Below are 230,686 nucleotides of genomic sequence, written 5' to 3' on the forward strand. Positions count from 1 at the left end.
GCTGGGCTACCACTCGCCTAACAACTACGCCCGGCAGCTCCGGGCTGCCGCCTGAAACGGCTTCATGGCGTCCGTTTTCAGGGGGCCAGATCAGACACTCCCGCGAACCCAACCCGCCCGCCCTCTGACAGTTTCCGGTGGCCGCCCGCCACGGAAGAAAGAAAGAAGAGCAACAGCGGGTCGCGCGCTGCGCTTGCTTGGAGCGGAGCATGGCTCCGCTCTACAGAAAGCAGAAGCAAAAAAGAAAAAGGACGCGGCGAAGGCCGCGTCCTTTTTCTTTTCCTTCAGTTCGTCAGTAACCCATGCTCTTGCCCACCGTCACCGGGAAACTGTCGGAGGTGGGGCGGTGTGGGTGGGCAGGACCGTTGGCGCCATGGATGGCGCCATCGAGCCCCCAGGGACGGATTTACGGCGTGTCCTGCCCACCCACACCGCCCCGCCCAACCCGCAGCAATCCAGAGCCGCTTTGACTTTGGCTTTGGCAGTTGCTTTCAGCTTCTGCCCGCCGCAGGCGGACCACCGCGCGTCAGCGCGGCGCCTCCACATCCAACCCGATCGGGCAGCTCACGCCGGTGCCGCCGATGCCGCAGTAGCCGTTCGGGTTCTTCGCCAGGTACTGCTGGTGATAGTCCTCGGCGTAGTAGTACGCCGGTGCCGGGTGCACGATCTCGGTGGTGATCGGGCCGTAGCCGGCTGCATCCAGCTGCGCCTGGTAAGCCTCGCGGCTGACCAGCGCGGCGGCGTACTGCGCCTCGTCGGTGGCGTGGATCGCCGAGCGGTACTGGGTGCCGGTGTCGTTGCCCTGGCGCATGCCCTGGGTCGGGTCGTGGCTTTCCCAGAACAGCTGCAGCAGCCGCTCCAGGCTTACCACCGCCGGGTCGAACACCACCTGCACCACTTCGGTGTGGCCGGTCAGGCCCGAGCAGACCTCTTCATAGGTCGGGTTCGGGGTGATGCCGCCGGCATAGCCGACCGAGGTGCTGTACACGCCCGGTTCGGTCCAGAACTTGCGCTCGGCGCCCCAGAAGCAGCCCAGCGCGAAGCGGATCTGCTGCAGGCCGGCGAAACGGTCCTTCAGCGGATGGCTGTTCACGAAGTGCTGGTTGCTGTGCAGCGGTAGCGGTTGCTCGCGCCCCGGCAGTGCTTCTTCCGGGCGCGGCAGGCGCTGCTTGAAGGCGCCGATGCCAAGAATGCCCTGGCCAATTCCCAACATGATGCGCTCCTACGCCGGAAGGCCGGCTATGTTGTCTGCATCGGAAATGGGGTCGGCGGCGGCCTGGCCCAAGTCCAGCGCCGCGATGATCTCTTCTGCCTGCGGCCGCGCCGCGTCGGGGATGCCGACCCGCAGCACGCCGAACAGCGGCAGCTCGCCCATCCCGCCCAGCAGCTGCTCGCCGAACACGAAGGCCGGGATGCCGGCGTTTTCCAGCGCGTGCTTGACCAGATGGGCGTCAAACAGGTTGTCGGCCTTGTACACGATGTGCATGCGGCGGCTCCTCGGGGCAGGGGTCCAGCATACGCCCGAGGGCTGAATGCCGCCGGTGACGGCGAATGACCGTTCTACCGGCCAGCGGCCGGCACTACCCATCTGCACGTCGATCCACGTTCCGCCGGCCGGCGCTACCGGAAAGTGGGCTGGTAGTGCCGGCCGCTGGCCGGCATCCCCACGCCCCACCGGGCAACCCCGCCGCGTACGCGCTAGACTGTTGGTCTTTCTGCCTTTCTTTTCGCCGACTCATGTCCGAGCACACCCCCGCCAGCCCCGAGACCCCCGCCGACAGCCACGAAAAGCGCGATTTCATCCGCCAGATCGTGCGCGAGGACCTGGCCAGCGGAAAGCACCAGGCGATCAAGACCCGCTTCCCGCCGGAGCCGAACGGCTACCTGCACATCGGCCATGCCAAGTCGATCTGCCTGAACTTCGGCATCGCCGGTGAGTTCAGCGGCGTCTGCAACCTGCGCTTCGACGACACCAACCCGGCCAAGGAAGATCCGGAGTACGTGGCCGCGATCCAGGACGACGTGCGCTGGCTGGGCTTCAGCTGGAACGAGCTGCGCCACGCCTCGGACTACTTCCAGACCTATTACCTGGCCGCCGAGAAACTGATCGAACAGGGCAAGGCCTATGTCTGCGACCTGTCGGCCGAGGAAGTGCGCGCCTACCGCGGCACTCTCACCGAGCCGGGCCGCCCGTCGCCGTGGCGCGACCGCAGCGTCGAGGAAAACCTCGACCTGTTCCGCCGCATGCGCGCCGGTGAGTTCCCGGATGGCGCGCGCACCCTGCGCGCCAAGATCGACATGGCCAGCGGCAACATCAACCTGCGCGATCCGGCCCTGTACCGCATCAAGCACGTCGAGCACCAGAACACCGGCAACGCGTGGCCGATCTACCCGATGTACGACTTCGCGCACGCGCTGGGCGATTCCATCGAAGGCATCACCCATTCGCTGTGCACGCTGGAGTTCGAAGACCACCGCCCGCTGTACGACTGGTGCGTGGACAACGTCGATTTCGCCCACGACGACGCGCTGACACAGCCGCTGGTCGACGCCGGCCTGCCGCGCGAAGCGGCCAAGCCGCGCCAGATCGAGTTCTCGCGCCTGAACATCAACTACACGGTGATGAGCAAGCGCAAGCTGATGGCACTGGTCACCGAGCAGCTGGTGGACGGCTGGGAAGACCCGCGCATGCCGACCCTGCAGGGCCTGCGTCGACGTGGTTACACCCCGGCCGCGATGCGCCTGTTCGCCGAGCGCGTGGGCATCAGCAAGCAGAATTCGCTGATCGATTTCAGCGTGCTGGAAGGCGCGCTGCGCGAAGACCTGGACAGCGCTGCACCGCGCCGCATGGCCGTGGTCGACCCGGTCAAGCTGGTGCTGACCAACCTGCCGGAAGGCCACGAAGAACAGCTGACCTTCAGCAACCACCCGAAGGACGAGAGCTTCGGCAGCCGCGAAGTGCCGTTCGCACGCGAAGTGTGGATCGACCGCGAGGACTTCGCCGAAGTGCCGCCGAAGGGCTGGAAGCGCCTGGTGCCGGGTGGCGAAGTGCGCCTGCGCGGCGCCGGCATCATCCGCTGCGACGAAGTGATCAAGGACGCCGACGGCACCATCACCGAGCTGCGCGGCTGGCTGGATCCGGAATCGCGTCCGGGCATGGAAGGCGCCAACCGCAAGGTCAAGGGCACCATCCACTGGGTCAGCGCCGTGCATGGCGTGCCGGCCGAGATCCGCCTGTACGACCGCCTGTTCTCGGTGCCGAACCCGGACGACGAATCGGAAGGCAAGACCTACCGTGACTACCTCAATCCGGAATCGCGCCGCACCGTCACCGGCTATGTCGAGCCGGCCGCGGCCAGCGCCGCCCCGGAGCAGTCGTTCCAGTTCGAGCGCACCGGCTACTTCGTCGCCGACCGCCGCGACCACACCGAGGCCAAGCCGGTGTTCAACCGCAGCGTGACCCTGCGCGACACCTGGTCGGCCTGAGGACCTGCGCGGGCGCCAGCATGGCGCCCGCACGCCCCCGATGATGATCACCGCCCTCTCCGCCCTGCTCTGGTTCATCTCGCAGCATCCGCTGCTGACGTTCTTTGCAGCGATGGTGCTGGCCGGGCTGGTCTCGTGGTGGCGGCGCTTTCCGGGCTACGCCATCGTGGTGTTCCCGCTGGCGATGCTCAACATGTTCCTCGGCCACTTCCTCAACGCTACCTTCCTCAACGTGGTGGGCGAACGCGGTGAAGCGGTGATCGTGAAGTCGGAGCGGACCAGCTCGACGCTCAACGAGCAGTACATCTGGCGGTACGAAGCGGTGCTGCGCACGGCCGAGGGCCGCGATGTGGAAGTGGTGTTCCACACCAACACCGCCTCGCTGTGGCCGCTGGAAAACGCCATCCGCATCCCGGCGCGCGACCAGCCATTCGTGGTGAAGTACACGCCGGGCTTCGCGCGCAACTTCGTCATCCTCACCAACGAATCTCCGCACGGCATCGCCCAGGCCCGTGCCAGCGCGCGCGAGCGCGTGGAGGTAGCGGCGCGCAAGCTGCACTTCAGCCCCGGCAATGCCGATTTCCGCGCGGACTATCGCCGCGAGCTGGAAACCTGGCTGCGCGACCACGGCAACGATCCGCAGCAGCAGCCCGACGCGCAGCGATATCGCGCCGAACTCGACGCGCTCGAGCGCTAGTTCCAGGCCCTGCCTGGATGTTCCGCCCCATCCATCCACAGGCCTGACATGACCACGACCTCCACCGCCCTCCTCCCGCTGCTGCAGCAGGTCCTGCAGGGCGCCAGCATCGCCAGCCGCGCCGACGGTGGCGCGCTGCTGCTGGACAGCGGCCTGCGCCTGACCCCGCATGCGATGGCCGCGCACGCGCGCGACAACGGCGGCTGGCAGACCTCCACCGTCATCGAGGCCCAACATCCGGTGTTGTTCGCCGATGGCCTGTTCGAGTACCAGCACGCCAACGGTGCCGATGAGCAGGCGTCGCTGTTGTCCGGCTTCCAGGCCTGGGTGCGGGTGGACCTGGCGACCCTGCAGACCGCGATCGGCGCCGAAGATGCACAGGGCCTGCCGATGATGGGCCTGACCTATCCGGCCGGTGACGATGGCGAGGAACATCAGCGCACCGTGGTGCTGGGGCCGTTGGCGCACTACCGTGCGCAGGAAGTGGATGCATCCACCTGCAGCGAGGACGACCACGGCTCCTGCCCCTGCTGCCTGTTCACGCGCAGCATGGAGGCCTTCGATGAGCTGCTGAAAGCCCGCCAGTTCCTCGCCATCCGCCTGTTCGCCTCGCGCGATGCCGAGGGCCTGTGCGAGGCCGATTGCCGGGTCAACGGTCACGACTTTGCCGCCGCCCTGCCCCTGCTGCGCGCCTATGCCGCCAGCTGGCCGCAGGCCGGGCTCGAGTTCCGCAAGCAGTACGTGGTGATCCGCACCGGCTCGCCGGACTAACCCACCGCCACACCCGATACAGGCCGGTGCAGCTACACTGCGCGCCGGTTTCCCAAGCAACCGCACCTTCTTCCATCCCATTACGAGGCACCCCCGCGATGCTGTACGCGCAAGTCCACCTGACCCTTCCCGCCTGGATCCACGACCAGATCGACCTGGATCGTCGATATCCGGGCGATGAGGCCAAGGTCGCGCTGGCGATCGAGCTGTCGCGGCTGAATGTCGAACACGCCAGTGGCGGCCCTTTCGGCGCGGTGGTGTTCGGCCCGGATGACAAGGTCATCGCCGCCGGCGTGAACCGGGTGATGCCGCACGCGACCTCGCTGGCGCACGCCGAGAACATGGCCTACATGCTGGCCCAGCAGCGCCTGCAGACGCCGCGCCTGAACGCAGTGCTGTCGCCGGTCACCCTAGCCACCAGCTCGCAGCCGTGCTGCCAGTGCTACGGCGCCACCGTGTGGGCCGGCATCGACCGCCTGCTGATCGGTGCCAACTCGGCCGACGTCGAGGAACTGACCCCGTTCGATGAAGGCCCGCTGCCGGCCGACTGGGTGGGCGAACTCAACAAGCGCGGCATCGAAGTGGTGCAGGGCCTGAACCGCGACGCCGCACGCAGCGTGCTGCGTGCCTATGGGGAAAGCGATGGCGCCCGTTACTGAGGCCGGCATCGGCCTGCTGTGCCTGTGCCGGCAGGGCTTCGAGCCCGAGCTGGCCGGCGAACTGCAGTTCCGCGCCGGTGAAGCCGGTTTCGCCGGCTACGCGCGCACCCAGCGCAATGACGGCTATGTGCTTTTCATGTGCGACGAAGCGGCTGCCCTGGCGCCGCGCCTGCGCTGGCGCGAGCTGATCTTCGCGCGGCAGAAACTGGTGGTGCTGGCCGAGCTGCCGCAGCTGGATCCGGCCGACCGCATCACCCCGATGCTGGAGGTGCTGGCCGATGCGCCGCGCTTCGGTGACCTGTGGGTGGAGCACCCCGATTCGGAGGCCGGCAAGCCGTTGTCCGGTCTGGCGCGCGCCTTCGGCAACGCGCTGCGCCCAGCGCTGCGCAAGGCAGGCAAGCTCAGCGACAAGCCGAACAACCGCCTGCCACGCCTGCACGTGGTGTTCGTCGACGGTACCCATGCCTTCGTCTGCGTGGCCGACCCGGCAGACAGCGCGCCGTGGGCACTGGGCATCCCGCGCCTGAAGCTGCTGCCCGAAGCACCTTCGCGTTCGGCGCTGAAGCTGGACGAAGCGTTGCTGACCCTGCTGACGCCGGAAGAGCGCGAGACGCTGGCCAGGCCGGGCATGCGCGCGGCCGACCTCGGCGCTGCACCGGGTGGCTGGACCTGGGTGCTGACCCGCCAGCACATGCACGTGCTGAGCATCGACAACGGGCCGCTGCGCCAGCATGTGCTGGATACCGGCCTGGTCGAGCACCTGCGCGCCGATGGCTTCCACTGGCATCCGGAACAGCCGCTGGACTGGATGGTCTGCGACATGGTCGAGCAGCCGCGCCGCGTGGCCGAGCGCATGGCCACCTGGTTCCGCGAAGGCTGGTGCCGGCATGCGATCTTCAATCTGAAACTGCCGATGAAGAAGCGCTGGGACGAAACCCGGCTGTGCCTGGACCTGTTCCAGGACCAGGCCGGCAAGCCACTGGTGGTCCGCGCCAAGCAGCTCTATCACGATCGTGAAGAGATCACCGTATTGGCTTCGCCGCTGCGCTGACCCGTCATCGGCGGCACAGGTTGCCGGGAGTACGCTCCCGGTACCCTCTGGCAAGGAGCCTGTCATGAACATTCCGCGTTCCGCCCTGCTGTTGACCGCCCTGCTGGCAACCGTGCCGGCCATGGCACAGCACGGCCCGTCCACGCCGGCGCAGAGCCAGCCGCTGGGCCCGACCGGCGGTGCCATCCGCCAGCAGCCGCTGGGCGCCGGCCAGGTCACCGGCAGCGTCGACATTCCGCAGCCCGCCGGCGAAGCACACGTCACCGTTCGCTCGCTGGAGCCGAGCAGCGTGATCGGCCAGTACCGCATCCGCTTCAGCGACCTCGACGTGAACGGCGATGGCTTCATCAGCCGCCAGGAAGCACAGGCCAACCCGGCACTGGCCGATGAATTCAATTCACTGGATCGCAGGCACCGCGGCAAGCTGGACCGTGCCGACCTGGCCGGTTGGCTGGTTGATTGATCCGCCGTCGCGATCTTCATCCACGCATGGCGTGGATCTACTGACGCCGGGCACACGACCCGCGCTCGGTGGGTGCCAACCAAGGTTGGCACCTACCAGAGCGGTCTGTATTCCGGTCAGACGCCGGCGGCGCGCTTCCAGAACGCCTGCACCAGCGGCGGCCATCTGCCGACGCAGCCCAGTGCGCGGCCGCGGGCCAGGGTCAGGTGCATTTCGTCGTTGGAGAACAGGCGGTTGATCGCATCGAAGCTGTAGGCGGCGATCTGGTTGTCGCTGCGCCGTTCGCGTGCCCAGCGCTGCAGGCGCTGCGGCGACAGCCGCGGCTGGCCGCGGCGTTCGGCCGACGGCGCCAGCCACTGCTGCAGGGCGGCGACATCGCGCAGGCCCAGGTTCACGCCCTGCCCGGCCAGCGGATGCACCACATGCGCAGCATCACCCAGCGCCAGCACGCGGCCGGCCACGTAGTGACGGGCCAGTTGGCGACGCAGCGGGAAGGCCGCACGCGGTGACGCCAATCGCAGCTCACCCAGGCGCGCCGCGAAGGCACGGGTCAGTTCGCGGTTGAACGCCTCTTCGTCCAACGCCAGCACGCGAGCCGCTTCGTCTTCGGGCAGGGTCCAGACGATCGAACTGCGGCGCTCGGCCACCGGCAGCAACGCCAGCGGTCCGGTCGGCAGGAAGCGCTGCCAGGCCGTGGCCTGGTTCGGCAGCTCACTGTCCACGTAGGCCACCACGCCACGCTGGTGGTAGTCATGGCGCTCGACCTCGATCCCGGCCAGCTGGCGCAGGGTCGATTCGGCGCCGTCGGCGGCCACGGCCAGCGCCGCTTCCAGGCGGCGCCCGTCATCCAGCCGCAGTCGCACGCCGTCCTCGTCCTGCTCCAGCGCTTCCACCCGTGCCGGGCAATGCAGCTGCACGCCCGCCGCCGGCAGCGCCGACCACAGGCGATCCTGCAGCAGGCCGTTCTCGACGATGTAGCCCAGCTCACGCCGACCGAAGCGGTCAGCGTCGAACAACAGATCCTCGCCACCGGCCGCATCCCATACCTGCATGCGCCGGTAGGGCCACGCGCGGGCCTGCGCGATGGCCGGCCACACACCCAGGCGATTCAACAGCTGCACATTGTCGGCGGCGAAGGCGAACACCCGCAGGTCTGGCTGCGCGGCCTGCCACGGTGCCGGTTCACGGCCCTCCACCAGCGCAACCGACAGACCGGCATCGGCCAGCGCCAGCGCACAGGCGGCACCGACCACGCCGCCACCAACAATGGCCAGGTCCAGGCGCGTGCGCCGACTCATGCAGCTTCTCCACGGCACAGGCGCGGCACTTCACCACGGAAGCCCATCGCACCACCGACCAGCATCGACTGCACCGAAGCGCGTTGTGCGGCCACCAGACCGAGGCTGCGCAGCGGCCGCATCAGCGGTGCCGGATTGCTGGTCAGGCGTGCCAGGCCACCCGAGAACGCCACCGTCTGCCGGCGGTCTTCCTGGCGGCGAGCGACATAGGCCTGCAGCAGCGCATCGCTGCCGGCATCCTCATGCGCATCCTCCAGCAGCTCGGCCAGGGTCAGCGCATCGCGCAGGCCCAGGTTGAAGCCCTGCGCACCCAGCGGATGGATGGTCTGCGCGGCATTGCCCAGCAGCACCGTGCGTTCACCGGCCAGCGCGCGCGCCAGTACCTGGATGAGCGGGTAAGCGCTGCGTGGGCCGGATTCGAGCAGGCGGCCGGCACGCCAGCCGATCGCATCCTGCAGCCGCTGCAGCCAGGCCGCGGCGTCCAGCGCCATCACCGCATCGGCCTGGTCGCGCGCCACGCCATGCACGGTGCCGAAGTGGCGGTCGCCGCGCGGCAGCAGGGCGGTCGGGCCGGTATCGGTGAAGCGCTCCCAGGCCGTGCCATCCGGCGCGCGCTGGCTGCGCACGCGGGCCACGAACAGGGTCTGCTGGAAATCATGCCGGTCGACCTCGATGCCCAGTGCGCCGCGCACACCGCTGGTCGTGCCATCAGCACCGACCACCAGCCGTGCCAGCAGCACGCGCTCGCCGGTCTCGTCGGCCACCCGCACCTGGCGGTAGCCGTCGACCACCTCGCCCAGGCCCAGGAACCGCATCGGCCGGTAACGGCGCAGCTGCGGCAGCTCCTGCAGGCGCGCTTCCAGCGCCTGGCCGAAGTCACGCGCCACCACCACCTGGCCGAACCACGGCCGGTCGTAGTCGGCCGCCTCCAGCTGCACGCGGCCGAAATCACCGGCGCGGCTGACGTGGATGCGACGGATCGGGCCCGGCGCCATCGCCAGCTTCTGCATGACCCCCAGCGCGGTCAGCGCGTTGACGGTAGCCGCAGCGAAACTGAGGTTGCGCTGGTCGAACACCGCCGGCAGCTCGCCGGCCGGGCTGGCCTCGAGCAGGCCCACATCGCGGCCCAGCCGGTCCAGGGCGATGGCCAGGCTGGCACCGACCAGGCCGCCACCGACGATCAGCACGTCATGTCGTTCACTCATGCGTTCATGATACGCGCTCGTCCCGTCTGTACGCCGAACAGCGGGCTCTGCGCCAACCGGCGTGGCGGGCTAGAATGAAACCTGAATCCGCTCCGGGCCCGCTGCCATGTCCGCCACCGCCAACCGTGCCTTCGTTCTGTCCGTACTCGTGCTGTTGCTGGCGGCGACCCGGGTCAACCACTTCGCGGCGATCCCCGATGCCTCCTGGGCGGTGTTCTTCATCGGTGGCTTCTACCTGGCGGGCTGGACCCGCTGGGCGTTCCCGCTGCTGATGGTGTTCGCTGTGCTGGTGGACTGGATCGTGATCCGCAGCAGCGGCCTGGATTTCTGGCAGCACTACTGCGTGTCGCCGGGCTACTGGCTGCTGCTGCCGGCCTATTTCTCGCTGTGGGCCGGCGGCATGCTGCTGGGCCGCAACTACCAGGGGGCACGCTGGCCGGTGCTGGCCAAGGGCGCGCTGCTGCTGGTGGCCTCGGTGGCGGTCTGCCACCTGCTGGCGCAGGGCGGCTTCTACTGGACCAGCCGCAACGTGGCCGAACCGACCCTGGCCGGCTGGGCACAGAACTACGCACAGTGGTTCGGGCCGTACCTGCGCACCACCGCGATCTACGTGGCGCTCGGCGCCGCCCTGCAGCTGGCCGTGGAGCAGGTACTGAAGCTCCAGCAGGCCCGCCGCGACATCCGCCACTGAGCCGCGCCATGGGTCATCGCCTCTCGCGCATCTACACCCGCACCGGCGACGACGGCAGTACCGGCCTTGGCGACGGCCAGCGCGTGGCCAAGGACGACGCCCGCGTGGCGTCCTACGGCACCGTCGACGAAGCCAATGCCGCGCTCGGCCTGCTGCTGGCCACGGCGCTGCCCGAGGATGTCCGCGCGCTGGTGGTGCATCTGCAGCACCAGCTGTTCGACCTGGGCGCCGAACTGTGCATCCCCGGCCACGCCGCGATCCACGCCGCCGATGTCTCGGCACTGGAACAGCAGCTGGACCACTACAACGCCAGCCTGCCGATGTTGAAGGAATTCATCCTGCCGGCCGGTGGCGAGGCCGCCGCACGCTGCCACCTGGCCCGCACCATCGTCCGCCGCGCCGAGCGCGAGACGGTCACCCTGGCCCGTCACGAGGCCGTGCGCAGCGAGGCGCTGCAGTACCTCAACCGGCTGTCGGACCTGTTGTTCGTGCTGGCCCGGGTGCTGGCCCGTGCCGATGGCCACGGCGAAGCGCTGTGGCAACCACAGCAGCGCCAGCGCTGAGTCGGCACGATGCTAGTCTTCACCCATCCGTCCTGCCTGCTGCATGACCCCGGCCCCGGCCATCCGGAGTGCCCGCAACGCCTGCAACATGTGCTGGATGCCCTGCACGCCGCATTCCCCAGCCAGCTGGACTGGCGCGAGGCGCCGCCGGCCAAGTTCGGCGAACTGACCCGGGTCCACGACAGCGCCCTGCTCGACTTCGTGCTGCAGCCGCAGACCGTGCCGCTGCGCCAGCTGGACATGGACACCTGGACCTCGCCCGGCTCGGCCAGTGCCGCCGTGCATGCCGCCGGTGCCGGCGTGGCGGCGGTAGATGCGGTGATGCTGGGCGAAGACCCGCTGGCGTTCTGCGCGGTGCGGCCGCCGGGCCACCACGCCACCAGCAGCACCGCGATGGGCTTCTGCCTGCTCAACAACATCGCCATCGCCGCCGCCTACGCCCGTGACCGTCATGGGCTGGAGCGCATCGCGGTGGTCGATTTCGATGTCCACCATGGCAACGGCACCCAGGACATCTTCCAGCACGACGCCCGGGTCTCGTACTACAGCACCCACCAGGCCGGCCTGTTCCCCAACTCGGGCCTGCGCCGCGACCGCGGTGCCGGCAACCTGATGAACATCCTGCTGCCACCCGGCAGTGGCGGTTTCCGCTTCCGCAATGTGTGGGCCGACGAGATGCTGCCGGCCATCGACGACTTCCGGCCGCAGCTGCTGCTGATCTCGGCCGGCTTCGATGCCCACCTGCGCGACCCGCAGGCCGACCTGATGCTGGAAACCGACGATTTCGCCTGGATCACCCACGAACTGCATGCGCTGGCGCGCCGCCATGCGGCCGGCCGGGTGGTCTCGATGCTGGAAGGCGGCTATGACCTGCAGGCCCTTGCCGAGTGCAGCGTGGCCCATGTCCGGGCCCTGATGACGGCCCCTCCAGGCAACGTCTCCGGATGAACCCGAACCGGCAGGATCCGACGCCCTTCATTGCCCCTATGCAAGGGATGGGGCAAGCTACCGTCCGTTTTCGCCCGAATCCGAACCGCGTGCGCCGAGCCCTCCGCCTGCTTCCCCTGCCTCTGAGCATCGCCATCTGCCTGCCGGCAATGGCCGATGAAAAGCCGCTCAACTGGGGCCTGTGCCCGGCTACCGACGTGATTCCCGCGTTCACCGATGCCCCTGTCCCGGTCCCGGGGCAGGACAAGGCCGCCGCCAGCGCCGCGCGCGAGCAGCAGCCGACCGACATCGAGGGCGACCAGCTGCTGGGCACCACCACCGTGCCGCAGTACGAAGGCAACGTGGCCCTGCGCCGCGGCGACCAGTTCGTCGGCACCGACAAGCTCAGCTTCGATACCGAGACCGGCAACTACATCGCCGACGGCAATGTCCGCTACCAGGACTCCTCGATCCGCATGGTCGCCAAGCGCGCCGAGGGCAACCAGGAAAGCGACACCCACAAGATCACCGACATCAAGTACCAGCTGGTGTCGCGCCGCGGCAACGGTGATGCCGAGTCGGTCGACCTGCAGGGCGCGGTCGGCCAGATGCACCGCTCCACCTACACCACCTGCGACCCGTCGCAGCCGGTGTGGAAGCTGTCGGCGCCGCAGATCGAAGTGGACAACGACGAAGGCTTCGGCACGGCCCGCAACGCCGTGCTGCGCATCGGCAAGGTGCCGGTCCTGTGGGCGCCGTACTTCAAGTTCCCGATCGACGACCGCCGCAAGACCGGCCTGCTGTTCCCGCAGCTGGGCATGTCCGGCCGCAACGGCTTCGACTACACCCAGCCGATTTACCTGAACCTGGCGCCGAACTACGACGACACGCTGATGCCGCGCTACATGAGCCGGCGTGGCCTGATGCTCGACAACGAGTTCCGCTACCTCTACAACGGCGGCCGCGGCGAGCTGCTGACCGCCTACATCCCCAACGACAAGCTGCGCGACCGCGACCGCGGCCGGGTGATGTTCAGCGGTTACCACAACGTGGACAGCCACTGGCAGGCCCGCGCCAACCTCGCCTGGGTCAGCGACGAGCGCTATGTCGAAGACTTCGCCAACCGCCTGGTCGGCGTGACCGCCTCGAACCTGCAGAGCACCGTGGGCCTGTACGGCACCGGCAAGAACTGGACGGCCGGCATCATGGCCGACCGCTGGCAGCTGACCGACTACACGCTCAATGAAAGCGCGCTGCCCTACAACCGCCAGCCGCGCCTGTACTTCAACTGGGACAAGCCGGTCCTGCCGTGGCTGGAAACCGGCGTTTACGCCGAAGCCGTGCGCTTCACCCACGACGACATCAACTACAAGTACGACGCCAGCGCCGGCCCGGACCTGCAGTACACGCGCAATGGCCAGACCCTGCGCATGTACGGCGGCTCGCGCCTGGACGTGAAGCCGTATGTGTCGTTCCCGATCAGCGGCGCGGCCTGGTACGTCACCCCGACCCTGGCCTACCGCTACACCGGCTACGACCTGGACCAGGGCCTGGCCGACAGCGTCCGCCGCAACGTGCTGGTTTCGCAGGGCATCGACCCGAACACGGCCACGCCGGAGCAGCTGCGCGGCAACAAATCGCCCAGCCGCAGCCTGCCGATCGGCAGCATCGACGCCGGCCTGTTCTTCGATCGCGAGACCACCATCGGTGGCAAGTCGTTCCTGCATACGCTGGAACCGCGCCTGTTCTACCTGCGCACGCCCTACCGCAACCAGGACGACCTGCCGATCTTCGATACCCGTGACTTCACCTTCAGCTGGGGCCAGCTGTTCCGCGACTCGCGCTATACCGGCGCAGATCGCCAGAACGATGCCAACCAGCTGACCCTGGCACTGGGTACCCGCTTCATCGACCAGACCACCGGCAAGGAACGCTTCTCGGCCTCGATCGGCCAGATCCAGTACTTCGACGAGTCGCGGGTGACCGTCACCCCGGGCGGCGCGCCGGTGGAAAAGGGCAAGTCGGCCTGGATCGCCGACGGCAACTACATGATCAACGACCGCTGGACCCTGGGCGCCACCTACCAGTGGGACCCGAAGTACAAGCGCGAGGATCTGGCCAGCGTCCGTGCCCGCTACCTGATGCCCAACGATGGCGTGATCAACCTCAGCTACCGCTACCGCATCAACTCCGGCGCCCCGGCCACCGCCAACAAGCATGACCGGACGCTGCTGGAACAGGCCGACCTGTCGTTCCTGTATCCGCTGAATGCGCGCTGGAGCCTGGTCGGCCGCTACTACTACTCGCTGCAGGACAAGGAACCGCTGGAAATCATCGCCGGCGTCCAGTGGGACAGCTGCTGCCTGGCCGTGCGTGTGGTCGGCCGCCGCTACGTCCGCAACCGCGAAGGCGAGATGAACAACGCCATCCAGCTGGAGTTCGTGCTCAAGGGCCTGAGCTCCCTGGGGCAGGACACGGACCGCACCCTGCGCCGTGCTATCCTCGGCTACAACCGCGACGACCTCTATCTCGTGCCGCCGAGCAACACCGGGGCGACCCGGGATGACTACGATCCGAACCTGATCCCATGACCAAGCGCTTCCCCGTTCTTCTCGCCTCGCTGCTGGCGGTGTCCAGCGTGTCCGCCCCCCTGCAGGTGCTTGCCCAGGAGGCGCAGCCGCTTGACCGCATCGCCGCCGTCGTCGATGAGGACGTGATCCTGCAGAGCGAGCTCCAGCGTGCGATCGCCAACATCAAGGCGCAGTACGCCGGCCGTGAAAACCAGCTGCCGCCGGAAGACGTGCTCAGCCGCCAGGTGCTCGAACGCCTGGTGCTGGTCAAGCTGCAGGTGGCCCGCGCCCAGGGCAGCGGCATCCGTGTCAGCGACCAGGAGCTGAACCAGGCGATGAATTCCATCGCCCAGCAGAATGGCTCGAACCTGGATGCCCTGCGCCAGCGCCTGGCCCATGACGGCATCGACTTCAACGATTTCCGTGCTTCGGTGCGTGACGAGATCACCGTGCAGCGCCTGCGCCAGAGCTTCGCGCAGAGCCGCATCAGCGTCAGCGAGGGTGAAGTCGACGCCGCGCTGAAGCAGCAGGCCACGGTGGGCAACCAGTACCACCTGGCGCACATCCTGATCGCCCTGCCCGACGGCGCCAACGCCGACCAGATCGCCACCGGCCAGAAGAAGGCCGATGGTGTGAAGGCCCTGCTGGACAAGGGCGAGCTGGACTTCAACGCGGCAGCCGTGCGCTATTCGGACAGCCCGAATGCACTGGAAGGCGGCGATCTGGGCTGGCGCAGCCTGGATGAAATCCCGCAGGCCTTCGCCCAGATGATGGAAAAGATGAAGCCCGGCGAAGTGGTCGGCCCGATCCGTGGCCCGAGCGGCTTCCAGCTGCTGAAGCTGGTGGAAGTGCGTGACAGCAGCTCCGCCGCCGCCGGCGAACACACGGTCACCGAGTTCCACGGCCGCCACATCCTGGTGCGCGTGGACGACCACCAGACCGACGCCGCCGCCAAGGCCAAGATCGACACCCTGCGTGCCCGCATCGCCGGTGGTGCCGAGTTCCAGACCGTTGCCAAGGAGTCCTCCGAGGACAACAACAGCAAGGGCCAGGGCGGTGACCTGGGCTGGTTCCCGGCCGACGCGTTCGGTCCGGCCTTCGGCCAGCAGGTGGAAGGCCTCCAGGACGGTGGCGTCAGCCAGCCGTTCCGCACCGATGCCGGTTGGCACATCGTGCAGCGCGTGGCGACCCGCCAGACCGACGTGACCACCGACAACCAGCGTGCCCAGGTCCGCGAGACCATCGGCCGCCGCAAGCTGGAAGACGAGTACAACCGCTTCCTGCAGGAACTGCGTGGCGAAGCCTACGTCAGCTTCCGCAGTGGCGACCGCGCGGAAAACACCGCCACCCCGCCGCAGTCCTGACCGATGCGCCCCGAGCTCGCTCTGGTACCGGGCGAGCCCGCCGGGATCGGCCCGGAACTGTGTGTCCGCCTCGTCCAGCAGCCGCGTGAAGATTGCCGGCTGCTGGCCTTCGCCGACCCGGACACCCTGCACGCGGCCGCGGCCGCGCTGAACCTGCCCCTGCAACTGCTGCCCGAGGACGCCGAAGCACGCGTCCCCGGCGATCTGCGCCTGCGTGCCGTCCGCAACGCCGCGCCCAGCCGCTTCGGCCAGGCCGATCCGGCCAATGCCGGCGCGGTCATCGGTGCCCTGCTCGGCGCCGGCCAGGCCTGCCTGTCCGGCGAACTGCACGGCGTGGTGACCGGCCCGGTGCACAAGGCGGTCATCAACGAAGGCGGCATCGCCTACAGCGGCACCACTGAACTGCTGGCCGACCAGGCCGGGGTGAAGGTGGTGATGATGCTGGCCAACCACATCGTGCGCGTGGCCCTGGCCACCACCCACCTGCCGCTGCGCGAGGTGGCCGATGCGATCACCGCTCCCGGCCTGGAGCACACGCTGCGCACCGTGCATGCCGCACTGCGCCGTGAGTTCGGCCTGGCTGCGCCGCGCATCGCCGTGCTCGGCCTGAACCCGCACGCCGGCGAAGACGGCCACCTGGGCCGCGAAGAACTGGATCTGGTCATCCCGCTGCTGCAGCGCCTGCGCGCGGAGGGCATGGACCTGGTCGGGCCGCTGCCGGCCGATACCGCCTTCCTGCCCGCCAAGCTGGCCGGCTTCGACACCGTGCTGGCGATGTACCACGACCAGGGCCTGCCGGTACTGAAGTATTCCGGCTTCGAACAGGCGGTGAACCTGACCCTGGGCCTGCCCTACCCGCGCGTGGCGGTGGACCATGGCACCGCGCTGGACCTGGCTGGCCGCGGCATCGCCGATCCCTCCAGCCTGCAGGCGGCAACGACGCTGTGTGCGCAGCTTGCGCGGCAACGTACACTGGGCGCATGAATTCCCCGCATTCCCCCTCCGGCCCGGTGTTCACCGCACCGGCCAAGAAGCAGCTTGGCCAGCATTTCCTGGCCGACCGCCACTACATCGACAAGATCGTGATGGCGGTCAATCCGAAAGATGGCGACCGCCTGGTCGAGATCGGCCCCGGCCAGGGCGCGATCACGCTGCCGCTGCTGCGCGTGCACCCGAAGCTGACGGTGATCGAGTTCGACCGCGACCTGATCGCGCCGCTGACCGCCGCCGCCGAGCCGCTGGGCGAGCTGACCATCGTCCACCGCGACGTGCTGCGCGTGGACTTCACCGAGCTGGCCGCCGGCCAGCCGATACGCCTGGTCGGCAACCTGCCCTACAACATCTCCTCGCCGATCCTGTTCCATGCGCTGGAGCATGCTGCGGTCATCCGCGACATGCACTTCATGCTGCAGAAGGAAGTGGTCGACCGCATGGCCGCCGGGCCCGGCAGCAAGGTGTATGGCCGCCTCAGCGTGATGCTGCAGGCCTACTGCCAGGTGACCTCGCTGTTCGTGGTGCCGCCGGGCGCGTTCCGGCCGCCGCCGAAGGTCGATTCGGCCGTGGTGCGGCTGGTGCCGCGTGACCCGGCCTCGATCAACATCAACGACCACAAGCGCTTTGCCGACGTGGTCAAGGCCGCCTTCGGGCAGCGCCGCAAGACCCTGCGCAATGCCCTGAACAACGTGGTGTCCGCCGAGCAGTTCATCGCCGCCGGCGTGCGTCCCGATGCCCGCGCCGAACAGCTGGACGTGGCCGAATTCATCGCCTTGGCCAATGCCTCCTGATTACACTGCCGGTATGGAAGACGCTGACGTTTATGCCATCTCCGTCGAAGTCGCGCCGCGCTTCCTCGACGATCAATCCGCCCCGGAAGACGGTCGCTTTGCGTTCGCCTACACGATCCGCATCCACAACCAGGGGCGGGTCGCGGCGCGCCTGGTCGCACGCCACTGGCGCATCACCGATGCCAATGGCCGTGTCGAGCATGTCGATGGCGACGGGGTGATCGGCGAGCAGCCGCGGCTGCGCCCCGGTGAAGACTTCCGTTACACGTCCGGTGTCATGCTGGGGACCGATCACGGGACCATGCAGGGGCACTACGACATGGTCGCCGACGATGGCACCGAATTTGCCGCGCCGGTCGCACCGTTCGTGCTGGCCGTCCCGCGTACCCTGCACTGACACGGAGGCCGAACGATGAGTGTGTGGGCGATCGGCGACCTGCAGGGCTGCTATGACGTCACCCAGCGATTGCTGGAGAAGATCCGCTTCGACCCGGCGCAGGACACCCTGTGGTTCTGTGGCGACCTGGTCAATCGCGGCGGCCAGTCGCTGGAAACGCTGCGGCTGGTGCATTCGCTGCGCGAGCACAGCGTGGTGGTGCTGGGCAACCATGATCTTTCGCTGCTGGCCGTCGGTGCACGCACCGAAGAGGAACAGCGCAAGGTCAACCCGGACCTGCTGCGCATCGTGCAGGCCGAGGACCGCGACGAACTTCTGGACTGGCTGCGCCTGCAGAAGCTGGTGCACGTGGACCGCGAGCTGGGCTGGATGATGGTGCACGCCGGCCTGGCGCCGAAGTGGACCACGCAGATGGCCGAGAAGCATGCCGCCGAGGTCGAGGTGCAGCTGCACGGCGCCGGCTACCGCAAGCTGTTCCGCAACATGTACGGCGACAAGCCGAGCTGGGCCCCGAACCTGTCCGGCTACGACCGCTCGCGCGCGATCATCAACGTGCTCACCCGCATGCGCTACTGCACCCCGCGGGGGCGCATCGGCATCGAGGACAAGGGCACGCCGGGCACGCAGGAACAGGGGCTGTATCCCTGGTTCGAAGTGCCGGGCCGGATCGAGCGCGACCTCAAGGTCGTCTGCGGCCATTGGTCGGCGCTGGGCCTGACCATCACCCAGGGCGTGCACGCCATCGACACCGGCGCGGTGTGGGGCGGCAAGCTGACCGCGATCCAGCTCGATACCGACGAACTGCGCGTGGTGCAGGTGCCGGGCCGCGATGTACCGGCACCGGTGCCCAACGCCCGCCCGCCGGCGCGACCGGCGCACGAGCGCCCCGCCACTGCGGCGCAGGGCAAGGAACAGGGCGGCGGCAACGCCGCCGCTGCCAACCCGGGCAACCGTGGCCCACGCCGTCGTCGCCGTCGTGGTGGCGGCGGCACGGGTGGCGGCAACAACAACAGCACCCCGCCGCAGGCATGACGCGGCGCAGCTGGGCACCATGGACGGTGCTGCTGCCGCTGGCCCTGGCCAGCGGCTGCCAGCCCGGCTCGCCGCCTGCTCCCACGGCTGCGGATAGTGCTGCACATGCGCCGACGCAGCCGCAGGCCCCTTCGCCGCCACTGGTGGCCGCAGCACGCGCGCAGATCGGCGTCACCACCCGTTACGATCCCGCCTACCAGGTGCTGGCCTATCCCGGCGGTGATGTGCCACTGGATCGCGGCGTGTGCACCGACGTGGTGGTGCGCGCCCTGCGCAGCCAAGGCCTGGACCTGCAGGCACGCGTGCACGAGGACATGCGCGGCAACTTCAGTGCCTATCCGGCGATCTGGGGCCTGTCACGACCGGATCGCAACATCGATCATCGTCGCGTACCGAACCTGATGCGCTGGTTCGAACGGCAGGGCTGGCAGCAACCGATCACCGCCCTCGCCACCGACTACGCAGCCGGTGACATCGTTGCCTGGAAGCTCAACGGCAACGGCCTGCTGCACGTGGGCATCGTCTCCGACCGGCAGCTGGCCGATGGCACGCCGCTGGTACTGCACAACATCGCGCGCGGCACCCGCGAAGAGAACCTGCTGTTCCAGCACGCGATCATCGGGCATTACCGGATGCCGTAGGCAATCCTGTAGAGCCGGGCCATGCTCGGCTATGGGATGTGTCCGCGGAAAGCAGCCGAGCATGGCTCGGCTCTACAGGTGCGTTGCGATCAGCGGCGCACGTAGTGCACGAAGCGGAACGCGTACGCGTGGCGTTCGTCGGCCGGGTGCGGCTCGCTGCTCACTTCCTGCCAGTCCTGCGCATCCACTTCGGGGAAATGCGTGTCGGCGGGCACTTCGGCATCCACCCAGGTCAGGTACAGGTCACTGGCCTGGTCGAGCAGCTGGCGGAAGATCTCGCCGCCGCCGATGATGCACAGCTCGCTGGTGCCCTCGCCTTCGGCAATCGCCTTCGCCTCGTCCAGCGACGCCACCGCGCGCATGCCCTCGAACGGCACCTGGCCGCTGCGGGTCAGCACCAGGTTGGTCCGCCCCGGCAGCACGCGGCCGATCGATTCGGCGGTCTTGCGCCCCATCAGGATCGGCTTGCCGAGGGTCAGCGCCTTGAAGTGCTTGAAATCATCCGGCAGGTGCCAGGGCATGGCATTGCCCTGGCCGATGCCGCGGTTGCGGTCCAGCGCCACGATCATCGAGAGCTTCATTGCGCTCACACCGCCACCGGTGCCTTGATGGCCGGGTGCGGGTCGTAGCCGTCGATGCGGATGTCGTCGAACTGGAAGCCGAACAGGTCCGTCACCTCCGGGTTCAACCACAGCTTCGGCAGCGCGCGCGGCTCACGCGACAGCTGCTCGCGGGCCTGCTCGAAGTGGTTCGAGTACAGGTGCGCGTCACCCAGCGTATGCACGAAGTCGCCCACGCCCAGGCCGGTGGCCTGCGCCACCATATGGGTCAGCAGCGCGTAGCTGGCGATGTTGAACGGCACGCCGAGGAAGATGTCGCCGCTGCGCTGGTACAGCTGGCAGCTGAGCTTGCCGTCCACCACGTAGAACTGGAACAGGTTGTGGCACGGCATCAGCGCCATCTGCGAAAGCTCGCCCACGTTCCAGGCGCTGACCACCAGCCGGCGCGAATCAGGATTGCGCTTGATCTCGTCCACCAGCCACTGCATCTGGTCGATCTCGCCGCCGTCGGCAGTGGCCCAGCTGCGCCACTGCTTGCCGTAGACCGGGCCGAGGTCGCCGTTCTCGTCGGCCCACTCGTCCCAGATCCGCACCTGGTTGTCCTTCAGGTAGCCGATGTTGGTGTCGCCCTTCAGGAACCACAGCAGCTCGTGGATGATCGAGCGCAGGTGCAGCTTCTTGGTGGTGACCAGCGGGAAGCCTTCGTTGAGGTCGAAGCGCATCTGCCAGCCGAACACACTGCGGGTGCCGGTACCGGTGCGATCGCTCTTCTCCGCACCGTGTTCCAGCACGTGCGAGAGCAGGTCCAGGTAGGGCTTCATGCCTTGCCCTCGGCAGCCACCGGCAGCTGCGGCTGCAGTACCGGCGCGCGGCGCGACATCACCAGCAGCACCAGGCCGAAGGCGATCAGCGGCAGGCTGAGGATCTGGCCGCGGGTCAGCCAGTCGAAGGCCACGTAGACGCCGTTGTCGGGCATGCGCACGAACTCGACGGCGAAGCGGAACAGGCCGTACATCAGTGCGAACAGGCCACCGACCAGATAGCGATGACGCGGCTTGGCCGACACCGTCCACAGCACCACGAACATCACCAGGCCTTCCAGGAACGCCTCATACAGCTGGGAGGGATGGCGGGCGAACTGATTCAGCGCGCCGGTCGCGAACTGCGCCTGCAGCGTTGCGTGGTCGAGCTGGTTCAGTGGGGCCGGCAGGCCGGACGGGAACACCACGCCCCAGGTACCGTCGGTGTACTTGCCCCACAGCTCGGCACCGATGAAGTTGCCGATACGGCCGAAGCCCAGGCCCAGCGGCACCAGCGGCGCCATGAAATCCATGGTGTCGAAGAAGTGCAGCTTGTGCTTGCGCGACCACCACCAGCAGGCACCGAGCACGCCCAGCAGGCCACCGTGGAAGCTCATGCCGCCGTCCCATACCTTGAACAGCAGCAGCGGGTTGTGCAGGAAATCGCCCAGCGCGTAGAACAGCATGTAGCCGATGCGCCCGCCCAGCACCACGCCGAGCATCGCGTAGAACAGCAGGTCCGAGAAGCCGTTGGCATCGACCCCCGGCAGGCGCCCGTCGGCGATGCGCTTGCGGCCCAGCAGCCAGGCCGCAGTGAAGCCGAGCAGGTACATGATGCCGTACCAATGCACCTTGATCGGCCCCAGCGAGAGGGCGATGGGGTCGATGTCGTGGAAATAGATCATGGAAGGTGCCTTGCGGTTGAACGCCTATTCTCGGGCCAGTGCGGCCCCGGCTCAACCAAGGAGCTGGGGCGTGTTGGGCAGGCCGTCATCGTCTGACCGCATCGAGGCCGGAAAGTGCCCCTCCACCAGGGTCGAGACTTCCTCAATGGCGCCACGCAGCGCCTCGACCGGGTTCGGCCCGCGCAGCCCCTCGCGTAGGTGGGTGCAGACCCGCTGCCACTGCGCCTGGCTGACCCGGCCCTGCAGGCCACGGTCGGCGACGATCTCGATCGCGTGGTCGGCCAGCAGCAGGTAGATCAGTACACCGTTGTTGTGGGTGGTATCCCAGGTGCGCAGGCGCGCAAAGGCATGCTCGGCGGCCTGGCGCGGGGTCACCCTGTGCCACAGCGCACCCAACGGCAGGTCCGCTTCCACCGCGAACATCACCTGCCCGCCGTGGCGCTGCTCACCGGCCGCGATGGCCTCGGTGATCGCCTGCAATGTGGCGGGCGGGAACGCGCGCCGTACCGACGGCGAAAATACATGGCGACATAGACGTTGGATCATCACCAGCCTCCCGAAGCACCGCCGCCGCCGGAACGGCCACCACCGCCGCCCCAGCCACCACCACCACCGAATCCACCGCCGCCGAAACCGCCTCCCCCGCCCCAGCTGCCGCCGCCCCAGCCGCCGCCACCGGCAAAACGGCCCGGATGGCCGGAGAGCATCGCCACGATCAGGCCCACGATGCCGGCCACACCACTGGCCAGGACGGTGGAGGTGAACACGAAGGCCAGCAGCGCTGCACCGGCGCCGCCGAGCAGGCCACGCAGCGGACGCGGCACGCGCGAGAACACACCGCGCAGGATGCTGCCGGCGAACACACCGATGAACAACGCCAGGAACCAGCTGTCGCCGCCACCGCCAGGCTCCCGCCCGCGATGGCCGCTGACCGGTGCCGGCAGCGTTTCGCCATCGATCAGCTTGACCAGCACCGCCGTGGCATCGGTGATGCCGCCGGCGTAGTCGCCGCTGCGGAAGCGTGGGACCAGGTATTCCTGGATGACCCGGTTGGCGATGGCATCGGGGATGGCGCCTTCAAGACCATAGCCCGGCTCGATGCGCACACGCCGGTCATCCTTGGCCACCACCAGCAGCACGCCGTCATCCACGCCCTTGCGGCCGATCTGCCATTGGTCGAAGACCCGCGTGGTGTACTGCGCGATGTCCTCCGGCTGGGTGGTCGGCACCACCAGCACCTGCAGCTGACTGCCCTTGCGCTGCTGCAGGTCAGTCGCCTGCTGCACCAGCGCCTGCTTCTGCGTGGCGTCCAGCGTGCCGGTGGTATCGACCACCGGCGAATCCAGCGCCGGAATCGGCGCCAGCTGCTGCGCCTGCGACGCCAGCGGCAGCCACAGCAGCAGGGCCAGCAGCGCAGTGGCCAGGCGCATCGGTCAGTGGCCCGGCTGCGGTGCCGGCTGCTGCTGCGGCGCGTTGCCGAAATCGACCGCCGGCGCATTGGAGATCTGCGCTTCGTTGTCCACGGTGAAGTTCGGCTTGGTCTTGTAACCGAAGATCTTGGCGGTGATCACCTGCGGGAACGAGCGGATGTAGGTGTTGTAGTCCTGCACCTGCTGGATGTAGCGGCCGCGCGCGACGGTGACGCGGTTCTCGGTGCCTTCCAGCTGCGCCTGCAGGTCGCGGAAGTTCTGGTCGGACTTCAGCTGCGGATAGTTCTCGCTGACCACCAGCAGCCGCGACAGCGCGCTGCCGAGTTCACCCTGGGCCTGCTGGAACTGCTTGAGCGAGGCTTCGTCGTCGGCGTTGACGTTGATCTGGCCGACACGCGAACGGGCGTTGGTGACTTCGGTCAGCACGCGCTCTTCCTGGCTGGCGAAGCCCTTCACGGTCTGCACCAGGTTGGGCACCAGATCGGCGCGGCGCTTGTACTGGTTGATGACCTCCGACCAGCTGGCCTTGACCGCTTCATCCTTCTGCTGGATGGCGTTGTAGCCGCAGCCGGACAGCAGGGAGGCCAACAGCATCAGGGGCAGGACGCGGGTGAACAGGCGCATGGCGGAGGTTCCGGGTGGGCTTGGCGCCGAGCATGCCATGGTTCGGGTGAAAGACCGGCCATCGGGCGCCGCCCCCTCCGCGGTGGGGCGTGCTCATGGATCGCCTGGGTAGTCCGGGCGGGTGGGCATGGCGGGGGACGCCGTGAATTCGTCCGTGGAGGCTTAGCCGCGCCATCCATGGCGCGGATACCCCCGCCACGCCCACCCGCCCGGCCACGGACAATTTCCTGCGCACCGCGGGAAGATCAAAAGAAAAATCAAAAGCAAAAGCCGGTTCTTCAGGCATTTGTGTCGACCAAGGTCGACACCTACCGGAGCAGGACGCCGTTCCGGCAGACTGCGGGAAACTGTCGAAGGCCGGGTGGGTCAGTTTGCGGGGGCGTGAGCGCCATGGATGGCGCGACCGAGCCTACATGGACGTACTTGCGGCGTCCCCCGCAAACTGACCCACCCCGCCATCCCACGGAATGCACGCTCTTGCTGTTGCAGTGGCCTCGGCGGGTGCAGGGCTGCAAGCCCTGCCGGAACCCCACATCACTCAGCAGGCTTCGGCCACCGCAGTACGAGGACGCCCCAGCCACGCCAGCAGCAACCCCGAGGCCGCCAGCAGGCCACCGGCTACCGGAATCGCGGCATAGCCCAGGCCCGAGCTGATCACCGCACCGCCCAGCGCCGCACCCACGGCATTGCCCAGGTTGAACGCACCGACGTTGATCGACGATGCCAGGCCCGGCGCCTCGCTGGCCGCCTGCATCACCCGGATCTGCAGCGGCGGTACGAGGGCGAAGGTCGCCGCGCCGAACAGCAGCACACCGAGGGCAGCGGTGGCGTGGCTCATGAAGGCCAGCGGCAGCACGAACATCAGCACCGCCAGGACGGCCAGCAGGATGCGGGTGGCGCCATCCAGCGACCAGTCGGCCATGCGCCCACCGATGCCGTTGCCGAGGGTGAAGCCGATACCGATCAGTGCCAGCGACATCGCGATGAAGCCGTTGGAGGCACCGGTCAGTTCGGTCAGCACCGGCGCTACGTAGGTGTAAAGGGTGAACATGGCACCGGCGCCGAGCACGGTGGTGGCCATCGCCAGCAGCACCGGCGGCTGCAGGATCGCCTTCAGTTCGCGGCGCACGTCCGGGCGCGGCCCCGGTGCGGACGCCGGCAGCGCAAAGCCCAGCGCGGTGATCGCGACCAGGCCCAGCACCGCCGTGCCGGCGAAGGACAGGCGCCAGCCGAGCTGCTGGCCCACCCAGGTGGCCAGCGGTACACCGCCGATGTTGGCGATGGTCAGGCCCATGAACATGGTGGCCACGGCCGCGGCCTGCTTTTCCTTCGGCACCAGGCTGGCGGCGACCACCGCACCGATGCCGAAGAAGGCACCGTGGTTGAGGCTGGTGACCAGGCGCGACAGCAACAGCAGCCCGTAGTTCGGGGCCAGCGCCGACAGCAGGTTGCCGACCACGAAGATCGACATCAGCAGCATCAGCGCGGTGCGCTTGCCGAAACGGCCCATCAGCAGGGTCATCACCGGTGCGCCCAGCATCACGCCCACGGCGTAGGCGGTGATCAGCATGCCGGCGGTGGGAATGCCGACACCCACGCCGTCGGCGATGACCGGCAGCAGGCCCATCGGGGCAAACTCGGTGGTTCCGATGGCGAAGGCGCCGACGGCAAGCGCCAGCAAGGCGGCTCTGGAATTCATGGAGGTTTCCTGGGGGGCGGGAATCGGGAGTGCGTAGCCTGCGCGCTTTGCCACACCGGATTAAGCCTCGCCCCGGGAAAACACTGTTGATCCTGATTCACAAGTGGAGGCCGGAACCCCGCTGCAAGTGCAAAAACCGCAGTGCCGTTGTAGAACCGGGCCCCCACAACGCAGAACCGCCGGCCAGGCCGGGGGTTCTGGGTGACACACGTGCCAGTGGCGCGCTTACCAGTTGCCGGCGCCCGGCACGTTGTGTTCGCGGGCGCGGCGGCGCATCAGCAGGTTCAGCCATTCCACCAGCACCGAGAAGCCCATCGCGGCGTAGATGTAGGGCTTGGGCACGTGCACGTCCAGGCCGTCCAGGATCAGCACCGCACCGATCATCAGGATGAAGGCCAGGGCCAGCATCTTCACGGTCGGGTTGGCGTCGATGAAGCGGCCCAGCGGGTTGGCGGCCAGCAGCATCACCAGCACCGACAGCAGGATGGCGGCCACCATCACCGGGATGTGGTCGGCGATGCCGACAGCGGTGATCACCGAGTCCAGCGAGAACACGATGTCGATCACCGCGATCTGGGCGATCACATAGCCGAACACGGCCGAGGCCTTGGTGGTGCTGGGATCTTCGTCCTCGCCACCGCTGATCAGTTCCTTGATCTCCATGCAGCCCTTGATGATCAGGAACAGGCCGCCGACGATCAGCACCAGATCGCGGATGGAGATGCCCATGCCGGCCACGGTGAACAGGTTGGCTGCCATGTGCGCCAGGTAGGCCAACGACACCAGCAGGCCGATGCGGGTGATGCAGGCCACCGCGATGCCGAGCTTGCGGGCGAACGGGCGACGCTCTTCCGGCAGCTTGCTGACCGCGATGGAAATGAACACCAGGTTGTCGATGCCGAGCACGATTTCCAGCGCGCTGAGCGTGAACAGGGTCACCCAGGCATTGGGGTCGGCGAGGAACTCAAAGGACATGGAAACTCTTCAAGGCAGTGGGGGAATGGGGTTTCAGCCGTAGTTGCCGGCCAGCGCGTGCGGAACCACGACCAGCGCCCAGCACAGCAGCACGTTCATCATCAGCACGAACACCGCCGCCGAGCCCATGTCCTTGGCGCGGCCGGCCAGCTCGTGAATCTCGCTGCCGTAGCGTTCGATCACCGCTTCGATGGCCGAGTTGGCCAGCTCCATCGCCAGCACCAGCAGCATCGAGCCGATCAGCAGCGCGCGTTCGACCGGGGTCTGGCCCAGCCAGATCGCGACCGGAGTCAGCATCACCAGCAGGTACACCTCCAGCCGGAACGAGGACTCGTGCAGCCAGGCGGCGCGCAGGCCCTGCCAGGACCAGCGGGCGGCCTGGAAGATGCGGCGCGGGCCGCGGGGCATGTGGCCGAACTGATCAGCCACGGGTGGAACATCCAGCAACAGGGGCGCGGCGCAGCGACCGCTCAGACGCACGGCAGGGAATCATGGGTGCACAGGAATAGGCAGATGGCCGCCATTTTGCCACAAGGCCGCCAACCGCACCCCGCGCCGGCCCGCTGAACGGCCTGCCAGGGGCAAGCACCGGGCTGGGCTGTGCTCCTATGATGGAGGCCCCCTTGCCTGCTGGAGCGCCTGATGTCCCGTCGCCGTACCTGCCTGCTGATGCTGGGCCTGCTGACTGCCGCACCGCTGGCCCAGGCCCTGAGCCCGGCCAAGCCGCCGCAGGTGCCCGAACAGGTGTCCAACGTGGCCTGGGCCGGCGACATGGCCCGCTTCGCCAGCGCCGACCAAGCCAACCCGCCGCCGCGTGGTGGCATCGAGTTCATCGGCAGCTCCTCGATCCGCTTCTGGGAGAGCCTGGCCACCGACTTCCCCGGCCAACCGGTGTTCAACCGCGGCTTCGGCGGTTCGGAAGTGCGCGACAGCACCTGGTACGCCGACCGCATCGTGGTGCCCTATGCGCCGTGCAAGGTGTTCTTCTACGCCGGCGACAACGATCTCAACAGCGGCCGCAGCGCCGTGCAGGTGCGCGACGACGTGGTCGCCTTCGTGCAGCGCGTGCATCGCGACCTGCCGAAGACCAAGGTAGAGTACCTGTCGATCAAGCCGAGCCCGTCGCGCGCGCACCTGCTGCCGGCGATCAACGAAGCCAACACCCTGATCAAGGCCGCGCTGGCCAAGCTGCCCAATACCGGCTTCACCGACATCTACACGCCGATGCTCGGCGCCGATGGACAGCCCGACGCGACGCTGTTCCGCGAGGACATGCTGCACATGACCCCGGCCGGGTATGCGATCTGGACCAGGGCGTTGGCGCCGAAGGTCAACTGCAACTGAGGCGGACGTGCGCCGGGCATGGCCCGGCGCTGCCGCAACACTATCCACGCATGGCGTGGATCTACTGAATTCATCCACGCATGGCGTGGATCCACTGCGGATCGCGGGGAACTGTCGAAGGCGGGGCGGTGTGGGTGTGCAGGACCGTTGGCGCCATGGATGGCGCCATCGAGCCCCCATGGATGGGTTTACGGCGTGTCCTGCACACCCACGCCGCCCCGCCACTCCTCGGAATGCCCGCTTTTGATGTTGATGTTGCCTCGGCGGGTGCCGGGCGCAGCCCGGCCAAAGCCCACTACCGGAAGATCACCGTGGCTTCGGTGCCCTTGCCCGGCTCGCTGGCCAGGCTGACTTTCCAGCCGAAGCGGTCGCACAGCCGACGTACGATCGACAGGCCCAGGCCGGTGCCCTGCGGGCGGCTTGGCTCAGCGCGGTAGAACGGCTCGAACGCGCGCGACAGCGCCTCGGCGGACATGCCGATGCCGGTGTCGCGCACCACCACCCGGTCATTGAGCACGTACACGTCGATACGCCCTTCGTCGGTGTAGCTGCAGGCGTTGCGCACCAGGTTGCTGACCACCACCTGCAGCACCCGCGGCGGCGCGTGCAGCTGCACCGGGCCCTCGCTGTGCAGGTGCACAGATACCGGCCGATTGCCCAGCAGCTCGTTGGCGTTGTCCACCTCGTAGCGGACGATGTCGTTGACGTCGAACAGCTCGATCTGCGGTTCGACGTCGGCCTCGCGGGCCAGGATCAGGAACGCATCGATCACCGCCTCCATGTCACGGCCGGCACGCTGGATGCGCTGCAGGCTGCGGCGCAGGCGCGGCTGCAGGGTTTCATCGCCCAGGGCCATGTCGCTGGCCACGCGGATGACGGTCAACGGCGTGCGCAGCTCGTGGCTCGCATCACGGGTGAAGTTGCGCTCGCGGGCCACATGCGCGCTGACCCGGTTGGCCAGCGAATGCAGCGCGGCCGCCAGCTGCCGGGTCTCGCCCTGCATGTCCGCGGGCAGCTTGTTCGGCTCCAGGTCGGCCGCCTCCGGGTGGCCAGGGTCCCAGCGCGAGACGCGCCGCGCCAGCCAGTTCACCGGCGACACCAGGCGCTTGGAGGCCCGGTAGGTGACCCAGCTGGCGCCATACACCGCCAGCAAGGTCAGCAGCACCGGCACGATGCCGAACCAGAAGGCCAGCATTTCCGCGCGCGATCGCAGGAATACCAGGTACAGGCGGCCGGCCGGGCGCACATCGACCAGCACCAGCTGGTCATCCTTGGGCAGTTCGTGGAAACCGGGTTCCAGGTTGCGCAGGTTGGCCGGCAACGACAGCGCCGACTGCCCGCTTTCCAGCAGGTAGCCGCGGATGTTCTGGGTGTTGGGTGGCGGCTGCACGGGCGACGCCTCGTGCAACGTCCAGTAGTACGCCGCTTCCTCGCGCAGGGCCGCGCCGACCAGGCTGTGCTTGATCACCAGCGAGACCAGCCAGGCACCGAGCAGGATGCCCAGGCTGGCCAGAACTGCCTGCAGGATGAAGGCGATACGGATCTTGCGCGGCAGGCCGTGCGGCATTGCGGGGTCCCGGTCAGAGCGCTGCGATTATAGGCAGCGCACTGCGCCGTAGTCGTGCACGGACGATGACCGGCGGCAACGCCGGCCGGTCATCCCCTGCTCCGTGCATGGCCGTTGCCCGGCCGGGCCTGCAGCTGCACCGGCACGGGCCTCGATCAGGCCATCGGCTGGGCGATATCGGCAATGCGGTAGCCGGCGCTCTGCACGGTGTGCAGCAGCGGACGGTCGAACGGCTTGTCGATGATCTTGCGCAGGTTGTACAGATGGCTGCGCAGGGTGTCCGAATCCGGCAGGCCATTGCCCCAGATCTCGCGTTCGATCTCCTGGCGGGTGACCACGCGCGGCGATTCGCGCATCAGGATGGTCAGCAGGCGCAGGCCGATCGGCGACAGCTGCAGCTCGGTGCCGGCACGGGTCGCCCGCATGCTGACCGGGTCGAGCACCAGGTCGGCCACCTTCAGCACCTCCGAACCGACCTGGCGACGTTCGCGACGGATCAGCGCGCGCAGGCGGGCTTCCAGCTCCTGGATCGCGAACGGCTTGGTCAGGTAGTCATCGGCGCCGAAACCCAGCCCGGTGAGCTTGTCGTCCAGGGTGTCGCGTGCCGTGAGCATCAGCACCGGTGTGGACTTGCGCGCATCGTTGCGCAGGCGACGGCATACTTCGATGCCATCCAGGCGCGGCAACATGAGATCGAGCACCACGACGTCATAGCTGTTTTCCGCCGCGAGGCGGTAGCCATCCAGGCCGTCCTGTGCATAGTCGACTTCGAAGCCGCGACCTTCCAGGTATTCCCCGATCATCTCGGAGATGTTGCGGTTGTCTTCGACCACCAGCACCAAGCCGGAAGTCTCCTTCGTCTGACGCATGTGATTCCCTCTAACTTCAGCTTTGTGAAACATGCCGGATCGACGGTGGACGTGATGTGAAGTTCCGTCAAGAGGAAATCAAATGGTTCAGAGCAGCGGCCTGAGCAGCGGCCAGACGTTGTCCAGCACCTTCGGCTGCGCCTGTGCCGTGGGGTGCAGTCCATCGGCCTGCATCATGCCCGGCTGCAGGGCCACGCCCTCCAGCAGGAACGGCAGCAGCGGCACCTTGTACTGCGTGGCCAGCGCCTTGTAGGCCGCCGCCAGGCGCTGGCGATAGGCCGGCCCATAGTTGGGCGGTACGTCGATGCCCAGCAGCAGCACCTTGGCACCGGCCTTCTGGCTGGCCTGCACCATTTTTTCAAGGTTGCCCTGCACCTGCGCCGGGGTCAGCCCGCGCAGCGCGTCATTGCCGCCCAGCGCGATCACCACCACGGTCGGCTTTTCCTTCGCCAGCAGGCCCGGCAGGCGGGTCAGCGCGCCGGCGGTGGTTTCCCCGCTCATGCTGGCATTGACGATCCGCGCCGGGGTTTTCGACTGCTGCCTGACCCGCTGCTGCAGCAGGCTGACCCAGCCGGCGTCGGCAGGGATATTGTGGGCAGCACTGAGGCTGTCGCCGAGCACCAGCACGGTGCCGGCCGGACCTTTGGCACAGGCCAGCCCGGGCAGCAGCAGGAACCCTAGCAGCAGCACCATCATCGCGCCGGCTCGCCGGCTCCATCCCGTCTTGCGCATTGGAGTCTCCTCATCGACAGCCTGTCCCCCCGCAGCGCGTCCGTCGCCATCGCCGTCGACCAGGTCGGCAAATCCGTGCAGGGCCCGGAGGGTGAAGTCCACATACTGGACAACATCACCCTGACCGTCCATGAAGGGACCAGCGCGGCCATCGTCGGCGCCTCCGGTTCCGGCAAGACCACCCTGCTCGGCCTGCTGGCCGGGCTGGACCTGCCCAGCCGCGGCCGCATCGCGCTGTCCGGCCAGGATCTGGGCGATCTCGATGAAGAGGCGCGTGCGCAGCTGCGCGCGCGCGAAGTCGGCTTCGTGTTCCAGAGCTTCCACCTGCTGCCGGCACTGACCGCCGCCGAGAACGTCGCACTGCCGCTGGAACTGGCCGGGCGCGAGGACCGCGTGCGGGTGGACGAGGTGCTGGCGCAGGTCGGCCTGGCCCATCGCGCCCGCCACTACCCGCGCCAGCTGTCCGGCGGCGAGCAGCAGCGCGTGGCGTTGGCACGTGCCTTCGTCACCCGCCCGCGCATCCTGTTCGCCGACGAACCGACCGGCTCGCTGGACCACGCCACCGGCCAGCACATCAGCGACCTGCTGTTCGAGCTCAATGCCGGCAGCGGCACCACCCTGGTGCTGGTCACCCACGACCTGCGCCTGGCCCAGCGCTGCCAGTACATCCACCGCATCGACGACGGCCGCCTGTTGCCGGTCGAGCGTGGGGCACAGGCATGAACGTGCTGCGCCACGCGTGGCGCGCGCTGCGCCGCGAGGCCCTGGCCGGCGACCTGCTGACCGTGTTCGCCGCGCTGGTGCTGGGCGTGGCGGTGATGACCGCGGTGGGCACGCTGGTGAACCGGGTCAACCTGGCGCTGACCGGCAGTGCAGCGGAAATGCTTGGCGGCGACCTCGGCATCGCCGGCCGCGACGACCCGCCGCAGGCATTCGCCGAAGAGGCACAGAGGCGTGGACTGGCCTACACCCGCATCGCCAGTTTCGGCAGCGTGCTGTTCAACGGCGATGCCAGCCAGATGGCCAGCATCAAGGCCGTGCAGGCGGGCTATCCGCTGCGTGGCACGCTGCGGGTACGGGCCACGCCCGGCGGTGCACTGATCGCCGATGCCGGCATGCCGCCCAAGGGCCAGGCCTACGCCGACCCACGCCTGCTGCAGGGGCTGGGGCTGAAGGCCGGCGATGACCTCGAATTCGGCGCCGGCACGCTGCGTATCGCCGGCATCATCGAAGCCGAGCCGGACAGCGGTGGCGACCTGCTGACGCTCTCGCCGACCCTGCTGGTCAATCGCGCTGATGTGGAAGGCACGGGACTGCTCGGGCCCGGCAGCCGCATCAACTACCGGCTGATGTTCGCTGGCGCGGCGGAGCCGATCGCGGCGCTGCGCCAGTGGCTGCTGCCGCAGGTGAAAGGCCTGCGCCTGCTGAGCGTGGACGACACCCAGCGTGGCGTGCGCCAGGCCTTCGACCTGGCCGGGCGCTTCCTCGGCCTGAGTGCACTGCTGGCCGTGCTGCTGGCCGGTGTGGCCACGGCGCTGGCGGCCAACCGCTTCGCACTGCGCCGCATCGACCAGGTGGCGATCCTGCGCTGCCTCGGCGCGCGCCAGCGCGACATCCTGCTGGGCCTGGCGCTGCAGCTGCTGATGCTGGCGATACCGGCCTGTGCGCTCGGCATCGGCCTGGGCATGGCCGCGCAGGAAGGCCTGGTGCAGGTGCTGGGCAGCCTGGTACCGCAGCGGCTGCCGCTGCCGGAAGCGATGCCGGCGCTGACCGGCGCCGGCATCGGCCTGTTGCTGCTGTTCGGCTTCGGCCTGCCGCCGCTGCTGCGCCTGCGCGGGGTGCCGCCAATGCGCGTGCTCAACCGTTCCTTCGCCGCGCTGCCGCCAGCCTCGTTGCTGGCCTATGTGGCGGCGTTGGCCGCCAGCCTGCTGCTGGCGGTGCAGGTCACCGGCGACCTGAAACTGGCACTGTGGGTGCTGGGCGGCCTGGCCGCACTGGCGGTGGCAGCCGGTGGGGCCGGCTTCGTGCTGCTGCAACTGCTGCGCGGCCTGCAGCACCGCCTGCATGGCAACTGGCGGCTGGGCCTGGCCGCGCTGACCCGGCGCCGGCTGCTGGCGGTGATGCAGCTGGTCGGGCTGTCACTGTCGTTGTGCGCGCTGTTGTTGCTGGCAGTGACCGGCCCCGGCCTGCTGCAGCAGTGGCGCGAGCGCCTGCCCGCGGATACCCCCAACTACTTCCTGATCAACATCCAGCCCGAGCAGCGCGACAGCGTGCTGGCCACGCTGCGTGGACTGGGCGCCAGCGACGCCAGCATCGAACCGATGGCCACCGGCCGCCTGATCGCGATCAACGGCAAGCCGCCGCTGCGCGTGGACCGCTCGCCGGAACAGAACGGGCAGCCGGCGTCCAGCGAGGCCCAGCGCGACGAAGATGACGAGAACCGGCCGTTGAACTTCAGCTGGCGCAGCACCTTCCCGCCGGCCAACACGCTGGTCAACGGCACCTTCTGGAAGGCCGACAGCACCGCGGCAGAGGCGTCGGTGGAAATCGGCTGGGCCAAGCGCTACGGCGTGTACCCGGGCGACCGCATCAGCATTGCAGTGGGCGAGCAGGAACGCGAATTCACCGTGACCAGCGTGCGCAAGGCCGACTGGAACACCTTCCGGCCGAACTTCTTCGTGCTGCTGAACCCGAATGCGGTGGGCGACACCCCGCACAACCTGTTGTCGGCGTTCCATCTGCCGGCCGGCAAGGCGGCCGGACTGGGCGAGCTGGTACGCGCGCAGCCGAACCTGTCGCTGCTGGACGTGGACGCAGTGATCTCGCAGGTGCGCGATGTGATGGAACGGGTGGCGCAGGCAGTGCAGCTGGTGATGGTGTTCAGTCTGCTGGCCGGCGTGCTGGTGCTGCTGGCCGCGCTGCAGGCCACGGCCGGCGAACGCCGCTACGACAGCGCGGTGCTGCGCACGCTGGGCGCGACCCGTCGCCAGCTGCGCGGCGCGGTGCTGGTGGAGTTCGGCGCGCTGGGCACGCTGGCGGCGTTGCTGGCGGTGGGCGCCGCCGCGGCTATCGGCGTGGCGGTCTCGCAGAAAGTGTTCGAGCTGCCGTTGCTGCCGCCGTGGCCGGGCCTGCTGATGGGCGGCGTGGCCGGCATCGGGTTGAGCCTGCTGGCCGGCTGGTGGGGCACGCGGACGATCCTGCATACGCCGCCGGCACTGGCACTGCGCGAAGCCTGACGCGGCCGTGACACGCACGGGGTGGGGCCGGCGCTATGCTGCGCGCCCCACCCCACGAGATCGCCCGGATGCCCGGCACGTCGTTCGCCGCTTACCTCTACCCGGTGTTGCTGCTGCTCGGCAGCAACATCTTCATGACCTTCGCCTGGTACGGCCACCTGAAGTACAAGAGCGCGCCGCTGATGATGGTCATCCTGGTCAGCTGGGGCATCGCCTTCTTCGAGTACTGCCTGCAGGTGCCCGGCAACCGGCTGGGCAGCGCGGTGTATTCGGCGCCGCAGCTGAAGGGCATGCAGGAGGTGATCACGCTGCTGGTGTTCGCGGTGTTCTCCGCGTTCTACCTGGGCCAGCCGCTGAAGTGGAACCACTACGCCGCGTTCGGGCTGATCGTGGTGGCGGCGTTTCTGATGTTCAAGGAATAGCAATGAGACACGGCTTCTGCCTGCGCGCGCTTCTCGTCGGCGTGCCGCTGGTGTTGGCGATGCTGCCCGCATGTGCCCGTACTGCGGTGGGCCATGTCCTGGACCCGGTGCAGGCCTTCGTGCTGGAAACGGTACTGGCCGATGAGGTGCGCGCCTTCCATGAGGGCCGCCAGACCTATCTGGTTCCGGCCGATGCAGCGCACGCGCGTGGTGATGCCGAGGTGCTGGCCGACCTGCGCGCGGAGTTCGACCGCTTCTACCGGGGGCAACCAACGCCGAGAAAGGAAGTGGCGCACATGGCGATCCTGGTCGCGCAGACCGCGCTGCTGCTGCCCGACCCGCAGGCGTGCAGCACGGACCGCGCGCGCTGCAGCGACGCCATCATGGGCGTCCGTACGCGCGATGACGAGGCGAGCCTGCAGGCCACCCTGCGTAGGTTCCAGGACGCCGGACTGGACCTGACCACGCTGGGTGGACCGGCGTCCTGAGTGCGAGGCAAAGGTCAGTAGATCCACGCCATGCGTGGATGCGGTGCCGGGCAAACCCGGCACCCACCGGCGCCGTGGCGATCAGCCTTCCTTCGGCGCCTTCTCAACGTACTTGGCGAACACCTCGTCGATCTGCTTGTCCTTCACCTTCTTGCCGGACTGGATCTCTTCAGCCTGGGTGAACAGCGGGATGATCATCGCCATGCCGTCGAGCTTGGTCTTCAGGTGCACGCCCGGGGCCTGGCCGAGGAAGCCGTCCCAGCGCTGGCGCACCTTGGCCCAGTAACCGGCGGTGGCCTTCCAGTAGTCGCGGGCCGGAGTGAAGTCGATCTCGGTGGTCTTCACGTAGTCGTTGAAGCCGAACTCGCGGGCGATCTCCACCTGGCTGCCGTCGGCGTTACGCTGCACCTTGGTGTTGAACTGCTCGTGGGTCCAGCCATTGGGCGTGAGCGTGTGGCGGTTGACCACGGCCAGCGCGTTGTAGTCGCTGCGCTTGGTGTATTCACGACGCGGCAATGGGCGCCAGCTGAGGTCGCTGGTCCAGGTCGGCACGTTGTTGGTGTAGGTCCAGGTGCCGGTGCCGCAGTAGCGCGGTGCATCGCTCACTTCGTACACGCACTGGGTCCAGGCGCCCTTGTTCACGGCTGCCGGGATGCTGCGCACCTGCCAGGTCTGGTCGGCACTGAACTCGAAGCGGTTCGGCGCTTCGTAGACCCAGTCCTGGCGCCAGTGCTTGGTGATGTGGCCGCTCTTCTCGTCCAGCAGCAGGTGCTGCAGCACGATGCGCCTGGGGGTGTCCTCGACCACGATGACCAGCTCGTTGCCGCCGCTGCGCATCGCCGGCGCACGCTCGTAGCCGGGCTTGAGCAGCACGGTCTCGTCGAAGGCGAAATCGACGGTGTACTCGCCCTGCATGGCGAGGATGCTGTCGTGGTCGCGGGCGATGTCGGAGGGCTGCGCGCTGGCCACGCCGCTGGCGGCGAGCAGCAGCATGACGCTGGCTGTCTGGAACTTCATCGGGGTCTTCCTTCGGGGTTGCAGATGTAGTGAGAGGCCGTCCGTGGCCGACAGGCGTTCCATCAGGAAAGGGTCACAGCCGGATCAGCGGCAGGTCGCCGGGAACCCGCGGCGCCGGGCGACGCGCGGCGTCGGCGCAGCAGCAGTCGTCGATGGCCAGCTCGCCCTCGGCGCCTTCCAGCCGCGCGATGCGACGCGCAGTGGCTGCGCCCAGCGAGGACAACGTCGACAGGCTCGCAGCGAGGGTGCGGCCATCGTCGGCGGCATGCAGGCGCAGCGTGCACAGGCGCCAGCGCTGGCCGCCGAGGTGCCCGGCCAGGCGCCGCCACAGGCGTTCGCCGACACTGCCATCGCTGTCATGTTCCGGGCCCGGCGGCAACGCCGCGACCAGCCGGTCCCAGGCCAGGAAATCGCTGTCGGGCAGCAGGTACAGGCGCCACACACAACGGCCGCGGGCATCAAGGAAACACAGGCTTTCGCGCACGCCCTCGCTGTCCACGCCCTGGCAGGCATGCACGCGTACTGCCTGGCGCCAGCCACCGAGCTCGTTGCCGTCGGCGCGGTACAGGCACAACACGGTGCCGAGCGTGGCCAGCTGTGCCGGCGTCGGCCAGGCCGCGCTGCCCTGCGCGGCGATGGCGTCGTTCCTGCGTGCGGACAAGGCTCGGCTCATGAGGTCACCAGGAAACGGCAAGGCTTGCGGAGAGGGTGCGGCCCGGGCTGGTATAGCGGTCCAGCACGCGGCTGGTCGGCGACAGCGTCGAACCCACGTTGGACCAGTCGATGTAGCGCTTGTCGCCCAGGTTGAACACGCCGACGTTGAAGGTCGCGCCCGGGGCGAAGTTCCAGTGCGCCATCAGGTCGGCCACGCCGTAGCCGGCCGGACGGTACACCGTGGCCGCGGTGACGCGGTCCTTGCGCTTGACGAAGGTACCGGCCAGTTCGACGCCCCAGGTATCGGTGTCGTACATCAGGCCGACGGTGCCACGCAGCGGGTCGACCGAATCCAGCGGCGTGTCTTCGGTCTTGTTGTCGCCGCGCGACCACGCCACCGAACTGCGCAGCGCCCAACCCTGCAGCGCCGGGCTGATCTGGCCGAAGTCGACGCCGGCCTTCATCTCGGCACCGTAGATGCGCGCATCGGCGATGTTGCGCGACTGGAACACCATCAGGCCCTGTGCGTTGGTACCGACCAGCGACTGCGACTCGATGAAGTCCTTGTACTCGTTGTAGTAGCCGCTGAGGCTGACGTAGGCCGCCGGCGACAGGAAGCGCAGGCCCAGTTCCATGCCGTCACTGGTTTCCGGCTTCAGGTCCGGATTGGGAATGGCGGTGTAACCGAAGGCGAAGTTGGTGAAGCCCAGGTTGACGTCGTTGTACGGCGGCGAGCGGAAGCCATGCGAGTAGCCCGCGAACAGCGACCATTCGTCGGTGAATCGATAGACCATGCCCAGCTTCGGCGACACGCTGGTCTTGGTCAGCTTGGCCACCGCAACACCGGGATTGTCTTCGGCAAAGATGCTGTCCACCTCCGGCTTCAGTTCGTAGCGGTCCACGCGCACGCCCGGCACCAGCGACAGCTTGCCGTTGGCCATGCGCATTTCATCCTGTGCGTACAGGCCCAGCTCGGTGGTCTTGCTGATCGGGAAATCGCGGACCGGGAAGGCGTCGGGCAGGATGGTGGTGCTGGTCTGGCCATTGGCCAGCACCTGGTAGCCGTCGCGCTTCTGGCGGATCTCGGTGCGCGCGCCCTCGAAGCCGTAGGTCAGCGCGTGTTCGACGCTGCCGGTACTGAACGCTTTGTTGAACTGCGCCTGCAGGCCGTACACGCGCTGGTCGAAGTTGAACTCGCGGTGGCGGCGACTGCGGTTGGCGCGGTCCTCATCGGTGATCTGGGTGGTTTCACTGTGCTGGGTATACAGCTGCCAATGCAGGCTGTCGGCGAAGCCCTTGTCCAGCGCATCCATTTCATGGGCGAACGACACGCGGGTGCGGTTCTGCGTGTCGCGCGCCTTCATGCCGGTGGTGGTGGTGCGGTCGATCGAGGACAGCACGTTGGTATCGGTGTTGTCTTCGTTGCCTTCCACGGTCAGCCGGAAGCGCTGGTCCTCGCTGGGTGCATAGACCAGCTTGGCCAGGCCACTGCGGCCATCGCGGTCCTGCGGGTTGGGCGCGGTGCGGGTGTTGTCGAGGCTGCGCACGTCGCCCTTGTTGTCGGTTTCCTGGCCCTGGCGATGGTTGATGTTGACCATGCCACTCCAGTGTTCGCCGCCGAACGCGCTGGTCACGCCACCGAGCAGGCCCTTCCACTCACCGTCGTAGCCGAACTTCAGGCCGACGTAGCTGTCCTTGCCATCCTTCAGGTAATCGGCCGGATCCTTGGTGACGAAGGCGACCACACCACCGAGCGCATCGGACCCGTACAGCGAGCTGGCCGGGCCGCGCACGATCTCCACGCGCTTGAGCGTGTCCAGATCGGTGAAGTTGCGGTTGGCGTTGGAGAACGAGCCGATGTTGAAGCTGGTCGGCATGGCGATGCCATCGGTCTGCACACGCACGCGGTTGCCGTCCAGGCCACGGATGCGGATGCTGCCGAGGCCGAAGCGCGCGGCGCTGCGGCTGACCGACAGGCCCGGCTCGTAGCGCAGCAGATCCTTGATGTCCTGCACCAGGTGCCGGTCCATCTGCTCGCGGTCGATGACGTCCACGGTGGCCGCCACATCGCTCACCGCCCGCTCGGTACGGGTGGCAGTGACCTGCACGCGGTCGAATTCGCGCGCGTCGGGTGCGGCGGTGGCCGCGGCAGCAGCGTGGGCGGACAGCGGCAGGGCCATCCAGACGGCAAGGCAAAGGGCGGTTTGGCGGGTCATCGGGTTCGTTCGGTCAGGCAGGGGAACCCCCGGTTACCGGCACACCCGGAGGGTGTACGCGGTAGACCGAGGGGGAGAGAGCGGGAGCGGACGGGTCGCCCACCCTGTCGGCGCAGCCGGCAGGAGGGAGGGGGGCGGGCGACCAGGCCGCGATTACTTGGTCAGGATCAGCTTGTCGTTGCTGGTGTGCCGCAGGCGGTAGAAGCGGTCGCCGTGCTGGATCAGGATTTCACGACGGCCCTTGAGCAGGGCTTCGCTGTCGATGACCTCTTCCGGCGGAACGACACGGACCGGACGATCGCGGAGGGTCAGCGTTTCGGGGCGCAGCAGTACAGGTTGAGCATTCATGAGCATCTGGACTCGTGCGAGGGACGAGTTAAATGATAATGATTCTCAGTTGACAATCAACAACCATTCTCAATTTCATTGATGAGATTAATGATCGAATCCGCGAATTCGATAGATATCATCAATCAAATGGTGGGCACGGTGCCTTTGTAGCGCCGAGCACGGCTCGACGCTACAAAGGGTTGTCAGGCGAAGACGGCTTCGACCTGCGCCCAGCCGGCGGCGTCGACCTGCTCCAGCACGTCCAGCGCCTGCAGGTTCTGCAGCAACTGGCTGACCCGACTGGCGCCCAGGATCACGCTGGAGACGTTCGGGTTGCGCAGGCACCAGGCGATGGCCAGCGTGGCCGGGGGGTACCCCAGTGCGCGCGCCAGTTCGCTGAAACGGCGCACTCGGGCCAGGCGGGCCTCGGTGTCGTCACCCAGCACCAGCGCCTGCAGCCATTCCATGCCCTCGCGGCCCAGCCGCGCGTCGGCCGGAATGCCCTGGTCGTACTTGCCGCTCAGCAGGCCCGAGGCCAGCGGCGAGAAGATGGTGGTGCCCAGGCCGGCACCGGCATACAGCGGCGCGTACTCGACCTCGACCCGTTCGCGGTGCAGCAGGTTGTACTGCGGCTGTTCCATCGACGGGCCCTGCAGGTTGCGCGCCTCGGCGATGTCCAGCGCCTGCTGGATCTGCACCGCCGACCACTCCGAGGTCCCCCAGTAGAGGATCTTGCCCTGCCGCACCAGGGTATCCATGGCATGCACGGTCTCGGCGATCGGCGCGTCCGGATCCGGGCGATGGCAGTAATAAAGGTCCAGGTAATCCACCCGCAGGCGCTTGAGCGCAGCGTGGCAGGCGTCGGTCACATGCTTGCGCGACAGGCCGCGCTGGGTCGGCCGCGGGTCCTTGGCGCTGCCGAAGAACACCTTGCTGGAGACGCAGATGCCATCGCGCGGCAGGCGCAGGTCGGCGATCACATCGCCCATCACCTGTTCGGCGCGGCCGTTGGCATAGCCCTCGGCGTTGTCGAAGAAGTTGACGCCATGGTCCCAGGCGGCAGCCACCAGGTTGCGGGCCTCGTCGCGCGGGATCTGGTCACCGAAGGTCACCCAGGCGCCGAAGGACAGGGCGGAAATCGGCAGGCCGGTGGAGCCCAGGCGACGGTATTGCATGCAAATCTCCTGCTGCGGGCCCGCATCCGGGCCGGGATCGAGCCCCATTCTACCTGCCGCCGCCGGCCGCAAGCCCTTGCCGTTGCTGGCCTGATCGGTACCGATGGGTGCGCGCACGCTGCTTTTTCTTGCCCCGGCCCCTGCCCTGCACTAGGCTTCCCGTTTTTCGCGACGCCCCAGGGGAGTCACTCACATGGTCGAAGGTTTGGGCAGGATCGGCTTCGGCCTGTTCGGGTTGGCGGTGCTGATCGGCATCACCTGGTTGTTTTCCAACAACAAGCGCGCGGTTGACTGGAAGCTGGTTGCCACCGGTATCACCCTGCAGATCGCGTTCGCGGCGCTGGTGATCCTGGTGCCGGGCGGCCGCGACGTGTTCGATGCGCTGGGCAAGGGCTTCGTCAAGGTTCTCAGCTTCGTCAACGAAGGTTCGGGCTTCATCTTCGGCTCGTTGATGGACACCAAGAACTACGGCTTCATCTTCGCCTTCCAGGTGCTGCCGACCATCATCTTCTTCTCGGCGCTGATGGGGGTGATGTACCACCTCAACGTCATGCAGGCGATCGTGCGCGTGATGGCATGGTCGATCACCAAGGTGATGCGCGTGTCCGGCGCGGAAACCACCAGCGTCTGCGCCAGCGTCTTCATCGGCCAGACCGAGGCGCCGCTGACCGTGCGCCCGTACATCGCCAAGATGACCCAGTCCGAGCTGCTGACCATGATGATCGGCGGCATGGCCCACATCGCCGGTGGCGTGCTGGCGGCCTACGTGGGCATGCTCGGCGGTGGCGACCCGGCGCAGCAGGCCTTCTACGCCAAGCACCTGCTGGCGGCGAGCATCATGGCCGCACCGGCCACCCTGGTCGTGGCCAAGCTGCTGATCCCGGAAACCGGCACCCCGCTGACCCGCGGCACCGTGAAGATGGAAGTGGAGAAGACCTCCAGCAACATCATCGACGCGGCCGCCGCCGGTGCCGGTGACGGCCTGAAGCTGGCGCTGAACATCGGCGCGATGCTGCTGGCCTTCATCGCCCTGATCGCGCTGCTGAATGCACCGCTGACCTGGATCGGCGATGTGACCGGCCTGGCCGCCGCCATCGGCAAGCCGACCAACCTGTCGACCATCTTCGGTTACGTGCTGGCCCCGATTGCCTGGGTGATCGGCACCCCGTGGGCTGATGCCACCACCGTCGGCTCGCTGATCGGCCAGAAGGTCGTGATCAACGAGTTCGTGGCCTACACCGAGCTGTCGCAGATCGTGAACGGCCAGGTGGTCGGCGTGAGCCTGTCCGAAGAGGGTCGCCTGATCGCCACCTACGCGCTGTGCGGCTTTGCCAACTTCAGCTCGATCGCGATCCAGATCGGCGGCATCGGCGGCCTGGCTCCGGAACGTCGCCACGATCTGGCCAAGTTCGGCCTGCGCGCGGTGCTGGGCGGTACCATTGCCACCTTCATGACGGCGACCATCGCCGGCGTGCTGACGCACTTCAGTTGAACCCTTGGTTGAGAAAAGATTCCCTATGAGCAGCAGTGTCGTTGTCGTCGGTTCCTTCAATGTCGATCACGTGTGGCGGTGCGAGTCGCTGCCGGCACCGGGTGCGACCATTGCCGGCCGCTACAGCACCGGCCCCGGTGGCAAGGGCTTCAACCAGGCCGTGGCCGTCTGCCGCGCCGGCGCCGACACCCACTTCGTGTGCGCGTTGGGCGATGACGCCGGTGGCGCCACCGCGCGCGAACTGGCCGCACAGGATGGCTTCGCGCTGATCGCCGAGGCCAGCAGCGAGCCGACCGGCACCGCAGGCATCTACGTCGATGCCCGTGGCCGCAACACCATCGTGATCGGCCCGGGCGCCAATGCCGCGCTGAGCACCGACTTCCTGCAACAGCAGCAGGCCCTGCTGACGGCCGCCAAGGTGGTGCTGGTGCAGCTGGAATCGCCGGTACCGACCATCGAAGCGGCGCTGGCCACGGCCCGCGAAGCCGGTGTCACCACGGTGCTCAACACCGCACCGGCTGACGCACCCTCGACCATCGGCCTGCTCAAGCTGGCCGATGTGATCACCCCGAACGAGACCGAGTTCGCCGCCCTGCTCGGCCGCCATGTCGGCGAGCGCGTGGAAGCCAACGACGTCGCCGCGCTGGATGGCGCCAGCCTGCACGCGCTGTGCCGCAAGCTGGTCGGCAACGGTACCGTGGTGGTGACCCTGGGTTCGGTGGGCGTGTTCGTGTCGCATGCCGACGAGAACCTGCGCGGCGATACCCAGCCGTACTACCGCGTGGGTGCCGAACAGGTGCAGGCGATCGACACCACCGGTGCCGGTGATGCCTTCAACGGTGCGCTGGCCGCATCGCTGGCACAGGTGGCCGACGCCCCGTTCGCCCGCCACGTGCGCTTCGCCAACCAGTTCGCCGGCCGTTCGACCGAGAAGGAAGGCGCCGCTGCGGCAATGCCGCGCTTCACCCCGGCCGATTCCGAAGCAAAGTAGATTCACGCCATGCGTGGATGAGAGGGCCCGGATGTGCAGGCACCCGGGCCTTTCTTTTGGCCAGTTCCCAGCGGCTGCGACTGCCGGTCGCATTGCCCATACCCTGCCCCTCGCCCACCATCCGCGCAGCTTCCTTGCACGGGCAGGACATGGACGGATTCCCCTGGTTGCTGGTCGCGGCCGCCGGCAGTGCCATCGCGGCCCTGCTGCATATCGGCTGCATCGCTTTTGGTGCCCCCTGGTACGGGTACTTCGGTGCCGGCCCGCGCATGGTCCAGCTGGCACAGGCCGGGCATTGGTGGCCGCCGCTGATGACCGCCGGCATCACGGCCGTGCTGGTGGCCTGGACCCTGTATGCACTGGCCGCCGCGGGTTGGCATTCACCGCTGCCGGCCAGCCGCCTGGTCCTGCCCGCCATCGCTGCCTTGCTGCTGCTGCGCGCGGCAATGGGCTTCGGCCTGGCGCTGTTCCGCCCCGGCTACAACGGCGTACGCTTCTGGGCGGCCAGTTCGCTGGTCTGCCTGGGCCTGGGGCTGGCCTTCGCCGTGGGGACCCGCCAGGCCTGGCAGAGCCTGGGGTAGCCGCCCACCATCGCCCGCCCCTGGGGGCGGCGGAAGCAACCGTCAAGCATCTGCTGATGCCGGTACGGCATGAGGTCGGTGCCGATCGGCCTGAACCGGACCGTGCCCGACACGGCCGTACCGCCGCCCGCGCCCTACAATGGGCGCATGCAGATCGGCCCGTACACCATTGCCCCCAACGTCGTGCTGGCGCCCATGGCCGGCGTCACCGACAAGCCCTTCCGCCTGCTGTGCAAACGGCTGGGTGCGGGACTGGCCGCCTCGGAAATGACCATCAGCGACCCGCGCTTCTGGAACACGCGCAAGTCGATCCATCGCATGGACCATGAGGGCGAACCGGCACCGATCAGCGTGCAGATCGCCGGCACCGAGCCGCAGCAGCTGGCGGAGGCCGCGCGCTACAACGTGGACCACGGCGCGCAGATCATCGACATCAACATGGGCTGCCCGGCCAAGAAGGTGTGCAACGCCTGGGCCGGCTCGGCACTGATGCGCGACGAACAGCTGGTGGCGCGCATCCTCGAAGCCGTGGTCAACGCGGTGGACGTGCCGGTCACGCTGAAGATCCGCACCGGTTGGGATTGCGACCACCGCAATGGCCCGGTGATCGCCCGCATCGCCGAGGCCAGCGGCATCGCTGCGCTGGCCGTGCATGGGCGCACCCGCGACCAGCATTACACCGGCCAAGCCGAGTACGGCACCATCGGCGAGATCAAGGCGGCGCTGCGCATCCCGGTGATCGCCAACGGTGACATCGACTCGCCGCAGAAGGCCGCGTACGTCCTGAAGGAAACCGGCGTGGATGCAGTGATGATCGGTCGCTCCGCGCAGGGCCGGCCGTGGATCTTCCGCGAGGTGGCGCACTACCTGGCCACCGGCGAGGAACTGCCGCCGCCGTCGCTGGCGGAAGTGCGCGACATCCTGCTTGGCCACCTGCATGCGCTGCATGCGTTCTATGGCGAGCCGCAGGGGGTGCGCATCGCGCGCAAGCACCTGGGCTGGTACGCCAAGGACCGGCCGGAGAACGCGGCCTTCCGCGCAGTGGTCAATCGCGCCGAAGACCCGCAGAGCCAGATCGCACTGACCACCGAGTACTTCGACCGCCTGATCGCCGGGGAACCGGCGTTGCCCTCTGCTGCCTGAGCGTACTGCCACGCCATCGAGTCGAGCCTGCTCGATTCCTCAAACCGTAGCGTCGAGCTTGCTCGACTGATTTCCCGGAGCCGTCGAGCACGCTCGACGCTACAAGAGCCCGCCCCCATGACCCCGCCGATCTCCTCCCCAACCTACCTGCACGGATTCTCCGGCACCGAACAGCAGCGCCTGATGACCCAGGCCCGGCTACTGGAATCGAGCATCTTCGGCCAGATCGACTACAGCGGCGCGCGGCGCCTGCTGGAAGTCGGCAGCGGCGTCGGCGCGCAGACCGAGATCCTGCTGCGCCGCTTCCCGGAGCTGCACGTCACCGGCGTGGACCTGAGCGAAACGCAGCTGGCCACCGCGCGCGAGAACCTGGCACGCACGCCGTGGTGCAGCGACCGCTACACCCTGCAGCAGGCCGACGCCGGTGAGCTGCCGTTCGAAGCGCGCAGCTTCGACGCGGCGTTCCTGTGCTGGGTGCTGGAGCACGTCCCCTCCCCTGCCCGGGTGCTGAGCGAAGTGCGCCGCGTGCTGGCACCGGGTTCGCCGGTCTACATCACCGAGGTGATGAATGCCTCGTTCCTGCTCGACCCGTATTCGCCGCATATCTGGCGCTACTGGATGGCCTTCAACGATTTCCAGTACGACCACGGGGGCGACCCGTTCGTCGGCGCAAAGCTGGGCAACCTGCTGCTGGCCGGCGGCTTCCGCGACGTGCATACCGAGATCAAGACCATCCACCTGGACAACCGCGAACCAGCCCGTCGCAAGACGATGATCGCGTTCTGGGAGCAGCTGCTGCTGTCAGCCGCCGACCAGCTGCTGCAGGCCGGCTCGGTGGACGAGGAAACCGTGGAAGGCATGCGCCGCGAGTTCCGCCTGGTGCAGAACGACCCGAACGCGGTGTTCTTCTATTCGTTCGTGCAGGGCCGCGCCACGGTGTATTGAGCCGTACGGTGTTGATTCGGTAGAGCCACGCCATTCGTGGCTGCTTTCGCCAATGTCCCCGCCATCCCTGCATGGCGTGGATCTACGGGTGCGACACTGCGCTGCCGATGGAGGCAGTAGAGCCACGCCATGCGTGGCTGCCTTCGCCGATGCCCACGCCATCCACGCATGGCGTGGATCTACGGGTGCGACACTGCGCTGCCGATGGAGGCAGTAGCGCCACGCCATGCGTGGCTGCCTTCGCCGATGCCTACGCCATCCCTGCATGGCGTGGATCTACGGGTGCGACACTGCGCTGCCGATGGAGGCAGTAGAGCCACGCCATGCGTGGCTGCCTTCGCCGATGCCCACGCCATCCACGCATGGCGTGGATCTACGGGTGCGACACTGCGCTGCCGATGGAGGCAGTAGCGCCACGCCATGCGTGGCTGCCTTCGCCGATGCCTACGCCATCCACGCATGGCGTGGATCTACGGGTGCGACACTGCACTGCCGATGGAGGCAGTAGCGCCACGCCATGCGTGGCTGCCTTCGCCGATGCCTACGCCATCCACGCATGGCGTGGATCTACGGGTGCGCGGCACCCGTCGCGGAGGCTGCCGGCTCCTGCCAGATCCGCTGCCACATCGCGGCCAACCGGCGACCGGCGTCAGCGCGGGCGGCAGGACTGCTGTAATCCACCCGCACCTGCTCGGGCGTGATCGCCCGCCACTGCCCATCAGCCTGTTCGGCCACGACGAAATTGAAGGTGTAGTCCGGTTCCAGGCCCATGCGCAGGTCACTCAGCACCAACCGGCCGTCAACCACCTGCGCACGCATGAAGCCGCGGTTGAACCACTGCAGCTGCTGCACCGCCGGGATGGCCGTCGCTTCGCGCAAGGCCTGCACGTTGGACGCATGGCCTTCGAACCGCATCGGCCCGTGGTCGGCCACCAGCGAGCGGTCGCCCACCACGTAGCCGCTGGGCGTCATCGCCACCACCCGCCACAGCAGGGTGTTGAACGGCATCGGCACCGAGAAGCGCGGCGCATCACCCAGGCCCATCGCGGCCAGGCCCTGCTGCGCGGCACGGTCGACCTGCGCCTTGGCGATCAGCCCCCAACCCAGATAGCCACTGCTGAGCAGCAGGGCCATGCCCAGCACCTTACCCGCCCAGGGCCGGGCGCGACCGAACCAGGCCAGCACGCAGCCCAGCAGCAGCCACACGGTGTAGCCCGGATCGATGATGAAGACACTGGAGCCCATGGTCGGGTGTGGGCGCAGCGGCCACCACAACTGCGTGCCATACACAGTGAACGCATCCAGCACGGGATGGGTGACCAGTGCCAACTGGATCGCCCAGAACCAGCGCACCGGTGACTGCGCGACGCGGCCATTGCCGAAGCGCTTGAACAACCACCAGATCAGTGCAGCCACCCAGGGCAGCACCAGCAACGAGTGACTGAAACTGCGGTGCTCGATCATGTTCGCCACCGGGTCGGCGGCGGTGAAGCCGAGCCACAGGGCGTCGAGGTCCGGCAGGGTGCCAAGCGCGGCACCGGCCAGCAGGGCCGCACGGCGATGGCCGGGCGGGGCGATGGCAGCGGCGACGGCGCCACCGAGCACGATCTGGGTCAGGGAATCCATTGGCCGATGCTAGCGGCTTGCGGGCACGCCGTCTCGATGGCACACCTGCTGAAGAGCGCCGCTCGCGTTTTTTGTAGCGTCGAGCCATGCTCGACTGCGGTACGGGGGGCAGTCTGAGAAGAGCAGTCGAGCATGGCTCGACGCTACAAGAGTAGGTCAGGCCGCTTGCTTGATCCGCGCGCCCGGTAGTTCCACCAGGGTCTGGCCGTTGTGATCAAGCAGGCGCAGCGCACCATCATGGTCTTCGGCCAGTGCGGTCAGGCTCTCCACCCAGTCGCCATCGTTGGCGTAGACCAGACCATCGCGTTCGACCAGCGCCGCGCGGTGGATGTGGCCGCAGACGATGCCGTCCAGGCCGCGCCGACGCACGTCATCCAGCCCGGCCTGCACGAAACGCTCGATGTAGCGTTCGGCGGCGCCGCTGCGCTTCTTCAGGAACTCCGACAGCGACCAGTAGCGCATGCCCAGCCGGCGCCGCACGGCGTTCAGCGCCTGGTTGCCGGTCAGGATGCGGTAGTACAGCCAGTCGCCGAACTTTTCCTGCAGGCCGCCGAAGTGGGTCACGCCGTCGTAGTCGTCGCCGTGCGCGACCAGCAGCCGACGGCCATCGGCGGTCACGTGGATGGCGCGGCGGCGCACCTGCATGGCAGGCAGCATCAGCCCACATACATGGCGCAACGATGCGTCGTGGTTGCCGGGAATGTAGATGATCTCGGTCCCTGCACGGCGCAGCGCGTGCAGGGCCTGGATGACTTCGCTGTGCGACTGCCGCCAGTTGGCGCGGCGATGCGCCATCCACCACAGGTCGATGATGTCGCCGACCAGGTACAACCGTTCGCAGCGCAGCTGCGAGAGGAACCGCGCCAGCTCGGTGGCATGGCAATGACGTGAGCCCAGGTGCACGTCGGAGACGAACACTGCGCGCCGGTGTGGCGACAGGTTCGCCAGCGTGCTCATGCCGGCGTCCCCGCGTCGCGCAGGTAGCGTTTGCGCTTGTTTGGCCGTATCGCGCACAGGTCCACTTCGATCAGGCCGTCGATCGAATCACTGAAGTCAGGGTCGACGCCGAAGGCGAGGAAACGCGCGCCGCCGGGTTCGCACAGATCGGTGTACTGGCGGTACAGCGTCGGCACGCCGGTACCCAGTGCAGCCAGGTTGGCCTTGAGCACATCGAACGCGGCACCTGCATCCAGCTCGCCGAAACTTGGCGGTGCGGCGAAATACTGGAAGGGGCGGTTCGATTCGGCCAGTCCCGCGGTACCGCTGAAGTAGCGCTGGTAGTACGCCACCAGCTGCTCGCGTGCATCACGCGGCAGCGCCGCGCTGATCGACACTGCGCCGAACAGGTAGCGGATGCCCGGCCGGCACTGCAGGTAGGCACCAATGCCCTGCCACAGGTAGTCCAGGCTGCGGCTGCCCCAGTAGTCGGGTACCACGAAGCTGCGACCCAGTTCCAGGCCTTCGGCAATGTGGGTGATGGCATCGTCGGAATAGCGGAACAGCGACGCGCTGTAGAGCCCGGACAGGCCGTGCCGGGCCAGGGCCTGCGCACCGCGCATGATGCGGTAGGCACCGGCGATGCGCTGCGCGGCGGCGTCCCAGATCACGATGTGCTCGTACTGCGGATCGTAATCGTCCAGGTCACGGCTGCGCCCGGTGCCCTCGCCCACCTGCCGGAAGGTCAGCTCGCGCAGGCGGCCCAGTTCCAGCAGCAGCGGTGAATCGGCGGTACAGGTCGCCAGCAGGATCTGCTTGCCGTCGGCGGTCTGGCCCAGCTGGGTGGCGGCAGCGATGCCGGCGGCGACCTGCGAAGGTGGCACCGGGGACGCCAGCGGCTCGGGGCCCGCAACAGCAGCGGCATCGCCCGCCGCCCCATTACGGCCCAGCGCATAGAGCGCGCGGCGTACCGCCAGCAGTTGGGCGCCCGGATCACCGCCCTTGCCCAGCTGCATCGGCTCGCCGATGCTCAGCCGCAGCGGACGGCCACGACGGGTGAACATCTCGCGCGCCAGCAGCGCGGTGCCCGCCGGCTTGAACAGGGTCGAGGCGCCGTAGAACAGTGCCGAGTTGCGCGCCTCCACCCGCACCGGCAGCACCGGTGCACCGGCCGCGCGGGCAAAGCGGACGAAACCGCGCTGCCAGCGGCCGTCGCGGATGCCGCGCAGCGACAGCCGCGAGACCTCGCCGGCCGGGAACACGATCACGCACTGCTCGGCGGCCAACGCCTCCTCGACGGCATGCAGGCTGCCGCGCTGGGCCTTGCCACCGAGGATGCGCACCGGCAGCAGCAGGTCCTGCAGTGGCGCGATCGCCCCCAGCAGGTCGTTGGCCACGATGCGTACGTCGCGGCGGATGCGGCCGACCGCGTCCAGCAAGGCCAGCGCGTCCAGGGCACCGGAGGGGTGGTTGGCGACGATCAGCAGGCGGCCGGTGGCCGGGATCTTCGCCAGCGCGGCCGGGTCCACCTGGTACTGGCCGTCGATGAACTCCAGGCCGGCGGCGACGAAACCGAAGCCACGCAGGCCTGAGCTGCGCTGCAGGAAGGCTTCGATCTGGTCCAGCCGCGACCAGCGACCGACGCTGCGCAGCAGCGGCCGCGCCAGTTGGCCACGACGGCCATGGAACCAATCGGGGAAGCGTTGCTGGAGACGCTGTTCAAGTTCCTGCATGGCAGATCCACTCATGCCCGGCGGCCGGATTGGCCGACAGCCTGCGCCCGGCAGGCGGCAGCCAGATGGCGGTTTTGGGGCAGAACGATGACGGCCGAACAGCCGCTGCCGGGCTGCTACCGGCCCGCGCAGTCGGGGCCGGTAGCAGCCCGGTGCGTTGTCACGCTGGTGGAACACTGGGCCTCGAGGCTGGGCCCCAATCCCGGCCGGACGGCCCCTGCCGGGCCTACGCGGGCTTAACCACCGGCAACCGGTACAGGTTCACAATGCACAGGCGGCGCACCCCGTGTATCATTCGCGCCCATCTTTCCATCCGAATCAAGGGATATTACGCCTGATGTCCAGCTATCTCTTCACCTCCGAGTCGGTCTCCGAAGGCCATCCGGACAAGGTTGCCGACCAGATCTCCGATGCGGTGCTGGACGCGATCCTGACCCAGGACCAGCGCGCCCGCGTGGCCTGCGAGACCATGGTCAAGACCGGTGTTGCCATTGTGGCCGGTGAAATCACCACCAGCGCCTGGATCGACCTGGAAGCGCTGACCCGCAAGGTCATCACGGACATCGGCTACGACAGCTCCGACGTCGGCTTCGACGGCGCCACCTGCGGCGTGCTGAACCTGATCGGCAAGCAGTCGCCGCACATCGCCCAGGGCGTGGATCGCAAGAAGCCGGAAGAAATGGGCGCTGGCGACCAGGGCCTGATGTTCGGCTATGCCACCAACGAGACCGACAGCTACATGCCGGCCGCGATCCACCTGTCGCACCGCCTGGTCGAGCAGCAGGCCAAGATCCGCAAGAAGAAGAACTCGCCGCTGCCGTGGCTGCGTCCGGACGCCAAGAGCCAGGTCACCCTGCGCTATGAAAACGGCGTGGTCTCGGCCATCGACGCCGTGGTCCTGTCGACCCAGCACGCCCCGGGCATCAAGCAGAAGGACCTCATCGAGGCCGTCCGCGAAGAGATCATCAAGCCGGTGCTGCCGGCCAAGTGGCTGCACAAGGGCACCAAGTTCCACATCAACCCGACCGGCAAGTTCGAGATCGGCGGCCCGGTGGGCGACTGCGGCCTGACCGGCCGCAAGATCATCGTCGACACCTACGGCGGCTGGGCCCGTCACGGTGGTGGCGCGTTCTCCGGCAAGGACCCGTCCAAGGTCGACCGTTCGGCTGCCTACGCGGCCCGCTACGTCGCCAAGAACGTGGTTGCCGCTGGCCTGGCCGACCGATGCGAAGTGCAGGTCTCCTACGCCATCGGCGTGGCTGAGCCGACCTCGATCTCGGTCACCACCTTCGGCACCGGCAAGATCAGCGACGACAAGATCGAGAAGCTGATCCGCAAGCACTTCGACCTGCGCCCGTACGGCATCATCAAGATGCTGGACCTGGTGCACCCGATGTACCAGCAGACCGCGGCCTATGGCCACTTCGGCCGCAAGCCGAAGGAGTTCAGCTACCTCAACGGCGAAGGCGAGACCGTCAACGCCACGGCCTTCTCCTGGGAGAAGACCGACCGCGCCGCCGCCCTGCGCGCCGATGCGAAGCTGAAGTAAGAAACACGAAGGGCCGCGCAAGCGGCCCTTCTCTTTTCTGGTAGAGCCGACCGCTGGCCGGCTTTTTCATGGTCTCCGGAGACAATCGCGTGGTTGCCGGCCAGCGGCCGGCACTACCGGTTGCCGATACAATCGCCGCATGTCGACCGAACTGAAAACCCACCAGCTGTCCATGACCGTGCTGATGTCGCCGGAGATGGCCAATTTCTCCGGCAAGGTCCACGGCGGCGCCATCCTGCGCCTGCTCGACCAGGTCGCCTACGCCTGCGCCAGCCGTTACGCCGGCAGCTACGTGGTCACCCTGTCGGTGGACCAGGTGATGTTCCGCCAGCCGATCGCAGTGGGCGAGCTGGTTACCTTCCTCGCCTCGGTGAACCATACCGGCACCTCGTCGATGGAGATCGGCATCAAGGTGGTGGCCGAGGACATCCTCAAGCGCAGCGTGCGCCACGCCAACAGCTGCTTCTTCACCATGGTGGCCGTGGATGAGGAAGGCCGGCCGACACCGGTGCCGCCCCTGCAGCCGGTCACGTCGGACGAGAAGCGCCGCCAGGCAGCCGCACTGATCCGCCGCCAGCTGCGCCAGGAAATGGAGCAGCGCCATCTGGAACTGCTGGCGTCGAACCCGCCGTCGCCGGAAGAATGAGGGCGTGCGGGGCAAGCCCCGCACCCACCGAGGCAGATAGCGCCGGGCCATGCCCGGCGGATGCGGATCAACCCGTGTTCTGCACGCCCTGCGAAACACCGTTCACGCAGGCCACCAGCGCGCGCAGCAACTCGTCATCCTCGCGCCCGCTGGCCCGCCATCGCTGCAACAGGTCCACCTGCAGCACGCTGATCGGATCGACGTAGGGATTGCGCAGGCGGATCGACAGCGCCAGCCGCGCATCGTGGTCGAGCAGCGTCTTTTGGTCCATCAGCGCCAGCAGCCAGTGCCGGGTCAGTTCCAGTTCGCGTTGCACCTGCGGGAAGAAACGCTCGTGCAGGTCGCCCGACAACAGCGAGAACTGCTTGGCAATGGTGATATCGCCCTTGGACAACACCATCGCGATGTCGTCCAGGAACGTACGGAAAAACGGCCAGTCTCGCGCCATGTCGCGCAGGGTCTGTTCGTGGCCGGCATCAACCGCAGCTTGCAGGCCACTGCCCACGCCATACCAGCCGGGAATCACGGCGCGTGCCTGGCTCCAGGCGAACACCCACGGAATCGCACGCAGGTTGCCCAGTGCAGCGTCCTGGCCGAGCCGGCGCGATGGCCGCGAGCCCAGCGTCATCCGCTCGATCACGTCGATCGGCGTGGCGGTGCGGAAGTAGTCCATGAAGCCGGCCTGGCCAACGAACGCGCGATACACCTCGCTGCTGGCAGACGCCACCGCGTCCATCACCGGGCGCCACTCATCTTCGCGGGGTTCGGCGGCGCGCGGCCGCAGGCTGGCGCGCAGCACCGCACCGGTGGCCTGTTCCAGCGAGCGCAGCGCCAGCGCACGAATGCCGTACTTGCGATGGATCACCTCGCCCTGCTCGGTCACCCGCAGGCGGCCATCGATGCTGCCGCGCGGCGAGGCATCCACCGCGTGCGTGGTCTTGCCGCCACCGCGGCTGATCGAACCACCACGGCCATGGAAGAAGGTCAGGCGGATGCCGGCCTCGGCCGCCACCTCCAGCAGTTCCACCTGCGCTCGCTGCAGGCCCCACCGCGAAGCGGCGATGCCGCCGTCCTTGCTGCTGTCCGAATAGCCCAGCATCACCATCTGCACGTCATCACGTGCGTGCAGGTGTGCGCGGTACACCGGGTCGGCCAGCAGGTCGCGCAGGGTCGCGGTGCCGCGCTTGAGGTCGTCCACGGTTTCGAACAATGGCGCAATATCCAGCGGCACCGAACCGCCCTCTTCCACCAGGCCGCCACGGCGTGCCAGTGCCAGTACCGCCAGCACATCGCTGCGGTCATGCGCCATCGAAATGATGTAGCTGCCCAGCGCATCGCCACCATGGCGCGCACGGGCATCGGCCAGTGCGGCGAACACGGCATCCAGTCGCCGGTTGCCTTCGTCGTCGCCCTTCGGCAACGGCGCGTCACCACTGGCATGCGGCGCCAGCAGCCGCGCGCGACCCAATGCATCCAGACCGTCCCACGCTGCGTCGCCGCCCAGCACGGTGGCCAGCGCGCGCGCGTGCACGCTCGATTCCTGGCGCACGTCCAACCGCGCCAGGTGGTAGCCGAACGTCTTGACCCGCCATAGCAGGCGCTGCACGGCGAAGCCACCGGCATGTTCGCCGCGGTTCGCGCGCAGGCTGTCGAGGATCAGCTGCAGGTCGTCGATCAGTTCGTCAGGACCGGCGTAGGCGCCTTCGCCGTCATCCAACGTGGCCTGCAGGCGTGCGCGCATGCGGTCGTTGAGCAGGCGGTACGGCATGTCGGCGTGGCGCGGACGCGACTGCACCTGCGGCAGCAGCTGCTGGTAGTGCGCCACGCGCGCCTGCAGCGCCTCGCTCACGCCCACCCGCTCGGTGGACTGGCTGAGCAGGCTGGCCAGCTGCAGCAGTTCCTTCTGGTAGCGCCCGAGTACCGCCTGCCGCTGCGCATCCAGCGTATTGCGGATGGTGTGGGCATCCACGTTCGGATTGCCGTCCATGTCACCGCCCACCCAGGTGCCGAATCGCAGCAGGCGTGGCAGCGGCAGTTCCTCGCCGTAGGTATCGCGCAGCGCCTGCTGCAGCGATTCGTACAGCACCGGGATCACCCGGTACAGCACCTGCACCAGATAGAAACCGACGTGCTCGCGCTCGTCATCCACGGTGGGCCGCACCGGCGAGGAATCGGTGGTCTGCCACGAAGCGGTCAGCGCCATGCGGAAGCGCGCGGCATCGGCGGCCGCTTCCCCCGGCGTGCGCCGGCCGTCGAGGTTGTCGACCAGGCTGGCCACCATCAGCTGCTCTTTCTCCAGCAGCGCGCGGCGCACGGCCTCGGTCGGGTGCGCGGTGAACACCGGCTCGATGTCGATGCGGGGCAGCCACTGCGCCAGCTCGTCCAAGCCCACGCCCTGCGCCTTCAGGTGCTGCAGCGCATCCTGCAGGCCGTCGGGCTGCGCCCCGGCGGTACCGGCACGCTGGTAGTCACGGCGACGGCGGATGCGATGCACGCGCTCGGCGATGTTGACCACCTGGAAGTAGGTGCTGAAGGCCCGCACCATGGTCTCGGCCTGCTGCGGCGTGCGCCCGGCCAGGCCTTCGGCCAGCTCCGACAGTGGCGCCTGGTTCTCGCGCCGGGCGATGGCGCGGGTGCGCACGTCTTCGACATCGTCGAGGAAGGCTGCCGATACCTGCTCGACCAGCAGGTCACCGACCAGTGCGCCGAGCCGGCGCACGTCATCGCGAAGCGGAAGATCGGGGGAAGCAAACTCGATGCTGCTGCGGTACTCGTTCATCGGCGACGCACAGGCCTCGGTCAACGGATCCAGACCCCAAGCCTAAACCAGAACGGGCGTCGTGCTGCGATGCAAAAATGGTTTCATCTGGTAGTGCCGGCCGCTGGCCGGCAACCTCAGGTTGTGTGGCTCCATGAGGTTGCCGGCCAGCGGCCGGCACTACCGGGTCCGGTCAGCGCTTCTTCTTCGCCTTGCCCTGCCCAGCCGGGCCGATGGTCTGCTCCAGCCAGCGCTCGCTTTCGGCCAGCATGGTCATGATCGATTCGCGTGCGCGGTAGGCATGCGACTCATTCGGCAGCATCACCAGACGCGCGGTGCCGCCCAGGCCCTTCACCGCCGCGAACATGCGCTCGCTCTGGATCGGGAACGTGCCGGAGTTGTTGTCGTCCACGCCGTGGATGAACAGGATCGGATCCTTGATCCTGTCGGCGTAGTTGAACGGCGCCATCTTCTGGTAGACGTCCTGCGCCTGCCAGTAGTTGCGCTCCTCGGCCTGGAAGCCGAACGGGGTGAGCGTGCGGTTGTAGGCGCCGCTGCGCGCGATGCCCGCCTTGAACAGGCGCGTATGCGCCAGCAGGTTGGCGGTCATGAACGCACCGTAGGAATGGCCACCAATGGCGATGTGATCGCGGTCGGTCACGCCACGGCGCACCACTTCATCCACGGCGGCCTGCGCGTTGGCCACCAGCTGTTCGATGTAGGTGTCGTTCGGCTCCTTGTCACCCTCGCCGATGATCGGCATCGACGGGCTGGCCAGCACCACATACCCCTTGGCCAGGAACGCCTGCGGGCCCCAGTAGCTGACCGCATTGAAGCGGTACGGCGAATCGGTCACCTGGCTGGCCGCGGCCGCGCTCTTGAACTCACCCGGGTAGGCCCACATCAGCAGGGGGCGCGGGCCGTCGCGCTTCGGGTCGTAGCCCGGCGGCAGCAGCAGGGTTGCGGTCAGGTCGACGCCGTCCTTGCGCTTGTAGCGGATCTGTTCCTTCTGCACGCCCTTCAGCTGCGGCAGCGGATGCGCGAAGTGGGTCAGCGCACGCGGCGCAGCACCGGCATCGGCCAGCGACTGCACGTAGAAGTTGGCCGGCTCGTCCGGGCTCTCGCGGCTCAGCAGCAGCGAACTGCCCTGGTTGTCCAGCAATGCCGCCGGCAGCGAATAGCTCGGCGCCTGCGAGTGGAACAGGCGCGTTGCCTTGCCCGTGGCGATGTCGAAGCGGTCCACGAACGGACGGTCGCCTTCCGGCGAAGCACCGGCACCGGCCAGGTACAGGCTGCTGCCATCGGGGCTGGTCTGCAGCAGCGAACGGCCCCGCTCGTCACTGGCCAGCAGCGGCCGGCCCGGATCGGCATAGCGGTCCTGCGCATCGCGGTCCCACAGCAGGCGCGGTTCGGCGCTGGCATTGTCCGGGGCGATCAGCCAGGTCTTGGTCTTGCGGGTCTTCCACCACGATTCGGTCAGCAGGGCCAGGTCACCGCGGCCCCAGCTGATGCCGGCCAGGCGGCTGCCAAGCTGGGCCAGCGTCACCGGCGGCGTGTCGAACGGCGCGGCCTGCATCAGCACCGCATCGCGCACCTTGGCGTCCTTGTTCGGGTCGCCACCATCCTGCGCTTCGGCCCAGACCAGGGTCGCTTCGGCATCACCACGCCAGCCGATGTCACGCACGCCGGTCACTTCGGCATCGTTGCCGGTCGGCAGGCCTTCCACCAGCGGTCGCACCGCCACGGTGTGCACCAGCTTGCCGCTGGCACGGTCGATCACTTCGATGCGGCGCGGGAAGCTGCTCACCGGCACCACGTAGGAATACGGACGCTGCACCGGTTGGCGCAGCACGAAGCGGCCATCCGGCGACACCGAGAAGCCCATGAAGATGCCGGCCGCGCCGATCGCCCGGGTGGTGCCATCCAGGCTGACTTCCACCGGCTGGGTGGTGGCGTAGTAGTCGAACTGGCGCGCGTCGGCTTCGTTCTTCAGCAGGTCCTGGTAGGTACGGATCGACACCACGCCATCGCCCTGGCGGGTCTGCTGTACGGCGGGGCCGGTCGGGATGCCGTCGGCGGCCGGGGCCGCACCGAGGTTGGCCGGGCGGGTGAACACCACCAGCCCGCGGCTGTCCGGCAGCCACTGGTAGCCGCTGCCGATCACCGTGTTCAGGCCGGCAACGAGGCGGCGGGCACTGCCGCCGGCCACGTCCACCAGCCACAGTTCGTTGGCGCCGCTGGCGGCGTCGACCTGGTTGAAGGCCAGCCACTTCTGGTCCGGCGACCACATCACACTGGCGATCGACAGCTTGGCCGGCAGGCCGCCGATCGGCCGTTCCTTGCCATCAGCCACGTTCATCAGCCACAGCTTCTCGCCGAAGCTGAAGCGGCTGTCGGAGAACGTGCGCGGGTTGATGCGCAGGCCGGCCAGCTTCAGTTCCGGCTGCGCCACCACCTGGATCGACGGCAGCGACGGCATCTGCATCAACGCGGCCACGTCGCGGCGTGGCGACAGGTACAGCGACGGCGCGCGCGGTGCATCGACCACCGCCTGCAGCGCCGCCGACGGCAGTTCGTAGCCGTTGACGCCCTGGGCTTGCGTCGCCGCAGGCTGCGGGGCCACCGCCCAGGCCAGCGGGGCCACGGCCAGCAGTCCCATCGACAGGACCAGGCCGGTCCAGCGCCGCGTACGGCGCGCGTGCATGCTCATCGTTCCACCTGTGTGATGCGTGAAAACACCGACCTTAACAGGCCGTGCACGCCCGCCCATCTGCCGATGGTTGGGTCATCCGGATGTCATGCCGGGGCCGCGATATAATGGGGGTTCTCCCCTGCCGAGGGGCGCTGCGACCGGATCCGATGAGGCCCGGCCAGGCTCGGTGAGGTGGCTTTGTAACAACGGCGCCCGGCTAGATGCGAGCACCCGCTCGCCCACAACCGGAGCACACGAATGAATGCTGTTGCCAAGACCTTCTCCACCGAAGGTGATTACAAGATCCGCGATATCACGCTGGCCGACTGGGGCCGCAAGGAACTGGACATCGCCGAGCACGAAATGCCGGGCCTGATGTCGATCCGCCGCAAGTACCAGGCCGAGCTGCCGCTGAAGGGCGTGCGCGTGACCGGCTCGCTGCACATGACCATCCAGACCGCGGTGCTGATCGAGACCCTGAAGGACATCGGCGCTGACGTGCGCTGGGCCTCGTGCAACATCTTCTCGACCCAGGACCACGCGGCTGCCGCCATCGCCGCCACCGGCACCCCGGTGTTCGCCTGGAAGGGCGAAACCCTGGAAGAGTACTGGGACTGCACCCTGGACGCGCTGACCTTCACCCTGGCCGACGGCACCCTGACCGGCCCGGAGCTGGTGGTCGACGACGGCGGTGACGTGACCCTGCTGATCCACAAGGGCTACGAGCTGGAAAACGGCAGCGACTGGGTCAACACCGCCTCGTCCTCGCACGAAGAACAGGTCATCAAGAACCTGCTCAAGCGCGTCGCCAAGGAGCGCCCGGGTTACTGGGGCCGCGTGGTCAAGGACTGGAAGGGCGTCTCGGAAGAGACCACCACCGGCGTGCACCGCCTGTACCAGCTGGCCCAGGCCGGCACCCTGCTGATCCCGGCGATCAACGTCAACGACTCGGTCACCAAGAGCAAGTTCGACAACCTGTACGGCTGCCGCGAGTCGCTGGCCGACGGCCTGAAGCGCGCGATGGACGTGATGCTGGCCGGCAAGGTGGCCGTGGTCTGCGGCTACGGCGACGTCGGCAAGGGCTGCGCCGCTTCGCTGCGTGCCTACGGCGCGCGCGTCATCGTCACCGAGATCGACCCGATCTGCGCCCTGCAGGCGGCGATGGAAGGCTATGAAGTCAACACCATCGAATCGACCCTGGGCCGTGCCGACCTGTACGTCACCACCACCGGCAACAAGGACATCATCCGCATCGAGCACCTGAGCGCGATGAAGGACCAGGCCATCGTCTGCAACATCGGCCACTTCGACAACGAGATCCAGGTCGACGCGCTGGTGTCGTTCGCCGGCATCAAGCACGTCAACATCAAGCCGCAGGTGGACAAGTACATCTTCCCGAACGGCAACGCGATCTTCCTGCTGGCCGAAGGCCGCCTGGTGAACCTGGGCTGCGCCACCGGCCACCCGAGCTTCGTGATGTCCAACAGCTTCGCCAACCAGACCCTGGCACAGATCGACCTGTGGGCGAACAAGGACAGCTACGAGAAGAAGGTCTACCTGCTGCCGAAGAAGCTGGACGAAGAAGTGGCCCGCCTGCACCTGGAAAAGATCGGCGTGAAGCTGACCACCCTGAGCCAGGAACAGGCCGACTACATCGGCGTGCCGGTGGAAGGCCCGTTCAAGCCGGACCACTACCGCTACTGATCGTGCCGGGGTCGGATCCCTTTCCGCAGGAAAGGGCTCTGACCCCAGCAATTGAAGCAGAAAGAACGGGCGCCTTCGGGCGCCCGTTCTGCGTTCGCGTGTGGCCGTACACCACGTATCCACGCATGGCGTGGATCTACTGATCGTCCGGCCCCAGTAGATCCACGCCATGCGTGGATATCCCCGGCCAACCCCCGGTAGATCCACGCCATGCGTGGATGCTCCACCCGCAATAGCCTCGGTCAAGGCAACACCCCTGCCCCGCGCTAGGATGCACCCATGACCCCGGCCATCAACCTGCTCAAGCGCGAGAAGATCGCCCACACCGTGCGCAGCTACGTGCACGACGCCCACGCCGAATCCTATGGCGGCGAAGCCGTCGACAAGCTCGGCCTCGACCCCGCCCAGGTGTTCAAGACCCTGCTGGCCAGCACTGAAGCACATGAACTGCTGGTGGCAATCGTGCCGGTCGCCGGTCAGCTCGACCTGAAGGCGCTGGCCGAAGCCGCCGGCTGCAAGAAGTGCGAGATGGCCGCTGCTGATGCCGCACAGCGCGCGACCGGGTATCTGGTCGGTGGCATCAGCCCGCTGGGGCAGAAGAAGCGCCTGCGCACCTTCCTGGACGCCAGTGCCGAAGCGCTGCCCACGCTGCATGTCAGCGCCGGGCGCCGCGGCCTGGAAGTGGAATTGGCACCGGCCGATCTGCTGCGCCTCACCGCCGGCCACTACGCTGCCATCGGCAAGTCACGCTGATGCGCTGGCCGTGGTCTGCAGCGCCGATACCCCGGCTCGACGATGCACAGGCCGACGTGCTGCTGCAGGACCTGTTGTCGCGCGACGGCACGCGCATCACCGACGCCGCACGCACGGTCGCACGGCTGTTCAGCGCGCCCTCGCTGGATGCATTGGCCGCATACGCGGAATTGATTGAACAGCGCTGCCAGGGCGTCGCGCTCGGCGGCATGCTGATCAGCAACCAGGCGCATCTGAAGGCGGCCCTGCGTCGGCTGCATTACTGGCACGCGCGCGAGGGGTGCCTGTGCGCGCTCAATCCCGGCTACCCGTTCTTCGATCCGCGTCGTCTGGTTGAACAGGGCCAGATGCAGCTGCGCTCGGTGGAAGAAGCCGAAGACGGCTGGGGGGATTGCCACATCGTTACGTGCGAACAGTGCGGCCAGCATTGGCGGGCCATCGACCGCGAGTACCACTACCCGTGGTGGGAATGGATAGCCGCCTGACGGGACTGCAGCCACGCATGGCGTGGCTCTACTGCGGCCCGGTAGATCCACGCCACGCGTGGATGGCATGACCACGCGGAACCGCACCTTCATCAACCGCATTGCCACACGTAGATCCACGCCACGCGTGGATGGCGGTCACTCCACCAGCGCGTACCGCATCGGCACCCGCACGATGGTCAACTCCGGCACTGTGCTCTCTGCTTCGGCACGGACGAAAGGCCAGCCACGCAGCTCGTCCACCGCCGCTTCATCCAGCAGCGCATGGCCGCTGGATGTCTCCACGATCACGGCGGCAACCGTCCCCTGCGCATCAATCAGTGCCTTCAGCAGGCTGCGCCCGGAAAGTCCCTGCTGCACGGCCGCCGGCGGATAGTGCGGCGACACGCCGCGTGCCGGCTTCCACGCAACACCCTCACCCGCGAACAGATCGCGGCTGCCGCGCGCCGCGCAGTGCTTCGGCAGGCGCAACTGCAGGGAAAGCCGCGTGTCGTCCACGCTCACCTCCGCCGGCGCCGCGCAGGCGTGTTGCGTGAGCACCTCCAGCATCCGCTGCTGCCGAAGCAACGCCTTGCCGTTGGCCGCCTCCACCTCCACCACGCAACGACCGCCCTCGGGCTGCATCGACAATGCGGTCACCACCGCATCGCGCAGCGCGGGAACGGCTGCCAACGACGAGCATGCAATGTCGACAGATGGCTTCGCTGCCAGTACAGGGGTGGCGGGCAACGTGCCCGCCAGCAACACCAGGACCATCCTTGCCCAGATAGCCATGCCTTGCCCTCCATGGGTTTGCCTGGCCCGATCATAGAGCAGCCAGGCATGATCGGCCGATACGTCCCCTCCAGGTTCAGGGTCGCCAGTTGGCGTTGTTCTCCCAGAACGCCACCGAGCGCTGGTAGGCCTCCCGATCCAGTGGCACGCCGGAACCGCCCTCCTCCACGCCCAGCGCATTGCGCATCATGGTGATCGGCGCCATCGGTACCTCTTCCGGTTCGGCGGTGTAGATGCAGCCGACGATGCCCCAGTCGGCCTCGATCGGTGAACCTTCCTTCGCCAGCTGCCCGGCACTGTACAGGATCACCACCAGGTAGTTCGCACGCGGCGATTCCACGCCCTCGAACCAGCGCACCAGTACCGGCAGTTCCTCGCGGTTGCGCGCTTCGTAGCCGCTGCGCAGCTGGTGGCGGTTGGCCTCGGTGACCGGCACCGTCAGGCAGCGCGTGCTGGTCCAGTTCTCGTAGACGAACAGCTTGCAGAACGGCGCGTAGCCGTCGAGCACCTTCAGCGGCGCGTGCGCATTGAGGTGTGCCTCGAACTGCTCGGCAGTGCAGTCCTGGATGGTGTTGCCGCGCGGCACGCGCGGGAACAGGCGGGGACGGGCGAAATCGGTGAGGACGATGGACATGGCATGGCGCAGTCTGGGAATCCGCTGCACAGGGTAACCGCTGGCAGCGCCTACAACGCCATCCGCTCGCGCAGTTCACGCGCCTGCCGCCGCGACACTTCCACCTCGCTGCCGTCGTCCAGCGCCAGGTCGTAGCCGTCGCCGACGCTGGGCGACACCCCACGGATACGGCGCAGGTTGACCAGCGTGTTGCGGTTGGCACGGAAGAACAGTTCCGGGGGCAGGCGTGCCTCCAGCGCGCTCAGGCTGCGGGTCAGCAAGGCGTTCTGGTCGCGGAACCACAGCCGCGTGTAGTTGCCATCCACCACCAGCCGGCGGATCTCCGAGACCGCCACGAACCAGCAGCGTTCGCCCTCGCGCACGAACACCTGGTCCTGCGCGCCCAGCGTGCCGCGCGATTCCGGCACGTCGGCCGCCACCGCCTCGCGCTGCCGCGCCCGCTCCAGCGCTTCCAGCAGCCGCGGCGCTTCCACCGGCTTCACCAGGTAGTCCAGCGCGTTGGCCTGGAATGCGCGTACCGCATAGGTGTCATAAGCGGTAACGAACACCACCGCCGGCACCGTCTCCAGTCCATCCAGCACATCGAAGCCGCTGCCGGAGGGCATCTGCACATCCAGCAGCACCAGGTCCGGCGCCAGTGTGGCGATCGCCTCGCGTGCGGCCGGCACATCGTCGGCCTCGCCCACGCACTGCACCCAGGGCAGCGCCGACAACAGCGTGCGCAGCTCCTGCCGCGCCAGCCGTGCGTCATCGACGATCAACACGCGCAGCATGCCACTCATTGCGGAATCTCCAGCAGGGCCTGCATGCGGTCACCGACCGGCTGCAGCACGAATCGGCCACGCGTACCCAGCTGTGCGCGCAGGTAGGCCAGGCCGACACCATGGCCATGGGTGGGTTCGCTGCCGGTTGAAAGTGGATTGTCCACCTGCAACCGCAGCACGTCATTGTCCAGCGTGGCGCGGATCTGCACCTCGCCGCCGCCGGGGCGACTGGCGATGCCATGCTTGATCGCGTTCTCCACCAGCAACTGCAACGCCATCGCCGGCAGCTGTGCCTGCGTGGCATCGGCATCGATCTGCCGCCGCACCTGCAGGCGCTGTTCGAAATGGACCGCCTCGATGGCCAGGTAATCGTCGACCACCGCCAGTTCCTCGGCCAGCGTGACCTGCTCGCTGCGGTTGTGGGCCAGCGCCTGGCGCAGCGTGCGCGACAAGCGGGTGACCATGTCACGGGCCCGTTCCGGGTCTTCCAGGATCAGCGCACGCAGGTTGTTCAGCGCATTGAACATGAAGTGCGGGTTGAGCCGCGCACGCAGCGCATCGCGCTCCAGCGCGCTGCGTTCGGCCTCGGCGCGCAGGCGGGCCAGCTCACTGTGGCGCGCCCGCCGCAGGCCGTGCAGGCCCGCCCACAAACCGGTCCACATCAGCAGGAACAGCGCGGTGTTCATCCAGTACACCAGCACCGAAGACCACTGGTAATCGGCATGGCCGCCAGGCAGCTGCACCCAGCCCAGCGCCAGTGCCGGCAGCAGCAGCGCCGCCGTTACCGCCTGCGCGACGCTGGCCCCGACCACCACGCCGGCGGCCAGTTTCAGCACCAGGCTGCCCAGGCTTCCCTCCCACCAGCGCTGGCGCAGTGCAACCGAACGCAACGCGCCGCTGCACAGCCAGAGTGAGACCGCCACGCTGACGGTGATCAGCACGATGCCGCTGAACACCACGCCGCCGCCGATCCGCATGCCGACCCACAGCCCGTACATCGCATAACCGGCCCATGCCAGTGCATTGAGCGTCCAGAAACGGCGGGAAGGCGTGGTGGCGTCCATGCGGGCTCTCGGTGGTGGCAGGAGGGCGGACAAGGGTCAGGGATGCGCGGCGAGGAAACGCTGCACCTGTTCCTGCAACCAGCGCGGATCATCCCACATCAGGAAGTGGAAACCCTGCGCGCTCATCGCGATCTGCACGCCCTGCAGTTTCGCGTACTGGGCCTGGAACACCGCCCGGGTGCCGTCCTCGGTGCCACCCATCGGCTGGTAGCCGGCCCAGCTGCCGAGCACCAGCGTCGGCGCGGTGATCGAAGCGATGCTGTCGCGCAGGTCGGTGGTCATCACCGCATGCATGGCATCGGCCGTGGTCTGGCGGTCGCTGCCTTCGCCCCAGCGGCCCAGTTCGGCCTGGCGCTGCGGATCGCGGGTCATGCCCGGCAGGCCCGCCTTCAACTGCGCCTGCCATTGCGCGGCGTCGGCGGCCAGCATGCCCTTGCGCAGCTGGTCGGCCACCGGCCGCACGCTGTCAGTGGTGGCCTTGGGGTCACGCGCAGCCGGCAGGAATGGCAGGGCGTCGACCACCACCAGCGCGCTGACCGCCTTCGGCTCGGCCTGCGCCATCTGCAGGCCCAGCAGGCCACCGAGGCTGTGGCCGACCACCACCACCGGGCCCAGGTGCTGGTCGTGCAGGTAGGCCAGCAGCTGCCCACGCATCGCCGGCAGGAAGTCGACCGGGCGCGGATCGGCCGCTGCCGCGCCGGCAAAGCCCGGCAGCTGCACGAGGTGGCACTGCACATCCTTCAGGGCCAGGCAGGTCTCGCGCCAGACCTCGGCGCTGCTGTTGAGGCCGGGAATCATCAGCAGCGGGCGGCCCTTGCCGACCACCTCGACCTGCACCCTGCCAGCGGTCGAGCCGGTGGCGGCATGCGCGGAACCGGAGCCGAGCACGGCCATCGCCATGCCGATCATTGCCAGCCGGGCCAGGGCCTTCATCGCGTACCAGAGTGCCAGGAAGATCTTCATCGTCTGCTCCTTCATCAGGTGGGTGGTGCCGGGATGGGATCAGCGTGCCGCCGGCCACGGCATCCGGGTTGCGATTCCGGAGCAGCGGCCGGTCAGCAGGGCGAACGGTCGCGCTCCACGGATGACCTGCCCTCACGCCTCAATCGCACATCCATCTTGATGAAGCGATATACTGATCCGCACCCGCCGCTGCCGCCCGTGCCATGACCGCCATCAGCTTCGAGTTCTATCCACCCAAGACCGACGAACAGCGCAGCCAGCTGGACCGCGCCGCGGCCAGGTTGAAGGACTACGGCCCCGAGTACGTGTCGTGCACCTTCGGTGCCGGTGGCTCGACCCTGAGCTACACCTCCGAGACCGTGCGCCACCTCAACCAGCACCATGGCTTCGATGCCGCACCGCATCTGTCCTGCGTCGGTGGCACCCGCCAGGAAATCCGCGAGCTGCTCAAGCTGTACCGCGCCATCGGCTGCCGCCGCCTGGTCGCGCTGCGCGGCGATCTGCCGTCGGGCATGGGCTTCCCCGGTGACATGCGCTATGCCGCCGAACTGATCAACTTCATCCGCGACGAGCACGGCGATGCGTTCCATATCGAAGTGGGCGCGTACCCCGAAACGCACCCGCAGGCTTCCGACGCACTGGCCGACCTGAAGCACTTCAAGGCCAAGATCGACGCCGGCGCCGACGCGGCGATCACCCAGTATTTCTACAACCCCGATGCGTACTTCCACTTCGTCGATGCCGTGCGCCGGCTCGGCGTGCAGGTACCGATCACGCCCGGCATCATGCCGATCGCCAACTTCAGCCAGCTGCGCCGCTTCTCCGAGCAGTGCGGTGCGGAAATCCCGCGCTGGATCAGCCGCAAGATGCAGGCCTATGGCGATGATGCCGAATCGGTGCGGGCGTTCGGTACCGAAGTGGTGGCCAAACTGTGCCAGCGCCTGATCGAGGGCGGCGCGCCGGGCCTGCACTTCTACACATTGAACCTGGCCAAGCCGACCACGTCGGTGTTGAAGCTGCTGCACGGCTGAAAGCACGCCATGCCACCGCGATCGGCGCTACCCTGCGTCGATGAAACGGTTTTCCTTCCTGCTGTTGCTGCTGTCGTTGTGTTCGGCATCGAGCGTGGTCCATGCGCAGTCCCCACGCTTGAACCGCTGCACCGACGCGCAGGGACAGAGCGTGTATACCGACCGTCCCTGCGACAGCGTTGGCGCCCAATCGCGACTACCACCGCCCGCGCCCACAGGCAGCACCCTACCGCGCGACACCCTGGGTGCGCGCTGCCCACGGCGCCTGAGCGAGCTGGTGGAGGCACTGCGCACCGGTATCGTCAGCCACGATGTGAACCGGCTGTCCTCGCTGTACCTGTGGGGTGCGGTCTCCGATGCGGGCGCGCAGCGCATCCTCGGTCAACTCGAATCGCTGGCACGACGGCCGCTGGTGGACGTGGTGCCGGTGTATCCGTCACAGGGGCTGGCGTCCTCGCAGGAGGAGGGTCAGAGCCCTGCGGCGCAGGGATCCGACCCTGAGCCGCCAGCGGCACGGCATCCGGTCGGCCTGCGCCTGGAGCAGACCTTGCCCGGCAGCGTGTCGCGCGCTTCGACCGTGCTGGGGTTGCGCCGGCAATACGGGTGTTTCTGGATCACGTTGTGATCGGGAGGGGTCGGATCTCGGCCATGGGGTCAGAGCCCTGCTGCGCAGGGATCTGACCCCGCGTGCGCGGCGTTACCCTGGCCACAACCCGCGAATCGCAGCGATGCCCTGCCCGCCATGCCGGCGCGCTTCGGAGATGTGGCCAGCGGCCATGCCGCCCAACGCGTAGATCGGCAGCGACACCTGCGCGCGCAGTGCGGCGAAGGCCTCCCAGCCCAGCGGCGCCGCTTCGGGATGGCTGGCCGTGGCCTGCACCGGGCCGAGCACCGCGAAGTCGCAGCCCAGCCGCTGCGCTGCCTGCAGCTGCTCCAGATCGTGGCAGGACGCGGCGACCAGCTGCCCTTCCGGCAAGGGCCGTTCCTGCAGGGCCAGCAATTGCTCGCTGCCCAGGTGCACGCCCACGCCCAGTGCGCGTGCCAACGCGATATCACGGTTCAGCAGCCACTGCACGCCGCGGCGATGCGCGCGCACGGCCTGTTCGATCATGGCCTGCCGCTGCGGATGTTCCGGCGGCAGGCGCAGCTGGATGCGCTGCTGGCCGGCCGCCACTGCCTGCTGCAGCCGGTCATGCCAGTGCTGCACGCTGCCGGCATCGTCGGCCGGCGCCGGCGTGATCAGGTAGCGGTCCGGTTGGCGCAGTGCGGCCACCACCGGCAGGTCGGCCGGCGGCATCGAATAGCGGCCCAGCTTGTCCTGCGCCACCCAGGTAATCGCCTGGCCTTCGCGCCCGCGCGGTGTGCCCTTCCAGCTGCGCACGTGGCGCACTTCCAGGGTCAGGTGCTTGTCTGGATAACGCTGCGGCACGTCCATCAGCCAGGGCCCGACATCGGCCTCGATGCCCAGCTCTTCGCGCAGTTCACGCACCAGCGCCTGTTCGGAGGTCTCGCCGGATTCGCGCTTGCCGCCGGGGAACTCCCACAGGCCGGCCATGTCGCGGTTCTCGGTACGGCGGTTGAGCAGCACGCGGCCACGGGCGTCGGTGATGACGGCGGCCACGACGTGGATCGATCGGGTGGGGGAAGGCATGGGGGAAGCATGCCCAGAACAGGGCGGGCCACGCAATCTCGGATCCGGCCGGATCAGCCCCGCGAAACAGCCGCCATGAAAGAAAAGCCCCGCTTGCGCGGGGCCTTTCGGGGTCAGCTCAGCTGGCCGTGGCAGTGCTTGTACTTCTTGCCACTGCCGCACGGGCACGGATCGTTGCGGCCGATCTTCGGCTCGTCGCGCTGCAGCGTGGCCACGCCCTGCTGGGCGGCTTCGACCTGCGCGGCTTCCTCGTCGGCGCTGTAGCCGCCCGCATCCTGGTGCTGGAACTGCGACTGGCTCAGGCGCGCCTGCACCTGCTGGCGCTCGGCCGCTTCCAGGGCCTGCACTTCCTCGTCGCTGCGGATACGCACGCGGGCCAGCAGGGTCACCACTTCGCGCTTGACGTTCTCCAGCATGTCCGAGAACAGCTCGAAGGCTTCCTTCTTGTATTCCTGCTTCGGCTGCTTCTGCGCGTAACCACGCAGGTAGATGCCCTGGCGCAGGTAATCCATGCGCGCCAGGTGCTCCTTCCAGCTCTGGTCCAGCACGGTCAGCATCACGTGCTTCTCCAGCGCGCGCATGGTCTCTTCGCCCAGGCCGGCTTCCTTCTCGGCGAAGTGCTGGTTGACGCGCTCCTGGACCTTGGTGGCGATGGCCTCTGCGTCCAGCTCTTCGTGTTCCTTGACCAGGTCGGTCAGCGACATCTGCAGGCCGAAGTCCGACTCCAGGGTCGCTTCCAGGCCGCGCAGGTCCCACTGCTCGTCGATCGAGTTCGGCGGCACGAAGCGCGCAACGATGTCGAAGATCACGTCGTCGCGGATGCCATCGACATTCGCCTTCACCGACTCGGCATCCAGCAGCTCGTCGCGCTGGGCGTAGATCACCTTGCGCTGGTCGTTGTTGACGTCGTCGAAGTCCAGCAGGTTCTTGCGGATGTCGAAGTTGTGGGCCTCGACCTTGCGCTGCGCCTTCTCGATCTGGCGGCTGACCAGGCGGTCCTCGATGACGTCGTCTTCCTTCATGCCCATCATGCGCATGGCCTTCTGCACCCAGTCGGAGGCGAAGATGCGCATCAGGTTGTCTTCCAGCGACAGGTAGAAGCGGGACGAACCCGGGTCACCCTGGCGGCCCGAACGGCCACGCAGCTGGTTGTCGATACGGCGCGATTCATGGCGCTCGGTGCCGACGATGTGCAGGCCGCCCGCGGCCTTCACTGCATCGTGGCGCTTCTGCCATTCGGCCTTGACTGCGGCCTTCTGCTCGTCGGTCGCGTCCTCGCCCAGGGCGTGGATCTCGGCTTCCAGCGAACCGCCCAGCACGATGTCGGTACCACGGCCGGCCATGTTGGTGGCGATGGTCACGGCGGCCGGACGGCCGGCATTGGCGACGATGGTCGCTTCGCGGTCATGCTGCTTGGCGTTGAGCACTTCGTGCTTCACGCCGGCCTTGCTCAGGTGCTCGGACAGCATTTCCGAGGTTTCGATCGAGGTGGTACCCACCAGCACCGGCTGGCCGCGCTTGGCGCACTCTTCGATGTCGGCCAGCACCGCATTGAACTTGCCCTTGCGGTTGAGGAACACCTGGTCCGGGCTGTCCTTGCGGATGGTCGGGCGGTTGGTCGGGATCACCACCACTTCCAGGCCGTAGATGCTCTGGAATTCGAACGCTTCGGTATCGGCCGTACCGGTCATGCCGGACAGCTTCTTGTACATGCGGAACAGGTTCTGGAAGGTGATGCTCGCCAGCGTCTGGTTCTCGCGCTGGACCGGCACGCCTTCCTTCGCTTCCACCGCCTGGTGCAGGCCGTCGGACCAGCGGCGGCCGGCCAGGGTACGGCCGGTGAACTCGTCGACGATGACCACTTCGCCGTCGCGCACGATGTAGTCCACGTCACGCTGGTAGATCGCGTGCGCGCGCAGGGCGGCATTGAGGTGGTGGACCACGGTCAGGTTCTGCGCCGCGTACAGGCCTTCGGTCTCGCCGTCGAGGATGCCGGCGTCGACCAGCAGCTGCTCGGCGTGCTCCATGCCCGCTTCGGACAGATGCACCTGCTTGCCCTTCTCGTCCACCCAGAAATCGCCTTCGCCGTCTTCCGCTTCCTGCTTGACCAGGTGCGGCACGACGCGGTTGACGCGGATGTACAGCTCCGGGGAATCATCGGCCGGGCCCGAGATGATCAGCGGGGTACGCGCTTCGTCGATCAGGATGGAGTCGACTTCGTCGACGATGGCGTAGTGCAGGCCGCGCTGGTAGCGGTCGGCCTTGGACAGCGCCATGTTGTCGCGCAGGTAGTCGAAACCGAATTCGTTGTTGGTGCCGTAGGTGATGTCGGCCGCGTAGGCTTCGCGCTTGTCGCTGTGCGGCATGCCCGGGTACACCACGCCCACGCTCAGGCCCAGCCAGTTGTACAGCTTGCCCATCTGCGCGGCGTCGCGGCGGGCCAGGTAGTCGTTCACGGTGACCACGTGCACGCCCTTGCCTTCCAGCGCGTTGAGGTACACCGGCAGGGTCGCCACCAGGGTCTTGCCTTCACCGGTGCGCATTTCTGCGATCTTGCCCAGGTGAAGCACCATGCCGCCGATCAGCTGCACGTCGTAGTGGCGCATGCCCAGCACGCGGCGACCGGCTTCGCGGCAGACCGCGAACGCTTCCGGCAGCACCTTGTCCAGGGCTTCACCGCCGGCGATGCGCTGCTTGAACTCCGGCGTCTTGGCCTGAAGCTGCTCGTCGGAAAGCTTCTCGATCTCCGGCTCCAGCGCATTGATCTTGGCGACGATGCGGTTGAGCTGGCGCAGCTGTCGTTCGTTACGACTGCCAAATACGCGGGTAAGCAGGCTGTTGATCATTGAAGGAACCGGGTTGGATGGACACGACGCCCGGCCTCCCCCTTGGGATCCGTCCGCCGCAAACGAAACAGGGCGCCTGGCGCCCTGTCGATGGCAACACCCATTGTAGCTTGGGACGGCCGGCTGAGGTTTCAAGCGCCAATCCGGTCGCAATCGCCCCGGATTCGGCAAAGAAACACGGATGCGGGGTCGGATCCCTTTCGCCGTGGCGAAAGGGCTCAGACCCCAGCCCTCACCCGCATCGGGTCAGAGCCCGTCCGCGGCGCGGAAGGGATCCGACCCGGGCATCAGCCGCGGCTGATCCGGCCGACCGGCGTGTTGCCGCCGTCGCCGAGGAACTTGCGCGGGTTGACCACGTTGCCGTTTTCCCACACTTCGAAGTGCACGTGGGCACCGGTCGAACGCCCGGTGGAACCGGCCTTGGCCACTTCCTGGCCGGCACGGACCAGGTCACCGGCCTTCACCACCAGGCGCGAATTGTGCGCGTAGCGGGTGACGTAGCCGTTACCGTGGTCGACATCGACCACGTTGCCGTAGCCGCCCTTCACGCCGGCGAAGCTGACCACGCCTTCGGCGACGGCCATCACCGGGTCACCGACCTTGGCGTGGAAGTCCATGCCCTTGTGGGTGGCGGCACCGCGGCCGAACGGGTCGGCACGGGTGCCGAAGCCGGAGGTCACGTAGCTGTTGCGGATCGGCATGCGCGAGGGCACGGCGTTCTGCTGCAGCTGGTGGTCGAACATCAGCGATTCCATCACCGACAACTGGCGGCCTGAAGCAGCAAAGCGCTGCTCCAGCACCTGTAAGTCGGCGTTGACGTCCTTGACCGGGATGTCGCTGGTCGGGCCGCCTGCGTCGCCGTCACCGAGGCCGGGGGTCTCGTTGAAGTCGAACTCGCCATCTTCCAGCTTGCCCATCTGGGTCAGCCGTTCGCCGAGGGCATTGAGGCGGGTGGCCTGGGCCTGCAGCTCGCCGAGGCGGGCGGCCAGCGCGTTGACCTGGGTCTGCGCATCGCGCTTGACCTTGGCCAGCTCTGCATCCTGACGGTCGACCTTGGCCTGCAGGCGCGAATCATTCAGCGCACTGGCGCCAATGCCGCCGGCAAGGCCGATAATGCAGCCTACCCCGAGCACGCTGCCCAGCAGGGCACGGGGGCGGTCCTCGAAATAGAACCGCAAACGCGCGATCGGCGACGCCTTGGCCTGTCCTTCACGCGTTTTGATTACGATCTTTTTGAATGCCATCAGTGAGTTTTCATGTCTGAGCCGAAATCCAGCGTTCGCCCCGCGTCAGTGCCGAAACCGGCGCTGGATGCGGTGATGGCGGACAAAAGCGGGAACCCGCTGCGGCGTGCCTTGTGGCTCGACGCGCTGGACCGTCAGTTGCGCCCCCAGTTGCCGCCACCTCTGCGCAGCCGTTGCCGGCTGGCCAATGTGGACGGGGAACACCTCGTTTTTCTCGTCGAGTCCCCGGTCTGGCATGCCAAGTTGCGGCTTGCCGAAGCCCAGTTGCTCGACGCGGCCCGTTCCATCGGGCTGAAGGCCACCAGGGTGACCATCAAGACTGCGTCCACCACTCCCTCACGCTCCCCAGCGATCGACAACCGGAATGGCCCCCACGCAGTTTCAGCCGCCACGCACAAAGGGCTACGCGACGCCTTGGCTTGCCTGCAGGACATTCCCTCGAAGCCGAAGAAACGGTCCTGATGGCAACGGAGCATCCGGCTCCGCTCCCCGTCGCGCGTGTCACCACGGCGTGAAACATTTCGGGGGCCGGGTCGCATCCTAGCTGCCATCCGGGGGCCTGTCGTTAGATTGGAGTTAAAACTTCGTTAAATTCAGGCTTCCGATCCAACAGGTTCACAAAACCGTGACCTTGAACCGGCCTTGACGCCTTTCAAGCACGCTGAATGCGTCGCCGGCGCCGGAAACAACAACGCCGCCCTGGAAGGCGGCGTTTTTATCTTGAAATTCAACGATCTACGGAATCAGGCGTAGGCCGGGGTGGCATATTCCACCGGATCCGGGGTGGCCGGCGAGTCGAAGCTGACCCATTCCCAGGCGCTGGCGTCGGCCATCAGGGCCCGCACCAGCTTGTTGTTGAGCGCGTGACCGGACTTGAAGCCCTCGTAGGCGCCCAGCACCTGGCCACCGGCCAGGTAGAGGTCGCCGATGGCATCAAGGATCTTGTGGCGCACGAATTCGTCGGCGTAGCGCAGGCCGTCTTCGTTGAGCACGCGGAACTCGTCCAGCACGATGGCGTTGTCCATCGAACCGCCCAGGCCCAGGTTGCGCTCGCGCATGTATTCCAGGTCGCGCATGAAGCCGAAGGTGCGCGCGCGGGAAATTTCCTTGGTGTAGGCCAGCGTCGAGAACTCGATTTCCTGGCGCGACTGCTTGGCCGGGATCATCGGGTGGTCGAACTGGATGGTGAAGCCCAGCTTGTAGCCCTCGTACGGGGTGAATCGGGCCACCTTGTCGCCCTCGGTCACTTCCACGGTCTTCAGCACGCGGATGAAGCGCTTGGGCGCATCCTGTTCCACGATGCCCGCCGACTGCAGCAGGAACACGAACGGGCCAGCCGAACCGTCCATGATCGGCAGCTCGGCCGAGGACAGCTCAACGATGATGTTGTCCACACCCAGGCCGGCCAGCGCCGACATCAGGTGTTCGACGGTCTGGATCTTGGCGTCGTTGCAGGTCAGGCCGGTGCACAGGGTCACTTCGGTGACCAGTTCGGCCTTGGCCGGCACTTCCACGACCGGGTCCAGGTCCACGCGGCGGAACACGATGCCATGGTTGACCGGTGCCGGGCGCAGGGTCATGTAGACCTTGTCACCGCTGTGCAGGCCAACGCCGGTGGCGCGGATCGTGTTCTTGAGGGTGCGTTGCTGGATCATGGGGGATGGACCGGAAGTGACACATTAGATTAACACGCGCACTCCCCTACCCTGGCTGAAACGCCAGTTGCAGCCACCGGCAGGACGCACCGGCACGCCGCTGGGACACGCGTGAGGCAGGGCGGCCGGGCCCATCCTGGCCCGGCGCCCGCGTTTTCAGGACATGGTGGCGCAACCCGGGGAGGACAACCCCGGGCCGCCCCGCTTAGTCCGCCTGGCGGCGCAGGAACGCCGGGATGTCCAGGTAATCGTTCGGCAGTTCCGCCGCTGCCGGGGCCGAAGCGGCCGGGGCCGACGGTGCGGAGGCCGCTGCGGTATCGCTGCTGGCACGACGCAGGCCCAGGCCCATGCCGCCCACCGCCTTGGACACGGCATCGCCGCCGTTGTCGAACTCGCCGAACTCCGGCTGGCCGGTGGTGGCGTTGCGGACCAGCTTGATCGGCGCACGCTCGCCCGGACGCTGGGTCTTGCTGGCCGAGACGCGGTTCAGGCCCGTGGCCACCACGGTCACGCGCACTTCGTCCTGCATGTCCGGGTCCAGCACGGTGCCGACCACCACGGTGGCATCTTCGGAAGCGAAGCCATCGATGGTGCGGCCGATCTCGTCGAACTCGGCCATGGTGAAGTCGGCACCGGCGGTGATGTTGACCAGGATGCCGTTGGCGCCGGCCAGGTTCACATCGTCCAGCAGCGGGTTCTGGATCGCCGATTCGGCAGCGGCCTGGGCGCGGTCATCGCCACGGGCGGTGCCGGTACCCATCATCGCCAGGCCCATTTCGGACATGACGGTGCGCACGTCGGCGAAGTCGACGTTGATCAGGCCCGGACGCACGATCAGGTCGGCGATGCCCTGCACTGCACCCTGCAGCACGTCGTTGGCAGCGCGGAAGGCCTGGATCATGGTCGCGTTGCGACCCAGCACGGTGATCAGCTTCTCGTTCGGGATGGTGATCAGCGAGTCGCAGTGCTGGCTCAGTTCCTCGATGCCCTTCAGCGCCACCTGCATGCGGCGACGGCCTTCGAACGGGAACGGCTTGGTGACCACGGCCACGGTCAGAATGCCCATTTCCTTGGCCAGCTGTGCCACCACCGGCGCAGCGCCGGTGCCGGTGCCGCCGCCCATGCCGGCGGTGATGAACACCATGTCGGCGCCCTGCAGCGCGTCCATGATGCGCTCACGGTCTTCCAGCGCGGCCTGGCGGCCGACTTCCGGGTTCGCGCCTGCGCCCAGGCCCTTGGTCACGTTGGTACCCAGCTGCAGCTGCAGCTTGGCGCCACAATTCTTGATGGCCTGCGAGTCGGTGTTGGCGGTGATGAATTCCACGCCGTCCACCGCCGAGTTGACCATGTGCGCCACGGCATTGCCGCCGCCGCCGCCCACGCCAACCACCTTGATCACCGCATTGGGTGCCATCTTTTCGATCAGTTCAAAATGCGCCATGTCCGTGTCCTCGTTGTATCCGCTTTGGCTGGCATGGGCATTCGGGCGTCCTGCCGTCCTGCTGCATGCCGACGTTGCGGCTGTGTGGGTTGTGTGTTGCCGGTATTGCGTTGTGATGCGGGTACTGCGGGTGTTGCGCCCGGGCGAGGCCCGGGTTTACGGGTTCCGCGTCAGAACTCGCCGCGGAACCAGGTCTTGAGTTTCTTGAACATGCTTCCGGCGCGCCCGGTCGGCAGCGACGGCCGCCGCGGATGCTCGATCTGGCTGCCCATCAGCAGCAGGCCCACGCCAGTGGCGTGCACCGGATTGCCGACCACTTCGCCCAGGCCGGTGACGTGCTGCGGGATACCCACGCGCACCGGCATCTGCAGCATTTCCTCGGCCAGTTCGACCACGCCTTCCATCTTCGAAGCGCCGCCGGTCAACACCATACCGGCGCGCACCAGTTCCTCGAAGCCGGAGCGGCGCAGTTCGGCCTGCACCATCTCGAAGATTTCCTCGTAGCGGCCCTGCACGGCCTGCGCCAGCGAGTGACGCGGCATGCGGCGCGGCGGGCGGTCGCCCACCGACGGCACCTGGATGCTCTCCTCGGCCGTGGCCAGCTGGGCCAGGGCGCAGGCATAGCGCACCTTGATCTGCTCGGCTTCCGGGGTCGGCGTGCGCAGCATGTGCGCGATGTCGTTGGTCACGTGGTCGCCGGCGATCGGCAGCGAGGCGGTGTGGCAGATCGCGCCCTGCACGAACACGGCGATATCGGTGGTGCCGGCACCCATGTCGACCAGCACCACGCCCAGCTCGCGCTCGTCGGCGGTCAGCACCGCCACGCTGGAGGCCAGCGAGGACAGCACCAGGTCGTCCACCTGCAGGCCGCAGCGCTGCACGCACTTGCTGATGTTGGCCGCGGCCGACTGCGCGCACACCACCAGGTGCGCATGCACTTCCAGGCGCACGCCGGTCATGCCGACCGGGTTGCGGATGCCTTCCTGCGAATCGTCCAGCACGTACTCGCGCGGGATCGCGTGCAGGATCTTCTGGTCGGCCGGGATCGCCACCGCCTTGGCCGCGTCGAGCACGCGATCCAGGTCGCCCCAGGTCACTTCACCGTCGCGGATCGGGACGATGCCCGGCGAGTTCTTGCACTGCACGTGGTTGCCGGAGATCGAGGCGTACACCGAGCGGATCTCGCAGCCGGCCATCAGCTCGGCTTCTTCCACCGCGCGCTGGATCGACTGCACGGTCGATTCGATGTCCACCACCACGCCACGCTTCAGCCCGCGCGATTCGTGCGAGCCGATGCCGATCACTTCGATCGGGTTGCCCGGCGAATACTCGCCCACCAGCGCCACCACCTTGGAGGTGCCGATGTCCAGGCCAACGATCAGCGATTTGTCACCCTTGCGATTCATGTCCTTTCCTGCGTGCTTCTGGCCGGGGTCGCCGGCGTTTTCGCCGGCGTGGCCGGGGTACCCCAGCTCAGCGTGAAACCATTGGTGTAACGGAGGTCGGCGCGCTCGATCGGCGCGTCCTGACGGTTGAGCTGCGGCAGTACCTTGACGAAGCGCTGCATGCGCGAGCGCGCGTCGTCACGGCCGACCACCACTTCGGTGCCGTTGCTCAGCACCAGCGACCAGCTGCCGCGTGCATCCATCGTCACCCGGCGCACATCGACGCCGGCCGGTGCGAACAATGCACGCGAGTCGCTGTACAGCTTCATCACTTCTTCGGTCTGGCTGTCCGGGCCATCCAGTTCGGGCAATGCCAGGTCGGACAGTTTCTTCGGCGTGGGGAACAGCTTGCCCTGCTCGGACACCAGGCGGTCGGTGCCCCAGCGTGCGAATGGCTTGTGCTCGACCAGGGTCACTTCCAGCACGTCCGGCCACTGCTTGCGGACCTGCGCGCTTTCCACCCACGGCAGCTTTTCCAGGGCGTCCTGCGCGTCCTGCAGCTTGACCGCGAAGAAACCGGCGCGCGCATACGGCAGCAGCACCTGCTGCAGCTGTTCGGCCGGCACCCGCTTGAACTCACCATGCACGCGCAGCTTCGCCAGCGGCCAGCGCTCGGCGCCGACCCAGCCATTGACCACGGCCACCACCGGCAGTGCAACCACCGACAGCGCCAACAGCCAGACGAAGATGCGCAGCACTGCGTTCATGCGTGCGAGGCCTCCAGGGTCTGTTCCAGCACGCGCCACACCAGTTCCTCGAAACCGATGCCGGCCTGGCGGGCCGCCTTGGGCACCAGCGAATGGCTGGTCATGCCCGGCGCGGTGTTCACTTCCAGCAGGAAGAAACGGCCGCTGGCACGATCACGCATCACGTCCACGCGGCCCCAGCCACGGCAGCCAGCAGCGCGGAACGCGGCCAGCGCGATGCAGCGGATCTCTTCTTCGTCGTCACCGTCCAGGCCCGGGCACAGGTACTGGGTGTCCTCGGCGATGTACTTGGCGTTGTAGTCGTACCACTGGCCCTTGGGCACGATGCGGATCGACGGCAGTGCGACGTCGCCGAGGATGGCCACGGTCAGTTCGTCGCCGACCACCATCTGCTCCATCAGCAGCTGGCCGTCGTAGCGCGCGGCCAGGGCCACCGCTTCATCCAGGCCGGCGTCATCGGTGACCCGGCTGATGCCCACGCTGGAGCCTTCGTTGGCCGGCTTCACCACCACCGGCAGACCGAGTTCGGCGGCATTGGCGTGCACGTCTTCTGCAGTGACCTTGCGGTACTGCGGGGTCGGCAGGCCCAGCGACAACCACACCTGCTTGGTGCGGATCTTGTCCATGCTCAGCGCAGAACCCAGCACGTCAGAGCCGGTGTACGGAACGCCGAAGGCGTCCATCAGGCCCTGCACGATGCCGTCCTCACCGCCACCGTTGTGGCCGTGCAGGATGTTGAACACGCGGTCGATGCCACCGGCGGCGAGCGCCGTGGCCAGCGCCGGGATGCCATCCACCGCGAACGCATCGACGCCACGCGACTGCAGGGCTTCGAGCACGTTGCGGCCGGAGTCCAGCGACACCTCGCGTTCGCTGGAACTGCCGCCCAGCAGCACGGCGACGCGGCCGAACCCGGCCGGGTCGGTCACGCGCAGCGGCGGGAAGGTCAGCGTGCTCACGCCTGGCCCTCCCCCTTGAAACCTTCCACCGCGATATGGGTGGCCACGGCACCGATGTCGCCGGCGCCCATCATCAGCAGCAGGTCACCGTCCTGCAGCACGTCCGGCAGCACGCTGGCCAGCTCGGCGGCCTTGCCCACCACCACCGGCTCGCTGCGGCCGCGCGCACGGATGGCACGGGCCAGCGCGTGCGAGTCGGCGCCAGCAATCGGTTCTTCGCCGGCCGGGTAGACCTCGCTCAGCACCAGCGCATCAACGCTCGACAGCACCGCGGCGAACTTGTCGAACTGGTCGCGGGTACGGCTGTAGCGGTGCGGCTGGAAGGCCACCACCAGGCGCTTGTCAGCCCAGCCGCCACGGGCGGCGGCGAACACCGCCTCCAGCTCGCTCGGGTGATGGCCGTAGTCGTCGATGATGCGGACCTTGGCACCGCTGGCGGTGGTCACCTCGCCCAGATCGTTGAAGCGACGGCCGACACCGGCGAAGCCCTCCAGCGCGCGTGCGATCGCGTCCGGTGCCACGCCCAGCTGCCAGCCCACCGCAGCGGCGGCCAGCGCGTTGAGTACGTTGTGCTTGCCCGGCAGCGCCAGCACCACTTCCTGGCTGGTGCCCTGCGGCAGGCGCAGGGTGAAGCGCATGCGCGACCCTTCCTGCACCACGTTCTCGGCGCGCACGTCGGCCTGCGGGCTCATGCCGTAGCTCATCACGTGGCGCGGGGTCTTGGCAGCCAGTGCCGCCACTTCCGGATCGTCGATGCACAGCACCGCCAGGCCGTAGAACGGCAGGCGCTGCAGGAACTCGGCGAACGCCGCCTGCACGCGGGCGAAGTCGTTGCCGTAGTTCTCCAGATGATCCGCATCAATGTTCGTGATGATCGACATCAGCGGGTTCAGGCGCAGGAAGCTGCCATCGCTTTCATCGGCCTCGGCCACCAGCCACTGCCCGCCACCCAGCTTGGCGTTGGCACCGGCGGCCAGCAGCTGGCCGCCGATCACGAAGGTCGGGTCCAGGCCACCTTCGCTCAGCACCGCAGCGGTGAGGCTGGTGGTGGTGGTCTTGCCATGGGTACCAGCCACGGCGATGCCGCGGCGGAAGCGCATCAGTTCGGCCAGCATCGCCGCACGCGGCATGATCGGAATGCGCTGGCTGCGCGCTTCCATCAGTTCCGGGTTGTCTTCGCGGATGGCGCTGGAGACCACCACGCAGTCGGTGCCCAGCACGTTGGCCGCGGAGTGGCCGCGCATGATGCGCGCACCCAGGCTGGCCAGGCGGCGGGTCGCCACGTTGTCGGCGTTGTCCGAGCCGGACACTTCATAGCCCAGCGTCAGCATCACTTCGGCGATACCGCTCATGCCGGTGCCGCCGATGCCGACGAAATGCACGCGCGGGAACGCGCGCACCAGGTCGTTGGTGTCGTGCAGGCGACGGATCATGCGCGGCCTCGCGCAGGGCAGGCGCGGTGGCATGCCTTCTTCATACAGCTTCCTCGAGAATGATATCGGCGATGCGCTCGGCGGCATCGACCTTGGCCAGGGCACGCGCGGCTTGCGCCATCTGCATGCGGCGGGCGGGATTTTCGGACAGATCGCGCAGCAGTGCGGCAATGCCGTCGGCCAGCGTTCCGTCCTGCTTCAGCAAAACCGCCGCGCCGCGCTCGACCAGGTACTCCGCGTTGCGGGTCTGGTGATCGTCGACGGCGGCGGGGAATGGCACCAGCACGCTGCCGACACCGACCGCGCACAGCTCGGCCAGCGTGGATGCGCCGGAGCGGCATACGACCAGGTCGGCCCAGGCAAAGGCCTCGGCCATGTCGGCGATGAACGGGGTGATTTCAGCCTGCACGCCGGCCTTGGCGTAAGCCTCGACCGCTTCGGCATGCATCTTCTCGCCGCTCTGGTGGCGCACCTGCACCGGCACGCCGGCGCCCAGCGCGGCAATCGCCTGCGGCACGCCGGTATTGAGGGCACGCGCGCCCTGGCTGCCGCCCACCACCAGCACACGCAGCGGGCCTTGGCGGTCGGCGAAGCGCTGTTCCGGCGGCGCGATGGCAGCGATTTCCGCGCGCACCGGGTTGCCGACGAATTCCTCGCGCTTGGCGAAGGTACCCGGGAAACCGGTCAGCAGGCGGCGCGCATAGCGCGACAGGATGCGGTTGGTCAGGCCCGGTGCACGGTTCTGCTCATGCACGATCAGCGGCAGGCCATGCAGGCGCGTGGCCATGCCACCGGGACCGGAGGCGAAGCCACCGAAGGCGACCACCGCACGCGGCTGGCGCTGGCGGATGATCAGGCCGGCCGCGCGCAGCGCGCGCATCAGCCGCCACGGTGCAGCCAGCAGGGCCAGCTTGCCCTTGCCGCGCAGGCCGGTGATGGCCAGCGTGTCGATGGCGATGTCGTGCTGCGGCACCAGGCGGGTTTCCATCGCACCGTCGGCGCCCATCCAGGTCACCGGCACGCCGCGCTCGCGCAGCACGCGGGCCACGGCCAGGCCGGGGAAGATGTGGCCGCCGGTACCACCGGCCAGGATCATCACCGGGCGCCCACTCTCGGTGGCTGCAGTCATGACAGCCTCCCGAAGGTGGGTTCGATGCGCGACTGCAGGCGGCTGGTGCCACGTGCGGCGTTCGCTGCAGCGGACGCGGAGGCGACCGGCTCGGCACTCATCGGCACGCTGGCGGCCACCGGCGCGGCGGGCTCGTCCATCGGCTCGGCAGCGGCGTCTTCAGCGCCACCGATGCGCACGGCCTGGCGGCGCTCGGCGCGCTTGAGTTCATACGACACGCGCAGCAGCAGGCCCATCGCCACGCAGGTCATCAGCACCGACGAACCGCCGGAGGAGATCAGCGGCAGGGTCAGCCCCTTGGTCGGCAGGATGCCCAGGTTCACGCCGATCGAGACGAAGGTCTGCATGCTGATCCACAGGCCGATGCCGAAGGCGATGTAGCCGGAGAAGTGGCGCTTCATTTCCACGCAGCGCATGCCCAGCCAGAAGGTGCGGCCAACCAGCAGCGCGTACAGCGCCACGATCACGCAGGTACCCAGGAAGCCGAATTCCTCGGCGGTGACCGAGAAGATGAAGTCGGTGTGCGCTTCCGGCAGGTAGTAGAGCTTCTGCACGGAGTTGCCCAGGCCGACGCCGGTCCATTCGCCACGGCCGACCGCCATCAGTGCGTTGGACAACTGGTAGCCGTCACCCTGCTGGTCGGCCCACGGGTCCAGGAAGGAGGTGATGCGGCGCATGCGGTACGGCTCGATGATCGCCAGCGCGCTCATGCCGACCAGGCCGATGATCACCGGCATCGACATGCGCGGCATGTTCACCCCACCCAGCACCAGCATGCCGGCAGTGATCGCCAGCAGCAGGGTCGAGGAACCGAAGTCCGGCTGCAGCAGCAGCAGCACCACCAGCGCACCGGCCACGCCCAGCGGCTTGAGCATCGCCGGCCAGGTCGCATTGACCTCGTCGCGGAAGCGCACCAGGTAGCTGGACAGCCAGACGATGTAGAGCACCTTCACCGCTTCGACCGTCTGGAACTTGGAGATGCCCAGGTTGATCCAGCGGCGCGCACCGTTGACGGTGCTGCCCAGGCCCGGCGTGAACACCGCCAGCAGCAGCACGAAGCAGCCCAGCAGCAGCATCTGGTTGTACTGCTCGATCGACTTCAGCTCGGTGCGGGCGGCAATGACCGCCAGCACGATGCCCACCGCCAGGAAGATCAGGTGGCGGTTGAGGTAGTAGAACGGGCTGCTCATCAGTGCGATCGAGCTGGACGCCACCATCACCACGCCGACACCGGTGAGCGCGATGATCGCGCCCAGCAGCCACTTGTCGTAGCTGCCTTCGATGGCTTCAAGGCGTGTTGCCTGGCGGGACAGGTCGTTCATCTCAGCGCACCTTCAACGTGGCCAGGCCGATCAGCACGAGCACGACGGAGATGATCCAGAAGCGCACGATCACGCGCGGCTCCGGCCAGCCCTTCAGTTCGAAATGGTGGTGGATCGGCGCCATGCGGAACACGCGCTTGCCGGTCAGCTTGAACGAAGCGACCTGGATCATCACCGACAGCGTTTCGATGACGAACACGCCGCCCATGATCACCAGCACCAGCTCCTGGCGGGTGATCACCGCGATCGTGCCCAGCACCGCGCCCAGCGCCAGCGCGCCGATGTCGCCCATGAAGACCATGGCCGGATAGGTGTTGAACCACAGGAAGCCCAGGCCCGCACCGGCGATGGCCGCGCAGATGATGACCAGCTCGCCGGCGCCCGGGATCTGCGGGATCTGCAGGTAGTTGGCGAACACCACGTTGCCCGAGGCATAGGCGAACACGCCCAGCGCGCAGGCCACCAGCACGGTCGGCATGATCGCCAGGCCGTCCAGGCCGTCGGTCAGGTTCACCGCGTTGGAGAAGCCGACAATCCAGAAGTAGGCGATGGCCACGAAGCCGATGCCGGCCAGCGGCAAGGCGATCGACTTGAACATCGGGATGTAGAAGGTCAGCGCGGCCGGCACGTCGGCCGTGTAGAACAGGAACAGGCCCGCGGCCAGGCCGAAGATCGACTGCAGCAGGTACTTCCAGCGCGACTTCAGGCCGTTCGGATCACGGCGGACGATCTTGATCCAGTCGTCATACCAGCCGATGGCGCCGAAGCACAGCATCACCGCCAGCACCAGCCACACGTAGCGGTTGCGCAGGTCGGCCCACATCAGCACCGACAGGGTGATGGTGAGCAGGATCAGCGAACCGCCCATGGTCGGCGTGCCGGCCTTGGAGAAATGGGTCTGCGGACCGTCCTTGCGGATCGGCTGGCCGCCCTTGAACTGGGCAAGCTTGCGGATCATCGCCGGGCCGAGCCACAGCGACAGGAACAGGGCCGTCAGCGCGGCAAGGATGGCGCGGAACGTCTGGTAGTTGAACAGCCCGAACAGGCTCTCCAACTGCTGCAACCATCGAGCCAGTTCATACAACATGCGGGGATTCCTCTCCTTGCGCCAGCAGCGCTTTGACAATCGTGTCCATGGCGCTGCCACGGGACCCCTTGACCAGGCAGCGCACGCCGGCGTGCAGCTCGTCCTTCAGCGCCTGCGACAGCGCGTCATGGGTAGCGAAATGACGACCGCCGTCGCCGAAGGCGGCAGCAGCAGCGGCGCTGAGCGGCCCCAGCGCATACAGGCGTTTCAGGCCAGCGGCACGTGCGCGCAGGCCGGCCTGCGCGTGCAGCGCCTCGGCATCCGGGCCCAGCTCACGCATGTCGCCCAGCACCAGCCAGCCCTCTTCCGGCGCGGCGGCCAGGGCATCGATGGCGGCGGCCAGCGAGCCCGGGTTGGCGTTGTAGCTGTCGTCCACCAACACCGCGCCGTTGCGCAGTTGATGGGCGATCTGGCGACCCGGCACCGGCTGCGCTTCGGCCAGGCCAGTGGCAATCAGCGCCAGATCGATACCGGCGGCCAGCGCCAGGCTGGCGGCGGCCAACGCGTTGCTGACGTTGTGGCGACCCGGCAGGCCCAGCACCACGCGGGCTTCGCCGGTCGGTGCGACCAGGGTGAACTGGCTGCCCTGCGCACCGGCGCGGATGTCGCGCGCGGTCACGTCCGCCGAGTGTTCCAGGCCGTAGCGCAGCACGCGGCAGCGCGCCGGGGTGCTGATGAAATGCTGTTCGAACCAGCGGCCATAGGCATCGTCGGCGTTGATCACCGCCACGCCATCGGCCGGCAGCGCGGCATAGATCGCGCCCTTGGTCACCGCCACGCCGAGCAGGCTGCCCATCCGCTCCAGGTGGGCGGGGGCGATGTTGTTGACCAGCGCATAGCGCGGGCGGGCGATGTCGGTCAGGTAGGCAATGTCGCCCGGCTTGCCGGCGCCCATCTCGTAGACGGCGTAGTCGGCATCTTCCGGGGCATCGATCACCGCCAGCGGCAGGCCGATCTCGTTGTTGCGGTTGCCCGGGTTGGCGTAGACCACCTTGTGCGCGTGCTGCGCCACCTGCTGCAGGATCGACAGCAGAAGGCTCTTCACGCTGGTCTTGCCATTGCTGCCGGTGATCGCGAACACCTCGGTATCGCGGTCGCGCTGCATGCCGGTGGCGATCTTCGCCAATGCCAGTTCGCTGTCGGCCACCAGCACCTGCGGCAAGTCGATCGGCAGCAGGCGCTCGACCAGCAGCGCACTGGCACCACGCGCCTGCGCGTCGGCAGCGAAGTCATGGCCGTCGAAACGCTCGCCGCGCAGCGCCACATACAGGCTACCCGGACCCAGGTTGCGGGTGTCATTGCTGACCGCATCGATGGCCACGTCGTCGCCATGGATCTCGCCGCCGGCCCAGTGTGCGATCAGCGAAAGCAGGGTGCGCTTCATGCGATGCCCTCCCCGGCCTGCGCGGCCAACACGCCAGCCTTGGCAGCCAACGCAGCCGCAGCCACTTCGGTGTCGTCGAAGTCATGGCGCACGCCATTCACTTCCTGGTACGGCTCGTGGCCCTTGCCGGCGATCAGGATGATGTCGCCGGCACCGGCACGCTTCACCGCCAGGCCGATCGCGCGCGCGCGGCTGCGCTGCACGGTCACGGCATCGGCGTTCTGGAAGCCGGCCAGGATGTCGGCGACGATCACATCGCCATCCTCGCCACGCGGGTTGTCGTCAGTGACGATGACCTGGTTGGCCAGACGCTCGGCAATCGCCGCCATCTGCGGGCGCTTGCCGGTATCGCGCTCGCCACCGCAGCCGAACACGCAGAACAGCGCACCGTGCAGGTGGCCATGCAGGCTGTCCAGCGCCTGCTCCAGGGCATCCGGAGTGTGTGCGTAATCAACCACCACAGTCGGCAGGCCGTCTTCGCCACCCAGGCGGTTCATGCGGCCACGGATCGGCTGCAGTGCCGACAGCACTTCGGCGATGCGCGGCAGCGGCTGGCCCTGCGCGTGCAGGGTACCGGCCACGGCCAGCAGGTTGTCCACATTGAAGCGGCCCAGCAGCGGCGACTGCACCGCAGCATGCTGGCCGTCGATGACCAGTTCGAAGGCAATGCCGCGCCCATCCAGCTGCAGCGCCTCGGCGCGCACGCTGGCGTCGGTGGCACCGCGCGAGCTCAGGCCGATCGGCTGCACGCCCGCCGGCAGACCGGCGAACAGCTGGCGACCGAAGGCGTCGTCAAGATTGATCACCGCGGCCTTCAGGCCCGGGCGGTGGAACAGCCGCGCCTTGGCCGCGCCGTAGCTGGCCATGTCGCCGTGGTAGTCCAGATGGTCGCGGGTGAGGTTGGTGAACACCGCCACGTCGTAGTGCACGGCATCCACGCGGCCCTGGTCCAGCGCGTGCGAGCTGACTTCCATCGCCACCGCGCGTGCGCCGGCGTCGCGCAGCTGCGCCAGCAGCGCATGCATCTGCAGCACCAGCGGCGTGGTGAAGCCGGTCGGTTCGACCGCGCCATAAAGTCCGGCGCCCAACGTGCCGATACTGCCACTGGGCGTTCCGAGCAGGTGCCAGGCCTGGGCCAGCAGCTGCACGGTGGAGGTCTTGCCGTTGGTGCCGGTCACGCCCACCATCGCCATCGCCCGCGACGGTGCGCCATGGAACTGGTCGGCCATCGCACCCATGCGTGCGCGCAGGCCCGGCACGGCGATCGCATCGCCCGGTGCCGGCAGTTCGGCAGGCGCCGGCGGTTCGAACAGGATGGCGCTGGCACCGGCGGCGCGGGCCTGCTCGACAAAGCCCAGGCCATGCGCGCCGAAACCGGCGATGGCGACGAAGGCATTGCCGGGGCGCACGGCACGGCTGTCCAGCACCAGGCCGGTCAGAACGGGATCGTGCCCTGCCAGGGCCACGTCCGGAAGCAACTGCGAAAGCAACATCGAAGGACTCATTGCGTGCCTCCCGTAGCGGGCGGCGTCTGGGCTTGCGCGCTCGGCAGCGCAGCATCGAATTCGGCGGCGGCATCCACCGGCAGCGCGGCTTCGGCCGGCGGCGCGGGTAGGATCGAGGCCGAATGGCCGACCTTGCCCGACTGCTGTGCGGCCAGCCACGACTGCAGGTCGTCCAGCGGCACGTCCATCAGGCGCAGGGTGCCTTCCATCACGTTGTGGTAGACCGGCGCCGACACCAGGCCGCCGTAGAACTTGCCGGCCTGCGGGTCGTTGATGACGATGACGGTGGCGAAACGCGGGTTGGTGGCCGGCACCACGCCGGCAAACAGCGCGTTGTAATGGCCGCGCTCATAACCGCCCGGGCCGGCCTTGCGCGCGGTGCCGGTCTTGCCGGCCACGCGGTAACCCAGCACCGCCGCCTGCTTGGCGCCGCCCTGGGTGACCACCGTTTCCATCATCGCCACCACCTGCCGGGCGACGTTCTCGTCGATGATCTGCTGGCCTTCGTTGCGCTGGCCCTTGACGAAGGTCGGCGCGATCAGGCGGCCGCCGTTGGCCAGCGCCGAGTACGCCGTGGCGATCTGCAGCGGCGTGACCGACAGGCCGTAGCCATAGGACATCGTGGTCTTGGTGGTGCCCGACCAGCGCGCCGGGCGCATCACCACACCGGCCGATTCACCCGGAAAACCGCTGTGCGGCGCCGAGCCATAGCCGAAGCGGCGCACACCGTCATAGAAGGTCTGGTCCGGCATCTTCGCCGCGACCTTGGCTGCACCCACGTTCGAGCTGCGGGTGATCACGCCGGTCACGTTCAGCACACCGTTGTTGCGCGGCACGTCGCGGATGGTGAAGCGGCCCAGGGTCATGTAGCCCGGGTTGGTGTCGATGATGGTGTCCTTGGTCACCGCACCGGCCTGCAGCGCGGTGGCGATGGTCAGCGGCTTCATCGTCGAGCCCGGCTCGACCAGGTCGGTCACCGCGCGGTTGCGGCGCGTATCGGGGATCGCGCCGGTCAGCGAATTCGGGTTGTAGGTCGGCAGGTTGACCATGGCCAGGATCTCGCCGGTGGTCACGTCCATGATCACCATCGAACCGCCGGCTGCCTTGTTGGCCACCAGCGCGTTGCGCAGTTCCTTGAAAGCCAGGTACTGGATGCGGCGGTCGATGCTGAGGGTCAGGTCCTTGCCCGGCTCGGCGGCGCGCAGCAGATCGCTCTCGACCGTCTCGCCCTTGCGGTTGCGGATCACCCGCTTGGCGCCGGCCTTGCCGCGCAGCCATTCGTCGAACGCCAGTTCCAGGCCTTCCTGGCCGCGGTCGTCGATGTTGGTGAAGCCCAGCACGTGCGCCATCGCTTCGCCCTGCGGGTAGAAGCGGCGGAACTCGCGCTGCGCGGCCACGCCCGGGATCTTCAGCGCGACCACCTTCTCTGCCTCGTCCGGATTGATCCGGCGGCGCAGGTACATGAATTCCTTGTCCGACTTCTGCGACAGGCGGCTGCTCAGCTCATCCACCGACATGCCGACCGCCTGGGCCAGCTCGGGAATCCGCTCGGGCGAACGCAGCAGGTCCTGCGGGTTGACCCAGATCGAGGCAACCGGCGTGGACACCGCCAGCGGTTCGCCGTTGCGGTCGGTGATCATGCCGCGCGAGGTCTTGATCGGCAGCTCGCGCAGGTAGCGGGCCTCGCCCTGGCGCTGGTAGAAATCGCTGTTGATGATCTGCACATAGGCCGCACGCCCCACCAGTGACACCGAGCACAGGCCAAGCGCCAGCGCGACCCAGCGCAGGCGCTGGCGCAGGTTGAAGGCGTTGCGCGGGCGGTTGCGGCCGGTCTTGCTCATGGGCGCACCACGACGATGTCACCGGCCTCGGGGAACTTCATGCCCAGCTTCTCGCGGGCAATGCGGTCCACGCGGTTGGCTTCGGCCAGGGTCGCCTGCTCCAGCTGCAGGCGGCCGAATTCGAGGTTGATGTCATCGCGCGTGCGCTCGGCACGCGACAGTTCGATGAACGTCTGCCGATGACGGTGACGCACGAACACGACGCCGATCGCCGAGGCCACGGTGCAGGCCAGCAGGATGATCAGCAGCAGCCGGCTCATGCATCGGCCTCCCGCTTCTGTGCCACGCGCAGCACGGCGCTGCGGGCACGCGGGTTGGCGGCCAGCTCCTCGTCGGTGGCCTTGATGGCGCCCCCGATCAGGTCCAGCGTAGGCACGAACGCAACGGCCTCGGGCAGGCGGCGGTTGGCCGGCGGCGCCTTGGCCAGGCGGTTCATGTACTGCTTGACGATGCGGTCTTCCAGCGAATGGAAGCTGATCACCGCCAGGCGGCCACCGGGCTTGAGCCGTTCCACCGCCGCATCAAGACCGGCTTCCAGATCGGCCAGCTCGCGGTTGATGTGGATGCGGATGGCCTGGAAGCTGCGCGTGGCCGGGTGGATCTTGTCCTTGCCACGCGGCATCACCGAGGCGATCAGCTCGGCCAGTTCGGCGGTACGGGTGAACGGCTGCTTCTCGCGGCGGGCCACGATGGCGCGGGCGATGCGCCGGCTCTGGCGCTCTTCGCCGTAGGTCCACAGCACGTCGGCGATCTCGCGGTCTTCGACGCGGTTGATCCACTGCGCGGCGCTTTCACCGCTGTCCGGATCCATGCGCATGTCCAGCGGGCCGTCCTTGCCGAAGCTGAAGCCACGTTCGGCCACATCCAGCTGCGGCGACGACACGCCAAGGTCGAACAGCACGCCGTCCAGGCCTTCGGCCGTCGCATCCCACTGCAGCAGCTGGGCGAAGCTGCCACGGAAGATGGACACGCGCGGGTCCGGCGCGAAATCGCGCTCGGCAACGGCGATGGCTTCCGGATCCTTGTCCATGACCAGCAGGCGCCCCTCGGGACCGAGCTGGGTGAGCACGCCACGTGCATGACCGCCACGACCGAACGTGCCATCCAGATAACGTCCGTTTTCGATCACCCTCAGGCCTTCAAGGACCTGGGTGTACAGGACCGGCAGGTGCACCGCCGGCGACTGCGACACCGGAAGGTGACCGGCCTGCGCTTCTGGGCGCATCCGGGCACCCCGGCTCACAACTTCAGGTCGAGCAACCCATCACCCAGATCCTCGTCAGACAACGTCTGCTGGATCAGGGCCCGATGCGCCTGCTCGCTCCACAATTCGAACTTGTCGCCCATACCGAGCAATACCGCCTTCTTCTCAATGCCCACCGCACCGCGGTGGCTGGCGGGGATGCTGATGCGACCGTTGCCGTCCAGCTCCAGATGGGCGGCCGAGCCGACCAGCTTCTGCTGCAACAGGCGCACGACGCGCTGGGTGTTGGGCTTGGACATCACATCGTCGCGGACCCGCTCCCATTCCGACTCTGCGTACAGCCACAGGCAGCCGGCTTCGAACGGGTTGTAGGTCAGCACGAGACGGTTGTTGCTGGCGCGCGCGACGAGGTCGCGGTAAGCGGTGGGAACCGCCATGCGCCCTTTGTCGTCAACTGTGATGGCCGTCTCGCCCTGGAACACGACGCCTGCACCTTGTCCTTCGCCCGGTGAAACATTGAACCACGAAAACCCACAAAACACCCGGATTTCCCTCTGATGCCCACCTTAGCAGCGGGCCGAGGGTTGTCAACAACTTTTCAGCAGGGAAATCGCCAGCCGCATCAATGGCTTGCAACAACCTTTAGAGAATTGTTCAAGGCTTATCCACAAGTTGCTGATCCGTCTCAATTTTTGAGATTGAACGGAAGTTCAGGGGCGTGGAGAGGGCGTGAAACATCGGCCGCGCATTCATCCGGAACGGGCCGGAAACGGCGCCAGACTGCGCAAACCGTGCACAATGAAGCCATGTGCCTGCTCGCTCTTGGCTGGATGCACCACCCGCGCTGGCGGCTGGTGATGACCGGCAATCGTGATGAGTTCCACGCCCGCCCGACGGCGGCGCTGGCCCCCTGGCAGGATGAGACGTCCGTCATCGGGGGGCGCGACCTGCGCTCCGGCGGTGGCTGGGCCGGCGTCGGCGCCTCGGGCCGGATGGCGGTGGTCACCAACGTCCGCGACCCGCTGGCGGCCCAGACCGGCCCGTCGCGGGGCGCGCTGGTGGCCGACTTCCTGCGCGGCCGCGACCCGGCCGCCGTGCATATCGACCGCTTGGCGACCGTGGCTGGCGCCTACGCCCCGTTCAACCTGTTGCTGGCCGATAGCGACAGCCTGGAGTACCTGGGCAACCACCCCGCCGAACGGCAGAGCCTCGGCCCGGGCGTGCACGGCATGTCCAACGGCGCGCTGGACGCGCCCTGGCCGAAGACCCGGCGACTGATGGCGGCGCTGTCGGCATGGCTGGAAGAAGACGGGGTCAGATCCCTTTCGCAACGCGAAAGGGATCTGACCCCGGATCTGGCCCCGCTCTGGGCCGCGCTGGCCGACGAACACCGCCCTGCCGACAGCGACCTGCCCGACACCGGCATCGGCCTGGAACGCGAGCGCTGGCTGAGCCCGGCCTTCATCCGCGGCGACGACTACGGCACCCGCGCCAGTACCGTGCTGCTGATCGACGCCAACGGCCACGGCGAGATCCACGAACGCCGCTTCGGCCCACAGGGTGCCCCCAGCGGACAGAGCCGCGTCATTTTCTGACCGGGTAGTGCCGGCCGCTGGCCGGATTCTCTTGCCAGCGGGGTAGTGCCGGCCGCTGGCCGGCAGCCTCTGGATCTTCGGATGCGCCATGAAGCTGCCGCCCAGCGGCCGGCACTACCGGGTATCGCGTTGTCGCGATCCACGCGACGGCAGTCGTCATCGCAGCGGGCCTGAAACGTCATTCAGCTTCCAGCCGCGACCACGATCCGTCCGCGCCACAGGGGTTTCAGCATCGCAGCCACCCGACTGTGCCCTTTTCGCAATCGGCACTGTGTCTATAAATGTCGCCCCTGACCTCCCAGGGTGGTGGCGCCCGGCACCCCGCCGCGCGATCGACCGCAACCCCCAAGGAGGCCCCATGCGCCGCATCCTCATCCTGCTCGCCACCCACCTGCTCACCCTCGGCCTTGGCTTCGGCCTGGGCGTCTACCTCCTGCCCATTCTGATCGCCCCCGATGACCCGCCGGTCGCGCAGGTGCAGGCCGCCATGAACGACGCCACCTACCGCACCACCTTCCGCCGCGACCTCAAAGGCAGCGACGCGGTGCACTGGGCCGAAGGCAAGGTCAGCGTCAGCGCCACCCAGGTCGCCTTCGACGGCAAGATGGGACCGGGCCCGGATTACAAGGTCTATCTGGTCCGCGATTTCGTCGACAACAAGGCCGATTTCCTGAAGATCAAGGCGCAGGCCCAGCGCATCGGCGAGGTGAAGACCTTCAACCGCTTCCTGGTCGAGGTCCCCGCGAACGTGGACGTGGATGACTACACCACGGTGGTGGTGTGGTGCGAGCGCTTCTCGCAGTTCATTTCCGCCGGGCAGTACCGCACGCCGGGCTGACCAGGGCATGGGGTCGGATCCCTTTCCTCCGGAAAGGGATCCGACCCCGCAATCACGGTAGATCCACGCCATGCGTGGAAGAAGAAAGAGGCGGAGCCGGCCGATAAGCCGGGTTCTGTCGTGGACAGTCATTCCTCTAGGCGTTACGTCACCGCAACGCTCAAGCAACCTACCCGGATCCAACGCGGGCCGCGCCAAAGGATCCCTATTTGGTCTTGCTCCAGGTGGGGTTTGCCGTGCCGGTCTGTTGCCAGACTCGCGGTGCGCTCTTACCGCACCATTTCACCCTTACCGGCCTTCCGAAGAAGACGTAGGCGGTATCTTTCTGTTGCACTTTCCGTCGGCTTGCGCCGCCCAGGCGTTACCTGGCACCTTGCCCTATGGAGCCCGGACTTTCCTCGGCACCCCCGAAGGGATGACGCGACTGTCTGGCCGGCTCCGCCAGCGCATATTCTAGCGTACGCACGCCCTTCCTGCCGTGCTGATCGCGGCATCCGGTTCATCCATCCATGCATGGCGTGGATCCACCGGTTCCGCTGCTCTGGTGGGTGCAGATTCCGCTTTGGTGGGTGCGAACCTTGGTCCGCACGATCCATCAACTGCCGTACAACGCCTTGCGCGGTGCGCCGGTCAACTCGGCGGCCAGCTTGGCGGCGGTCGACGGCGGCAGGTGCTCACTCAGTTTGGCGTACACGCGGCGGCCATGGGCCAGCTGCGCTTCTTCATCATCACCCGCGCCCTGCACCATCACCACGAACTCGCCCTTGCGCTGGTTGTCGTCGGCTTCCACCTTGGCCAACAAGCCGGCCAGGTCGCCATCGAGCACGGTCTCGAACAGCTTGGTCAGCTCGCGGGCAAGCACCGCCGGGCGTTCGCCACCGAAGATCGCCGCCATGTCGGCCAGCGACTCGGCAATGCGATGCGAGGACTCGTAGAACACCATGGTGCGCACTTCGCCGGCCAGCGTCTGCAGCCGGTCGCGGCGGCCGCTGGCCTTGGCCGGCAGGAAACCCTCGAAACTGAAACGGTCGCTGGGCAGGCCGGCCACGCTCAGCGCGGCGATGGCGGCGCAGGCACCGGGAACCGGGCTGACCTTGATGCCCGCCGCGCGCGCGGCACGCACCAGCCGGAAACCGGGATCGCTGACCAGCGGGGTGCCCGCATCGCTGACCAGTGCCAGCGACTCGCCGGCCTGCAGGCGCGAGACCAGGCGCTGCGCCAGGGCCTCTTCATTGTGTTCGTGCAGGGCCACCAGTGGTTGCTGGATGCCGAAATGCGACAGAAGCTGGCCGCTGCGGCGGGTGTCCTCGGCACAGATGGCGGCCACCGAACGCAGCACCTCCTGCGCGCGCGGGCTCAGATCGGTCAGGTTGCCGATCGGGGTGGCGACGACGTACAGGGTTGGGACACTCATTTCAGCGGTACTCACGGGGCAAGGGTAGAATCGTAGCGTGTACCCGGCCAAGGCCGCTGCCCTCATCGCATGGACCCGATCATGAACAAGCCCGCCGCACGGATCTCCGCCCTGTCGTTGTCGCTGATGCTGCTGGCCGGTTGTGCCACCACCAGCCTGACCAGCACGCCCGATTCGCCGGCCCAGAGCCAGGCGCTGGCGCTGATCGAACAGGGCAAGCCGCGCGACGCCGCACTGCAGCTGGAAGGCCTGGCCGCCACCCTGCGCGGCGGCGCCCGCAGCAACGCACTGGCCGACGCGGCCTGGGCCTGGCACCTGGCCGGCGACAGCGCCCGCGCGCGCAGCCTGCTGGGCCAGCTCACCGCGCGCCAGCTGTCCGGCGCCAGCCTGCAGCGCTACCAGCTGACCGGTGCCGAGCTGGCCCTGGCCGACAAGCAGCCGGCGCAGGCGCTGGCCCTGCTGAAGGATCATGCCGACAGCGTTGCGGTCGGCCTGCGCACCCGCTGGCTGCTGGCCCGCGCACAGGCCCTGCAGGGCACCGGCGATGCCTTCGGTGCCGCCAACGAGCGTGCCCGCGCCCATGCCGGCCTGACCGGCAGCGCGCGCAGCGAGAACCAGGCCGCCATTGCCGGCCTGCTCGGCACCCTCGACGACGCCACCCTGCGCAGCCGTGCCGCCGCGCTGCCCGCCAACGACCCGCTGTACAACTTCGCCGGTCGTGCGCTGATCGCGCGCGGCCTGCCGCTGCCGCGCCCGTTCGACCGCGATGGCGCGGCCCAGTTCGACACCAGCAAGCGCCCGCCGGCGATGAGCGACGGCTACCGGCCGCCGGCCAAGCTGGCCGTGCTGCTGCCGCTCAGTGGCCGCCTGGCCACCGCCGCACAGCCGGTGCGCGATGGCCTGTTGAGCGCCTACTACGGTGAAAGCCGTCGCCGCCCGGACATCAATTTCTTCGACACCGCCGGCACCCCGGCCGGTGCCCTCGCCGCCTACGACAAGGCCGTCGCCTCCGGTGCCGACTTCGTGGTGGGGCCGCTGGGCCGCGACGAAGTGGACGCCGTGTACGGCCGCCAGCAGCTGCAGGTGCCGGTGCTGGCCCTGAACCGCGGCAAGGACGCACCGCCGGCCGGCAGCGCCGGTTTCTCGCTGGCACCAGAAGATGACGGCATCGTCGCCGCAGAGTACCTGCGTGGCCGTGAGCGCAATCGCGCGCTGGTCATCAACAGCAATGACGACACCGGCCGCCGCTCCGCTGCCGCCTTCGCGCAGCGCTTCGCGCAGCGCGGTGGCCAGGTGGTAGCGACCGTCGGCGTCAGCGACGCGGTGGGCGACATCGGCGCCCAGGTGCGCAATGCCGGCCAGGTCGATGCCGTGTTCCTCGCCGTGCGTGCGCCGCAGGCCCGCCTGCTGGCGCCGCAGCTGGCGCTGGCCGGTGCCGGTGGCGCCACCCGCGTCGGCACCTCGCAGCTGACCGTCGGCAGCGGCAAGGTGGAAGAAGACGTGGCGCTGGACGGCATCGTCTACCCGAACGAAGCCTGGAACGTGCGCAGCGTGTCCGGACTGCCTTCGGCCAGCCAGGTGGCCAGCACCCTGCCGAGCGCACGCGGTGCGGCCGGCCGCCTGTTCGCCTTCGGCGCCGATGCCTGGAAGATCACCGCCTATCTGGACAAGCTGTCCAACGAAGGCGGCCTGGATGGTGCGACCGGCACCCTGTTCCTGGACAGCAACGGCAACATCCTACGCCAGCCGGCATGGTCGACCTTCAATGGCGGCCGGCCGATGCCGATCGTCGGTGGTCGCTGAGCGCAGCCAACGCGGCTCGGCGGTGGAAGCCGCCGCCGAGCAGCATCTGCAACAGGCCGGACTGCAGCCGCGTGCGCGCAACGTGCGTTATCGCGGCGGTGAACTGGACCTGGTGATGGACGATGCCGGCACCGTGGTGTTCGTGGAGGTGCGCTATCGCGCGCGCTCCGATTTCGGTGGTGGCGCCGCATCGGTGGATGCGCGCAAATGCCGGCGCCTGGCGCATGCCGCGCAGCTGTTCCTGCAGGACAACCCGGCGTTGGCCAATGCACCGTGCCGCTTCGATGTGGTCGATGCCACGGGTGAACCGCCGCAGTTGAACTGGCTGCGGGATGCATTCCGGCTGGATGACTGCTGATGGTTTCCGTCCGCTCTGGTAGAGGCCGACCTTGGTCGACGCTTCTGTGCCAACCAAGGTTGGCACCTACCAGAGCGCAGCCAGGCCGGCACTACCACGGTGCGTGACTGATGCCGTCGATCATCACCCATGCCGCTGTGCCGTTGGCGCTCTGGTGCGCCGCTGATCGTGGCCGCATCCCGTCGCGTCTGCTTGCGGCCGGCGTGATCGCGGCGATGCTGCCCGATGCCGATGTGCTGGCCTTCGCGCTGCACATTCCTTACGCCGATGCGTTCGGCCATCGCGGTGCCAGCCATTCGTTGCTGTTTGCCGGCGTGCTGGCGGCATTGGCCGCGGTGTTGGCGTTCTTTGGTAGTCGCCGACCTTGGTCGGCGGTTTCGTGCCAACCAAGGTTGGCACCTACCAAGACGCGGCCAACGGTGGCATCGACCGTACAAGCGGCGGTGTTCGTCTTCGTCTGCGCCGCCAGCCATCCGTTGCTGGATGCGATGACCTCCGGCGGCCTGGGCGTTGCGCTGGCCTGGCCGTGGAGTGAACAACGCTTCTTCGCACCGTGGCGACCGATCCGCGTTTCACCGTTTGCCCCACAGTTCTTTAGCGCGCGCGGCGTGGCCACCCTGCTCTCTGAACTGCGCTGGGTGTGGCTGCCGCTGGCTACCGCCGTCGTCGCCTGGAAACTGATCCAACCCGCTCCTGCTGCCCCACGAGATCCGTCATGAGTCCTGCCCTGCCCGCCCCCCTGGTTGCCGAACTGTCCGCCCTGCTGGGCGCGGAGGGCTGGCGTATGGATGACAGCGCGCTGGAGGCCAACGCGCAGGACAACTCATGGCGCCGCCAGCGCCCGGCGGCGGTGGCGCTGCCAGCCGACATCGAACAGGTGCAGACATTGGTGCGTGCCTGCCGCGCGCATGGCGTGGCCCTGGTCGCACGTGGCGCCGGAACCGGCACCACCGGCGCAGCGGTCCCGCAGCCGGGCAGCATCGTACTGTCGTTCACCCGCATGGACCGCATCGTCGAGATCCGCGCCGGTGATCGTTGCGCGGTCGTGCAACCCGGCGTGCTCAACGGCACCCTGCAGCAGGCGCTGGCCCCGCATGGCCTGTTCTGGGCACCGGACCCTTCCAGCGCCGAGATCTGCAGCATCGGTGGCAATCTTGCCTGCAATGCCGGTGGCCCGCGCGCAGTGAAGTACGGCACCAGCCGCGACAACGTGCTGGGCCTGGTGGCGGTGACCGGCACCGGCGACGTGATCCGCTGCGGTGGCGCCTACACCAAGGACGCCACCGGCTATGACCTCACGCATCTGCTGGTGGGCAGCGAAGGCACGCTGGCACTGATCGTGGAAGCCACGCTGAAGCTGACCCCGTTGCCGGTCAGCCAGGCCGGGCTGCGCGTGTTGTACCGCGATGCCGATGCCGCCGCCGCTGCCGTGTCGCGGTTGATGTCGCAACCGGTGGTACCCACCCGCCTGGAATTCATGGACGCGCGCAGCCTGGAGTTGCTGCGGCTGAATGGTGCCGACGTGCCGGAGGCCGGTGCGATGCTGCTGGTCGAAGCCGATGGTGACCACGACACCCTGCCCTACCTGCTGCAGGCATTGGCCAGCGCCGCCGAAGGCGACGGCATGATCGAGCTGGACGTGGCGATGGAAGGCCGTGCACGCGACCAGCTGTGGGCCGCACGCAAGGCACTGTCGCCTGCGCTGCGCAGCGTTGCACCGGGAAAGATCAATGAAGACGTGGTGGTCCCGGTATCGCGCATCCCGGAACTGGTGGGCGGCGTGCAGGCATTGGCACGCGACTACGCGCTGACCATCGTCACCTTCGGCCATGCCGGCAACGGCAACCTGCACGTCAATATCCTCTATCACCCGGAGGATGCCGACGAGAACGCACGCGCGCATGCCGCGCTGCCGAAGATCTTCGAGCTGACGCTGGCGCTGGGTGGCACGCTGTCCGGCGAACACGGCATTGGCCTGGCCAAGCGCGATTTCATGGTGCAGGCGTTCACTGCGGAAACGCTGGCGACGATGCGCGCGATCAAGGCCGCACTGGACCCGGACTGCATCCTCAATCCGGGCAAGGTGCTGCCGCCGGTTTAGGCCGCGCACCTACCTGTAGAGCCGAGTCGTGCTCGGCTCTACAACAGCTTGTCGCTCGCGATATCGATCAGGGTCTGACGGAAGCTGGGCAACAGCACGCGGTTGCCATGCCCGCTCAGATGGTCATTGTCGAAGAACAACGGCTCACCGTCTTCCACTGCCGAGCAGGTCTGCGGCCCGCACAGCAACGGCAACGGGTCCCACACAGTCAACGCGGGATAGCGCGCAGCCAGCTCCGCCAGCAACGCCATCTGCGGCACGCGCAGCATTTCCAGATCCGCACGCGGCATGCTCAGACCGCCGGCACACGCTGGATTGCGGCGATTGAACCAATCCGAACAGCGGTACGCACCCGCCTTGAACAACGGCAGCGGTGCATCCACAACCACGTGCACGCCCAGCTTCTGCAAACGCCCAAGAACACGATCAGCCTCATCGCGTGCCGCCTGCGCATGGGCCGGCGTACGCTCGGCCAGTAGTTGCTGATAGATCTGCTGTGCGTGGTGCTGCTGCCAATCGAACCCACGCAGCTCCGGCATGCGCAGTGCCGCCAGCAGCACGATGTCACCGGCACGTGCCTCGTTCTCGATGGTCGACAACGCGTACTCAATGAAGTCCTGGCAGTCCGGCGGGCTGGCCCGCAGCAGGTTGACGAAGCTGCAGCCGCCACGATCCTGCTGCTGCACCCCCATGCCGGTCTGCCGCGCGACCATGCTGGTCATCGTGCGATACGCCGCCGCGTGCGAGTCGCCCACCACGAACAGGCGCCGCCCGTCGAGCGCTGGCGCACTCACCGGCTCCAGCGGTCGCCAGGCCGGATAGCGGCGCGCCTGCCATGCATAACCGTCGCGGGTCACGCTCAGCGAGACCTGCTCGTGGTACTCCACCGTGGCCCAGGCGCCTGCGCCGCATAGCGCCACCACCGGCAGCGCCGTCGCCAGCACCTTGCCCGGTGCCAGGCGCAGCAGCGGCGCCGCACTGCGCAGCGGGCGCTCGATGAAGTGATACGACGCAGCGGATACCGCCAGCAGCAGCACCGGATACAGCCACAGCGCCGGGCCCTGCAGCCCGTACGTCCAGCGCAGCAGCACCAGCAACGGCCAATGCCACAGGTACAGCGAATACGAAAGGCGCCCCAGAAAGGCCAGTGGCGCCCACCCCAGCGCGCGACCGATGCGGGACGTGCCGCTTACGGTCACGCTGGTCAACAGCAGCAGGGTACCGGCCACGGTCGCCAGCACGCCCGGCACCGGCATCGCCAGCTGCGGTGCGATCACCACGCCTGCGGCCAGCAGCGCCAGGCCGGCCGCCGCAACCATGCCACCGTTCTGGCCCGGCGTACGCGTACGCATCCACTGGTACAGCAGCGCGCCCGCGGCCAGCTCCCAGAATCGCGCCGGCAGCAGATAGAACGCTGCCGCCGGTGCCGATTTCGCCTGCCAGCCCGCCCACGCCAGCGACAACACGGTGAGCACCGGCAACAGCCAACGCGACCACGGCCAACGCTCACGCCCGCGCATCCACACGAAGAACAACAGCGGGAAAATCAGATAGAACTGTTCCTCTACGCCCAGCGTCCACGTATGCAGGAACGGATTGAGTTCAGCACCGGGTGAGAAGTAGTCGTCCTGCTGGCCGGCCAGCACGATGTTGCTGAAGCCGACCAGCGCGGCCCAACCGGTCTGGTCGAACTGCTCATTGCGCCACGCGCGGGGGATGAACAGTGCCGACAGCACGAAGGTCGCCATCAGCATCACCAGCAACGCCGGCAACAGGCGCAACACGCGGCGACGGTAGAAGTCGAGCAGCATGGCACCCAGCGATGCATGGGTGCGCGAGGCCAGCGACTGGCTGATCACGAAGCCGGACACCACAAAGAACAGGTCCACACCGGTGAAGCCGCCGGGCAGCCACGTCGCATTGGTGTGGAAGACGACGACAGCCAGCACCGCCAATGCGCGCAGGCCATCGATGGCCGCGTTGTGGGAACGTTCGGGAGGGGACATATGGGCAACGGGTGGAGAACGACCTAACAGCATCACCACCGCTGCCGCAGTCATTCAATGGATGATCGCGACAGACGTGGACATTGTTCAGCTCCTGTCCCAGCTCGGCTCTAAAGGAATGTCGCAATTGCCACACTGAAGCGCGCGCCGCACATCTGTAACGTTTTCGAATTTTCAAATCTTTCTCATTGGCATACGTGGCCCTTCATGCAAATCATGTAGCGCCACCGACAACGGGTGGCACGGGCTTCCAATCCCGTTTGGTTAATGTTGTTTACGCTTGCCTGCCGGCGTCGCTCTTTCCTTGTTGGGTGGCGTCGGCAGGCAATCTGTCCGTGCATCTATGGCGGGCGGTGCGTGGGGGCCTCGTGCCCGCCGGCATTTGACGACGTTAACCACCGGTATTGGAACCACGCACCGTCCGCCACCCTCGCCGTTAAGCAGGGTGGCCCCTTGCCGCTTGCACAAGGACGCCGCCATGACCGCTTCCCCTTACCCACACCTGTTCGCCACCCTGGGCGACGCCGCCACGCGCCTGCCGGATGATCTGGCGCGCACGCTGGAAGACACATTCGTTGCACTACAGAGCGGCAACAGTGCCGGGGCCATCACGTTGCAGGCCTGCCTGCAGTACATTCGCCAGGGCGATGCGGCCGATGGCCAGCCGTGGCCGGGCAACAACCGCACACCCGGGCAACGCCTGGCCCTGGCGCGCATCGACCGCGCCAATGCGGGGCTGAGTTTCCTGCTGGAACTGCTGCACGCCACCGAACGCGTCCGCGTGGACGGTGATATCGACCAGCAGATGGGCGATGGCGCGCGCGAGGGCCTGCTGCTGGCCTGCCGAGGGCTGGCCGAGTATGTGGATGTGCAGTTGCGGGCGGCGTGAGCTTCCAACGACGCGAACTGCGGGCAAGCGCCCATTTCAGTCGCACGCTGCGCGCAATTGCAATGATTACGATGGTTCATCATTACAGGCGCACCAATAGTGGGCCCTTCTTTTCAGGGAGTGCCCAGATGCACAAGATGATGATTCCGCTTTCCCGCTATGCGCAGTTCAGCGGGCGCGCCAGCCGCAGTGAGTTCTGGTGGTTCCAGTTGTTCATCGTGATCGTTTCGATCCCGTTGTACATCCTGAGCTTCTATGCCGGTTACAGCGATTCGCAGGGCCTGGCACTCATCGCGACCGGTCTTAGCGTGGTGATGTGGCTGGTGTTCGCCTTGCCTTGTATTGCGGCGACCATCCGCCGCCTGCACGACACCGATCGCTCGGGCTGGTGGATGCTGCTGGCATTCGTGCCGTTCGTCAGCCTGGTGCTGCTGGTATTCCTGCTGCTGCCCAGCACGCCGGGCGACAACCGCTTCGGTGCGCCGGTTCCGCACGCGTAACCTCCCCGCTTCGGTAGGTGTCGACCTTGGTCGACGCATTCGTGCCAACCAAGGTTGGCACCTACCAGAGCAATGCCGAGGTGCCTCTGCGTTGGTAGGTGTCGACCTTGGTCGACACGGTGTTGCCACGGGCGGCTGACACATTCGTGCCAACCAAGGTTGGCACCTACCAGAGCGCACCGATGTGCCTCCGCTTTGGTAGGTGTCGACCTTGGTCGACACGGTGTTGCCGCCGGCCGCTGACACATTCGTGCCAACCAAGGTTGGCACCTACCAGAGCAACATCGATCTGACCCCACCCCGAAGGTCGGCACCCACCAGAGCAGTACCGCTGCGGCTACGCGAAGTGCTGGTAACCGCCGACGGCGGCTTCGCCATCCACGTGCACGCCCTGCCCTTCGGCAATACGACCGATGCGGGTGAGCGGCACGTCCAGCGATTCGGCCAGGTAGTGCAGCGCGTCGCGCTGGTCGGCGGCGGCGGTGAAGCACAGCTCGTAATCGTCGCCACCGCGCAGTGCGCAGTCGCGTGCACCGTCGCGGCCGAGCAGCTCACGCAGCGCGTGCGAGATCGGCAGCGAATCGGCGTCAACATGCGCGGCCACGTTGCTGCGCGTGGCGATATGACCGAGGTCGGCCAGCAGGCCATCGGACACGTCCACCGCCGCATGCGCGAAGGCACGCAGGCGCAGGCCGAGCGTTACACGCGGCGTCGGCCGCAGCAGGCGCAGGCGCAGGCTTTCGTAGTCGGCCAGCAGCGTGGCGGTGGTTACGCTCAGCGCGCCCTGCTGCCACAGGCGCAGCGCACCGGCGGCGTCACCCAGCGTGCCGCTGACCCAGAGGTCGTCCCCCACCTGCGCGCGATCGCGGCGCAGCGCCTGGCCACGCCCGACCTGACCCATCGCGGTCACCGACAGCGACAGCGGGCCACGCGTGGTGTCGCCGCCGATCAGCGCGATGTCGTGCTGGTCGGCCAGTGCGAAGAAGCCATCGGCAAAGGCCTCGATCCAGTCTTCAGAGGCCTCCGGCAGTGACAGTGCCAGCGTGCACCACGCCGGGCGCGCGCCCATCGCGGCGAGGTCCGACAGGTTGACCGCCAGGGTCTTCCAGCCGATGTCGAAGGCCGGGGTCTCCACCGGAAAGTGCACGCCGCTGTTGAGCGTATCGGCGGTGACCACCAGTTGTTCGTTGGCGCGCGGCTGCAGCAGCGCGGCATCGTCACCGATGCCGAGCAGGATGTCGTCGCGCTCGAGAGTGCGGGCACGGATGCGGTCGATGAGGGCGAATTCGGCCAGGGACATGGGGCGTTCCCGCTGTTGTACGTGCCGCGCAAGGCGCGGTGGGCGGTAGTGCCGGCCGCTGGCCGGCAACCTCAGGATCCCTGCAGCTGCCGGCCAACGGCCGGCACTACCACAGGTGGGTCAGTGACCCGATTCGACCTTGCGCCATTCCACGGCGGCACGATCCAGCACGCCGTTGACATAGGTGTGGCCGTGTTCGGAACCGAAGCGCTTGGCCGATTCGATGGCTTCGTTGATCACCACGCGGTACGGCACGTCCAGGCGGTAGCGCAGTTCGTAGGCGGCCAGGCGCAGCACCGCGCGCTCGATCGCATCCACTTCCTCGATGCCACGGTCCAGGTACGGGCCGAGCGCTTCGTCGATGTCACGACGGTTGTCGAGCACGCCGTGCAGCAGCGCCTCGAAGTACGCCAGGTCAGCGATCTCGCGGGCCTGCTCGTGGGCGAACTGGGCGATCAGCGACTGTGCGTTGCCGCCGGAGATCTGCCAGGCGTAGATGGCCTGGACGGCACGACGACGGGCGCGCGAGCGCAGCACCGGATCGACGCCATCGCGGCGGACGGGTTTACCGGAGGGCTTGCCCTGGGTGTTCTTGTTCATGGCAGCTGCTCCAGAAGATTGACCATTTCCAATGCGGCGAGTGCGACTTCCTCGCCCTTGTTACCGTGGCTGCCGCCGGCACGTGCCTCGGCATCCTCAGCGCGTTCGACCGCCAGTACGCCGTTCAGCACCGGCACGCCGAAGTCCAGCTGCACGCGCATCAGGCCTTCGGCGCAGCGGTCGGCCACGTGTTCGTAGTGGCGGGTGTCGCCACGGATCACGCAGCCCAGGGTGAGGATGGCGGCGTGTTCGTGGGCGGCGGCCAGGCGCGCGGCCACCAGCGGCAGTTCCCAGGCACCCGGTACGCGGATCACGTCGATGTTGGCTTCGGTGATGCCGTTGCCGGCCAGGCTCAGGCGGGCGCCTGCGACCAGCGCGTCGGTGATGCGGGCGTTCCAGCGGCTGGCCAGGATGGCGAAGCGCGCCGATTCGGGAGTGCGAAGATCGCCTTCGTAGTGGCTCATATGCGGCTTGGGGGACTCGATAAGGGGGTAATTCTAGCGTGGATGGGCCCCGGCCGTGGCTGGCGGGGGCCTGCAGGGTGTGCCGACCAACGGTCGGCACCCACCGGTGGCATGGGATCGGCACCCACCGGTAGTGCCGGCCGCTGGCCGGCAGTGCCCATTACAGGGTGACCGTCTCCACCACTTCCAGGCCGTACCCGGCCAGGCCGATCTGGCGGCGCGGGGTGCCCAGCACGCGCAGCTTGCCCAGGCCCAGGTCGGACAGGATCTGTGCGCCGGCACCATTGCGGCGCCACTGGCCCACGTCCTTGTCCTTGCCCGGCACCACCGGCGCCGGCTGCTGGCGCAGGCGGGCCAGCAGGGCTTCGCCGTCGCGGGGGGCCGACAGCACCACCATCACCCCCGCGCCCTCGGCATCGATCGCACGCAGGGCATCGGTGGCGGCCACGCCGAAATCATCGCGGCGCCAGTGCAGCAGGTCGGCCAGCGGGTTTTCCACCTGCACACGTACCAGGGTCGGGGTGTCCGCATCCGGGGTGCCGCGGACCAGGGCGAAATGCAGGTCGTGGGCGATGCGGTCGCGGTAGGTCACCAGCTTGAACGGGCCGAATTCGGTGTCGATCTCGCGCTCGTCGACGCGTTCAACGGTCTTCTCGGTGGCCAGGCGGTAGGCGATCAGGTCGGCGATGGAGCCCATCTTCAGGCCGTGCTCGCGGGCGAACACTTCCAGCTCCGGGCGGCGCGCCATGCTGCCATCCGGGTTCAGGATCTCCACCAGCACGCCGGCCGGCTCCAGCCCGGCCAGCATGGCCAGGTCCACGCCGGCTTCGGTGTGGCCGGCGCGGGTCAGCACGCCGCCCGGCTGGGCGATCAGCGGGAAGATGTGGCCCGGCTGGTGCAGGTCCGACGGCTTGGCGTTGGGCTTCACCGCAGTGCGGATGGTGTGGGCGCGGTCGTGCGCCGAGATGCCGGTGGTAACGCCCTCGGCGGCCTCGATGCTGACCGTGAAGTTGGTCTGGAACTGCGCGGTATTGGCCTGCACCATCGGCGCCAGGCCGAGGTCGGCGGCGCGGGTGCGGGTCAGCGGCAGGCACACCAGGCCACGGCCGTGGGTGACCATGAAGTTGATGTCCGACGGCTTGACCAGCTCGGCGGCCATGATCAGGTCGCCTTCGTTCTCGCGGTCTTCGTCATCGACGATGACCACCATGCGGCCCTGGCGGATGTCTTCCAGGATTTCCGGAATCGGGGCGAAATTCATGCGCGTGCTCCTTCGCCCAACAGGCGTTCGACGTAGCGGGCGACCAGATCGATTTCAAGATTGACCGCGCTGCCCACGCCTGCGGCGGAAAAGGCGGTGTTGGCCACGGTGTGCGGGATCAGGGCGACTTCAAAGCCTTCGCCGTCCACTTCGTTGACGGTGAGGCTGACGCCGTCCACGCAGATCGAGCCCTTCTTGGCGATGTAGCGGCGCAGCGAGGCCGGCGCGGCGAAACGCCAGCGCTGGGCACGTGCGTCTTCGTGGATGGACAGCACCTGGCCGAGGCCGTCGACGTGGCCGCTGACCAGATGGCCGCCGAGGCGGTCGGTCGGGCGCATGGCGCGCTCCAGGTTGATGACCGCGCCCTCGCCCAGCTGGCCCAGCGTGGTCAGTCCCAGGGTCTCGGTAGAGGCATCGGCCTGGAAGCTGCTGGCGTCGAACGCGATGACGGTGAGGCAGACGCCATTGATGGCAATGCTCTCGCCCATCTGCACGTTGTCGAACGGCAGATTCCCGACATTGAAGGTGAAGCGGACATCGCCGCCGATGGATTCGCGTGCGGCGAGACGGCCGACGCCTTCGATGATTCCAGTAAACAAGAAACGTTCTCCGCGAAAAGTGAGCGAAAAACGCCGCAAGGCAAACAGGCGCACGCAGGGCATGAGCCCTGTGGCACCGTCTTCTTTCATCCGGACTATGACCGTCGGCTCCGGCATTGGACCGGATCTGCTGACCCCCGGCCGTGGGCCGGGGCGCTCGCGGGCTCGTGCTTGCGCACCTACCGCCGGTGGGGAATTGCACCCCGCCCTGAAGACGTTTGTGTACCGGCGAACCGGCGCGGCTAGTGTACCAGCCCGGGCTGAACGGGGTGGATGACCGGGGTCGATCCCTTTCCACAGGAAAGGGCTCTGACCCCCGGGACGGGTGGCGCAGCAGCACTGGGGTCAGAGCCGTTTCCCCGATGGGACACAGATTCGCCCCCCAATCCCGGCCTGCCCCGGCCTGTGATGGTCGTCTCTCGCATTCCGTGAAATTTTCATTAAACTCGACCATCGGACGACATGAGGTCGTCACGGGTCGCCCGGAGGGCAGCCCGCCAATGGACTGAAACTCACAGGAATTCCCATGCGCAAGATCCTGATCGTGGCCGCCCTGCTGGCCGCCGCCCCGTTCGCGGCTTCGGCCGACGCCCTGAGCTACACCTACGTTGAAGGCGGCTGGACGCAGCTGCAGCTGGACAATGGTGGTGGCTCGAAGCCCAGGCTGGACGGCGGCTACATTCGTGGTTCGGTAGCCATTGCCGAGCAGGTGCACGTGTTTGGCGGCTACACCGCTGTCACCAAGACCTACAACCACAACTATTACGACATTGCGGTGCGCATCAAGCAGAAGGTGCAGTCGCCGGAATTGGGCATCGGCTATCACATGCCCTGGACCGATCGCGTGGATTTCACCGCTGATGCTGCCTGGGTGCGTCTGGACGAAGAGTTCAAGATGTCGTTCGACGGCCGCCAGGTGGATCGCCTGAAGGATCACACCAACGTGGGCCGCGTCACCATGGGTATCCGCGGCAAGCCGTCGCGCATGACCGAAGCCTGGGCCAAGGCCGGCTACATGGATGGCGGCAACAACTTCAAGGGCACCTGGGTCGGCACCGTCGGCGGCCAGATCAACTTCACCAAGACCTGGGGTCTGGTGGGCGAGATCTCGGGCTACCGCGACGTCACCCAGTACTCGGCCGGCGTGCGCGCCAGCTTCTGATCCAACGATCGCTCCTCGTCGTGCGATCGAACGGGCCCCGCAAGGGGCCCGTTTTTTGGCCGGGGTACACCGCTATGTGACCTCTGGTCGCCATCGAAAGTAGCGCTGGATGCGCTAGGCTTGCGCGCCTCTGGAACAGGAAAGCTCCGTCATGAAGACCCCCTTGCGTACCCTGCTGGCCAGCGCCCTGCTGTCTGCCCCGCTGCTGGCCAGCGCCGCCCCGGCCACGCTGACGCCCGAACAGGCCTTCGACCTGTATGCGCGCGTCCTGCTGGAAGACGACGCCGCCGCGACCCGCACCCTCAACGATGCGCTGAAGCCCGCCTTCGACGGCCAGGATGCGGTAACCCCGAACCCGGGCGCATTGGCCAAGGCGCTGGCCGAACCGTGGCAGGTCGTGCTTGCCAGCAGCGGCGCAAAGGCCGACGCGGCCGCCACCGAAGCGCTGTATGCCAAGGCCCTGCGTGATTCGAAGTGCCGCGCGACCAAGAGCGTGATCGAAGACAACGAGTACGTCGAAGACCAGAAGCTGGCGCGCATCACCTTCAGCTGCCAGGTGCCCGACCTGGGCGACGTGCGCCCGCTGTTCGCCGCCAGCCTTGCATCCGACGCCAGCCCGGCCTCGCGCAAGCAGTTCACCGACGCCTACACCCAGGCGCTGCAGAGCGGTGCGCGCATACCGGTCAGCGGCACCTTCACCCTGTACCCGGCCAAGGACAACGGCTACTGGTACAGCGGCAACTTCGACGACCTGGTGGGCACGGTGGCCGGCGCACTGGCACCGTTCGAGGACTGGATGCAGGACGCGCAGGCGGCCAACGCACCGAAGGTGACCGGCGTACCCGGCTGCGACCTGCTGCTGCAGCAGCACCGCGCCTGCGTGACGAAGATCGCGCCGGACCAGCTCAGCGGCGTGGATGCGATGGCCGAGGAACTGAAGGCCAAGGCCCAGGTAAAGTCGGCCGACGAGATGACCCAGGAGTGCAAGGCGCTGCGCCCGATCGCCGAGATGATGTGGACCGACGCGTGCGCCTGAGATGGTTCCGCTGAAACACCTGGGGCTGGCCGCACTGCTGCTGGCCCCTTGCAGTGCGCTGGCCGGTGCCGAAGTGGCATCGCCGGCGCGATTGTTCGATCTGCATGCACAGGTGATCGTGCATGGCGATGCCGCTGCGCAAAGGGCGCTGGCCGCGCAGCTGGAGACGGATGACGCAAAGGCCTTCGTTGCCGCGTTGACGGCTGCAAGCCAACTGGATGAAGCACCCGAGCTCGCGGAATGGCCCGCTGCTGCACAGGCCCTGCGCACGCGGCAGGCCTCGGCGCAGTGCAAGGCCGATGGCGTGCGTTGGCCGAAGGGCCATGACGGCGACGTTGCCGAAGTGGCGTATCACTGCCGACTTCCGGATCTGTCGGGCCTGCTTCCGCTCTATAGCCAGCACCGTGTGCCCTTCAACGGGCCGCATCCGCCGCAGATGTCCGCGCCCCTGGCGGCCGCTTACACGACAGCGATGCACAACGCGCCAGACCGCGTGCACAGCGGCACGCTGACCTTCCAGCGCAGCGGCGACCGGCCCGCATGGCGCATGCGCGACCCGGGCCCGCTGATGGCGCTGGTGGCCGACGCCTTCCTGCCGTTCTTCGAATGGAACGAACACCTGCCGGACGATTCCGGGTAGCGCGGGGCCGCATTTCGGCTCACGGCCGCGGATGACGACTGCATCCGCACTTTCAGAACCGTTGCATGGCCCTATGCGGCCTGCATGATCAATGCTGTTGCCCTCTTCCACCGGGGCACCCGCATGAAACATCGTACGACGTCGACCACGGTCATGCTGATGGCGCTGCTGACGCTGATGGCGTGCGGGGAAGCCAAAGTACCCAAGTCCAGGATTACGACCTTCTCGGTCCGCCCAGCAGTTGCCTTCGAGTCAACCCTGCTGAGCGACAGGCAGCTGGATGCGTGGATGAGCGAAGACGACGACTGCCACGCGTTCCTGATGTACCACGATCAGTGCGCCGTGTTGGTATTGCCCCATGAGTACGACGACGGTTTTACCCGTCACCAGCTGCGATTGAAGGCGAAGAAACTGCCGGGCGAGGCACTGGGTGCGTACTGCCGCAACCTGCATGCGCTGTGGAAGCAACAGTGGAAGGGCCAGTGCCCCGTCGGCGAAGAAGACGACGAAGACGCCTGACGACAAGGGCGTCGCCCCCGTTCCGCGTCATTCCATCACGGGCGCAGCAGCAACCTGATGTCCTCGCCGACCTGGCGCTGATCGACCACGCGCAGGCGGCGCTGCTGGTCCATGGCATCGATGCCGAGGCCAGCCAGCAGCGGGCGACCGTTGTCGCCCAGCAGCGTAGGCGCCTGATACAGCAGCAGTTCGTCTACCCAGTCGCCGCGCAGCAAGGCGCCGGCCAGGGTGGCGCCGGCTTCGGTATGCACCTCGTTGATGCCGCGCTCGGCCAGCAGCGCCAGCACCGCACCCAGGTCCAGCCGCCCATCGATGCAGGGCACGCTGGCGAATTCGGCGTCGGCCGCATCCGGTGCACTCACTGCAGCATCGTGCAGGTACAGCGTCGGTGCCCCGTCCTCGCGCACGCGGCTGCATTCGAGCGAGCGCAGGCGCGAATCCAGCACCACACGCAGTGGCGGCATCACCTCGGTATCGGCCAGGCGCACGGTCAGCATCGGGTCGTCGGCCAGCACCGTGTCGGCGCCGGTCAGGATCGCACCCGCGCGCGCACGCCAGTGCTGCACGTCTTCGCGCGCGGCCGGGCCGGTGATCCACTTGGAGCTGCCATCGGCCATCGCGGTACGGCCATCGAGGCTGGCGGCCAGCTTCACCCGCAACCACGGCCGATTGCGCTCCACGCGCGACAGGAAGCCCTTGTTGAGCTCACGTGCCTGCGCCGCCATCAGGCCTTCGGCGACCTCGATGCCGGCATTGCGCAGCAGATCGAAGCCACCCCCATCGACCTTCGGGAACGGATCGCGCATTGCCGCGACCACGCGCGACACGCCTGCTTCGATCAAGGCCAGCGCGCACGGCGGCGTGCGCCCATAGTGCGCGCAGGGTTCCAGGGTGACGTAGGCGGTGGCACCGCGGGCCTCGCTGCCGGCCTCGCGCAACGCGAACACCTCAGCGTGCGGTCCACCGGCGCGCTGGTGCCAGCCCTGCCCGACCACGCGTTCGCCGTGGGCGATCACGCAGCCGACCATCGGGTTGGGGCGGGTGGTGTAAGCGGCGCGCTCGGCCAAGCGCAGTGCGTTGGCCATGTGCAGGTGGTCGAGGACGGAGAACGGGGTGGTCATGCGACCATGGTAGCGCCGTTGGTCGCGGTGTAGATCCACGCCATGCGTGGATGAAGCGTACGGCGCCAACCAAGGTTGGCATCTACCGGGGCGATCAGCCCTTCTTCTTCTTGGTCAGGGCGATCACATCGCCCAGCAGCTGCAGCTGTTCGGTACTGGACGGCAGGTCGCGCTCGAGCTTCTCGATCTCCTCGCGGAAATCGGCGACGTCCTCGAAGCTGCGGTAGACCGACGCGAAGCGCACATAGCCCACATGATCGAGCTTGCGCAGTTCGTTCATCACGAACTCGCCGACCTTGATCGAGGGCACTTCGCGCTCGCCGCTGATGCGCAGCTGGTGAACCACCGCACGCACCGCCGCTTCGATCTTGTCTTCGGGCACCGCGCGCTTCTGCAGCGCGCGGTCAAAGCCAGCACGCACCTTGCGTTGGTCGAACGCCTCGCGGGTGCCATCGCTCTTGACGATGGCAGGCAGTTTCAGCTCGACCGTTTCCAGGGTGCTGAAGCGCTCGCCGCAGGCTTCGCACTCACGCCGACGGCGAATCGTCGCGCCGTCTTCGGAGACGCGCGAGTCGATGACCCGGGTATCGGCATGTTGGCAGAAGGGGCAGTGCATGGAACGCCTGGCTCAGGAAAGTACCTATTGCCACGGTCATGGCAGCGTCGCAAAGGTACCTGAGAAGGGGCGCAGCAGCAAATGCTGTCTGCGCGCAAGCGCCTGCATTTCGGCCAATCAGAGCATCCCGGGGTATCTGGACTACCCGCTCAACCAGGTGCGGGCGGCAGCGTGGCCGCGCGTGCCCAGCGCAGCCACGCCAGATGTGCCGCCGGCAGCAGCAACGGCGGGCCGAGGAAGAGATAGGCCAGCACAATCAGGTCCGGATCGGTAAACACCCGATGCACCGCGACGGCGACCATCCCCACGGCGGCCAGCACGCCCAGCCCGAGGCCTCCCCAAAGGGGCCAGGGTGCCGCGCACAGCGCGGCCTGACCGCGCCACAGGAACAGGCCAGCCAACACCCCCCAGGCAAGCAGCCCGATGAGCCCAGCGCCTGCCCACAGCAGCTCGATGGCGGTCAGGTAGTCGGGAGCCACCACCAGCCCAAGCACCGCCAACGTGCCTGCGGCGGCGATGATCGGGATGCCCAGCAGCAGGGACAGCCCGACCCGGCGCTTGTGCACGGCTTCATCCACGGTGAGAGGACTCCTGGACAGAGCGCCGCCCACGCAGACACAGAAGCATCAGCATGCCAGCAGGCACCCACAGGGACGGCCCGGCGAACAGCCCGCTCAGCACGGATGGACCAAGCTCGGTGAAGTAGTACAGCGCCATCGCCAGCAACGGCAGGGCCGCCAGCACACCCATGCCCAGCAGCCACCACCAACGGCGCGATGCCATGCGCAGGCCCCGTGCCCCATCGCGCAGCCAGAAGATGCTGAGTGCAACCCAGGCCACCAGACCGGTAATCGCGGACACGCCCCACGCGAACATGCCGGCAGCAAACCAGAGTTTGTCCGCGTCCAGGGAGATCAGTCCGATCACGCCCATGACCAGGGCGATGCAGGCGCCCGCGCCGCCGAAGAACAGGCTGGGCAGGCCAAACAGCACCGCCAGCGCGGTGTACAGGTACTTGAGGCGGCGCTCATCCATGCGCGGGATTCCTGATGGCGGGGTCAGAGCCCTTCCCTGCGGGAAGGGATCCGACCCCTGCTTCGATCCGGGCTTCGGGGTCGGATCCCTTTCCGTCAGGAAAGGGCTCTGACCCCTGCTGCGATCAGCCGTAGACCGGATACTTGCGGCACTGCGCGCTGACGGCATCGCGCACGCGGGCGATGACGGCGTCATCGTTCGGTGCGTCGAGCACGTCGGCGATCCAGTTGGCCAGTTCCACGCAATCCTGTTCGACGTAGCCACGGGTGGTCACCGCCGGGGTACCCAGGCGCAGGCCCGAGGTCACGAACGGCGAACGCGGGTCGTTCGGCACCGAGTTCTTGTTGACGGTGATGTGGGCCTTGCCCAGCGCGGCTTCCGCGTCCTTGCCGGACACGTCCTTGCCGATCATGTCGACCAGCATCAGGTGGTTCTGGGTGCCACCGGAGACGATCTTGTAACCACGCGCAATGAGCGTGTTGGCCATCGCCTGGGCGTTCTTCACCACCTGCTGCTGGTAGGCCTTGAAGCCCGGTTCCAGCGCTTCCTTGAAGGCCACGGCCTTGCCGGCGATGACGTGCATCAGCGGACCGCCCTGGATGCCCGGGAACACGATCGACTGCAGCTTCTTGACCAGGTCTTCGTCGGCGCCCTTGGCGACGATGATGCCGCCGCGCGGGCCGCGCAGGGTCTTGTGGGTGGTCGAGGTGACCACGTGGGCGTGTTCCAGCGGGCTCGGGTAGACGCCTGCGGCGACCAGGCCGGCGACGTGGGCCATGTCGACGAACAGGTAGGCACCGACCTTGTCGGCGATGGCGCGGAAGCGCGCCCAGTCGATCACCTGCGAGTAGGCCGAGAAGCCGGCCACGACCATCTTCGGCTTGTGCTCCAGGGCCAGGCGCTCGACTTCGTCGTAATCGATCAGGCCCTGGTCGTTCACACCGTACTGCACGGCGTTGAACAGCTTGCCCGAGGCGTTGACCTTGGCGCCGTGGGTGAGGTGGCCGCCGTGGGCCAGGCTCATGCCGAGGATGGTGTCACCCGGCTGCAGCAGGGCGAAGTACACGGCCTGGTTGGCCTGCGAGCCGCTGTGCGGCTGCACGTTGGCGTAGTCCGCGCCGAACAGCTGCTTCAGGCGGTCGATCGCCAGCTGCTCGGCGATGTCCACGTATTCGCAGCCGCCGTAGTAGCGCTTGCCCGGGTAGCCTTCGGCGTACTTGTTGGTCAGCTGGCTGCCCTGGGCTTCCATCACCGCCGGGCTGGTGTAGTTCTCGCTGGCGATCAGCTCGACGTGGTCTTCCTGGCGCTGGGTCTCAGCGGCGATGGCCTTGGCCAGTTCGGGATCGTAGGATTCGATGCGGACGTCACGCGGGAACATCGGGTACTCCAGCAGGCAGGGAAAAGGGGTACGACTCAGCCCTTGATTGTAGCCCTGCACCGGCCTGCTGGGGCCGAAACAGACGGGGCCGGCATCCCCGAAGGAATCCGGCCCCGTATGGTTTCGATTGATGCTGTGGGGTCAGAGCCCTTTCCGTCGGAAAGGGATCCGACCCCAGCCGCGATCCTCAGCGGCCGCTGAGCACGTACTGGGCGATCACGCCGGTGGCGATGGCGACCAGCAGCATGTTGCCGCGGTCATCGCGGATCCAGTGGTGGCCATACGGCGGGCGACGCAGGTGGTAGCGCGGGTAGTCGTTCACCACGTAGACCGGGCCGGAGTAGTAATTGCGATAGGGGGAGCCGACCCGCCAGCCGTAGCTGCCGTAGCGCGGCGGCGGCGGTGCCGGGCGATAGACCACGCGCGGCGGCGCTGGGCGGTAGTAACGGTCATGGTCACGGTGCCATTCACGGCGGTCCTGGCGATAGTCGCGGCGGGCCTCGCGGCGGTCGCGCTCCCAGTCACGGCGGTCCTGGCGCCATTCGCGGCGGTCCTCGCGCCACTCGCGGCGATCATGGTCGCGGCGGTGGTCGTTGTCGGCGAAGGCCGGGGCCACGGCGCCGAACGCCAGCACAGAGGCCACGGCGCCGGCCATTACTCGATTGATGCGCATGTCAGACCTCTGCTCGGGTGGGTGGTGAGCCCATATTGCGCACCCGATCTGAACCGTTTCCGGCTGGAAACGCTTCCCGCTGCAGGACTGTGACGAGGTATTCAGGCCGCGGCCAGCCCGGCCACCCCTTCCAGGCGCGGCCCGGAACCGGTTCCGGCTATAATTGGGGGTACACCTTTTCAGTCTGTGCCCGCTGCCGCACCGGGATGTTCCCGTGACGGGCCGGGCGCAGGGCCGCGCCTACGGAGACCTCATGTCCTCGCAATACATCTACACCATGAACCGCGTGTCCAAGGTGGTCCCGCCCAAGCGGCAGATCATCAAGGACATCTCGCTGTCCTTCTTCCCGGGCGCGAAGATCGGCCTGCTGGGCCTGAACGGCGCCGGCAAGTCCACCGTGCTGAAGATCATGGCCGGCGTGGACACCGATTTCGAGGGCGAAGCCCGCCCGCAGCCGGGCATCAAGGTCGGCTACCTGGCGCAGGAACCGGAACTGGACCCGACCAAGACCGTGCGTGAAGCGGTCGAGGAAGGCGTGGGCGAAGTGCTGCAGGCCCAGGCCGCGCTGGACGCGGTGTACCTGGCCTACGCCGAGGAAGGCGCCGACTTCGACGCGCTGGCCAAGGAACAGGAGCGCCTGGAGGCGATCCTGGCCGCTGGCGACGCGCACACCCTGGAAAACCAGCTGGACGTGGCCGCCGATGCGCTGCGCCTGCCGCCGTGGGATGCCATCGTCGGCAAGCTGTCCGGTGGTGAGAAGCGCCGCGTGGCGCTGTGCCGCCTGCTGCTGCAGAAGCCGGACATGCTGCTGCTCGACGAACCGACCAACCACCTCGACGCCGAGTCGGTGGAATGGCTGGAACAGTTCCTGGCGCGCTACACCGGCACCGTGGTGGCGGTCACCCACGATCGCTACTTCCTGGACAACGCCGCCGAGTGGATCCTGGAACTGGACCGCGGCCGCGGCATTCCGTGGAAGGGCAACTACACCGACTGGCTGACCCAGAAGGACGAGCGCCTGAAGCAGGAAGACAACCAGGAAAAGGCTCGCCAGAAGGCAATCCAGAAGGAACTGGAGTGGTCGCGCCAGAACGCCAAGGGCGGCCGCACCAAGGGCAAGGCCCGTCTGGCCCGCCTGGAAGAGCTGCAGTCGGTCGATTACCAGAAGCGCAACGAGACCAATGAAATCTTCATCCCGCCGGGCGAGCGCCTGGGCAACGCGGTGATGGAGTTCAAGAACGTCTCCAAGAAGTTCGGCGACCGCCTGCTGTTCGACAACCTGAACTTCCTGGTGCCGGCCGGCGCCATCGTCGGCATCATCGGCCCGAACGGTGCCGGTAAGTCGACCCTGTTCAAGATGATCACCGGCCAGGAAAAGCCGGACACCGGCGAGATCGTGGTCGGCCCGACCGTGAAGCTGTCCTACGTGGACCAGAGCCGCGACGCGCTGGAAGGCAACCACAACGTCTTCCAGGAAATCGCTGGCGGCCTGGACATCCTCAACATCAACGGCATCGAGATCCAGTCGCGCGCCTACATCGGCCGCTTCAACTTCAAGGGCCAGGACCAGCAGAAGATGGTCGGTTCGCTGTCCGGTGGTGAGCGTGGCCGCCTGCACATGGCCAAGACCCTGCTGCAGGGTGGCAACGTGCTGCTGCTCGACGAACCGTCCAACGACCTGGACATCGAAACCCTGCGTGCGCTGGAAGATGCGCTGCTGGAGTTCCCGGGCAACACCTTCGTCATTTCGCATGACCGCTGGTTCCTGGATCGCATCGCGACCCACATCCTGGCGTTCGAAGGCGACTCGCACGTGGAGTTCTTCCAGGGCAACTACCGCGAGTACGAAGAAGACAAGCGCCGCCGCATGGGCGACGACGCTGCGCCGAAGCGCCTGCGCTTCAAGGCGCTGAAGTAAGGCAACAGGAAAGGCCGCGCTCGCGCGGCCTTTCTCCTTTTGCAATATGTACCGACCATGCATGCCGGCCAGCGGCCGGCATCTACCCATGAGCGACCCCATGTCCCTGTTCGAGCGCCTGTTCCAGCTGCAGCAGCACGGCACCACCGTGCGTACCGAGCTGCTGGCCGGTGTCACCACCTTCTTGACGATGTCCTACATCGTCTTCGTCAACCCCGAGATCCTCGGCACCACCGGCATGGATGCGGGTGCGGTGTTCGTGGCTACGTGCCTGGCCGCTGCGCTGGGGTCGGCGGTGATGGCGCTGGCCGCCAACTTCCCGGTCGGCATGGCGCCGGGCATGGGCCTGAATGCGTTCTTCGCGTTCACCGTGGTCGGCGCTGCCGGCCTGCCGTGGCAACAGGCACTGGGTGCAGTGTTCATCTCCGGCCTGGTGTTCCTGGTGCTGTCGCTGACCGGTGTGCGGGCGTGGCTGGTGTCGGGCATTCCTTCGTCGCTGCGCTCGGCGATCGTGGCCGGCATCGGCCTGTTCCTGGCGATCATCGCGCTGCAGAAATCCGGCGTGATCGTCGGCAACGAAGATACGCTGGTGGCGCTGGGCCCGTTGAACACCGCGCCGCCACTGCTGGCGCTGGCCGGCTTCCTGTTGATCGCGGTGCTGGAAGCACGCCGCATCCGCGGTGCGATCCTGATCGGCATCCTGGCGGTGACCGGCGCCGGCTGGGCGCTGGGCGACGTGCAGTACCAGGGCCTGGTCTCGCTGCCGCCGAGCCTGGCGCCCACCTACCTGCAGCTGGACCTGCCGGGCCTGCTGCACCATGACGGCGGTGCGCCGATCGCGGTGCTGCTGCAGGTGGTGCTGGTGTTCGTGCTGGTGGAAGTGTTCGATGCCACCGGCACCCTGTACGGCGTGGTCGGCCGTGCCGGCCTGCTGAAGCTGCCGGGCGCGCAGAAGCGCTTCGGCCGCGCGCTGCTGGCCGACAGCACGGCGATCGTGGCCGGTTCGATGCTCGGCACCAGCAGCACCACGGCCTTCGCTGAAAGCGCCTCGGGCGTGCAGGTGGGCGGCCGTACCGGCCTGACCGCGCTGGTGGTGTCGGCGCTGTTCCTGGCCGCGCTGCTGTTCTCGCCATTGGCGGCGATGGTGCCCAGCTATGCCACCGCGCCGGCGCTGCTGTTCGTGGCCGGCCTGATGCTGCGCGAACTGGTGGAAGTGGACTGGAGCGACCTGACCGAATCGGTGCCGGCCGCACTGTGTGCGCTGGCGATGCCGTTCACCTACTCCATCGCCAATGGCCTGGCGTTTGGCTTCATCGCGTATGCGGCGCTGAAGGCCGGCACCGGCCGCTGGCGCGAAGTGCATCCGGCGGTGTGGCTGGTGGCGGTGCTGTTCACCCTGCGCTACGCGTTGGAGTAAGCGGTAGGCGATGCCGGCCAGCGGCCGGCACTACCAGAGCACGCTTCGGCTGGCGGCGGGCACTGCCGGGCGGTGGTTCACCTGCTGCGCACGGTGCTCTGGGATGATGCAAGCATGGTTCCGCCTGTCCTTCCCGCTGATCCGTCTTCGCCGTTGCGCCGCCGTTTGCTGCGCGCGGCAATGCTGGCACCGCTCGCCGGCGCGCTCGCCACCCTGCCCGGCTGTTCGCTGCCGGTGCAGGTGGATGGCACCTTCCTGCAGCCCTGGCGCAGCCACCTGCAGTGGGGCCTGACCGACTGGCAGCGCTCGTTGAAGCTGGCGCATACGCTGGGCTGCCGGCAGCTGGTACTGCAGTGGACCGGCATCGTCGGCGGCAGCGATGGCGACTGGTCTTTGCCGGACAGCAGCCTGCAGCAGCTGTTCACCGCCGCCAGCGAGAACAACCTCCGCATCCGCGTCGGCCTGCCCTTCCAGCAACGCTGGTGGCAGGCCATTGGTGCCGACGATGCCACGCTGCAGGCCTTCCTGGCCGACAGCCTGGCGCAGGCACGCCAGTGGTTGGCACAGGCGCCCTGGGCGCAGCAACCCGCCTTCGGGGGCTGGTACCTGCCCTACGAATTGGAGCAGTACCACTGGGCCGATCCGGCACGCCAGCAGTGGCTGGCACGGTGGTTGCACGGCCTGGTGCAGGCCGCCAGTGCACGCGGGGGCGACTGCGCGATGTCCTGCTACTTCAGCCGCCTGCAGACCGACGGCAACCTGGTCACGCTGTGGCAGGCAGTGCTGGCACAGGCCGCGCTGCGGCCAATGGTGCAGGACGGCGTGGGGGTTGCCGGCGCCGGCAACGTGCAGCAGCTGCAACCGCTGCTCGATCATTTCCACGCGCACGGCATCGGCTTCGATGCGATCGTCGAACTGTTCCGCGAACTGCCCGGCAGCGCCGCCGACGGCAGCGCGTTCAAGGGCGAGACCGCCGATGCCGCGCGCATCCAGCGGCAGCTGGCGTGGGCACGCGACAGCGGTGCGCAGCACGTGCTGGTCTATGCACTGGAGCCGTGGCTGACCCAGGACACGCCGCAGGCCGCGGCGCTGCGACGACGTTGGGGCGTGCCTCAGTAGTAGAGGATGGCGGTGGCGAACAGGCCCTTGGCGCGCTGCGTATCACCGCCGCCGATCGCGAAGCGATACTGCACGGTCAGGTCCAGGTAGGAGCGCGGTGTGTTGTAGTGGTCCTCGCGGAACCAGTAGCGCACGCCCACGCCCGGGCCCGCGCCAAGGGACCAGCTGCGCTGCGTATCGTTGAGCGCGAACGACTGCGCCGGGAACAGCGGGTAACGGATGTCGCGCACGCGCGAGCGCTGGTCGAGCCAGTCCGCCCCCACCACCACGTACGGCGTGACCACCCAGTGGGTCTGCCCGGCACCAAAGCGGAAGCTGCGGCCAACACGCAGTTCACCGGCAGCGAACCACTGCTCGCGATGCAGGCGCCCGTTGGCATCGCCGATCCGCCGCACGGGCGTACCGTTGGCATCGAGCGCGTCGAGGGTGAAGTGGGCGCTGTTGTCGTCCCAGGTGTAGCCGCCCTGCGCGTAGCCGCTGACCATCCACCACTGGTTCACGTCGGTGCGCAGGTCGGTGCCGTGGCAATAGCCGTAGGTCAGGTAGGACATCCAGCCGCCGGAACCACTGGCCAAGCGGTAGCGGGCCAGTGTGCTGGCTTCCAGTGGTGGGTTCAGGGCCAGCTGCAGGCTGCATTGCACGGCCGCCGCTGCGGGATAGACATCGCCCGTGCGGGTGGCGCTGCCGAGGAACTGGCGGCGCTCGATGCCGGCGCTCAGGCCGGTCTGGCCGAAGGCGTAGCGCATGCCGAACGAGGCGATGGTGGACGGCCAGCCGGTGGTGGAGCGCGAATGGCTGAGACGTTCAGCGCGTGCGCGTGCATCCGGGGTCGATTCACCAGTGCACGGATCCACCGCGCGGATCGATTCGTAGGTGCCGCCCTGGTCGTACAGGGTGTTGAGCAGGCGTGCATAGAGTTCCAGCGTGCCGTGCTGGTCGTTGAAGGCCGGGGGCCGCCAGAACGCCTCCAGCGTACTGAACACCGAATCACCCGGCGTGCTGATCGCCGCGCCGCCGACATTGGTCGCGGCCTGGCGCGCCCCCCGGAAACCGGCCGAGGCGATCACGCCCCACTCGCGCGAATAGTTGGCGATGGCATTGCGCACGTTGTAGCGCTGGCGCTCATCCAGCGGCAGCTCACCGGCGTCGGCGCGGTCGACGGCGCTGCGCAGCAGTGACACCGCCTGTGGATGATCGCCGTTGGCCGCACTCGCGTACGCCTGGTCGAGGACCACACTCTTCGGTGCCTTGCCGGTGGCCTCGGCGGCACGGAAGTCGGCCAGTGCCTGCGCCGGTTCGTGCGCCTTCTGGTTGAGGTAGCCGCGCTGCATCAGCGCCTCCGCATCGTCAGGGCGCTGTGCCAGCGCCGCATCCAGGCGCTGCCGTGCTTCGTCCTGCTGGGCGCGGTTGCCCGACGCCAGCGTGGTGGTCAGCAGGCCCTGCAGCTTCGCGTCGTCCGGCGCGCGCTGCACAGCCTGCCGCGCCTCACCGATGGCCTCAGCATAGTCCTGGCGCGCGTAGGCAGCGTAGGCACGCTGCGCGGCACCGCCATCGCCCTGCAGATCGGCCGGCATCAGCTCGCAGACATTGCCTGTGCCGCCTGACTGGCAGTGCTGGAACGGCGCCGGGTAGGTCTGTGCGCTGATGCGGGGGAGCGCGCGACTGGAGCGGATCGCCCGGCCGCGTTGTTCGATGCCCTGCTGCAACAGCTGCTGCGCGCGTGCATCGCCCGCATCCGTTGGCAATGCCGACTGCAGTGGTGCCAGCAGCGCCGCGGCGCGCGTGCGGTCGGCACTGGCCAGCGCCGCATCCACCGCCAGCAGGCGCACGTTGCGCTGCTGCGTTGTTGACCCCGGCGCAGCGAGTGCGGTGTCGAAGTCCTCATTGGCGAGCACGGTATTGCCCTGGCGCTGGCGCAGGTAGCCGCGCATCACCCGTGCATTGAGATCCTGGCCGTCGGCCTGCAACGCCTGGTCGGCACTGCGCTCGGCGTCGGCCAGCTGCCCCTGCTGCAGCTGCGCGGTAATCAGCAGCAACCGGTACGTGGCCACCTCCGGTGCCAGCTCGACGGCGGCACGTGCCTGCGCAACGGCCGCGGCATCATCCTGCATGGACAGCGACCGATACGCCTGCTGCGCCTGCAGCAGCGCGCGCTGGCGATCCAGCGCCACGCGCCGGGCCAGCAGTGCCTCGGCATTCGGCGCGCCCAGCTGCAGTGCGGTGGCAATGGCGGCGTCGGCCTGTTCGGGCTGCTGCTGTGCCTCCAGCGCGGCCACCCACAGCAACGCCCAGGCACCCTGCGTCGGCTGCTGCCGGAAGGCCTGTTCGGCCTTGCCGGCCGCTTCTCCCATCCGCCCCGCGTCATAGGCCGCGTAGGCTTCGGTGGCCAGCGCGTAGGCCTGCTGCCTGCTGCGGTCTGCGGCACTGCCGACCAGACGCGATGGGGATGTCGTGCGCGCACCTTCGCCGCCAGTCGCCGCGCTGCGTGCAGCGGTGGCAGCCGCCAGCGCCGGCAACGCCGGATCCTTCAACCCCGCATCCAGTGCACGACGTGCCTGCCGCTGCGCCTCGGCACCCCGCCCCAGTTTCTGCAGCGCATAGATCTGCAGCAGGCGCAGCCGCACCACGTCCGGGCGCAGCCGGATCGCTTCCGTGGACTGCTGGTAAGCCGCCGGGTAGTCGCCGCGCTCATAGGCAGCAAACGCCTGCTCGGCGATGCGGTAGGCCGCACCGGACAAGGGCAGTGCTGCATCGGCCTGTGCCAGCACCGGCGCGGCGGCGCTGGCCAGTGCCACGGCAATGACGGTGGACAGCAGCGTGGTCTTCATGCCGGCAAGGCTCCGGGAGGCGGCGACTGCAGCGCGGCCGCACGCCGGCGCTGTTCCTGCATGGCCTGGGCCACCGCGTCTTCGGTGGTGATGCCCTGCTTGACCAGGTAATCGCCAATGCGGCCATCGCGCTGCGGCTTGTACGCGTCCAGCGCGATCTCGAAGCGCGCGTGGTCGATCAGGCGCATTTCCACCAGCAGGTCGCCCAGCAGTGGCACGTTGTCCAGGTGCCACTGCCGGTCGCCACCGATCATGCGCAGGCCCGCGTTGATCTCGCTTTCGCGGGCGATGCTCTGCTCAATGTGCTCGCTGCGGGTTTCCTGCTTCAGCAGTGCCAGCGCCTCTTCGGGCAATGGGCTGGCCACGGCCAGCCGCAGGGTGCCTTGCTGGCGCGGTGGCAGCGGCAACATGCGCCATTGCACGCAGGCATCGGCACTGACCGCGAACTGGCACGCGCGCAGGTAGTCCACGTCGATCACTGCGCGTTGCAGGTCGCCCTGGAAGGCGATCGCCTCGGCCAGCGTTTCATCATCCAGCCAGCCCTGGGTGAGCAGGATGCGGCCCAGTGGCTGCTGCCGGCCGGCATGCTGCTGGTCCAGCGCCTGCTGCAGCCGTTCCGGTTCCACCGCCTGCCAGGTGGTCAACAGCTCGCCCAGCTGCTTGCGGGTCTGCACCAGCTGTGCGGCATCCGGGAAGTCATGCATGGTCTTGTCCCAGACCATGCGCTTGCCGAACAGCAGGTAGGCCAGGAACACCTTCCACGCGCGTGCCGTGGCCATGAAATTGATCATGTTGCCGACCACCATGCGCGGGATCGACATCAACGCATGCTCCCAGCCATACAGCCGGTTGACGAAGTAGAAGCGCTGCACGACCCGGGTCGCCAGCGCCGCCGTGGTCAGCAGCGCCACGTTCATCTGCCAGGTACCGGCCTGGAACACGCTGGGGAACTGCATCGTCCATACCCCGGTCATCTTCAGCACCCAGAACAGCAGCAGCTGCAGGAAGATGAGGTAGGCGATGATGCTGACGAACGAGGTGATGATGCCCTTGCGGTCGCGCGCCAGCAGGTACTTGGTGGCCAGCGAGCCGCGCCAGCCCAGCGACTCCCAGCTCTGCAGGCCGATGCCCAGCACCCAGCGCGCCTTCTGCCGGTACGAGGCACGGAAGTTGTCGGGGAAGTATTCGCGCACGCACAGCGCCATCTGCTGGGTGCGCTCGCGTACCGGCCCCCAGCCGAACCATGACGGGCGACGCACGCGGAACTGCACCGGGAAGCGCGCGAAGATCGACTGCATGCCCATCGCTGCCAGCCGCGCACCAACGTCGTAATCCTCGGTGAGGCTGTCGGTGTTGAAGGGCTGGTTGTCGGTCTGCGCGCTCAGTGCCAGCAGCGCGCGCCGCGAGAAGCAGGTGCCGACGCCCGCCGACGGCACCATGCCGGAAACACTTTCACGCACCACCAGATCCTTGGCGTGCCATTCGGCGAACTCGTCCATGTAGACACCCGCCACCAGCTCGTACCACTCGCGGTCCAGCGAGGTGACCGGCAGCTGGATCATGTCCTTGCGCGGCAGCAGGTAGTTGTAGAAGCGCAGTTCCATCGGGTGCAGCACGTCCTCGCTGTCGTGCAGGATCACGCCGGCGAACTCGATGTCGTGCCGCTTCTCGTAGTCGAAGATCGCCAGGATCAGCCAGTTCAGGCAGTCGGCCTTGCTGGTCGGCCCGTCGTGCGGCACCTCCACGCGGCGCAGGCGCTTGTAGCGGCGGCGCATGCGTTCGACTTCGTCGATGGTCTGCTGGTCGTTGGGATAGGTGCCGACGAACACGACGTACTCGCGGTAGTCGAGTACGTTGATCATGTTCTCCACCATCTGCGCGATGACGTCGTACTCCATCCACGCCGGCACCATGATCGCCAGCGGCTGTTCCGGCCGCTGCAGCAGGTCGTCCTGGGTCAGCGGCCGGTACGCATCGCGGCGCTTGATCGTCAGCGCGCGCCAGCTCTCGCGTACCCAGTACCAGACATCGATGAACAGGTCATCGAGGCTGGATATCAGGATCAGCACGGCCACCGCCGCCGCCGTGGCTTCCAGGGCGGCGTAGTAGTTGGCCAGCTGGATGTTCCAGAACAGACCGTCCACGATGGATCAGTGCCCTGCGTTGGCGGACTTGCGGCGGCGCACCTGGGTAACGCGGGCGGCCAGCAGCGCGAACACGATCACGCCGACCAGCAGCAGCAACCACACCATGTGCCGTTCCCACTTCGATTGCGGATTGCCGTCCTGCGCGATACGCGTGCCATAGGGATCCTGGCGGTCGAATTCGCGCACGGCATCACTGCCGTCGAGCACGGCAAGATCGCCCCGCAGCAGCCGGAACGGCGCGCCGAACGACGGTGCCTGCGCACCGAGGTCGCTGTAGAGCACGCCCAGCTGGCCGCCGGACGACCCCACCTGCACCACGGCAGCACGATCCAGCCCGCTGACATCCAGCAGCGGCTGCGGCGTGCCGCCGATCAGCAGGTGGCCATCCTTCAGGCCGGCCACATCGACACCGGCCGGTACCACGCCGAAGGCCAGCCACGGTGCGCCCGGGCTGACCGCGGCACCGGCGTCGACCACCTTCAGTTCCGACGCTTCCGGCGAGGCGCCCACTGCACTGGCCACCGCGATGACCTTGCCCAGCGAGGCCGGCGCATCCTGCAGCCAGGTGCCGGGCACGAACACCTGGTTGCCGCGCGACAACTGGCTGCTGGCACCAACGAAGTCACTGCCCAGCGAACGCTTGGCCAGGGTCAGGTGGCTGCTGGGCAGGATCGAGACCGGGTAGCCGGTGGCCGGATCGTGGCAGTACGGCCGTGCCGGCTGGCGCAGGAAGCTGACACGGATCTCGTTGCGCGCCGACAGGGCGTAGGCCGGCACCTTGGCCACCAGCCGTTGCGGCTGGCCGTTGGCCGACAACACCTTGCCACCCAGCAGGTAATCGTTGAAGTAGAGGGTCGCCACCGCGCCCTGCCCGGCCGCGTTGGGGGCCGCCGAGACATCGATCACCACTTCCTCGGGCAGGCGCCCATCGGCCGACAGCGCGCCGAGGTCGAAGCTGGCGCTGCGATCGGCGCGGGTCACCACCTCCATCGTGCCGGCGATGTTGCCGAGCCGGCTCAGCAGCACCTGGTCACCGTCCAGTCTGGGCGTGCCTGCTGCGCTGACCTGCAGGCTGCGGCCCAGCGCGTAGCTGCGCCACTGTTCGGCGAACAACCCGGCGACCTTGCCTGCCGCCGCCGGGTCGACCAGCAGCGTCGGACGGCCGGCAACGGCGATCACGCTCACCGAGGCGTTGGCGGCGGGCTTTTCCAGCCCGCCCATGTCCGCGCTGCGCCAGGCGCTGAAGGCCGTGCCCGCATCGGCACCCGCGGCGCCGACCTGGGCGGCCAGCGCATCCAGCGCCGCGCGTACGCCGGCACGCAGTGCGTCACTGCCGATCATCACATCGGCCGCCAACGGCCCACTGTCACGCAGCGACAGCAGCGCGCCGACTTCGGCCAGGTCCTTGATCGCATGCGCACGCTCGCCCGCAGCCAGCGCGGCATAAGCCGGCACGCCCTGCAGGCTGGCCGGGATGCTGATGCCGGCCAGGTCGACACTGTCACCGACCTTGGGCAGCGCCACCACCTGCACCTGCTTGCCGCCGGCCTGCAACGCGGTACCGATGCGCCAGGCGGCATCATAGGTTGGCGCCTGCAGCGCCTTGCCATCCACCAGCAGGCGCACCTGCGGTGGCAGGGCGCCCCAGGCCTTGGCCACGGTATCCACGGCACGCCCGTCGAAGCGGTAGCTGAAGCGCGAGTCCGGCGACAGCCGCAGCACGTTGGCCGGTGCGCTCTGGTCGGCACACTGGTAGTCGGACACGATCGACCACCAGCCGACGCCGACCCGCACGAAGCCGTTCTGGCGGGGTTCGCCATCGATGGCCAGCAGCTGGCTGGCGTCGCCCTGCGCGTCGGTGATCGAACGCGCGGCGATCGGATCGCCATCGACCGACCACAAGCCCGAGGTGCGCCCGGCGTGGCCGCGCACATAGCGCCCGTCCAGTTGCAGCTGCGCATCGCGGGTGGCCACGCCGGCCGGCACCGGCAGGTAGATCTCGCGCTGGCTCTCCTGCCCGCTCAGCACCAGCGGCTGGCGGAAGCCGAGTTCGCGCAGGGTCATCTGCCGGTTCACCGTGCTGTCGCCGCTCCATTCGGCGAACTGGCCAGCGACGCTGTCGGCGGCATGGGCAGTGCCGACCGCGCCCGACAGGACGAACGCGGCAGCGGAAGCAAACAGGGGAGAGCGGCCGGTCTGGGTCATGGCGTCACTTCATGCGGATGGAGGTGGGCGGCACCGCCACTGCGGAGACCGGGCGAGAATTCGGGAAGGGGCGCACCACGCAGGGCGGCGACGATGCGGGCGCTGGCGCGGCCATCGCCGTAGGGGCTGGCGTCGGGATCGAAGCGGGTTGGCTGCGGGGGGTGTGCCAATACCGCGTTGACCGCATCGACGATGCGCGAGGGCGTGGTACCCACCAGCGTCACCACACCGGCCTCGACCGCCTCCGGCCGTTCGGTGACGTCGCGCATCACCAGCACCGGTTTGGCCAGGGCCGGCGCTTCTTCCTGCACGCCACCGGAGTCGGTGAGGATGACGTCGGCGCGCTGCATCAGGCGCACGAAGCGCAGGTAATCCTGCGGTGGCACCAGGTGCACGTTGTCGAGGTGGCCGAGGTGGGCGTTGACCGGGCCCTGCACGTTCGGGTTGAGGTGCACCGGGTACAGCACCTGCAGGTCCGGCCGCCGCGCCAGCTCAGCCAGCGCACGGCAGATGTCCTCGAAGCCCTGGCCGAAGCTCTCGCGACGATGGCCGGTGACCAGCAGCAGGCGGCGCGCGGGGTCGAGCATGTGGAAGGGTTGGTCGGCCTGCGCGCGCAATGCCGGATCGGCATCCAGCCGCTGCACGGTCTGCTGCAGGGCATCGATGACGGTGTTGCCGGTGACCAGGATCTGCCCGCCCAGATGCTCACGGGCCAGGTTGGCGCGCGAGCCTGGGGTGGGTGCATACAGCTGATGGCCAACCACATCGACCACCCGCCGGTTCATCTCCTCCGGCCACGGCCGGTTGATGTCGCCGGTGCGCAGGCCGGCCTCGACATGGCCGATCGGGATGCGGTGGTGGAACGCGGCCAGGGCCGCGGTCATCGCCGTGGTGGTATCGCCATGCACCAGCACGTAGTCGGGGCGGACCTGCGTGTAGAGCGCGTCAAGCCGCTCGAACAGCCTGGAGCACAGGCCATTGAGGGTCTGGTTGGGCACCATGACATCCAGGTCATGGTCGGCGGTGATCTCGAACAGCGACATTACCTGGTCGAGCATCGCGCGGTGCTGCCCGGTGATGCAGACCACCGATTCGATATCCGCAGCCTGTGCCAGGGCGCGCACCAGGGGCCCCATCTTGATGGCTTCCGGTCGCGTGCCGAATACCGACAGGACCTTCACCGGAGCGCTTCCGAAGGCCGGCGCGGAAGGGGGCAAACAGCAGTAGCCACGTCTGGATCCTTTCGGCGTTGCCGTCCAATACCCGCAGGCAGGAGACGGTCACCTCATGAGGAAACTCCAAATTCGCGACATTCATCACACTAAGGCGTCTGCATGCGCGTCGTGGCATCGATCTTCATCGTTGCAGGATCAAGACGCAGTCAACGCCGCCCGTGGAACGGGCGACGTTGCGGTGGAACGCAGCAGGGGCGTGGCCTGGAGCCGGCTTACTCGTACTGGATGGTGAACGTGGCCTGGCCGTTCGCGACACCGGCGCCGACCGTACCGGCCTGGGTCTGCACGTAGCGCGCGCGCAGCGGCAGCGCCATGACGCTGGTACCCGGCGCCGTGGTGCCGACGTTGATGGTCTGGCCGAAGCGCACTTCACGCTCGGTGCTGCCATCGCGCTGGACCATCTGGATACCGATGCGGGTGGCACTGTTGCTGGCCGCGCTGAGCTTCAGCACGCCCGGCATGTTCGAGCTGTCCTGGTCGGCATCGAGGCGGATGCCGATCTTGCTCTGATAGGCGGCGACGTTGCTGCCCTGGCAGTTCAGGCGGATCTCGAAGTCACGATCTACCGCACGCGAACCAACACCGGTGAAGGTGGTGTTGGGCACGCTGCCGAAATCAACGGCGATGTTGCGGCTGCCGGCCTGCACTTCGCAGGTCGGGCTGACCACGGTGGTGCCCGAGCCCTTGAAGGTCGAGGTCAGCACCGGACGACTGGCACCATCACCGTCGAAGTAGTAGGTAGTGAAGCGGCCGTTCGGCGCGATCACGCCGGAGCCGGTCTGCGCAGCGGTCTTGATCAGCTGGATGCGGAAAGTGCCGCCGATCAGCGAGATGGTGGCGTTGCCGGCAAAGTTGATGGAGTGCGGATAGTAGGTCTGGATGGCGCCGGAATCGCGGAACAGGCGGATGCCCACGCCCGGGACGTCGGTTTCATACACATTGGAGAAACCGGCGACTGGCCGCCGCTGCGCTGCGTTGACGTACTCACCAATGGAACGACCACCGGACCAGTCGCAGCGCGCAACGCTGTTCTGCTGGGTGATCGATTCGCTGATTTCCTTGATCACGCCACCGACCGGCGTGCTGGGCAGGATCACGATCTGGCCCATGTCCATGGTCACGTCCTGCGCGGTGAACCAGCTGGACTGGATGCGGCACGACGCGCTGGCCTGCTGTGCCAGCAGCACGCCGCCCAGCAGTGCAAGGGCTGTCAGTGCCTTGCGGCCACGGGAAGAGATCATCGGCATGTTGCCTCCAGCGGGATGAAGCCGGTCTTGGACGCATCGGCGCCCGCCGGAACCTGGTAGTCGATCGTGCAGCGCTGATCGGCACCGGCGCCCCACTCCACCAGCAGGCGGCCCTGGTTCTTTTCACTGCGCACGTACAGGCGGCCGCCCTGGCTGACCATGCCCACCGGCTGGCCCTGCTCATCCTTGACCTGCGCACCGAACGGCATGCTGCGGCCATCGGGGTTGCGGACCTGGATCAGCAGCGCGTTGCCCTTGCGGGTGTCGAAGCGCAGGTAGCTGATGGCGCCGGCGAACGGCGCGATCGACTGGCTGGTGCTTTCCAGCTCGACGTCGTGGGCCATGCCCTGCGGGTCGAGGGTGACGGTGTTGAGGCGGTACGGCGATACGTACGGCACCACCGCGTAGCCACGGCCATCGACGCGCAGACCCGGGGCGTTGCTGACGATCGCATCGCGTGCGCCGGGTGCTTCGACCAGCACCATGGTGTCGCCACGCTGCGGGGTGAAGGTAAAGCCGCCCGGATGCACGACCACGCTGCCGTTGGCGCCGACCGAGGCCTGGCGGAAATCACGCGAGTGGCTGTAGGTAGCGTTCAACGCGGAGTAGCGGCTGCGGTATTCGGCATTGGCGATCGCGGTGGTGCCACCTTCTCGGGAATCGGACAGGGCTGCGCCGTAGCTGAAGTTGTTGTCGACGCCGGCCGAACCGGTGATGCCGACGCGGCTGTTGTCGTAGCCACCGCGGTCGCGCACGCCCAGATCGGCACTGAACGACACCGGGTGGGTACCACGGCCCAGCGGCACGCTCATCGACAGCAGGTACTGGGTGTCCGAACGGCCGAGGACGCCTTCTTCGGTGCGCAGCGCCGAGAAGCCGTAGTTCACCGAACGCCAGGCGTTGTTGTAGCCGACCTGGTACTGCTTGGAGGTGCCGGAACGATCGTAGAAGTCACGCACCGAACCGGTCACGTACAGCGCACCGCCACGACGGCCCAGTGGCTGGTTCAGCGTTACCTGGAACTGGCTGCGCTGACGGCCACGGGTGGTCGGGTCGATGCCGCGCTTGTCCGAATCACGGCCATACAGCGCGTCCTGCAGGCTGTAGAAGCCTTCCGTCGAATAGCGGTAGGCGGCCAGGGTCAGGTTGGTGCCGGTCTCGCCGATCATGTTGCTGTAGCTCAGCCGCACACTGGCGCCGGTGTGGCTGCCGTAGTGGTCGAACGAGGTCCTAGCGTGGGTGACGTCGGCGGCGAAAGCACCGATGCGCGTGGACAGGCCCACGCCGTACAGCAGCGACAGGTAGCCTTCGCTCAGCGCACTGCCGCCGTACAGGGTCAACTGGTTGCCGATGCCGCGCTGGTAGGTGCCCTGCACCAGCCACGGCTCATCGGCCAGCAGCTTGTTGCGCACCTGGCCGGCGGTCAGCGCGTAACGCGACACGCCTTCGCGCAGCATCTGCGGCACCGAACCGAACGGCACCTTGAATTCGCGACGGCGGCCGTCGGCCTCGATCACGCTCACTTCCAGGTCGCCGCCGTAGCCGGTCGGGTACAGGTCGTCGATGACGAAGCTGCCCGGCGATACGGTGGAGGAGTAGATCAGCTGCTGGTTCTGGCGCACTTCGATGCGCGCGTTGGTTTCGGCAATGCCGCGGACGACCGGCGCGTAACCGCGCAGCGAGTCGGGCAGCATGCGGTCGTCGCTGGCCAGGCTGGCACCACGGTAGCCGATCGAATCGAACAGTTCGCCCGTGGTGTAGGCCTCACCGATGGTGAGCATGCCGCGCACCTGCGGGATGCCGCGCTGTGCGTAGGTGGCGATGCTCTGCCAATGGCGGCCATCGCCCTCGGACCAGGTCAGGTTGGAGTCGTGGCGGAACTGCCAGCCACCCAGGTTCAGGCCGGCGTTGAGGCCGAGATAGGCACTGCGGTTGCGCTGGCCACCTTCGACACGGCTGTTGCTGTCGATGGCATTGAAGCTGTAGCCGACGAAACCGGCATTGATGCCGCGGTCCCACAGCGCCGGGTTGACGTAGCCGCGCGCCTCACGACGCAGGAACACCTGCGGGATGCTGAGGTCGTAGCGCAGGTTGCCGCTGTCGTAGACACCATAGGCATTGGCCATGCGCTGTTGCACCGGCACGCAGCTGGTCTTGTCGGTCGGCAGCGTCGGGTCCTGCTGCAGCAGCACGGCCTCGCTGTCCACGCCCATTTCTTCCAGCATCGGCAGCGGCAGGCAGGCGTCGACATGGCCCTGTGCATCGGCCTTGAACTGCAGGTCACGACGGCCCTGCCAGGCACCGTTGACGTAGACATCGACGCGGTAGCTGCCGGCCACCATCGGGTTGCCGTTGCTGAAGGCCGCCAGGTCGACCTGCTTGGCCTGGCCCGACAGGAAGCTGGAATTGAACTGGGCCGATTCCGGTGCACGTGCATTGGCCGCACCACTCTGCGCCATCAGCGCCTGTTCGCCGAGATTGGCCGGCGCAGCCAGCGCCCATCCTGGGCAGGCTGCACCAACAACCAACAGGCAAAGCGCCTGATGGATCGACAATGTCAATCTGTTTCCGATCACACTGACATTCCTTCAATTCGCCGCACGGCGGCGGTGGCGGGATGCGCAGGCCCATGGCCCGCGCGGCGCGTTCAGCCCCCGGTGCTGCCGAGGCGGACGGTGTGCTCGACCCGGCCGCCGTAGTCGTTGATGGTGATGAAGCGGACCTGGTCGGTGCCCGCCGGTGCGGCGAACTCCAGGCTCTGCTTCGGCGCGACCATCGCGCCCTTGTCCTCGACGGCCTTTTCACTGCTGCCGGTCACGGCATGCACTTCGGCCAGAGTGACGTGGAAGGGGCTCGGGTTTTCCACCCGCAGGCGGTCGCCAGTGCGGGTCCAGCGCAGCGCAGCCGGTGCGTCGTTGGCGACGCCCTTCAGGCCCTGCGGCCGGTAGAAAAGCTTCAGGCGCGAACGGAACGCAACCTGCAGGTAATTCTGTTCGCCACTGTCGGCGTTGTCCGGCGACGGCGGCACGTCCAGCACGTTGAGCCAGAACACCGTCTCGCGATCGGTCGGCAGCTGTGCGCCGGAGAAAATCAGGCGCAGCGCCTGGCTGCGGCCCGGCTCGACGCGCGCGATCGGCGGCGTCAGCACGAACGGTGCATCGCTGGTATCGGCGGTCTGGTTGGCGTCGCCGCTGTCGATCCAGGCCTGGACCAGTGCGGGCGAATCGCCCACGTTGTCGACCTGCACGGTGACTTCGCGTGCCTGTGCCGGGTAGATCACCCGCGTGCCATTGACCACCACGCCGGCCAGTGCGTTCTGGCAGAAGGGCAGCGTGAACGCTGCCAGCAGCAGCGCCCGGGGAAAGAGTGCTTTCATCGGAAGTACTACGCTCGAGGGGTGTGGCCAGGGGCCGCGGAGCACTGGCCGGCGCGTACGCCGGCCAATGCGGGTACGGCTACGATCAGTTGTAGATGATCGTGTACTTGACGCTGCTGGTGACGTCGCCCGGGGTGGCGGCGGCAGTGGCGTAGTACTCAGCGTAGTAGTTCAGGTCGGCCGAGCCATCGGTGCCGACGGTGACCCACTGCGAGTTGGTCTGGGCCAGGCCAGCGCCGGCAGCCTTGATCGGCAGGAACTGGTTGTTCGAGCCCAGCAGCTGCAGCTGCACGTTGGTGGCAGCGTTGGCCGAGGCCTGGTTGACCAGGCGGCCGCTGTTGAAGTCGACGGTCGAACCCGGCTCGAAGTAGGTGGCGACGTTGCCGGCGCTGCACTTGGTCAGGTTGATGGCGAACGGGGTACGGCCCGCAACGGCACCGGCGGTGGCCAGGGTGTTCTTGGACACGGTCGGCAGGTTGACGGCGAAGTCCTTGCCGCCCGGGGTCGAGATGGTGCAGGTCTTGTCGGTCACCTTGCCATTGAAGGTGATGGTGCCGTCGGCGGCGTTGGCGGCCAGCGGAGCGGCGGCCAGCATCACAGCGGCAATGAGATTGATCTTGTGCATTCGCTTTTACCTAACCCTACTGAAGAGATGAGAAGTAGAGGAGGAAGCAAGGAGCACTGCCGGGCTAACAAGACCCATCCTTGCGTCTCACCTGTGGCCGGACTCGGACATACCTTCCCCTGAATCCGTGACGCAAGTATATGCACAACTGTGATGAAAGTCTCATTATTTTTCTGAACGCCAATTCATTGACGCCACAAATGTGACGTGGTAGTCGGAATCGGGGTCAGAGGCGCGTGGAGGATTTGACGGTGGGGCGGCCAGGTCACAGACGACCGTGGATGACGCGTTGAGCGGCGCGTTCGGCAGGCGCGAAAACAGGCCTTTTTCAGGTGGAAATCAGCTTATTTGATGCGCATCACTCTTTCTTGGTGATGGCCCTAGCAGATTCGGATTTGTCCTATTAAAGGCGGATCGAACCTGTCGCTAACTAGGACACACCGAACCAGAGAACGTGTCATGAGGAATTCCATTCTGCTGTGCGTGGCCCTGATGTCCGTCAGCGCGCTGGCCCAGGCCAGCAGCGGCAGCATCCGTTTCAGCGGCCGCATCGCCGAGCCGGGCTGCACGACGAACCTGTCCCAGGGTGAGCTGAGCCTGGCGGCCTGCCCGCCGTCGGCCAAGGGCTCTACGGTGGCCGTGACGGCGCTGGCCGATGGCCAGGCCGCGACGCTGCGCGATGGCAAGCGCCAGGGCCAGAAGCTGTCGGTGTCGGCCAGCGCGATGCGTGCCGGCGATATCGCCTTCTCCGAGCGCTACAGCGTGCAGGCTTCGAAGCAGCAGCCGCTGCAGGGCGCTTACCTGGTGGTCGTCGACTACCTGTAAGCCCTGCAGGCCGGTCTTACTCCGGCTGCGGCAACTCGAAGACCTGGCGCAGGTAGGCCAGGTAACCCGGGTCGTCGCACATGCTCTTGCCCGGCGAATCGCTGAGCTTGGCCACCGGCTGGCCGTTGCAGCGGACCATCTTGATGACGATGTTGAGCGGCGTCGGGCCCAGATCATTGGTCAGGTGGGTGCCGACGCCGAACGCGACCTGGCAGCGACCGCGGAAGTAATCGTACAGGCGCATCACCTTGGCGATGTCGAGCCCATCGCTGAACACCAGCACCTTGCTGCGCGGATCGACCCGGCGCTGCTGGAAATGCGCCAGCATGCGGTCGCCCCAGTCGAACGGATCGCCGGAGTCATGGCGCACGCCGTCGAACAGCTTGCAGAAGTACATGTCGAAGTCGCGCAGGAACGCGTCCAGGCCGACCACGTCGGACAGCGCGATGCCCAGATCGCCGCGATACTCGCGCGCCCACGATTCCAGTGCCGCCACCTGCGAATCACGCAGGCGCGGGCCCAGTGCCTGGAACGCCTGCAGGTACTCATGGGCCATGGTGCCGTGCGGCGTCATGCCGTACAGGCGCGCGAAGTGAACGTTGCTGGTACCGACCAGCTGCGGGCCGAGCGCGTCGCGCAGCAGCGGCAGCAGACGGGCATGCCAATCCCGCGAGTAGCGGCGGCGGCTGCCGTAGTCGGCGATGCGGCACTGTTCGAAGCCGGGGGTATCGCGCAGCAGTGCAGCCTTGGCCTGCAGGCGGCGCTCGCCTTCGGCAAAATCGGCCGTGGTGGTGTTGCGGAACCAGACTTCGTTGATGATCGCCAGCAGCGGCACTTCGAACAGGATGGTGTGCAGCCAGGGGCCGGTGATGTCCAGTTCGATCTCACCGGGCACGCCCTTCGACGCGCGCAGCTGGATGTACTTGCGGTCGAGGTGGAACAGGCCGAGGAAATCGGCGAAGTCCGGCTTCACGAAGCGCAGGCCACGCATGTAGTCCAGCTCTGCGTCGCTGAAACGCAGGTTGCACAGGTGGTCGATTTCTTCGTCGATCTGGTCGATGTAGCTTGCCAGGTCGATACCGGGCGTACGGCACTTGAACCGGTACTGCACCTGGGCGCCGGGGTGCTGGTGGAGCACCGCCTGCATCATGGTGAACTTGTACAGGTCGGTGTCGAGCAGGGACTGGATGATAGGCATGGGGCGGATTATGCGCCCGGCAGGGTGAACCGGGGTGGCTGCGGCCACGCTCGGCTCACGGGGAACAGCATTGGTAGATCCACGCCATGCATGGATGCTCCTGGGCGCTACAGCGACCTGCGCAGCAGCCTCGGCACCAGCATCAGCGCATGCGCCCAGATCGCAGCCCATACCGCCGCGCGCACCGGCAGCGAACGCTGCCCGGCCTCGAACTTCTGGAAGTAACGCCACAGGCCCCTGTGCTTGTGCCATTCCACGAAGAACGGCCGTGAGCGGCTGGAGACACCGCGCACATGGGTGACCTGCAGGTCGTTGGCGATCGCCACCACCGCACCGGCCTCGCGTGCGCGCCGGCACAGGTCCAGGTCCTCGGCGTGCAGGCGATAGCCCGCGTCCCAGCCACCGATACGGTCGAACAGCGCGCGCGGCATCATCAGCAGTGCGCCGGACAGCGCAGGGACCCGCTGCAGCGGCTGGTGCGGTTCTCGCGGAACCGCCAGCTTCGAGCCCTTTCCGGGCGAACGCAGCATCATCAGGAAATCCGGGTCGCGGCGGCGCACCGCCTCGTCGGCATGACCATGCTCGTCCACCTGTTCAACGCCCAGCAGGCAGTCGCCCAGCGCTTCGGCGCGGGAGCGCAGTTCGGCCAGCGTGTCCGGCTCGACCATCAGGTCCGGGTTGATGAAGGCCAGCCACGGGCTGTGCGAGTCGGCCACGCCCTGGTTGTTGGCGGCGGCGAAACCGGGATTGTCCGGGTTGCCGACGAAGCGCACGCGCGGATCGTGGCTGGCATGCCGCTGCACGATGTCCAGGGTGCCATCCAGCGAACCATTGTCGATCACCCGGATCTCGGCCACATCCTGCGCCTGGCGCAGGCGCGAGAGGCAGGCGTCGATGGTGCTGCCACTCTGGTAGGTAACGACGATGGCGGCAATGGCAACATTCAAACGGGGGGCTCCGGCACGGACGGGACGAACAGGTCGCCCTGTTCCTTCGGCATTATCGCCTGCCGCATGCGCTGCTGCAGGTCGGCGCGCAGCCCGTGCAGCGGGTCGTGCATCAGGAAATCGGCCAGCCGCGGGACCCAGGCCGGCCAGCGCGCGGCCAGGGCCTCCAGATCGCCATCGCGACTGATCGCCTCCCCTGCCCGGCTGACGAAGGCGGTCTCGCACAGCACGTTGCGCCACCCCAGGCCGGCCATGCGCAGGCTGAGGTCGACCAGTGCCGCGTTCCAGCCGGCATAGCTGTCCACGTCCAGGCCACCGGCACGACGGCGCGCGTTACCACGCACCAGCACCGCGTGGGTGACCGCCGATGGCAGCTCCGGGTGCAGCGTCGGCAACGTGGCACAGGTGTGCGCCAGCAGGGCCGGGTCCTGCGGTTCGGGATTGATCTCGCCCAGCCGTGGCCACGCGGCGGTCTCGCCGGCATTGCACCAGGGAGTTGCGGTGGCGATCGCGGCATCGCGGGCGAAGGCATCCTGCAACTGCTGCAACCAGCCGGGTGATGGCACGCTGTCCGGCGCCAGCACGGCCACGTCCAGGCCATCGCAGGCGCGCAGCATCTCGTCCAGATGGGCGACTTCGCCCAGTGGCCGCGCGCGCCGGGTGTACTCGGCCTGCAGCGGCGTATGCGCCAACCAGTGTTCCACCACCGCCTGCGCGCGCGGCCCGGTCTGCGCGTCATCGGCCAACCAGACCGCGGTCCCTGGCGCCGTGCCGGCATCCAGTGCGGCCAGGCAGCGGTCGAGCGCGGCATCGTCCACGCACAGCGGCAACAACACGATCGCCCCCATCCCGCCTCCGTGGTTGTCGGTGGCCACAGCGTAGCACCGGGAGGGTATCGGCCGGGTTGCACCCGGCACCTGCAGAGGCCAGAGCCGAAGCAAGAGCGAGAGCGGGTTCCTGGGGAATGGCGGGGTGGGTCCGGTTGCGGGGGACGCCGTAAACCCATCCCTGGGGGCTTGGCCGCGGCATCCATGCCGCGGACACCCCCGCAACCGGACCCACCCCGCCTTCGACAGATCTCCGCGATCTGCCGGCAAAGGCTGGGGTCAGATCCGTTTTCCAGAGGAAAACGGATCTGACCCCATTTCCTGATTTCGAAATCTGACAGACATTCATCCACGCATGGCGTGGATCTACCGTGTCGACCAAGGTCGACACCTACCAACAGCCGCGGGAATCTGTCGGAGGTGGGGCGGTGTGGGTTGGCAGGACCGTTGGCGCCATGGATGGCGCCATCGAGCCCCCAGGGACGGGTTTACGGCGTGTCCTGACAACCCACACCGCCCTGCCCTCCCTCAGTAAACCCGCTGTTGCTGTTGCTGTTGCTCCAGCTCGGGCCTCTGCGGGTGCCGGGCGCAGCCCGGCCGTAAACCCCTTACTTCTTCGCGCGCGGCTGGTTCAGCGGCTCCATCGCGCGGAAGCGCTTGCTGTACTCGTCGGTCAGGTTGCGCGATTCCTGGCTGTTGCGGACGATGGTCGGGGTCAGCAGCACGATCACTTCCGAACGACGGCTGGTGCGGGTCTTCTGACCGAACAACGCACCGACCACCGGAATCTTGCTCAGCCCCGGGATGCCGCTGCTGCCGTCGGTGGCCGAATCGGTGATCAGGCCCGCCAGCATGATGGTGTCGCCGCTCTGCACCGCCGCTTCGGTGGACAGCTTCTTGGTCGAAATGCGCGGGTTGCAGTTGCGCTCGGTCGGGTTGCAGGCTTCCGGCACGTCCGAGGCGCTGCTGACTTCCTGCACGATGTCCAGGAACACGGTGCCGTCGCGGGTCACGCGCGGGCGCACCTTGAGGATCACGCCGGTGTCGATGTACTGCACCGAGCTGTAGGTGCTGGTGCCCACACCGGTGTTCACCGTGGTGGTGTTGATCGGCACCTTGTCGCCGACGTTGAGCGTGGCTTCGGCATTGTTGCGCACGAACACCGATGGCGTCTGCAGCAGGCGCAGGTCGGTCACCTTGTCCAGTGCGCTGACCACGGCGGCGGCGTTGTGGCCGGTGAATGCCCAGCCCACACCGTCATTGCCGGTCACGCCACCCGCGAAGGTATTCCAGGCACCCGCAGCGGCCGGCGGCAGGGTCAGGCCGCTGAGCGCGCCGGTCAGTGTGCGACCGGCCACGGCATTGTCGAAGAACCAGTTCACGCCGTACTTCAGGTCACCGGTCAGCGCCACTTCGGCCACCTGTGCCTCGATGTGCACCTGCAGCGGCATCACGTCCAGCTTCTCGATCACCTCGCGGATCGAGCGCCAGGCCTGCGGCGTCGAGCGCACCAGCAGGGTGTTGGTTTCCTCCACCGCCGACACGCCGACGCGGTCACCTTCCACTTCCAGGCTGACACTGACGTTGCCGGGCTGGCGCTGCGGCAGGTTCAGGCTGCCATTGCTGCTGCCACTGCCACTGCTTCCGCCCAGCGTCGACCCCAGGTTGCTGTTGGCGTTGTCCATTCCACGATCGCCGTCACCGCCCAGCTGCGACGGGATGGCGCCCGGTGCCAGCGAGGCCGGGCTGGAGCCGCCGCGGTTGCCACTGCTGGCGAAGGCCTCGCTGAGGCGCTCGGCCAGATCACGTGCCTTGATGTAGCGCAGCTCATAGGAGAACAGGCGGGCGCTGCCACCAGCGGTGTCGATGCGATCCAGCCACTGCTGGATCTGGTCCAGGTAGCGCACCTGCGGCGTGATCACCAACACGGCGTTGGCATTCTCCAGCGGCAGGAAACGGAACATGCCGGCGCTGGGCGTCTTGCTCTCTTCACCGAACACCTTTTCCAGGTCGGCCGCGACCTGCTCGGCCTTGCCCGACTGGATCGGGAACACGCCCACCGACATGCCGGACAACCAGTCGACATCGAAGATCTCGACGGTGCGCAGGTAGTTTTCCAGTTCGGCGCGGGTACCACCCAGGGTGATCACGTTGCGGCCGCTGTCCACGTTGACGATGGCGTTGGGACGCGCGTACGGCTCCAGCACCTTCTTCATCTCGGTGGCGGAGATGAACTGCAGCGGGACCACGCGGACTTCGAAGCCGCGCGCGCTGGCTGCCGGTGCGGTGCTCGGCGCGACCGTGCCGGCCAGCGCCTGGTCGGCGGCGACGATGTTGTAGCGCCCACCGCTGTAGACCATGCGCGCGTTGTTCCAGCCCAGCACCATCTCCAGCAGGTTCAGTGCCTGCGCCGGCGAGACCGGCTTGGGCGTGGCCAGGGTGACCGTGCCCTGCACGCCCGGTGCGATCACGTAGTTCTGGCCAAGCATGTCACCAAGGATGGCCTTGACCACCGCATGCAGCGATTCGCCTTCGAAGTTGAAGGTCGCCTCGCCGGTACTGGCACCGTGCAGCGCCGGTGCCGGCGCACGCGCGGCCTCGCGGTTGATCATCGTGCCGGTACCGCGACGGATCACCGCCTGCGGTGCCCCCTGGCTTTCACGGGCGGCATCGGCAGCGACGTCGGCCGCCTGGCCGGCGTCGGCGCTGGGCGACAGGTTGCCGTTGCGCTGCACGTGCGGCGCGGACACCGTACTGCAGCCGACCAGCAGCGCGAGGGCAAAGGACCAGGGAAGAAAACGCAGGTTCATGCATTCACTCTATCGGTTGGTGCCATCGCCCGGGGGCGGCGACGGTTGTTGCTGCTGTTGCTGCAGCTGGCGGCGACGGGCCTGGATGCGTTCGCGGATGGCCTGCATCTGCGCTTCGCTGGGACCGTTGTTGTTGGCCGGTGGTGTTTTTGCAGCGGCCGCCGCAGGCGCTGGTGCATTGCCAGCGGGCGACGGCGATGGGATTGCGGCGGCCGGTGGCGGCGCCGGCGGAGCGCCCGCCGAGGGCGGCACAACAATCGCGCCTGCAGGCGGTGCACCATTTGCTCCGCGCAGCACCGTCGGCGGCTCACCGCCCTGGCCGTTGAACACCGCCAGTTCGAGGACCTGGTTGCCACCGGGGCCGATCACCGTGGCCTGGCGCGGCTGCAGCGCCACCAGCTGCCAGCCATCCACGGCTTCGCCGTTGAGGCGCAGGCGCAGCGAGCGGTTCTGTTCGGTGGTGAACGTGGCCATGCCGAAATCGCCGGTCAGCAGCACACCGGTCAGGCGCAACGCGGCGCTGGCCGCCGGTTCGCTGCCACCCAGCAGATAGGGCCGCGGCCTGCGGTCTTCGGCGAACAGCGGGCGCTCACCGATGGCGCTGTAGCTGTCGGCGCTGGCCATGCGCTCGGCCGCCAGCGGCGGCAGCGATGGCAGCGATGGCGCGGCATCGGCATCACCGCCGGCACCCGGCAGATGGCTGCCCAGCCCGAAGCCGGTCGCCAGCCAGACGGCGGCCGCCCAACCGGCCAGCGCCAGCAGGAAGCCGGTACGCAGGCTGATCTGCTCAAGCTTCATCGGCCACCTCCTGTCCTTCGGACGGGGGCGCCGGGTGGGGCGCAGGTGCGGCCTCGGCCGGCGACGCAGGCGGTGCCGGTGCCGGTACCGGTGCCGCAGCGGGTGCCGGTACCGTGCCATCGGCGGCGGCGCCTGGCAGCAGGTAGCCGGCCAGCTCGAAGGACACGTCCAGGCCCAGCCCCGATTCGTTCGGCGATTGCTGGAAGCGCTGCGCGATCAGGTTGAGGTTGTCGACGAACAGGCGTGGGCTGCCGGTTTCCAGGCTGTGCAGCACGGTGGCCAGTTCGGCCACGCCACAGCGCAGGCGCACCTGCATGGCGACGCGCACGAACTCGGCGTCGCGCCGGTTGTCGGTCAGCGGCGTGCGGTTGCTGATGGTGCAGCTGCGGTTGCCTGGGCTGGCCATCGCCACAGCATCCTGCAGCCGCGCGCCCAATGCAGCGGCGGCAGCTTCGGCAGTGGCTTCGCGCAGGAAGCCCGGCCGCTGCTGCAGTGCCTCGCGGGTAGCGCGAAGGCGCTGTTCGATCTGCGGCTGCTGCTGCAGCTGCGCCTGCACGCGCGACTCGCGTTCGCGCAGGGCGGCGACATCGGCATCGATCGCACGCAGCGGCTGGGTGAACCAGGGGTGCACCAGCAGCAGATAGGCCAGGCCCAGCACTGCCAGCAGCAGTGCCAGCGCCAGCCAGCGGTCACGGCGTGCGCTTGGCATCGGCATCGGCCGCCTCCGGGGTCGGTGCGGCGGCCGGCAACGGCTGCAGTTCGGCGGTCATGGTGAAGCGGTCGCGGCCACTGGCGGCGCCATCGGCCTGCAGCACCCCGGTCAGGTTGACCTTGCGCCACTGCGGTGCGTCCTGCAGCAGCTGCACCAGCTGCGATGCCTCGCGGCTCAGGCCGATCAGCTGCAGGTTGTTGTTCTCGATCGCCAGCTTTTCCAGGTAGGTACCTTCCGGCAGGCGCCGGGTCAGTTCGTTCCAGATCTCGACGGTACCGGCGCGCTGGCTGCGCTGCTTCTCCAGGAACGCGGCGCCATCGATCAGCGCCTGCAGCTGCGCGCGTTCGCTGGCCACGCCACGCGCACTGCGCGCGCTGCGCTCGACCTGTGCACGCAGCTCATCGGCCGCGGCCTGGCGGTTGTCGAGCAGCTGCACCGCGGCCAGTACCAGCATCACGACGGCCGCCACGGCCAGCAGCAGGTTCCAGCGCCGCATCGGGTCTGGCCGCAGTTGGCGCTGCGGGGGCGGCAGCAGGTTCACCTGCAGCACGTTGCCCTGCGCATCGATGGCATCGACGCCCGCCAGCGCATCGGCCCATGGGCCCACGCCGGTGCGCCATGCTTCCAGTTGCCGCAATGGCCACGCCACCAGTTCGACCTGCAGCTGGCCTTCGCCGCCCGCGCCGAGTTCACGCACGTCATAACTGACCTGGGACGATTCGAACGGGGTCTGCCGGTCGATCTCGAAACCGACCACGGCACGCAGGCGGTCAGCCGCTGCAGCGGGCAGGCGCAGGCTACGCCGCAGGACATCCGCCGCCGGCAGCAGCCACACCCGCGGCAGAGTGCGCAGGCGAGGCTCCAGCACGCGGTCCAGGTCCAACGGCGACAGCGGCCACGGCAGGCGCGCCACCGCTTCGCGGCGTTCGCCGGCTTCACGCCAGACCTGCAGCTGGTCGCCCTCGTGCTGCAGCAACAGGCGTGCCTGGCCCCAGCCCAATGCCCATTGCCAGCGCACCGGCACCCAGGCCAGCAGCGACTGCCGCCACCAGCGCAGGAAACGGCCAGCGCCCGGGCCGATCCGGCCCTGCACCTGCCGCAGACTGTCCTGCCACGCCGTCATCTTGCTGTCATTCCCTGCTCCCAGCGAAGCACTGTGTAGGTCCGCCCGGGAACCCCGCCCGAGCCACTGCGTACCACTGCCTGCAACACCGACCTGCGTCCACTGCTGTCGATGGCACCGGACTCGATACTATAGGTGCCGCTGCTGCTGGCAAGCGTTGTCGTGCCACCAGCGGAATCTGCATCACGCTCCTGCTGTGCGCGCTGCGCCATCACCATGTCTGCATCCAGCCCCAGCGCGGTCAGCACCGGCGCGCTGGCGAACTGCGGATCCGGCCGTGCCTGGCGGCTGTACAGGGTCAGGTGAGGCAGCATCGCCCGGTACAGCGGGCCGCGCATGCCCAGTACCCGCTGCAGCTCGCCCAGGGTCTCGAACCGCTTGTTGCGCGGGCCGTAGGGCAATCCGGCTGCGGCGTAGTCCTGCGCTTCGGCGCCACCGCCCGGCTGCAGCAGGCTGTCCTCGTCGCGCCAGTCGATGATGGCCCCGGCCAACTGCCGGGCCTGTGCATCGTCTTCGCCAAGCGCCTTGAGGAAGGCGGCCAGCAGCGCCGCATCGGCCAGGTTCAGGTTGATCTTGCCGTTCTCGTCCAGCACCTTGATCTCGATGCTGGCGTCGTCGAACTGCCAACGGTAGGTACGGCCATCGGCACGCCAGGGCGCCCGTTGCGGATCGGCTGACAGACGCAGCAGGGCATATTCGAGGCCGGCGCGCGCACGTTCCTGCCCGCGTGCATCGTCATCCAGCACGCGCTGCTGCAGGTGCTCGACCCGTGCGCTCAGCGCGAACGCACCGACCAGCGCCGTCATCAACGCGATCAGCCACAGCACCAGCACCAATGCCGCCCCACGCTGACGGCTCATCGTGCGCCTCCACTGCCACCGGCACGTGGCGCCACCACCAGCGGCGGCCACGGCGCGCCCCGGGACGGCACGATCTGGATTTCCACCAGCATCGGCAGGCGGCGGGTGTCATCCCAGCGCGGCAGCCAGTCGGTCACCTGCCCGGTGCTGGCATCGATGCCGCGATAGCGCAGCTGCACCGACTTCAGGTTCTCCACCAGCACCTCCGGCGGGCGCGGCGGATTCTCGGCGATGCGCTCGCCTTCCTGCAGCAGTACCAGGTCCAGCAGCAGGCGCTGCCGGCCGTCGCGTCCGTCCACCTGCAGCGCGTGCAGGTAGGGGCCGCCACGGCCGAGGTATCCGGGCAGGTCGGCGGCGAACAACATCCGTTGCTCCTCCCCCTGGAAGAAGATCGGTTCGCGGGTGGGGTCCGGAACCTCCAGCGGGGTGCGCAACGCGCCCGCCAGCTGCCTGCGCAGCAAGGACTCGACCGCGCGCATGCGTTCGCTCTCGGCGGCGATCTGCTCGCCGCGCTGGCTGACCGCCATCGCCGAGCGCACGCTGGCAAAGGCCAATGCCAGGCCGCCGGCCAGCAGCACGGTGGCCAGCATCACTTCGACCAGGGTGAAACCTGCGGTGCGGCGCCTCACCGAGCATTCTCCAGGTCGGGCGGCAACAGGCGCAGGCTGCGCCAGCGCAGCTGCTCGCGCTCGCTGTCACCCCAGCGCACCTGCAATTGCAGCTCTGCCAGCCATGGTGTGCCCGGTGACGTGGCCTGCACGACATTGCCGGCGCGTGGCTCCACCCACGGCTGAACCTGCAGTTCCCAGTGATAGCGCCCCTGTTCCCAGTCACCCTGCTGGCTACCCACCTGCAGCGGTGCGTCGATGCCGGCCTCGGCCAGCAACGACTGTGCATGCAGCACCGCGCGCGTGCGCAGCTCGGCATCACGTACCTGTTTTGCGCCGCCGGACAGGCTGCCCAGCAGCAGGGTCAACGCCAGGCCCAGCAGGGCGAAGGCGATGATCACTTCCAGCAGGGTGAAGCCACGCGCGCGCCGCTTCATTGCGCCCGCCAGGGGCCGGAGCGGACCTCGCCGGTGAGCCAGCCAACGTCGACGCGCCATTCGGCACCGTCGCGCTGCAACCGGATGCGGCCACCGCTGGAGCCGCCATCGGGATGGAATTCGATCACCCCCTGCCCCGGCGCGGTGGCCAGCTGGGCGGCACCTTCGAACTGCACCTGCAGCTGTGCCGGCACCTCACCGTGGCGCTGGTTGGCACCCTCCCAGCGCCGCCGTGCCGGTTCGATCACGAAGCGCTGCGGTTCGCCGCGGGCGATTGCCTGCGCGCGCACCATGCGCAGCTGGTTGGCGATGTCCTTGCCGGCGCTGCGCAGCTGCATGCCGGCGAACCCGCGCGACAGGCCGGCGGCGGTGATCAGGCCGATCGCCGCGATCAGGGCGATCACCAGCAGCATTTCCAGCAGCGACAGTCCAGCCGCGCGCCTGCCGTGCAGGCGCGGGCGTGGCAACCGGCGCGGCAGGAAATACGTCATGCGTGGTTACGGCTGGTAGCGGATGTCAGCGTCGACGCTGCTGCCGCCGGCCTTGCCATCCTTGCCCAGGCTGACCAGCTCATACGGCTGGCCTTCGCCCGGCGCGCGGTATTCCAGCGCGTGGCCCCACGGGTCATTCAGGTCGGCCGGCTTGGCGTACGGGCCGAGCCAGCCGCCGACACCGGCCGGCGCCGTCACCAGGTCGTTGAGCGTGCCCGGCAGCTTGCCGGTATCGATCTGGTAGTTGTCGATCTTGGACGCGACGGTCTGCACCTGCGCCTTGGCGATGTTGGCCTTGCCGCGGTCGGCGCCGCCCAGCACGCGGCTGGCGACCAGGGTCAGTACCGCGCCGATCAGCACGATGACGATGATGATTTCCAGCAGGCTCATGCCCGACTGGTTGCGCGCGGCGGTGAAGGAAAGGCGGATCGGTCGGCGACGGGCAATCATGGACGGTCCTTTCAGTTGCGGAGTGTCGGGGTTGCAGGGAGTGCCATCGTCAACCGATGGCATTGGTCAGGTCGTACAGCGGCACCAGCACGGCCACGATCACCGCGCCGACCACCGAGGCCAGCACCAGAGTGATCGCCGGCACCATCGCCGCCAGCATGCGGTCGATACGCCGGGCGCTGTCCTGTTCGAACGTATCGGCGGCTTTCAGCAGCATGGTATCGAGCGCGCCGGATTCCTCGCCGACCTGGATCATCTGCAGGGCCAGGCGCGGGAACCGCTTGCCGCGCGACAGTGCCAGCGACAGGCCGGCACCGTTTTTCACTTCATCGGCGGCCGTTTCCACGTCGGCGGCGAGTGCGCGGTTGCCCAGCACGTTGCGGGCGATGCCCAGCGCACCCAGCAGCGGCACGCCATTGCGCAGCAGCGTCCCCAGCGTACGCGCCAGCCGCGCGGTTTCCAGCTCGCCGACGAGGCGGCCGATGCCACGCCGCTGCAGCAGCCAGCCATCCAGCGCCAGCCGGAACGCGGGTTGCCGCGCCTTGCGCTCGAAGAACAACACCACCAGCGCCGGCACCACCAGCAGCAGCACCCACCAGTCGCGCACGAACAGGCCCAGCTGCAGCACGGCGTTGGTGAACCACGGTAGCGCCACGTCCAGGCTCTCGTACATCTGCGCGAACTGCGGCACCACATAGCCGAGCAGGAACAACAGCGCACCACCGACCACCACCAGCAGGATCGCCGGGTAGACCAGTGCGTTGATGACCTTGCCCTGCAGCGCGCGGCTGCGCTCGAGGTAGTCGGCCAGGCGCTGCAGGGTTTCATGCAGGCTGCCGCCGGCCTCGCCGGCGCGCACCATGTTCACGTACAGGCGCGAGAACAGCCCATGCTGGCGTTCCAGCGCGGTGGACAGCGGTGCACCGCCGCGCACTACGTCGCGGATGTCGGTGATCGCGCGGCGTGATCGTTCGTCCTCGGGCAGGCCCAGCAGGATCGACAGCGCGCGATCCAGCGGCTGGCCGGCACCGAGCAGGGTCGCCAGCTGCTGGGTGAACTGCAGCAACGCAGCACCCTGCAGCGGGCGCTGCTGCAGCAGGTTGCGCCAGCTGCTGCCACCGATCGCGCCGGCATCGGCCAGCTGCGTCTCCATCGGCAGGTGGCCCTGGTCCTGCAGGCGCGCGATCAGCTCGGCCTCGCTGGCCGCTTCCATCTGCCCATCGAAGACCTCGCCATGCGGATTGAGCGCCTTGTAGCGATAGTTCGGCATGTCAGCCCCGGCGTCCTGCGCGCATCAGCTTTCCTCGGTCACGCGCAGTACTTCCTCGATGGTGGTCTGCCCGCTCAACGCCTTGGACAGGCCATCCTCGTACATGGTGCGCATGCCAGCCTCGCGGGCGATGCGCTCGATCTCGCCCATGCCATCGCGACGCATCACCGCGCGGCGCAGCGCATCGTTCATCACCAGGAATTCCATGATGGTGGTACGCCCCAGATAGCCGGTCGGCGCCAGTGCCGACGGCTTCGGGCGGTACAGGTGGATCGGCCCTTCCGGCTGCAGGCGGCGCAGTTCGAACCGCTCGATCTCTTCCGGCGAGGCTTCGTAGCGCTCGGCGTGGGTCGGTTCCAGCCGGCGTACCAGGCGCTGCGCCAGGATGCCGTTGATGGTGGAGGTAAGCAGGTAGTCTTCCACGCCCATGTCGAGCAGGCGGGTGATGCCACCGGCGGCATTGTTGGTGTGCAGGGTGGACAGCACCAGGTGGCCGGTCAGCGCCGACTGGATGGCGATGCGCGCGGTTTCCAGGTCGCGCATTTCGCCGATCATGATGATGTCCGGATCCTGGCGGACGATGCTGCGCAGCGCGTTGGCGAAGTCCAGGCCGATCTGCGGCTTCGCCTGGATCTGGTTGATGCCCTCGATCTGGTACTCGACCGGGTCCTCGACCGTGATGATCTTGACGTCGGCGGTGTTGAGCTGGCTCAGCGCGGTGTACAGCGTGGTGGTCTTGCCCGAGCCGGTCGGGCCGGTCACCAGCAGGATGCCGTGCGGCTGCTCCAGCACCTTGTGGAACTGCGGCAGGAAAGCGTCGGTGAAGCCGAGCCGGTGGAAATCGAACACCACCGTTTCGCGGTCGAGCAGGCGCATCACCACGCTTTCGCCGTGCGCGGTCGGCACGGTACTCACGCGCAGGTCCAGCTCCTTGCCCTGCACGCGCAGCATGATGCGGCCGTCCTGCGGCAGGCGGCGCTCGGCAATGTTGAGCTTGGCCATGATCTTGATGCGGCTGATCACCGCGGCGGTGAGGTTGGCCGGCGGGCTTTCGCCCTCCACCAGCACGCCATCGACGCGGTAACGGACCTTCAGCCGGCTCTCGAACGGTTCGACATGGATATCCGAAGCGCGCAGCTCCACCGCACGCTGGATCACCAGGTTGACCAGGCGGATCACCGGCGCTTCCGAAGCAAGGTCGCGCAGGTGCTCGATATCGTCGACCGCACCGCCCTCGCCATCCGCGGTTTCCACGATCGCGCCCATCGCGCTGCGGCCCTGGCCGAACCAGCGCTCGACCAGGTCATCGATCTCCGCGCGCATGCCCAGCACCGGCGTCACCGGAACCCCAAGCGCCAACTGCACGGCCTGCTGTGGATAGGCATCGTGGGCATCGGCCAGCCACAGCCGCACCCCGTGTTCATCCAACTCCAGCGGGCACACATGGAACTGCTTCAGGAAGCGCAGCGACAGCGGCAGTCCCTCGGCCAGCGCCTGCGGCGGGGCCTCCGGCACCTGCTTGCCTTCCAGCAGCGGCAGGCCCAGCACCTCGGCGCTGGCCTGTGCCTGGTCGCGTTCAGACACCAGGCCCAGGCGCACCAGCAGGCCCAGCAGGCTGCCACCGGCCTCGGCGTGCAACGGCCGCGCGCGTGCCAGGTCTCCTTCCTTGAGCCGGCCGCGCGCCAGCAGCGCATCCAGGATGCGGCCTTCGGCGTCGTCGGTAACGGTTGCAGCGAGCGCGTTCACGTGACTCTCCTGTCAATCGGCCCGACTTTAGCAGTTAAGCCGTGATTTCCGCCGCCCTGCGGCCACCTTTCGTAAAAAGACGAAGCCCGTCACACAGGATGACGGGCTTCGGCCATTCAACTACGACACAAGGTACTTACTGCGTGGCGAGAATGCTCACACCGTTGTAGGCGGCTTCGCCCACCACCTTGATGTAGTAGGTGCCGGCGGTCGGTGCCGTCACCCGCACCGTTTCCGAGGTGCCCGGACGCGTCGAGCGGGCGTCGCTGTCAGTGGCGCTCGGCTCGCGGCCCTTGGCCAGATACACCGACACGTTGCCGGTACCACCGTAGGTGATCACGCTGAGCTGCTTGCCGGCGACGGCTTCGAAGCTGTACAGCTTGCTGCTGCCGGCGGCGCCGTTCAGGCCACCGACCGCGGCCTTGTTGGTCAGCGGCGTGGCCACCGGCCCGCAGTTCTCGGTGCAGGGCTCTTCCAGTGCCTTGGCCAGCGCGGCCTTGGCATCGACGATACCGGTGCCGATCGGGGTGGCGGCCGGGATCGCGACCGGGAACGGACGCGCGGTTTCCTTCAGCAGGGTACGCATCGCGGCCGGGGTCAGCGGATCCTTGCCCTTGGCGATCAGCGCGCTCTGCACCAGTGCAGCGACGGCCGCGACATGCGGCGACGCCATCGAGGTGCCGCCCAGGCCCATGTAGCTGGGCGTACCCGACTCCGGCGTGGTGGCGGCGTTGGAGCCAGCCTGCCAGATGTAGCCGCCCGGATTGCCGTCGACGCTGCCGCCACCGCCCGGACCGGACAGGTCCACGCGGGTGCCGTAGTTGGAGTAGTAGGTGATGCCGCCGGTGATGCGGGTGGCACCGACGGTCACCACGCCGTCGCAGCTGGCCGGCTGGTACTTGGACGCGTTGTCGGTTTCATTGCCGGCGGCCACCACCACCGTGGTACCGCGCGAGATCGCGCCGCTGATCGCATCCTGGTAGGTGCTGGCGCAGGCGCCACCGCCACCCAGGCTCATGTTGATGATCTCGGCCGGATTGGTGTTGGCCGGGATGCCCGATACGGTGCCGCCGGAGGCCCAGGTCACGGCGTCGGCGATGTCGGAGAGGTAGCCACCGCACTTGCCGAGCACACGGACCGGCAACACCTTGGCCTTGTGCGCGACACCGGCCATGCCGACACCGTTGTTGGTCTGCTCGGCGACAGTGCCGGCCACGTGGGTACCGTGCCAGGAGCTTTCCTCGGCCAGCGAGCCGTCATAGCACTCGTTGTCGTTCTCGACCCAGTCACCGTAGTCCTGTGCGCCCGGCACGCGATCGTTGGTCGGGCGCCGCGAGGTCTCCGCATCGCTGATGAAGTCGTAGCCTTCCAGCAGGTTGCCGACCAGGTCGGGGTGCTGCGGCAGGATGCCGGTGTCGATCACCGCCACCACGATGCCCTCGCCCTTGGAGACATCCCACGCCGACGGCGCGTTGATGCCACCGGTGGCGTTGTAGTAGTGCCACTGGTACTGCTGGTACAGCGGGTCGTTCGGCACCAGCGCCGGCTGCACGTCACCGGCACGCAGTTCGGTGCGGCGCAGCTTCACGTCGGCTTCGGCGTACTGCACCGACGGATCGGCCTTCAGTTCCTTCAGCACACGCTGCAGTTCGGCAGGCGCCAGGCGGCCCTGCACACGGATGAGGTCCGCACCGGTAGACAGCTTGCGGACCACCTGCGGGCCGAGCGTGCTGGCGCGGGACGTACCGCCGGAGAGGCTGGCACGGCTCAGTGCGGACTGCACGGTGGACAGCTTCGCCGAGCGGTCGGTGGCGGCAGCAGCACCAGCCCGGTACTTGACGATGATGCGCTGGGTGCCCGGCTCGGCGGTGCTGGCCTGGCGCACCGGTTCACGGGTCGGCAACCCGGCGGCGTGGACGGCACCGACCGCCGTCATCGACAGCACGGCGGCGGCAAGCACATTGATGCGAAGGTTCTGCTTCTTGATCACGTCGAATTCCTCTTCTGGGTCATGGATCGAACCAACACTGCGGCCATCATTCCTTGACGACTCCCGGCCGGCCCAGCCGGGATTGCCGTGACCTCCCCCCAGGCCCTCACTGCAGGTACGGCGCCGGCGTGGGTGGCCGCCGGCGCAATGGAGTGGCTTACCAGCCGAAGCCAGCACCGACGCCGACCGAACTGTCGTCGCTGCTGAAGGCACCGCCGAAGGTGACCGTGGCGCGATCGCTGATCGCACGCTGGTAACCCAGCGACAGCGCCGATTCGCCGCCCTGGAAACCGATGCCGACACCAACACGGTTCTGGGTGCGGATACCGGCGGCACTGGTGGCCATGTTGAGCATCGCTGCGCTCATCGCGCCCTGGCGGTCGATGCGGCGGTCCATGTGGCGCAGGCGTCCATCGATCTCGCCCTTGAACACATCGAAGCTGTCAGCAACGGCTTTGACGCGGCTGTCGGTGTAGCTGTTCGCCGTTGCCATGCCGCGGTCCAGCTGGCCCTTGTTGACGGCGTCGGTGGCGGTGGTGCCAGCGGCGACGTTGGTGACCTGGCGTTCGTTGCCTTCGCTGCCCACCGAGACCGTGTTGGCACGATCGGCAACCGAGCCCTGTCCCAGCGCAACGGCATTTGCCGCAGTCGCATTGGCGCCCTGGCCGATGGCCGTGGACGAAGCGCCGCTGGCCACTGCGCCATCGCCCATGGCCACGGCGTTGAAGCCGGTGGCCGGGGTGCCAACCGGAATGCCCGCCCCCGCCGCGGCCACCGTCGGCGTGCCCTGCACGCGTGCGGTACTGGCCGGTGCGGCATCGGCCGTTGCCGGTGCGTCGGCCACGCTGGCCAGCGGGCTTTCATCCAGCGACGCACTCATTGCACGCAGGCTGGACGCGCCTGCGCGGGTGCCACCCGCAGTACGACGGTCAATCTCGCTGACCTTGCGGTCCAGCGCCCCCAGCGCATCGCCGACGTTGCCGTAGGTGGCGCCCTGGATCACGTAGTTCGGCGCCACGAACACACCCTGCATGCCGACGCTGGCGCCACCGCCGAGGAAGCTGGCGGCATCGCTGAGCGACTGGAACAGCTGCCCACCATTGATCGCCTGGCGGCTGCCGGCGGCGATGTTGCCCGCGCCGACGTTGTCGATGGTGGTGCCCTGGAAGCCGGACAGGGTCAGGCGGTCACGGCTGGCGTCGTCATAGCCGACCGCACTGGCCGCCGTGGTCTCGACCGTGGCGATGCGCGAATCGAAATCACCGACGCGGGTTTCCACTGCGCCCACGCGCTGGTTGGTGACGTTGAGCTGCGAACCGGTGATGGCATCGCTGCTGCCGGCGGCGATGCGGCCATCGGCCACATTGACGATGCGACGCGTGGCCGGGCCATCGGTGCCGTTACCGCCACCGACCGACACCACGTTGGCATCGAGCGCACGCGAGCCCGCACCCAGCGCCACCGAGTTCGCACCGGATGCGCCGGCACTGTTGCCCAGCGCAAGCGCACCGTTGCCGATGGCCATCGCGTTGGCACCCAGCGCGTTGCTGCGTGCGCCGCTGGCACTCGCGGCCGAACCGATCGCGGCAGCATCACTGCCGCTGGCACTGGCGGTACCACTGCCGGTGGCCTTGATGTAACGCGCCGTGCCATCAGCCGTTGCAGCAACCGCATCAAGCTGGCCGCGGTTGACCGCATCGGTGCGCTCGGTACCGGCGGCGACACGGGTGATCTGACGATCACTGGTGCTGCTGCCCACCGACACGGTATTGGCACGGTCGGCCACCGAGCCAGCGCCCAGTGCGATGCTGCCGGCCGCCGACGCATTGGCACTGACACCCACTGCGGTGGCATTCGCGCCGGTGGCCTTGCTGCCGTAGCCGACCGCCGTACCGAGGCGGCCACTGGCTTCGGCATAGCTGCCCAGCGCCGAAGCGCCATCGGCCGAGGCAGTGGCGCGGAAACCACTGGCCTGCGACTGCGTGCCGCTGGCCGTGGCCTGCGCACCGCTTGCCGTGCTGTAGGCGCCCTTGGCCTGGGCGCCAGCACCACTGGCGCTGGAACCGAGTTCGCTGGCGCTGGCGCCGCTGCCCACCGCCACGCTGTCGACACCACTGGCCTGTGCGTTGGTGCCCAGTGCCGCCGCGTTGTTGCCGGTCGCCAGGGCATCGACGCCTACCGCCGTGGCGTTGGCGGCCATCGCGTTGGCACCACTGCCCAGCGCGGTGGCGCCATTGCCGATGGCGTTGGCCGCGTTGCCGGCGGCCAGTGCGTTGTCACCGTCCACCAGGGCACCGGCCTCGCCATCGGCGTTGCCGCTGGCCTGGAACTGGCGGCTGGTCTTGTCGGCGACGCTGGCAACGGCATCGAGCTGGCCCTTGTTCACCGCGTCGGTAGCGTCGGTACCGGCTGCCACATGAGTTACCTGGCGTTCGCCACCGGCTTTGCCGACGGCCACGGTGTTGTCACGGTCGGCCTTGGAGCCGGCACCGAGGGCGACGCTGTTGCTGCCGTTGGCGGTGGCATTGGCCCCCAGGGCCGTGGCATTGCTGCCGGCGGCCCACGAGTTCCAGCCGATTGCCGTGGCGTAGTCTTCGGTCGCCCATGCGCCGGCACCAAAGGCAGCGGCACCGGTGCCGCTGGCACGCGACGGGATCAGGCCGAAGAAGGTACTGCCACCGATGGCCACGCTCTCCTCGCCGCTGGCCTCGCTGGACTGGCCCACCGCCACGGCACCGGTACCGGCTGCAGCAGCACCGAAGCCGACGGCGGTCGTGTTGGCACCGCTGGCCGCCGAGCCGTAGCCCAATGCGGTGCCGAGGCGTCCACTGGCCTCGGCATAGCCACCGACGGCAGTGGTGCCATCGGCGGAAGCGGCACTACGGAAGCCGCTGGCCAGTGCCTGCGTGCCGCTGGCGTTGGATTCGGTGCCGGTTGCCGTGCTGTACGCACCGCTGGCCTGTGCACGTGCACCTACCGCGCTTGCGCCCAGTTCACTGGCGCTGGCGCCAGTGCCGAGCGCAAGGCTGTCTTCACCGGTGGCCTGTGCCGTGCTGCCCAGCGCCGCCGCGTTGTTGCCGGTGGCCAATGCATCGATGCCCACGGCCGTGGCGTTGGCAGCCAGCGCGTTGGCACCGCTGCCAAGTGCGGTGGCACCGTTGCCGATGGCGTTGGCCGCATCACCGGCCGCCAGCGCGTTGTCACCCTCGACCAGTGCTCCCGTTTCGCCATCGGCATTGCCGCTGGCCTGGAACTGCCTGCTGGTCTTCTGCGCCGCGGCGGCCACCGCGTCGAGCTGGTTCTTGTTGACCGCGTCGTTGCCCTGCGTGCCATCGGCCACGTTGGTGATCTGGCGGGTGTTGCCACCACCGCCTACCGATACGGTGTTGTCGCGGTCGGCGATCGAATCCGCACCCAGCGCCACGCTGTTGGCACCGCGCGATTCAGCGGCGTTGCCCAGCGCGGTGCTGTTGATGCCGCCGGACCAGGCGCCGCCACCGACGGCGGTGGAGTAGTTGCCCGATGCCTCGGTGGCCAGCACGCCGAACAACGAACCACCGACGGCGACGCTGTTGGTGCCGGTGGCCAGGCTGCCCTGGCCGGTGGCCGTGCTGTAGGCGCCCGACGCTTCCGAGTCGCCACCCAGCGCCACGCTGTTGGAGCCGGAGGCATTGGCGAAGTTGCCGAAGGCGGTGGCGTTGAAGGCCGATGCCTGTGCATAGCCACCGATGGCGGTGCTGTAGCCGCCGGTCGCTTCGGCGCCGATGCCGAACGCTGCCGACGCGGTGCCACTGGCCACGCTCTCGCTGCCGACCGCAGTGGCGCCACTGCCACTGGCGTTGCTGAAGTAACCCACCGCCACGGCCTCCTCGCCGGAGGCTTCGGACAGCACGCCGGTAGCGGTGCTGCCTGCGCCGCTGGCGATGCTGGCCGCACCGAACGCCGCACTCTGCTCGCCACTGGCCTCGCTTTCCGCACCCTGCGCGGTCGCATATTCACCGGTCGCCTGTGCGTTGGCACCGACCGCACTGGCGTTGGCGCCGCTGGCCAGGGCGTTGAAGCCCAGTGCCTGCGCGTTGTTGGCCAGCGCGTTGGCGCCGCTGCCGAGTGCGGTGGCCCCGTTGCCGATGGCGTTGGCTGCATCACCGGCGGCCAGCGCGTTATCACCGTCCACCAGTGCACCGGCCACATCACCGCCGTTGCCGCTGGCCTGGAAGAAGCGGCTAGTGGTGGCTGCTGCGCCTGCCACGGCATCCAGCTGCGCCTTGTTCACCGCATCGGTAGCCTGGGTACCGGCAGCGACATTGGTCACCTGGCGTTCGTTGCCAGTGCTGCCCACCGACACCGTGCGCGCACGGTTGGCGACCGAGCCGGCGCCCAGTGCGACGGCGTTGCTGGCGCTGGCGTTGCTGCCGGCACCGAGTGCGATCGCGCTTTCACCGCCAGCCACCGTGTTGGTGCCGATGGCGATGCTGTTGAGGCTGTTGCCCAGCGCCTGGAAGCCAAGCGCCACGCTGTTGTCGCCATAACCGAATGCGCCGCGACCGACGGCGGTGGAGCTGGCGCCGTTGGCCCAGCTGTTGTAACCGATGGAGGTCGCACCACTGCCACTGGCCCAGGCCGCGTTGCCGAATGCCGAGGCATTGGTGGCCGTCGCCCATGCGCCGGAACCGAACGCACTCGCGCCGCTGGCGGTGGCCCAGCTGTAGCCGCCGACGGCGGTGCTGTCGTCACTGCTGGCGAAAGCGCTGTCGCCGACCGCGACCGCGTAGCTCCCGGTCGCACGCGATTTGCCACCGGCCGCGAAGCTGTTGTCTCCGCTGGCCTTGGCGGCATTGCCGAACGCACTACTGGCAGCGCCGGTCGCCTGCGCACCGCTGCCGACCGCCGTGGCGTCGGCAACGGCGGTGGTACCCACCTGCTGCGCCGTGCCGTCGGCACCGATGATCGGCTGGTTGTATTCGTCGTAGGCCTGGCCGAGGCCACCGATGGCGACCCCGCCATTGCCGGTGGCGTTGCTGTTGCGACCCACCGCCACGGCGTCATCACCGATGGCCGAGGCCGCTGCGCCATGCGCGACCGCGCCGGCGCCGATCGCATTGCTCGACGAACCCGCCGCAACCGCACCTTCGCCCTCGGCCAATGCACCGGCATCGCTGCCTGCTTCCGGCTGCGCCTGGAAGAAGCGCGCGGTGCTGTCGGCGGTGCTGGCCACGGCATCGAGCTGGGCCTTGTTCACTGCATCCGTCGCTTCGCTGCCAGCGGCAACGCTGGTGATCTGCCGTTCGTTGCCGGCGCTGCCCACCGCCACGCTGTTGGCGCGGACGGCTTCGGAGTTCGCGCCCAGTGCAACGCTGTTGGGACCGCGTGCGGTGGCGTAGTAGCCCACGGCGGTGCTCTGCGCGCCGCTGGCCCAGGTCTGCGCGCCGAGCGCGCTTGCGTTCTCACCCGGGGCGTAAGCGAAGTAGCCGACGGCGGTGGATTCCGCACCGGACGCTTCGGTCAGGCTGCCGTTGGCCACCGCGCGATCACCGCTGGCGATGGCGCCGGCGCCGACGGCGGTGGCCGCTTCGCCGCTGGCCTGGGTCTGCACGAAGAAGCCCAGGCCCGGAATCAGATCGGCCGGGCCGCCGATGGCCACGCTGCTGGTGCCGGTGGCGTTGCTCTGCGTGCCCAGCGCAGTGGAGTAATCACCGATGGCATTGGCAACCGCACCGAACGCGGACGACTGCGCGCCGGCGGCATACGCACCAACGCCATAGGCCGACGCGGCGAATCCACCGGCCTCGGCACTCGCACCCACGGCCGTACCGCCGACACCGGCACTGGTGGCGCCGGTTTCCACCGGCACGCCGCCACTGGTGATCAGCGGATTGCCATTGGCATCCACCGCAGCACCACCCACGGCGACACTACCCGGGCCGTTGGCCTGCGCGTTGTTGCCGAACGCGGCACTGTTCTGGCCCGTGGCCAGCGCGTTGTTGCCAACGGCGGTGGCGTTCTGCGCGACGGCGGTAGCACCGGCGCCCACGGCCGTCGCGCCCTTGCCGATCGCATTGGCGGCCTCGCCGGCCGCCAGCGCCTCGTCGCCCTCGGCCAGTGCACCCGCATCACTGTTGCTGCTGCCGTTGGCCTGGAAGCGCTTGGCGGTGGCATCGGCCACGGCGGCGACGCCCTTCAACTGGCCGACGTTGACCGCATCGGTATCTTCAGTTCCCGCGGCGACGCTGGTGATCTGCCGGGTCAGGCCGTATTCGGCGGCGCCGACAGAGACGGTATCGACGCGGTCGGCCAGCGAGCCGGCGCCCAGCGCCACGCTGCCGGTAGCAACCGCGGCCGAGTTCGAACCCAGCGCTGTGCTGTACTCACCGACGGCGGTGCTGAACGCACCCACCGCGATCGATGCTTCGTTGGCGGCGGTAGCGCCGCGACCCAGTGCGGTGCTGCCCGGGCCCATCGCCACGGCACCGCCGCCGACAGCCGTCGCGCCATCAGCAGTGGCTTCGGACAGCGCACCGAGTGCGGTGGCCGCGCCGTTCTCGCTGGCTGCGGTAGCGCTTGCGCCGACCGCGGTGTCGCCGAGACCGAATGCCGCCGCGCTCTGCCCGACCACCACGCTGGCGTCGCCGATGGCCAAGGCACCCTGGCCGAAGGCACTGGCACCGAGACCAGCGGCAATGGCCTGCGTGCCAATGGCGGTGGTGGCGTTGGCCAGCGACTGTGCACCGGCGCCGGCCGCGACTGCGCCCTGCCCCTCGATCTTCGCCGCGTCGCTGTCATCGCCTGCGCCGTCGGCCTTGAAATAGCGGTTTCCATCTGCGGCGACATCCGCCAGCGCGGCCTGCGTGGCGCGCGCCTGCGCATCCAGCTGCGCCTTGTTGACCGCATCAGTGCCCTGGGTACCCGCGGCCACGTTGGTGATCTGCCGTTCCTTGCCGGCATCGCCGACGGATACGGTGTTGGCCCGCGTGGCCTTGGAGCCAGCGCCCAGCGCCACGCTGTTGGCGGCGCTGGCACTGCTGTTGCTGCCGATCGCCACCGCGTTGCTGCCCTTGGCCGTGGCCGAGCCTTCGATCAGGCACTTTTCCAGCAGCTTGCCGCTGAATGCAACGCAGGTGGCGCTGCCGCCGATCTGCACCGACTGTGCCGTCGCGCTGCCGCTCATGCCCAATCCCAATACCAGGCCCAGTGCCACCGCCAGCAGTGCGGGCGTGGCCTGTGTCGCATCGCGGCGCTGGTCGACGACCCCGCCACTGCTGCTGTCGGAGGAGGCCAGTTCCGAGGCCACCACCAACTGACCCAATGCTTTGTTCCAGACCTTGCGATAAATCCGATTCATCGGTACGGCTCCTGATTGGACTGGTTTTGGGCAAAGCAACGCCACCGCTGGGCTTTCCGGCCCAACGTCCCCTGGGGGCGTTTATTCGCGTGATTTACTGCGGGGTATTGCCGAACGGCGCGCAGCGACAGAAAACCGAGCGCGTGCGCCAACCGGTTACTGCGAAATGAATGATTCTGAAACGGGGTTCAAGTGTTAACGGCAACTTTGCAGATCGTCAAGACTTTGACACGACAAATCCTATTGCCGTGAAGCAGTTCACTATTTCACGTGTTTATAAAAGTATTTTGTTAGGTATACGTGACGAACTGTTGGCGCATGAAAACGGATGTAACTAGCGGGCAGAACAGGAATTTCACGCACGCAAAGAAAAACCCGCCGACACAGCGGCGGGTTTCTCCATACGCGATGGCATTGCGGCCTGCGCGGAACGATGCGATCAGCCGCACCACACCCGCGCGTTGCGGAACATGCGCATCCACGGCGAATCACCCTGCCATTCAGCCGGTGCCCAGCTCAAGTTGAGCGCGCGCGGGGTGCGCTCCGGGTGCGGCATCATGATGGTGACGCGGCCGTCGCTGCTGGTCAGGCCGGTGATGCCGTCGGGCGAACCGTTCGGGTTCAGCGGATACTGGCTGGCGATGTTGCCATGGCCATCGATGTAGCGCAGCGAGACGCGGGCGGCAGCCTGGTCGACGGCGTTGTCGAACACGGCCTGGCCTTCGCCGTGCGCCACCGCTACCTGCAGGCGCGAGCCGGCCATGCCACGCAGCAGGATCGACGGCGATTCCACCACTTCCAGCAGCGCAGTGCGGGCTTCGAACTGCTCGCTGGCGTTGCGGCGGAACTGCGGCCAGTGCTCGGCACCCGGGATGATGTTCTTCAGCTGGCTCATCATCTGGCAGCCATTGCACACGCCCAGCGCAAAGCTGTCTTCGCGTGCGAAGAACGCGGCGAAGGCATCACGCAGCGCGCTGCGCTCCAGGATCGAGGTGGCCCAGCCACGGCCGGCACCGAGCACGTCGCCGTAGCTGAAGCCGCCGCAGGCGACCAGGCCAGTGAACTCCTGCAGCGCCACGCGGCCTTCGATCAGGTCGCTCATGTGCACGTCGAAGGCGCGGAAGCCGGCACGTTCGAAGGCGTTGGCCATTTCGATCTGGCCATTGACGCCCTGTTCGCGCAGCACGGCCACGCGCGGGCGCGCACCGGTGCTGATGAAGGGTGCAGCCACGTCTTCGTTGAGGTCGAAGCTGAGCTTGGGCTTCAGGCCCGGCGCAGTGAAGGCACGGGCGACCTCGCGCTCGGCATCGGCGTTGGCCGGGTTGTCGCGGCGCTTCTGCATCGCGTGGGTGACCGACCACCAGGCGTCGAACAGCGCGTCCCAACGCCATTCGGCCAGGTTCTCGCCGCCCAGCGACACGCGCACCACCGGCGCGGTGGTCGGCTTGGCGATGCGCTGTGCGCATTCGGTCAGTGCGTGGCGCTCGACCAGGTCGGCGAAGGCAGCGCGGTCTTCGCGCGCGATCTGCACCACCGCCCCCAGTTCTTCATTGAACAGGCTGCGGAACGGATCATCGCCCCAGGCATCAAGGGTGATGTCCAGGCCCAGGCGCGAGGTGAACGCCATTTCGCACAGGGCGGCGAAGGCACCACCGTCGCTGCGGTCGTGGTAGGCCAGCAGCAGGCCGGACTGGCGTGCATCGCGGATCAGTTCGAAGAAGCCACGCAGGCGCTGCGGGTCGTCCAGGTCCGGAGCGGCACCGGCGAAGGCCGGCAGGTCGCCGTGGTCGGCATGCACCTGGGCGAGGATCGAACCGCCCAGGCGCTGCTTGCCGGCGCCGAGGCCGATCAGCCACAGCTCGCTGTCCACGTCGCGGTCGAGCAGCGGGGTCAGCTGCTGGCGCACGTCGGCCACCGGCGCGAACGCCGAGATCACCAGCGACACCGGCGACACGCTCTTGTACGCTTCGCCCTGGTCGTGCCACTGCGCCTGCATCGACAGCGAGTCCTTGCCGACCGGGATGCTGATGTCCAGCTGCGGGCAAAGTTCCATGCCCACCGCCTTCACCGCGTCGTACAGCAGCGCGTCTTCGCCCGGGTGGCCGGCCGCGGCCATCCAGTTCGCCGACAGCTTGATCTCATCCAGCGCATCGACCGGGGCCGCGCACAGGTTGGTCAGCGCTTCGCCCACCGCCATGCGTGCCGACGCAGCGGCGTCGAGCAGGGCCAGCGGGGTGCGCTCGCCGATCGACATCGCTTCACCGGCCACGCCATCGAAGTCGGCCAGGGTGATTGCCACGTCGGCCACCGGCAGCTGCCACGGGCCGACCATCTGCTCGCGCGCGGTCAGGCCGCCGACGCTGCGGTCACCGATGGTGACCAGGAAGTTCTTCGAGGCGACGGTCGGGTGCGCGAGCACGCGCAGGCCCGCTTCCTGCAGGTCCAGGCCGCCGGTCTTCAGCGCCGGCCAGCGCGGGGCCGGCGGGTGCGCGGTGTCGCGGTGCATCTTCGGCGGCTTGCCGAACAGCACGTCCATCGGCAGGTCGATCGGCGCATCGGCCGGGGTGTGGCCCGGCACGGCACCGTAGGCCACCACCAGGTGTTCCTCGGCGGTGGCCACGCCAACCGCAGCGAACGGGCAGCGCTCGCGGGCACACAGCGCGGCGAACTCGGCCAGGCGCTCCTGGGCCACGCCCAGCACGTAGCGCTCCTGCGACTCGTTGCACCACAGCTGCATCGGCGACAGCGACGGATCGTCGGTGGGCACCTTGCCCAGGTCGATGACACCGCCGACCTTGGAGTCGTGCAGCAGTTCCGGGATGGCATTGGACAGGCCACCGGCACCGACATCGTGGAAGAACTTGATCGGGTTGTTGGCCCCCATCGCCACGCAGCGGTCGATGACCTCCTGGCAGCGACGCTCCATTTCCGGGTTGTCGCGCTGCACGCTGGCGAAGTCCAGGTCCTCGGCGCTCTCGCCCGAAGCCACCGAACTGGCCGCACCGCCGCCGAGGCCGATCAGCATTGCCGGACCGCCCAGCACGATCACCGCGTCACCGGCCTGCAGCTGGATCTTGTCGACCTGCACGCGATCGATCGCGCCGAGGCCACCGGCCAGCATGATCGGCTTGTCGTACGCACGCACCAGATCGGCGCCTTCCGGCAGCTCGAAACTGCGGAAGTAGCCGAGCAGGTTCGGGCGGCCGAACTCGTTGTTGAACGCAGCACCGCCGAGCGGGCCGTCGGTCATGATTTCCAGTGCCGGTGCCATGCGCGGGTTCAGCGCGCGCGGCGCTTCCCACGGCTGCGGCAGCTCGGGAATGCGCAGGTGCGAGACCGAGAACCCGGACAGGCCCGCCTTCGGCTTGCCGCCGCGGCCGGTCGCGCCCTCGTCGCGGATCTCACCGCCGTTGCCGGTCGATGCGCCCGGGAACGGTGCGATCGCGGTCGGATGGTTGTGCGTTTCCACCTTGATCTGGAACGCGCTGGGCACCTGCGGCTCGCGGCGGTATTCGCCACTGGCCGGATCGGGGCGATAGCGCGAGGCCGGATGGCCTTCGATCACCGCGGCATTGTCGCTGTACGCGCTGAGCGTGTGCTGCGGGGTCTGCTGGTGGGTGTTCTTGATCATCCGGAACAGCGAACGGTCCTGTTCTTGGCCGTCGATGGTCCAGCTGGCATTGAAGATCTTGTGGCGGCAGTGCTCGGAATTGGCCTGCGCGAACATCATCAGTTCGACGTCGGACGGCGCGCGGCCGAGCGCGGTGAAGCGTTCGCGCAGGTAGTCGATCTCGTCCTGGGCCATGGCCAGGCCGAGGCGCTGGTTGGCGGCCTCCAACTGGTCCACCGGCACGCGCTCCAATTCACCCCGGGCCGGCGCCGAGAACAGCGCCTGGCCCTGTTCCACGGTCTCCAGCACCGACTGCGTCATCGGGTCGTGCAGCGCCTTGACCAGCGCCTGCTGGGCGGCGGCATCGGCCGGCCAGCCCTGCACGTCGATGCGCAGGCCACGCTCGACCCGGCTGACCGGCTGGCCGGCACCGCGGACCAGTTCGGTGGCCTTGCTCGACCACGGCGACAGCGTGCCCAGGCGCGGCACCACGATGCGGCTGACCGCGCCCTCGGCCACGGCTTCGGCCTGCGGCGCCGCTTCGAGGATGCGGCACAGGGTGGTCAGGTCGGGGGCGGCGCTGCCTTCGGGCTGCACGAAGTAGACGTGCCAGGCGCCGCTGATGCGCAGGGAGGGAGCGATGGACTGCAGGCGGGATTCAAGACGTTCGCGGCGGAACGGCGACAGGGCGGGCGCGCCCTCGAGGACCATCATGTCCGGGGAACCGTAGTTGGGAAACGGGCCCGACATTGTACCGGAAGCGGGGGAAGGGCTCTGGCCGGGCGGCGCCCGGCACCCGCCGAGGCCAAGGCAACGGCAACGGCAACGGCCAAAGCAAAAGCGGGGTTCCCGTGGGATGGCGGGGTGGGTCCGGTGGCGGGGGACGCCGTAAACCCATCCCTGGGGGCTTGGCCGCGGCATCCATGCCGCGGACACCCCCGCCACCGGACCCACCCCGCCTTCGACAGATTTCCGCGATCTGCAGTAGATCCACGCCATGCGTGGATGCTCCCCGGTAATGCCGGCCGCTGGCCGGCAACCAGGGAACATCGGAAATCAGGCATTGAAGAGCGAAGCGACCGGCTTCTGCCTTTGATTTTCTGTTCTGTCTTTCGTGGCTGACCGCGCAGGAACCTGTCAGGGGCCGGGTGGGTGGGCTGCGCAGGGGCGTGAGCCGCATGGATGCGGCGATCGAGCTTACATGGACGTACTTGCAGCGTCCCCTGCGCAGCCCACCCACCCGGCTAACCCTCAGAAACCCGCTTTCAGCAACCCACCCCAGCCACGAGGGGCTCCGCCGATGGCCGCCGACCGCGCGCAGCGCCGCCCTCCGCCCGGATCCCCGAACCATGCGCTTGCTCACGGATTGACCACGCGATTGATGACAACGTTGTCCCCACCTGGCGCCGGACTCTCTCCCCGGCCTCCCAGGTACCCCGTCCGCCCCCTCCGTCGCCTTCCCGGGCGACGCCCGGACCTGCGTCACGCGCGGCGCCATCGGGGCCCGCGCGCCCTTTGATCGGAGACTTACCCATGTACGACCCGATTGTGCGCAGTGCCGAACGTGCGACCCGAAGCTGTCGTCCCCGCCGCCTGGCCTGGCTGCTTGCCCTGGCCGCCGGTACCGCCGTCCTGCCCGGCCTGGCGCAGGCCGCCAGCTGTGCCGGCGTGGCCCAGTGGGACCAGGCCAAGATCTACCGGGCCGGCGATACCCTGCAGAAAGGAGGCGTCCTCTATCGGGCGAACCAGGACATCTGGAACGCGCCGCCGGACCATCCGGCCGGTGCGCCCTACTACACCAACCTCGGCGCCTGTGATGGCGGCGGCGCCAACCAGCCGCCGGTGGTCAGCCTGACCTCGCCGGCCAACGGCGCCACCTTCAGCGCCGGCAGCACCGTCAACGTGACCGCCAACGCCAGTGACCCGGACGGCAGCGTCGCCAAGGTCGAGTTCTTCCGCGACGGCAGCTCGCTGGGCGTGGCCACCAGTGCGCCGTATGCGGCCAGCTGGGCCAATGCCAGCGCCGGCAGCCACACTCTGCGTGCGGTCGCGACCGACAACAACAACGCCACCACCAGCACCCCGACCATCACCATCACCGTCAACGCCGCCGGTGGCGATACCACCGCACCGAGCGTGCCGGGCGGGCTGGCGGCCGGCACCCGCACCGCCAACAGCATCGCGCTCAGCTGGAGCCCGTCCACCGACAACACCGGTGGCAGCGGCATGGCCGGCTATGACGTGTACCGCAACGGCAGCCTGGTCGGTTCGCCGTCCAGTGCCAGCTATGTGGATGGCGGGCTGACCGCGTCGACCACCTACCGCTACCGCGTACGTGCCCGCGACAACGCCGGCAATGCGTCGGCTCAGGGCACCGAGATCAGCGCCACCACGCTGGCCGGTGACGGCGGCACCACCGGCAAGCGGGTCATCGGCTACTTCACCCAGTGGGGCATCTACGGCCGCAACTACCGGGTCAAGAACATCGACAGCAGTGGTTCGGCCGCGCGCCTGACCCACATCAACTACGCGTTCGGCAACGTGCGCAACAACCGCTGCGAAGTGGGCATCACCCAGCCGTCGGATCCGAGCAGCGGTGCCGGTGGCGATGCCTTCGCCGACTACACCAAGGCCTTCAGCGCCGCCGAGAGCGTCAGCGGCAGCGCCGATACCTGGGACCAGCCGCTGCGTGGCAACTGGAACCAGCTCAAGCAGCTCAAGGCCAAGTACCCGGGCATGAAGGTGCTGATCTCGCTGGGTGGCTGGACCTGGTCGCGTGGTTTCTCCAGCGCTGCGCGCCCGGAAAACCGCCAGGCCTTCGTCGCCTCGTGCATCGACGCTTACATCAAGGGCAACCTGCCGGTGACCGACGGTGCCGGTGGCGCCGGTGCAGCGCTGGGCGTGTTCGACGGCATCGACATCGACTGGGAGTACCCGGTGGCCTGCGGCATCGAATGCGGCAAGCCGGAGGACAACGCCAACTTCACCGCGCTGATGGCCGAGTTCCGCCGCCAGCTCGATGCGGTGCGTCCGGGCCTGTTGCTGACGGTGGCGGTGGGTGCCGGCATCGACAAGATCCGCGTCACCGATCCTGCCGCGTACCACCCGTACCTGGACTACATCAACGTGATGACCTACGACTTCCACGGCGCGTGGGATGCGAAGACCAATCACCAGTCGGCGCTGTTCGATTCGCCGAATGACCCGTCCACCGGCGACCAGAAGCTGTACAACAGCAACGACGCCATCGAGGCCTTCATCAGCCGTGGCGTGCCCGCCGCCAAGCTCAACCTGGGCATCGGCTACTACGGGCGTGGCTGGACCGGCGTGGCCAATGCCAACAACGGCCTGTACCAGACCGCAACCGGTGCCGCCCCGGGTACCTACGAGGCCGGCATCGAAGACTGGAAGGTGCTGAAGAACCTGGCGTGGCCGGGCTACACCGACAACACCGCCGGTGCCACCTGGATCTACAACGGCAGCACGCTGTGGAGCTTCGACACCCCGGCCAACATCACCCGCAAGATGGGTTACGTGAAGACCCAGGGCCTGGGCGGCGCGTTCGTCTGGGAGTTCAGCGGTGACGATGCGCAGGGCACGCTGACCAAGGCGGTCAGTGATGGCCTGAAGTAAGCAAAAAAGCCGGGGATGCGATACGCATCCCCGGCCTCGAATCTGTAGAGCCGAGCCATGCTCGGCTGCCTCATGCGGAACCGCAGTCGAGCATGGCTCGACGCTACAGTTCCGCGTCAGCGCTTCTCGGACAGCTTGTCCAGCGCCGCACGCAGCTGCGCCGGCGGCAGGTAACCGCCCAGCTGGGTGCCATCCGGCGCGAAGATCGCCGGCGTGCCATTCACGCCCAGCTGCTGGCCCAGCGCGTACTGCATCGCCACCGGGTTGGTGCAGTTCTTGGCCGGCACGCTGCCACCGCGCTTGGCGTTGGTCAGGGCCTGGCGACGATCCGCTGCACACCAGACCGAAATCATGTCGGTGTAGTCCTTGCTGCCCAGGCCCATGCGCGGGAACGCCAGGTACTCGACGGTGATGCCGTTGCGGTTGAGCTCGGCGATGTCCTGGTGCAGCTTGCGGCAGTAACCACACTCGATGTCGGTGAACACGCTGATGGTGTACTTGGCGTTCGGCGCGGCGAACACGATGCGATCGCCGTGGTTGGCCTTGGCCAGCAGGCCACGACGGTAACCGAGCAGGCCTTCACTGTTGGCCGGGCCCTTGGCGCGGGTGTCGTAGGGCTGCGACTGGAACAGGTAACGACCGTCATCGGACACGTACAGCAGCTGTCCGGAGACCACCACTTCGCGGAAGCCGGGGAACGGCGCGGCACCGATGTAATCCACCTGGAAACCCGGATTGAGCGCGGTCAGTGCGGCACGTACCGCCTGGTCGGCCGGCGCGTTGGCGGCCGGGCCGGCCTTGGCCGCAGCGGCAGGTGCCTTGGCGGCCGGCGGGGCCGGCTGGGCGCAGGCGGTCAGGCTGAGCGCACCGAACACGGCGGCGATGGCAAATCGGAGCATGGAGCGATCCGCAACAGAAGAAGATCCCGGATTCTGACACAGCCACCGGAACCGGGCCGCGACGCCCGGCACGGCCCCGGGCAGCGATTCAGCCCGGCGCTCAGCCGCGCGGATGGTGGCGGGCGTGCAGCTTCTGCAGATGCTCGCGCGCCACCAGGGTGTAGATCTGGGTGGTCGACAACGAACTGTGTCCGAGCAGCATCTGCAGCGCGCGCAGGTCGGCACCGCGGTTGAGCAGATGGGTGGCGAAGCTGTGGCGCAGGCCATGCGGGCTGATCCGCGCCGGGTCGATGCCGGCCACCTGCGCGTGGCGCTTGACCAGGTGCCAGAACGCCTGCCGGGTCAGCGCATGCAGCGTCGGCTCGATGAACAACGGCGTCTGCCCATCGGCCAGAGCGTGCACCTTGCCCTTGCCGACCAACAGCGGGCGCGACTGCTGCAGGTAACGCTCCAGCCAATGCTGCGATTCCTCGCCCAGCGGCACCAGCCGTTCCTTGCTGCCCTTGCCGGTAACCCGCAGCACGCCCTGGCGCAGGTTGACCGCCGTGGCCGGCAGCAGCACCAGCTCGCTCACACGCAGGCCGGCGGCATACATCAGTTCCAGCATGGCGCGATCGCGCAGGCCCAGCGGACTGTCGATGTCCGGTGCCGCCAGCAGCGCATCGATCTGGCTTTCGGCCAGCGCCTTGGGCAACAGCCGTGGCAGCTTCGGCGGGTCGAGCAGCGCACTGGGGTCTTCGCTGCGTTCGCCACGGCGCACGCCATCTGCAAAGAACGCCCGCAAGGCCGACAGCAGGCGCGCATTGCTGCGCGGCGACCAGCCATGCCGGGTGCGCCAGGCCAGATAGTCGAACAGCCCGGGACGTTCGATACCGGCCAGGCCACCGTCGCGTCCATCCATCCAGCGCGCCAGTCCTTCCAGGTCGCGCCGGTAGCTGTCGAGGGTGGCGCGGGCCAGGCCGTTCTCCGCCCAGATCGCATCGAGGAAGCGCTGGATGCGCATGCTGTCGTCGGCGCGCAGCTCGGGCAGTTGCTGGACCAGCTGGCGTCGTTCGGCGGGGGTGGAAACAAGGGCCATGCGTGCAGGATACGAGGGCCACTGCGGGCACGGCCAGCTTTGCGTATGCTCGGCGCATGTCCCGCCCTGCCACCGACACGGCCCCTGCGGCCGCTACCGAAATGCCCCGCCCACGTGCCTTGTTGGCCTGGCGCGTGCTGGCGGTGGTCTACGACGCACTGCCGGTGCTGGCGCTGTGGATGCTGGTCGGCACGCTGTTCACCCTCGCCTACACCTTCAGCGGCCACGCGCAGCGCGAGAACATCGCACCGTTCAGTGCCTGGCAGTGGCTGCTGTGGGCGGTGTGCTGGGGAATCACGGGGTGGTACGCCACGGCCAGCTGGCGCCGTGGCGGACAGACGCTGGGCATGCGTCCGTGGCGGCTGAAACTGCAATCGAGCGATGGCACGCCGCTGCGGCGCGGCCAGCTGTGGCTGCGCTACGCAGTGGGAACGCTGTCACTGCTGCTGGGCGGACTGGGATTCTGGTGGGCCTGGGTCGACCGCGACCGCCTGACCTGGCATGACCGCGCCAGCGGCACCCGCGTAGTGCGCCTGCCGAAGCGGTAAAGCGCTGTCTGTAGAGCCGAGCACGTGCTCGGCTGCTTTCCGCACTGTACGCGACAGCCGGGCACAGGCTCGGCTGCTCTACAACAACCAGAATCAGCCCGATTTGCGCCGGAACAGCAGGCCGGACACCGCCAGCATCACGATCGGCGGCAACGCATAGGCGATGCGGTAATCGAACTTCAGCGCACCGGCCATGCGGCCGAAGAACAACTGCAGCAGCCAGAAGCCCAGGGCGAACAGGATGCCCAGGAACAGGCGCTTGCCCATGCCGCCGCTGCGCAGCGACCCGAACGCGAACGGCACCGCCGCCAGGCACAGTGCCAGCACGTTCACCGGGTAGAACCAGCGGCTCCAGTACACATCCTCGAAATCGCGCGCATCCAGTCCGTTGCGCTGGCGGTAGGCAATGCTGGTGCTCAGCTCGGCCACGCTGAGGTTTCGCGGCTTGGCGATGCCGGTGGCCAGCGCCGCCGCATCCAGCTTCGAGTTCCACGGCTCGCGCGCCACTTCCTGGCGGGCCGCCGAGCGCTCGCCGAAGGTGTCGCGGCGCACCCCGGTCAGCACCCAGCCGTCCTTGTCGTGCTCGGCGGTGGCGGCATGGGTCAACGAGGCGATATTGCCGTCTTCGGCGATCCGGTACAGGCGCACGTCACGCAGGATCAGCCTTGTGCCCTTGTCGCCCACCAGCTGTTCCTCGCCGCTCTGGGCGTTGAGGAAGGTGTCGCCTTCGCGTGCCCATAGGCCGGAGTAGCGGGTGGTGGAGATGTCCCGTCCCCACTTGGCACTGGCCTTCAATGCGTCGGCACGGTCCTGGCCCCACGGGCCGAGCGTCTCGGCGCTGAGCACCATCACCGCGGTCAGCAGCGACAGCGCGATCGCCACCGACACGCTCAGGCGCTTGCGCGACAGGCCCAGCGCACGCAGTGCGGTCAGCTCCGAGGTCGCGGCCAGCTGGCCCAGGCCCATCAGTGCGCCGATCACCGCGGCGGTGGGGAACATCGTGTAGGCGCGGCGCGGCACCGTGTACAGCACCCACGCGGCGGCATGGCCCAGGGTGTAGCCGTTCTTGCCGATGTCCTTGAACTCGCCGGAGAAGGCCATCACCACGTCCAGGCCGACCAGCACCGCCCAGGTCAGCAGCACCGTGGTGAACACCGACTGGCCCAGGTACAGGTCGAAACGCATCGGGCGCAGCCTCATGCGCGGGCTCCCTTCGGGCGGCCCAGGCGGCCATCACGTGCATACATCCAGATCGACAGCGCCAGCAGCGGCAGGGTCAGCCACCACAGGCCCAGCGCAGGGGGGATCTTGCCGTTGGCGATCCAGCCGCTGCCGATGAACATCAGGTTGGTACCCACCATGTAGGCCATCAGGGCCAGCATCATGCGGCCGTAGCGCTGCTGGCGCGGCGAGCTGCGGCCCAGCGGCACGGTCAGCAGGGCAAAGGCCAGCGCGATCAGCGGCGGTGCCAGGCGGCGGTGCAGCTGCGCCTGCGCCTGCGGGCGCTCATCGCCGATCAGCTTCAGGGTCGGCATCAGTTCCGGGTCGTCCTCGGTGCGGGTCTGTGCGCCATCGGGCAGGGCCACGTCGTTGCGGGCAAAGGTCGCCAGGCGGTAATCCAGCGCGCCGGCCACCGGCCCTTCCACCTGGTGGCCGTCGTCCAGCTCCAGGAAGCGCTGGCGGGTGCCCTCGAAGTACATGCGGCCGCTGTTGGCCGACACCACTTCCAGGCGGTCGTCCTTCTGCCGCTGCAGGAACACCTTGCCCAGCTCGGTGCCGTCGGGCGAGATCGAGGACAGGTAGACCACGCCGCCATTGGGCAGCGGCGTGAACCGGCCCGGCTCCAGCCCGGCCATCAGCACGCTGCGGTTGGCCTCGATGATCATCTGCTCGGCCACCCGGCCGGCCCACGGGCCCAGCCACAGCGAGCAGGCGCCGACCAGCAGCACCACCGGCACCACCAGCATCAGCAGTGGCCGCAGCAGCCGCTTGGGCCCCACGCCGATGGCGGTGATGACCGCCATCTCCGAGTCGCGGTACAGCCGGGCCACGGCCAGCAGCAGGCCCAGCATCAGCGCCAGCGGCAGGATCAGCGGCAGGTAGGCGATGAACTGCAGGCCCAGCTGCGAGAACAGCAGCTTGGCCGGCAGGCGCCCGTCGGCGATGTTGCCGAGGATGTCCACCAGCACGCCGCCCACGCTGACCACCAGCAGGACGATCAGGGTAGCCAGGAAACTCTGGACGAAATCGCCCAGCAGGTATCGGTCGAGCTTCAGCATGGGGCGGTGGTTTAAACTCTGGGGTTCGTTCGCGGTGCCGCCCAGTCTACTGTCTGGGCGTAAACGGCCTGCGATTGTACGGACTCGCCAATGGAATCTGCTCAATGGCCCTCGAATTCACCCTGAACCACGTTGCTCCGGCCGCCGCCACCGTTGATTGCCTGGTGGTCGGCGCGTATGCCGACCATACCCTGACCCCGGCCGCGCAGGCCCTGGACGCCGCCAGTGGTGGCCGCCTGGCCGCCCTGGCCCAGCGCGGCGACCTGTCCGGCAAGACCGGCGCCACCACCCTGCTGCACGACCTGCCGGGCGTGACCGCCCCGCGCGTGCTGGTGGTCGGCCTCGGCGAAGCTGCCCGCTTCGGCGTGCCGCAGTACCTGAAGGCCGTCGGCGACGCCGTGCGCGCGCTGAAGGCCGGCGCCGCCCGCAGCGCGCTGCTCACCCTGTCCGAAGTGGCCATCAAGGACCGCGACGCGGCCTGGGCGATCCGCCAGGCGGTGATCGCCGCCGATCACGCTGCTTACCGCTACACCGCCACCCTGGGCAAGAAGAAGGCCGACGATGCCGGCCTGGCCCAGCTGGCCGTTGCCGGTGATGACGCCCAGGCGCTGGCCCAGGGCCAGGCCATCGCCGCCGGCGTCGAGTTCGCCCGCGAGCTGGGCAACCTGCCGCCGAACTACTGCACCCCGGCCTACCTGGCCGAAGTGGGCGTGAAGTTCGCCGGCGAACACGACGGTGCCGAGGCCGAAATCCTCGACGAGACCCAGATGGAAGCGCTGGGCATGGGCTCCCTGCTGGCCGTGGCCCGCGGTTCGGCCAACCGCCCACGCCTGGTCGTGCTGAAGTGGACCGGTGCTGGCGACGCCAAGCCGTACGTGCTGGTCGGCAAGGGCATCACCTTCGATACCGGTGGCGTCAACCTGAAGACCCAGGGCGGCATCGAGGAGATGAAATACGACATGTGCGGTGGCGCCAACGTCATCGGCACCTTCGTCGCTGCGGTCAAGGCCAAGCTGCCGCTGAACCTGGTGGTGGTGGTGCCGGCGGTGGAGAACGCCATCGACGGCAACGCCTACCGTCCGTCCGACGTGATCACCTCGATGTCGGGCAAGACCATCGAAGTCGGCAACACCGACGCCGAAGGCCGCCTGATCCTGTGCGACGCGCTGACCTACGCGCAGCGCTTCGAGCCGGCCGCGCTGGTCGACGTCGCCACCCTGACCGGCGCCTGCATGGTCGCCCTCGGCCACCAGACCGCCGGCCTGATGAGCAAGCACGACGACCTCGCCAACGAGCTGCTGGCCGCCGGCGAGCACGTGTTCGACCGCGCCTGGCGCCTGCCGCTGTGGGACGAATACCAGCCGATGCTGGATTCGACCTTCGCCGACGTCTACAACATCGGCGGCCGCTGGGCCGGTGCGATCACCGCCGGCTGCTTCCTGTCGCGCTTCGCCGAAGGCCAGCGCTGGGCCCACCTGGACATCGCCGGCGTCGCCAGCGATGAAGGCAAGCGTGGCATGGCCACCGGCCGTCCGGTCGGCCTGCTGAGCCAGTGGCTGCTGGACCAGGTCGCCCGCGCCTGATGCCGTACCCGACCCTGGCCGGCCTCCGCCGGCCAGGGCCTCGCCCGGCACTGCCGGGCCCCTGCCTGACCCGGACCCTGCCATGCCCCGCGCCGACTTCTACCTGATCGCCAAGCCCCGCTTCCTGACCGAGCCGTTGCGCCTGGTCTGCGAACTGGCGCGCAAGGCCAACGACGCCGGGCTGTTCACCCTGGTGCTGGCCCGTGACCAGGCCCAGGCCGAGGAACTGGACGAGCTGCTGTGGGCGTTCGACAACGATGCCTACATCCCGCACCAGATCGCCGGGGAAGACATGGACGAGGAAGAGGCCCTGGTACTGATCGCGGTACCCGGCACCGAGGCACCGGCGCGTCCGCTGGTGATCAACCTGCGCGACGAGCCCTGGCTGGGCCAGTGCGAGCGCGTGCTGGAAGTGGTTCCGGCCGATCCGGAAGCGCGCGAACCGCTGCGCGAGCGCTGGCGCCAGTACAAGGCCGCCGGGTACGACCTCAACAAGCACGACATGTAAGCCCAGCGAGGACCCCTTGATGCGCCTGCTGATCGCCCTGATTCTTCCCTGGCTGTCCTTCTTCACCATTGGCCGACCGCTGGCCGGCACCGTCTGCCTGATCCTGCAGATCACCCTGATCGGCTGGCTGCCCGCCGCCATCTGGGCCGCCTACGCGGTCAGCCAGTACCACACCGACCAGAAGATCCGGCGCGCCCTCGGGTCGCGCTGATCTCCCTTCCGCCTTGATTACCGGTTCCCCCGCATGACCCAACTCGCCTCCAGCTACGACCCGAAGTCCTTCGAGACCGACCTCTACGAGGCCTGGGAGAAGGCCGGCCACTTCAAGCCGTCCGGCACGGGCGAGCCGTACACCATCCTGCTGCCGCCGCCGAACGTGACCGGCACCCTGCACATGGGCCACGCCTTCCAGCAGACCCTGATGGACGCGCTGGTGCGCTACCACCGCATGCGCGGCTACGACACGCTGTGGCAGGTCGGTACCGACCATGCCGGCATCGCCACCGAAATGGTGGTCAGCCGCAACCTGGCGCTGGAAGGCAAGGGCGAGACCCGCGATTCGCTGGGCCGCGAAGGCTTCATCGGCAAGGTCTGGGAGTGGAAGCAGCAGTCCGGTGACACCATCGAACGCCAGATGCGCCGTCTTGGCACCTCCGCCGACTGGTCGCGCAGCACCTTCACCATGGACCCGCAGCCGTCGGCAGCGGTCAACGAAGCCTTCGTGCGCTGGTACGAGCAGGGTCTGATCTACCGCGGCCAGCGCCTGGTCAACTGGGACCCGGTGCTGAAGACCGCCATTTCCGACCTGGAAGTGGAGAGCGCCGAGGAAGACGGCTTCCTGTGGTCGATCGCCTACACGCTGGATGACGGCCTGAGCTACGAGCACGTCGAGCGCGATGCCGACGGCGTGGAAACCCTGCGCGAAACCCGCGACTACCTGGTCGTTGCCACCACCCGCCCGGAAACCCTGCTGGGCGATACCGCGGTGATGGTGCACCCGGAAGACGAGCGCTACGCGCACCTGATCGGCAAGAGCGTGGTGCTGCCGCTGACCGGCCGCCGCGTGCCGGTGATCGCCGATGATTACGTGGACCGTGCGTTCGGCACCGGCGTGGTCAAGGTCACCCCGGCGCACGATTTCAACGACTACGAAGTCGGCGTGCGCCACAGCCTGCCGATGATCAACCTGTTCACCCCGGTGGCGGCGCTGAATGAAAACGCGCCGGAACGCTTCCAGGGCCTGGACCGCTATGCCGCGCGCAAGGCCGTGCTGGCCGAGCTGGAAGACCTGGGCATCCTGGTCGAGACCAGGGCGCACAAGCTGCAGGTCCCGCGCGGCGACCGTACCGGCCAGGTGATCGAGCCGTACCTGACCGACCAGTGGTTCGTGAAAATGGACGACCTGGCCAAGCGTGGCCTGGAACTGGTCGAGGACGGAAGCATTTCCTTCGTGCCGCCGAACTGGATCAACACCTACCGCCACTGGATGAACAACATCCAGGACTGGTGCATCAGCCGCCAGCTGTGGTGGGGCCATCGCATTCCGGCATGGTTCGATGCCGCCACCGGCAGCTGCTACGTCGGTCGCAGCGAAGAGGAAGTGCGGGCAAAGAACAACCTGGGCAGCGACGTGGTGCTGAACCAGGAAAGCGACGTGCTGGAGACCTGGTTCTCCTCGCAGCTGTGGCCGTTCTCCACCCTGGGCTGGCCGAACGAGCAGACCATGGCCGAGCGCGGCTTCGACCGTTACCTGCCGTCGTCGGTGCTGATCACCGGCTTCGACATCATCTTCTTCTGGGTGGCGCGCATGATCATGGCCACCGACAACCTGGTCGGGAAGATCCCGTTCAAGGACGTCTACTTCACCGGCCTGATCCGCGACGGCCAGGGCCAGAAGATGTCCAAGAGCAAGGGCAACGTGCTCGACCCGCTGGACATCATCGACGGCATCACCATCGACGACCTGGTCGCCAAGCGCACCGGCGGCCTGATGCAGCCGAAGATGGTGGAGAAGATCGAGAAGGCCACCCGCAAGGAATTCCCGGACGGCATTGCTGCCCACGGTGCCGATGCGCTGCGCTTCACCATCGCCGCGCTGGCGACCCACGGCCGCGACATCAAGTTCGACATGAACCGCGCCGAGGGCTACAAGAACTTCTGCAACAAGCTGTGGAACGCCAGCCGCTTCGCCCTGATGAACACCGAGGGTGCTGCGTTCACCGGCGTGCCGACCCCGCGCACCGATGCCGAACGCTGGATCCTGGCGCGCCTGGCCGCAGTGTCCACCGAGGCGCAGGGCCACTACGCCAACTACCGCTTCGACCTGCTGGCGCAGTGCCTGTACGAGTTCGCCTGGAACGAGTTCTGCGACTGGTTCCTGGAGCTGAGCAAGCCGGCACTGAACGGTGCCGACGCCGCCGACGCCGAAAGCACCCGCCACACCCTGCTGTACGTGCTGGAAGCGCTGCTGCGCCTGCTGCACCCGCTCACCCCGTTCATCACCGAACAGCTGTGGCAGCAGCTGGCGCCGCGCCTGGGCCTGGCCGAAACCACGCTGTCGCTGCGCCCGTACCCGACCGCCGCCGAGTTCGAAGGCGATTTCGCCCAGGCCGAGGCCGACGTGGAATGGCTGAAGGCGGTGATCAGTGCGGTGCGTCGCGTGCGCAGCGAACTGAACGTCGCCCCGTCCAGGCAGGTGCCGCTGCGCCTGCAGGCCGGGCTTGAGCAGGATCGCGTGCGCATCGAACGTTTCAGCGCCTCGCTGTCGTTCCTGCTCAAGCTGGACAGCATCCAGTGGCTGGCCGAGGGCGAAAGCGCACCGCCGGCCGCCGCCGCGATCGTGGGCGAGCTGAAGCTGCTGGTGCCGCTGGAAGGCCTGGTCGATCTCGATGCCGAGCGCGCGCGCCTGGACAAGGAGATCAAGCGCGTGGAAGGCGAGCAGGAAAAAAGCGAAACCAAGCTGGCCAAGTTCACCGACAAGGTGCCACCGGCGGTGGTCGAGCAGGAACGCGTTCGCCTGGTCGACTGGAACACCCAGCTGGCCGGCCTGCGCGAGCAGCGCGCGAAGCTGTAAGCACCGCGCTCTGGTGCGTGCCAACCAAGGTTGGCACCTGCCACGGCGGGAGAGGTTGGCACCTACCGAAGCGGAATCGGAAACGCCGGGCGATGCCCGGCGTTTCCATTTGCCCCGCATGGCATCATCGGCGGATGCCGCTCTCCATCTTCCTGCTTGTCCTCGCTGCCGCGGCGCTGCATGCCAGCTGGAATGCGATCGTCAAGCGCGGGCCGGACAAGTTCCTCGGTACCGTGCTGGTGACCGGCAGTGCCGCGCTGCTGTCGGCCGCTGCCCTCCCCTTCCTGCCCTTCCCGGCTGCGCACAGCTGGCCCTGGCTGGGCGCGTCGGTGCTGTTGCAGGTGACCTATTACGGGCTGGTCGCACGCTGTTACCAGCAGGTCGACATGAGCCTGGCCTACCCGCTGATGCGTGGCAGCGCGCCGATCCTGGTCGCGCTGACGGGCACCCTGCTCGGTGAGCCATTGCCCGCCGCAGCGTGGCTGGGTGTAGTGCTGGTGAGCACCGGCATCCTGTGCATGGCACTGGGTGCACGCGGCGGCCAGCTGCGCCTGCCGCTGCTGACCGCGGCGATGATCGCTACCTACACACTGGTCGATGCGCAGGGTGCGCGGCAGTCAGGCAGCGCGCTCAGCTACACGCTGTGGCTGTTCCTGCTGTCGGGCATTCCGCTGCCGCTGTGGGCGTTGTACACGCGCGGCGGCGCGGTGCTGGACTATGCGCGGCAGCATTGGCCACTGGGCCTGGCCGGTGGCGTCGGCACCACGGCCTCCTATGCGATGGCGTTGTGGGCGATGACCCAGGCACCGGTGGCGATGGTCTCGGCGCTGCGCGAATCGTCAATCCTGTTCGCGCTGCTGATCTCGGTGTTCCTGCTGCGCGAACGCATACCACGCGCGCGCTGGCTGGCAGCGTCGCTCATCGTGGGCGGCGTGCTTGCACTGCGGATGGCGTGAAGAAAGCGTGCCAACCAAGGTTGGCACCTACCACGGCAGGCGATGTGTCGATCACAGCGGAGACCCATCGGTAGTGCCGGCCGCTGGCCGGCAACCAGTCTGCGTTACAGCGGCGGCATTGCCTGCAGGTCGCCGTCGACCAGTTCGATCGCCATCACCACCGCATCCTCGCGGCCCTGTGCCGCCGGGTAGTAGCGCGGGCGGCGGCCGATCTCGTTGAATCCTTCGCTGTGGTACAGCGCCAGCGCCGGCGCGTTGGACGGACGCACTTCCAGGAATACGCGCTGTGCGCCGCGGGCGGCGGCCAGCTGCACCAGTGCGCGCAGCAGCTGGCGACCCAGCCCGCGCGACTGCGCCAGCGGATCGATGCAGATGTTCAGCACGTGCGCTTCATCGGCGGCGATGCTGAGCACGCCATAGCCGATCAGCAGGCCATCGCGCTCCATCGCCAGGCCGGGATAGCCGGCGCGCAGGCAGTCGATGAAGATGCCGCGGGTCCAGGGGAAAGGATAGCCCCGCAGTTCGATCGCCATCACCGCATTGAGGTCGCTCTCGCGCAGCGCACGCAGGCTGATCGGGCCGGGCCGGGTAACCGCACTCATGGCGTGCCCCGCTTGCGCAGGGCACGCAGCTGCGGCCACAGCGCACGCTTGGCGGCCGGGTCGTGGCGCAGCTGGTCCAGCGGCCAGCTGTCCATCAACCGCTGCGTTGCCGGGGCGTTCGGGTTGCAGCCGGACGCACGCAGCAGCGCGATCTGCAGGCGATCCGGCAGGCGGACCACCGGCTGGCGTGCGTTGCCGCTGGGCATCGGGCGCTCAGCCGCCGGTACGGTGTCCGGGGCGCTGACCGGCGTTTCGCGGCGCGGCGGTGCCGGGCGTTCCGGGCGGGCTGCGGGCGCCGGCCCGGCATGCTGTCCGCGCGACGGCACGGCGGCACGCACCGGTTCCGGCGCGGCGACGCTGGCCTCGGCTTCGGCCACGCTCAACTGCAGCGCGGCATCCAGCTCGGTAGCCAGCTGGCCGTCGTGATAGACGGTATAGCCCATGGCCTGCAGCCAGGCCTGCTGGGCCGGTGACCACAGCACGGGCAGGTCCTCGCTCACGCCGCCTCGGGCTTCTTGCGCAGGCGCTGCACGGCCCACATCACCGGGCCGGACAAGGCGTACAGGATGCCGACCGCGAACAGCACGCGCGGCAGGTCGATGACCGCAATGGCGATGGCTACCGGCACCAGTGCCAGCACCAGGAACGGCACGCGGTCCGAACGGGTGCCCTTGGCAGCGCCGCCCTTGAAGCTCCAGAAGCGGATGCGGCTGACCATCAGCAGCGCAGCGATGATCGTCACCGCCAGTGCCACGTAGCGCAGCTGGTTGCCGTCCCAGCCCAGGTTGCCATCGGCGAACGCCCAGACGAAGGACATCATCAGGCCTGCGGCGGCCGGGCTGGCCAGGCCGACGAACCAGCGCTTGTCGACCACCGCCACCTGCGTGTTGAAGCGGGCCAGGCGCAGTGCCGCGCAGGCCGCATACAGGAAGGCCACCGCCCAGCCGACGCGGCCGAGCAGCGGATCGTCGAACTTCAGCCACGACAGCGACCAGTGGTACATCACCAGCGCCGGGGCCATGCCGAAGCTGACCAGGTCGGCCAGCGAGTCGTACTGCACGCCGAATTCACTGCTGGTGCCGGTCAGGCGCGCCACGCGCCCGTCCAGGCCATCCATCACCGCCGCCACGAACACGGCGATGCTGGCATTGACGAAATCCCCGTTGGCCGCGGCGATGATCGCGTAGAAGCCGGCGAACAGGCCGGCGGTGGTGAACAGGTTGGGCAGCAGGTAAATCGTGCGCGAGCGCGGCGGCGGTGTGATCGGGTCCATGGAATCCAGTTTAATCGACTTGCCAGCGGTCGGCGCCAATGCTGCAATCGGCGTTCTGCGCCCATTCCGTGGAGTTTGCCATGCGTGCCCTGTCCTGCCTTGGATGCCTGCTGCTGTTGGCCAGTGCCAACGCCGTGGCCGGCCCCGTCTACAAATGGAAGGACGCCCATGGCGTGACCCAGTACTCGGAGACCCCGCCGGCGGGCAAGAAGTTCGAGACCCGCGAGCAGGCCCGCACCCCGCAGGCCGCGGCCAGCACCGAGACCCCGGCCGCGCCGGTCCCCGAGCAGTGCAGCACGGCCCGGGCCAACCTGGCCCTGCTGGACGGTGGCGGCCAGGTGATGCAGGACACCGATGGCGATGGCAAGCCCGATACCCCGTTGACCCCCGAGCAGCACACCGCGCAGAAGGGATTGGCCGAAGCCGCCATCAAGGCCTACTGCCCAGCACAGTGAGGGTATCGGCAGGGCTTGCAGCCCTGCACCCGCAGAGGCAACAGCAAGGGCAACAGCCGGCTCTGGGCTTTCTGTGGGTTTGGCGGGGCGGTGTGGGCTGCCAGGACACGCCGTAAACCCCGCTCCGCGGCCCGGCCCAGCCGCTGGCGGCTGTGCGTTCGGGCGCTTGCGAAGCAGTGCTTCGCGAGCAAAGCGCCCTCACCCATGGGGGCTCGATGGCGCCATCCATGGCGCCAACGGTCCTGCCACCCCACACCGCCCCGCCCCTGACAGACCGCTAGTGACGGTCAGTAGATCCACGCCATGCGTGGATGAAATCTGTCAGATATCGAATTGAATCCGGGGTCAGATCCGTTTTCCTGCGGAAAACGGATCTGACCCCACGAGCTGTTCCGACAGCTCGCAGGAAACTGTCGAAGGCGGGGTGGGTCCGGTTGCGGGGGCGTGAGCCGCATGGGCCCGAGGCATGCCTCGGGCGGGTTGGGCAGGAAGCCCAACCCTGGTCTTGCCGTGTGCGCAGGACAGCGCACACGAGCAAGCCGCGACCGAGCCTACATGGACGTATTCACGGCGCCCCCCGCAACCGGACCCACCCCGCCATCTCCCAGGAAACCCGTTCTTGCTGTTGCCGTTGCCGTTGACGTTGCTTCAGGCGGGTGCAGGGCGCAGCCCTGCCGATACCCCTCCCCCCGGCCGGGCTGGCAGAATAGACGTCTCTGCCGTTATCCGAAGCCGACGATGCGCCTCTCCCAGTTCCACCTGCACACCACCAAGGAAACCCCCAGCGACGCCGAGCTGACCAGCCATCGGCTGATGCTGCGCGCGGGCATGATCCGCAAGCTGGCATCGGGCCTGTACACCTGGTCGCCGCTGGGCCTGCGCGTGCTGCGCAAGGTCGAACGCATCGTGCGCGAGGAAATGGACCGGGCCGGTGCCGTGGAATTCCAGATCCCGACCATCCAGCCGAAGGAACTGTGGGAGCAGACCGGCCGCTGGCAGAAATTCGGCCCGCAGCTGCTGAAGATCAAGGATCGCAAGGACCAGGTGTTCTGCTACAGCCCGACCGCCGAGGAAGCCGCCTGCGACTTCGCGCGCAGCGAGCTGTCCAGCTACAAGCAGCTGCCGGTGAACTTCTACCAGGTGCAGACCAAGTTCCGCGACGAGATCCGCCCGCGCTTCGGCGTGATGCGTTCGCGCGAGTTCCTGATGAAGGACGCCTATTCGTTCCACCTGCACGATGAGTGCCTGGTGCGCGAATACGAGAACATGAAGTCGGCCTACAGCCGCATCTTCACCCGCCTCGGCCTGGATTTCCGCATGGTGCAGGCGGACTCCGGTGCGATCGGCGGCGATGCGTCGCAGGAATTCCACGTCATCGCCGATTCCGGTGAGGACGCGCTGGTGTTCTCGACCGGCTCGGACTACGCAGCCAACATGGAAGCGGCCATTGCCGCCGATCCGGCGCCGCGTGCGGCCGCCGCCGAAACGATGCGCAAGGTGGATACCCCCACCCAGAAGACCTGCGAAGACGTCGCGGCCCTGCTCGGCATCGACCTGCAGCGCACGGTGAAGTCGGTGGCGCTGATCGCCGGCGAAGGCAAGGCACAGCAGTTCGTGCTGGTTCTGGTACGCGGCGACCATGAGGTCAACGAGATCAAGCTGGCCAAGGTCGCCGGCCTGGACGAGCAGCGCTTCGCCAGCGAGGCGGAAATCGCCGAGCACCTGGGCAGCGTGCCGGGTTTCCTCGGCCCGGTCGCCCCGGCCAAGGCCATCCGCGTGGTCGCCGATCGTGAAGTAGCGGCGATGGCCGACTTCGTCGTCGGCGCCAACGAAGCCGGTTTCCACCTGGCCGGCGTCAACTGGGGCCGCGACCTGCCGGAACCGGAAGTGGCCGACATCCGCAACGTGCGTGCCGGCGACCGTGCCGTGGACGGCGGTGAACTGAAGATCGCCCGTGGCATCGAAGTCGGCCACGTGTTCCAGCTCGGCCGCAAGTACGCCGAAGCGCTGGATGCCACCGTGCTGGATGAGAACGGCAAGGCGGCGGTGATGGCGATGGGCTGCTACGGCATCGGTATCTCGCGCGTGGTGGCTGCCGCGATCGAACAGAACCATGACGATGCCGGCATCATCTGGCCGGACGCGATGGCGCCGTGGCAGGTCGTGGTGTGCGTGATCAACCCGAAGGGCGATACCGCCGTGGCCGACGCCGCTGCCAACCTGCTGCAGGAGCTGCGCGACGCGGGCCTGGACGCTGCACTCGACGACCGCGGCCTGCGCCCGGGCGCGATGTTCGCCGACATGGAGCTGATTGGTATCCCGCACCGCGTGGTGGTCAGCGAACGCGGCCTGGCCGCCGGCACCTACGAGTACCGCTCGCGCCGCGCCAGCGACGCGGAGAGCCTGGACAAGGCGACCCTGCTGCAGCGACTGCAGGGCTGACGTGGAAAGACCGGGGCCTGCCCCGGTCTTTTTTTTGCCTGCGCCAGCACGGGCCGATATTGCAGCGGACATAATCCGGTCAAAATCACCGCGACAGCGTCGGCATGCCGCCACGGCATGTCCTGCCTGCATTTGTGCTTGGATTAATTCATCTCTATTCTGTCCGCCGACGCCATGGACTGGCTTGTCCCGTCCACTTATTAGTTTCCGGAGTAACCGTAAATGAGCATTGACCTGACCGGCCTGTCGGCGCGCGAGCTGGGCGCCCTGATCCGCACCGCGAAGAAGCAGCAGACCATCGTCGCCAAGCGCCGGCCGATCACCAAGGTTCGCGCCCAGCTGACCAAGCTGGCCAAGACCGAGGGTTACACCATCGAGGAACTGTTCGGCGACGCCCCGGCCCCGCGCGCGCGCAAGGTGGTCAAGGTCGCCAAGGCACCGTCGAAGACCGCCGGCCGCAAGCTGGGCAAGGTTGCCCCGAAGTACCGCAACCCGGCCAACCCCAAGGAAACCTGGACTGGCCGTGGCAAGCAGCCGCGCTGGATGGCTGAACTGACCGCCAAGGGCAACAAGAAGCCGGAAGATTTCCTGATCAAGAAAGCCTGAGGCCGGATCGGGATGCACTGAAAAACGCCGGCGAATGCCGGCGTTTTTTCATTTCTCGGAAAGGTGTGTGGACCAATGGTCCACACCTACAGTGTCTTGCGGGCCGGCATCAGCAGGTTGCCGAACAGCAGGCCCGCCACCAGCGCCATCACCACGTTGAGCACGGTGAGGAACACGCTCTGGCCGGCGCCCACGTCCTGCTGCTGGACCAGGGTCAGCACGCCGCGCAGGCTGGTGCTGCCGGGCACCATCATGATGATGCCCGGGAGGCGGATGATCGCGCCCGGACGCCCGACCAGGCGACCGAACAGATTGCCGCCGGCGGTCAGCAGCATCGCCGACAGGAAGATGCCGGCCGGCGCGCCCCAGGCGTGGCCGCCGAACTTGGAGATCGCATAACCGGCCACCGAGGCGGCGATCACCCACGGGTAATCGCGGCGATTGGCCTTGAACAGCATCGCGAAGGCGAACGCCGCGGTCAGCAGCGAGCCCCACTCCACCCATGGCCCCTGCGGCCGCGTGGCACGGATCACCGGATCCAGCCCGAGCACGTCGGCCAGGGTCACCGCGATCATCGCGCCGACGCTGAGCTTCATGATGGTGGTCAGCGCGCCGGCAAAGCGCGCGGTGCCCGACACCCAGTGCTGGCTGGCCAGCTCATTGACCGCATTGGTCAGCGACATGCCGGGCAGCAGCACCACCAGCGAGGCGATGATCACCGTGTTGAGGTTGAGCGCGCCGATGAAGGACGCCACCAGGGTGGCGACCATGCCGGCCAGCAGCGCCGCCAGCGCCTCGGCCGCTTCGCGGGTGGCCGGGCGACGATCGGTGACCATGCCGAGCAGGCCGATCATCAGGCCGATGACACCGGCCGTGGCAATGTCCAGCCACGGCAGCTTCCACATCCCGGCCACGCCGGCCGCGCCGAGGCTGAATGACAGGATGGTGCGCAGCTTGCCGCGCCGGCCCGGATCCTTGTCCAGCTGGCGCAGTGCAGTGTGGCCCTGGGCGATGCTCATCCGCCCGTTGGACACTTCCTCGGCGATGTGGTCGGCGACGCTGAGCTTGTGCAGGTCATTCTCACCGGGCGCCAGGCGGATCACGCGGGTGATGTCGCTGGAGCCGATCGCCTGCGCCGGGTCGCTGAAGCTGAGGATGATACCGGTGGGATTCGACCACGGTTCACAATCCAGATCGAGCTGGCGGGCCAGTGCCACCACCGCCGTTTCCAGGCGCTGGGCCGTGGTGCCATAGCTGTGCAGGCGTCCGGCGATCTCGGAAACAAAGGCCACGCGCTGTGCGTAGGTGGCCTGGGGCGTGGGGATCGTGTGAGCGTCTGCGGACATGCGCCGTAGTATTACCTACGCTGGGGCCCACCGGAGAAATTCATCCGAGTTCGACGCGAAGCCCGATACAGAACGGTTATGCTGCGACCCGAATGGCCCAAGTGACCCCGAACCACGCCCCCCAGCTCGAACAGGATGCCCACGACCCGGGCCTGATCCGCCTGTCCGGCACCTGGACCTTGAAGACCGCGCTGGCCGCGGCCGAGGTTCTGCACGGCGTTCCCGACAAACTGACCGGCATCGATGCCACCGGCATCGAACAGCTGGATTCGGCCGGCGTGCTGCAGGTGCTGCGCGTGGCCCATCGTGCCGATCTGCACGAAGACGCACTGCAGTTCCGCGCGGACCACCAGGCGCTGGTGTGCACCATCGAGGAAGTGGCCGACGACCGGCCCAAGCCCAAGCGCGATTTCGGCGTACTGGCCGCGCTGGAACGGCTGGGCGTCAGCGTCCACACCACCGGCCACAACATCAAGGCGCTGTGCAGCTTCCTCGGCGAGAACCTGGTCAAGGCGGCCCGGCTGGTCAAGGAACCCCGCCGCTTCCGGCTGACCGCCACCGTGCACCAGATGGAGCAGGTCGGGCTGGACGCGGTACCGCTGGTGGCGCTGCTGTCCTACCTGGTCGGCGCGGTGATCGCATTCCTCGGTTCAACCATCCTGCGCGACTTCGGCGCCGAGATCTACGTGGTCGAGCTGGTCAACATCGCCTTCCTGCGCGAGTTCGCGGTGCTGCTGACGGCGATCGTGCTGGCCGGCCGCACCGCCAGTGCGTTCACCGCGCAGATCGGTGCGATGAAGGCACGCGAGGAAATCGATGCGATGCGCACCCTGGGCCTGGACCCGGTCGACCTGCTGGTGCTGCCACGCTTGCTGGCGTTGCTGGTCACCCTGCCCCTGTTGACCTTCATCGCGATGGTCGCCGGTCTGGCCGGCGGTATCACCGTCGGCGCGTTCGACCTCGACATCCCGCCGCAGATGTACATCGCGCGCATGCACGAGACGATGGAAGTGCGGCACATGCTGGTCGGCCTGTCGAAGGCACCCGTGTTCGCGCTGGTGATCGGCCTGATCGGCTGCCTGGAAGGACTGAAGGTCGAAGGTACCGCGCAGTCGGTCGGCGAGCGCACCACCTCCAGCGTGGTGCAGACGATCTCGCTGGTGATCATCATCGACGCCTTCGCGGCGTTGTGGTTCATGCACATGGACTGGTGACATGAGCACATCCGCCCTCCCCGCCCCCCTCGACATGCGCGACGACCAGGGCCACGAACTGGCCATCCGCGTGCGTGGACTGGTCAACCGCTTCGGCAGCCAGACCGTGCACGAAGACCTGGACCTGGACGTACGCCGCGGCGAAATCCTGGGCGTGGTCGGCGGCTCCGGTACCGGCAAATCGGTGCTGATGCGCTCGATCCTCGGCCTGCGCGTGCCCGATGCCGGGCAGATCGAAGTACTCGGCCGCGACGCGCGTGCCGACGATACCGAGAGCCGCCTGCACATCGAGCGCAACACCGGCGTGTTGTTCCAGGACGGCGCCCTGTTCTCCTCGCTGACCGTGGGCGAGAACGTGCAGGTGCCACTGAAGGAACACCATCGCGAGCTGCCCGAGCGCTGGCACTACGAACTGGCGCTGCTGAAAGTGAAACTGGCCGGCCTGCCCGCCGACGCGATCAACAAGCTGCCCTCGCAGCTGTCAGGCGGCATGCGCAAGCGCGCCGGCCTGGCCCGGGCACTGGCGCTGGATCCGCCTCTGCTGTTCCTGGACGAACCCACCGCCGGCCTCGACCCGATCGGCGCGGCGGCGTTCGACCGCCTGATCAAGACCCTGCAGGAAGCACTGGGGCTGACCGTGTTCCTGATCACCCACGACCTGGACACGCTGTACGCGATCTGCGACCGGGTCGCGGTGATCGCCGACCGCAAGGTAGTGGCCAACGCACCCTTGCCTGACATCGAGAAACTGGATCATCCGTGGATCCAGGAATACTTCCACGGACCCCGCGCGCGCGCCGCGCGTGGCGAACAGATCGAGAGTGCCTGAGCCATGGAAACCAAAGCCAACTACGTGCTGATCGGCGCGTTCACCCTGATCACCGGCCTGGCCCTGCTGGCCTTCGGCCTGTGGGCCGCCAAGTACTCCTCCGACCGCACCTGGCAGGAGTACCGCGTGGTGTTCCGCGAAGCGGTGACCGGCCTGTCGGTGGGCAGCCCGGTGCAGTACAACGGCATCGCGGTGGGCTCGATCACCGAACTGAACCTGGTGCCGGACGACCCGCGCCAGGTGGTCGCGCGCATCCGCCTGAACTCCAACACGCCGGTCAAGACCGATACCCGCGCCAAGCTGGCGATCACCAGCCTGACCGGCCCGTCGATCATCCAGCTCAGCGGCGGCACGCCGCAGTCGCCGGCGCTGACCACGGTCAACAAGGACCCGGCGCCGATCATCCCGACCACACCCTCTGCGCTGCAGAACATCACCGACGTCGCCAACCGCATCGTCGAGCGCATGGACCAGATCCTCAGCGACCGCAACGTGGCCTCGATCAACGCGACGCTGGCCAACCTGGAGACAATCAGCGGCGGCCTGGCCGACCGTGACCAGGGCACGCAGGCGCTGCTGCTCAGCGCGCGCGACGCCGCCCGCAGCCTGGACACCACGCTGAAGACCACCAACGGCACCATCGAGCGCCTGGACAAGAACCTGGTGCAGCAGCTGCCCGGCATCATCGACAAGCTCGACGGCACCCTGGCCAAGCTCGATTCGGCCGCCGGCAACGCCGATTCGATCCTTGGCGAGAACCGCGCCGCGATCAACAGCTTTGCCAACGATGGCCTCGGCCAGCTGGGCCCGACGCTGACCGAACTGCGCGGCCTGATCCGCGACCTGCGCCGGGTCAGCGACCGTCTTGAGAACAACCCCGCGCGCTACCTGCTGGGCCGCGACGCACCGAAGGAGTTCGAACCCAAATGAGCCCGACCACCCTCCCGCGCCTGCTGCTGGCCGCTTCGATGGTCACCCTGCTGGGCGGCTGCTCCATCCTTGGCAGCAGCGAGAAGACCGCGGTGACGCTGTACTCGCCGTCCGTGCAGGTCAAGGCAGACCCGGCCTGGCCGCAGGCCAGCTGGCAGCTGGTGCTGGCCAAGCCCAGCGCCGCGCGCATGGTCGACAGCCCGCGCATCAACGTGCGGCCGACACCGTCGCAGCTGGAGATCTACAAGGGCGCCAGCTGGGCCCAGCCGGCCACCGACATGATCGAGGACACCCTGTTGCGCGGCTTCGAGGATTCAGGTCGCATCCGCGGCGTGGCCCGCAGCACCGCCGGCATCCGCGCCGACTACAAGCTGTCCACCGACGTGCGCCGCTTCGAATCGGATTACCAGGGCCAGGCCACGCCGACGGTGGTGATCGAGGTCAACGCCAAGCTGATCCATGTCGCCGACCAGCGCGTGGTCGCGGACCGCACCTTCCGCCAGGCGCAGCCCGTCGGCAGCACCGATGTACCGGCGGTGACCGCGGCCTTCGAGCGCGGCCTGCAGCAGCTGGCACAGGACATGGTGGGCTGGACGTTGCAGAGCGGACAGGCCGACCAGCCGACCGTCGCGCGCTGATCGCCGCATTCGCCGGGCATAGCCCGGCGCTGCCGCCGCCAGATTCAGGTAGCACCGGTCCATGCCCGTCGGCGCTGCAGCAGGTGCGTGCGATAATCACAGGCCACGGCCCATTCCCTCGCTGATGCCCGCATCCGTCTCCATCGCCGTCTGCACGTACAACGGTGAGCGCTTCCTGCAGGAGCAGCTCGACAGCCTGCTGGCACAGACACGCCGACCGGACCAGATCGTGATCCGCGACGACGTGTCCTCCGATGGCACGTTGGTGCTGCTGCGGGCCTTCGTGCCACGCGCCGAGGCTGCGGGTATCTCGGTTGACCTGCAGGTCAATCCACAGAACGTGGGTTATCGGCGCAATTTCGATGGCGCACTGCGCGCCTGCACCGGCACGCTCATTTTCCTGTGTGACCAGGACGATGTCTGGCATCCCGACAAGGTCGCACGCTTCTGCACCGAGTTCGATGCACGCCCTGGCCTGCGCGTCCTGCACTGCGACGCTCGCTTGATCGATGATGCAGGTCAGCCCATGCCGCAGACCCTGTTCACCGCGCTGCACTACGGCACCGCGCAACGGGCACGGATGCATGCCGGCGACGGGTTCCGATTGATGCTCAAGCGCAAGCTGATGACCGGTGCCGCAATGGCCTTGCACCGGTCGGTCCTGGCCGACGCACTTCCGCTGCCGGCATCGGACTGGGTACACGACGCCTGGATCGGCACACTGGCTGCCATGCGCGGGGAGATCGACAGCCTTTCCGAGACGCTCATTGATTACCGCCTGCACAGCAACAATCAGTTGGGCCTTGGTGGCAACGATGCCACGCCACGCGCGGTACGACGCAAGCGGCAGTTGGAAAGCGAGCGGGTGGAATGTGGCCAGCTGCTGGAGCGCGCGCGCGCGCGCGGCCTGCCCGCTACCCAGCTGGCCTGGATCGAACGCAAGCGACGTCATATCGCCGTGCGTACCAGCCTGCCGAGCTCGCGCCTGCGGCGTATCCCGGCAGTGTTGGGTGAACTGCTACGCGGCAACTACGGCCACTTCGGTCGCGGCGTGCTGTCTGCCGGCATCGATCTGCTGCGCGCCTGACACTTCGTCCCAGGATCAGCCGGGCTGGATCCACCGGAACGTCAGGTTGATCCGCTCTCCCTGTACCCGTGCCATCTTCGGCAGCGCGTGCTGGTAGAAGCGCTGGGTCTGCCCGGCCATCAGCAGCAGGTCACCGTGGCCAAGCACGAATTCAGCCTTGCGCGCCGGATCGTCGCGTCGGCGCAGCAGGAAACGGCGTGCGGCACCCAGGCTCAGCGAAGCGATCACCGGGGCCGGCCCCAGCTCCGGCTCGTCATCGCTATGCCAGCCCATGTAGTCACCGCCACTGCGATAGCGGTTCAGCAGCACGCTGTTGAAGTGGCCGTGTCCTTCGGCCTGCAGGTGCTCGCGCACGGCCAGCAACACAGGCGGCCACGGGTGCGGCACGAACTCGGCACCAGAGTAACGGTAGCGGGCCTGCGGGTCGCCGATCCAGCAGCTCAGCCGTGGCGAGTCCACCCAGCTGCCGAACATGCGGATGCGGTGGACCTCCCACGGCACGCCGGCCTGCAGCGCCTCCATGAGCCGGTCGGCATCGGTCGCGGCCAGCCAGCCCGGCAGGTGCAACACATCGGCATCGGGCAGCGTATGGGGAAACAGCATGGCACCCCCTCAAGAAACAGGGCGGCCCTGGGCCGCCCTTGCACCTTCAGCCGCGAAGAAACGCGACGCCGGTCTTTTCCTGCAGTTCCTCATCACTGACACCCGGCGCGGCTTCCACCAGCAGCAGGCCCTTGTCAGTCACGTCGAACACCGCCAGGTCGGTGATGATGCGGTCGACCACGCCCACGCCGGTCAACGGCAACGTGCATTCGGCCAGGATCTTGTGCTCGCCGTTCTTGGCGGTGTGCTCCATCAGCACCACCACGCGCTGCACACCAGCGACCAGGTCCATCGCACCGCCCATGCCCTTGACCATCTTGCCGGGCACCATCCAGTTGGCCAGGTCACCCTTGTCGGTGACCTGCATGGCACCAAGGATAGCCAGGTTCACATGCCCACCGCGGATCATCGCGAAGCTGTCGTGGCTGCCGAAGTAGCTGGCGCCCGCACGTGCAGTGACGGTCTGCTTGCCGGCATTGATCAGGTCGGCGTCGACTTCGGCGTCAGTCGGGAACGGGCCGATACCGAGCAGGCCGTTTTCCGACTGCAGCCACACATCCACGCCTTCGGGAATGTGGTTGGCCACCAGTGTCGGCAGGCCGATGCCCAGGTTCACGTAAGCGCCATCGGTCAGCTCGCGCGCCGCGCGCGCGGCCATCTCATCACGGGTCCACGCCATGTCAGTTGCCCTCCGCGCGGATGGTGCGCTGTTCGATTCGCTTTTCAGGATGCGCGTTGTGCACGATGCGGTGCACATAGATGCCCGGCAGGTGCACCTGGTCCGGGTCGATGGAGCCGACCGGCACCACCTCTTCCACTTCCACGATGCAGACCTTGCCGGCCATCGCGCAGGCCGGGTTGAAGTTGCGTGCGGTCTTGCGGAACACCAGGTTGCCGGCCTCGTCGGCCTTCCAGGCCTTGACCAGCGCCACGTCGGCGCGCAGCGCAGTCTCCATCACGTAGTGCTTGCCGTCGAATTCGCGGGTTTCCTTGCCCTCGGCCACCACCGTGCCGTAGCCGGTGGCCGTGAAGAACGCCGGAATACCCGCGCCACCGGCACGCAGGCGCTCGGCCAGGGTGCCCTGCGGGTTGAATTCCAGCTCCAGCTCGCCGGCCAGGAACTGCCGCTCGAATTCCTTGTTCTCGCCCACGTAGGACGAAATCATCTTCCTGATCTGCCGCGTTTCCAGCAGCTGGCCCAGGCCGAAGCCATCGACGCCGGCATTGTTGGAGATCACGGTCAGGCCCTTGGTGCCGCTGTCGCGCAAGGCAGCGATCAGCGCCTCGGGAATGCCACACAGGCCAAAGCCGCCCACGGCCAGGGTCTGGCCATCGGCGACCACCCCCTGCAGGGCCTCCGCCGCACTGGCGAAGCGCTTGCCGCGCTTGCCGTCGGTCGTTGCCGGGTTGCTCATCTACGCCCTCACCTCGTTGATGTAATCCGCTCATTCTAGGCCAGCGCGCCGGCCGGTCACGTGGCGTTGCGGCATGGAAACGATTCCCATACGGGGCTGGCGGTACAATCACCGGCTGTGCCCACAATGGACCCGATCGATGCCCCTGCCCGCCTTCAAGGCCTATGACATCCGCGGCCGCGTCCCGGAAGAACTGAACGAAGACCTCGCCCGCCGCATCGGCGTCGCCCTGGCCGCTCAGCTCGCCCCGGGCCCCGTGGTCCTGGGTCATGATGTCCGTTTGACCAGCCCGGCACTGCAGGACGCGCTGGCCGCCGGCCTGCGTGGCGTGGGCCGCGAAGTGATCGACATCGGCCTGTGCGGCACCGAGGAGGTCTACTTCCAGACCGACCACCTGGGCGCCGCGGGCGGCGTGATGGTGACTGCCAGCCACAACCCCATGGACTACAACGGGATGAAGCTGGTCAAGGAAAACGCACGGCCAATCAGTTCCGATACCGGCCTGTTCGCGATCTCCGACGCGGTGGCCGCCGATGCCGGCAGCGCACAGCCACCGGTTGCGGCGCAGACCGCGCGCCACGACAAGAGCGCCTACATCGATCACCTGCTGGGCTACGTGGACGCCAGCAAGCTCAAGCCGCTGAAGCTGGTGGTCAACGCCGGCAACGGCGGCGCCGGTGCCATCGTCGACCTGCTGGCGCCGCACCTGCCGCTGGAATTCATCCGCATCTGCCATGAACCCGATGGCAGCTTCCCCAACGGCATCCCCAACCCGCTGCTGCCGGAGAACCGCGCCGCCACCGCCGAGGCCGTGCGCGAACACGATGCCGACTTCGGCATTGCCTGGGACGGTGACTTCGACCGCTGTTTCTTCTTCGACCACACCGGCCGTTTCATCGAAGGCTATTACCTGGTCGGCCTGCTGGCAAAGGCCATTCTCGCCCGTCAGCCCGGTGGCAAGGTTGTACACGACCCGCGCCTGGTCTGGAACACGGTGGAAATGGTCGAAGCCGCCGGCGGCGTGCCGGTGCTGTGCAAGAGCGGCCACGCCTTCATCAAGGAGAAGATGCGCGCGGAAGATGCGGTCTATGGCGGCGAGATGAGCGCCCACCACTACTTCCGCGAGTTCGCCTATGCAGACTCCGGGATGATCCCGTGGCTGCTGATCGCCCAGCTGATTTCGGAAAGCGGACGTTCACTGGCCGACTGGGTTGAAGATCGCATGGCGGCCTATCCGTGCAGCGGAGAGATCAACTTCAAGGTGGCCGATGCCAAGGCCGCCGTGGCACGCGTGATGGAGCACTTCGCCGCGCTGGCGCCCGCACTGGACTACACCGATGGCATCAGCGCCGATTTCGGCGACTGGCGCTTCAACCTGCGCAGTTCCAACACCGAGCCGCTGCTGCGTCTGAATGTCGAAGCCCGCGGTGATGCCGCGTTGATGCAGGCGCGCACCGACGAAATTTCCCACCTCCTTCAGCAATAACCAAGGAAGACCATGAGCATCATTCAGCCCGTCATTCTCTCCGGTGGCTCCGGCACCCGCTTGTGGCCGCTGTCACGTGAGTCCTACCCGAAGCAGTTCCTGCCACTGGCCGGCGAGCTGACCATGCTGCAGGCTACCTGGCAGCGGGTGGCCCCCATTGCCAGCCGTGGTCCACTGGTGATCGCCAACGAGGAACACCGCTTTGTCGCCGCCGAGCAACTGCACCAGGTCGGTGCCGAGCCGGCTGCGATCATCCTTGAGCCGATGGGGCGCAATACGGCGCCGGCCATCGCGGTAGCGGCATTGGAAGCGACCCGCGACGGCGCCGATGCGCTGCTGCTGGTGCTGCCTTCGGACCACGTGATCAGCGATGAAGCCACCTTCCGCAGCGTCGTCCAGGCAGCCACCAGTGCTGCCGAGGCGGGCAAGCTGGTGACCTTCGGCATCGTGCCCACGGGCCCTGAAACCGGCTACGGCTACATCAAGGCCGCCGACGGCCAGGGCCTTCGTGCCGTCGAACGCTTCGTCGAGAAGCCCGACCTGGACACCGCTACCGGGTACGTGGCCAGCGGCCAGTACTACTGGAACAGCGGCATGTTCCTGTTCAAGGCATCGCGCTACCTGCAGGAGCTGGAACGCTTCCAGCCGGAGATGCTCGCCGGCAGCCGCAGCGCATGGCAGCTGGCCCGCCGCGACACCGACTTCACGCGCCTGGACAAGGCCGCCTTCGCCGCCGTCGCCTCTGATTCCATCGACTACGCGGTGATGGAGAAGACCGCCGATGCGGTGGTGATCCCGCTCGACGCGGGTTGGAATGATGTCGGTTCGTGGACCGCACTGCGCGACGTCTCGCAGCAGGATGGTGACGGCAATGCCCACCAGGGCGATGTGATCGCCATCGACTGCCGCAACACCTACGCCTATGGCCAGCGCCTGGTGGCGATGGTCGGCCTGGACGATGTGATCGTGGTGGAGACCGACGATGCGGTACTGGTCGGCAAGGCTGACCGCATGCAGGAGGTCAAGACAGTGGTGTCACAGTTGAAGACCGAAGGCCGCAGTGAAGCGACCTGGCACCGCAAGGTCTATCGTCCGTGGGGCGCCTACGATTCGATCGACAACGGTGCCCGCTTCCAGGTGAAGCGGATCACGGTCAAGCCCGGCGGCACGCTGAGCCTGCAGATGCACCACCATCGTGCCGAACACTGGATCGTGGTCAGCGGCACCGCCGAGGTGACCCGGGGTGACGAAGTCATCCTGCTGAGCGAGAACCAGAGCACCTACATTCCACTGGGCGTGACCCATCGCCTGCGCAACCCGGGCAAACTGCCGCTGGAACTGATCGAAGTGCAGTCCGGCAGTTACCTGGGCGAAGACGATATCGTTCGCTTCGAGGACACCTACGGGCGTAGTTGACGGGTTCAACTCTCAGCGCCGCTGAGCTCCGGCGCCCTCCAGGGGCGCCGATCCGGCACGGTCTACAGGAAGGATCCGGCGCAGGACCGGATCATCCAGATAGGACTTGAGGCGGTTCGTGTCGGGATACGGCAGCTCGAACTCGCCCGCCTGCGGCGCACGGAGGTCAGCGCCCGCAAGGTAGCGCCGGACATTGTCCTGTTGCAGCCGCGCTGCCGCGCTGAAATGCTGGAGCTTGGCAACATCCTTTCCGATCCGGCCCAGCAGTGGATATGCAACGACAAGCGCGAACAGGAGCACCGCCGTACGCCTTGCCGTGCGCAGTCGCGGGCCCTTCAAAGCCAGGCCCCACAATTGGATGGCAAACCATGCGTTGGCAAACAAGCCAGGCACAAACAGTTCCGTATAGCGGGACATCGGCGCCCTCATGTCATGGCCGCGGCCATAGGCGATGGCCAATGCCTGAAGCGCAGACCAGATGCAGAGTCCTGCCATCACCAGGTCGGTGGGCGACGCTTGCCGGCGGATCACCATGCGCACGACCATCACGGTGGCAGGCAGCCAGATGATCAGTGCGAACCCACCTGACCGCATGGGCCACGCCAGAACCCGAGACGCGGCGTAGATGAACTCGCCTGCGCTCTGCGCACGCAAGACCGTATTGACCTCGATCACGGGAACCTGAGCGTAGGCGACCATCGCGACGGCCGCCAGCACTGCTGTTGCGCACAACGCCGGCACTCGTCGGCCGGGAAGGCAGATGCAGGCCAGGACACAGGTCGCAGCTGTTGCCACTGCGGTCAGCAGGCCCGATGCCATGGTGACACTGGCAAACACGCTCAGTGCGATCGCAGCAGGCAATGCCACAATATTCTGATGGTGCCTGGCCACCAGTGCGATGGCCACGATGCTGGACAGGATCAGGAAGTAGAACTGCGACTGGAAGCCAACGAGGAAGTTCTCCCACGCGAACGGCAGGACTGACAGCAGAATCGCCAACAGCAGCAGCATCCAGCGACCCACAGCAGCGCCCACGTCGCGAAACGCGTGCCAGACCAGCAATGCGGGGATGAAGCAGAACACGACCGCCGCGACCCGTGCTTCGTAGACGTTGTTCCACTGCCCGGTGACGGCATACGACAGCAGGGTGACCAGGCGCGTGGGCAGGATGCGATGCTCATTGTGCGGCGCGAGCAACATCTGCCACTGCAATGTTCCTTCCAGCCATGGTTTGAGCGCAGAGGCCCACTCCCCATCCCATTGATCCATGTAGGGCATCGGCGTAGCGAAGAACTGTACGTACAGCAGTCGTGCCAGCAGCGCCAGCGCGCCGACACCCAGTGCCAGCATGAGTGGAGACCACTTTCGCGATGCGCGGGCGTGCAAAGCAGGCAGATTCATGGAGCGTCCTTCCAGGTACAAGCGCAGCAACTTCGACGCACTGCGCGGGAGAATCCAGATGCGCATGGTAGTTCAGCAGCACCGGATTCGCGCGTACTCACGCTCAGCAATGCCTGGTTCGAAACGTTGCACAGCGCGAAGAAGCAGAAACCCGGCCAAGGCCGGGCTTCCGTCATCCGCCGCACCGCGCGGCCGGCGATCAGAACTGTGCCATCACCCGCTTCAGGCCGTCCTGCCACTCCGGCAGCACGATGCCGAAATCCTGCTGCAGCTTACGGTTGTCCAGCACCGACCAGGCCGGGCGCTTGGCCGGTGTCGGGTACTCGGAACTGGCAATCGCTTCAACCGACGGCACCTTGGCCAGTACTCCCGTCGCCAGCGCCTCGGCAAAAATCGCTTCGGCAAAACCGTGCCAACTGGTCTGGCCACTGGCGGTCAGGTGCCAGGTCCCCGAAAGCTGGCCCGGATGCTGCAGTGCCTGCGCGGTGACATCGGCGATCAGCGCCGCCGGCGTCGGCGTACCGATCTGGTCGGCCACCACACGCAATACGTCACGCTCGGCACCCACCCGCAACATCGTGCGCAGGAAGTTGGCGCCGTGCGATGCATACACCCACGCCGTGCGGAAGATCAGGTGACGGCCACCAGCGGCGCGCACCGCATCCTCGCCATCGCGCTTGCTGGTGCCATACACGCCCAGCGGTGCGGTCGGCTCGTCCTCGCGGTAGGGCGCGCTGCCCTGGCCATCGAACACGTAGTCGGTGGAGTAATGCACGAGCGGCACGCCATGCGCCGCACACCAGCGCGCGATCACGCCCGGCGCCTGCGCATTGGCAGCAAAGGCAGCTTCGACCTCCTGCTCGGCACGATCAACTGCGGTATAGGCGGCCGCATTGACCACCAGCGATGGCTGCACGCGGTCCAGCAATGCCGGCAGGCTGTCGGGCTGGCCGAAATCGGCCGTTTCGCAGGCACTTCCGTCGGGCAGGGCACCGCTGCGGGTGGTCGCGACCACCTGGCCCAGCGGTGCCAGCGCGCGCAGCAGTTCCTGGCCGACCTGGCCGTTGCCACCAAACACCAGCACCGTCATGCGACGTAGACCGGCAGACGGTCTTCGGCGATGTCCTTCAGGAACGGCGCGTTCTCGTCCTTGGCCGACAGGGTCGGTGCGCTGACCGGCCAGTCCACTGCGATGTCGGCATCGTTCCAGCGCACGCCGGCATCAAAGTCCTTCAGGTAGACCTCGGTGCACAGGTAGCTGAACACCGCACGCTCGGACAGCACGGCGAAACCGTGGGCGAAGCCCTCCGGAATCCAGAACTGCTTCTTGTTCTCCGCGCTCAGCACCACCGCTTCCCACTGGCCGAAGGTCGGCGAGCCGCGACGGATGTCCACGGCCACGTCATAGACCTCGCCTTCCAGCACGCTGACCAGCTTGCCCTGCGGCCGCGGCCACTGGTAATGCAGGCCGCGCAGCACGCCCTGCGCGGAGGTGGAGACGTTGCTCTGCACGAAACGGTCCGGCAGTCCCAGCGCAGCAAAGCGCTCGGCGTTCCAGGTTTCGAAGAAGTAACCACGGGCATCGCCGAACACGGCCGGCTCGATCACCACGCAGCCGGGTAACTTGGTTTCAATCACTTTCACGGAACGACTCCACGCAGGGCGAGTTTGTGCAGGTACTGGCCGTAGCCGTTCTTGATCAACGGCGCGGCCAGTGCTTCCAGCTGTTCGGCAGTGATCCATCCCTGCCCGAATGCAATTTCCTCGGGGCAGCAGACCTGCAGGCCCTGACGGGTCTGGATGGTCTCGATGAAGTTGGAGGCCTCCAGCAGTGACTGGTGGGTGCCGGTATCCAGCCAGGCATAGCCACGGCCGAGCGCCTCCAGGTGCAGGTTGCCTTCGGCCAGGTAGCGCTTGTTGAGATCGGTGATCTCCAGCTCGCCGCGCGGCGACGGCTTGAGTTCGGCCGCGTAATCGCTGGCGTTGCCGTCATAGAAGTACAGGCCGGTCACCGCATAGTTCGAGCGTGGCCTTTCCGGTTTCTCGACCAGGTCGATCACCTTCCCGCTCTGGTCGAACTCGGCCACGCCGTAACGTTCCGGATCATTCACCCAGTAGCCGAACACGGTCGAGCCGTGCACGCGCCCGTCTGCACGCTTGAGTACCTCGCGCAGCCCGTGGCCGTGGAAGATGTTGTCACCCAGCACCAGGCAGCTCGGCTTGCCGGCGACGAAATCGCGGCCGATCAGGTAGGCCTGGGCCAGGCCATCCGGGCTCGGCTGCACCGCGTACTGGATGTCCATGCCCCACTGCGAACCGTCGCCCATCAACTGCTGGAACAACGCCTGCTCATGCGGCGTGTTGATGATCAGCACTTCGCGGATGCCCGCCAGCATCAGCACGCTGAGCGGGTAATAGATCATTGGCTTGTCGTACACCGGCAGCAGCTGCTTGCTGACGCCCTTGGTGATCGGATACAGCCGGGTGCCGGAACCACCGGCGAGGATGATGCCCTTGCGCTGGGTCATGGTGTCTCCTGGGTTCAGGCCGCTGTGCCGATGCGCTGCAGGCGGTAGCTGCCATCCAGCACGCCGTTGACCCATTCCTGGTTGTCCAGGTACCAGTCAACGGTGAAGGCGATGCCCTGCTCGAAGGTGTAGGCCGGTTCCCAGCCCAGATCGTTCTTCAGCTTGGAGGCATCAATCGCGTAGCGGCGGTCATGGCCGGGGCGGTCGGTGACATAGGTGACCTGGCTGCTGCGCGGCTGGCCATCCGCGCGCGGGCGGCGCTGGTCCAGCAGTGCGCAGATCGCCTGCACCACTTCGATGTTCTGCTTTTCGGAATTGCCGCCGACGTTGTAGGTCTCGCCAACCTGGCCCTTGGCCAGCACGGTGCGGATCGCTTCGCAATGGTCGGACACGAACAGCCAGTCACGCACCTGCTTGCCATCGCCGTACACCGGCAGCGGCTCGCCGGCCAGCGCCTTGGCGATCACCAGCGGGATCAGCTTCTCCGGGAAGTGGTACGGACCGTAGTTGTTCGAGCAGTTGGTGGTCAGCACCGGCAGCCCGTAAGTGTGATGGAAGGCGCGCACCAGGTGATCCGAGGCCGCCTTCGACGCCGAGTACGGCGAGTTCGGGGCATACGGGGTGGTTTCGCTGAACTTCCCGGTCTCACCCAGGGTGCCGTACACCTCGTCAGTGGACACGTGCAGGAAGCGGAAGGCCGCGCCCTGCCCGGCCGGCAGCGCCTTCCAGTAGTCGCGCACCGCTTCCAGCAGGCCGAGGGTGCCCACCACGTTGGTCTGGATGAAGGCGCCCGGACCGTCGATGGAACGGTCCACATGGCTCTCGGCGGCAAAGTTCAGCACCGCATCCGGCTGGTGCTCGGCCAACAAACGGGTCACCAGAGCACTGTCGCCGATGTCACCCTGCACGAACACGTGGTTCGGGTTGCCCTCCAGGCTGGACAGGGTCTTCAGGTTGCCGGCATAGGTCAGGGCGTCGAGATTGACGACCTTGATACCACGGGCGACCGCTTCGAGAACAAAGTTACCGCCAATGAATCCGGCACCGCCGGTGACAAGCCATGTGGGCACTACCTGTTCTCCTGTTGATGGTTCAATTGGGTCGCATGCCGCAGCCCGATTCAGCGCAACAGGATACATCGGGGGCACCTTCACGACTGCCTTCGCACCGTGAACGAAGCGCCGCACCCCGCGTTTTTGCGGCACCGCAGCATAACCATACGCATTCGCATGGTCGCCCCAAGCCAGCTAGAATCGGGATCCCACCCCCGAACCGGTTGCTGTGCGAGGACCGGACGTTCTCCCCGTTATTGAAGGACCCCGTACCAGATGAAAATCCTCGTCGCGTACAAGCGCGTGGTGGACTACAACGTCCGCATTCAGGTCAAGCCGGACGGTTCCGGCGTGGTCACCGACGGCGTCAAGCTGTCCCCCAATCCCTTCGATGAAATCGCCCTGGAAGAAGCCCTGCGCCTGCGCGACAAGGGCATCGCCAGCGAAGTCGTGGTCGCCACCATCGCCCCGGCTGACGCCCAGGCGCATCTGCGCAACGGCCTGGCCATGGGCGCCAACCGCGCCGTCCATGTGGTCACCGACCAGGCCATCCAGCCGCTGACCGCCGCACGCACCCTGCTCAAGCTGATCGAGAAGGAACAGCCGGACCTGGTGATCCTGGGCAAGCAGGCGATCGACGACGACGCCAACCAGACCGGCCAGATGCTGGCCACGCTGTGGGGCCGTCCGCAGGCGACCTTCGCCAGCAAGCTGGACATTGCCGACGGCAAGGCCACGGTCACCCGTGAAGTCGACGCCGGCCTGGAAACGCTGGAAGTCGATCTGCCGGCCGTGGTCACCACCGACCTGCGCCTGAACGAGCCGCGCTTCATCAAGCTGCCGGACATCATGAAGGCCAAGGCCAAGCCGCTGGAGACCCTGCAGCTGGCCGACCTCGGCGTTGAAGCCGCCGACACCTTCAAGACCACCCAGTACGCCGCGCCGTCCAAGCGCAGCAAGGGTGTGATGGTCAAGGACGCGGCCGAACTGGTTGCCGCACTCAAGCAGAAGGGGTTGCTGTAATGAGCAGGATTCTCGTCATCGCCGAGCACCACGACGGCAAGCTCAACGCCGCCACCGCCAAGACCGTCAGCGCCGCCGCTGCCATCAGCGGTGCCAGCATCGACGTGCTGGTGCTGGCCGCCGATCCGGCTGCCGTGGCCGCCGAGGCCGCGAAGATCGCCGGCGTCGCCAAGGTCCTGACCGTGGCCAACGCCGCCAACGCGCAGGCGATCGCCCAGGTGCTGGCGCCGCAGATCGCGCAGCTGGCAAAGGGTTACACCCACGTGTTCGGCCCGTCGACCACCTTCGGCAAGGACCTGATGCCGTGCGTGGCCGCCCTGCTCGGCGTCAACCAGGTCTCCGACCTGATGAGCGTTGAAGGCAGCCACACCTTCAAGCGCCCGATCTACGCCGGCAACGCGATCATCACCGTGGAAGCCCCGGCCGACCAGATTGTGGTCGCCACCGTGCGTGCCGCGTCGTGGCCGGAAGCGGCCCAGGGCGGCAGCGCCGCCATCGAAGCGGCCAGCGTCGATGCTGCCCTGCCGACCCACACCCGCTTCGTCGGCCTCGCCGCCGGTGCCAGCGACCGCCCGGACCTGCAGAGCGCCAAGCGCGTGGTCTCCGGCGGCCGTGGTGTCGGTTCGGAAGAGAACTTCAAGGTCATCTTCCAGCTGGCCGACAAGCTCGGCGCCGCCGTCGGTGCCTCGCGCGCCGCGGTGGATGCCGGCTACGTGCCCAGCGACCTGCAGGTCGGCCAGACCGGCAAGATCATCGCGCCGGAACTGTACGTGGCCGTCGGCATCAGCGGTGCCATCCAGCACCTGACCGGCATCAAGGATGCCGGCACGATCGTCGCGATCAACAAGGACGGCGATGCGCCGATCTTCGAGATTGCCGATATCGGCCTGGTGGGGGATCTGTTTACGATCCTGCCGGAGCTGGAAGCTGCGCTGTAATGTCTGACTGCTCGTCCCCGGCGCCGGTGAAGCCGGCTCGCCGGGGCCGCGCAGGCCTGTGGGTCGCCGCCACGGCGGCGGCCTACCTGGCGGTCCTCTGGTACATCGACCGCGACCGCAACATCCTTTCGCAGTTGGCCGCGCAGGCCGGCACGCTGCTGCTGTGCAGTGCCCTGGTGCTGGCCAGCTATGTGTTCCGCTACCAGCGCTGGCGCGCGGTGCTCGCCGCACAGGGGCTGCGCCCGCACAGTTGGGGCCGGGGCGCACTGGCCTACCTGGCTGGTTTTGCCTTCACCGCGTCGCCCGGCAAGGCAGGCGAACTGCTGCGCATCCGCTATTTCGGCTGGCAGGGCGTTCCGGCTGGCGCCACCCTGGCCACCTTCATCTTCGAACGTGCGCTGGACCTGCTGGTGATCACCGTGCTGGCAATTGGCGCCGCGCACCTGATTCCGGCGTTCGGCGCCCTGGCGGCGATCATTCTGGGCGTGCTGCTGGCCCTGGGCCTGCTGGGCTGCTGGCCGCCGCTGGCGCGCACCGCGCACGGCGTCATCGAGCACCTGCCGGGTTCGCCGGTGCGGCGGCTGGGCCACTTCCTGGTCAGTGGTGCCAGCGCCCTCGGCCCCCTGTTGCGCATGCGCCTGCTGCTGCCCGCCAGCCTGCAGGGCGCTGCCGCGTGGCTGTTGACCGCCGCGGCCTTCGCCCTGCTGTGCCAGGCGCTGGGCATTGCCCTGCCGTGGCCGTTGGCGCTCGGCATCTACCCGCTGGCCATGCTGGTCGGTGCCCTGTCGTTCGTCCCCGGCGGCGTGGGCACCACCGAAGCGGCGATCGTGGTCATGCTCGGTGCCAGCGGCGTTGCGGTGGATACCGCGCTGACCGTGGCGATCGGCATCCGCCTGGTCAGCCTGTGGCTGGCGGTGGTTGTGGGAATGCTCGCAATGGCGTTTCTGGAGCTGAAAGCCAGGCCGTGACGTTCAGAAGGTGGATGGCTGCGCGTCTCAGCCGGTTCCCTTATCATTCAGGGTGAATTCAACCGTGTGGAAAAGGAAGTACATGCAGCATCACGCCATTTTCTGCGACGAGGCACCTCGGCTGTGACCTCTTCTCGTGCCCTATGCGTCGATCTGGATGGCACCCTGCTCCGCTCGGACATCCTGTACGAATCGTTGCTGGCCCTGCTGGCCCACAACCCGCTGTACCTGTTCCTGGTGCCGTTCTGGCTGCTGCGGGGCAAAGCCTACGTAAAGCGCCAGCTGGCCTCGCGCGTGCAACTGCCCGCCGAGACCCTGCCCTATGACGAGCGGGTGCTGGACATACTGCGCACCACCACGCAGCGCCCCCGCGTGCTGTGCACGGCCTCCGACCGGCTGCTGGTACAGCCCATTGCAGACCACCTCGGACTGTTTGAAGAGGTGATGGCCAGCGACGGCCACACCAACCTGTCCGGCAGCAACAAGGGGCAGGCACTGGCAGCACGCTTTGGCGAACGAGGCTTCGATTACATGGGCAACGGCACGGTCGACCTGAAGGTCTGGGCCCATGCCGGCGGCGCGATCGTGGTCAACAACGGGGCCGGGCTGGCCAGCGCTGCCGCGAAGCAGACAGAAGTGCTTGCCCACCTGCCCTCTCAGAACGGCGGCCTGATCACCTGGATCAAGGCGCTGCGCGTCTACCAGTGGCTGAAGAACCTGCTGGTGCTGGTACCGCTGCTGACCGCCCACCGTTTCTTCGATCTCACCTCGATCATCGATGCAGGCACGGCCTTCCTGGCCTTCGGTCTGTGCGCGTCAGGCGTCTATCTGCTCAACGATCTGCTGGACCTGACCCCAGACCGGATGCACCCGCGCAAGCGCAAACGCCCGTTTGCCGCGGGCACATTGCCGCTGCTGCATGGCCTGCTGGTGGCGCCGTTGATCACCCTGGCCGGCTTCGCCCTGGCGCTGGCCTGCAGCCCGGCCTTCGCAGGCGTGCTGCTGTGCTACTACGTGATGACCCTGAGCTACTCGCTCAAGCTCAAGCGCATTGTAATGATCGACGTGGTGATGCTGGCGGCGCTGTACACGGTGCGCATCATCGGCGGCGCGGTGGCGATCAACTCCGAACTGTCGTTCTGGCTGCTGGCGTTCTCGATGTTCGTGTTCCTCAGCCTGGCCATGCTCAAGCGCTACACCGAACTGGCCTCGGCACTGGCCAGCGGCAAGGAAATGGCGATCGGCCGCGGCTACTCGGTGTCCGACCTGCCGCTGGTGCAGTCGCTGGGCGCGGCCGCCGGCTACATTGGCGTCGCGGTTTTCGCGCTGTACATCAACAGCCCGGAAAGCCTGGAGCTGTATACCAGTCCCAAGCTGCTGTGGCTGCTGTGCCCGATCCTGCTGTACTGGATCAGCCGCATGTGGATCGTCTCGCACCGGGGCGACATGCATGACGACCCGATCGTGTTCGCGGCGATGGACCGCGGCAGCCAGATCGTCATCGCACTGTGCGTGCTGATCGTCCTGATCGCCATATGAGTGCAGGGGTTGGCCAGTCCTGGGGGCGCTACCCGCGGGTAGAGCAGCGGATCCTTCCGGTGCTCGACCGCGCTGCTGCCCTGCCGCTGCCCGCAGCGGGCGGCACGGTGCTGCCCCACGGCAATGGGCGCAGTTACGGCGACAGCTGCCTGAACCCAGGCGCGACCCTGCTGACCAGCCGCGCGCTGGACCGTTTCATCGATTTCGATCCGGCCACGGGCATCGTGCGCTGCGAGGCAGGGGTAACCCTGGCCGACATCCTGGACATCGCGCTGCCGCGCGGCTGGTTCCTGCCGGTCACCCCCGGCACTCGTTACGCCACCGTGGGCGGCGCAATCGGCAACGACGTGCACGGCAAGAACCACCATCGCGCAGGTACGTTCTGCCACCACGTGCTGCGCCTTGAACTGCTGCGCAGCGATGGTTCGCGCCAGCAACTCACGCCGGACGACAGCAGCGGCCTGTTCGCCGCCACCGCAGGTGGGCTGGGCCTGACCGGCTTCATCACCTGGGCCGAGCTGCAGCTTCGTCGGGTACCAGGCCCATGGATCGAAACCGAGTCGATCCGTTTCGACAACCTGGACGAGTTCTTCGCGCTGTCGCGCGAGTCGGCCAATGATTTCGAATACACCGTTGCCTGGATCGACTGCCTGGCCAAGGGCCGCGCGCTTGGTCGCGGGCATTTCCTGCGCGGCGACCATGCACCAGGCGACGCCCACGCGGCCACGCCCAGTTCGGCCCCTCGCCGCAGCATGCCCATCGTGCCGCCGGTTTCGCTGGTCAATCCGCTGACCCTGCGTCCGTTCAACACGCTGTACTACTGGCGCCAGCCGGCTCGCCGGGCCCGCCACGTATCGCACTACCAGAGCTATTTCTATCCGCTGGACGGCATCAACCACTGGAACCGCATGTACGGCCCACGCGGCTTCCTGCAGCACCAGTGCGTGCTGCCGCCAGCCACCGCGCGCGACGCCACCGCTGCGCTGCTGGGCGAAATTGCCCGCAGCGGGCGCGGTTCGTTCCTGGCGGTGCTGAAGGAATTCGGCGACCGGCCCTCGCCGGGGCTGCTCTCCTTCCCGCGCCCGGGCACCACCCTGGCGCTGGATTTCCCCAACGACGGTCCCGAGCTGTTGAAGATGCTCGACCGCCTGGACCACATCGTCAGCGAAGCGGGCGGTGCCGTATACGCGGCCAAGGACGCGCGCATGTCCGGCGCGTTGTTCCGCCAGGCCAACCCGGCCTGGGAAGCCTTCTCCCGCTTCATCGACCCTCGATTCTCATCCGGCTTCTGGCGCCGGGTGATGGAGTAACCATGCAGAAGATCCTGATCATCGGCGCGACCTCGGCCATCGCCGAATCGGTTGCGCGCCTATACGCCGCACGTGGCGCCGCGCTCTACCTGGTGGGTCGCAGTGCCGGCAAGCTGGACGCCATTGCCGCCGACCTGCGCGTGCGCGGTGCCCCGCACGTGCACAGCGGCGTGCTGGACGTGAACGATGTGGCCGCCCATGGCGCCCTCCTGGACAACGCATGGGCCGCGCTGGGCGGCGTCGATACCGTCCTGATCGCCCACGGCACCCTGCCCGACCAGGCTGCCTGCGATGCCTCCGTGGAGCTGTCGCTGCGCGAGTTTGCCACCAACGGTACGTCCACCATCGCCCTTGCAGCGGCCCTGGCACAGCGCCTGCAGTCCGGTGCGAGCCTGGCCGTCATTTCTTCGGTAGCCGGTGATCGTGGCCGCGCCAGCAATTATCTGTACGGCAGCGCCAAGGCAGCGGTCACCGCCTACCTGAGCGGCCTGGGCCAGCGCCTGCGTCCGGCTGGCATCAACGTGCTGGTCATCAAGCCCGGCTTCGTCGATACGCCGATGACCGCCGCGTTCAAGAAGGGCGCCCTGTGGGCGACACCGGACAAGGTCGCCACCGGCATCCTCAAGGCGATCGGCAAGCGCAAGGCCGTTGCCTACCTGCCCGGCTTCTGGTGGGCCATCATGATGATCATCAAGAACATTCCCGAATTCATCTTCCGCAGGATCAAGCTCTGACATGACCGACAAGCACGCCAAGATCGTCATCACCGGTGCTGCCGGCCTGGTGGGGCAGAACCTGATCGTCGAGCTCAAGCAGCAGGGTTACACCCAGCTGGTCGCCATCGACAAGCATGCCCACAACCTGGATATCCTGCACGGCCTGCACCCGGATGTCCGCGTGGTGAAAGCCGACCTGGCTGAACCTGGCGCGTGGGCCGGTGAATTCAACGGTGCCGCCTGCGTGGTGCAGCTGCACGCGCAGATCACCGGCAAGACCACCGACCTGTTCGTGCGCAACAACATCACCGCCACCGGCCACGTGCTGAAGGCCACCCAGGACGCCGCAGTGCCCTACATGGTGCACATCAGCTCCTCGGTGGTGAACTCGGTGGCCAAGGATGACTACACCAACACCAAGCGCGAGCAGGAAGAGATGGTGGTCGCCAGCGGCCAGCGCCACTGCGTGCTGCGCCCGACGCTGATGTTCGGCTGGTTCGACCCCAAACACCTGGGTTGGTTGTCGCGTTTCATGGCACGCACGCCAGTATTCCCGATCCCGGGCGATGGCAAGTTCATGCGCCAGCCCCTGTACGAACGCGACTTCTGCCGCTGCATCGCCAAGTGCATCGAAACCGAACCGGACGGCGAGGTCTTCGACATCGTCGGCGATACCCGCGTGGATTACGTGGACATCATCCGCACCATCAAACGGGTCAAGAAGCTGCATACGGTGATCGTGCACATCCCGATCGGCTTCTTTGGCTTCCTGCTGAAGGTCTACAGCCTGTTCAGCAGCAAACCGCCCTTCACCGCCGACCAGCTGAAGGCACTCAGTGCCGGCGATGACTTCAAGGGCATCGACACCGAGGCCGTGTTCGGGGTGAAGCAGACGCCGTTTGAAGAAGCGATTCGCGAGAGCTATACCGACCCGCGCTACAGCCACATCGTGCTGCAGCGCTGAGCCACGCACCTCACTCTGCCCAAGGATGATCAATTCTGCTGAATGACAATTCGCAGCCTCAATCCCAATCGAGTGAGGCAGGCGCGTCATTGCCGGTATAGGCGCCCACCGTCTCCCACGGGGAGATACGGCACTACCTGCTTCGTAGGAAGACGGTAAAAGCCAGCACAGCTATCCAACGAGGAAGACGACTCTCCATGCCCGGTTCAATGCGACTGCCAAGGGGCGTGCGTCATAAGTCCCACGGCGCTTCAGCCTTGCTCGCACGCGTGCTGGTCGCGCTGCTTTTCGCGTGCTTCCTGATCCTGGGCGGCTGCAGCTCATACGTCGATCCTGTGCTGCAAACAGAAGGCGGCTGTCCTCCGTCAAGCTCCAGCTTCCTGCCGGCAACCCCGTCGCTTGAGGGTCGGATTTCATATTGTGAAGGAGGCGATGGGTGGATCGGCTCGATCACTTCAGGCTTCTATCCGGCAGGTACCCAGCGCGTAGAACTCATGCTCACCGGCTATCCTGCCAATCCGGGCATGTCGCTCAGTGCGATCTCCCCGGAGGGGCGTGAAGTTCCATTGACCACGTTCTCCAATCCGGCTGAACACTGGGAGCGCAGAGCGTTTGACATTCCTCCTGCGGTTTCGCTCACGGGATTCCGGATCCGCCTGCAGGACCAGACCTCATCGACCTTCGGCTGGGCCGGGATGGGCGCCTCCACGTCCAACCCAGCAATCGCCTCAGTTGCTGGCGCATGGCCCATGCTGTTCGGCGTAATCGTCGGCAATGTGTGGCTGGTGGCGCTATCGCTGGCCATGCCCATTCGCGGCACACCAAGCCAACGGGTCATGTTGGGATTGCTGGTCGCAGGCTGCGTTTGGTTCATGGTTTTCTGTGCGTACGTGGTATCGGTGCAAGCTGGAGCGATAGTTTCACTGGCCGCCCTTCTGCTGCCGTTGTCCTTTGCACTGATGTCGAGGATCAACCACAAGCTGTCCGCGGCAGACGTGACGGGCGTCCAACGCATCCTTCTCCCGGGGGTGCTGCTGGCATGCTTTGTACTTTGGATCGGCCTGTTCCCGTTCCATTGGCAAGGTCATGAATGGGATGAACCTGCCAAGCGCTGGTTCCCACTGGCGATGGATGGATGGTTGCCTCTGATGTTTGGCGACATGCTTGCAGATGGCCATCTGGTCAGCCCAATGGCTGGCGATTGGCTCAGCAGCGATAGGCCTCCCCTGCAAGCCGGGCTCTACCTGATGATTCGGGAACTCCTTCCAGGGAGCCGCGGGCTGCTCTATCAGGGCATAGCCACATGGGCACAGACGCTCGTGCTGGTGCCGCTGGGCTGCCTGCTGACGCTGATCAGTGATCGTCGCAGCCGCGCAATTGCGCTCTTCACTCTTTGCCTGTCCGCGCTGGTCCTGCTCAATACGCTGATGGTCTGGCCCAAACTGCTGTCGGCAGCGTTCTGCCTTATTTACTACATGGCTTTGTTCCCCGGAAGAGCCACGCCTACCCGCTGGGGCCAAGCCGGTGTCGCAGCCGCGCTCGCACTGTTGTCCCATGGCGGCGCGCTGTTCTTTCTTGCAGGCACCTCACTCCTGCACCTGGCGTGGTATCGACGACGAAGCGTGTCCATGCTGCTCCGCGCCGGTGCCCTTTCGGCTCTCATTTACCTGCCTTGGATCGCCTACCAGAGACTGATCGACCCTCCTGGCAACCGGCTGATCAAGTGGCACTTTGCTGGAAAGATTCCGGTGAGCGACGAGGGCACGATGCAGGCCCTGACCAGCGCATATGGCCAGCTCACGCCTTCAACGTGGCTCCTGGCCCGCCTGGAAAATGTCAAGGAAATCACCGCAGGTGCGTTTACCGCACCTTACCAGGCTCTGCAGGTCATATTCGGCGGGGACCCTTCAGCAAGATCCCATTTCGTGGAGGAAAGCTTCTTCCACACGTTCCACGCGATGTGGTTCACCTCCCCATTGCTGCTGCTTCCATGCATTGCGTTGATGATCTGGCGCAAACAGCGGCAACAGCAGCTGGAGTCGATTCACAAGCCGCTTTTCCAGGCACTGGCTACGGCTACGATCACGTTTCTTATCTGCGCGATCGTTTTGTTCCAGGGTGGATCGGCAAACATCCATCAAGGGTCATACGCCGCAGTAGTTCTGTTGCAACTCTCGATACTCCTGGCGACCTGGAAGGCGATGCGTCCACTCTTCCATGCGGCCTGTGCGGCCAATGTCATTGCTGCACTGTCGATCTACGCTCTCGACCGCACCTTCCTGCCGGGTCTTCAACTCGCCTACGTCGGCGGAACCCTGCTGCTGGCTGGCGCCCTGCTGGCAGCCTCATTTATTTCAACCAGAAACGAAGACGACACCGTCTACCATGACCGGCAGGAGTGATTCCATCGCAGACTTGCGGCATAGTGCCTGCCGACAGCGCGTCCCCCTGCGCGCAATCCGTCATGCCCCCACCCTGCCAGCCGCCCACAGCACCTGCTGATAGTGAAATAAATTCAAGGAGTTACATGAAAAATTATGCCATCATCGGCGCAGGCCCCATGGGCCTGATGGCCGCCGTGAAACTCCTCGACCAGGGCCACTCGGTCACGATCTACGAGCGTGACGATCGCATTGGCGGCATGTCGGCCAACTTCGATTTCGACGGCCTGTCGATCGAGCGCTATTACCACTTCATCTGCAAGACCGACTATCCGCTCTTCGCGCTGCTGGAGCGCTACGGCCTGTCCAAGGCGTTGCGCTGGACCGACACCAAGATGGGCTATTTCTACAAGGGAAAGCTCTACAAGTGGGGCAACCCGTTTGCACTGCTCGCCTTCCCCCACCTTGGGCCGATCAGCAAGTTCCGCTATGCGCTGCACGTGATGTACACCAAGGGCATCAAGGACTGGACGGCGCTGGACAAGGAAGAGGCTGGCGCATGGATCCGCCGCTGGGTCGGCCAGAAGGCCTATGACGTGATGTGGAAGGATGCCTTCCGCCTGAAGTTCTTCGAGTTCAAGGACAACCTGTCGGCCAGCTGGATCGGCACGCGCATCAAGCGCGTGGCGCTGTCCCGCCGCAACCTGATGAACGAGAGCATGGGCTACCTGGAAGGGGGCTCGATGACGCTGCTGGAACGCATGGTGCAGGACATCCAGGCCCGTGGTGGCCGCATCGAACTGTCCCGTGGCATCGATGAAGTGGTTTCCGAGAACGGCAAGGTCACCGGCGTATCGGTGGGCGGCGAATTCACCGCCTACGACGGCGTGATCTCCACCGCACCCATCCAGTACGTGCCGGCGCTGGTGCCGGGACTGCCGGAGGACTTCCGCGCCAAGGTCGCTGCCGTGCAGAACATTCCCGTCGCCTGCGTGATCCTCAAGCTCAAGCACGCGGTGAGCGAGAACTTCTGGATGAACATCAGCGACCCGGGCATCGAGATCCCGGGCGTGATCGAGTACAGCAACCTCAACCCGGGCCACGATCCGGGCCAGAAGATCCTGTACGCACCGTACTACATGCCCAAGACCCACCCGAAGTGGCAGCAGTCCAACGCCGAGCTGATCGAGGAAGTGCTGGGCTACCTGGCACGGATCAACCCGGCCTTCAAGCGTGACTGGGTGCTGGCCTCGCACTGCCATCGCTATGAGTTCGCGCAGACGATCTGCCCGCCGGGCTTCCAGGACATGCTGCCGTCGATGCGCACGCCGGTGCAGGGCTTCTTCATGGCCGACACTGCGTATTACTACCCTGAAGATCGCTCGATCAACGAGAGCATCAACACCGCACAGGCGCTGGTGGACGAGGCATTGCGCTGATGAAGGGATGGGTAGGCGCCTCGCGTGCGCGGCTGACCGGATGGATCCAGCCCCTGGATCCGGTGTTCCTGCTGACGGCCCTGCTGGTGTCGTTGATCGCGGTGCGCACCTACCTGGTTCTGACGCATGGCAGCAGCAGCCCGTTCTGGGACCAATGGGATGCGGAGTTCGACAACCTGCTGCTGCCGTACCTGCGCGGCGAACTGGACATCGGCCACTTCTTCGCCGCGCACAATGAGCATCGCATCCTGTTCACCCGGCTGATCTCGCTGGGTTTGTTCGCCCTCAACGGCAACCAGTTCGACGCCAAGGTGGAGATGCTGTTCAACGTACTCCCCCATGCAGCCGCCATCGGTGCAATGGCCTGGGCGGGCATGCGCACCCTGCCAGCGGCGGCGCGTCCGCTGCTGGCGCTGGGAGCCTTCGCACTGGCCGCTTCGCCCCTGGGCTGGGAGAACCTGATCGCCGGTTTCCAGAACCAGTTCTTCATCCTGGCGCTACTGTCAGTGGTGACGGTCTGGCTGGCGTCGGCCGACGTCCTCGGCCGCACTCGCATCCTCGTCATGGTGGTCTGCGCCGGGCTGGCACTGTTCACCATGGCCTCTGGCGTGTTCGCCGCCGCTGCCGCCGCGGGCCTACTGGTCCACCGCCTGGTGTCCGGCGACGTGGACCGTCGCCAAGGCGGAATTGCCCTCGGATTACTGGTAGTGGTGGCGGTGGTAGGCTTGCTGATGATGCCGCAGGCGCCACATGGCGACACGTTCCATGCGCACTCGCTTGCGCAGTTCCTGCAGGCTCTGAAGAACACTCTGGCCTGGCCACTTCGCCCCCTGTGGATCAGCGTAGTGGTGCTGTGGCTACCGACGGCCGTGCTTTCGGTGGTGATGCTGCGGCGGCTCCTTACCCGGGCCAGTGGTCCGCGCGGGGAGCGCTTTGCCTTCGCCATCGCCGGCTGGGTACTCGTGCAGGCCGTGGCCATGGCCTACTCCCGCGGAGTCGAAGTAGAACACGCCGTGTCATCGCGCTACACCGATCTGCTGACGATCGGCGTGATCAACAACCTGTGGCTTGTCCTGCACGCCAGCTTCCGCAGCGCGGGCCGTTGGCCTGCCTGGGTACGCGGCGCCGTGCCGGCCGTGTTCATCGGCTGGACCGCGCTGTCCATGCAGCCCACCCTGATCATGGCGCAGGCCAGCATGGAAGAGCGCTCGGCTGCGGGTGCGCGGCAGGAACGCCTGCTGTCCGACTACCTGCGCGATGGTGACCTGGAGGCCCTGCGCGCGGCGCCGGGACGGTTCCCGTATCCCGATGCCGAACGCATCGCAAAGGTCCTGGCGGCCAATGACGCGGCGGACATGATGCCGCTGGAGATTCGTCGACCACTGCCGTTCTCGGTGCAGGCCTGCAGCGGAATCAGCTCCTCCGGGGCTTACACCACGCTGCCGGTACTGCCCTATGCAATCGGCACCTACGCACCTGGCAGCGGCGACGCGAACCAGGCCGACTGTCGCAGTGCGGCGGTCAGCACGGACGGCGGCTGGATCGCCTATCGGCATGCGGGCGCGGGCATGCCTGCAGTCGCGGCACGCCTGGAAGGCAGCCACCATAGCGTCGACCTGGTGCGCGAGGGTGTCCAGGGCGAACGCTGGCGCACGCGCGTCGTGCAGCTCCCGGCTGACGATTACCGGCTGCACCTCGTCGACAACGACGCACATACCTGGATCGCCATGACGCCGCCTTCGAGGATCGGTGGCCTCAGCGCACTGCGGCTGTGGGCCGAAGAACATGCTGGCCGACTACTGTACGCGGCACTGGTGCTGGTGTTGATGCTGTTGACCTATGCCGCGGCACAACCGCGGATCTCCGCCTCAAGGACCCCTGCATGAGCCGCCAGTTTCTCCTGTTCATCATCTGTGGCGGCACAGCAGCTGCGGTCAACGTGGGTAGCCGGATCCTGTTCAGCCTTGCTGTGCCCTTCGAGGTTGCCGTCTGTCTGGCCTACGGGCTGGGCATGCTGACGGCCTTCATTCTGAACCGGGTTCTGGTTTTCAAGGGCTCGGACCGTCCCATCGGACAGCAGGCAGCGTGGTTCATCGCCATCAATGCCGTCAGCCTGCTGCAGACCTTGGCCATCAGCGTCCTGCTCAAGCGCTGGCTGCTGCCGCTGCTCAACTGGCCATTGGACATTCCACTCAGTGCCCACTTGGTCGGTGTGGCCGTGCCGATCTTCACCGCCTATCTTGGGCACAAGCACTTCACCTTCGCTCGCAGCAAGGCGGGGTAAAGCCTGAACGGCCTCCATGCGGGCCTCACCCGCCCGCAGTAGACTATCTGGTCAATCTCCTCGCCCTCGTTGAATGGAAGCCTTCCCCAGTTCCCCCGGCCAACTGATCCGGTCCCTGATCGACAACCGACGACTGGTCCTCGCACTGGCGGCGCGCGAAATCGCCGCCCGTTACCGCGGGTCCTTGCTGGGACTGGCGTGGGCGCTCGTGCAGCCTGTCTTCATGCTCGCCATCTATACGCTGGTGTTCAGCGAGGTCTTCAAGGCCCGCTGGCCCGGCGGCAGCGGTTCGCGCACCGAATTCGCCCTGGTGCTGTTCAGCGGCCTGCTGGTGTTCAACCTGTTCAGCGAGGTATTCAACCGCGCACCGGGCCTGATCGTCGGCAACGCCAACTACGTGAAAAAGGTGGTATTCCCGCTGGAGGTCCTGCCGTGGGTCAGCGTGCTCACCGCGATGTTCAGCCTGGCGGTGAACCTGATGGTCTGGCTGCTGTTCTACCTGGTGTCCACCGGTCTGCCGCCGATGACCGCGCTGCTGGCGCCGCTGGTCATGGTCCCGATGATCCTGTTCATGACCGGCATTGCCTGGCTGCTCTCGGCGCTGGGTGTGTTCCTGCGCGACACCGCGCAGATCACCGCGATCATCACCACCGCCGTGATGTTCCTGACACCCATCTTCTATCCGATCGATGCGATCCCGGCGTCGTTGCGGCCGGTGCTGAACATCAATCCACTGGCGCCCATCGTCGCGCAGATGCGTGATGTCCTGATGTGGGGCAAGGGGCTGGACCCTGTGGTCTATCCGACCTGCCTGCTGGTCTCGCTGGCGGTTTTCTTCCTGGGCTTTGCCTTCTTCCAGCGCACACGCAAGGGGTTTGCCGATGTGCTCTGACATCGCCATCCAGGTGCAGGGCCTGGGCAAGTGCTTCAACGTCTATGAGAAGCCGACGCACCGGCTGATGCAGATGCTGTGGCGGGGCCGCCGGCAGTACTACCGGGAATTCTGGGCACTGCGCGATGTGGGCTTCACCATCCATCGTGGCGAGACGGTGGGCATTATCGGCCGCAACGGTGCCGGCAAGTCGACCCTGCTGCAGATGATCTGCGGCACGCTGACTCCCACCGAAGGCGCGATCACCGTCAATGGGCGGGTGGCGGCACTGCTGGAGCTGGGGGCCGGCTTCAACCCCGAATTCTCCGGCCGCGAGAACGTCTATCTTGCCGCGTCGCTATACGGCGTCGAAAAGGAGGAGGTGACCCGTCGCTTCGCCGAAATCGCCGCCTTCGCCGACATCGGCGATTTCATCAACCAGCCGGTGAAGACCTATTCCAGCGGCATGTACGTGCGCTTGGCATTTGCCGTCATCGCCCATGTGGATGCAGACATCCTGATCATCGACGAGGCGCTGAGCGTCGGCGATGCCTACTTCCAGCAGAAGTGCATGCGGTTCCTTGCAGGCTTCCAGCGCGGCGGTGGCACCCTCCTGTTCGTCAGCCATGACATGGGCGCGGTCAATGCACTCTGCGCATCCGCCGTGCTGCTGCGGCGGCAGGACGGGCAGTACCAGTGCGATATCGGCTCGGCGCGCGAGATCTCTGCCATCTATCTGCGCGACCTCTATGCGGACCGCCAGGAATCGGCGGTGGCCAAGCCGAACGCAGCCCTTGCCCAGGGCAGCTACGATGCGGATACCGTGGAAGCGACCCATTTCCATGCAGGCGCCTTCCGCCCGGATGTGGACAGCTTCGGCGCAGGGGGCGCGCACATCGAGAGCGCGGTGTTCACCGACGTCGACGGCAACATCGTGTCCGAGTTCTCTTCGCAGGACGACGTGCGCCTGGTGGTGACCGCGCGGGCAGGCAAGGCGCTGGACTATCCCGCCATCGGCTTCATGCTGAAGGACCGCAAGGGGCAGTATCTGGTGGCCGAAAGCTCCGACAGCTACCTGCGCGACGAGGCCATCGCCGTCGAGCAGGGAAGCATCTTCACCGTAACGTTCCAGATGCGCCTCCCTCGCCTGATCCGCGGCGAATACAGCCTGGATATCGCACTCGCCGAGGGCCCCGGCGATGACCATGTGCAGCACCACTGGCTGCACGATGCCATCGTTCTGACGGCCCTCAACCCACAACTGGTCCACGGCATTTCCGGCGCTCAGCCGCTGGCAGTGTCGTTCCGCACATCTCATCGCTCATGACCATCATTACTGGACGTCACGGCGTTTTCGAAACGCTCCCCGGCGACACCGTCATCGCCGACTCGCTGCGCTGGTATGGGGAGTGGGCCGAGAACGAGCTCGAGCTGCTGCGCCGCTTCATTGCACCGGGAAGCGTTGTCGCCGACGTCGGCTCCTTCATCGGTACCCACGCCGTGGCCTTGGGAAGGGACGTTGGCAGCCTGGGGCATGTCCACGCGTTCGAACCGCGTCGCAATGCCTTTGCCATCCTCCAGCGCAACATCGAACGTAACGGACTCACCCGGCAGGTCACGGCCCATAATGCTGGCCTGTCCGACCATCCGGGCTCGATCTCGCTCGACGATTCGGCCGAGGAGGCCCAGAACCAGGGCGGCCTGAGCCTGATCGATGCCGGCCGCGGCTACACGGTGCGCATCGTCACCCTCGACTCCTTGCAGCTGCCACGCCTGGATCTGCTGAAGGTCGACGTGGAAGGCATGGAAGCGCAGGTGCTTACCGGTGCCATGGAGACGCTGCAGCGCTGCCGCCCGATTGTCTTTGCCGAATGCAACTCGGTGGAGGGCGCAGCGACCACCTTGGCCGCCGTGGCACAGCTGGACTACGCCGCCTTTGGAGTGGTCTACCCGGCCTTCAATCCCGACAACTTCAACAACTGCCCGGACAACTTCCACGGCGCCAACGCCGAATGCGGGCTGTTCCTGCTGCCGCGTGAACGCGCGGAAGGGGACATGGTTGAAGGAATGCGGCGCATCACCTCGCTGGAAGACGTGGTGGCACTGCTGCTGGAAAAGCCGCAGTACCTGCCCGAAATGCTGCCCGATGCACCGGCCGTTCCGGCCGTACACCGTAGCCATCCGCTGCCGCTGCCTGCTGAGGCACGCGCGCAGCGCCCGCTGCATGTCGTCGCCCCGTTCTACCGCAACGAGCAGCTGGTGGATCCGTTCATGCGCGGGCTGCGCAGCGTCGCTGAGGAACTGGCCCGTGCAGGCGCGTCCGTCTGGCTGTACAACGACAGCCCGGACTACGCTCCACTGGGCGCAGCATTGCAGAAAGCGGCCGCCGAAGGTCTTGACGGCGTCGAGGTGCGTGCGCTGGCAAACGAGGAGAACCTCGGGTTCATTGGCACCTGCAACCGCGCCTTCCAGCTCGCCATCGAGGAAGGCGCCGACGTCTTCCTGCTCAACTCCGATACCGAAGTCACCGCAGGTGCCATCGAAGAGATCCTGGCAGTAGCCGCGATCGATCCGATGATCGGCTTCGTCTGCCCGCGCAGCAACAACGCGACACTGGCCACGCTGCCATACACCATGGAGCACGCCGATGTGACTGTCGAGCAGGCGCTTGCCAAGTTCCTGCCCCTCGCTCGCCGACTGCCCCGTTTCTCGTTCATCCCCACTGCCGTCGGCTTCGCACTGTGGATCCGCGGCACGCTGTTGGCGGAGTTCGGCATCTTCGACACCGTCTATGGCAAGGGCTACAACGAAGAAAACGACCTGATCATGCGCGCCAACCGCGCAGGCTATCGGGCCGCGCTGGCCAACCATGCCTTCGTCTGGCACCAGGGTGAACAGTCCTTCTCGACCACGGGCCAGCAACGGTCCGAGCGCGAGGAGATCAATGGTGCCGTGCTGCGCCAGCGCTACCCGGAGTACGCCCCGCTCATCTATCGCTACTTCACATCGCCGGAGTACCGCGCCGAACGGCTGCTGGAGGCACTGGACCCGGTGCAGGGGAAACGAACGATTGCTTTCGACTTCTCGTCCTTCGGGCCGTTCCACAACGGCACGTTCGAGTCGGGCGTCAAGCTGTTGTCTGCCTCGCAGCGTGCATGGCCCAAGGACACCCGCATCGGTGTCTTCATCAGCGCACAGGCTTGGGCTTTCCACGGCCTGGATCGCCTGCCGGGAGTCGTCCGGCTGGAACCCGGCGACCACCGTAACCGGGTCGCCGCCGTGGTCCGCATTGGCCAACCCTACCAGCTGGAAACCCTGCTGAACCTGTTCGAGACCGCACCGGTCGTCGGCATCTTCATGCTTGATACCATTTCCACTGACTGCGGCTACCTGGCGCTGGGTTTCGACGACAGCCTGTGGCGTTTCGCCTTCGAGAACATGAGCGTGTTGTTCACCAACTCGCAGTTCACCCTTGATCGCATTCGCTTGCGCTACCCGATCAGCAGCTCGACCCTGCAGCAGGTTTCGCTGCATTCACTGGATCCTGCTGACTACGCCAGCTACGAGCCTACCGGCTCGGAGGGTTCGCACATCCTGGTGATCGGCAACCACTTTACCCACAAGTTCGTGCGGGCAACGACCGACGCGCTGGCCAGCGCGCTTCCTGGCCAGAAGATCATCGCCATCGGCTACCCCGAGGATGTCGAACTGCCAGCCAACGTGCAGTCGTTCAAGGCAGGCAACATTGATGAAGACACCTTCCGCTCGTTCTACCGCGATGCACGCGTCGTGGTGTTCCCCAGCCACTACGAAGGCTTCGGCTTCCCCGTGTTGCACGCACTGGCCCATCGCCGGCCGGTTCTGGTACGCGACAGCGGCCTGAACCGGGAGCTGGCAGCGCACATCACTGCCTCGGCCAACATCCACGCCTACGAAACCACGCGCGAACTGGTGCAACGGCTGCAGGAGGCGATGCCGGTCTGGACCGACGAACGGCGCCAGGGCGAAGCTGACGGATGGCACCGCTCCGCGGTGGAAGTCCATGAAGCGTTGACTTCGGCCATGAACCTGGCCAACGCAACGCAGGTCGCCAAGGTGCTGCGCAACCTCGACGCGCTCAAGCACCCGGCCACGATGGCAGCGGAGATGGGAACCTCGGGCCAGCGAATCGGCCGCAGGCTCGGTCGCATCATCGACCGCCTGTTGCGGATTCCGGGCGCGGCACCTGCTGCGCGCCTGGCGGCGCGGATGTACCGCAGCGTCGCCCGCTAGATGGCACTGAGGTGAACTGGCAGCCCCATGCCCTCCAGTACGCCCTTCGCAAGAAGAGGCGAAGAGCGTCTGCCCCAGCGTAGGCGGCAAGCGGAAGCCATCTGCTGAGCCGGTTGGCCGTGCCGAAGGACTTGGCAAGCATGAGACTTCCGCTCAACCACCTTCGATTCTGACCGTCCTGGTCCCGACGGCCGTCGCCGGCGAGGAATCTCCCTCCCCCTCAAGCAGCCCTGCAGGCGCGGACTGCACGGCGAGAACAAAGAGGTGCAAACCCGCACTAAGGGAACGACATGATGTACCCTTCCTGAATATCGAGGCGCGGAGACGGCAGCTTGCCAGGCCTTCTCCGCAGCGTTGCATTATGGAAAGGGGAAAACATTAATGACTGCGGCCATTGCGGTGTCGAGACATGACGACCCCGTGACACCCTTCTCGCTCAGGACGCGCGCAGGGGCGATCGTTGTCCTTGGGTTCGCCCTGATTCACGCCGTTGTGGTCATGTGGCGTGCTCAGAGTTTCTTTTTTTACGGCGACGACTTCCTGAACTTTGCTGTTTACGTAGAGACAGGTTTCAACCAGGCATATCTGATGCGGGATGTCTTCGGTCAGATGGCTCCAGGCTACCGACTGATGCAGGCGATGGCATTCGAGCTGTTCGGGATGGACTACACCCGAATCCAGATGCTGTTGGCAGTTGTCACAGCCAGCACAACCGCCCTGCTCGGCATGGCGGCACTGCGACTGGGGAGCCGACCATGGGTACTGGCAGTTGCTCTCCCTCTGCTGGTGCTGCTTCCGCAGTCTGGGCAAGCCACGATGTGGTGGAGTGCGGCTGTGCACACCACGTTCTCATTTGCCGCCATTGCCGCTGCGTTGTTCTGCGCGAGCGGGAGCAGCCGGGCACGCCCGGTCCTTATCAGCTTGTGGCTTGCGGTATCCCTTCTTTTCACCGCAAAGGCACTTTTTTCATTGGCACTGCTGTGGGGTTTTCTGGCCTTGCGCGAAAGCCAACAGGGTCGGCATTGGTTTCGCGCGAGCCTGAGCGCACTACGGACGTTGATCCCTTCCATTTTCGTCGCGCTGGCCTACCTGGCGCTGCTCAAGGTCTTCCATGAGCCGTCCATACAGCCTCACCCTTCACCGCTGGTGCTGGCCGCCTACATCTGGGAACTGACCGCCGACTACGCGATCGGAAGCAGCTTCGGTCTCGGTTCGTACGGGCTTGGCTGGCCACGCAGCGTCAGTGTGGCGCTGGTCCTCGCCCTCGCTGTGGCATCCGTGCGCAAGCGCCCGGCCCTGCTGTTTCCCTGGGTCGCGCTGCTCACTTATCTCGCAGCCAGCGCCGGCGCAATTGGCTGGGAGCGCGCGGTTCGCTTCCCGGGTGGAACTCTGCGCTACTGTGTGGAGGGCTCAACTCTCCTGCTGATTGTTTCTGCGCTTTCGATATCAGCCGTCTGCCAAACTGCATTCCAGCGGCGCATTGTAATTGCGGTGGCCACCCTTATCGCAATCAACCTCGGCTGGCATCGCAGTGAGATCCCACTGGATGCCGACCGAGATTCCGCGCGCTCCTTCATCGCCAACTACCAGCATGACGTAGCCCTTCTGCCAGCAGGGGCAACAATCGCCGACACTCAGCTGCCAGAGCAAATCGTCCCAAGCTGGATGGTGGGTTATTCACGCGCAGGTTGGCTCACCAGGCTTTATGCACCGACCGTCAGTTGGGGCAGCATAGAAACGGCTACCCACGTCGTTGGGGAGGACGGCAGCATCACTCCGATCCTTCCCGCGACCAACGGCGAATAGCACCCTGGCCAGCGACGAAACAAACCGGGCGCCCAAAGGGCGCCCGGTCATCTTCTGCACCTCGCCGGACCAAGCGCCCGGACGGCTGGCTCAGGCCAGCGCCCGTTCCAGATCCACCTGCAGGTCCCCCAACTCTTCAACACCCACGCTCAGCCGCACCAGCGCATCGCTGATCCCCAGCTGCTCGCGGCGCGCCACCGGGATCGAGGCATGGGTCATCACCGCCGGGTGGTTGACCAGGCTTTCCACGCCGCCCAGCGACTCGGCCAGGGTGAACAGTTCGGTCTTCTCGCAGAAGCGCTTGGCCGCCTCGAAACCGCCCTTGAGCACGATCGAGACGATGCCGCCGTAGCCGGCCATCTGCTTGCCGGCCAGCTCATGCTGCGGGTGAGACGGCAGGCCCGGGTAGATCACCTTCTCCACCGCCGGGTGCTTGTCCAGCCACTGGGCCAGCGCCAGCGCGTTGGCGCAGTGCGCCTTCATGCGCAGCGGCAGGGTCTTCAGGCCACGCAGGGCCAGGAAGCTGTCGAACGGGCCCTGCACGCCACCCACCGAGTTCTGCAGGAAGGCCATCTGCTCGGCCAGTTCGGCGTTGTCGCCGACCACGACCATGCCACCAACCATGTCCGAATGGCCGTTGAGGTACTTGGTGGCCGAATGCAGGACCAGGTCCGCACCCAGTTCCAGCGGACGCTGCAGCATCGGCGAGGCGAAGGTGTTGTCGACCACCACGATCAGGCCATGGCGCTTGGCGATGGCGGCGACCGCGGCGATGTCGACGATCTTCAGCATCGGGTTGGTCGGGGTCTCGATCCACACCATCTTCGTCTTCGACGTGATGGATGCCTCGAACGCGGCCAGATCGGTCAGGTCGACGAAGCTGAAATCCAGCCCGGCGGTGCGGCGACGCACGCGCTCGAACAGGCGGAAGCTGCCGCCGTAGATGTCATCCATCGCCACCACGTGGCTGCCGGCGTCCAGCAGCTCGATCACGGTCGAGCTGGCCGCCATGCCCGAGGCGAAGGCGAAGCCGCGGGTGCCGCCTTCCAGCGACGCCACGCAGCGCTCATAAGCGAAGCGGGTCGGGTTGTGGGTACGCGAGTACTCGAAGCCCTGGTGCTCGCCCGGGCTGGACTGGGCATAGGTCGAGGTGGCGTAGATCGGCGGCATCACCGCGCCGGTGCTGGGGTCGGGCGACTGGCCGCCGTGGATGGCCAGCGTGGCCAGGGCCAGCGCGCGGTCCGGGGAAGAAGCGTTGGACATGTCGTTTCCTGATTGGCGCCGATGACCGGCGCCGTCGAAGGAGCGGGAGTCTATCAGCGCGGCCTTAACGAGCTTTGACGCGGATAAACCGGGATTCAGCAGCGATCTGCGGCGATAAACGCCTTACTGAACGCGCCGACGCAGGTAATTCAGCAGGTCGATGCGGGTGATCAGGCCGAGGAAGGCGTCACCGTCCATCACGATCGCCACCTGGCCACGGTCGAACACCGGCAGCAGGGCCTCGATCGGTGACTTCACGTCCAGCCGGTCCAGCTTGCTGACCATCGCGGTGGCGACGGTGTCGCGGAAGCGCGCTTCATCGCCATAGACATGCAGCAGCACGTCGCTTTCGTCGACGATGCCGACCAGCTGCTCACCGTCCATCACCGGCAGCTGCGAGACGTCGTACAGCTTCATGCGCTGGTAGGCGGTGGTCAGCAGGTCGTTCGGGCCGATCACCACGGTGTCGCGCTGGCCATACGGGCGCAGGATCAGGTCACGCAGGTCGCCGTGCTGCGGGCGCTGCAGGAAGCCGTTGTCCAGCATCCAGTAGTCGTTGTACATCTTCGACAGGTATTTGTTGCCGGTGTCGGGCACCAGCACCAGCACCTTCTTCGGCGTGGTCTGCTCGCGGCAGTACTTCAGGCCGGCGGCCAGCAGGGTGCCGGTGGACGAACCGCCCAGGATGCCTTCCTTGCCCAGCAGTTCGCGCGCGGTGTGGAAGCTCTCGGCATCGCTGATGGCATACGCCTTCTTGACGCGGCTGAAATCGGAGATCGACGGCAGGAAGTCCTCGCCGATGCCTTCCACCAGCCAGCTGCCCGACTTGTCGTTGAGATTGCCGTCGTTGATGTACTCGGCCAGGATCGAGCCGACCGGATCGGCCAGCACCAGCTCGGTCTTCGGCGACAGCTTGGCGAACGCGCGCGACAGGCCGGTCATGGTGCCGGAGCTGCCGCAGCCGAACACGATGGCGTCGAGGTCACCGCCCATCTGCTCGAGGATTTCCGGGCCGGTGCCGAACTCATGCGCGGCCGGGTTGTCCGGGTTGCCGAACTGGTTGATGAAGTAGGCGCCCGGGGTCTGCTCGGCGATGGTCTTGGCCAGGTCCTGGTAGTACTCGGGGTGCCCCTTGGCGACGTCCGAACGGGTCAGGCGCACTTCGGCGCCCATCGCCTTCAGGTTGAAGATCTTCTCGCGGCTCATCTTGTCGGGAACGACGAGGATCAGCTTGTAACCCTTCTGCTGGGCCACCAGCGCCAGGCCCAGGCCGGTGTTGCCGGCCGTGCCCTCGACCAGGGTCGCGCCCGGCTTCAGGTCGCCACGCTGCTCCGCCGCCTCGATCATCGACAGGCCGATGCGATCCTTGATCGATCCGCCCGGATTGGCGCTCTCCAGCTTCAGGTAGAGCTCGCAGACGCCGGTGTCCAGGCGCTGGGCCTTGACGATCGGGGTCTGGCCGATGAGTTCGAGGACGGAAGAATGGATGGGCATTCGGAGGACTTTCGATTCGCGCCGCGCAGGGCCGGACCGATGATTATCCGACGGATGGCGCTGAATGTCAGGTCGGTGCGGGCATGCCGCCCGCCTGCCCCATGAAGGGATGCGGGCGGCCCCGGATCGACGAGGAGACCGGTACCGCCCGCATCGGTGAGTTGTGCCTGCAGGCCAAGGCACCACCGCCTGTGGTGCCTTGGCGCGGCCGCCTCATCGGCGGTGCCGCGATGCCGGGGCAGGAGCGCCCGGCGGGGCCATCGATGGCCGGGTCACGCCGTTCCGGGCGCGACGGGGTGCGTCAAAGCGTGGGGGACGTCATTGGGAGCGGTGTTTCGTACATTCGCAGAAGTCGTTGCTTGGCCAGCAGCTTCTCACGCTTCATGCGACCCAGGGTGACATCATCGATCGGGAGTACACCCAACTCCGCGTCCATGCACTTCTTGTTCAACTTGCGGTGCTGGTCATGGAGTGCCCTGAACTCCGGATCACGCGCGCGACGGGCGTCGATCTCGCTCTGGGGCTGATCTTCAAACATGATGGACCTCCTTCGACAGATACGCGAACGCCCCGGCCGCAAGGCACGGGGCGTTGTTCATGGAGGAGCGCCGGTCGATGGCCACCTGGACGCCTGCAACGACCTGCGGCACTGGCCTGCGCACGTCGATCTGCTGCGGTTCGCGCCCTGCTTGCATCGGCCCGGCCCTCCCATCGTCCGGTCCGCGGCATTGCGTCCCGGACGATTGACCCTACGCCTGCTCAAGGCGGGGTACAAGACCCCTGCGTCAAAAAGACCGAACCCCGCCGGGGCGGGGTTCAGGCTGAATGCTCATCGCAACGAAAAACAAACAATATCAATGGATTACGGGGCGATGATGACCTCGGCCGAGCGCGCCCGGGTGGAGGCTGCCTTCTTGCCGCTGACCTGGATCCGGTTGCTGGCGACACCGGCTGCGACCAAGGCGTCGCGCAGCGCTTCGGCACGCTTCTGACCCACGCCATTGGCGTTGTCGTAGGCCTCGATGCGCAGGCGGCCCTTCTTGCCGATGTTCAGGTACTCGGCCAGCGCCTTGGCCTGGTTGCGGGCCCCACCGGACAAGCTGGAGGCGCCTGCGGCGAACGCGTCGCCATTGAAGGTGAAGACTTCGCCACGGCCATCGAACTTCGAGCCCGGCAGCTTCTGCCCGGACACCAGCTCGGCTTCCTCGCGGGCCAGCTTGGCGGCGTTCTGCTGAGCGGCGCTGAGGCGCTGCTGCTGCTTGCCGGCCACGCTGGTCAGTGCGTTCTCGGCGTCCTGGCGGGCCAGGGTCTCGGCTTCGGCCGCCTGGCGCAGGCGTTCGGCCTCCTCCGCCTGCATCTGCGCCTGCATGCGCAGCTGCTCGGCTTCCTGGCGGGCACGGGCGGCGTCGCGGCGGCTGGCTTCGATCAGCAGGTCGCTGCGGGTACGTTCCAGGCGGTCGACCTCGCGCGCGGCCATCGCGGTGCGCACGGCGGTCTCGGCAATCTCCACCCGGCGCTCGGCCAGGTAGGTGGCCAGCTCCTGGTCGCGGCGCTTGGCCTTGTCCAGGGTGGCGATGGCCTGCTGGGCCTGCATGCGCTCGAAGGCGCCCAGCTCAGCGGTGTCGGGGTTGGCCTGGATGGCCATCAGGCGCTGGCTCAGCTGCGCCACCATCGGGTTCTCGGCGGCCACGGCCAGGGTCGGCAGCGCCAGCAGCGCGGCCAGGGTTGCGGCGGTCATCGGCTTCACCGGCGATCCTCCCCGGTCGACAGCTGGCGTTGCAGCTGGTTGACCTCGTTGCGGCGCAGCTGCAGCTGCGCGGTGACAGTGGCTTCCTCGCTGCGGACGCGGGCCAGGTCGGCATCGGCGGCGGCGCGCAGGGCCATCGCCGGGGCGTTCTTGCGCTCGCGGCGGTCGCCGGCGGCGCGCTGGGCCTGCTCCAGCCCCTGCCGGGCCAGCCCGATCAGGTCCGGGGCGTACTGGTCGGCATCGGCCTGGGTGGCCTTGTCGACCGCCTGCCGGGCCTGCGCCAGTTCCAGGGCGGCGTCCTGCGCCCAGGCGGGGGCAGACAGTGCGAATGCAAACGCCATCACATACAGGCCATGGCGCATTCGTGCGAAGCTAAGTCGTTTCATTGGGGAGGCCGTACCGGTTGTCGGTTCACGGCCATTGTCGTCAAGCCGACACCGTGCTGGCAACGGGCGTCGGCCGTTTCGTTGGGGAAAATTCGCAATGGATATCGGCTACTTCCTGAAGCTGATGACCGAAAAGAACGCTTCGGACATGTTTCTGACCACCGGGGCACCGGTCTACATCAAGATCGAGGGGAAGCTTTATCCGCTGGGCAACACCGGCCTGCCGCCGGGCATGGTCAAGAAAATCGCCTACTCGCTGATGGACGAAGGCCAGGTGCCGCAGTTCGAGCGCGAGCTGGAGCTCAACATGGCCATCGCCCTGCCCGATGCCGGGCGCTTCCGCGTCAACGTGTTCAAGCAGCGGGGCGAGGTCGGCATGGTCATCCGTGCCATCCGCAGCCGCATCCCGAGCATCGAGGAGCTGAACCTGCCGCAGGTGCTGAAGGACGTCATCATGACCCCACGCGGGCTGGTGCTGGTGGTGGGGTCCACCGGTTCCGGCAAGTCCACCTCGCTGGCGTCGATGATCGACCACCGCAACAGCACCACCACCGGTCACATCCTCACCATCGAGGATCCGATCGAGTACCTGCACAAGCACAAGATGTCGATCGTCAACCAGCGCGAGGTCGGGCTGGACACCCACGCCTTCCACAACGCGCTGAAGAACGCGATGCGTGAAGCGCCGGACGTGATCCTGATCGGCGAGATCCTGGATGCCGAGACGATGGAGGCGGCGATCGCTTTCGCCGAGACCGGCCACCTGTGCCTGGCCACCCTGCACTCCAACAACGCCGACCAGACCATCGAGCGCATCCTCAACTTCTTCCCGGAAAGCGCGCACAAGAACGTGCTGATGAACCTGGCGCTGAACCTGCGCGCGGTGATCAGCCAACGCCTGGTGAAGAACAAGGAGGGCCGCCGCCTGCCAGCCACCGAGGTGCTGATCAACACGCCAATGATCCGCGACCTGCTGCGTCGCGGCCAGGTGCACGAGATCAAGGCCGCGATGGAAGGCTCGTTGGAAGAAGGCATGGAGAGCTTCGACCAGTGCCTGTTCCGGCTGGCCAAGGCGGGCATCATCGAGCAGGAGGAAGCGCTGCGCGCGGCCGACTCGCGCGATGGCCTGGCCCTGAAGTTCCGCCTGTCCGAAGGCAGCAGCGGCGAGCACGACCCGTACGCCGACTTCTCGGCGGGCGCACCCAGCATCACCCACGGCTTCTGACCGCACGAAAAAGGGGACGGAGGGAATTAAGTCGTATATGCACTTGCGACGTCGCTCCCTCCGCCCCCTCTCCTGAAGCGTTCAGGGGCGGTCTCATCCAATGAGACCCCTCATCCGTAGGTTTCCTCAATGGAAACCATCCGCAAGCTCGCCATCCTGGCCGACGCCGCCAAATACGACGCCTCCTGCGCCTCCAGCGGTTCGGGCAAGCGCGATTCTCGCGCCAGTGGCGGTATCGGCAGCACCGAGGGCATGGGCATCTGCCACAGCTACACACCCGATGGCCGCTGCGTTTCGTTGCTGAAGATCCTGCTGACCAACTTCTGCATCTACGACTGCGCTTATTGCGTGAACCGGGTTTCCAGCAACGTGCCCCGAGCACGTTTCAGCGTGGACGAGGTGGTCGCACTCACCCTGGACTTCTACAAGCGCAACTACATTGAGGGCCTGTTCCTGTCCAGCGGGATCATCCGCAATGCGGACTACACCATGGAACAGATGGTGGAGGTTGCCCGGCAGCTGCGCGAAGAACACCGTTACGCCGGCTACATCCACCTCAAGACCATTCCCGAGGCCTCGCCGGAACTGCTGGCCAGTGCCGGGCGCTATGCCGACCGCCTGTCCATCAACGTGGAACTGCCGACCGAAGCCGGCCTGAGCGCCTTGGCGCCGGAGAAGACGGTGCATTCGATCCGCGGCGCGATGGGCGAACTGCGCTGGCGCATCGAGGAAGCCAAGGAGGCACGCAAGGCCCCCGCCGCGGTGGTGCCGACGGCAAGCCGCAGCGCACGCCCGCGTCCTCCCCGTTTCGCACCAGCCGGGCAGAGCACGCAGATGATCGTCGGCGCGGACGGGGCAAGCGACCAGCAGATCCTGGCAAGCGCCGACAGCCTGTACGGCAACTACCGCATGCGCCGGGTGTATTACTCCGCGTTCAGCCCGATTCCAGACGCCAGCCGGCAGCTGCCACTGCAGCCGCCGCCGTTGCAGCGCGAACACCGCCTTTACCAGGCTGACTGGCTGCTGCGCTTCTACGGGTACGGCGTGGATGAGATTACCGATACCACCCAGGACGGCATGCTCGATCTGGACATCGACCCGAAGATGGCCTGGGCGATCCGCCATCCCGAGCGCTTTCCCGTGGACCTCAACCGCGCACCGAAGGAAATGCTGCTTCGCGTACCCGGGCTGGGCGTGCGCAATGTCAAACGCGTGCTGATGGCGCGCCGCCACGCGCGGCTGCGCGTGGCCGACATCGCGCGCCTGAAGGCACCGATGAGCAAGCTGCTGCCGTTCGTGCAGCTGGCCGACCACCATCCGCGCAGGGCGCTGGACGATCCGGCGGCGCTGCGCGCGCAACTGGCCCCGCCTCCGCGACAGGGTTCGCTGTTCGATGCACCGTCCGCGGCCTGACGCGCAGCGCTGGTCGCTGCGGGTGGATCCGCCATGGTCGCTGGAGGCTTGGCGCAACGGTGCGCGTGAAGCCCTGCTGCGCGACGTCGCGCCGGAGCAGCTGGACTGGCTGGAGGGCAGCGACGCATCACTGCTGGATGCGCCCGCGGTCACCTCGGCGCCTGTGCAGGCCGATGCTGGCGCACCGAACGTACCGCGCGACTTCCTGGAGCTGGCGGCCACCTGCCTGTGTCATCGCGACGGGCAGCGCATGGCCCTCCTGTACCGGTTGCTGTGGCGCATCACCCATGGCGAACGCTCGGTGCTGTCAAACCCCGCCGATGCCGACGTACTGCGGGCGATGGCCATGGCCCAGGCGGTCCGCCGTGACACGCACAAGATGAAGGCATTCGTGCGCTTCCGCGAGGTGCCTGGCCAGCCTGATGCGTTCATCGCCTGGTTCGAGCCACAGCACCACATTGTCGATCGGGTCGCGCCGTTCTTCGCGCGCCGCTTCACCGGCATGCGCTGGGCGATCCTAACGCCTTCGCGCAGCGTCGCCTGGGATGGGCAGGCGCTTGCCTTCGGCCCCGGCGCACGGCGCGAGGATGCCCCGGCCGAGGACGCACGCGAGTCGCTGTGGCAGACCTACTACGCGAGCATCTTCAATCCGGCACGGCTCAACACACGGATGATGATGCAGGAGATGCCGGCAAAGTACTGGCGCCACCTGCCTGAAGCACAATTGCTGCCACGCCTGGTGAGGGACGCGTCCGACCGCGTGCAGGAAATGCATGACCGTCCCGCGCAGGCAACGCAACGCCGGATTCCCCTGCGAGCGAACGCTGCGACATCGGCGACCGATGCCAGCAGCCTGGAGAATCTGCGCGGACAGGCCAGCGCCTGCCGCCAGTGCCCGCTCTGGGAGCAGGCCACGCAGACCGTGTTCGGGCAAGGGCCGGCAGGCGCCGAGGTGATGCTGGTCGGAGAACAGCCTGGCGATACCGAGGACCTGCGCGGACAGCCGTTCGCAGGACCTGCCGGCCAGGTGCTGGACCGCGCACTGGCGGAACTGGGAATCGATCGCGCCCAGCTGTACCTCACCAACGCGGTGAAGCACTTCCACCATGAACGGCGCGGCAAGGTGCGGCTGCACAAGCGGCCGGAAAGCCGCCACGTCCAGGCCTGCCGCCCTTGGCTGATGGGTGAGATCGCACGCGTGCGGCCGCAGGTGATCGTGTGCCTCGGCGCGACAGCGGCAGCCTCGGTATTCGGTCGTGATTTCGACCTCTCACGCGACCGCGGACGCTGGCACACCCTCGAGGACGGCACGCGCGGCTACGCCACGGTGCACCCGGCATGGGTGTTGCGGCAGACCGACGATGCGCGCCGCGAGGATGCCTACCGGTTGTTCCGCGATGACCTGGCCCGATTGCAGCAAAAAGGGGACGGAGGGGATTAAGTCGTAAGTGCATTTACGACTTAATCCCCTCCGTTCCCTTTTTCTTTCAGAGGGCGTCGGGCTGGTTTTCCGGGCGTGCGCGGTCGAAGGCGTCCACTGCCTGGCACGCCGCTTCGATACGGCGCAGGGTCGGGTACGGCGCCAGGTCCAGGCCGAAGCGATGCGCGTTGTACAGCTGTGGCAGCAGGCAGATGTCGGCCAGGCCGGGACGGTCGCCGTGGCAGAACGTGCCGGTGTCCGTGCTGTTGGCCAGCAGGGCTTCCATCGCAGCGAAGCCCTCGGCGATCCAGTGCAGGGTCCATTGCGTGCGGGCATCGGCCGGCAGCTGCAGGGTGCGCTCCAGGTACTGCATCACCCGCAGGTTGTTGATCGGGTGGATGTCGCAGGCCACCAGCTGGGCCAGCGCCCGCACCCGCGCGCGGCCGGCGGCGTCGGCCGGCATCAGCGGCACCTGCGGGAAGCGCTCATCCAGGTACTCAAGGATCGCCAGCGACTGGCTAAGCACATGCCCGTCATGCAGCAGGGTGGGCACCAGCTGCTGCGGATTGAGCGCGCGATAGGCGTCCAGGTGCTGTTCGCCGCCCTCGCGCACCAGGTGCACCGGCCGCGCGTCCCAGGCCAGGCCCTTCAGCTCCAGGCCGATGCGCACGCGGTAGGCGGCGCTGGATCGCCAGTAGGTGTACAGCACGATGCCGTCGTCGACCGGGATCTCCATCGCCGCCTCCCTGCTCAGGGCTTGGCCGCCTGTTCGATGCGCTGCTCGATCGCACCGAAGATGCTGTTGCCTGCGGCATCGAGCATCTCGATGCGGACCACATCGCCGAAGGACATGAACGGCGTGCTCGGCTTGCCGTCACGCAGGGTTTCGACCACGCGCTGCTCGGCGAAGCACGATGCGCCCTTGCTGGTGTCCTCGTTGGCGATGGTGCCCGAGCCGACGATGGTGCCGGCGCCCAGCGGACGGGTCTTGGCCGCATGTGCGACCAGCTGGGCGAAGTTGAACTGCATGTCCACGCCCGCTTCCGGTGCACCGAACCACCTCCCGTTGATGTGGGTCAGCAGCGGCAGGTGCACCTTGCTGTCCTGCCATGCGGCGCCCAGCTCATCGGGGGTAACGAACACCGGCGACAGCGCCGAGCGCGGCTTGGACTGCAGGAAGCCGAAGCCCTTGGCCAGCTCGCCGGGGATCAGGTTGCGCAGCGAGACATCGTTGACCAGGCCGACCAGCTGGATATGGCCCGCCGCCTGTTCCGGGGTGGCCGCCATCGGCACGTCGTCGGTGATCACCACGATCTCCGCTTCCAGGTCGATGCCGTAGTCCTCGCTGACCACCTTGACCGCATCGCGCGGGCCGTAGAAGCCTCCGCTGGTGGCCTGGTACATCAGCGGGTCGGTGTAGAAGCTCTCCGGCACCTCGGCACCACGGGCACGGCGCACGCGCTCGACATGCGGCAGGTAGGCGCTGCCATCGACGAACTCATAGGCGCGCGGCATCGGCGCGGCCAGTGCCTGCGGGTCGAGGTCGAACACGCCATCGGCATCGCCGGCATTGAGCGATTCGTACAGAGCGTTCAGGCGCGGCGCGATGTGGCTCCAGTCCTCCAGGGCCTGCTGCAGGGTGGCGGCAATGCCGGTGGCGCGCACGCCGTGGCGCAGGTCACGCGAGACGACGATCAGGGTGCCGTCGCGGCCGCCTTCCTTCAAAGAACCAAGCTTCATGGGTGGGTGTCCGGAGTCGTGGGCAAACAAGTTTCAAGTGTAATCAAATCTACGGCGGCGCCAAGCTGCAGCGCGGCATCGGCCCACCCTACCGCAGGAGGGGGTTCGGCAGGGCTTGCAGCCCTGCACCTGCTTCAAGCCAAGGCAACAGCCGACGCAACAGCAACAGCGGACATTCCGTGGGATGGCGGGGTCCTGTGGGCTTGCGGGGACGCCGTAAACCCATCCATGGGGGCTTGGTCGCGGCATCCATGCCGCTCACACCCCGCAAACCCACAGGACCCCGCCTTCGACAGTAGGCCGGTGGCCAGTAGATCCACGCCATGCGTGGATGAAATCTGTCAGATATCGAATGAAACTCCGGGGTCAGATCCGTTTCGGGAGGAAAACGGATCTGACCCCAAGCCGTTCCGACAGATCGCGGAAAACTGTCGAAGGCGGGGTGGGTCCGGTGGCAGGGGCGTGAGCGGCATGGATGCCGCGACCGAGCCTACATGGACGTATTCACGGCGTCCCCTACCACCGGACCCACCCCGCCTACCCACAGGAACCCGGCTTTTGACGTTGCTCTGGCCTTGGCTCCGGCCCCTGCAGGTGCAGGGCGCAGCCCTGCAGAGAGACCCCCCTACCTGAACAGGCCTTTTTGCGTGAAGTCTCAAATATCGTTTAGACTTGCGGGGTCTGCAGCGGCCGTCCGTTTCCCTCCGGGATCGCCGGCGACCTGGGTCCGCCCTCTTCGCCCGCCCCCACTCCGACGCCGTTCGTCACGCATTCCAGCCTGCGCTTCGTGCCGGCTGCACCCAATTCTCGCAGCGCGGTTCACGGGAACGCTCCGAGTCAGCCGATCAGTTTGATCTGCCCCCGTCTGTCCGTTCGGACAGGCGTTTCTTGTACTTGGAGCAAACTCAATGTCTTTTGAATCGCTGGGCCTGGCGCCCTTCCTGCTGCGCGCGCTCGCCGAGCAGGGCTACGAAAACCCGACCCCGATCCAGCAGCAGGCGATCCCGCTGGCGCTGGCCGGTCGCGACCTGCTGGCGGGCGCACAGACCGGCACCGGCAAGACCGCTGCGTTCGGCCTGCCGCTGCTGCAGCACCTGGGCACCGCCTCGCAGGAAGTGCGCGCCGGCCCGCGCAAGCCGCGTGCGCTGATCCTGGCTCCGACCCGCGAGCTGGCGACCCAGGTGCATGACAGCCTGCGTGGCTACAGCAAGTACCTGCGCATCCCCAGCGCCTGCATCTACGGCGGCGTCGGCATGGGCAACCAGCTGGACATCCTGCGCCGTGGCGTGGACCTGCTGGTGGCCTGCCCGGGCCGCCTGATCGACCACCTTGAGCGTCGCAGCGTCGACCTGTCCGGCATCGAAGTGCTGATCCTGGACGAAGCCGACCGCATGCTCGACATGGGCTTCCTGCCGTCGATCAAGCGCATCCTGGCCAAGCTGCCGAAGCAGAACCGCCAGACCCTGCTGTTCTCGGCCACCTTCGAGGACAACATCCGCCAGCTGGCGCTGGAGTTCATGCGCAACCCGGAACAGATCCAGGTGACGCCGAAGAACACCGTGGCCGAGACCATCACCCACCGCGTGCACCCGGTCGATGGCAGCCGCAAGCGCGACCTGCTGCTGCACCTGCTGGCGCAGGACAGCCGCGAGCAGACCCTGGTCTTCGCCCGTACCAAGCACGGCAGCGACAAGCTGGCCACGTTCCTGGAAAAGTCCGGCATCAAGACCGCGGCGATCCACGGCAACAAGAGCCAGGGCCAGCGCCTGCGTGCGCTGGGTGACTTCAAGGCCGGCCGCGTGACCGTGCTGGTGGCCACCGACATCGCCGCGCGCGGCATCGACATCAACGAGCTGCCGAAGGTGATCAACTTCGACCTGCCGATGGTGGCCGAGGACTACGTGCACCGCATCGGCCGCACCGGCCGCAACGGTGCAACCGGCCAGGCGATTTCGCTGGTGGCGCAGGATGAAGTGAAGCTGCTGCGCGCGATCGTGCGCCTGCTGGGCCGCGACATGGACATCCGCGATGTGCCGGGCTTCGAGCTGCAGACGCCGATCCGCTGGGGCAACAGTGCGCCGGGCAAGGCCGAGCACGATACCGGCGAGCGCGCACCGCGCAAGAGCCACGCGCGCCGTCCGCACGGTGATGCGCCGCGCCACGCGCATGCCGGCCCGAAGAAGGCCGGTGGTGGCCGTCGCGAGGGCGGTGACAATGGCCAGCAGCGTGCAGGTGCAGGCGCCGGTCAGGGCCAGCGTCGTGGCGGTGGTGGTAATGGTGGCGGCCGCGGCCGCGGCCAGGGCGGTAACGGCGGCGGTCGCGCCGGCTGATCCTCCGCACCTGCAACGCACGAAGGGGCGCAGCGCAAGCTGCGCCTTTTTTTTGCGCGTCAGGAATCAGGCACTTCCTGAATGTAGCGATACCCGCTGTCAACGTCGTCACCGGCGGCGTATACGTCGCGTGAAATTTCGCTAGACTCGGCCGGCGACACGACGTCGCAGCCGGGCCACGTCCCTGCACGTCCCGGTCTGGATGGCTATCTGATTAAGGACAAGCATGATGCGCAAGATTTTGCTGGTATCCACGCTGCTGCTCAGCGCTCCACTGACTGCCATGGCCAGCGACGGCATGAGCTACACGTACGTGGAAGGCGGCTGGAACCAGCTCCAGATCAGCTCCAATGCCCTCAACGATCCAAAGGCCGATGGTGGCTATGTACGTGGCTCCTTCGCCATCGCCGAACAGGTCAACGTGTTCGGTGGCTGGTCGCGCGTGACCGATACCACCCGCTACGCCTACTCCAGCGTCAAGACCACGTTCGACCAACCCCACCTGGGCATTGGCTACCACATGCCGATCAGCGAACGGCTGGACTTCACCGCCGACCTGGCATGGAACCGCCGCAGCGGCAAGGACGAAGTCAGCTTCGATGGCGTGACCTACACCAACAAGGCATCCGTCAATACCGCCGTCGGTAACGTCGGTCTTCGCGGCAAGCCTTCGGCAAAGACCGAAGCGTGGATCAAAGCAGGCTACATCGACGGAAACAACAACTTCGACGGCACCTGGACGGGCACCATCGGTGGCCAGGTCAGCTTCAACCGCACCTGGGGCGTGGTTGCCGAAGGCCAGTTCTACGACGACTTCGCCGAGTACCGTCTGGGCGTTCGCGCAAGCTTCTGATCGGAGCCTTTGTTCACCCGGTGACTGCACGGACTGGCGCTGCGGCATGGGCCGGCAATTCACCGCGCTCCCGCTTCACACAAGGACTTGAACGATGCGCAAGATGCTCCTGCCAACCTGCCTGCTGCTGGCGACACCGCTGCTGGCGTCGGCCAGCGATGAGCTCAGCTACACCTATGTGGAGGGTGGCTGGAACCGACTGAAGCTCGATGCCGGTAGCACCGCTGACTTCACCACAGATGGAGGCTATGCCCGCGGTTCGTTCGCGGTCACGCCACAGTTCCATGTAATCGCCGGCGCGTCACGCGTCAGCGGAAGTGACCGCCGGGGCGCTGCGCGGGTGAAAACCACGCTCGACGTTCCGTACCTGGGCTTGGGATATCACGCACCGATCAGCGACCGTCTGGACTTCACCAGCGAGTTTGCCTGGAATCACCGTTCGGCGACGTCGGACTACCGCCTCGGCGATGCACGTTCCCGCCAGACCTCTCGATTCAACGAGGTAGTGGGCATGGTGGGTGTGCGCAGCAGGTTCACCGAGCAGATCGAAGGCTGGCTGAAGGGCGGCTACGCCAATGGCGGTGACGGGCAGGATGCCCGCTGGTACGGCGTGGTGGGCGGACAGCTGAACTTCACCGATAGGTGGGGGGTGGTACTGGAAGGCCAGTTCGACAAGGACACATCCGAGTACAGGGCGGGCGTACGCGCCAGCTTCTAGTTGCTGCCCGCTGTGCGGGGGCGTGGCCTAGGAACGCTGTCTACGCCTCGCCCCTATTTTGCCAGTTTTTCGCATGGTCCTGGAATGAACGGTTGACGCGGCGCAGGCGCAGGAGCGTGGAGCCTGCGCGCAAACGCCTCAACCCCGCGCCTTACTCGGATTCACCAGATTCCCGAAGAAGATCGCGTTGATCAGCAGCCGATCCGTGCCGTGCCAGTACTTGCGATGCGCCGGATCATCGGCAAACAGCACCACGTTGCCCTGCCCCTGAGCCGACACCAGCAGCCACGCGCTGCCCGCCACCCGCGTCCGGTTGCGCTCGGACAGATAGCCATTCACCCGCGGTGGCGTGTCGATGCGTACCACCGTCGAGAACGGGTTCGCGCTTGGCTGCAGCGTCACCGTGTTCTCCTTGTTGATCGCCAGCTGCCGGCGTGGCACGCCAAATGCCAGCGGATGGCTGGTATCCACGTCGGCACTGAGGATGTTGCCGCTGACCCGCTCGATCGCGGCGATGTCGCGCTGGTCGGCGAACGCACGGCGGCTCTCGTCAGCTGCATCTTCTTCCTTGCCGAGCTTCTCGCCGTCGGCCAGCTTCTGTTCGATCGCCCACTTCGAGGCACTGCCGTACGTCACCAGCGAGCCACCGGCCTGTACCCAGCGCTTCAGTGCAGCCACCGCCGTGGCATCGACGCCGGTATAGGTGCCGCCGGACAACACGATGGTGGTGTAGCGGTCCAGCGGCACTTTGCCCAGCTGCAGGGGATCCAGCTTGCTGGCCGGCAACCGCAGCTGCTGGTCCAACAGGAACCAGGCCGAGCCGATCTCGGTGGCGGCCACGCCCTCGCCCATCACCAGCGCAACCGCGGGTTTGCGCAGCG

197 protein-coding genes, 1 other RNA gene, 2 pseudogenes and 2 riboswitches (1 of these 202 cut by a window edge) are annotated in these 230,686 nt (G+C 67.4%); of the genes and pseudogenes, 88 read left to right on the forward strand and 112 right to left on the reverse strand.

Going from position 1 to position 230,686, the window contains the following annotated elements; translation table 11 throughout:
* Positions 1-526: 526 nt before the first annotated feature.
* The gene (gene msrA, locus DFO63_RS17000) at positions 527-1,192 is read right to left on the reverse strand and encodes a peptide-methionine (S)-S-oxide reductase MsrA (RefSeq protein ID WP_182474441.1); all 666 of its coding nucleotides are present in this window, start codon (positions 1,190-1,192) and stop codon (positions 527-529) included.
* Between the two features lie 30 nt (positions 1,193-1,222).
* Positions 1,223-1,486: a DUF2007 domain-containing protein gene (locus tag DFO63_RS17005; protein WP_119007411.1), complete on the reverse strand. Its 264-nt coding sequence runs from the start codon at positions 1,484-1,486 to the stop codon at positions 1,223-1,225.
* Between the two features lie 251 nt (positions 1,487-1,737).
* Between DFO63_RS17005 and DFO63_RS17010 the strand changes: the two genes are divergently transcribed.
* The 6 genes from DFO63_RS17010 to DFO63_RS17035 all read left to right on the forward strand — a co-directional run bounded on the left by DFO63_RS17010 (position 1,738) and on the right by DFO63_RS17035 (position 7,127).
* Entirely contained in the window at positions 1,738-3,486 is a 1,749-nt protein-coding gene (locus DFO63_RS17010; protein ID WP_014036049.1) for a glutamine--tRNA ligase/YqeY domain fusion protein, read from the forward strand.
* A 43-nt stretch (positions 3,487-3,529) separates the two neighbouring features.
* Positions 3,530-4,183: a membrane protein gene (locus DFO63_RS17015; RefSeq protein ID WP_049443670.1), complete on the forward strand. Its 654-nt coding sequence runs from the start codon at positions 3,530-3,532 to the stop codon at positions 4,181-4,183.
* A gap of 48 nt (positions 4,184-4,231) precedes the next feature.
* The gene (locus DFO63_RS17020) at positions 4,232-4,954 is read left to right on the forward strand and encodes a DUF6348 family protein (protein ID WP_049443656.1); all 723 of its coding nucleotides are present in this window, start codon (positions 4,232-4,234) and stop codon (positions 4,952-4,954) included.
* Positions 4,955-5,052: 98 nt separating this feature from the next.
* Positions 5,053-5,613: a nucleoside deaminase gene (locus DFO63_RS17025; RefSeq protein WP_004154307.1), complete on the forward strand. Its 561-nt coding sequence runs from the start codon at positions 5,053-5,055 to the stop codon at positions 5,611-5,613.
* On the forward strand, positions 5,597-6,664 hold the full coding sequence (gene rlmM / locus DFO63_RS17030) for a 23S rRNA (cytidine(2498)-2'-O)-methyltransferase RlmM (RefSeq protein ID WP_049443654.1): 1,068 nt from the start codon (positions 5,597-5,599) through the stop codon (positions 6,662-6,664). The genes DFO63_RS17025 and rlmM overlap by 17 nt, the downstream gene beginning before the upstream one ends.
* Before the next feature lie 64 nt (positions 6,665-6,728).
* Positions 6,729-7,127 (forward strand): EF-hand domain-containing protein, encoded by a 399-nt coding sequence (locus DFO63_RS17035; RefSeq protein WP_119007412.1) that lies wholly within the window; start codon positions 6,729-6,731, stop codon positions 7,125-7,127.
* Positions 7,128-7,243: 116 nt separating this feature from the next.
* Here DFO63_RS17035 and DFO63_RS17040 read toward each other — a convergent pair whose 3' ends face one another.
* Entirely contained in the window at positions 7,244-8,425 is a 1,182-nt protein-coding gene (locus DFO63_RS17040; RefSeq protein WP_119007413.1) for a UbiH/UbiF family hydroxylase, read from the reverse strand.
* Entirely contained in the window at positions 8,422-9,630 is a 1,209-nt protein-coding gene (ubiH, locus tag DFO63_RS17045) for a 2-octaprenyl-6-methoxyphenyl hydroxylase (RefSeq protein ID WP_119007414.1), read from the reverse strand. The genes DFO63_RS17040 and ubiH overlap by 4 nt, the downstream gene beginning before the upstream one ends.
* A 106-nt stretch (positions 9,631-9,736) precedes the next feature.
* On the opposite strand from ubiH, the gene DFO63_RS17050 reads away from it, so the two are divergent.
* From DFO63_RS17050 to DFO63_RS17095, 10 genes and pseudogenes are all read left to right on the forward strand, one after another.
* Entirely contained in the window at positions 9,737-10,321 is a 585-nt protein-coding gene (locus DFO63_RS17050; protein ID WP_014036042.1) for a hypothetical protein, read from the forward strand.
* Between the two features lie 8 nt (positions 10,322-10,329).
* Positions 10,330-10,884, forward strand: coding sequence for a cob(I)yrinic acid a,c-diamide adenosyltransferase (locus DFO63_RS17055; RefSeq protein WP_014036041.1), 555 nt, complete (start codon positions 10,330-10,332; stop codon positions 10,882-10,884).
* Between the two features lie 9 nt (positions 10,885-10,893).
* Complete coding sequence (locus tag DFO63_RS17060; protein ID WP_119007415.1) at positions 10,894-11,832, forward strand: histone deacetylase family protein; 939 nt, start codon at positions 10,894-10,896, stop codon at positions 11,830-11,832.
* Between the two features lie 89 nt (positions 11,833-11,921).
* Positions 11,922-14,402 (forward strand): LPS-assembly protein LptD, encoded by a 2,481-nt coding sequence (lptD, locus tag DFO63_RS17065; RefSeq protein ID WP_168356108.1) that lies wholly within the window; start codon positions 11,922-11,924, stop codon positions 14,400-14,402.
* Positions 14,399-15,730 (forward strand): annotated as a pseudogene (locus tag DFO63_RS17070) (peptidylprolyl isomerase); the annotation flags it as partial. The gene lptD and the pseudogene DFO63_RS17070, both read left to right, overlap by 4 nt.
* A gap of 18 nt (positions 15,731-15,748) precedes the next feature.
* Positions 15,749-16,729 (forward strand): 4-hydroxythreonine-4-phosphate dehydrogenase PdxA, encoded by a 981-nt coding sequence (gene pdxA / locus DFO63_RS17075; RefSeq protein ID WP_119007416.1) that lies wholly within the window; start codon positions 15,749-15,751, stop codon positions 16,727-16,729.
* Entirely contained in the window at positions 16,726-17,529 is an 804-nt protein-coding gene (rsmA, locus tag DFO63_RS17080; protein WP_101764947.1) for a 16S rRNA (adenine(1518)-N(6)/adenine(1519)-N(6))-dimethyltransferase RsmA, read from the forward strand. The genes pdxA and rsmA overlap by 4 nt, the downstream gene beginning before the upstream one ends.
* A 13-nt stretch (positions 17,530-17,542) precedes the next feature.
* A complete protein-coding gene (gene apaG, locus DFO63_RS17085) occupies positions 17,543-17,926 on the forward strand; it encodes a Co2+/Mg2+ efflux protein ApaG (protein ID WP_008268668.1) in 384 nt (127 codons plus the stop codon).
* A 15-nt stretch (positions 17,927-17,941) separates the two neighbouring features.
* On the forward strand, positions 17,942-18,958 hold the full coding sequence (locus DFO63_RS17090; protein ID WP_119007417.1) for a symmetrical bis(5'-nucleosyl)-tetraphosphatase: 1,017 nt from the start codon (positions 17,942-17,944) through the stop codon (positions 18,956-18,958).
* Positions 18,955-19,599, forward strand: coding sequence for a DUF1287 domain-containing protein (locus DFO63_RS17095; RefSeq protein ID WP_119007418.1), 645 nt, complete (start codon positions 18,955-18,957; stop codon positions 19,597-19,599). The genes DFO63_RS17090 and DFO63_RS17095 overlap by 4 nt, the downstream gene beginning before the upstream one ends.
* Before the next feature lie 89 nt (positions 19,600-19,688).
* On the opposite strand, the gene DFO63_RS17100 is transcribed toward DFO63_RS17095, so the two are convergent.
* From DFO63_RS17100 to DFO63_RS17145, 9 genes are all read right to left on the reverse strand, one after another.
* Positions 19,689-20,180: a dihydrofolate reductase gene (locus tag DFO63_RS17100; RefSeq protein ID WP_014036033.1), complete on the reverse strand. Its 492-nt coding sequence runs from the start codon at positions 20,178-20,180 to the stop codon at positions 19,689-19,691.
* 5 nt (positions 20,181-20,185) lie between these two features.
* Positions 20,186-20,980, reverse strand: coding sequence for a thymidylate synthase (locus tag DFO63_RS17105; protein ID WP_049443628.1), 795 nt, complete (start codon positions 20,978-20,980; stop codon positions 20,186-20,188).
* A complete protein-coding gene (lgt, locus tag DFO63_RS17110) occupies positions 20,977-21,864 on the reverse strand; it encodes a prolipoprotein diacylglyceryl transferase (protein WP_049443626.1) in 888 nt (295 codons plus the stop codon). The genes DFO63_RS17105 and lgt overlap by 4 nt, the downstream gene beginning before the upstream one ends.
* A gap of 51 nt (positions 21,865-21,915) precedes the next feature.
* A complete protein-coding gene (locus tag DFO63_RS17115) occupies positions 21,916-22,410 on the reverse strand; it encodes a TPM domain-containing protein (RefSeq protein ID WP_049443625.1) in 495 nt (164 codons plus the stop codon).
* Complete coding sequence (locus DFO63_RS17120; protein ID WP_119007419.1) at positions 22,410-23,294, reverse strand: TPM domain-containing protein; 885 nt, start codon at positions 23,292-23,294, stop codon at positions 22,410-22,412. Before DFO63_RS17120 ends, DFO63_RS17115 begins: the two co-directional genes overlap by 1 nt.
* 3 nt (positions 23,295-23,297) lie before the next feature.
* On the reverse strand, positions 23,298-23,918 hold the full coding sequence (locus tag DFO63_RS17125) for a LemA family protein (RefSeq protein ID WP_014036028.1): 621 nt from the start codon (positions 23,916-23,918) through the stop codon (positions 23,298-23,300).
* A gap of 538 nt (positions 23,919-24,456) precedes the next feature.
* Positions 24,457-25,617 carry an MFS transporter gene (locus DFO63_RS17135; protein ID WP_101764943.1) on the reverse strand — a complete coding sequence of 387 codons (1,161 nt, stop codon included), beginning with the start codon at positions 25,615-25,617 and terminating at the stop codon, positions 24,457-24,459.
* A gap of 225 nt (positions 25,618-25,842) precedes the next feature.
* Entirely contained in the window at positions 25,843-26,592 is a 750-nt protein-coding gene (locus DFO63_RS17140; protein ID WP_005408127.1) for a TerC family protein, read from the reverse strand.
* Positions 26,593-26,625: 33 nt separating this feature from the next.
* The gene (locus tag DFO63_RS17145; protein ID WP_049443619.1) at positions 26,626-27,021 is read right to left on the reverse strand and encodes a diacylglycerol kinase; all 396 of its coding nucleotides are present in this window, start codon (positions 27,019-27,021) and stop codon (positions 26,626-26,628) included.
* Between the two features lie 213 nt (positions 27,022-27,234).
* On the opposite strand from DFO63_RS17145, the gene DFO63_RS17150 reads away from it, so the two are divergent.
* A complete protein-coding gene (locus tag DFO63_RS17150; protein ID WP_049443618.1) occupies positions 27,235-27,936 on the forward strand; it encodes an SGNH/GDSL hydrolase family protein in 702 nt (233 codons plus the stop codon).
* Between the two features lie 295 nt (positions 27,937-28,231).
* Here the strand turns inward: DFO63_RS17150 and DFO63_RS17155 are convergent, their stop codons facing one another.
* The 3 genes from DFO63_RS17155 to DFO63_RS17165 all read right to left on the reverse strand — a co-directional run bounded on the left by DFO63_RS17155 (position 28,232) and on the right by DFO63_RS17165 (position 31,104).
* Positions 28,232-29,503, reverse strand: a complete 1,272-nt coding sequence (locus tag DFO63_RS17155) for a HAMP domain-containing sensor histidine kinase (RefSeq protein WP_049444413.1) — start codon at positions 29,501-29,503, stop codon at positions 28,232-28,234.
* Positions 29,504-29,658: 155 nt separating this feature from the next.
* A complete protein-coding gene (locus tag DFO63_RS17160) occupies positions 29,659-30,372 on the reverse strand; it encodes a response regulator transcription factor (RefSeq protein WP_002811889.1) in 714 nt (237 codons plus the stop codon).
* A gap of 87 nt (positions 30,373-30,459) precedes the next feature.
* Positions 30,460-31,104, reverse strand: a complete 645-nt coding sequence (locus tag DFO63_RS17165; protein ID WP_049444410.1) for an arylesterase — start codon at positions 31,102-31,104, stop codon at positions 30,460-30,462.
* A gap of 75 nt (positions 31,105-31,179) precedes the next feature.
* Between DFO63_RS17165 and DFO63_RS17170 the strand changes: the two genes are divergently transcribed.
* The 4 genes from DFO63_RS17170 (at position 31,180) to DFO63_RS17185 (ending at position 35,250) form a co-directional block, all read left to right on the forward strand.
* Entirely contained in the window at positions 31,180-31,827 is a 648-nt protein-coding gene (locus DFO63_RS17170; RefSeq protein WP_049444409.1) for an ATP-binding cassette domain-containing protein, read from the forward strand.
* Positions 31,824-34,340 (forward strand): FtsX-like permease family protein, encoded by a 2,517-nt coding sequence (locus DFO63_RS17175; RefSeq protein WP_119007421.1) that lies wholly within the window; start codon positions 31,824-31,826, stop codon positions 34,338-34,340. Before DFO63_RS17170 ends, DFO63_RS17175 begins: the two co-directional genes overlap by 4 nt.
* 68 nt (positions 34,341-34,408) lie before the next feature.
* Positions 34,409-34,762 carry a DMT family protein gene (locus DFO63_RS17180; RefSeq protein ID WP_049444405.1) on the forward strand — a complete coding sequence of 118 codons (354 nt, stop codon included), beginning with the start codon at positions 34,409-34,411 and terminating at the stop codon, positions 34,760-34,762.
* A gap of 2 nt (positions 34,763-34,764) precedes the next feature.
* Positions 34,765-35,250: a hypothetical protein gene (locus DFO63_RS17185; RefSeq protein ID WP_101764942.1), complete on the forward strand. Its 486-nt coding sequence runs from the start codon at positions 34,765-34,767 to the stop codon at positions 35,248-35,250.
* Positions 35,251-35,331: 81 nt separating this feature from the next.
* Here DFO63_RS17185 and DFO63_RS17190 read toward each other — a convergent pair whose 3' ends face one another.
* From DFO63_RS17190 to DFO63_RS17210, 5 genes are all read right to left on the reverse strand, one after another.
* The gene (locus tag DFO63_RS17190; protein ID WP_049444401.1) at positions 35,332-36,267 is read right to left on the reverse strand and encodes a DUF6607 family protein; all 936 of its coding nucleotides are present in this window, start codon (positions 36,265-36,267) and stop codon (positions 35,332-35,334) included.
* A gap of 73 nt (positions 36,268-36,340) precedes the next feature.
* Positions 36,341-36,940 (reverse strand): Hemin transport protein, encoded by a 600-nt coding sequence (locus tag DFO63_RS17195; protein WP_049444399.1) that lies wholly within the window; start codon positions 36,938-36,940, stop codon positions 36,341-36,343.
* A 4-nt stretch (positions 36,941-36,944) separates the two neighbouring features.
* A complete protein-coding gene (locus tag DFO63_RS17200; RefSeq protein ID WP_049444398.1) occupies positions 36,945-39,101 on the reverse strand; it encodes a TonB-dependent hemoglobin/transferrin/lactoferrin family receptor in 2,157 nt (718 codons plus the stop codon).
* 189 nt (positions 39,102-39,290) lie between these two features.
* Positions 39,291-39,485, reverse strand: a complete 195-nt coding sequence (locus tag DFO63_RS17205; protein WP_005412278.1) for a hemin uptake protein HemP — start codon at positions 39,483-39,485, stop codon at positions 39,291-39,293.
* A gap of 185 nt (positions 39,486-39,670) precedes the next feature.
* Positions 39,671-40,642: an aldo/keto reductase gene (locus tag DFO63_RS17210; RefSeq protein WP_049444479.1), complete on the reverse strand. Its 972-nt coding sequence runs from the start codon at positions 40,640-40,642 to the stop codon at positions 39,671-39,673.
* A gap of 193 nt (positions 40,643-40,835) precedes the next feature.
* Here DFO63_RS17210 and DFO63_RS17215 point away from each other — a divergent pair, with 193 nt between their 5' ends.
* From DFO63_RS17215 to DFO63_RS17235, 5 genes are all read left to right on the forward strand, one after another.
* Positions 40,836-42,134, forward strand: coding sequence for a nucleoside transporter C-terminal domain-containing protein (locus DFO63_RS17215; RefSeq protein WP_119007422.1), 1,299 nt, complete (start codon positions 40,836-40,838; stop codon positions 42,132-42,134).
* 25 nt (positions 42,135-42,159) lie between these two features.
* Positions 42,160-43,125, forward strand: a complete 966-nt coding sequence (locus DFO63_RS17220) for a ribokinase (RefSeq protein ID WP_119007423.1) — start codon at positions 42,160-42,162, stop codon at positions 43,123-43,125.
* Positions 43,126-43,274: 149 nt separating this feature from the next.
* Entirely contained in the window at positions 43,275-43,706 is a 432-nt protein-coding gene (locus DFO63_RS17225) for a hypothetical protein (RefSeq protein WP_049444394.1), read from the forward strand.
* A gap of 147 nt (positions 43,707-43,853) precedes the next feature.
* A complete protein-coding gene (gene dusB / locus DFO63_RS17230; RefSeq protein ID WP_101766374.1) occupies positions 43,854-44,849 on the forward strand; it encodes a tRNA dihydrouridine synthase DusB in 996 nt (331 codons plus the stop codon).
* Between the two features lie 117 nt (positions 44,850-44,966).
* Entirely contained in the window at positions 44,967-45,794 is an 828-nt protein-coding gene (locus DFO63_RS17235) for a class I SAM-dependent methyltransferase (RefSeq protein WP_005408109.1), read from the forward strand.
* A gap of 567 nt (positions 45,795-46,361) precedes the next feature.
* Here DFO63_RS17235 and DFO63_RS17240 read toward each other — a convergent pair.
* The 3 genes from DFO63_RS17240 to DFO63_RS17250 form a co-directional block, all read right to left on the reverse strand.
* Positions 46,362-47,420: a metal-dependent hydrolase gene (locus tag DFO63_RS17240; RefSeq protein ID WP_049444392.1), complete on the reverse strand. Its 1,059-nt coding sequence runs from the start codon at positions 47,418-47,420 to the stop codon at positions 46,362-46,364.
* Positions 47,421-47,576: 156 nt separating this feature from the next.
* Entirely contained in the window at positions 47,577-48,377 is an 801-nt protein-coding gene (locus DFO63_RS17245) for a UDP-2,3-diacylglucosamine diphosphatase (protein WP_014036008.1), read from the reverse strand.
* Positions 48,374-50,089, reverse strand: coding sequence for a lysophospholipid acyltransferase family protein (locus DFO63_RS17250; protein ID WP_049444388.1), 1,716 nt, complete (start codon positions 50,087-50,089; stop codon positions 48,374-48,376). The genes DFO63_RS17245 and DFO63_RS17250 overlap by 4 nt, the downstream gene beginning before the upstream one ends.
* Before the next feature lie 337 nt (positions 50,090-50,426).
* Between DFO63_RS17250 and metK the strand changes: the two genes are divergently transcribed.
* Both metK and DFO63_RS17260 read left to right on the forward strand, forming a co-directional pair.
* On the forward strand, positions 50,427-51,638 hold the full coding sequence (gene metK / locus DFO63_RS17255) for a methionine adenosyltransferase (protein ID WP_049444386.1): 1,212 nt from the start codon (positions 50,427-50,429) through the stop codon (positions 51,636-51,638).
* A gap of 139 nt (positions 51,639-51,777) precedes the next feature.
* Positions 51,778-52,284 (forward strand): acyl-CoA thioesterase, encoded by a 507-nt coding sequence (locus DFO63_RS17260; protein ID WP_014036006.1) that lies wholly within the window; start codon positions 51,778-51,780, stop codon positions 52,282-52,284.
* 67 nt (positions 52,285-52,351) lie between these two features.
* Here the strand turns inward: DFO63_RS17260 and ppc are convergent, their stop codons facing one another.
* Entirely contained in the window at positions 52,352-55,063 is a 2,712-nt protein-coding gene (gene ppc, locus DFO63_RS17265) for a phosphoenolpyruvate carboxylase (RefSeq protein ID WP_049444384.1), read from the reverse strand.
* A gap of 172 nt (positions 55,064-55,235) precedes the next feature.
* Entirely contained in the window at positions 55,236-57,752 is a 2,517-nt protein-coding gene (locus tag DFO63_RS17270) for a prolyl oligopeptidase family serine peptidase (protein ID WP_101764939.1), read from the reverse strand.
* A 120-nt stretch (positions 57,753-57,872) separates the two neighbouring features.
* Positions 57,873-57,956, forward strand: a riboswitch (S-adenosyl-L-homocysteine riboswitch).
* 36 nt (positions 57,957-57,992) lie between these two features.
* Here DFO63_RS17270 and ahcY point away from each other — a divergent pair.
* The 3 genes from ahcY to DFO63_RS17285 all read left to right on the forward strand — a co-directional run bounded on the left by ahcY (position 57,993) and on the right by DFO63_RS17285 (position 60,676).
* Entirely contained in the window at positions 57,993-59,438 is a 1,446-nt protein-coding gene (ahcY, locus tag DFO63_RS17275; RefSeq protein ID WP_004154241.1) for an adenosylhomocysteinase, read from the forward strand.
* A 279-nt stretch (positions 59,439-59,717) separates the two neighbouring features.
* A complete protein-coding gene (gene ybaK / locus DFO63_RS17280; RefSeq protein WP_014036002.1) occupies positions 59,718-60,191 on the forward strand; it encodes a Cys-tRNA(Pro) deacylase in 474 nt (157 codons plus the stop codon).
* Positions 60,191-60,676: a hypothetical protein gene (locus DFO63_RS17285; protein WP_049444793.1), complete on the forward strand. Its 486-nt coding sequence runs from the start codon at positions 60,191-60,193 to the stop codon at positions 60,674-60,676. The genes ybaK and DFO63_RS17285 overlap by 1 nt, the downstream gene beginning before the upstream one ends.
* 138 nt (positions 60,677-60,814) lie before the next feature.
* Here the strand turns inward: DFO63_RS17285 and DFO63_RS17290 are convergent, their stop codons facing one another.
* The 5 genes from DFO63_RS17290 to DFO63_RS17310 form a co-directional block, all read right to left on the reverse strand.
* A complete protein-coding gene (locus DFO63_RS17290) occupies positions 60,815-61,450 on the reverse strand; it encodes an energy transducer TonB (RefSeq protein WP_101764938.1) in 636 nt (211 codons plus the stop codon).
* 76 nt (positions 61,451-61,526) lie between these two features.
* On the reverse strand, positions 61,527-62,084 hold the full coding sequence (locus DFO63_RS17295) for a DUF3228 family protein (RefSeq protein ID WP_049425078.1): 558 nt from the start codon (positions 62,082-62,084) through the stop codon (positions 61,527-61,529).
* Between the two features lie 50 nt (positions 62,085-62,134).
* A complete protein-coding gene (locus tag DFO63_RS17300; RefSeq protein ID WP_119007424.1) occupies positions 62,135-62,866 on the reverse strand; it encodes a LytTR family DNA-binding domain-containing protein in 732 nt (243 codons plus the stop codon).
* Positions 62,863-63,912, reverse strand: coding sequence for a histidine kinase (locus DFO63_RS17305; protein WP_049444800.1), 1,050 nt, complete (start codon positions 63,910-63,912; stop codon positions 62,863-62,865). The genes DFO63_RS17300 and DFO63_RS17305 overlap by 4 nt, the downstream gene beginning before the upstream one ends.
* Before the next feature lie 36 nt (positions 63,913-63,948).
* Positions 63,949-64,875 carry an alpha/beta hydrolase gene (locus DFO63_RS17310; protein WP_119007425.1) on the reverse strand — a complete coding sequence of 309 codons (927 nt, stop codon included), beginning with the start codon at positions 64,873-64,875 and terminating at the stop codon, positions 63,949-63,951.
* A gap of 203 nt (positions 64,876-65,078) precedes the next feature.
* Here DFO63_RS17310 and metF point away from each other — a divergent pair, with 203 nt between their 5' ends.
* Positions 65,079-65,906: a methylenetetrahydrofolate reductase [NAD(P)H] gene (gene metF, locus DFO63_RS17315; protein WP_119007426.1), complete on the forward strand. Its 828-nt coding sequence runs from the start codon at positions 65,079-65,081 to the stop codon at positions 65,904-65,906.
* Positions 65,907-65,946: 40 nt separating this feature from the next.
* Positions 65,947-66,531, forward strand: a complete 585-nt coding sequence (locus DFO63_RS17320; protein WP_049444804.1) for a DUF4124 domain-containing protein — start codon at positions 65,947-65,949, stop codon at positions 66,529-66,531.
* A gap of 72 nt (positions 66,532-66,603) precedes the next feature.
* Here DFO63_RS17320 and DFO63_RS17325 read toward each other — a convergent pair whose 3' ends face one another.
* From DFO63_RS17325 to DFO63_RS17335, 3 genes are all read right to left on the reverse strand, one after another.
* The gene (locus DFO63_RS17325; protein WP_119007427.1) at positions 66,604-67,557 is read right to left on the reverse strand and encodes a Nudix family hydrolase; all 954 of its coding nucleotides are present in this window, start codon (positions 67,555-67,557) and stop codon (positions 66,604-66,606) included.
* A 113-nt stretch (positions 67,558-67,670) separates the two neighbouring features.
* Positions 67,671-70,403, reverse strand: a complete 2,733-nt coding sequence (gene secA, locus DFO63_RS17330) for a preprotein translocase subunit SecA (RefSeq protein WP_014035991.1) — start codon at positions 70,401-70,403, stop codon at positions 67,671-67,673.
* A 287-nt stretch (positions 70,404-70,690) separates the two neighbouring features.
* The gene (locus DFO63_RS17335) at positions 70,691-71,647 is read right to left on the reverse strand and encodes a M23 family metallopeptidase (protein ID WP_049443148.1); all 957 of its coding nucleotides are present in this window, start codon (positions 71,645-71,647) and stop codon (positions 70,691-70,693) included.
* A gap of 12 nt (positions 71,648-71,659) precedes the next feature.
* Here DFO63_RS17335 and DFO63_RS17340 point away from each other — a divergent pair, with 12 nt between their 5' ends.
* The gene (locus tag DFO63_RS17340; protein WP_014035989.1) at positions 71,660-72,109 is read left to right on the forward strand and encodes a DUF721 domain-containing protein; all 450 of its coding nucleotides are present in this window, start codon (positions 71,660-71,662) and stop codon (positions 72,107-72,109) included.
* Positions 72,110-72,390: 281 nt separating this feature from the next.
* Here the strand turns inward: DFO63_RS17340 and lpxC are convergent, their stop codons facing one another.
* The 15 genes and pseudogenes from lpxC to mraZ form a co-directional block, all read right to left on the reverse strand.
* Positions 72,391-73,302 carry a UDP-3-O-acyl-N-acetylglucosamine deacetylase gene (lpxC, locus tag DFO63_RS17345; RefSeq protein WP_008267619.1) on the reverse strand — a complete coding sequence of 304 codons (912 nt, stop codon included), beginning with the start codon at positions 73,300-73,302 and terminating at the stop codon, positions 72,391-72,393.
* A 205-nt stretch (positions 73,303-73,507) separates the two neighbouring features.
* On the reverse strand, positions 73,508-74,743 hold the full coding sequence (gene ftsZ, locus DFO63_RS17350) for a cell division protein FtsZ (RefSeq protein WP_005415297.1): 1,236 nt from the start codon (positions 74,741-74,743) through the stop codon (positions 73,508-73,510).
* A gap of 170 nt (positions 74,744-74,913) precedes the next feature.
* Positions 74,914-76,149: a cell division protein FtsA gene (gene ftsA / locus DFO63_RS17355; RefSeq protein ID WP_005408083.1), complete on the reverse strand. Its 1,236-nt coding sequence runs from the start codon at positions 76,147-76,149 to the stop codon at positions 74,914-74,916.
* 71 nt (positions 76,150-76,220) lie between these two features.
* A pseudogene (locus tag DFO63_RS17360) lies at positions 76,221-76,895 on the reverse strand (cell division protein FtsQ/DivIB); the annotation flags it as partial.
* Complete coding sequence (locus tag DFO63_RS17365) at positions 76,892-77,854, reverse strand: D-alanine--D-alanine ligase (protein WP_049443147.1); 963 nt, start codon at positions 77,852-77,854, stop codon at positions 76,892-76,894. The pseudogene DFO63_RS17360 and the gene DFO63_RS17365, both read right to left, overlap by 4 nt.
* Entirely contained in the window at positions 77,851-79,287 is a 1,437-nt protein-coding gene (murC, locus tag DFO63_RS17370; protein ID WP_014035986.1) for a UDP-N-acetylmuramate--L-alanine ligase, read from the reverse strand. Before murC ends, DFO63_RS17365 begins: the two co-directional genes overlap by 4 nt.
* A gap of 40 nt (positions 79,288-79,327) precedes the next feature.
* The gene (murG, locus tag DFO63_RS17375) at positions 79,328-80,416 is read right to left on the reverse strand and encodes an undecaprenyldiphospho-muramoylpentapeptide beta-N-acetylglucosaminyltransferase (protein WP_049443146.1); all 1,089 of its coding nucleotides are present in this window, start codon (positions 80,414-80,416) and stop codon (positions 79,328-79,330) included.
* Positions 80,413-81,738, reverse strand: a complete 1,326-nt coding sequence (gene ftsW / locus DFO63_RS17380) for a putative lipid II flippase FtsW (protein ID WP_049443145.1) — start codon at positions 81,736-81,738, stop codon at positions 80,413-80,415. Before ftsW ends, murG begins: the two co-directional genes overlap by 4 nt.
* Before the next feature lies 1 nt (position 81,739).
* Positions 81,740-82,825 carry a phospho-N-acetylmuramoyl-pentapeptide-transferase gene (gene mraY, locus DFO63_RS17385; RefSeq protein WP_010481929.1) on the reverse strand — a complete coding sequence of 362 codons (1,086 nt, stop codon included), beginning with the start codon at positions 82,823-82,825 and terminating at the stop codon, positions 81,740-81,742.
* On the reverse strand, positions 82,815-84,209 hold the full coding sequence (gene murF / locus DFO63_RS17390) for a UDP-N-acetylmuramoyl-tripeptide--D-alanyl-D-alanine ligase (RefSeq protein WP_101764934.1): 1,395 nt from the start codon (positions 84,207-84,209) through the stop codon (positions 82,815-82,817). The genes mraY and murF overlap by 11 nt, the downstream gene beginning before the upstream one ends.
* Positions 84,206-85,714 carry a UDP-N-acetylmuramoyl-L-alanyl-D-glutamate--2,6-diaminopimelate ligase gene (locus DFO63_RS17395; RefSeq protein WP_119007428.1) on the reverse strand — a complete coding sequence of 503 codons (1,509 nt, stop codon included), beginning with the start codon at positions 85,712-85,714 and terminating at the stop codon, positions 84,206-84,208. The genes murF and DFO63_RS17395 overlap by 4 nt, the downstream gene beginning before the upstream one ends.
* Complete coding sequence (locus DFO63_RS17400; RefSeq protein WP_014035981.1) at positions 85,711-87,555, reverse strand: penicillin-binding transpeptidase domain-containing protein; 1,845 nt, start codon at positions 87,553-87,555, stop codon at positions 85,711-85,713. Before DFO63_RS17400 ends, DFO63_RS17395 begins: the two co-directional genes overlap by 4 nt.
* Complete coding sequence (gene ftsL, locus DFO63_RS17405; protein WP_014035980.1) at positions 87,552-87,815, reverse strand: cell division protein FtsL; 264 nt, start codon at positions 87,813-87,815, stop codon at positions 87,552-87,554. The genes DFO63_RS17400 and ftsL overlap by 4 nt, the downstream gene beginning before the upstream one ends.
* On the reverse strand, positions 87,812-88,780 hold the full coding sequence (gene rsmH, locus DFO63_RS17410) for a 16S rRNA (cytosine(1402)-N(4))-methyltransferase RsmH (protein WP_075675368.1): 969 nt from the start codon (positions 88,778-88,780) through the stop codon (positions 87,812-87,814). The genes ftsL and rsmH overlap by 4 nt, the downstream gene beginning before the upstream one ends.
* Before the next feature lie 14 nt (positions 88,781-88,794).
* Positions 88,795-89,241 (reverse strand): division/cell wall cluster transcriptional repressor MraZ, encoded by a 447-nt coding sequence (gene mraZ / locus DFO63_RS17415; protein WP_004143635.1) that lies wholly within the window; start codon positions 89,239-89,241, stop codon positions 88,795-88,797.
* A gap of 324 nt (positions 89,242-89,565) precedes the next feature.
* Here mraZ and DFO63_RS17420 point away from each other — a divergent pair, with 324 nt between their 5' ends.
* Both DFO63_RS17420 and DFO63_RS17425 read left to right on the forward strand, forming a co-directional pair.
* Positions 89,566-90,354: an NRDE family protein gene (locus DFO63_RS17420; RefSeq protein WP_119007429.1), complete on the forward strand. Its 789-nt coding sequence runs from the start codon at positions 89,566-89,568 to the stop codon at positions 90,352-90,354.
* Between the two features lie 358 nt (positions 90,355-90,712).
* Positions 90,713-91,192 (forward strand): DM13 domain-containing protein, encoded by a 480-nt coding sequence (locus tag DFO63_RS17425; RefSeq protein ID WP_119007430.1) that lies wholly within the window; start codon positions 90,713-90,715, stop codon positions 91,190-91,192.
* 88 nt (positions 91,193-91,280) lie between these two features.
* Here DFO63_RS17425 and rnpB read toward each other — a convergent pair.
* Both rnpB and rsmI read right to left on the reverse strand, forming a co-directional pair.
* Positions 91,281-91,632: RNase P RNA component class A (gene rnpB / locus DFO63_RS17430), an RNA gene on the reverse strand.
* 155 nt (positions 91,633-91,787) lie between these two features.
* Positions 91,788-92,606, reverse strand: coding sequence for a 16S rRNA (cytidine(1402)-2'-O)-methyltransferase (rsmI, locus tag DFO63_RS17435; RefSeq protein WP_119007431.1), 819 nt, complete (start codon positions 92,604-92,606; stop codon positions 91,788-91,790).
* A gap of 81 nt (positions 92,607-92,687) precedes the next feature.
* Between rsmI and DFO63_RS17440 the strand changes: the two genes are divergently transcribed.
* The 4 genes from DFO63_RS17440 (at position 92,688) to DFO63_RS17455 (ending at position 96,868) form a co-directional block, all read left to right on the forward strand.
* Positions 92,688-94,409, forward strand: a complete 1,722-nt coding sequence (locus tag DFO63_RS17440; protein WP_119007583.1) for a penicillin-binding protein activator — start codon at positions 92,688-92,690, stop codon at positions 94,407-94,409.
* Positions 94,399-94,767 (forward strand): YraN family protein, encoded by a 369-nt coding sequence (locus DFO63_RS17445; protein WP_182474437.1) that lies wholly within the window; start codon positions 94,399-94,401, stop codon positions 94,765-94,767. The genes DFO63_RS17440 and DFO63_RS17445 overlap by 11 nt, the downstream gene beginning before the upstream one ends.
* A gap of 110 nt (positions 94,768-94,877) precedes the next feature.
* Positions 94,878-95,486 carry a metal-dependent hydrolase gene (locus tag DFO63_RS17450; protein WP_119007433.1) on the forward strand — a complete coding sequence of 203 codons (609 nt, stop codon included), beginning with the start codon at positions 94,878-94,880 and terminating at the stop codon, positions 95,484-95,486.
* Positions 95,483-96,868 carry an FAD-linked oxidase C-terminal domain-containing protein gene (locus tag DFO63_RS17455; RefSeq protein WP_119007434.1) on the forward strand — a complete coding sequence of 462 codons (1,386 nt, stop codon included), beginning with the start codon at positions 95,483-95,485 and terminating at the stop codon, positions 96,866-96,868. The genes DFO63_RS17450 and DFO63_RS17455 overlap by 4 nt, the downstream gene beginning before the upstream one ends.
* Positions 96,869-96,906: 38 nt before the next feature.
* Here DFO63_RS17455 and DFO63_RS17460 read toward each other — a convergent pair whose 3' ends face one another.
* On the reverse strand, positions 96,907-98,928 hold the full coding sequence (locus DFO63_RS17460; protein ID WP_119007435.1) for an acyltransferase family protein: 2,022 nt from the start codon (positions 98,926-98,928) through the stop codon (positions 96,907-96,909).
* Between the two features lie 424 nt (positions 98,929-99,352).
* Here DFO63_RS17460 and DFO63_RS17465 point away from each other — a divergent pair, with 424 nt between their 5' ends.
* Together DFO63_RS17465 and DFO63_RS17470 are read left to right on the forward strand one after the other, a co-directional pair.
* The gene (locus tag DFO63_RS17465) at positions 99,353-99,763 is read left to right on the forward strand and encodes a hypothetical protein (RefSeq protein ID WP_049438571.1); all 411 of its coding nucleotides are present in this window, start codon (positions 99,353-99,355) and stop codon (positions 99,761-99,763) included.
* 128 nt (positions 99,764-99,891) lie between these two features.
* A complete protein-coding gene (locus DFO63_RS17470) occupies positions 99,892-100,263 on the forward strand; it encodes a DUF805 domain-containing protein (protein ID WP_049443135.1) in 372 nt (123 codons plus the stop codon).
* Positions 100,264-100,600: 337 nt separating this feature from the next.
* Here DFO63_RS17470 and thiL read toward each other — a convergent pair whose 3' ends face one another.
* The 5 genes from thiL to DFO63_RS17495 form a co-directional block, all read right to left on the reverse strand.
* A complete protein-coding gene (thiL, locus tag DFO63_RS17475; RefSeq protein WP_049443134.1) occupies positions 100,601-101,563 on the reverse strand; it encodes a thiamine-phosphate kinase in 963 nt (320 codons plus the stop codon).
* A 120-nt stretch (positions 101,564-101,683) separates the two neighbouring features.
* Complete coding sequence (nusB, locus tag DFO63_RS17480; protein ID WP_005408062.1) at positions 101,684-102,163, reverse strand: transcription antitermination factor NusB; 480 nt, start codon at positions 102,161-102,163, stop codon at positions 101,684-101,686.
* The gene (gene ribH, locus DFO63_RS17485) at positions 102,160-102,627 is read right to left on the reverse strand and encodes a 6,7-dimethyl-8-ribityllumazine synthase (RefSeq protein ID WP_049443133.1); all 468 of its coding nucleotides are present in this window, start codon (positions 102,625-102,627) and stop codon (positions 102,160-102,162) included. Before ribH ends, nusB begins: the two co-directional genes overlap by 4 nt.
* A gap of 160 nt (positions 102,628-102,787) precedes the next feature.
* Positions 102,788-103,888, reverse strand: coding sequence for a 3,4-dihydroxy-2-butanone-4-phosphate synthase (gene ribB / locus DFO63_RS17490; protein ID WP_119007436.1), 1,101 nt, complete (start codon positions 103,886-103,888; stop codon positions 102,788-102,790).
* The gene (locus DFO63_RS17495; protein WP_119007437.1) at positions 103,885-104,487 is read right to left on the reverse strand and encodes a riboflavin synthase; all 603 of its coding nucleotides are present in this window, start codon (positions 104,485-104,487) and stop codon (positions 103,885-103,887) included. The genes ribB and DFO63_RS17495 overlap by 4 nt, the downstream gene beginning before the upstream one ends.
* A 74-nt stretch (positions 104,488-104,561) precedes the next feature.
* Positions 104,562-104,707: riboswitch (FMN riboswitch) on the reverse strand.
* A 306-nt stretch (positions 104,708-105,013) separates the two neighbouring features.
* Here DFO63_RS17495 and DFO63_RS17500 point away from each other — a divergent pair.
* From DFO63_RS17500 to DFO63_RS17515, 4 genes are all read left to right on the forward strand, one after another.
* Entirely contained in the window at positions 105,014-105,649 is a 636-nt protein-coding gene (locus DFO63_RS17500) for a hypothetical protein (protein WP_049443130.1), read from the forward strand.
* Positions 105,650-105,800: 151 nt separating this feature from the next.
* Complete coding sequence (locus tag DFO63_RS17505; RefSeq protein ID WP_119007438.1) at positions 105,801-106,685, forward strand: hypothetical protein; 885 nt, start codon at positions 105,801-105,803, stop codon at positions 106,683-106,685.
* A 1-nt stretch (position 106,686) separates the two neighbouring features.
* Positions 106,687-107,325: a hypothetical protein gene (locus tag DFO63_RS17510; protein WP_119007439.1), complete on the forward strand. Its 639-nt coding sequence runs from the start codon at positions 106,687-106,689 to the stop codon at positions 107,323-107,325.
* Between the two features lie 84 nt (positions 107,326-107,409).
* Positions 107,410-107,844 carry a hypothetical protein gene (locus DFO63_RS17515; protein WP_259337444.1) on the forward strand — a complete coding sequence of 145 codons (435 nt, stop codon included), beginning with the start codon at positions 107,410-107,412 and terminating at the stop codon, positions 107,842-107,844.
* A 35-nt stretch (positions 107,845-107,879) separates the two neighbouring features.
* On the opposite strand, the gene ribD is transcribed toward DFO63_RS17515, so the two are convergent.
* The 6 genes from ribD to DFO63_RS17545 all read right to left on the reverse strand — a co-directional run bounded on the left by ribD (position 107,880) and on the right by DFO63_RS17545 (position 112,667).
* Positions 107,880-108,965: a bifunctional diaminohydroxyphosphoribosylaminopyrimidine deaminase/5-amino-6-(5-phosphoribosylamino)uracil reductase RibD gene (ribD, locus tag DFO63_RS17520; protein WP_119007441.1), complete on the reverse strand. Its 1,086-nt coding sequence runs from the start codon at positions 108,963-108,965 to the stop codon at positions 107,880-107,882.
* A gap of 94 nt (positions 108,966-109,059) precedes the next feature.
* Positions 109,060-109,581 carry a transcriptional regulator NrdR gene (gene nrdR, locus DFO63_RS17525; protein ID WP_005415256.1) on the reverse strand — a complete coding sequence of 174 codons (522 nt, stop codon included), beginning with the start codon at positions 109,579-109,581 and terminating at the stop codon, positions 109,060-109,062.
* Between the two features lie 149 nt (positions 109,582-109,730).
* On the reverse strand, positions 109,731-110,159 hold the full coding sequence (locus tag DFO63_RS17530; protein ID WP_119007442.1) for a hypothetical protein: 429 nt from the start codon (positions 110,157-110,159) through the stop codon (positions 109,731-109,733).
* Positions 110,152-110,616, reverse strand: coding sequence for a hypothetical protein (locus tag DFO63_RS17535; protein ID WP_049443125.1), 465 nt, complete (start codon positions 110,614-110,616; stop codon positions 110,152-110,154). Before DFO63_RS17535 ends, DFO63_RS17530 begins: the two co-directional genes overlap by 8 nt.
* Positions 110,617-110,740: 124 nt before the next feature.
* Positions 110,741-111,994: a serine hydroxymethyltransferase gene (gene glyA, locus DFO63_RS17540; protein ID WP_049443124.1), complete on the reverse strand. Its 1,254-nt coding sequence runs from the start codon at positions 111,992-111,994 to the stop codon at positions 110,741-110,743.
* Positions 111,995-112,181: 187 nt separating this feature from the next.
* Complete coding sequence (locus tag DFO63_RS17545; protein ID WP_119007443.1) at positions 112,182-112,667, reverse strand: RcnB family protein; 486 nt, start codon at positions 112,665-112,667, stop codon at positions 112,182-112,184.
* A gap of 253 nt (positions 112,668-112,920) precedes the next feature.
* On the opposite strand from DFO63_RS17545, the gene ettA reads away from it, so the two are divergent.
* From ettA to DFO63_RS17560, 3 genes are all read left to right on the forward strand, one after another.
* The gene (ettA, locus tag DFO63_RS17550) at positions 112,921-114,585 is read left to right on the forward strand and encodes an energy-dependent translational throttle protein EttA (protein WP_014035954.1); all 1,665 of its coding nucleotides are present in this window, start codon (positions 112,921-112,923) and stop codon (positions 114,583-114,585) included.
* A gap of 100 nt (positions 114,586-114,685) precedes the next feature.
* The gene (locus DFO63_RS17555; protein WP_119007444.1) at positions 114,686-116,002 is read left to right on the forward strand and encodes an NCS2 family permease; all 1,317 of its coding nucleotides are present in this window, start codon (positions 114,686-114,688) and stop codon (positions 116,000-116,002) included.
* A 114-nt stretch (positions 116,003-116,116) separates the two neighbouring features.
* On the forward strand, positions 116,117-117,121 hold the full coding sequence (locus DFO63_RS17560) for a DUF4434 domain-containing protein (protein WP_182474438.1): 1,005 nt from the start codon (positions 116,117-116,119) through the stop codon (positions 117,119-117,121).
* On the opposite strand, the gene DFO63_RS17565 is transcribed toward DFO63_RS17560, so the two are convergent.
* The 8 genes from DFO63_RS17565 to DFO63_RS17600 form a co-directional block, all read right to left on the reverse strand.
* A complete protein-coding gene (locus DFO63_RS17565) occupies positions 117,115-119,949 on the reverse strand; it encodes a hypothetical protein (RefSeq protein WP_119007446.1) in 2,835 nt (944 codons plus the stop codon). The genes DFO63_RS17560 and DFO63_RS17565 overlap by 7 nt on opposite strands.
* Positions 119,946-122,093, reverse strand: a complete 2,148-nt coding sequence (locus DFO63_RS17570; RefSeq protein ID WP_119007447.1) for a glycosyl transferase family protein — start codon at positions 122,091-122,093, stop codon at positions 119,946-119,948. The genes DFO63_RS17565 and DFO63_RS17570 overlap by 4 nt, the downstream gene beginning before the upstream one ends.
* 6 nt (positions 122,094-122,099) lie before the next feature.
* Positions 122,100-124,301 carry a hypothetical protein gene (locus tag DFO63_RS17575; protein ID WP_119007448.1) on the reverse strand — a complete coding sequence of 734 codons (2,202 nt, stop codon included), beginning with the start codon at positions 124,299-124,301 and terminating at the stop codon, positions 122,100-122,102.
* A complete protein-coding gene (gene wecB, locus DFO63_RS17580; protein WP_119007449.1) occupies positions 124,298-125,482 on the reverse strand; it encodes a UDP-N-acetylglucosamine 2-epimerase (non-hydrolyzing) in 1,185 nt (394 codons plus the stop codon). The genes DFO63_RS17575 and wecB overlap by 4 nt, the downstream gene beginning before the upstream one ends.
* Before the next feature lie 266 nt (positions 125,483-125,748).
* Positions 125,749-126,783 (reverse strand): fimbrial protein, encoded by a 1,035-nt coding sequence (locus DFO63_RS17585; RefSeq protein WP_119007450.1) that lies wholly within the window; start codon positions 126,781-126,783, stop codon positions 125,749-125,751.
* Positions 126,774-129,338, reverse strand: a complete 2,565-nt coding sequence (locus tag DFO63_RS17590) for a fimbria/pilus outer membrane usher protein (protein WP_119007451.1) — start codon at positions 129,336-129,338, stop codon at positions 126,774-126,776. The genes DFO63_RS17585 and DFO63_RS17590 overlap by 10 nt, the downstream gene beginning before the upstream one ends.
* A 92-nt stretch (positions 129,339-129,430) precedes the next feature.
* Positions 129,431-130,159: a molecular chaperone gene (locus DFO63_RS17595; RefSeq protein WP_119007452.1), complete on the reverse strand. Its 729-nt coding sequence runs from the start codon at positions 130,157-130,159 to the stop codon at positions 129,431-129,433.
* Positions 130,160-130,244: 85 nt separating this feature from the next.
* On the reverse strand, positions 130,245-130,784 hold the full coding sequence (locus DFO63_RS17600; protein WP_014035945.1) for a fimbrial protein: 540 nt from the start codon (positions 130,782-130,784) through the stop codon (positions 130,245-130,247).
* A gap of 459 nt (positions 130,785-131,243) precedes the next feature.
* On the opposite strand from DFO63_RS17600, the gene DFO63_RS17605 reads away from it, so the two are divergent.
* Positions 131,244-131,609 (forward strand): hypothetical protein, encoded by a 366-nt coding sequence (locus DFO63_RS17605; protein WP_014645902.1) that lies wholly within the window; start codon positions 131,244-131,246, stop codon positions 131,607-131,609.
* Positions 131,610-131,625: 16 nt separating this feature from the next.
* Here DFO63_RS17605 and pncB read toward each other — a convergent pair whose 3' ends face one another.
* The 17 genes from pncB to purL form a co-directional block, all read right to left on the reverse strand.
* A complete protein-coding gene (gene pncB / locus DFO63_RS17610) occupies positions 131,626-132,807 on the reverse strand; it encodes a nicotinate phosphoribosyltransferase (RefSeq protein ID WP_119007453.1) in 1,182 nt (393 codons plus the stop codon).
* 107 nt (positions 132,808-132,914) lie between these two features.
* Positions 132,915-133,754 carry a glycosyltransferase family 2 protein gene (locus DFO63_RS17615; protein WP_049443114.1) on the reverse strand — a complete coding sequence of 280 codons (840 nt, stop codon included), beginning with the start codon at positions 133,752-133,754 and terminating at the stop codon, positions 132,915-132,917.
* Positions 133,751-134,602 (reverse strand): glycosyltransferase, encoded by an 852-nt coding sequence (locus DFO63_RS17620; protein WP_119007454.1) that lies wholly within the window; start codon positions 134,600-134,602, stop codon positions 133,751-133,753. The genes DFO63_RS17615 and DFO63_RS17620 overlap by 4 nt, the downstream gene beginning before the upstream one ends.
* 587 nt (positions 134,603-135,189) lie before the next feature.
* Positions 135,190-137,391, reverse strand: a complete 2,202-nt coding sequence (gene gspD / locus DFO63_RS17625; protein ID WP_119007455.1) for a type II secretion system secretin GspD — start codon at positions 137,389-137,391, stop codon at positions 135,190-135,192.
* Positions 137,392-137,400: 9 nt separating this feature from the next.
* Complete coding sequence (locus DFO63_RS17630) at positions 137,401-138,189, reverse strand: hypothetical protein (RefSeq protein ID WP_049443111.1); 789 nt, start codon at positions 138,187-138,189, stop codon at positions 137,401-137,403.
* Positions 138,179-138,898: a type II secretion system protein GspM gene (gene gspM, locus DFO63_RS17635; protein WP_233490867.1), complete on the reverse strand. Its 720-nt coding sequence runs from the start codon at positions 138,896-138,898 to the stop codon at positions 138,179-138,181. Before gspM ends, DFO63_RS17630 begins: the two co-directional genes overlap by 11 nt.
* The gene (locus tag DFO63_RS17640) at positions 138,879-140,024 is read right to left on the reverse strand and encodes a PilN domain-containing protein (protein ID WP_119007456.1); all 1,146 of its coding nucleotides are present in this window, start codon (positions 140,022-140,024) and stop codon (positions 138,879-138,881) included. Before DFO63_RS17640 ends, gspM begins: the two co-directional genes overlap by 20 nt.
* Positions 140,021-140,884: a type II secretion system protein GspK gene (locus DFO63_RS17645; protein ID WP_119007457.1), complete on the reverse strand. Its 864-nt coding sequence runs from the start codon at positions 140,882-140,884 to the stop codon at positions 140,021-140,023. Before DFO63_RS17645 ends, DFO63_RS17640 begins: the two co-directional genes overlap by 4 nt.
* Positions 140,881-141,513 (reverse strand): type II secretion system protein J, encoded by a 633-nt coding sequence (locus tag DFO63_RS17650; protein ID WP_119007458.1) that lies wholly within the window; start codon positions 141,511-141,513, stop codon positions 140,881-140,883. Before DFO63_RS17650 ends, DFO63_RS17645 begins: the two co-directional genes overlap by 4 nt.
* Positions 141,510-141,929, reverse strand: coding sequence for a prepilin-type N-terminal cleavage/methylation domain-containing protein (locus DFO63_RS17655; RefSeq protein ID WP_049443107.1), 420 nt, complete (start codon positions 141,927-141,929; stop codon positions 141,510-141,512). The genes DFO63_RS17650 and DFO63_RS17655 overlap by 4 nt, the downstream gene beginning before the upstream one ends.
* Complete coding sequence (locus DFO63_RS17660) at positions 141,926-142,420, reverse strand: GspH/FimT family pseudopilin (RefSeq protein ID WP_119007459.1); 495 nt, start codon at positions 142,418-142,420, stop codon at positions 141,926-141,928. Before DFO63_RS17660 ends, DFO63_RS17655 begins: the two co-directional genes overlap by 4 nt.
* 6 nt (positions 142,421-142,426) lie before the next feature.
* Entirely contained in the window at positions 142,427-142,870 is a 444-nt protein-coding gene (gene gspG, locus DFO63_RS17665; protein ID WP_014035933.1) for a type II secretion system major pseudopilin GspG, read from the reverse strand.
* Positions 142,871-142,919: 49 nt separating this feature from the next.
* Positions 142,920-144,140 (reverse strand): type II secretion system F family protein, encoded by a 1,221-nt coding sequence (locus DFO63_RS17670; protein WP_014035932.1) that lies wholly within the window; start codon positions 144,138-144,140, stop codon positions 142,920-142,922.
* 24 nt (positions 144,141-144,164) lie between these two features.
* Positions 144,165-145,886, reverse strand: a complete 1,722-nt coding sequence (gene gspE, locus DFO63_RS17675) for a type II secretion system ATPase GspE (RefSeq protein ID WP_119007460.1) — start codon at positions 145,884-145,886, stop codon at positions 144,165-144,167.
* A gap of 136 nt (positions 145,887-146,022) precedes the next feature.
* On the reverse strand, positions 146,023-147,876 hold the full coding sequence (locus tag DFO63_RS17680) for a S8 family serine peptidase (protein ID WP_049443105.1): 1,854 nt from the start codon (positions 147,874-147,876) through the stop codon (positions 146,023-146,025).
* 157 nt (positions 147,877-148,033) lie between these two features.
* Complete coding sequence (locus DFO63_RS17685) at positions 148,034-155,215, reverse strand: ESPR-type extended signal peptide-containing protein (protein WP_119007461.1); 7,182 nt, start codon at positions 155,213-155,215, stop codon at positions 148,034-148,036.
* A 439-nt stretch (positions 155,216-155,654) separates the two neighbouring features.
* Positions 155,655-159,539 (reverse strand): phosphoribosylformylglycinamidine synthase, encoded by a 3,885-nt coding sequence (purL, locus tag DFO63_RS17690; protein WP_119007462.1) that lies wholly within the window; start codon positions 159,537-159,539, stop codon positions 155,655-155,657.
* Positions 159,540-160,358: 819 nt separating this feature from the next.
* Here purL and DFO63_RS17695 point away from each other — a divergent pair.
* Entirely contained in the window at positions 160,359-162,458 is a 2,100-nt protein-coding gene (locus DFO63_RS17695) for a glycosyl hydrolase family 18 protein (RefSeq protein ID WP_119007463.1), read from the forward strand.
* A 116-nt stretch (positions 162,459-162,574) separates the two neighbouring features.
* On the opposite strand, the gene DFO63_RS17700 is transcribed toward DFO63_RS17695, so the two are convergent.
* Together DFO63_RS17700 and xerD are read right to left on the reverse strand one after the other, a co-directional pair.
* The gene (locus DFO63_RS17700) at positions 162,575-163,357 is read right to left on the reverse strand and encodes a thioredoxin fold domain-containing protein (RefSeq protein WP_049443101.1); all 783 of its coding nucleotides are present in this window, start codon (positions 163,355-163,357) and stop codon (positions 162,575-162,577) included.
* Between the two features lie 100 nt (positions 163,358-163,457).
* On the reverse strand, positions 163,458-164,435 hold the full coding sequence (xerD, locus tag DFO63_RS17705; protein ID WP_049443100.1) for a site-specific tyrosine recombinase XerD: 978 nt from the start codon (positions 164,433-164,435) through the stop codon (positions 163,458-163,460).
* 56 nt (positions 164,436-164,491) lie between these two features.
* Here xerD and DFO63_RS17710 point away from each other — a divergent pair, with 56 nt between their 5' ends.
* A complete protein-coding gene (locus DFO63_RS17710; RefSeq protein WP_119007464.1) occupies positions 164,492-164,983 on the forward strand; it encodes an RDD family protein in 492 nt (163 codons plus the stop codon).
* A gap of 93 nt (positions 164,984-165,076) precedes the next feature.
* Here the strand turns inward: DFO63_RS17710 and lptG are convergent, their stop codons facing one another.
* The gene (lptG, locus tag DFO63_RS17715) at positions 165,077-166,183 is read right to left on the reverse strand and encodes an LPS export ABC transporter permease LptG (RefSeq protein WP_119007465.1); all 1,107 of its coding nucleotides are present in this window, start codon (positions 166,181-166,183) and stop codon (positions 165,077-165,079) included.
* Positions 166,180-167,262, reverse strand: a complete 1,083-nt coding sequence (gene lptF, locus DFO63_RS17720; protein ID WP_014035922.1) for an LPS export ABC transporter permease LptF — start codon at positions 167,260-167,262, stop codon at positions 166,180-166,182. Before lptF ends, lptG begins: the two co-directional genes overlap by 4 nt.
* A gap of 104 nt (positions 167,263-167,366) precedes the next feature.
* Here lptF and DFO63_RS17725 point away from each other — a divergent pair, with 104 nt between their 5' ends.
* From DFO63_RS17725 to DFO63_RS17745, 5 genes are all read left to right on the forward strand, one after another.
* Complete coding sequence (locus DFO63_RS17725; protein WP_049443097.1) at positions 167,367-168,845, forward strand: leucyl aminopeptidase; 1,479 nt, start codon at positions 167,367-167,369, stop codon at positions 168,843-168,845.
* Positions 168,846-168,927: 82 nt separating this feature from the next.
* The gene (locus tag DFO63_RS17730) at positions 168,928-169,353 is read left to right on the forward strand and encodes a DNA polymerase III subunit chi (protein WP_005415211.1); all 426 of its coding nucleotides are present in this window, start codon (positions 168,928-168,930) and stop codon (positions 169,351-169,353) included.
* A gap of 19 nt (positions 169,354-169,372) precedes the next feature.
* Entirely contained in the window at positions 169,373-169,564 is a 192-nt protein-coding gene (locus DFO63_RS17735; RefSeq protein ID WP_049443096.1) for a YqaE/Pmp3 family membrane protein, read from the forward strand.
* Positions 169,565-169,597: 33 nt separating this feature from the next.
* Entirely contained in the window at positions 169,598-172,426 is a 2,829-nt protein-coding gene (locus tag DFO63_RS17740; RefSeq protein ID WP_119007466.1) for a valine--tRNA ligase, read from the forward strand.
* A 134-nt stretch (positions 172,427-172,560) separates the two neighbouring features.
* Complete coding sequence (locus DFO63_RS17745) at positions 172,561-173,382, forward strand: EamA family transporter (RefSeq protein ID WP_119007467.1); 822 nt, start codon at positions 172,561-172,563, stop codon at positions 173,380-173,382.
* A 104-nt stretch (positions 173,383-173,486) separates the two neighbouring features.
* Here DFO63_RS17745 and rimI read toward each other — a convergent pair whose 3' ends face one another.
* Genes rimI through pssA form a run of 3 tightly spaced genes read right to left on the reverse strand, consistent with a single transcriptional unit; the run spans position 173,487 to position 175,257 of the window.
* On the reverse strand, positions 173,487-173,984 hold the full coding sequence (rimI, locus tag DFO63_RS17750; protein ID WP_119007468.1) for a ribosomal protein S18-alanine N-acetyltransferase: 498 nt from the start codon (positions 173,982-173,984) through the stop codon (positions 173,487-173,489).
* Positions 173,981-174,484, reverse strand: a complete 504-nt coding sequence (locus DFO63_RS17755) for a hypothetical protein (RefSeq protein ID WP_119007469.1) — start codon at positions 174,482-174,484, stop codon at positions 173,981-173,983. Before DFO63_RS17755 ends, rimI begins: the two co-directional genes overlap by 4 nt.
* A complete protein-coding gene (pssA, locus tag DFO63_RS17760; RefSeq protein ID WP_005415206.1) occupies positions 174,481-175,257 on the reverse strand; it encodes a CDP-diacylglycerol--serine O-phosphatidyltransferase in 777 nt (258 codons plus the stop codon). Before pssA ends, DFO63_RS17755 begins: the two co-directional genes overlap by 4 nt.
* An 80-nt stretch (positions 175,258-175,337) precedes the next feature.
* On the opposite strand from pssA, the gene DFO63_RS17765 reads away from it, so the two are divergent.
* From DFO63_RS17765 to DFO63_RS17775, 3 genes are all read left to right on the forward strand, one after another.
* On the forward strand, positions 175,338-175,712 hold the full coding sequence (locus tag DFO63_RS17765) for a DUF4124 domain-containing protein (protein WP_049443177.1): 375 nt from the start codon (positions 175,338-175,340) through the stop codon (positions 175,710-175,712).
* A gap of 738 nt (positions 175,713-176,450) precedes the next feature.
* On the forward strand, positions 176,451-178,154 hold the full coding sequence (locus tag DFO63_RS17770) for a proline--tRNA ligase (protein ID WP_119007470.1): 1,704 nt from the start codon (positions 176,451-176,453) through the stop codon (positions 178,152-178,154).
* Positions 178,155-178,376: 222 nt separating this feature from the next.
* Positions 178,377-178,760 (forward strand): H-NS histone family protein, encoded by a 384-nt coding sequence (locus DFO63_RS17775; protein ID WP_119007471.1) that lies wholly within the window; start codon positions 178,377-178,379, stop codon positions 178,758-178,760.
* A gap of 86 nt (positions 178,761-178,846) precedes the next feature.
* Here DFO63_RS17775 and DFO63_RS17780 read toward each other — a convergent pair whose 3' ends face one another.
* Positions 178,847-180,106 carry a threonine/serine exporter family protein gene (locus tag DFO63_RS17780; protein ID WP_014035912.1) on the reverse strand — a complete coding sequence of 420 codons (1,260 nt, stop codon included), beginning with the start codon at positions 180,104-180,106 and terminating at the stop codon, positions 178,847-178,849.
* A 92-nt stretch (positions 180,107-180,198) separates the two neighbouring features.
* Between DFO63_RS17780 and DFO63_RS17785 the strand changes: the two genes are divergently transcribed.
* From DFO63_RS17785 to DFO63_RS17805, 5 genes are all read left to right on the forward strand, one after another.
* Positions 180,199-181,320 (forward strand): ABC transporter permease, encoded by a 1,122-nt coding sequence (locus DFO63_RS17785; protein ID WP_075675419.1) that lies wholly within the window; start codon positions 180,199-180,201, stop codon positions 181,318-181,320.
* Between the two features lies 1 nt (position 181,321).
* Entirely contained in the window at positions 181,322-182,149 is an 828-nt protein-coding gene (locus tag DFO63_RS17790; protein ID WP_119007472.1) for an ABC transporter ATP-binding protein, read from the forward strand.
* A gap of 3 nt (positions 182,150-182,152) precedes the next feature.
* Positions 182,153-183,079 carry an MlaD family protein gene (locus DFO63_RS17795; RefSeq protein ID WP_014035909.1) on the forward strand — a complete coding sequence of 309 codons (927 nt, stop codon included), beginning with the start codon at positions 182,153-182,155 and terminating at the stop codon, positions 183,077-183,079.
* Positions 183,076-183,717, forward strand: coding sequence for an ABC-type transport auxiliary lipoprotein family protein (locus tag DFO63_RS17800; RefSeq protein WP_049443087.1), 642 nt, complete (start codon positions 183,076-183,078; stop codon positions 183,715-183,717). The genes DFO63_RS17795 and DFO63_RS17800 overlap by 4 nt, the downstream gene beginning before the upstream one ends.
* 124 nt (positions 183,718-183,841) lie before the next feature.
* Positions 183,842-184,804, forward strand: a complete 963-nt coding sequence (locus DFO63_RS17805) for a glycosyltransferase family 2 protein (RefSeq protein WP_119007473.1) — start codon at positions 183,842-183,844, stop codon at positions 184,802-184,804.
* Positions 184,805-184,819: 15 nt separating this feature from the next.
* Here the strand turns inward: DFO63_RS17805 and DFO63_RS17810 are convergent, their stop codons facing one another.
* From DFO63_RS17810 to DFO63_RS17820, 3 genes are read right to left on the reverse strand one after another with little or no spacing between them, the layout of a single operon-like run.
* Entirely contained in the window at positions 184,820-185,407 is a 588-nt protein-coding gene (locus DFO63_RS17810) for an alpha-ketoglutarate-dependent dioxygenase AlkB (protein WP_049443085.1), read from the reverse strand.
* 46 nt (positions 185,408-185,453) lie between these two features.
* Positions 185,454-186,086 carry a CoA transferase subunit B gene (locus DFO63_RS17815; protein WP_049443084.1) on the reverse strand — a complete coding sequence of 211 codons (633 nt, stop codon included), beginning with the start codon at positions 186,084-186,086 and terminating at the stop codon, positions 185,454-185,456.
* Between the two features lies 1 nt (position 186,087).
* Positions 186,088-186,822: a CoA transferase subunit A gene (locus DFO63_RS17820; RefSeq protein ID WP_119007474.1), complete on the reverse strand. Its 735-nt coding sequence runs from the start codon at positions 186,820-186,822 to the stop codon at positions 186,088-186,090.
* Positions 186,823-186,961: 139 nt separating this feature from the next.
* On the opposite strand from DFO63_RS17820, the gene DFO63_RS17825 reads away from it, so the two are divergent.
* The gene (locus tag DFO63_RS17825) at positions 186,962-188,308 is read left to right on the forward strand and encodes a phosphomannomutase (protein WP_101764917.1); all 1,347 of its coding nucleotides are present in this window, start codon (positions 186,962-186,964) and stop codon (positions 188,306-188,308) included.
* 12 nt (positions 188,309-188,320) lie between these two features.
* Positions 188,321-189,724 (forward strand): mannose-1-phosphate guanylyltransferase/mannose-6-phosphate isomerase, encoded by a 1,404-nt coding sequence (locus DFO63_RS17830; protein WP_049443081.1) that lies wholly within the window; start codon positions 188,321-188,323, stop codon positions 189,722-189,724.
* Positions 189,725-189,736: 12 nt separating this feature from the next.
* Here the strand turns inward: DFO63_RS17830 and DFO63_RS17835 are convergent, their stop codons facing one another.
* From DFO63_RS17835 to rfbB, 5 genes are all read right to left on the reverse strand, one after another.
* A complete protein-coding gene (locus DFO63_RS17835) occupies positions 189,737-191,125 on the reverse strand; it encodes a hypothetical protein (protein WP_147416470.1) in 1,389 nt (462 codons plus the stop codon).
* Positions 191,126-191,324: 199 nt separating this feature from the next.
* Positions 191,325-192,215 (reverse strand): dTDP-4-dehydrorhamnose reductase, encoded by an 891-nt coding sequence (gene rfbD, locus DFO63_RS17840; protein WP_119007476.1) that lies wholly within the window; start codon positions 192,213-192,215, stop codon positions 191,325-191,327.
* Positions 192,212-192,769 (reverse strand): dTDP-4-dehydrorhamnose 3,5-epimerase, encoded by a 558-nt coding sequence (gene rfbC / locus DFO63_RS17845; protein ID WP_049443078.1) that lies wholly within the window; start codon positions 192,767-192,769, stop codon positions 192,212-192,214. The genes rfbD and rfbC overlap by 4 nt, the downstream gene beginning before the upstream one ends.
* Positions 192,766-193,653 (reverse strand): glucose-1-phosphate thymidylyltransferase RfbA, encoded by an 888-nt coding sequence (rfbA, locus tag DFO63_RS17850; protein WP_119007477.1) that lies wholly within the window; start codon positions 193,651-193,653, stop codon positions 192,766-192,768. Before rfbA ends, rfbC begins: the two co-directional genes overlap by 4 nt.
* A gap of 14 nt (positions 193,654-193,667) precedes the next feature.
* Positions 193,668-194,723 carry a dTDP-glucose 4,6-dehydratase gene (rfbB, locus tag DFO63_RS17855; RefSeq protein ID WP_119007478.1) on the reverse strand — a complete coding sequence of 352 codons (1,056 nt, stop codon included), beginning with the start codon at positions 194,721-194,723 and terminating at the stop codon, positions 193,668-193,670.
* A gap of 258 nt (positions 194,724-194,981) precedes the next feature.
* On the opposite strand from rfbB, the gene DFO63_RS17860 reads away from it, so the two are divergent.
* The 15 genes from DFO63_RS17860 to DFO63_RS17930 all read left to right on the forward strand — a co-directional run bounded on the left by DFO63_RS17860 (position 194,982) and on the right by DFO63_RS17930 (position 215,216).
* Positions 194,982-195,728 (forward strand): electron transfer flavoprotein subunit beta/FixA family protein, encoded by a 747-nt coding sequence (locus tag DFO63_RS17860; RefSeq protein ID WP_014035896.1) that lies wholly within the window; start codon positions 194,982-194,984, stop codon positions 195,726-195,728.
* Entirely contained in the window at positions 195,728-196,666 is a 939-nt protein-coding gene (locus DFO63_RS17865; RefSeq protein ID WP_119007479.1) for an electron transfer flavoprotein subunit alpha/FixB family protein, read from the forward strand. Before DFO63_RS17860 ends, DFO63_RS17865 begins: the two co-directional genes overlap by 1 nt.
* Positions 196,666-197,634, forward strand: a complete 969-nt coding sequence (locus DFO63_RS17870) for a lysylphosphatidylglycerol synthase transmembrane domain-containing protein (protein ID WP_119007480.1) — start codon at positions 196,666-196,668, stop codon at positions 197,632-197,634. Before DFO63_RS17865 ends, DFO63_RS17870 begins: the two co-directional genes overlap by 1 nt.
* 123 nt (positions 197,635-197,757) lie before the next feature.
* Positions 197,758-199,173 (forward strand): UbiA family prenyltransferase, encoded by a 1,416-nt coding sequence (locus DFO63_RS17875; protein WP_119007481.1) that lies wholly within the window; start codon positions 197,758-197,760, stop codon positions 199,171-199,173.
* Positions 199,170-200,483 carry an FAD-binding oxidoreductase gene (locus DFO63_RS17880; RefSeq protein WP_119007482.1) on the forward strand — a complete coding sequence of 438 codons (1,314 nt, stop codon included), beginning with the start codon at positions 199,170-199,172 and terminating at the stop codon, positions 200,481-200,483. The genes DFO63_RS17875 and DFO63_RS17880 overlap by 4 nt, the downstream gene beginning before the upstream one ends.
* Before the next feature lie 2 nt (positions 200,484-200,485).
* Positions 200,486-201,217 (forward strand): SDR family oxidoreductase, encoded by a 732-nt coding sequence (locus DFO63_RS17885; protein WP_119007483.1) that lies wholly within the window; start codon positions 200,486-200,488, stop codon positions 201,215-201,217.
* Position 201,218: 1 nt separating this feature from the next.
* A complete protein-coding gene (locus DFO63_RS17890; protein WP_119007484.1) occupies positions 201,219-202,163 on the forward strand; it encodes an NAD-dependent epimerase/dehydratase family protein in 945 nt (314 codons plus the stop codon).
* A 257-nt stretch (positions 202,164-202,420) separates the two neighbouring features.
* Complete coding sequence (locus DFO63_RS17895; protein WP_147416472.1) at positions 202,421-204,565, forward strand: hypothetical protein; 2,145 nt, start codon at positions 202,421-202,423, stop codon at positions 204,563-204,565.
* Between the two features lie 125 nt (positions 204,566-204,690).
* Complete coding sequence (locus tag DFO63_RS17900) at positions 204,691-205,983, forward strand: NAD(P)/FAD-dependent oxidoreductase (protein WP_119007486.1); 1,293 nt, start codon at positions 204,691-204,693, stop codon at positions 205,981-205,983.
* Positions 205,983-207,869, forward strand: coding sequence for a hypothetical protein (locus tag DFO63_RS17905; RefSeq protein ID WP_119007487.1), 1,887 nt, complete (start codon positions 205,983-205,985; stop codon positions 207,867-207,869). Before DFO63_RS17900 ends, DFO63_RS17905 begins: the two co-directional genes overlap by 1 nt.
* A complete protein-coding gene (locus tag DFO63_RS17910; protein WP_119007488.1) occupies positions 207,866-208,267 on the forward strand; it encodes a GtrA family protein in 402 nt (133 codons plus the stop codon). The genes DFO63_RS17905 and DFO63_RS17910 overlap by 4 nt, the downstream gene beginning before the upstream one ends.
* Before the next feature lie 73 nt (positions 208,268-208,340).
* Positions 208,341-209,159 (forward strand): ABC transporter permease, encoded by an 819-nt coding sequence (locus DFO63_RS17915; protein ID WP_119007489.1) that lies wholly within the window; start codon positions 208,341-208,343, stop codon positions 209,157-209,159.
* Positions 209,149-210,465 carry an ABC transporter ATP-binding protein gene (locus DFO63_RS17920; RefSeq protein WP_119007490.1) on the forward strand — a complete coding sequence of 439 codons (1,317 nt, stop codon included), beginning with the start codon at positions 209,149-209,151 and terminating at the stop codon, positions 210,463-210,465. The genes DFO63_RS17915 and DFO63_RS17920 overlap by 11 nt, the downstream gene beginning before the upstream one ends.
* Entirely contained in the window at positions 210,462-213,410 is a 2,949-nt protein-coding gene (locus DFO63_RS17925) for an FkbM family methyltransferase (protein WP_119007491.1), read from the forward strand. The genes DFO63_RS17920 and DFO63_RS17925 overlap by 4 nt, the downstream gene beginning before the upstream one ends.
* Before the next feature lie 381 nt (positions 213,411-213,791).
* A complete protein-coding gene (locus DFO63_RS17930) occupies positions 213,792-215,216 on the forward strand; it encodes a hypothetical protein (protein WP_119007492.1) in 1,425 nt (474 codons plus the stop codon).
* 90 nt (positions 215,217-215,306) lie between these two features.
* Here the strand turns inward: DFO63_RS17930 and DFO63_RS17935 are convergent, their stop codons facing one another.
* From DFO63_RS17935 to DFO63_RS17955, 5 genes are all read right to left on the reverse strand, one after another.
* Positions 215,307-216,479: a cystathionine gamma-synthase gene (locus tag DFO63_RS17935; RefSeq protein WP_119007493.1), complete on the reverse strand. Its 1,173-nt coding sequence runs from the start codon at positions 216,477-216,479 to the stop codon at positions 215,307-215,309.
* A gap of 123 nt (positions 216,480-216,602) precedes the next feature.
* Positions 216,603-217,973 (reverse strand): pyridoxal-phosphate dependent enzyme, encoded by a 1,371-nt coding sequence (locus DFO63_RS17940; protein ID WP_014035882.1) that lies wholly within the window; start codon positions 217,971-217,973, stop codon positions 216,603-216,605.
* Between the two features lie 301 nt (positions 217,974-218,274).
* Entirely contained in the window at positions 218,275-218,511 is a 237-nt protein-coding gene (locus DFO63_RS17945; RefSeq protein ID WP_004154075.1) for a YdcH family protein, read from the reverse strand.
* Positions 218,512-218,835: 324 nt separating this feature from the next.
* Positions 218,836-219,720, reverse strand: coding sequence for an OmpA family protein (locus DFO63_RS17950; RefSeq protein WP_119007494.1), 885 nt, complete (start codon positions 219,718-219,720; stop codon positions 218,836-218,838).
* Positions 219,717-220,082, reverse strand: coding sequence for a DUF4398 domain-containing protein (locus DFO63_RS17955; protein WP_005415160.1), 366 nt, complete (start codon positions 220,080-220,082; stop codon positions 219,717-219,719). Before DFO63_RS17955 ends, DFO63_RS17950 begins: the two co-directional genes overlap by 4 nt.
* A 121-nt stretch (positions 220,083-220,203) precedes the next feature.
* Here DFO63_RS17955 and DFO63_RS17960 point away from each other — a divergent pair, with 121 nt between their 5' ends.
* From DFO63_RS17960 to DFO63_RS17970, 3 genes are all read left to right on the forward strand, one after another.
* Positions 220,204-221,331, forward strand: a complete 1,128-nt coding sequence (locus DFO63_RS17960) for a PilT/PilU family type 4a pilus ATPase (protein ID WP_014645840.1) — start codon at positions 220,204-220,206, stop codon at positions 221,329-221,331.
* Positions 221,332-221,460: 129 nt separating this feature from the next.
* Positions 221,461-222,744, forward strand: a complete 1,284-nt coding sequence (locus tag DFO63_RS17965) for a putative DNA modification/repair radical SAM protein (protein WP_119007495.1) — start codon at positions 221,461-221,463, stop codon at positions 222,742-222,744.
* The gene (locus DFO63_RS17970) at positions 222,725-224,185 is read left to right on the forward strand and encodes a UdgX family uracil-DNA binding protein (protein WP_119007496.1); all 1,461 of its coding nucleotides are present in this window, start codon (positions 222,725-222,727) and stop codon (positions 224,183-224,185) included. The genes DFO63_RS17965 and DFO63_RS17970 overlap by 20 nt, the downstream gene beginning before the upstream one ends.
* Positions 224,186-224,231: 46 nt before the next feature.
* Here the strand turns inward: DFO63_RS17970 and maiA are convergent, their stop codons facing one another.
* Positions 224,232-224,900, reverse strand: a complete 669-nt coding sequence (maiA, locus tag DFO63_RS17975; protein ID WP_119007497.1) for a maleylacetoacetate isomerase — start codon at positions 224,898-224,900, stop codon at positions 224,232-224,234.
* Positions 224,901-224,914: 14 nt separating this feature from the next.
* Positions 224,915-225,904, reverse strand: coding sequence for a fumarylacetoacetate hydrolase family protein (locus tag DFO63_RS17980; RefSeq protein ID WP_119007498.1), 990 nt, complete (start codon positions 225,902-225,904; stop codon positions 224,915-224,917).
* 908 nt (positions 225,905-226,812) lie between these two features.
* Here DFO63_RS17980 and DFO63_RS17985 point away from each other — a divergent pair.
* From DFO63_RS17985 to DFO63_RS17995, 3 genes are all read left to right on the forward strand, one after another.
* Entirely contained in the window at positions 226,813-228,234 is a 1,422-nt protein-coding gene (locus DFO63_RS17985) for a DEAD/DEAH box helicase (RefSeq protein ID WP_119007499.1), read from the forward strand.
* Positions 228,235-228,463: 229 nt separating this feature from the next.
* Entirely contained in the window at positions 228,464-229,087 is a 624-nt protein-coding gene (locus DFO63_RS17990; protein ID WP_101764892.1) for a hypothetical protein, read from the forward strand.
* A gap of 94 nt (positions 229,088-229,181) precedes the next feature.
* Positions 229,182-229,805 (forward strand): outer membrane beta-barrel protein, encoded by a 624-nt coding sequence (locus tag DFO63_RS17995; RefSeq protein WP_119007500.1) that lies wholly within the window; start codon positions 229,182-229,184, stop codon positions 229,803-229,805.
* 138 nt (positions 229,806-229,943) lie between these two features.
* Here the strand turns inward: DFO63_RS17995 and DFO63_RS18000 are convergent, their stop codons facing one another.
* Positions 229,944-230,686 carry the 3' portion of a M14 family zinc carboxypeptidase gene (locus DFO63_RS18000; protein ID WP_119007501.1) on the reverse strand. Its footprint extends 1,852 nt past the window's final position, so only the last 743 of its 2,595 coding nucleotides appear in the window; its start codon lies off the right edge, out of view; it ends in the stop codon at positions 229,944-229,946.

The organism is Stenotrophomonas sp. AG209 (assembly GCF_003550055.1).
Lineage (GTDB): Bacteria > Pseudomonadota > Gammaproteobacteria > Xanthomonadales > Xanthomonadaceae > Stenotrophomonas.

Bases quoted from the DNA above. Each gene is read 5' to 3' on its own strand.
- DFO63_RS17880 (WP_119007482.1), top strand. From the start codon at position 199,170: ATGAGTGCAGGGGTTGGCCAGTCCTGGGGGCGCTACCCGCGGGTAGAG.
- DFO63_RS17055 (WP_014036041.1), top strand. From the start codon at position 10,330: ATGGGTCATCGCCTCTCGCGCATCTACACCCGCACCGGCGACGACGGC.
- DFO63_RS17225 (WP_049444394.1), top strand. From the start codon at position 43,275: ATGGACGGATTCCCCTGGTTGCTGGTCGCGGCCGCCGGCAGTGCCATC.
- rimI (WP_119007468.1), bottom strand. From the start codon at position 173,984: ATGAGTGCGGTTACCCGGCCCGGCCCGATCAGCCTGCGTGCGCTGCGC.
- ybaK (WP_014036002.1), top strand. From the start codon at position 59,718: ATGACCCCGGCCATCAACCTGCTCAAGCGCGAGAAGATCGCCCACACC.
- DFO63_RS17800 (WP_049443087.1), top strand. From the start codon at position 183,076: ATGAGCCCGACCACCCTCCCGCGCCTGCTGCTGGCCGCTTCGATGGTC.
- DFO63_RS17500 (WP_049443130.1), top strand. From the start codon at position 105,014: ATGCGCAAGATCCTGATCGTGGCCGCCCTGCTGGCCGCCGCCCCGTTC.
- DFO63_RS17565 (WP_119007446.1), bottom strand. From the start codon at position 119,949: ATGAAGACCACGCTGCTGTCCACCGTCATTGCCGTGGCACTGGCCAGC.
- DFO63_RS17320 (WP_049444804.1), top strand. From the start codon at position 65,947: ATGAAACGGTTTTCCTTCCTGCTGTTGCTGCTGTCGTTGTGTTCGGCA.
- DFO63_RS17205 (WP_005412278.1), bottom strand. From the start codon at position 39,485: ATGAATGCTCAACCTGTACTGCTGCGCCCCGAAACGCTGACCCTCCGC.
- pdxA (WP_119007416.1), top strand. From the start codon at position 15,749: ATGCGCCCCGAGCTCGCTCTGGTACCGGGCGAGCCCGCCGGGATCGGC.
- thiL (WP_049443134.1), bottom strand. From the start codon at position 101,563: ATGTCCCTGGCCGAATTCGCCCTCATCGACCGCATCCGTGCCCGCACT.
- DFO63_RS17655 (WP_049443107.1), bottom strand. From the start codon at position 141,929: ATGAAGCGGCGCGCGCGTGGCTTCACCCTGCTGGAAGTGATCATCGCC.
- secA (WP_014035991.1), bottom strand. From the start codon at position 70,403: ATGATCAACAGCCTGCTTACCCGCGTATTTGGCAGTCGTAACGAACGA.
- DFO63_RS17595 (WP_119007452.1), bottom strand. From the start codon at position 130,159: ATGAAAGCACTCTTTCCCCGGGCGCTGCTGCTGGCAGCGTTCACGCTG.
- nrdR (WP_005415256.1), bottom strand. From the start codon at position 109,581: ATGCACTGCCCCTTCTGCCAACATGCCGATACCCGGGTCATCGACTCG.
- DFO63_RS17885 (WP_119007483.1), top strand. From the start codon at position 200,486: ATGCAGAAGATCCTGATCATCGGCGCGACCTCGGCCATCGCCGAATCG.
- DFO63_RS17965 (WP_119007495.1), top strand. From the start codon at position 221,461: ATGGAAACCATCCGCAAGCTCGCCATCCTGGCCGACGCCGCCAAATAC.
- DFO63_RS17505 (WP_119007438.1), top strand. From the start codon at position 105,801: ATGAAGACCCCCTTGCGTACCCTGCTGGCCAGCGCCCTGCTGTCTGCC.
- DFO63_RS17175 (WP_119007421.1), top strand. From the start codon at position 31,824: ATGAACGTGCTGCGCCACGCGTGGCGCGCGCTGCGCCGCGAGGCCCTG.
- DFO63_RS17910 (WP_119007488.1), top strand. From the start codon at position 207,866: ATGAGCCGCCAGTTTCTCCTGTTCATCATCTGTGGCGGCACAGCAGCT.
- DFO63_RS17990 (WP_101764892.1), top strand. From the start codon at position 228,464: ATGCGCAAGATTTTGCTGGTATCCACGCTGCTGCTCAGCGCTCCACTG.
- DFO63_RS17930 (WP_119007492.1), top strand. From the start codon at position 213,792: ATGACTGCGGCCATTGCGGTGTCGAGACATGACGACCCCGTGACACCC.
- DFO63_RS17560 (WP_182474438.1), top strand. From the start codon at position 116,117: ATGGTTCCGCCTGTCCTTCCCGCTGATCCGTCTTCGCCGTTGCGCCGC.
- DFO63_RS17450 (WP_119007433.1), top strand. From the start codon at position 94,878: ATGCCGTCGATCATCACCCATGCCGCTGTGCCGTTGGCGCTCTGGTGC.
- DFO63_RS17190 (WP_049444401.1), bottom strand. From the start codon at position 36,267: ATGAAGTTCCAGACAGCCAGCGTCATGCTGCTGCTCGCCGCCAGCGGC.
- DFO63_RS17780 (WP_014035912.1), bottom strand. From the start codon at position 180,106: ATGTCCGCAGACGCTCACACGATCCCCACGCCCCAGGCCACCTACGCA.
- DFO63_RS17940 (WP_014035882.1), bottom strand. From the start codon at position 217,973: ATGCCCATCCATTCTTCCGTCCTCGAACTCATCGGCCAGACCCCGATC.
- DFO63_RS17300 (WP_119007424.1), bottom strand. From the start codon at position 62,866: ATGAGTGGCATGCTGCGCGTGTTGATCGTCGATGACGCACGGCTGGCG.
- DFO63_RS17695 (WP_119007463.1), top strand. From the start codon at position 160,359: ATGTACGACCCGATTGTGCGCAGTGCCGAACGTGCGACCCGAAGCTGT.
- DFO63_RS17200 (WP_049444398.1), bottom strand. From the start codon at position 39,101: ATGGCCCTGCCGCTGTCCGCCCACGCTGCTGCCGCGGCCACCGCCGCA.
- ettA (WP_014035954.1), top strand. From the start codon at position 112,921: ATGTCCTCGCAATACATCTACACCATGAACCGCGTGTCCAAGGTGGTC.
- DFO63_RS17825 (WP_101764917.1), top strand. From the start codon at position 186,962: ATGCCCCTGCCCGCCTTCAAGGCCTATGACATCCGCGGCCGCGTCCCG.
- DFO63_RS17425 (WP_119007430.1), top strand. From the start codon at position 90,713: ATGCGCCGCATCCTCATCCTGCTCGCCACCCACCTGCTCACCCTCGGC.
- mraY (WP_010481929.1), bottom strand. From the start codon at position 82,825: ATGTTGTATGAACTGGCTCGATGGTTGCAGCAGTTGGAGAGCCTGTTC.
- DFO63_RS17240 (WP_049444392.1), bottom strand. From the start codon at position 47,420: ATGGATTCCCTGACCCAGATCGTGCTCGGTGGCGCCGTCGCCGCTGCC.
- DFO63_RS17185 (WP_101764942.1), top strand. From the start codon at position 34,765: ATGAGACACGGCTTCTGCCTGCGCGCGCTTCTCGTCGGCGTGCCGCTG.
- ahcY (WP_004154241.1), top strand. From the start codon at position 57,993: ATGAATGCTGTTGCCAAGACCTTCTCCACCGAAGGTGATTACAAGATC.
- DFO63_RS17870 (WP_119007480.1), top strand. From the start codon at position 196,666: ATGTCTGACTGCTCGTCCCCGGCGCCGGTGAAGCCGGCTCGCCGGGGC.
- DFO63_RS17195 (WP_049444399.1), bottom strand. From the start codon at position 36,940: ATGAGCCGAGCCTTGTCCGCACGCAGGAACGACGCCATCGCCGCGCAG.
- DFO63_RS17605 (WP_014645902.1), top strand. From the start codon at position 131,244: ATGAGGAATTCCATTCTGCTGTGCGTGGCCCTGATGTCCGTCAGCGCG.
- DFO63_RS17035 (WP_119007412.1), top strand. From the start codon at position 6,729: ATGAACATTCCGCGTTCCGCCCTGCTGTTGACCGCCCTGCTGGCAACC.
- DFO63_RS17010 (WP_014036049.1), top strand. From the start codon at position 1,738: ATGTCCGAGCACACCCCCGCCAGCCCCGAGACCCCCGCCGACAGCCAC.
- DFO63_RS17740 (WP_119007466.1), top strand. From the start codon at position 169,598: ATGACCCAACTCGCCTCCAGCTACGACCCGAAGTCCTTCGAGACCGAC.
- rfbD (WP_119007476.1), bottom strand. From the start codon at position 192,215: ATGACGGTGCTGGTGTTTGGTGGCAACGGCCAGGTCGGCCAGGAACTG.
- DFO63_RS17060 (WP_119007415.1), top strand. From the start codon at position 10,894: ATGCTAGTCTTCACCCATCCGTCCTGCCTGCTGCATGACCCCGGCCCC.
- DFO63_RS17810 (WP_049443085.1), bottom strand. From the start codon at position 185,407: ATGCTGTTTCCCCATACGCTGCCCGATGCCGATGTGTTGCACCTGCCG.
- DFO63_RS17575 (WP_119007448.1), bottom strand. From the start codon at position 124,301: ATGACCCAGACCGGCCGCTCTCCCCTGTTTGCTTCCGCTGCCGCGTTC.
- DFO63_RS17955 (WP_005415160.1), bottom strand. From the start codon at position 220,082: ATGCGCCATGGCCTGTATGTGATGGCGTTTGCATTCGCACTGTCTGCC.
- DFO63_RS17995 (WP_119007500.1), top strand. From the start codon at position 229,182: ATGCGCAAGATGCTCCTGCCAACCTGCCTGCTGCTGGCGACACCGCTG.
- DFO63_RS17700 (WP_049443101.1), bottom strand. From the start codon at position 163,357: ATGCTCCGATTTGCCATCGCCGCCGTGTTCGGTGCGCTCAGCCTGACC.
- DFO63_RS17920 (WP_119007490.1), top strand. From the start codon at position 209,149: ATGTGCTCTGACATCGCCATCCAGGTGCAGGGCCTGGGCAAGTGCTTC.
- DFO63_RS17765 (WP_049443177.1), top strand. From the start codon at position 175,338: ATGCGTGCCCTGTCCTGCCTTGGATGCCTGCTGCTGTTGGCCAGTGCC.
- DFO63_RS17805 (WP_119007473.1), top strand. From the start codon at position 183,842: ATGCCCGCATCCGTCTCCATCGCCGTCTGCACGTACAACGGTGAGCGC.
- DFO63_RS17215 (WP_119007422.1), top strand. From the start codon at position 40,836: ATGGTCGAAGGTTTGGGCAGGATCGGCTTCGGCCTGTTCGGGTTGGCG.
- ftsA (WP_005408083.1), bottom strand. From the start codon at position 76,149: ATGAATCGCAAGGGTGACAAATCGCTGATCGTTGGCCTGGACATCGGC.
- DFO63_RS17620 (WP_119007454.1), bottom strand. From the start codon at position 134,602: ATGGGGGCGATCGTGTTGTTGCCGCTGTGCGTGGACGATGCCGCGCTC.
- DFO63_RS17510 (WP_119007439.1), top strand. From the start codon at position 106,687: ATGGTTCCGCTGAAACACCTGGGGCTGGCCGCACTGCTGCTGGCCCCT.
- lgt (WP_049443626.1), bottom strand. From the start codon at position 21,864: ATGATCTATTTCCACGACATCGACCCCATCGCCCTCTCGCTGGGGCCG.
- DFO63_RS17685 (WP_119007461.1), bottom strand. From the start codon at position 155,215: ATGAATCGGATTTATCGCAAGGTCTGGAACAAAGCATTGGGTCAGTTG.
- DFO63_RS17250 (WP_049444388.1), bottom strand. From the start codon at position 50,089: ATGCAGGAACTTGAACAGCGTCTCCAGCAACGCTTCCCCGATTGGTTC.
- metF (WP_119007426.1), top strand. From the start codon at position 65,079: ATGACCGCCATCAGCTTCGAGTTCTATCCACCCAAGACCGACGAACAG.
- gspG (WP_014035933.1), bottom strand. From the start codon at position 142,870: ATGATTGCCCGTCGCCGACCGATCCGCCTTTCCTTCACCGCCGCGCGC.
- DFO63_RS17455 (WP_119007434.1), top strand. From the start codon at position 95,483: ATGAGTCCTGCCCTGCCCGCCCCCCTGGTTGCCGAACTGTCCGCCCTG.
- DFO63_RS17730 (WP_005415211.1), top strand. From the start codon at position 168,928: ATGCCCCGCGCCGACTTCTACCTGATCGCCAAGCCCCGCTTCCTGACC.
- DFO63_RS17020 (WP_049443656.1), top strand. From the start codon at position 4,232: ATGACCACGACCTCCACCGCCCTCCTCCCGCTGCTGCAGCAGGTCCTG.
- DFO63_RS17335 (WP_049443148.1), bottom strand. From the start codon at position 71,647: ATGGCATTCAAAAAGATCGTAATCAAAACGCGTGAAGGACAGGCCAAG.
- DFO63_RS17640 (WP_119007456.1), bottom strand. From the start codon at position 140,024: ATGACGGCGTGGCAGGACAGTCTGCGGCAGGTGCAGGGCCGGATCGGC.
- DFO63_RS17820 (WP_119007474.1), bottom strand. From the start codon at position 186,822: ATGAGCAACCCGGCAACGACCGACGGCAAGCGCGGCAAGCGCTTCGCC.
- gspM (WP_233490867.1), bottom strand. From the start codon at position 138,898: ATGCCAAGCGCACGCCGTGACCGCTGGCTGGCGCTGGCACTGCTGCTG.
- murF (WP_101764934.1), bottom strand. From the start codon at position 84,209: ATGAAGCGCACCCTGCTTTCGCTGATCGCACACTGGGCCGGCGGCGAG.
- DFO63_RS17980 (WP_119007498.1), bottom strand. From the start codon at position 225,904: ATGAAGCTTGGTTCTTTGAAGGAAGGCGGCCGCGACGGCACCCTGATC.
- DFO63_RS17150 (WP_049443618.1), top strand. From the start codon at position 27,235: ATGTCCCGTCGCCGTACCTGCCTGCTGATGCTGGGCCTGCTGACTGCC.
- murC (WP_014035986.1), bottom strand. From the start codon at position 79,287: ATGATCCGTCGCCTGCACGACACCAACGACCTGGTGCGCGCGTTCCCG.
- DFO63_RS17420 (WP_119007429.1), top strand. From the start codon at position 89,566: ATGTGCCTGCTCGCTCTTGGCTGGATGCACCACCCGCGCTGGCGGCTG.
- ftsW (WP_049443145.1), bottom strand. From the start codon at position 81,738: ATGAACGACCTGTCCCGCCAGGCAACACGCCTTGAAGCCATCGAAGGC.
- DFO63_RS17890 (WP_119007484.1), top strand. From the start codon at position 201,219: ATGACCGACAAGCACGCCAAGATCGTCATCACCGGTGCTGCCGGCCTG.
- DFO63_RS17600 (WP_014035945.1), bottom strand. From the start codon at position 130,784: ATGCACAAGATCAATCTCATTGCCGCTGTGATGCTGGCCGCCGCTCCG.
- DFO63_RS17745 (WP_119007467.1), top strand. From the start codon at position 172,561: ATGCCGCTCTCCATCTTCCTGCTTGTCCTCGCTGCCGCGGCGCTGCAT.
- DFO63_RS17795 (WP_014035909.1), top strand. From the start codon at position 182,153: ATGGAAACCAAAGCCAACTACGTGCTGATCGGCGCGTTCACCCTGATC.
- rsmH (WP_075675368.1), bottom strand. From the start codon at position 88,780: ATGCGCCCAGAAGCGCAGGCCGGTCACCTTCCGGTGTCGCAGTCGCCG.
- DFO63_RS17985 (WP_119007499.1), top strand. From the start codon at position 226,813: ATGTCTTTTGAATCGCTGGGCCTGGCGCCCTTCCTGCTGCGCGCGCTC.
- DFO63_RS17865 (WP_119007479.1), top strand. From the start codon at position 195,728: ATGAGCAGGATTCTCGTCATCGCCGAGCACCACGACGGCAAGCTCAAC.
- gspD (WP_119007455.1), bottom strand. From the start codon at position 137,391: ATGAACCTGCGTTTTCTTCCCTGGTCCTTTGCCCTCGCGCTGCTGGTC.
- DFO63_RS17165 (WP_049444410.1), bottom strand. From the start codon at position 31,104: ATGCGCAAGACGGGATGGAGCCGGCGAGCCGGCGCGATGATGGTGCTG.
- DFO63_RS17785 (WP_075675419.1), top strand. From the start codon at position 180,199: ATGGCCCAAGTGACCCCGAACCACGCCCCCCAGCTCGAACAGGATGCC.
- DFO63_RS17400 (WP_014035981.1), bottom strand. From the start codon at position 87,555: ATGAGCAAGACCGGCCGCAACCGCCCGCGCAACGCCTTCAACCTGCGC.
- purL (WP_119007462.1), bottom strand. From the start codon at position 159,539: ATGATGGTCCTCGAGGGCGCGCCCGCCCTGTCGCCGTTCCGCCGCGAA.
- DFO63_RS17115 (WP_049443625.1), bottom strand. From the start codon at position 22,410: ATGATCCAACGTCTATGTCGCCATGTATTTTCGCCGTCGGTACGGCGC.
- rlmM (WP_049443654.1), top strand. From the start codon at position 5,597: ATGGCGCCCGTTACTGAGGCCGGCATCGGCCTGCTGTGCCTGTGCCGG.
- DFO63_RS17775 (WP_119007471.1), top strand. From the start codon at position 178,377: ATGAGCATTGACCTGACCGGCCTGTCGGCGCGCGAGCTGGGCGCCCTG.
- ribH (WP_049443133.1), bottom strand. From the start codon at position 102,627: ATGAGCCACTACGAAGGCGATCTTCGCACTCCCGAATCGGCGCGCTTC.
- DFO63_RS17180 (WP_049444405.1), top strand. From the start codon at position 34,409: ATGCCCGGCACGTCGTTCGCCGCTTACCTCTACCCGGTGTTGCTGCTG.
- ftsL (WP_014035980.1), bottom strand. From the start codon at position 87,815: ATGAGCCGGCTGCTGCTGATCATCCTGCTGGCCTGCACCGTGGCCTCG.
- DFO63_RS17270 (WP_101764939.1), bottom strand. From the start codon at position 57,752: ATGAGCATGCACGCGCGCCGTACGCGGCGCTGGACCGGCCTGGTCCTG.
- DFO63_RS17440 (WP_119007583.1), top strand. From the start codon at position 92,688: ATGAACAAGCCCGCCGCACGGATCTCCGCCCTGTCGTTGTCGCTGATG.
- DFO63_RS17830 (WP_049443081.1), top strand. From the start codon at position 188,321: ATGAGCATCATTCAGCCCGTCATTCTCTCCGGTGGCTCCGGCACCCGC.
- murG (WP_049443146.1), bottom strand. From the start codon at position 80,416: ATGACTGCAGCCACCGAGAGTGGGCGCCCGGTGATGATCCTGGCCGGT.
- DFO63_RS17040 (WP_119007413.1), bottom strand. From the start codon at position 8,425: ATGAGTCGGCGCACGCGCCTGGACCTGGCCATTGTTGGTGGCGGCGTG.
- DFO63_RS17935 (WP_119007493.1), bottom strand. From the start codon at position 216,479: ATGTCCAACGCTTCTTCCCCGGACCGCGCGCTGGCCCTGGCCACGCTG.
- DFO63_RS17735 (WP_049443096.1), top strand. From the start codon at position 169,373: ATGCGCCTGCTGATCGCCCTGATTCTTCCCTGGCTGTCCTTCTTCACC.
- ppc (WP_049444384.1), bottom strand. From the start codon at position 55,063: ATGAACGAGTACCGCAGCAGCATCGAGTTTGCTTCCCCCGATCTTCCG.
- DFO63_RS17210 (WP_049444479.1), bottom strand. From the start codon at position 40,642: ATGCAATACCGTCGCCTGGGCTCCACCGGCCTGCCGATTTCCGCCCTG.
- DFO63_RS17260 (WP_014036006.1), top strand. From the start codon at position 51,778: ATGTCGACCGAACTGAAAACCCACCAGCTGTCCATGACCGTGCTGATG.
- lptG (WP_119007465.1), bottom strand. From the start codon at position 166,183: ATGAGGCTGCGCCCGATGCGTTTCGACCTGTACCTGGGCCAGTCGGTG.
- DFO63_RS17835 (WP_147416470.1), bottom strand. From the start codon at position 191,125: ATGAATCTGCCTGCTTTGCACGCCCGCGCATCGCGAAAGTGGTCTCCA.
- pncB (WP_119007453.1), bottom strand. From the start codon at position 132,807: ATGCCTATCATCCAGTCCCTGCTCGACACCGACCTGTACAAGTTCACC.
- DFO63_RS17710 (WP_119007464.1), top strand. From the start codon at position 164,492: ATGTCCCGCCCTGCCACCGACACGGCCCCTGCGGCCGCTACCGAAATG.
- DFO63_RS17295 (WP_049425078.1), bottom strand. From the start codon at position 62,084: ATGTCCATCGTCCTCACCGATTTCGCCCGTCCCCGCCTGTTCCCGCGC.
- DFO63_RS17460 (WP_119007435.1), bottom strand. From the start codon at position 98,928: ATGACTGCGGCAGCGGTGGTGATGCTGTTAGGTCGTTCTCCACCCGTT.
- DFO63_RS17960 (WP_014645840.1), top strand. From the start codon at position 220,204: ATGGATATCGGCTACTTCCTGAAGCTGATGACCGAAAAGAACGCTTCG.
- DFO63_RS17310 (WP_119007425.1), bottom strand. From the start codon at position 64,875: ATGAAGATCTTCCTGGCACTCTGGTACGCGATGAAGGCCCTGGCCCGG.
- lpxC (WP_008267619.1), bottom strand. From the start codon at position 73,302: ATGATCCAGCAACGCACCCTCAAGAACACGATCCGCGCCACCGGCGTT.
- DFO63_RS17725 (WP_049443097.1), top strand. From the start codon at position 167,367: ATGGCCCTCGAATTCACCCTGAACCACGTTGCTCCGGCCGCCGCCACC.
- DFO63_RS17155 (WP_049444413.1), bottom strand. From the start codon at position 29,503: ATGCCGCACGGCCTGCCGCGCAAGATCCGTATCGCCTTCATCCTGCAG.
- DFO63_RS17915 (WP_119007489.1), top strand. From the start codon at position 208,341: ATGGAAGCCTTCCCCAGTTCCCCCGGCCAACTGATCCGGTCCCTGATC.
- DFO63_RS17470 (WP_049443135.1), top strand. From the start codon at position 99,892: ATGCACAAGATGATGATTCCGCTTTCCCGCTATGCGCAGTTCAGCGGG.
- DFO63_RS17945 (WP_004154075.1), bottom strand. From the start codon at position 218,511: ATGTTTGAAGATCAGCCCCAGAGCGAGATCGACGCCCGTCGCGCGCGT.
- DFO63_RS17630 (WP_049443111.1), bottom strand. From the start codon at position 138,189: ATGAAGCTTGAGCAGATCAGCCTGCGTACCGGCTTCCTGCTGGCGCTG.
- DFO63_RS17285 (WP_049444793.1), top strand. From the start codon at position 60,191: ATGCGCTGGCCGTGGTCTGCAGCGCCGATACCCCGGCTCGACGATGCA.
- metK (WP_049444386.1), top strand. From the start codon at position 50,427: ATGTCCAGCTATCTCTTCACCTCCGAGTCGGTCTCCGAAGGCCATCCG.
- DFO63_RS17100 (WP_014036033.1), bottom strand. From the start codon at position 20,180: ATGAAGCTCTCGATGATCGTGGCGCTGGACCGCAACCGCGGCATCGGC.
- DFO63_RS17050 (WP_014036042.1), top strand. From the start codon at position 9,737: ATGTCCGCCACCGCCAACCGTGCCTTCGTTCTGTCCGTACTCGTGCTG.
- DFO63_RS17160 (WP_002811889.1), bottom strand. From the start codon at position 30,372: ATGCGTCAGACGAAGGAGACTTCCGGCTTGGTGCTGGTGGTCGAAGAC.
- ftsZ (WP_005415297.1), bottom strand. From the start codon at position 74,743: ATGGCGCATTTTGAACTGATCGAAAAGATGGCACCCAATGCGGTGATC.
- nusB (WP_005408062.1), bottom strand. From the start codon at position 102,163: ATGAACAAGAACACCCAGGGCAAGCCCTCCGGTAAACCCGTCCGCCGC.
- DFO63_RS17900 (WP_119007486.1), top strand. From the start codon at position 204,691: ATGAAAAATTATGCCATCATCGGCGCAGGCCCCATGGGCCTGATGGCC.
- ubiH (WP_119007414.1), bottom strand. From the start codon at position 9,630: ATGAGTGAACGACATGACGTGCTGATCGTCGGTGGCGGCCTGGTCGGT.
- DFO63_RS17970 (WP_119007496.1), top strand. From the start codon at position 222,725: ATGCACCGTCCGCGGCCTGACGCGCAGCGCTGGTCGCTGCGGGTGGAT.
- DFO63_RS17515 (WP_259337444.1), top strand. From the start codon at position 107,410: ATGATCAATGCTGTTGCCCTCTTCCACCGGGGCACCCGCATGAAACAT.
- DFO63_RS17545 (WP_119007443.1), bottom strand. From the start codon at position 112,667: ATGCGCATCAATCGAGTAATGGCCGGCGCCGTGGCCTCTGTGCTGGCG.
- DFO63_RS17125 (WP_014036028.1), bottom strand. From the start codon at position 23,918: ATGCGCCTGTTCACCCGCGTCCTGCCCCTGATGCTGTTGGCCTCCCTG.
- DFO63_RS17395 (WP_119007428.1), bottom strand. From the start codon at position 85,714: ATGAGTCCTTCGATGTTGCTTTCGCAGTTGCTTCCGGACGTGGCCCTG.
- DFO63_RS17015 (WP_049443670.1), top strand. From the start codon at position 3,530: ATGATCACCGCCCTCTCCGCCCTGCTCTGGTTCATCTCGCAGCATCCG.
- maiA (WP_119007497.1), bottom strand. From the start codon at position 224,900: ATGGAGATCCCGGTCGACGACGGCATCGTGCTGTACACCTACTGGCGA.
- DFO63_RS17585 (WP_119007450.1), bottom strand. From the start codon at position 126,783: ATGCCGATGATCTCTTCCCGTGGCCGCAAGGCACTGACAGCCCTTGCA.
- DFO63_RS17645 (WP_119007457.1), bottom strand. From the start codon at position 140,884: ATGAGCCGTCAGCGTGGGGCGGCATTGGTGCTGGTGCTGTGGCTGATC.
- ribB (WP_119007436.1), bottom strand. From the start codon at position 103,888: ATGAATTTCGCCCCGATTCCGGAAATCCTGGAAGACATCCGCCAGGGC.
- DFO63_RS17290 (WP_101764938.1), bottom strand. From the start codon at position 61,450: ATGGCTATCTGGGCAAGGATGGTCCTGGTGTTGCTGGCGGGCACGTTG.
- DFO63_RS17220 (WP_119007423.1), top strand. From the start codon at position 42,160: ATGAGCAGCAGTGTCGTTGTCGTCGGTTCCTTCAATGTCGATCACGTG.
- lptF (WP_014035922.1), bottom strand. From the start codon at position 167,262: ATGCTGAAGCTCGACCGATACCTGCTGGGCGATTTCGTCCAGAGTTTC.
- dusB (WP_101766374.1), top strand. From the start codon at position 43,854: ATGCAGATCGGCCCGTACACCATTGCCCCCAACGTCGTGCTGGCGCCC.
- rfbA (WP_119007477.1), bottom strand. From the start codon at position 193,653: ATGACCCAGCGCAAGGGCATCATCCTCGCCGGTGGTTCCGGCACCCGG.
- DFO63_RS17790 (WP_119007472.1), top strand. From the start codon at position 181,322: ATGAGCACATCCGCCCTCCCCGCCCCCCTCGACATGCGCGACGACCAG.
- DFO63_RS17135 (WP_101764943.1), bottom strand. From the start codon at position 25,617: ATGAATTCCAGAGCCGCCTTGCTGGCGCTTGCCGTCGGCGCCTTCGCC.
- DFO63_RS17095 (WP_119007418.1), top strand. From the start codon at position 18,955: ATGACGCGGCGCAGCTGGGCACCATGGACGGTGCTGCTGCCGCTGGCC.
- DFO63_RS17120 (WP_119007419.1), bottom strand. From the start codon at position 23,294: ATGCGCCTGGCCACTGCGCTGCTGGCCCTGCTGCTGTGGCTGCCGCTG.
- DFO63_RS17235 (WP_005408109.1), top strand. From the start codon at position 44,967: ATGACCCCGCCGATCTCCTCCCCAACCTACCTGCACGGATTCTCCGGC.
- DFO63_RS17535 (WP_049443125.1), bottom strand. From the start codon at position 110,616: ATGGATGAGCGCCGCCTCAAGTACCTGTACACCGCGCTGGCGGTGCTG.
- DFO63_RS17105 (WP_049443628.1), bottom strand. From the start codon at position 20,980: ATGAAGCCCTACCTGGACCTGCTCTCGCACGTGCTGGAACACGGTGCG.
- DFO63_RS17305 (WP_049444800.1), bottom strand. From the start codon at position 63,912: ATGGACGCCACCACGCCTTCCCGCCGTTTCTGGACGCTCAATGCACTG.
- DFO63_RS17905 (WP_119007487.1), top strand. From the start codon at position 205,983: ATGAAGGGATGGGTAGGCGCCTCGCGTGCGCGGCTGACCGGATGGATC.
- rsmA (WP_101764947.1), top strand. From the start codon at position 16,726: ATGAATTCCCCGCATTCCCCCTCCGGCCCGGTGTTCACCGCACCGGCC.
- DFO63_RS17670 (WP_014035932.1), bottom strand. From the start codon at position 144,140: ATGCCGAACTATCGCTACAAGGCGCTCAATCCGCATGGCGAGGTCTTC.
- DFO63_RS17140 (WP_005408127.1), bottom strand. From the start codon at position 26,592: ATGTCCTTTGAGTTCCTCGCCGACCCCAATGCCTGGGTGACCCTGTTC.
- ribD (WP_119007441.1), bottom strand. From the start codon at position 108,965: ATGACCACCCCGTTCTCCGTCCTCGACCACCTGCACATGGCCAACGCA.
- DFO63_RS17245 (WP_014036008.1), bottom strand. From the start codon at position 48,377: ATGAGCACGCTGGCGAACCTGTCGCCACACCGGCGCGCAGTGTTCGTC.
- glyA (WP_049443124.1), bottom strand. From the start codon at position 111,994: ATGTTCCCGCGTGACGTCCGCATCGAATCCTACGATCCCGAACTGGCC.
- DFO63_RS17325 (WP_119007427.1), bottom strand. From the start codon at position 67,557: ATGCCTTCCCCCACCCGATCGATCCACGTCGTGGCCGCCGTCATCACC.
- DFO63_RS17815 (WP_049443084.1), bottom strand. From the start codon at position 186,086: ATGGCGTGGACCCGTGATGAGATGGCCGCGCGCGCGGCGCGCGAGCTG.
- DFO63_RS17340 (WP_014035989.1), top strand. From the start codon at position 71,660: ATGTCTGAGCCGAAATCCAGCGTTCGCCCCGCGTCAGTGCCGAAACCG.
- pssA (WP_005415206.1), bottom strand. From the start codon at position 175,257: ATGGACCCGATCACACCGCCGCCGCGCTCGCGCACGATTTACCTGCTG.
- DFO63_RS17660 (WP_119007459.1), bottom strand. From the start codon at position 142,420: ATGACGTATTTCCTGCCGCGCCGGTTGCCACGCCCGCGCCTGCACGGC.
- DFO63_RS17860 (WP_014035896.1), top strand. From the start codon at position 194,982: ATGAAAATCCTCGTCGCGTACAAGCGCGTGGTGGACTACAACGTCCGC.
- DFO63_RS17770 (WP_119007470.1), top strand. From the start codon at position 176,451: ATGCGCCTCTCCCAGTTCCACCTGCACACCACCAAGGAAACCCCCAGC.
- DFO63_RS17025 (WP_004154307.1), top strand. From the start codon at position 5,053: ATGCTGTACGCGCAAGTCCACCTGACCCTTCCCGCCTGGATCCACGAC.
- xerD (WP_049443100.1), bottom strand. From the start codon at position 164,435: ATGGCCCTTGTTTCCACCCCCGCCGAACGACGCCAGCTGGTCCAGCAA.
- DFO63_RS17465 (WP_049438571.1), top strand. From the start codon at position 99,353: ATGACCGCTTCCCCTTACCCACACCTGTTCGCCACCCTGGGCGACGCC.
- DFO63_RS17005 (WP_119007411.1), bottom strand. From the start codon at position 1,486: ATGCACATCGTGTACAAGGCCGACAACCTGTTTGACGCCCATCTGGTC.
- DFO63_RS17090 (WP_119007417.1), top strand. From the start codon at position 17,942: ATGAGTGTGTGGGCGATCGGCGACCTGCAGGGCTGCTATGACGTCACC.
- apaG (WP_008268668.1), top strand. From the start codon at position 17,543: ATGGAAGACGCTGACGTTTATGCCATCTCCGTCGAAGTCGCGCCGCGC.
- rsmI (WP_119007431.1), bottom strand. From the start codon at position 92,606: ATGAGTGTCCCAACCCTGTACGTCGTCGCCACCCCGATCGGCAACCTG.
- DFO63_RS17925 (WP_119007491.1), top strand. From the start codon at position 210,462: ATGACCATCATTACTGGACGTCACGGCGTTTTCGAAACGCTCCCCGGC.
- DFO63_RS17555 (WP_119007444.1), top strand. From the start codon at position 114,686: ATGTCCCTGTTCGAGCGCCTGTTCCAGCTGCAGCAGCACGGCACCACC.